Raw genomic sequence first — 230,686 nt, forward strand, 5'->3', positions numbered from 1 at the left:
AATTGAATTTCCAATTAATCCAACTAGTATTACGCTAACTATTAAAGAGATAATTACTACATTTAAAACGTTCTTTTGCATTTCAGGGATTGCAGATAATACTTCATCTTGATTAGCAGTAATAATAAATGACCAATTAGTACCTTCAATAGATGTGAATCCAGCATTTAAATCTACACCCTCATAAGAATAATTACTAACTCCAGTTTTTTCTTCCAACACTTTTTCAAATAATGTTGCTAATGATTTTACACTATCATCAAATTCTGCTTCAATAATTGGATTAAATTGAGTCATTACCTTTTCTCTATCTGGGTGAGCCACAATGGTACCAATATTATCAATCATATAACCGTATCCACTATCTCCAAAACCGGTATCATCTGCAATTTCACTTAAGGCATTTCCATCACTTCGTCCTATTAATGCTCCTACTACTTTACCATCCTTTTTAATAGGTGTAGCATACATTACAACAACCTTGCTAGTTACACGACTAACTAGTAAATCAGATACATTCGATTCTCCGCCTAAAGCTTTTATTACATAATCTCTATCACCCAAATAAGTTTCAGTACCATCTGTATAAGACGCATAGCCGTCAGGCTGAACAACAGCGACATCTAAGAAATTAGTACTTTCAATTGAATTTTGTAAAATAGGTAGTTGTATTTCCCAATCCATTGAATTTATATTTGGCATAATAGATATCATATCCAATGTTTTTTGATGTGTTTCTACTCTGCTTATAGTTAACTTAGATGCCTCTTCTGCCAATAATCTTAGAGATTCTTCTGATTTTTCTGTAACAACTTCACTGGATCTTTGTAATAATATAAGACCTAAAGTAATAGATGAAATAAAAATTAAAATTGAAAAATAAATAATAAGTTTTGATCTAATACCCCAGAATTTGAATTTTTTTATTTTTTTACCTTTACCCTTATCTTTACCTTTGTTTTTGTCCTTTACTTTAATGTCTTTTAATTTGGCTTTGCCTTTACCTTTAATCCAATTCATTAAGCTTCCTCCGTTATGATTTAAAATGATATGTTTAATTATATCTACCTACATACACATATTATAAAAAGTTATTTTTATAATATTTTATAGGTTTTATATACCTCATAATTTTATGGTAAAAATAATTTAGAAAATAATAATAATTTTAACAATAAATAACATTATATATATATTCGACATAATTTTATGTAATTTTAGCCTTTGAATTAATTAAATCTAAGAGTCGTGTTATTTTTTCCATATTTAATATATTTTCCAGCTGTTTTAAAGCATAAAAAAACATGTATATTATAATTTTCTTGATTGATACATGTTTTTTTATATCTTTAGTTTTCAATTACTATTATTAAATTAATTCACACAAAACATCTTCTTATTTTAAGATATTACTATCTTTCCCCTTTAACATGGGAAACAAAAATATATCTATCATCTATTTTCCTTAAGGTGAGAATGTTGGCAATAAGCCTTTTCAGCCCACCACGGCCTTAATGTCTCGCCTAACAACCTAACTGCACAATAAATATAATGAAAATTACTTGAAATATGTCTCAAATCCGTTATTTACAATGTATGAATTATTTGGAACTTGTATTCCAACAATGCATATATTTAAACAATCAACACATGAACCTACTGAATTTACAAAACATAGAAATATAGTGAATTCATTTAACCACCCCAAATCTTTGAGAATGAAAGGTAATATAATTGATAGCAAAAGAAATGGCATAATTGAAATTATTAAGAATCTGCTCTTTTTAATTTTTTCTGTAGTATAAACAAATCCGAATAATCCATTAATCCCCCAATAAGTTTTTTCTGACTTCAAGAAATTAGGTATAAAACAAGCATGTAAAAATTCATGTATTATCATAAATAAAAAAAATATAACAACGTATATAAGTGTAGATTGATTTATTGTAAAACTTATGTTAAATCCTTGCTTGCTATTGTATATAAATTCTTGCAATGGATGATACAAAAAAAATAAAATAACTATAGATATAATTCCATTTATTAACATAAAAGGTACTGACAATAAAGTTGCTATACCTAAATTAGATGGTTCTTTTATTTTCTCCCACCCCTCAGATATTAATTTTTCACTCAATTCTTTATCTGTAGAGGGTATTTTTTTTATATATCTCATTATTGCAATCCTTTCAGAAATTATAGCTAATCTTAATTTTCATAACATTTTAAATATATACAATTATAGCAAATATACGTGTTTATATCAAATTAACCGATTTTTACATTTAAGATTTTTTTTATTTTTTTAATAAAAAAAGGGAGCTATCTCCCTTAAAATATTTATACTTTATTTTGAGATAGCTCCTCTTATTTATTGCCTACCTCTGCCAAAACCCATTCCTCTACCTTGGCCGCCATTACCGAATCCATATCCACGCATACCATATCCACCTGTTCCATTACCATGGCAGAATTCTTGTCTTTCAAGCATGTTGTTATAATATTGATCAGCTTCTTCTTGTGTAATTGCACCTTCAGTTACTTTCTCATCTAAGAAAGCTTTTTTACTTTCATTCATTTCATCTCTATACTCTTCCCATAAACCTTCATCATAAGCAATCTGACCATACGTTTTGCTTGATTCATATCTATTTGCCACCACTTCCTCAACAGGTTTTCCTGCTAAATTAGCAACTATTTCAGCAGGTGAATTGTAAGTAAATGCAAATGCAGTTATTGACGTAGCTGCTATAGTAAGTACAGCTAATCCGGATATTATTATTTTATTAAGCTTCATTTCAAACCTCCATTTAATTATTTTAATTTATATTTATAATATAAACAATAATTGTGGCAAATTTGTGTTATAATTTTAAAATATATATGGTAATTGTTCTATAGTATTAAGACAATTTTCAATATCATGTTTCTTTTTTAAAAGGAACTCTCACAGTAAAATAAGAATTCCTTTAATCCTTTAAACTAACTTAACAAAATCTTCAATTCGACTTCATCTTCATCAGTTTTACCTGTCTCTTTAAAACCCATTTTTTTATATAAATGATACGCTGATAAATTATTTGGATTGCAAGTTAAGAGTACAACTTCAGATTTGCCAAATGGTTTTTGACGAATATACTCCAATACGCAATTTAACGCATTTCGTCCATATCCCTTTCCCTGCTCAATTCCATCAATCATCATGTGCCATATATTATATGTTTCTTCATCATAATCATATATAATCATTACGTATCCAACCATTTTTTCAGCATAATATATACCAAAAGGAATACACTGACTATAATATACATATGCTTGTGCTAAGCTACGAATAGGATGTGAAACATATTCCTCTTGTCCTTTTTTTAACTTCAAATTAAAGCAATCAATAAAATTTGATTCATCAATTTTTTTCAATGTAATGTTATTATTCATATTTCCTCCAATTTTTATCAAGAGGTTAAATAACATTAACCCCCAGTATTAATGTAATAGTCTGCATATATATTTTTTTCATAATGAACAGCTCCTTTCATAAATTGATATCTATATAAACACAAGTATTCTTGTGGTCTTTTATTTGCTACAGCATATTAATCAAGTTTTCATCCTATAGTTATTTCGCAATCTTTATGCTATATGAACTGACATATATAAAAAATCACTTAAAGAATTAATAGTGTTCAGTCTTCTAAGTGATTTTTGTGTAACAACTTACTATTATATTTTTATCAATAATTATTCATTTTTATTTTTGCAACTTTATTGTACGACTACAAATTCTTCAAACCCTATTTTACATTACTCAACTGTTACTGACTTTGCTAAATTTCTTGGCTTATCAATATCACAGCCCTTTAGTAAAGCTGCATAATATGCTAGGTATTGAGCTGGAATTATTGTTGCTAAAGGTGAAAGCAATTCATTTACATCATCTATTACTATTTGATCTGTTTCTTGGCTAAACTTACGCATGGATATTACCATTGTAGCAGCACCTCTAGCTTTAACTTCTTTAATATTACTTCTTGTATTTAAATTAATATTTTCTTGAGTTATTATAGCTATTACTGGTGTATTGTCTTCAATCAGAGCTATTGTACCATGTTTTAATTCACCTGCAGCAAATCCCTCTGTTTGTATATATGAAATTTCTTTAAGTTTAAGTGATGCTTCCAAACAAATAAAGTAATCCATACTTCTTCCAATATAGAAACAATTTCTACTATTTTGTAAATATTTTTCTGCAAGAGCTTTATAATTATCTTTATCATCACAGAGGGTTTCCATTGTGTATGCAATTTTACTTAATTCTTTAAATATATCAATATTTATTTTATTATTTACTGATGCTGCAAGTATAGCTAATACAGCTATTTGTGCAGTATATGCCTTCGTTGAAGCAACTGCTATTTCAGGTCCTGCATATAAAAGTAATGTGCTATCTGCTTCTCTAGATAAAGTTGAGCCTTTTACATTTGTCAGTGTTAATGTTTTATAACCCATTTCTTTTACTTTTACCAATACAGCTCTACTATCAGCTGTTTCACCACTTTGTGAAATGAACATAAAAAGTGGATTTTCTGACAGTAATGGCATATTATAAATGAATTCACTGGCTATAATAACTTCTGTAGGTTTTCCTGCAATTTTTTCAAAGAATTGCTTTCCAATGAGACCGGCATGATAACTAGTACCGCAAGCTATTATATATAATTTGTCACATTCCCTTACATTTTGTATTATTTCCGGGGAAATTTTCATGTTACCCTTTTCGTCAGAATACTCTGACATAATTTTTCTCATAACAAATGGCTGTTCTTCAATTTCTTTCATCATATAATGCGGGTATGTTCCCTTTTCTATGTCTGAAGAATCTATGTCTGCTATATATGGCTCTCTAGTTACTTTATTACCATATATTGTGTATATTTCAATATTGTCTTTTGTTATTTTCAAAAATTCTCTGTCTTCAATTTCATAAAATTGATTTGTATGATTAATCATTGCCATCGCATCACTGCCTACCATATTAAAACCTTCTCCTTTACCCGCCAATAAAGGTGTTTTATTTTTAGCTGCATATATAGTATCTGTGTCAGTTTTATCTAGTATGGCTAATGCATAGGAACCTTCAAGTTCGCTCATAGTATGTCTGATTGCTAATTCTACAGACTCTCCATCATTAACGAATTTCTCTATTAGTTGAACTATAACTTCTGTATCAGTATCACTGGTAAATTTTGTATTATTTAAATATTTTTTTCTCAATTCATCTTCGTTTTCAATTATTCCGTTGTGTACCAATGTAAATCTCTTTGTATAACTTTGATGAGGATGAGAATTAATTTTATTTGGAATTCCATGGGTTGCCCATCTAGTATGTCCTATTCCAATTGTTCCTGTTATGTTTTTATCTATAGATTCTCTTAACTGTGCTATACGTCCTTTTTCTTTACATATATACATATTATCATTATTCTCTATAGCAATACCAGCTGAATCGTATCCTCTGTATTCAAGCTTTTCTAATCCGCCTAATATAATTTCTTTTACATCTTCAAATCCAATATAACCTACTATTCCACACATATAAGTTCTCCATTCTTTTTATTTTTTTTCAAATTAAATAATACTCGAATTTTTTCTTTTCAAGCACACCATAATAAATAATATTAGATTTTGATAATATTATTATATGATTCCTCGAATAAATTTTTTTTGTCACTTTTTTAAACAAATATTGTTTTGGGGAAAACTTAAACTTTGACATGTGTTATTTCATTAAAGATTTGCAAGCTTAAAGGTTTCACTTTGTTTTAACAGTCACCTGTTACTTTTGTAAAAACCTTATCGATGAAGCTACACCGCAGAGCATCCGCCGAATATTCGATAACTCTGTCCTCGTCAACTTATTAATAAGTTCTGGCGCTATAATACTATTGTCTCGTAAGTTCTCCGAATTTTAACCCTCCTTTTTTTATTTTATTATTAAAATATGTAACATTAAAATTTTAGTTACTTAATCTTTATTATTTTAACACAAAATAGTTATAAAGTACATAATTAATTATGTATTTTTATCAATAAATCGTCTATTTGGTTATTCATAACCTTTTGTAGATATAATTTCCATGTATTATAAAAACAAGAGTGCTAATAATAAGGTTAGAAAGTCAATTAATTGATTTTCTTCTTTGAAAATTTAATCATGTAAAATGTATAGGCAGTTTAGATTTGTCTAAATATTTATTAATATAAGTGGGTACCCCTATTCATACTTTAATTTTGGTAATTAAAATTTCAAAAAACTCAACATATATTACCAATAATACAATAACTTACATGGTTAAATTAAATTCAAATGACAATAATAATATTACATCTACTAAGAAAGGAGAGACAAAATGAGTAGTAATAACAACAGTGGAAGCAACAATATTGTAGTTCCTGAAGCAAAACAAGCATTAAACCAAATGAAAACTGAAATAGCTAATGAATTAGGTTTAACAAACTATGAACAAGTAGATAAAGGTAACCTTACTGCAAGACAAAATGGTTACGTAGGCGGATACATGACTAAGAGATTAGTTGAAATGGCACAAAGACAAATGAGTGGTTCAAGTGGAATGCAGAACCAACAAATGAAATAAAGGTACATTCTGATTATAAAATAAATAAAGATATAAAATTGGTGAATAGCAATTGCTATTCACCTTTTTTAATGTTTATAAGGAAGGGATTAGTTTCCTTACAATACTTGTTACCAATTATTTATTAACTGTTGCTTGTTTTAATTGTTCAATCAACTGTGGAACAACTTTAAATATATCTCCAACTATACCAACATCTGCAACTTCAAATATTGGAGCTGTTTCATCTTTATTGATTGCTATAATATAATCAGATTCCTCCATACCGGCTAAATGCTGTATAGCTCCTGAAATACCACATGCTATATAAAGATTTGGTCTTACAGTTTTACCAGTTTGACCAACTTGTCTGTCCTTTGGTACCCAACCTGCATCAACAGCTGCTCTAGATGCTGATATTGTTCCGTCAAGAATGTCTGCCAATTCTTCAAGCATTGAATAGTTTTCAGGACCATGCATTCCTCTTCCGCCTGATACTAATACTTTAGCATCTTCAATGTTCATTCTTTGCTGAATTATTTTTGTTACATCTAATATTTCAACATTCTTACATTCAGCTGGAATTTCTAATTTATATTCTTCAATATTTACAGGATTTGATTCTGATGGTTTTAATGCCTGCATAACTCCTGGTCTTACAGTAGCCATTTGTGGTCTTGTATCAGGACATGCAATTGTAGCCATTAAATTTCCACCAAATGCAGGTCTTGTCATCATTAAGTTTAATTTTTCAGAATCTTTATCATCTGGTTCAATTGTTAAGCCTGTACAGTCAGCAGTTAATCCTGCTTTTAATCTACATGCAATTCTTGGAGCTAAATCTCTTCCAATTGCAGAAGCTCCATATAATACTATCTCTGGTTTTTTATCTAATATAATTTGATTCATTGTATAAACATATGGTTCTGTCATATATAAATCAAGTAATTCATCATCTACATATATTACATTGTCTGCACCTGCATAGCACAATTTTTTTGCTTCGTCTTTCATATCTTTTCCAAGCAAAACAGCAGTTACAGTTGTATTTAAATCTTCTGCCAATTTTTTACCTTTGCCTACAAGTTCAAAGGCTACTTTTTGTACTTTTTGGTCTCTTTGTTCTGCAAAAACGAAGATGCCTTTATATTCAGAAATATTCATTTTGTCCTCCTCCTACTAAATTATAAATTTTTCTTTCATTTTATCAAGTATCAGTTCAGCTGATTCTTGAGGTTCTAAGTTAAATACTTTACCTGCTGTTTTTGCGCCTTTTGTAAATGACTTTTTAACCTTTGTAGGAGAACCCTTTAATCCAATTTCATTTAAATCAACGTCTAAATCTTTAACTGTCCAAACTTTTACCTCTTTATCTCTAAAGGCTTCAAATATACCGCCTGGAGTCATATAACGAGGTTGGTTTAATTCAGCTAATGCAGTTACCAAACAAGGTAATTTTGTTTTTAAAGTATGATATCTATCCTCATATTGTCTTTTAACAATGATGCAATCTCCATCAATTTTAATATCTTCTGCATAGCTTATGTTTGTTAAACCTAAATGTTCAGCTGTTTCAGGTCCAACTTGTGCAGTATCTCCATCTATTGCTTGTCTACCTGTAATAATTAAATCATAGTCTAATTTGCTCAATGATGCAGCAAGGGTTTTTGAAGTTGCCAATGTATCTGCTCCTCCAAATGCTCTATCTGTAATAAGGATTGCTTCATCTGCACCCATTGCCAATGCTTCTCTCAATGCTAAATCTGCTTGAGGAGGTCCCATTGATATTGCTGTTACATGTGCACCCTTTTCTTCTTTAATTCTTATTGCAGCTTCAAGACCTGCTTTGTCATCAGGGTTTATTATACTTGGTACGCCTTCTCTTATTAAAGTGTTAGTTTTTGGATCGATTCTAACCTCTGTTGTATCAGGCACCTGTTTAATACATACTACTATATTCACTATCTTTGCCTCCCTATTTCAACATATTTGCACTGATAACCATTCTTTGAACTTCTGAAGTTCCTTCATAAATTTCAGTTATCTTCGCGTCTCTCATCATTCTTTCAACAGGATAATCTCTTGTATATCCATATCCTCCATGAAGCTGAACAGCTTTTGTTGTAACTTCCATAGCTGTTTCTGCTGCTATTAATTTAGCCATTGCTGCATCAACATTATATGGTTTACCTGCGTCTTTATTACATGCTGCTCTGTAAACCAAAAGTCTAGATGCATCTACCTTAGCTTGCATATCTGCTAACTGGAACTGAGTATTTTGGAATTTAGATATTGATCTACCAAATTGTTTTCTTTCTTTAACATATTTAACAGTTTCATCAATAGCACCCTGTGCAATACCAAGCGCCTGAGCAGCAATTCCTATTCTACCGCTATCAAGTGTCTTCATTGCAATTTTAAAGCCTTGTCCTTCTTTTCCAAGAAGATTTTCTTTTGGTACAATACAGTCTTCAAATACCAACTCACATGTTGCAGAGCCTCTAATACCCATTTTTAATTCTTTTTTTCCTATTGAAAAACCAGGGAAGTCTTTTTCCACAATAAATGCAGAAATACCTCTTGTTCCTTGAGATTTATCAGTCATAGCCATAACAATATAGCAATCCGCATAGGATCCGTTTGTTATAAATATTTTTGTACCGTTTAGAATATAATTATCTCCATCAAGTACTGCTTTAGTTTGTTGTCCTGCTGCATCTGTTCCAGCTCCAGGTTCAGTAAGTCCAAATGCTCCTATCCATTCACCCGATGCAACTTTTGTTAGATACTTTTTCTTTTGTTCTTCAGTTCCAAATTCATTTAATGGACCGCCACAAAGTGAAGTATGTGCGGATACTATAACGCCTGTAGTTCCACAAACCTTTGAAAGTTCTTCAACTGCCATAGCATATGTTAAATAATCGCAACCTTGTCCACCATATTCCTTTGAAAATGGTATACCCATGAAACCGTACTTACTCATTTTTTCAACAGTTTCAACAGGAAATCTTTCTTCTTCATCAACTTCTTGTGCTAATGGCTCTACTTCATTGATAGCAAAATTTCTGAATAACTGTCTTGCCATTTCATGTTCCTTGCTTAATTGAAAATTCATCATTTCACTCCCTATTATTTTTGCATAACTAAGTTATGCTACAAATTTTTTAACAATTACTTAAACCCATAAATTTACCCATTGTTAATAATTTAACCCAAACATTTTTAAAAAAACTTGATATCACCACATACGATTATACTAGCTTGTATATAAAATATCAAGTTAATTTGTCGAAATTTTATTTCCATTATATTCCTTTGAAATTTGCAGGCCTTTTTTCTATAAATGCTGACATACCTTCCTTTTGATCTTCTGAAGCAAAGCATAAACTAAATATATTAGATTCATAGGCAATACCTGTCTCTATATCAGTTTCAATTCCTCTATTAATAGCTTCTTTCGAATAAGCTACTGCTAATTTTGAATTTGACTTGATTTTTTGAGCAATAGAAATTACTTCTTCCATAAGGTTTTCTGGTTCAACCACTTTATTAACAAGTCCTATTCTATATGCCTCATCCGCTTTAATATGGCTACCAGTAAAAATTATCTCTTTTGCCTTGCCTAATCCCACTATTCTTGGCAACCTCTGAGTTCCAGAAAATCCTGGTGTTATACCAAGTCCTACCTCAGGTTGACCAAATTTTGCTTTTGTAGATGCTATTCTTATATCACATGCCATTGTTAACTCACATCCACCGCCAAGTGCAAATCCATTGATTGCTGCTATTACGACTTTATTAAGAGTTTCAATTTTTCTGAAAACCTTGGCTCCATCTTCACCAAATTTCTTTGCACCTGCAGCGTCTAGTTCTTTCATATAAGCAATATCTGCTCCAGCTACAAAAGCTTTACCCTCTCCTGTCAATATTACAATATCAACTTCCTTATCATCCTTAATAGAATCAAATATATATTCAAGTTCTGCAAGAACTTCTGCATTTAATGCATTTAAGGATTTAGGATTATTAATTTTTACAGTGCAAATTCCTTCATTTTTTTCTACTAACAAATTTTTAAGCTCCATATATGCCTCCATATGTAATTTTTATTATTAATTTAATTATATCATTGAATAATCTATTTTGGATTAATTTTTATTAACATTTAATATTTTTACAAAATATTGTGATTTTTTAAACATTTGTTTAATAGTTATGCATTGGTTCAGTGTGAGAATTTTAGAAATATTTGTGATTTTTTTATTAGTTCCTACTTTTTCATTACTTTATGTAATATGCAACCGTTTCTCGATAATCATATTGCACGTTTTACATAAATTATTAAAATATCAATATGTTTTGCTATTTATATTTATAAATAATAAAATCTGAACTAAAAAGTATAATTCAGATTTTATTTTTATAAAATTTAACATGTATTTATTTTTAATGCTAAATTAATTCAATGAGATCCCACATTTTGTCAAGTACATATTTCACCTTATATTCTTCTGCTAAGACCTGGGATTTTTTTTGCCATCCAACTAAAACAGGCGTTATTTCTGCATTAATAGCACATTCCATATCAAATTTCGAATCTCCAACATACAATGTTTCTTTTGTAGTGCTATTAAGCTCATCAATTGCCCTTATTAATGGTTCTTTGTTTGGTTTATGTTTTTCTACATCATCTGCAGCGACTATTACATCAAAATATTGCTCAATGTTAAAGTTTTTAATTGCATCTAATGTTGATTTTCTTACTCTAGAGGTCACTATTCCCATTTTAATACCTTTATTTTTTAAATGTTCCAATGTTTCTATTACAGTATCATACAGATATACTTCATCATTGAACCTGTCTACTTGATATTCTCTGTAACATGAAATAACGTCCTCAAAGTTGAATTTATCAAAATCTCTATTCAGTGTTGTATCTAGTGGTTCTCCAAAGGTACTCATAATATATTCTTCATCACAATCATTATTACAAAATACAGAATATATATGTTTAAAGGAATTAATTATTAATTGATTTGTATTTGCTAATGTTCCATCAAAATCGAATACTACTGTTGTAACCATTTAAGTCTCCTTACTTTTTTGCCTTTTTCATACTAAGACCAATTCTCTGTCTTTCGGTATCTATACTTATTATAGTTACATTAACTATATCTCCAACATGAACAACTTCCATTGGGTTTTTTATATATTTATCACTCATTTCTGAAAGGTGAACTAGTCCATCTTGTTTAACTCCAATATCAACAAATGCTCCAAAATCAACAACATTTCTAACTGTTCCCGTCAACTGCATTCCAACCTTTATGTCATCCATTTTCATTACATCATTTCTTAATATTGGTTTTGGCATTTCATCTCTTGGGTCTCTACCAGGTTTTTTTAATTCTTCTATTATATCTATTAAAGTAGGAATACCAATATTTAAATCATTTGCTAAAATTTTAATTCTATCATTGTATCTAGTTTTAAAAGGTTTCTTTTCCTCTTTAACATTTAACAAAGCTAAAGATTCCAAACCTTTAAGTCTATTGCTTTTATTTGGCTCTTTTACCTTTTTTGACTCTTCTTTTACTTCTATTTTCATTATTCTTTCGGTAATATCTTTTAAACTACCATTTTTAACATCATCTAATGTATAACCGAGTTGTTTTAATAGCTTTTCAGCTATTTCATATGATTCAGGGTGTACTGCTGTTTTATCTAAAGGATTCTCACCATCACTAATTCTTAGAAATCCTGCACATTGTTCAAAAGCTTTATCACCAAGTTGTTTTACCTTAATTAATTCACTACGATTACGAAATTTACCATTTTCTTCTCTAAACTTAACTATATTTTTAGAAATTGTTTTGGTTATACCTGATACATACTGTAAAAGAGCTGTTGAAGCAGTATTTAAATCAACACCTACACTATTAACGCAGTCTTCTACTACTCCGTCTAATTCCTGTCCTAATTTTGTTTGATTAACATCATGTTGATATTGACCAACACCAATACTTTTGGGATCTATTTTTACTAATTCTGCTAATGGATCCTGCATTCTTCTTCCTATTGATATAGCTCCTCTAATTGTTACATCTAAATCTGGATATTCTTCTTGCGCTAATTTCGATGCAGAATATACAGAAGCACCAGCTTCACTTACAATAGTATAAGAAACTTTCTTATCTATTTTAGAAAGCATATCTGCTACAACCTGCTCTGTTTCTCTTGATGCAGTTCCATTTCCAATTGTTATAATTTCAATATCATATTTTTTTATTATTTCAGTCATAATCTTCTGAGATTTTTCCACTTCATTTCTTGGCTCATTAGGATATATGACTCCTTGTTCTAAAAATTTTCCTGTTCCATCTAAAACTGCTAACTTACATCCTGTTCTAAAACTAGGATCTATAGCTAATACTCGTACATCTTTAACTGGCGGAACCATAAGTAGATTTTTTGTATTTTTACCAAATACTTTTATAGCTTCTCCTTCTGCTCTATCTGTAAGTATATTTCTTACTTCTCTTTCAATAGATGGAGATATAAGTCTTTTGTAGCTGTCTTCAATAGCAGCTATCACGTAATCCGTTGTTATTGAAACTTCACTTTTTGTTTCCTTGGATATTAAGTAATTTATTATTTTATCATCAGGAGTATTTAATTTAACTTTAAGTTTTTTCTCTTTTTCTCCTCTGTTAATAGCTAATATTCTATGATTTGCAATACGTTTAATATCTTCTTCAAACTTATAATACATTTCATAAACAGTTTTTTCTTCTTCGTCAACTGCCTCTGTAGTTAATACTCCATCAACTAAATATATTTCTCTAATATGCTTTCTATAATCAGCATTGTCAGAAATTCTCTCCGCTATTATATCGCAAGCTCCTTCATAAGCTTCTTTTACATTTTTTACACCTTTTTCTTCATCTATAAAAGGCTTAGCAATTTCATCTAAATCGCCATCTGCTAAATTTTGGTCTATTATAATATTTGCTAATGGTTCCAAACCTTTTTCTTTTGCTTTAGAAGCACGAGTAGACTTTTTCTGTTTATATGGTCTATACAAATCTTCTACTCTTTGAAGTACTTCAGATTTTAGAATTTCATTTTTAAGTTCTTCAGTAAGTTTTCCTTGTTCTTCTATTAATCTTATTACTTCTTCTTTTCTATTTTGTAAATTCCTTAAATAAACTAACCTTTCATGCAAATCCCTCAAAACAATATCATCTAAAGACCCCGTTTGCTCTTTACGATATCTTGCTATAAAAGGAATTGTATTTCCTTCGTCAATTAATTTAATAGTGTTTTCTACTTGATTTAACTTAATATTAAATTCTTCACATAATATTTTGTTTATATCCACCATTCTCTCTCCCTCCATTTTAACTGTAGAATACGCATTATATGCGTTCGAGGTTTGCGTATAATACAAACCTTACGATTGTTTTAGTGATTTCATTTTCAAATATTCATTCATAAACATGTCAATATTACCGTCCATGACTGACTGAACATTTCCAATTTCAGCATTTGTACGGTGATCTTTTACAAGATTATAAGGATGAAAAACATATGACCTAATTTGGCTACCCCAAGCAATTTGATTATATTTGCCTTGTATATCTTCTATCTTTTCTTTTTGCTCCATTTCCTTGATTTCAATTAGCTTTGATTTTAACATTCTTAATGCAGTAGCTTTATTACTATGTTGTGATCTTTCATTTTGACAGGAAACGACTATACCCGTTGGAATATGGGTAATACGTATTGCAGAATCTGTTGTATTGACATGCTGACCTCCTGCGCCACTAGAACGGTATGTGTCAATTCTTAAATCTGATTCATTTATTTCTATATCATTGTCTTCAGATATTTCAGGTATTATATCAACTGACGCAAATGATGTATGTCTTTTATTTGATGAATCAAATGGAGATAAGCGAACTAAACGGTGAACTCCTTTTTCTGATTTTAAATATCCGTATGCATTTTCACCTTCTACAAGTAATGTAACACTTTTTATTCCAGCTTCTGTGTCAGGAAGTATATCAAGAACTGTTAAGTTATATCCATGGGATTCTACCCACCTTGTATACATTCTATAAAGCATGTCTGCCCAATCCTGAGCTTCTGTACCGCCTGCTCCTGAATGAATGGATAGTATAGCATTATTCTTATCATATTCTCCACTTAACAACGCAACTATTCGAGCTGCTTCAAGTTGATCTTCAACTTCTTTCATATCACTTTTTATTTCTGAAATCTGACTTTCATCATCTTCCTCTATTATCAGTTTTAATAAAAGCTCTATATCCTCTACTTGTTGTTTAAGATTTAAATAATCATTCATACGGTTAGTATTGCTTTTTAATTTCTGAGCTATCTTTTGTGCTTTTTCTTGGTTATTCCAAAAATCTGGTTCCTGCATTTCTTGCTCAAGTAATATGTTCTCTTCCTTCAACTTTTCCAAGTCAAAGGGAACCACCTACTTCATTTAATATTTCATTGAATTTTTTTAGTTTTTCGTTAATTTCATACAAATCTATCAAATTATCAACTCCTTTTTATAACTATTGACAAAAACAAATGTATGGAACGCTTAAGTGCGTTCCGCGTTGCATATTTTACACAACCTACAATCATTCTATTCGTCTTTACCACAACATTTTTTATATTTCTTTCCACTTCCACAAGGACATGGATCATTTCTGCCAACTTTTTTCTCTTTTTTTACTACAGGTTTTGGTTTTCCAGTTCCACCTAAATCTCCACCACTCATACCTGTAATTTTAGCAACTTCTTTTCGTTGAATTTTTTCTTGAGGTCTTACTCTCATTAACATCTTAATAGTTTCTTCTTGTATTGATGCAGTCATTTCTTCAAACATATCATAGCCTTCAACCTGATATGCTCTTACAGGATCTTGGTTTCCTAAAGCTCGCAACCCAATACCTTGTCTCAATTGATCCATGGCATCTATATGATCAATCCATTTTGTATCTACGTTTCTAAGTAAAACAATTCTTTCTATTTCTCTGAATGTTTCTTCTCCAAATTCTTTTTCTTGTCTTTCGTAATGTCTACCTATTGCATTTCTAACTTTTTCTCTTAGTTTTTCTTTTGTAATTTCTTCAGGATCATCACCATCAAAACTTATTAGTATAGCAAAGGTATCTGCTATATATTTTTCAAAACTGTTAATATCCCAATTATCATTGCCTCGTTCTTCAGTAGTATACATACTTATACCATGTTCGATAATTTCATTAATCATATGATTTATATAATCTTTGAGATTTTCACCAAGGAGCACTCTTCTTCTTTCAGAATAAATAACCTCTCTTTGTTTATTCATAACATTATCGTATTGAAGAACATGTTTTCTTATATTAAAGTTCCTACCTTCAACTCTACCTTGAGCTGTTTCTATGGTTTTAGTTAGCATTCCTGCTTCTAAAGGTTCATCTTCTGGCATTTTTAGTGTATTTATAATTGTTTTAACTTTATCCCCTGCAAATAGTCTCATTAAATCATCTTCCAATGAAATGAAAAACCTTGTTGAACCAGGGTCTCCCTGTCTACCTGCACGACCTCTCAACTGATTATCTATACGTCTTGATTCATGACGCTCAGTTCCTATAATATGCAATCCGCCTATTTCTTTCACTCTATCTTGCTCATCTTTAAGTTCTAATTTTGATTCTTCTAAAAACTTTTTATACATTTTTCGAGCTTCTACTACTTCATCATCATCTGTATCATCAAAGCCATCGGATAATGCAATAACCTCATCAGAGAACCCTTTAGATTTCATCTTATGTTTTGCAAGATATTCAGGATTACCTCCTAATACTATATCCGTACCTCTACCTGCCATATTAGTTGCTATAGTAACAGAACCAAAACGTCCCGCTTGTGCAACTATATCCGCTTCCTTATCATGTTGCTTAGCATTTAACACTTCATGCTTAACGCCTTGTTTCTTTAAAATTTTACTTATTAGTTCTGATTTCTCGATAGAAATTGTACCTACTAATATTGGCTGACCTGTTTTATGTTTCTCTATAATTTCATTTATTACAGCAATAAACTTTCCTTGTTCATTTTTATATACTACATCTCCTAAATCTTTTCTTACGATATCTTTATTTGTTGGTATTTCAATAACATCAACGCCATAGATTTCTCGGAATTCTTCTTCTTCAGTTTTTGCAGTACCAGTCATACCAGATAGCTTCTTGTACATTCTGAAATAATTTTGAAATGTTATTGTTGCAAGAGTTTTTGATTCTTTTCTAACTTCTAATTTTTCTTTTGCTTCTATAGCTTGATGTAATCCATTTGAGTATCTTCTACCATACATTATACGGCCTGTAAATTCATCAACTATTAAAACTTCACCATCTTTTACAATGTAATCTATGTCTTTTCTCATTGTATTATGTGCTTTCAAAGCTTGATTAATATGATGTGAAATTTCCATATTTTCTTGATCTGCTAAATTTTCTATATTAAAAAACCTTTCGGCTTTTTCTAAACCTTTTGATGTTAATGTTACATTTTTACCTTTTTCATCAACTATATAATCAACTGTATCATCTTCTTCTACATCACCCATAATATAATCCATTTTGGATTTCTTTTCATTTGGATCCTGAATTTTACCCTTTAATGTCTTAACAAAATTATCAGCTTGATCATATAAGATAGTTGATTTTTCCCCTTCTCCAGATATAATTAAAGGAGTTCTTGCTTCGTCAATTAGGATGCTATCAACCTCATCTATAATACAAAAGTTAAGATTTCTTTGAACCATTTCTTCCTTGTGAATTACCATGTTATCTCTTAAATAATCAAAACCAAATTCATTATTAGTACCATAAGTAATATCACATTCATATGCTTTTCTTCTATCACTTTTAGTAATTCCATGAATTATACATCCTACAGAAAGACCTAAAAAGTTATGAACCTTACCCATCCAATCAGCATCACGTTTAGCAAGATAATCATTAACAGTTATTACATGTACCCCTTTACCTTCTAATGCATTTAAATAAACTGGTAGTGTAGATACAAGAGTTTTACCTTCACCTGTTTTCATTTCAGCAATACGCCCCTGATGTAAAACTATACCACCGATAAGTTGAACTCTGTAATGCTTTTGTCCAAGAACCCTCCAAGCAGCTTCACGAACAACTGCAAAAGCTTCTGGTAATATGTCATCCTTAGTTTCTCCATTAGTAAGCCTTTCTTTAAATTCTTTTGTTTTAGCCTTTAGTTCGCTGTCAGTCAAGGCTTCCATATTTTTTTCTAGGGCAATAATTTTATCCACCGTTGGTTCTATCCTTTTAACTTCTTTTTCACTATAAGAACCAAAAACTTTTTCTAAAAATCTTTTCATATTTTCTCCCTTTCTGCAATATATCCCTATATAATAGAACTGAAATACCCAGCTGTATATCCTGAGCTCCACGCCCATTGCAAATTAAATCCTCCACAATCACCATCAACATCAAGTATTTCACCTGCAAAGTATAAACCTTTCACTTTTTTAGATTCAAGGGTATCATTATTTATGCCTGATAAGTCAATTCCACCTGCAGTAACTTGTGCTTGTAGCCAATTATTATGTCCTACAACTTTAAATTTCCATTCTTTTAATATATCTATTATTTTATATATTTCTCTTTTATTTAGTTTGCTACATTTTATATCTTTTCTTTCTAAGCCAGCTTCTATTAATACTACTGGAATTAGTTTTTTGTTAATTAACCCTATTAAACTATCTTCCAGATTTTTATAACCTATTCTTTTAAATCTATCACTTATAATATCATAAAGCATCAATTTACTTAAGTTAGGAAACATATCAACTGATAAAAATACATTTGCACCCTTATACATTTCTTCTAGTACTTTCCTACTAATTTGTAATATAGGTGGGCCTGAAATTCCATAGTCTGTAAAAAGAATTTCTCCGTTATCTTCCCTAACAGACTTTTTGTCAGTAAATGCTTTTACAGTTCCTTCAAATTTAACTCCATTCATCCTTTTGAAATATTTACCTTCAAGTCTAAGCTGTACTAAAGCTGGAAAAGGCTCAATTACATTATGTCCTAGAGATTTAGCAATTTCATATCCCCTACCATCTGAACCTAATTGAGGACTTGCCTTTCCGCCACAACACAAAATAACCTTGTCTGCATAACAAGTTCTGTCACTACCTATAATACTGAACTTTTCTTTATTCTTTCTTAATTCACGAACTTCAAATTCAGTTATTGTTTCTATATTTAATCTTTCTATTTCATATCTCAGGACATCCAAAATACTTGAAGCTTGCAAAGAATTTGGATAAACTTTGCCACTTTCATCAGTATATACATAAATACCTAAATCTTCGAAAAATGAAAGAGTATAACTTAAATCAAAAAAATTTAACACTTTAGCTGCTTTCTTAATATTTGTTCCATGATATCTGTCTAAAGAAATATACATATTAGTAAAATTGCATCTGCCATTACCAGTAGCTAATATTTTTTTACCAACTCTATTCATTTTTTCATAAATTTTTACATTTGCTTTATTTCTCTTAGCTACTATAGCAGCTATAAGTCCTGAAGCTCCTCCACCAATAATAGCAACTTCCATTTAATCATTCCCTTTAGTCTTTTTTCATAGGTTTATATGTTTTAATTATTTGTTCAGCAACTTTAAGTCCATCTATTGCAGCAGACATAATACCTCCAGCATAACCCGAACCTTCTCCACAAGGATATATTCCCTTTACATTGCTTTGCATACTATCATCTCTAATAATTCTAAGAGGAGACGATGTCCTCGTTTCGACTCCAGTTAAAACTGCATCAGGTCTATCGAATCCTGATAACCAATTTCCAAAGGCACATATGCCCTCAACTAAACTTTGGCACACATAGTCTGGCAAACACTCCCAAAGATTTGCAAATGTAGAACCAGGTCTGTATGTTGGATAAATATCTCCAAAAGTAGTAGATGTTCTCTTCTCTACAAAATCTTTTAACAACTGTACTGGTGCATGGTAATTTCCACCACCTAACTCAAATGCCTTTTCTTCAAATTTCCTTTGAAACTCTATTCCAGCAAGAGGATCTTCATCGCCTCCAAAATCCTCTGGTGTAACTGATACTACAATTGCTGCATTAGCATTTTCCAAATCTCTATCATAAAAGCTCATACCATTTGTAACAACTCCACCTTTTTCAGATGAAGAACCAGTAACCATACCACCAGGACACATACAAAAAGTATAAACTGATCTGCCGTTCTTACACTTATGAACAAATTTATAATCAGCAGGTCCTAGAGATGGATGTCCAGCCATCTCACCATATTGAGCTTCACTTATCATACTTTGAGGATGTTCAATTCTAACTCCTATTGCAAGAGGTTTTGCTTTTAGCTCTATTTTATTATTTAACATTTCAAAAGTATCTCTAGCACTATGTCCAATTGCAAGAACTAGTATATCTGTATCAATTATATCATTTTCAGTAATTACACGAATTAAATTATCGTCTCTTACTCTTATATCAGTTACTTTCTCTTCAAATCTATAAGTTCCACCAAGTTCAATAACTTTTTTTCTAATCTTTACTAAAACATCTCTTAATAAATCTGTCCCAATATGAGGTTTATTAACATATAATATTTCTTCAGGTGCTCCAGCTTCAACAAATTCTTCAAGAACTCTTTTTCCTCTTTTTGATCTATCTTTAATTAATGTATTTAACTTCCCGTCAGAAAATGTTCCTGCTCCACCTTCTCCAAACTGAATGTTTGAAGTTTCATTTAAAGTTCCATCTCTCCAAAACTTTTCTATATCTTTAACGCGTTCTTTAACTTTTTTACCTCTTTCGATAATTATTGGATTATATCCCTTTTCTGCTAAAAGCAGTCCACAGAACAATCCTGCTGGTCCACTACCTACAATTACAGGTCTTTTGCCCAATAATTTTTCACCAGTAGGTTCAATTTCATATATAAATGGTTCTACAACCGAAATATTATTATTTCTTTTTGAAATTTTTATATCATTATAAAGTTCTACATCTAAAGCATATATAAACATTATATTGTCTTTTTTTCTAGCATCTATTGATTTCCTGAATACTGACAAGGATTTAATTTCTTCTTTCTTTACTCTTAAGGCTTCAGCAGTTTTATTAGTTAAATCTTCTTCAGTATGTTCTATTGGAAGCTTTACTTGCTGTATTCTAATCATTTATTTTCACCTCTTACTATCATTCATCTTGATATCAATATTATTATTTTTTTGCAACCTATTTATTATACCACAATATAAAAATTATTCTATGAGAAATTTGATTATTTTAAGCAATAATAATATAAGTATATTTGAGCAAAATAGTAAACAATTCATTGTCAATAAAATCGAGAGGTGCCTATGAATATAAATAAAAATAAATCCATCATATTAATGCTAGTTTCATCATTTACTTTTTCTTCTATGCAGATAATTGTAAAACTACTGCCTAATATTCCTTTAATTGAAAAAGTGTTCTTTAGAAATTTAATAAGCATTTTAGTGGCTTTTTATATATTAAGAAAGAATAATTTAAGTTTTTTTGGTCTTCAAGAAAACAGAAAATATCTTTTCTATCGTTTTATTTTTGGCTTTGCTGGAATTATATTGTTTTTTTATGCAACAACACAAATGTTAACTGCTGATGCAGCAATGCTTAATAAATTATCCCCAATTTTCGTAACTGTATTAGCACATTTTTTCCTAAAAGAAAGAATTAATAAAATACAGATAACTTCATTAATAATTTCTTTAATAGGAGCATCACTAGTTATAAAACCAGAATTTAATTCAGCAGTGTTACCTGCTATCGCAGGTTTGCTTTCTGCTGTTGTTTCTGGTGCAGCTTACATTTTTATTACATCTATAGGCAAAAAGGAGAATGTGTATACTATAGTATTCTTTTTCTCCTTTTTTTCTGCATTAAGTTGTCTCCCGTTTTTCTATTTTGAATTTATTATACCAAATATTTATGAATTAAGTTTACTATTATTACTAGGTTTACTTGCAGCTATAGGCCAAGTAGCATTGACATGTGCATACAATAATTGTCAAGCTTCTGAAATTTCTATATATGACTATTCTAATATAGTCTTTTCATTTATATTAGCATATATTTTTTTATCAGAGATTCCCGATATTTTAAGTACAATTGGCGGAACTCTAATAATATCTGCATCTTTTATTTTATTTTTATACAATAAGAGAAATTAAATTTGTTTCCCATCTATTGGACTAGACATTATAATAAATGTTTCTGTATTTCCAAAAAATTGAATCTTCCCCACCAGTTCTTCTAGATGTGTCATTTCTCTTAAATATGCTTTCATAATCATACTGTGAGGTCCTGTAACATGATGACATTCAACTATTTCTTCAGAATTATTTGCGAATTCTAAAAAATTATCCTGCTTTTCTGGCTTTATTGATGCATTAATTAATGCACATATAGGTTTCCCTACTTTTTCATTATTTATTACTGCTTTATAACGCATAATAACGCCTAGGTCTTCTAGTCTTTTAACTCTTTCTGCCACTGCTGGCGGACTCAGTGAAACTTCTTTTCCTAATTCTTTCATAGAAATTCTGCCGTCAGTTTGTAATATATTTATGATTTTTATATCTGTATGATCCATAAATACCGCCTTATTATATTAATTAAATTTTTGAATTTATTTTTATAATTAATGCAAATTATAAAAACCTGTAATTTAAATTATGTACAAAATACTTTATTCATGGTATTATAACATAAATTTATAAATTAAATCAACATGTATCTTATATAATAATTAGTTGATTTAAAAATTAATAATAATTTACAATGTTTATTTTAAAATAATTTAATAATAATAGTATTAAAACTACAGTTTAACAAAGGAGGTTTTATGTCAAAGCTAAAAATAACAGAAACTTCGTTAAGAGATGGACACCAATCTCTTATTGCAACTAGACTGACAACTGATGAAATATTACCTATTGTTTCAGAAATGGATAAGATAGGATATCATTCAATGGAAGTTTGGGGAGGAGCTACTTTTGATAGTTGTTTAAGATTCTTAAACGAAGATCCTTGGGAAAGGCTTAGGAAAATCAAAGCTAATGTTAAAAATACTAAACTTCAGATGCTTTCTAGAGGACAAAATATATTAGGATATAAAAATTATCCTGATGATATTGTTGAAAAATTTTTAAAAAATGCAATTTACGAAGGAATTGATATTGTAAGGGTATTTGATGCTTTAAATGATTTTAGAAACTTCAAAAAATCAATTGAAGTTGTAAAAAGGGAAGGAGCCCACTGTCAATGTGCAATTTCTTATACTATAAGTCCAATTCACACACAAGATTACTACTTGAAATTAATAAAGGACTTTGAAAATGCCGGAGCTGATTCTATATGTATAAAAGATATGTCAGGAATTTTGCTACCATTTGAAGCTTACAAATTAGTTAAAGCTATAAAAGAAGTAACTAATCTACCTATTGAAATACATAATCATTGTACTAGTGGAATTGCTGAAATGACACTCCTTAAAGCTATTGAAGCAGGTGTTGATATAGTTGATACTGCTATTTCCCCACTGTCTTCAGGTACTTCTCAACCATGTACAGAGTCTTTAGCTTTAACTCTTAAAGGTACAGAAAGAGATCCTGAACTTGATATTCAAACTCTTAGCACTGTGGCAGATTACTTTAAGCCTATAGTCAACAAATATGTTGATAACGGTACATTGAGCTCAAAGGTTTTAATGACTGAGCCTAAAACATTGCAATATCAAATACCTGGTGGTATGTTGTCAAATTTGATATCTCAAATGAAATCACTAAATGCTGAGGATAAATTCGAAACAGTTCTTGCAGAGGTGCCTAAAGTTAGAGCAGATTTAGGATATCCCCCACTTGTTACACCTATGAGCCAAATGGTAGGAGCTCAAGCAGTTTTCAATGTTATTTCAGGTGGTAGATATAAAATTATTCCTACTGAAATTAAGGAATATGCAAGAGGTAAATACGGTTCACCTGCAGTTCCTATTTCAACTGAAATAAAGGAAAAAATCATAGGAAATGAAGAAGTTATAACCGTACGACCAGCAGACTTATTAGAGGATGCTTATGATAATTTTAAAGCAGAAATAGGGAATCTAGCCAAAACAGAGCAGGATGTTTTATCATATGCACTGTTCCCCAAAGTAGCAAAAGAATTTTTAGAAAAAAGATGATAACTTTTGTAGGGGACGCATTTTATGCGTCCCGATTCAACAATAAAAAAGCTCGCATTTTTGCGAGCTTTAACAATAATATAATTTAAGATAAGTACATATCAATAATTTCTTGATCAATTTCATAGAATTCCTCTAAATGAAGACATACTAATTTCTTTATTCTTTCATAGTCACGATCATATAATGATTCTATAATTTCTTTGTGCTTTCCTATTTGTTCAATACTATCTTCAATATTTGTATATCTAGATATTTGTATAAGATGAATTTTCATATATAATTTTTCTTGATTATGAATCAACAACTCATTTCCACCAATTTTTGCAATCTGAAGGTGAAATTTTGTATCAAAAGAAATTCGTTCATATATATTTCCTTTTTTAGCATTCAACTCACACATTTCTGCTAATTCTTTTAATATTCTAAAGTCAAAATTAGAACCGTTTCTTATGGCTAACTGACAGGAAAGAAGATCTTGAGATAAACGAAGTTCACCTATTTTTTTTACAACATCATTATTATAATAAGCAACCTCCGAATATCGCCCTGGATACAAGGTTACTAAACCTTCTTCATTAAGTTTTCTCAAAGCCTCTCTTACTGGGGTCCTACTACAATTCACCAAATCTGTTATGCTTTCCTCTGGTATTCTTTCACCTGGCTTTATTTCAAGATGTAAAATCATCTTCTTTATTTGTTCATAAACTTGTTCACTCATACTTTTTTTCTTGGTAATTGTATTTTCCATTTTAACCCTACCTTTTTTATAGAATATACTATTGTAAAATATTGTATAAACAATCATATTATATACTATTTGTTATAATTAATCAATCTTTAGCAATTGTAGTTCATCGTTACCTTTATTAAATTTCTTATATTGATATATAAAATAAAGAAATCTTAATTTTTGAAATTATGCACTTAAATTTATAAATTATAATTAATTGTATACAATTCGGATTAATTATATACAATTAATTATAATTTTGTCAATAAAGCATTTATTACTTTTTCTTAATCTTCACTTGTTTCTCTTTAAATAAATTAAAATTGAAAATAAGTAGCAACGTTTTTAATAAATATTGCTACTTTATTTTCATTAGGAGGTTTATTTATATATTAATACTCTTGTTTGCTTAAACGAATATAACTTTCTAATCTTTCTTTTGCGTCTGATTCTGCTTTCTTAAACAATTCCTTCGCCATTTCAGGATACTGCTTTAACAGTGATGAATAACGAACTTCACTTAATAGGAATTCCTCAAAGCTTGCTGTTGGTTCTTTAGAGTCCAATGAGAAAGGATTCTTACCTTCTTCCTTCAACGTTGGATTATATCTATACAATGACCAGTATCCAGCTTCTACAGCGCGTTTTTCTTGTCTTTGTGATTTGCCCATTCCGCCTTTAATTCCATGATTTACACATGGTGCATATGCAATTATCAAAGATGGTCCTGGATATGCCTCAGCTTCTAATATTGCTTTTAATGTTTGATTATGATTAGCACCCATAGCTATCTGTGCTACATATACATAACCATAACTCATAGCCATCATTCCAAGATCTTTTTTCTTTGTACGCTTACCTGATGCTGCGAATTTTGCTATTGCAGCAGTAGGTGTTGATTTTGATGATTGTCCACCTGTGTTAGAATATACTTCAGTATCAAATACTAATACATTTATATTTTCTCCAGATGCAAGTACATGGTCTAATCCACCATATCCAATATCATAAGCCCAACCGTCTCCACCAAAGATCCAGTTTGATTGTTTTACAAAGAAATCTCTTCTTTCATATATTTCTGCAAGTTCTGGTACATTTTTATAATTTTCTAATGCTTTTGATAATTTCTCTGCTCTATCACGAGTTCCCTCTGATGCATTGAATCCATCAATCCATTCTTGCATTGCTTCTTGTAATTCTTTATCTACACCTTTTTCAAGCTGAGTATTTACTTTATCTGCAATTGCATTACGTACAGTTATTGTTCCTACATGCATGCCATATCCATATTCTGCATTATCTTCAAATAGCGAGAATCCCCATGCTGGTCCATGTCCATTTTTATCTTTTTTAAATGGAATTGATGGCGCAGATCCTCCCCATACAGTTGTACAACCAGCAGAGTTAGATATAACCATTCTATCTCCAAATAATTGTGTAACTAATTTAGCATATGGTGTTTCACCACAACCTGCACACGCTCCTGAAAATTCAAAATATGGCTGTGCAAACTGACTTCCTTTAACTGTTGATTTTTGTTTTTCTGCAACTTCTATAGATTCTATATCTTTTACATAATTCCATAAGTTAGCAAGCTCTTCTCTTCCATCTGCAAGCGGCTTCATCTCAAGCGCTTTTTCCTTTGCTGGACAAACATCCACACAGTTACCGCATCCAGTACAATCTAAAGCAGATAATCCCATATAGAATTCTTTATCTTTATAACCTATTGCATTTTTAGTTTTCATTTTTTCTGGTGAAGCAGATACTTGCTCGTCTGTTAACAACATTGGTCTTAGTACTGAATGTGGACATACAAATGAACATTGATTACATTGTATACATTTCTCAGCATCCCAGTAAGGAACATCTATTGCTATTCCTCGTTTTTCATACTGAGAAACACCTGTTGGATAAGTACCATCTTCTACTCCGTTAAATGCACTAACTGGTAATGAGTCTCCCTTTTGTTTATTCATAGGAATCATTATTTTATTTACAAATTCAGGTAATTCTTCTTTTGTTTCTTCTTTTTTATCTAATGTAGTTTTCCAACTATCTGGAATGTCAATTTTAACTATTGAATTAATTCCTGCATCAATTGCACTCCAGTTCATATCTACTACATCTTGTCCTTTTTTACCATAGCTTTTTACAACTGCATCTTTTAAATGTTTTACTGCATCTTCTATAGGCATAATTTTTGACAATTTGAAAAATGCGGCTTGCATTATCATATTAATTCTATTACCTAATCCTAATTTCTTTGCAATATCTACTGCATTTATTACATAGAAGTTAGCATTACTGTCTGCTAATTTTCTCTTTATTGATGCTGGTAATTCACTTTCTAACTGCTCATCATTCCATACACAATTTAATAAGAATGTTCCGCCTTCTTTTATGTCATCAACTAAATCATATTGATGTACATAAGATTGATTATGACAAGCAATAAAATCAGCTGAATTTATTCCATATGGTGACTGAATCTCAACATCGCCAAATCTTAAATGTGATATTGTCAATCCACCGGATTTTTTAGAGTCATATGCAAAATATGCTTGTACATATTTATCAGTATTGTCTCCAATAATTTTGATTGCTGACTTATTAGCACTTACTGTTCCATCTGATCCTAATCCCCAGAATTTACATGCTACTGTTCCTTCAGGTGAAGGGTTAAATTTCTTTTCGTATGCTGGTAATGATTTATTTGTTACGTCATCTATTATTCCAACTGTAAATCCATCTTGTGGATTTTCTTTTTCTATATTTGTAAATACTTCCATTACATTTGCTGGAGTAAATTCTTTTGATCCAAGACCATATATTCCGCCAACTATTAATGGAGCATTTTCTTTTCCATAGAATGCATTTTTAACGTCTAGGTATAGTGGTTCTCCTGGAGCACCAGGTTCTTTTGTACGATCTAACACTACTATACGTTTCACTGTTTCTGGCAATGCTTCTAACATATGCTTTGTAGAGAATGGACGATATAAATGTACTTCTAATAATCCATAATTTCCACCTTGAGCATTGAAGTATTCAATCGTTTCTCTTATTGTGTCACAGCCTGATCCCATTGCTACAATAACATTTTCTGCATTTGGTGAACCATAATAATTAAATAGTTTATAGTTTCTTCCCGTTAATTTATTTATTTCATCCATATAATGCTGAATTGTTTCTGGTATCGGTTCATAGAATTTGTTTACTGCTTCTCTTGTTTGGAAGAATATGTCTGGGTTTTGCGTTGTTCCTCGAAGAACTGGGTGATCTGAGTTAAGTGCGTTTCCACGGAAACTATTTACTGCTTCCATATCAACTAATTTTGCTAATTCATCATATTCTAACAATTCTACTTTTTGCATTTCATGAGATGTTCTAAATCCATCAAAATAATGTAATACTGGAATTTTAGATTTTATAGCAGATAAATGAGCTACTGAACCTAAATCCATACATTGTTGAACACTACTTGATGCCAACATAGTGAAACCAGTTTGTCGTATAGACATAACATCTTGATGGTCTCCAAAAATACTTAGCGCATTTGACGCTAATGAACGTGCACTTACATGAAATACAGCTGGTAGCAATTCTCCCGCAATTTTATACATATTTGGTATCATTAGCAACAACCCTTGAGAAGCTGTATATGTTGATGCTAAAGCTCCTCCTTGTAATGCTCCGTGTAGTGCTCCTGCTGCTCCACCTTCTGATTGCATTTCTTTGACTACAACTTTATTCCCAAATATATTCTTTTTTCCAGCAGCTGCCCATTCATCAATATGTTCTGCCATTGGTGACGAAGGGGTAATAGGAAATATTACTGCCATATCTGTAAATGCATATGATGCATATGCAGCTGCTGTATTACCATCCATTGTTTGTGTTTTGCGTTTGAGCATTTATAAACTTCCTTTCATAAGTTTTATTTGTTTTATATTAAAGTAAACTGTCTTAATTTTATTTATCTTATTAAATTTAATTTGTGATATATGAACTTATAAAAATTCTTCGCTTCTTTTTCCATCATTATCAGATACATATATTCCACCGCAACTATTTATACCACTTCCATCAGATACAACAATATATAAGTCTGTTATTTTATCTAAACTTTCTATAATATATTCAAAACTATTATTACTAGATTTATATTCAGAAATAATATCTCTTATAACAATACTTTCTTTGTAAGTACCTGAAAAAGCTACGCCTGGACCTCCAGGAAAAGAAATAACATATATACCTTCTAAAATTTCTTCGATTTCTTCTTGGGCTGAGTTCTGTTCTTTAAAAGGATCCCCAATAATTCCTCCTGTATTATGCTTAACTCCATCTATTGATATTGAAGCTCCTACAAGAGAAATCCATACTGGTGATATTCGGGTAATTATAGTTGCTAATATATAATCTATTAAAAATTCATCTTTAGATTGTCCAATTTTCATTTTATCAATTTTTGAATAGATATTACTAGCTTCCTTTTTTTTACCTTTTGGGCATAATCCTCCTATTATTACGTTATAATTATCCTCAGTTTTTGTTTTTAATAAAAATGCTTCTAATGGGAGTTTAGGGTTCATATTACTTTTTCCAATCTATAATTTAAAAAAGTTTAATTTCTTATATCACATTTATTACTTCAACTTACTTAATATCTATGTTATTTCCATATTGAGCTTTGACTGCTTCAGTCATCTTTTTATTTATTTTTTTAAAATCTCTGCTGTCTTCTTCGTATGTTGTCTTAAATGCTTCTATTGCAGAACGGGCTTCCTGAAACGGTCCTGGCACATTAATAATCATAGTGTTGTTAATAATTCCGCATAATAGTTTGCTCCACATATGTCCATTTTTGCCGTAAAGCTCAGAGGAATATTTTTCATCTAAAATTGCTTCCAATGAAGAATGGGTAAAGTCTTTCCCCAATGTTGTGCTATATCTATGTCCCCCACCGGAACCGCCTATTAATACTATTAAATCTACTTGTTGGCTAAGGTAACCCTTTATACAATCTATTATCATATTTTCATCATCTGCTATAGGTTCATTTCGAGTAATATTGCATTTACCGTTCATACTTAACAATACTTGCATAATCATAGGACTATCAGTATCTAGTACTATTCCTGTTTTTATTTCATCGCCAGTTGGAATAATAATAGCTTTGTTTATCACCTTTTTTGCCACCTTTCACCCTTACATCCGTTTTCAATATATTCTGGAACAGAATTAATATCTATACTCTGAATTTTTTTAACAGAGGATAATGCTGACAAATCTGATATGCTAATACCATCTGCTAATGAAATAGCTTTTATTAATCCATTCTCTTCACGTAAAATGTCTTCTTCCTCAACACCGTAAACATCCATCTCAATTGAATTTCCAGTTACACCAATAACTCTTATTACACTTTTTAATTTGTCTGTGATGATTTTTTCTAGTTGTTGAATATTTAGCCCTTTTACTTCTACTCCGGTAACTTTTACTACTGTTTTATCTACTTGTACAATAATTTTAGCATCATCTTGCATTACTATCTCTCCATTTCTATACTATATAAAAAGTTTATTTCTCTTTATATAATTTGCTACCTTTTCAGATACCATACTATTAATTTCTAACCCGTTATATATATTTTTCCTTATAACTGTTGAAGATATTGGTAAAATTGGTGTTTCACATATTTTTGTATTAGCACCCATATCTTGCAACATCTTATTCATTTTATATAAATGTTCACTTTCACTTATATCTCTAGAAGTCGTACATAATGTGGTCAACTTAATAATTTCTTTAAATCCAACCCATCTATTAACAGACATAAATGAATCAGATCCCATAATCAAATACAATCCACTATCTTTGTAATTACTTGATATTTCATTAAGAGTGTCTATTGTATAACTTCTTCCTTCTCTTTTTAACTCAATATCACTAACTTTAAATAAAGGGTTTCCTTCACATGCCAAACGACACATTTCATATCTATGTTTATCATCTGTTATGTTAAACCAAGCTTTATGCGGAGGAACACTAGCAGGTATTACTAAAATAAAGTCTAAATTCAAATTTATACCAATATTTTCTGCCATATTTAAATGTCCGTTATGAATTGGATTGAAAGTTCCTCCAAAAATGCCTATTTTTTTCATAGCAATGTCCCCTTATCTTAAGTTCTCTACTATTCATACACTTTTGCAAAAGACGAGAAATTATAAATTTCTCGTCTTTTTATAATTTCGGAGAGTACTATACTTCTACGTATTTTACTTGTACTATATCTGATACATTGAATCTTTTTGGATCATCTATACCTGGAATAATTTCATGTGCTCTAGCGACAATTTCTTCTGGTGTCAATTCTTCTACATCTTCTGTAATCCATTCTCTAGTACATCCTACGCTTGCTAATTCCTCATAAGCTTTTTCAGCTATATTTTCATAATCAGGCTGTATTTTCATATATTTTGATATAGCCAGTACTGATGGAGATGCTCCTATGTCTCTTCCTGGTATAACTCCAGTTTGTAATGCTTGAATAATATATTTAGCAAGTTCTTCCTTATCTGCTGCAATAATTGGAATATGGCTCTTTAAAAATTTAGCATATTCACCTGAATTGTGTGCTGTTGTACCACATTTCCATTGTCTATGAGGTACTATTCTGCCATATTCTTCTCCAACTACCATTCCTATACCTACTGAAATAGTCCAGCCAGTACCACCAACTTCAACTTTTCCATCTCTCATAATCTGCATTTGGCCTGATATTGGTAATAATAACTCTTCCATGTTTATATAATGCATCATTTCAGTTGCTGAATTATTATTTCCTGCTCTACCAGTTAATACTGCATTATGAATTGGTATTTTCTTTTTATTTGGATCTGGTCCCATATATAATTTTCTTCCAGGGAAAGATTTCTTCCATTGCTTTAAGTGTGGTTCTTCTTTTATTAATTCTTCTGAATAAGGAATTTCTACCATTTCTAGATATCCGAAATCTTTATTAATCTTTCCATAATCAGATGCTGCAATACTAACCATAGCTCCATCAAGCATAATTCCGTTACTATTTGTTGTAGTACCAGTCATATCAAACATATTAAGTCCTGCTGGTCCTGGTATTTCAGCTGCAATCTTTTCAAATGCTTCAAGCATAGTAAGATTACATGCTTTTACATCTGCATAATCAATAAAAACTGCTGAAATTGGTATATATATATCTTCTAACATACCTTCAGGAATAATTTTATATTTTAATTTACTCATCATATACCTCCACGCAATTTAATTAATGTTTACCTATTGACGGTCTTCTATCAATAATGTCAGGGCAATCATGAATCAATATATCTTCAGTAGGATGAAGAATGTTGATTGTCTCCAGAATTGCATGAACAGGCTTTCCATCCTTATCAAAACCTCTAATAACAGCACTATGCATTGATTCAGGAATACGAGGAATAACAGCTACTTCTATTCTATAAACATCTTCTTGTTTTGTTATTTCTTGTACAGCACGTTCTATTCTACCAGTTCTGTTTGATTGCATTTTTGCTGTTTTAAGATTTTCTAATCCAACTACTTCACATTCTTTGTATGTTGATCCTAATGTTGCTGCTATTGCCTTCATCTTTCTTATAAATTCAGGCAATTTCGTGTGCATTAATCTCATTTTTTACACTCCTTTTAACATTAATTTGAATATAATGTTCCTACATCATATTCAAATTTAATGTCATATTAATATTTATTGACAAAATTTCCATCAACATCGAATTTGAAGTCTTCAAATTCGCTTATGATTTCAATATCGCCATTTTTCTTAACATCTTCTAACAGCCCTTCAGAAACATATAATTCTTTCAAGCTTAATGTATCTTTGATTCTTGCTATTCTAATTTTACTATTGTCATCACAACATGCAGCTCTTATTCCAAGCTGTATTGCTAGTTTATCACTACCCATTGCTATTGGTATTCTTGCACCATTTATTGATATTGCAGTTATGGCATTTGTATACATTGCTTCAGTTTCTAACTTATTGAATACCCTCATTGTTGTAATATCTGAAAGCCCAACACCATAAGCATTAGAGCCTGCTTCTTCAGTAGTATCTAATGAAACAATTTTATTTATTCTAATATCCTTATTTTTAGGTCCAATAACTCCTCTTCCAATAACATTTGGATCCATGCCATCGCCGCTTATATTTTTCCCAAATTCATCAACTATTAATACATCTATGTCATTGAACAAAAATCTCGGAAGGTTTTCTTTGGACTTTTTCAACAAGGCTGGTTCCGCATCTGCTATTTCATCCGTAGGAATGAACTCTATTTGGCATGTTTCGTCATATGCATTTTCTAACAATCCAACTCCAAATATTATATTTGAATGTTGCAATGCATATCTAGCTATCGATTTAAGTCTAGGAACAGCTTTGTCTAATCCCTTAGCATGCATAACTTGCGCACCCTTATGATTTCCTAAACCAATAACTATCATTTTATGCAATCCGCTTTCAATATCGCCCTCTAAGTCAGTATGTGCTTTTATTCTTCCTAATACTATAACTCCATCTAATTCACTAGCAATTTTGTCATAATATACAGGTAAACCCATTTCAGTAGTTCCAAGTTGTACTACTTCCATGCCAGCTTTTATTTCAGCCCCTACTGCATCTTCTGTAATACCTAAACCACGAACAAATGAAGCCTGGCCTTCTGCAATTGCATTTCCATGACTTCCCATACTTGGTAAAATTACTGGAATAGCTCCTTTAGCTTTAATATTATCACATATACATTTAACTATTTCTTTAAGATTGTCAAGGCCCCTACTTCCTACAGTAATGCCAATTGTTTGACCTTCCTTAATAGTATCTTTTATATTATCCTGTTGAAACTTAGCATTGACAGTTTCTACAACATTTTCAATTTTTGTAGAATCAAATTTTTGACGAATACGCATAAATTTAGGGATTTCTATATCATCAAGCATACTTCTTATTGCATTCATTACAGTAACCCTTCTTCCTTAAATTTAAAAAATAATATCTATACTATCCAGAAAATCACACTAAGTGATTTTCTGGGCGATTATAAATTATATTTATTTAGTTTTGTATTCTTCAATTGCATTAAAGTATGCATCATATACTGCTGGTGCAGTAGCTGATTTTATTTCTTCGTAAACTGGAGCAACTGCTTCAACTATTTTAGCTTTTTCTTCAGCAGGTACTTCTACAAATTCAGTTCCATAATCTTCTATTACTTCAATGTATCCTGGTTCTTTTTCATCATTAATTCTATTAGCAACTTCAACTGCTTGTCTTCCTGCATCATCAACAACAGCTTTTAATTCATCTGACAAACCATCATAGAAATCTTTATTCATAATCCATGTGTTTACTTGTAAAATATGATTTGTGTCAACTACATATTTTTGTTGTTCATAGAATTTTTGTGCATGCACTAATTCTACAGGATTTTCTTGTGCAGCAACTGTTCCCTGTTGTAACGCTGTATATAACTCATTAAATGTTAATGGAGTTGGGTTTGCACCTAATAATTCCCATGTTTGCATATGATATTTGTTTTCCATTGTACGAATTGTAAGACCTTTTAATTGCTCTAATGTAGTTATTTTATCATTACAAGTTAAAGTTCTAAATCCTTGTCCAGATGCTCCAAAATAATGGAAACCTGAATTTTCATATTCTGCAGCTATTGCTGACATAAAATTAGCATCATCTAAAACTGCTCTTCCATGTTCTAATCCTTCGAATACAAATGGTGAATCGAATATTGTTGCAGATTTTACAAAGTTTACTTGTGGAGCAGGTGAAGAAACCATAGCTGTTATTGAGCCATTTTGAGTATTTTCAATTAGCTCACGATCTCCGCCAAGCTGTCCTGTTGGATATACATTTACTTCTAATTGACCATTTGAATTTGCTTCAACTACTTCCTTAAATTTAAGCGCTGCTTGATGTGTTGATGTTGATTCAGCACTTACGTGTGCAAAAGTAATTGTTTTTACATCATCAGAAGTACCCTTAGATGTATTATCTCCTTCAGCTGGTGCTTCGTTACCTCCACACGCTACAAGGCTAGCAATCATTGAAACTGCTACTAAAGTACCTAAAATCTTTTTGATTTTCATAATAATCCTCCAATTATTCTTTTGTTTTTTTATTATTAACACTCACATATTCAAATATGAGTGATAACATTCTAATTTAATTAATATTATTGATTATCAACCACTCTTAAACTATTTAAGCAAGAATAAACTTATTTCTGGTATAAATGTTATTAGCATTAATGCCATTAAGAACGCAACAATAAATGGAATAGCCCGCTTACCTATTTCCATAACAGACATATTCGTCAAAGAACTTGCTACAAAAAGGTTAATACCTATCGGTGGTGTAACAAAACCAATAGCAAGGTTAACAACCATAATAATACCAAAATGTAATGGATCAACACCTATTAATTGAATTATAGGCATAAATATTGGTGTTAATATAAGTATTGCAGGAGTTGTATCCATAACCATACCTACTACTAACAAAATTGCATTTATTATTAATAAAATTGATACCTTTGTAGTAAACGTTCCTGTTATAGCATTTGATATTAACTGTGGTGCCTGCATAAATGTAAGTACTTTACCAAATACTGTAGCAATCGAAACAACTAGTAATATTGGTGCCGCTGTATTTACAGTAGCTTTCATTACAGCAGCTAAATCTTTAATTTTAAGAGTTTTATAAATAAATAAACTAACTATTAATGCATAAACAACCGATATATTTGCTGCTTCTGTTGGTGTTACTATACCACTGTATATACCACCTAAAATAATAACAGGTGTAAGTAATGACCAGAAGCTATCTTTAAACATTGGCCAAAAACCTTTTGCTCTAAGTGCTTGAGTGTTAGCTTCTAATTTTTCTTTATCTTCACCTTTTTTCTTACAATAAAAATAAGCATAAATAATCATACATAATGCTATTAAAATACCAGGTAAAATACCAGCTAAAAACAAGTCTCCAACAGATGCCCCAGATGACTGACCATAAACTATAAACGGTATACTAGGTGGGATAATAACGCCTAATCCACCAGCAACAGCTATCATAGGAATAACAAATTTTTTATCATATCCAAGTTCCAATAATAATGGAATTGTCATCGATCCAACAGCTGCAACAGTTGCAGGACCTGAACCTGATATTGCTCCATAAAAAAGACATGTTACAATTGCAGCAATTGGTAAACCAGCAGTTTTATTTCCAATGAAATATGAGAAAAAGTCAAATAATTTTCTTGATATTCCACCCTTTGCCATTATATTTCCAGATAATATGAACAAAGGTATAGCTAATAATGCATATGAGTCCAACGCTGTGACCATGCTTCTAAATATATATACTGCGTCAGCAGGTAATGACGGTACAAAAAATGATGCTGACAAAGCAGTAAATCCTAAAGATATTGCAATAGGTACTCCTAATGCCAAAGATGCTACAAATACTACAAATACACTACCTATCATTATTCTGCTCCTTTCACGGATTTCTTTTGTAATAATTTCATAATATATTTTTGTATTATTCTGAAAAATACAAGGAAAAATCCTACTAATAATCCTGTGTAAACAATGTACATCGGAATTTCACCAGCTGGACTATCTTGTCCAGTAGCGATTAAAGATTCAACAACAGTAAAACCTGGTCCAATCATATAGCCAGAAAAGCCTACAAAACAAATATCTGCAAGGATTTCTAATGGCTTACTCAATTTTGGAATAAAATGTTCTAACATATCTATTCGCATATGAGAGCCATTTTTAATTCCATAACTTATGCCGACAAAGACCATCCAAATAAATAGGTATCTAGATACTTCTTCTGACCACGCCAATGAAGATTTGAAAACATATCTCATGATTATCTGAATACCCATTATAACTACAATACCCCAAAGGGCTGTAGACATAATTTTTTCTTCTAAATTTTCGTCTAACCATTTTAAAACTTTCATATAGTCTAACCTCTTTCTTTTTTTCCTATAAATATATAAAAAACATTATCAACAATAATTTATAAACTTTTTTAAATATCACCTTCTTTAAATTAAATACATATAAATTAATCAATAATTACACAAAATACTTGTACAATAAATATATAATTAACAATTGTTTACTATCTATTAGTAACAATAATGTTAAACAAATTTACACATTTGTAATATTTTAGTTTTAACTTTAGTATATTCATTTTCTGATACAACAATCATCTTCTCTTTACCTTTTATCAGTTCATGTTCTGGGCATGCACTAAAGCAACCACATATTACTAATATCAAGTCATAATAGTTGTTTTTATCTGCCAGTTCAATGGAAATATTATCAATTTCATCCAGTAATCTATCGATAAATTTTTTTCTATCATATCTAGAATTACAGCCTCCACAATACTTAATTCCAATTCTCATAGCAGTCCTAACTTTCTTTCTTATGACTCAATATTTTTTTCGCCATTTCTAGCAAATCATCACTTACACTTTCAATTAAAGTTACTTTTCTAACTTCTTGAACATGTTTTTTAATCTCACTCTCAATAACATCTTCAACTGTAAACTTTGCAGAAGGACAATTACTGCATTGCCCTAATAATTTAATTTTTAAGTTTCCATCTTCTAAACTTAATACTTCTACATCTCCATAATGTTCTGATAATTGAGGTCTAACATATTGTTCTAATACATGTTCTATTTTATCAAGCATAATCTACTCCAATTATTTTTTTATTCATTAACTTTTGCAATAACCTTAGCTAATTCTTTCTTACCACTAATGTTCCCTTGTCTTGCAATCATAATTCTTTGAGCCTGTGGAGAACCTGCTCCATGCATTGATTCTGTTCTATATCCTACTGCTGCAGTTCCAAGTGTTATATTTTCAATTAACCTTAATACTTTTAATCTATTTTCTACTGATACACCATTTATTCCTGTTAAATATTTTTCTATATATGGTCCAACTTTCGGATCTCTTAAATCTTTTTCAGAAGGTGCTGTAACCATAAGTCCTCCAGCTATATCTTCTGCTAATCTTGCTATTTCATATGGGAACCTAGTTATATTTTGTTTACACACATTTGCCAATAGTAAATCAATTATATAGTTTCCAGATTCTGTCTGATGGCCCTCTGCTGAACACGCAATACCACAGCTATATAAAGTTTCATTTAAATGAGTCATTTCAATTAATTTGTCTTTTATATGAGATGCTTTTTGCGCTCCATTGTAATCTGCTATTAAAGCAGCAGCTCCAATTAATACATCACCTACACCAACTTTACATCCACCGTAACTTTGTCTATGGTAACCAGCAAATCTTTCTACCATCATACCTGCAAATTCTGTTTCTCCATCTAAGAATATTCTTTCATTTGGAACAAATACATCATCGAATATCAATAATGCTTCCATTCCTCCGAATTCACTATTTCCTACATCTATTGATGAACCTTCTAATTTTCTTGTATCACATGATTGACGTCCTATAATCATTAATACACCTTCTGCATCTACTGGAACTGAAAATGCTATTGCATAGTCTTTATCATCAGGTCCCATTGCAATAGTTGGCATAACTAATACTTCATGAGAATTACTTATACCTGTTTGATGTGCTTTTGCTCCTCTTACAACAACACCATCTTCTCTTCTTTCAACTACTCGCAAATACAAATCAGGATCTGCTTGTTTACTTGGAGATAATGATCTGTCTCCTTTAGGATCAGTCATTGCGCCGTCTACTGTTAAATCATTTTCTTGTACATATTTTAAATATTTAACAAAATTATCATGATATTTTGTTTCATGAGCTTTATCTGTTTCATAAGTTGTGCTGTATACTGCATTAAATCCGTCCATTCCAACACATCTCTGAAAACAAGATGCAGTTTTTTGACCAAGTAATCTTTGCATTTTTACTTTTTTCACAAGGTCCTGTGTACTTTGATGAATATGAGTAAATCTATTAATCTTTTCTCCCGTTAAAGAAGAAGTTGCTGTCATTAAATCTTCATATTCAGGTAATTGTGCTAAATCATATGTTGCTTTTACGGAGTTTAATGATGGTCTTAGTATTGGGTTATCCACAGGATTATCTACTTTTTCCCCAAACATATAAATTTCCATATTCATTTTTCTAATACTCTCTACGTATTGTTCTCCAGTCATTAAGGCCATTATATTTTACTTCCTTTCAATTTATAATTTTAGTATTACAACTAATGTATTATTGTAAATTGTTATAAAATTTACTAGCTACCAAATTATTTTGCATTTTGTATGCTATATATTCTTTTCGTATACTAATTATATTAATTGTATACAATTATGTCAATGAAATGTTTGTTACGATTTTTTAAGCTTTTGTAAACTTGTTTTTTTTGCACTTGTTAATATATTAAATTTCAAAACAAATGGAAGTTCTAGTTTCCTAAAACCTCCATTAAAATTACAAAAACGTAACAATTTATTTTATATTATCTTAGTTAAATTATCTTTAAAACAACAAATCCATAACTTGCCTTATGTTATTAACTGTCATTATTTCAATATTATTTATTTCTTTTAAAATACTTTCATTTGCTTCTGCTATAACAGCTTTTTTAAATCCCATTTTTTGGGCTTCTATAAGTCTTTTCTCTACAGAGTTAACCCCTCTTATTTCTCCAGTCAACCCTACTTCACCAATAAGTATAGTTTTATAATCCACTGGAATTTCTTTAAAGCTTGATGCCAAAGCACACAATATAGCTAAATCAGCCGCTGGCTCCTTTAACTGCAACCCTCCAGTAACATTTATAAAGGTATCCGAGCTTTGCATAGCTAATCCTGCCTTTTTCTCTAAAACTGCAAGTAGCATTGCAGCCCTATTGTTATCTATGCCTGTCGTTATACGTTTGGCAAAACCTGCAGGTGAATATGTAACTAATGCTTGAATTTCTATAAGAACAGGTCTTGTACCTTCCATAGCAGCAGTAACTACAGTACCATAAGCTTCTAAAGGTCTCCCCTTCAAAAACACTTCTGATGGATTTTCAACTTCCATTAGACCTTTTTCTCGCATTTCAAAAATTCCTATTTCATTTGTTGAACCAAAACGGTTTTTAACAGATCTTAAAATCCTATATGAAAAATGTCTTTCTCCTTCAAAATATAATACTGTGTCAACCATATGTTCCAATACTCTTGGTCCAGCAATGGCTCCTGACTTAGTAACATGTCCAACAATAAAGGATGCCATGTCTCTAGCTTTAGTCATCCGCATAACCATAGATGTTACTTCACGAACCTGACTTACACTGCCCGGTGCTGATACTATTTCAGGTGAATATATCGTTTGAATAGAATCTAATATTAGTAAATCAGGATTTTCTTTTTCAACAAATTCTTTAATAATATCAATATTTGTTTCTGCTAATACATATAATTCTCCTTTACCAATTCCTAATCTATCTGCACGAATCTTTATTTGCTCTCCAGATTCTTCTCCTGAAACATAAAGAACCTTTAAATCTATCTTCGCAGCATTATCAGCAACTTGTAAAAGTAATGTGGATTTTCCTATACCAGGGTCTCCTCCTACCAAAACTAAGGAGCTCTTTATAATTCCTCCACCTAAAACTCTGTCCATTTCTCTGCTACCAGTTGATATTCTTTCCTTTTTCATTGAAGTTATATTTTGTATTTTTTCAACTTTCCCTTTACTTATACCTCTTTGTTTCTTTGCATCAGTTTCTCTTACTTCTTTTTCTTCAACAAAAGTATTCCACTCACTACAAGAAGGACATCTTCCTAACCATTTTACAGTTTCATATCCACATTCTTGGCAAACAAATTTTGTTTTTACTTTGGCCATATTATACCTACCTATTATAACATCTAATAATTGCAAAAGCATTTACATATTACTCTGTTTTAACAAGGTAACTTAGTGCACCCTATGTACACCTTGTTTAGCTCGTTATTATATTACTATATATCAATGAATCTACTGTGTCAACATAGTTGTAATAGTTGATTTAACTATTGCAAAGTTTAGCATTAGTAAACTCATAATCTAATAATTATGCTTTGTTTCAAATATTTCATAATTTTATACAATTACTGTATTGACAACAATATATGCTATGTGTATAATTAGAATCGCTTTAAAGTTTAATTAAATTAAACATTGTGTTTAATAATGTAAACAAAATAGAGGAGTATTATGGATATTGGTGAAAAAATTAAAAGATTAAGAAATGCGACTTCCTTAACACAGCAGGAATTAGCAGATAGATGTGAGTTAACAAAAGGTTATATATCTCAGTTAGAAAGGGATTTAACATCTCCTTCAATTGCAACACTTACTGATATTTTGGAATGCTTAGGTACTGATTTAGGCAGTTTCTTTAGCGACGCTGTAGACAGTAAGATAGTATTTAAAGAAGAAGACGTATTTATAAAAGAAGAAGTTGATGATAATTACACTATTAATTGGATAATACCTAATGCACAGAAAAACAAAATGGAACCTATTTTAGTTGAGCTTGGAAGCTACGGTAAAACAAAACTTGACGAACCCCATGAGGGTGAAGAATTTGGTTATGTTTTAAGTGGAACAATAATGCTTTGTTATGGTAATCAAATATACAAAGTTAAAAAGGGAGAATCTTTTTACTTTAAAACTAATAAAAGTCATTATATTGAAAACACTAGTAAGAATACTGCCCGTTTAATTTGGGTAAGTACTCCACCAAATTTTTAAATTAAGGAGAAATAAATGAATAATGCAATTATAGAATTAAATAATATTACAAAAAAATTTGATGGTGAAACAGTTCTTGATGATATTACTTTATCTGTTCAAAAAAATGAATTTGTTACCCTTTTAGGGCCAAGTGGATGTGGAAAAACTACCACACTTCGTATAATTGGAGGTTTTGAAAATCCAGATGAAGGAAAAGTTTACTTTGACAGCCATCTTATAAATGATGTGCCTCCTTTTAAAAGACAATTAAATACTGTTTTTCAAAAGTATGCACTTTTCCCTCATATGAATGTATACGATAATATAGCATTTGGATTAAGAATTAAAAAAACAGATGAGAATCTAATAAAAAATAAAGTAGAAAAAATGTTAGAGCTTTTTAACCTTAAAAATTATGGCAAAAGACGAATAGACCAACTTAGTGGAGGACAACAACAACGTATTGCAATCGCTAGAGCATTAGTCAATGAACCAAAGGTTCTTCTACTAGACGAGCCTTTAGGAGCTCTTGATTTAAAATTAAGAAAAGAAATGCAGCATGAACTTAAAGCAATGCAAAAACAACTTGGAATTACATTTATATATGTAACCCATGATCAAGAAGAAGCACTTACTATGTCAGATACTATTGTGGTCATGAATGATGGAATTATACAACAAATGGGTTCTCCAATAGATATTTATAACGAACCTGAGAATGCCTTCGTTGCAGATTTTATTGGAGAAAGCAATATATTAGACGGAATTATGCACGATGATTACTTAATAGAGTTTTTAGGTGTAAAATTTGAATGCGTTGATTTTGGATTTGGCAAAGGCGAAGAGGTCGATGTTGTAATACGACCTGAAGATTTAAAATTAAAACACGCTGAAGATGGACAACTAAAGGGTATAGTAAAGTCTGTTATATTCAAGGGAGTACATTATGAAATGATAGTAGCTGTATCAGATTTTGAATTTTTGGTTCATAGTACTTCTATGTCACCTGTTGATTCAAATATTAGCTTATCATTAACTCCCGATGATATACACATTATGAAAAAGGGGGAATAAAAATGAAAAACAAAACTAAATATTTTGCTTTTCCCTATATTATTTGGATAACAATTTTTATAGTCTTTCCTTCATTTTTAGTATTACTTTACAGTATAACTACAAAGGAATCAAATGGTTTGACAACAATAAAATTCACATTAGGTAATTTCAAAGATTTTTTTGACCCTATGTATCTTAATATTTTATGGGAATCAATACTTTTAGCAGCTATTTCAACTGTAATTTGCTTATTAATTGGATACCCTACTTCTTATATTATTGCTAATGCAAGTTTAAATAAAAGAAATACATTGCTTTTCCTTTGTATTTTACCTATGTGGATGAATATGCTTCTTAGAACATACGCATGGATGACTATTTTAGGAAATAATGGACTAATTAATAATTTTTTAGAACTTATTGGTTTTTCAAAAATTAATCTTCTTTATACAAAAGGAGCTACAGTAATGGGAATGGTGTATAACTTCCTTCCATTTATGATACTTCCTATTTATACAGCCTTGACTAAAATGGATACAGGACTTATTGAAGCTGCAGACGATTTAGGTGCTAATAAAGCAACAATATTTAAGAAAATCATTCTACCTCTTAGTATGCCTGGTGTTATTTCTGGAATTGTAATGGTATTTATGCCAGCAGTAAGCACCTTTATAATTCCTCAACTACTTGGCGGTAATAAGAGTATGATGATTGGTAATTTAATAGAAAAATTGTTTATATTAAATGGCGATTGGAATTTTGGTTCTGCAATATCAATAATTATGATGATTATTATATTAATTTCTATGTCTATAATGAACAAATTTGATGTTGATAAAGAAGGAGGAGCTAGACTATGGTAAAAAAATATTTATCTAAAATATATATGGGATTTATTTTTATATTTCTATATGCGCCAATAATTGTTTTAGCTATCTTTTCCTTCAATGAATCTAAGTCAAGAGGTAATTGGACAGGATTTTCACTAAAATGGTACGTAGAGTTATTTAAGGATAGAGATATACAAATGGCAGTATATTATACTATATCTATTGCTATTATTTCTGCTATTATTTCAACTATTTTAGGAACAATTGCAGCAATTGGAATTAACAGTATGAAGGGCAAAAAGAAATCAATGATATTAAACATTAATTATCTTCCTGTTGTTAATCCAGATATAGTTACTGGGATTTCCTTGATGATATTATATATTTCATTTAATATAGATTTTGGATTCAATACCATGCTTATATCACATATTGTATTTAGTATTCCTTATGTAATCTTATCAATTCTACCAAAGCTTAAACAGTTAGATGTAAACATGACCGAAGCAGCTATGGATTTAGGAGCTACACCTATGTATGCCTTAAGAAAAGTTATAATACCAGAAATAAAGCCAGGAATTGTAACAGGGTTTTTAATGGCTTTCACATTATCAATCGATGATTTTATCATAAGCTATTTTACTAAAGGAGAAGGAGTGACTAATCTTTCAATCGTTATATATTCTATGGCAAGAAGAGGTGTTCGTCCTACAATTAATGCATTATCTACAATAATGCTTACAGTTGTATTGTTATTGATGTTATTAATAAATAAAAGGTCAAATGGAGCTATAAAAGAGAAATCTAATATATTAAAAAGAAAAGAGGTTTTTAAATAATGAAGAAAAAATTAAGCTTAATATTAACAACTTTAACACTGATAATAGTTACAATAACGGGTTGCAGTTCCAAAGAAAAAGAAGTTTTAAATGTTTTAAATTATGATATTTATATTGATAAAACTCTGATTACAGAATTTGAAGATGCAAATGATGTTACTGTTAAATATGATACCTATTCTACACCTGAAGAGATGTATATTAAAGCTAAAGCTGGAGCTTCAAATTATGATCTAATAATTTCAAGTGAATATATGATTGAAAGAATGATTAATGAAGGTATGGTTAATAAACTAAATTTAGAGAACATTCCTAACTATCAATATATAGATGACAAGTTCAAGAATCAACCTTATGATCCAAATAATGAATATGCAGTTCCTTATTTTTGGGGTACTTTAGGTATATTGTACAATAAGGAAACAGTAGATGTATCTTCTGAAAGTTGGGAAATATTATGGGATGAAAATAATTCTCAGAGAATTATAATGATGGATTCTCAAAGAGATGCTTTTGCAGCAGCACTTAAACTTTTGGGATATTCATTAAATACGGTTAATGAACAAGAATTAAATGAAGCTAAAGAACTTTTGCTTGAACAAAAGCCTCATGTTATGGCGTATATTACTGATGGAGCTCCTGATTTAATGATAAATGAAGAAGCAGATATGGCTCTTGTTTGGTCAGGTGAAGCTGTTTCTGCAATGTCTGAAAATGAAAATCTTGATTTCATAATTCCTAAGGAAGGTAGTAATATTTGGATAGATGCAATGTTTGTACCATCAACTTCAAAAAATCAACCAATGGCGGAAGAATTTATCAACTTCCTTTGCTCAAAAGAAGCGACATTGAGAAATATAGATGAAGTTTGGTATTCAACAGTCCATACTGAAGCAATTACTGAAGTTGATGAAGAACTTATAAATAACAGTGCTTTCAACATTCCTGAAGAAAAAATAGAACAAATGGAAATGTTCAGAGATCCTAAAGAATTTATTGACTTGTACAGCAATAGATGGACGGAAATAAAAGCAGACAAATAAATGTATGGGACGCATTTTGCGTCCCGTCTACGGTATGCATAAAATGCATACCTTTTTTATTAATTTAATTCATTATTTGCTTCTGCTTCTTTTAAATTCAATAAGTGAACTGTTGTAGCTACTGTAATTGTTATTAAAGTAGCCAACACTAAAAATGACATATGTATTCATCCCCTTTTTTCATTATTCCCAATTATAAATATACTTTATTGCAAGAACCTTAGAGTAATCTTTAACATGTAGGGGACGCATTTCATGCGTCCCGCGGTATGCATAAAATGCATCCCCTACAATGTTCAAATATCACAATATTGACAGCCGTTACATACTTCATATTTACCTTCAAAAATACGTTTAATTACTTCAATAGTACTTTGAGACATTTTATCATCTTTATCTATTTTACTAATATGAAGAATAATTTTCTTTGGTGATATATTTAATAAAATATTAATTACTGATTCATCATAATTAACAATTCGTTTATCTAGCTCTTGTGCTATTTCCACATTGGTTATATAGTTAAGTTTCTTCATATTATTATCATAAACTTGTAATTTATTATTATTATATAATATATTTACAATATCATACTCTTTTTCATCAGACTCTGATATTAACCTTATAATACTTATAAAATCAAGATATTCTTTTTTCATTAAATAACTATCTATACATTTTTCAACTACCTGAGCAACATATAACTTAATAAACTTTAGTCTAAACTTAATAAATCCATCTAAATTAATAGTATTAGATTTTTCTAATACTTCTTTAAATTTATTTTTTATAATTAGTTGAATTTTTATGTCGTTATCTATTTCTTCTTCAATAGCCTCAATTATTGAGCCAAATTCTTCTTCATCAAAATAGAAATAACTTTCTTTAAGGTAATTAATACTTTCATGTTTAGTATATTCTATTAATAATTTTGTTATTTTTCCAATTATCTTTTCTAAATATTCCTTTTTGTTAATTTTGTCCTTTGTAAAATATCTTAATTTTATATCGTCTTCACTTACAGAAGATAATTCTATGTTAATATCACTTTCATCTATATTTGTGATAATTTTAATATTGTTAATAATTTCATGATTTTCATTTTGATTTAACTCTATTGATAAAAGCTCCACACAGTCACTCCTCTCTGTCAGGGAGGTTACATTATTGGTATTAATGTTCCTAAGTCTATTATTTGTTGTCTTGAAGCTTCTTCATATATATATCCTGAGGACTGTATAAATTTCTTCAATGAGTTTAAAATAATATAATCATTAATTACACCCGTTGAAAGAAAAATTTTTTCATTTATTAAACCTGTACAGCCACCAATAAATCCATGATTATATCCATTCAATTGAACAATTTTAGGATTTATAAACATACAATTTATATTATATGATATGAGTTTATCATGTATAGAGGAATCTGATGTTATAGCCTTGTTATTACTTATAGTTGCTATAGAGCATTTAGAATATCCTTGATTAACATGAATAAATTCTACGTCTGCTTCTTCCAAATAATACTTTAAAACCTGGTCTGTATGCCTTGTATTGTGCACAGCATATCTCCCTATTCTTGCTACATTATATGCTATATCTTCGGGATAGTTTCTACATAGAGTTTTTCCACCTTTAATTACTTTTATTCCTTTGTCATTAAAAACTTTATAGTAATACTCATAAACATTTGGAGCGACTACAATGTGTTTATCGTCAATAGGATGCATTACCATGTCAGGATGTCCATCTACAGGACCCTGTAAATCACTGCACTTGATAGTTTTAATTGGTTCAATATTAAATTTTCTTAAATATTTCAAAATTTCATTATTTGCTCTATAATCTATAACTACAAAACGTGGTGTTTTAAGTGGAATAAATGGATTCATGATAATCTCCTCATTAAAAAGAATGATATAATATAAATATTATATCATTCTTAGACTACTGACAAAATACTTTTTGTAATATTTAATCTTCTACAATTAAATCTTTATCTACAATTGCTATATCTGGATTATCAACTACATCGTATTCCTTAGATTTAATTAACATTTTTATTGTACAAAATACCATTAATGCTACTACAAACAATAATGGAAAGGCACTAACTATTGCCAATTGTTTAGTTGCATCTATACCACTTACTTCTCCCACTGTTCCTGCAGTCGCTATGTTAACAAAAGCTAAAGATGACATTACTAAACCCCAAAACATTTTAATTTTTTTAGGTGGTTCTTCAGAAGAACTCTTATTAGAATTTATGGAAAGTGAAGAAACCGTAGTGGTCATCGAGTCTGCTAATGTTACTACTGATAAAAATGCTGTTATCATAAATAAAGCGCTTAAAAATTTACTTAATGGAAAATTCTCAAAGAATGCAAATACAGATACTTCTAAACCTCCTGATTGAATTTGTTCCCATATTCCGCCACCATTCATTTCCAAGAATATTGATTCTGAACCAAAAACCCCGAACCAAATTATACCAAATATTCCTGGCAATAAGAAGTTATATAAAGTAAACTCCTTTAATGTTCTTCCAACTGCTATTTTAGCTAAGAACATTCCTATAAGAGGTGTATAAGCTATCATAAAGCTCCAATAGTTAATTGTCCACCATATAGGCCATTTATCTCCTTCGAATGTCCCTAAATATGTCGATTGTGTAAAATAGTTATCCAAATGAAACCCAAAAGACTCTGTTAACATATTAAGTATGTACTTAGTATTACCGAATATCAATATGAAAATCATCAATCCTATGTATATTTTAGCATTTTTATCTGATAAAAATTTTACTCCCCTATTGATACCTGTATAACTGGATATAATAAATGTAACTACTATTGTAAGTAATATTACTCCCCATACTATTGTTGTTGGTTCTATTCCAAATAGTAAATTCATTCCACTTCCTAATTGCATAGATGCAACTCCTAATGATGCAGAAACACCTCCAGCTAAACCAAACAGACAAAGAATATCAACAATATCACCTGCTACACCATTTACTCTCTTTCCTAGTACAGGATAAAGACTTGATGATACACGATATGGAAGTTTCATATTATAAACAGCATATCCTATACCTATACCTGCTACACAATAAAATGCATATAATGCTGGTCCCCAGTGTAAATAGCATGTACTTAATGAATATAATGCACCTTCTTTACTCATTGGGTCATATCCAAAACCAGGGATTGGAGACATTAAATGTGTTAAAGGTTCTGCAATACCCCAAAAAACAATACCAGTTGCAATACCGCCACATAAAGATATAACAAACCAACTCCATTTACTCATTATAGGTTTTGCATCTTTTCCACCTAATTTAATGTTGCCATATTTCTTTGAAAACATCATCCAAATACATATAGCCATCATTGATAAAGCAACTAAATCGTATAGCCATCCAAACCACTCTCCAGCAAAATTAACTATTGCACTTTCTGCTGAAGCAAATGATGCAGGTGACACAATTCCTAGAACTATTATGGCTGCATATATAATTACCATAGGGATAAAAACTATCTTTCTAACGTCCACCTTCTCTAGACTTTTAGCTTTACTGTTCATTTAAATCCTCCTTGTACTATTATTTAATAAATTCAAAATAATTATAATTTATAATCGTCAAAAAATAGTCAAATAATATCGTTTTCATTTTGCTATATTATTAATTCTCCATTATTAAAACAATAGTTTTTTTGACTTAATTATTTCATATGCTTTTTTAATATCTATACTTAAATTTCTATCCTCGTCCAAAAAAGGTATATCGTTTCTAATTATCCTATATGCCTCTTTTGTAACCTTTCCCATTCTAATATTTCCTCTCAAATCAACAGCTTGAGCGGCATGAATGGCTTCTATACCTAAAATATATCTTATATTATCAATTATTTTCCTCACCTTATCAGCTGCCAAAGGAGCATTACTAGCATGATCTTCTATATTGCCTGCTAATGAATATTGGTCTATAGATGATGGATTTGCTAACATCCTATTTTCAGCATCTAAATATGCAAATGGTTTTTGAATAGTTCCATATGCAATTGTTTTTGCTTCATTTGGAGTTAAAAACCTCGTAAGTTTCGTGAATGAAGGATCAGATAATTTGATCATCCTATTACATGATAATTTTGATAGATGACATAAGGCAATTCCTAACATTTCAACACCTAGTACTAAGGATGTTATTTCAAAGTTTGCACTTACAGATACTCTTTTTTCATCAGCTACTATACATGGATTGTCATCAGTAACATTAATTAAAACAGCTAATTTTTCTTTAATATAATCTAATGCATCATAAACTGCTCCATTAACAGCAAACGAACACCTAAAGCTTAATGAATCTTGTAATGCTCTATCTTTATGAGGTTCATATAAATAACTACCCGTTAAATATTCCCTGCATTTTTTTGCACACTTAATTTGTCCTTTTAACTTTCTAAGATTATTTACACTCTCATCTAAAGATTGTACAACACCATTAAGACCCTCCATACCTAAACAATAGATGATATTTGACATTTCTACCAATTCTTCTGTTTCTTTAACAAGCATCCCTATAAAAGCTTCACTCTGAGCATTTGAAGAAACTATACTTAATCCATCTTTAGGCCCTAATACAGCTGGATACATCCCTTCTATTAACATAGCATCCTTTGAATTTATTATTTTTCCTTTATAACTTACTTCTCCCTCACCTATTATTGATAAGCCTATATGAGACATAGTTGTAATATCACCTTCACCAATAGACCCTCTTCTTGGTACCCTAGGATGTATACCTTTATTTAAGAAGTCTTTATAATGTTCTAAGATTTCTATTGAAACACCTGATGAACCACATAATGCTGTGTTTAATCTTATTAACATCATAGCTCGAACTTCTTCATCTGTACTATATGGTTCTACTCCTAGACTATGACTGTTTAAAAGATTTCTGTTATATGTTTCAAAAAAATCTACATCAAACTCCTTATCCTTATTCCAGCCAACGCCTCTGTTTAAACCATACACAGCTTCTCCCTTAGCTGCTAAATCAAAAAGTATTTGTCTGGCCTTTTTGGCTTTTTCTAATGCTTTTTCATCAATTTCAACTTGCCTGTTATTATATGCAACATCATATACATCATCAAGGCATAAGTCTATACCGTTTAAAATTAATTTTTCCATTTAAAATCCTCTCTATCTGTATTTATTCACCTAGAAACATTTCTTATAATTACTTCTGGTGTTGCAGGATATGTAGTTATGTTAGTATCAAGTGCAAAATTAATTGCATTTAAGACTGCTGGACCTGGTGCAACTGCTGCTATTTCACCTACACTTTTAGCCCCATAAGGTCCAAAAGGTTCATTTCCTTCAATAGTCATCACTCTTACTTCTGGCATTTGAGGTGCATTTATCATATGGTATTTAGAAAAATTAGTTGATTTAACATAACCCTTTTCATCAATTTTAATTTCTTCTAAAAGAGCCATACCTAAACTAAATTGAGCTCCTCCTTGTATTTGACCTTCCACTAATAAAGGATTTATTGATTTTCCAATATCATGTACTGCTAATAAATCTATTATTTCAACTTGGCCAGTATATTTATCTACCTTTACTTCTGCAAAGCTTGCGGAGTAAGTTCCAGGATTCGCAGGAGATTCATATCTTTCAAATACTGATAGCGATTCATGATATTTTAATTCCAATTCAATTGCAATTTCTCCATAAGTGTATTTTTCTTCTGAATTCTTTTCATAAATAATTCCATTTGTAGCTATCACATTTTCTTTTCTGCAATTTTTGAGCTTACAAAATGAATCTATAAGTTTTTTCTTAAGTTTTTCGCCAGCTGATTTAACAGCACCACCACATACAAAAGTTACTCTACTTGCTTGAGTTCCAGCAGAATCATAAGGAGATGTAATAGTATCAACTTCTAAAACTCTAACTTTATCCATATTTATGTCAAGAGATTCTGAGGCTATTTGCTGCATTGTTGTTACGGTACCGCATCCTTGCTCATGTATACCTATCTTTACTAGTACGCTACCATCTGAAAATATACTCATATCTACATTTGTAAAATCAGGATGAGCACCTTTGTATCCATTTCCATGAGCTCCACAAGCCATTCCTACTCCATAAGCATATCTATGGGTATTTTTATTTTTAATATTTTGACGCTTGTTTTTCCAATCAAATTTTTTCATTCCATTTATAACGCATTCGATGATTTTTGTATTTCCGATTTCAGTTCCACCAGTAGGATCCTTTGCTCCTTCTTTTACAAGATTTTTAAGTCTAAAATCACAAGGGTCCATTCCTATTTTTTTTGCAACATTATCGATATTTATCTCTGTTATTGCATGAGCTTGAGGTGAACCATATCCTCTGCATGGACCTCCAGGTATTGTGTTTGTATAGTACGTATTTCCTTCATAATACTGATCTTGAATGTCATATAATCTAAATAGTTTTTTGCCCAAAGCCATTGCAATAGCACTTGAATTAGTGTAATACGCTCCACCATCAATATCTACAACTATCTTTCTACCTAAAATTTTACCATCTGCTTTTATAGCTGTTTCAACACTTATTTCAGTTGCATTCCTACTTCTTGTTCCTAATATAGCATCTTTTCTATCCATATAAAGCATTACTGGTCGATTGAGTTTATATGCTGCAAATGCACATATTGGTTCCAATACAGTATGCCCTTTCCCTCCAAAAGAACCTCCCATAGCAGCCTTTATAACTCTCACTCTATTAAAAGGAATATTTAATACACTAGCTACATGGTATTGTATTTGAAAAGCTGTTTGGCATGGACTCCAAACAACCAAACTTCCCTGTTCATCTAATTCACTTAGACATATGTGTGGTTCTATTGCAGAATGATGTATTTTCGGCGTTTTCCCTGTATCTCTTATAATAAAATCTGCATCTTTAAATTTTTCTTCATAATTTCCGCAATTTATTTTTTTTGCAAAAGCTAAATTTGTATTTCCATTAACAGTTGCTGCATTTTGTTTTGCTTGATTTATTCCTATTACACTATCAAGCTCTATATAAGCAATACTTAGTTTAGATATAGCTTTTTGTACAGCTTTTTTGCTTGTTCCTACTACTAATGCTATTCTATCTCCTACAAATCTTGCTTTATTACACAATAAGTACTCATCTTGAAATTCCTTTGCACCAGCATACCATTCATGTGAATTATATAAAACATGTGGAACATCATCATATGTATATATTGCTTCAATACCTTCAACTTTTATAGCTTCGCTTTTATCAACTTCTATTTCAGCATGAGGTTTTTTGCTTAAAACTAATTTTGCATAAAGCATGTTATGTCTTTTCATATCACATATAAATTTTGTTTTACCGGTAGCTTTATCATATGAATCTTCCCTAATAACACTTTTACCTACATATTTTAATTGTTCCATATTTATCTCCTTAATTTATTCAATATATCCTCTATTAATCCTTCTGCTGCTATCTTTTTATAATGTTTTGAACTTCTATTTGGTATAGCATTCTCTATTTGCATATAAACTGCTTCATGTAAATCTTCATGATTAATATTTTTAATATTTTTATATAATAATTTTTCCTCAATGAGTTTTGCTTTAATCGGTTTAGGTCCTACAGCCCCAAGATATATATTTGCTTTATATATGATTAAGTCTTCACTGATATTAATTTTAGCGCAACAATTAATTTTTGATATAGTAACTGCCTTCCTTGACCCAACTTTTGAAAAGGCAGATTTAGAAGAGGATTTTTTTATTATTATTTTAGTTATTACTTCATCGGAATCTAAATTGTTCTTTTCTAATCCCTCGACTACGTTTTCAATTTTATCAATTCTTCTTTTACCAGTAGAATTAATTATTTCAATGTTTGCATCGTAAGAAAACAGCACAGGTAAAGTATCTCCACTTTGCGATGCATTCGCAACGTTTCCTCCTATTGTAGCTCTATTTCTTATTTGTTGAGAACCTAAGTTATAAGCAGAATCAACTAGCGCAGGTATATATTTATTAATTAAAAGGCTATTTTCCAATTGTGTCATTGTTACACAGGACCCTATTGTTATCTCATTCTCTGTTTCATTTATTTTTTTAAATTCCTCTAATTTTGTTATATCAATTATGTTATAATCGTAAATTTCTTTTTTATTAAAGTGAATGATTAAATCAGTCCCCCCACTAATTACAAATGTATTGTTATCTTTTTGCTTTAAAGCTTCACATAATTCTTCAATTGTTTTTGGAGATACAAAGTTTTTCATATGCTACACCTCTTTTACAGTAATGTCTTTTACTGCTTTCACAATTTTGTTATATCCTGTACACCTACAAAGATTTCCTTCAATAGCTCTTTTAATTTCATCTTCTGTAGGATTAGGATTTTTTAATAAAAGAGCTTTACATGATAAAATCATACCTGGAGTACAAAAACCGCATTGGATAGCTCCATTTTCTATAAATGATTTTTGTATTACATCAAGTTCACCACTTTGTTCTAAACCCTCTATTGTTATAATTTCACATCCATCCACTTGCCCAGCAAGTATTGTGCAAGAAGTTACGGCTTCTTCATTTAGTATTATAGTGCATGCTCCACATTCTCCTTCAGAGCACCCCTCTTTTACTCCCGTCAAATTTAAATCTTCTCTCAAAAAATCTATTAATCTCTTTGTTGGATCTATATTTATTTTCACATTTTTATAGTTTACTTTTAATTTTAATTCCATGATTCCTCCAGTACACTTAATATTAATAATACGATATACCTTTTGAGTCAAAAAAAAGTCAAAATATAATTTTGACTTTTTTATTATCATTAAAAAACATTAAAAAGATGAGATTTTTTAAAATATGCCTTCAGAATCATAACAATAAAGATAATACAAATCGAAAGATTACTTTTAAATACTTTCAAGAAACTCCTCAGCTTTCGTATTTATATCATTATTATGATATTTATCACAAAATAACATCGCCCCTTTTATGTAATTTTTTGACTTTTCTTTCATACCCTTTTTATTATAAATTAATGCTAGTAAATAATAAACTTCAGCTCTTCCCCAAGCAAATATAGTTTTATTGTATGCTTTTAATGATTTTAATAAATAAAATTGTGCTTCATCATAAACTTCAATCATATACTTTGAATAACCTATTTTAGAAAAAATAACTGCAATTGCAGGAAAATCCTTATCTTCATTACAAAATTCAAAAGCTTTATTATAATATTTGATTGCTTCGATATAATCATTCTGCATTCTCTTACTTTCGCCTATATAAAAATATGATGCTGCAATATTTAATATATATTTGTCTTTATCCTGTAAAGATTGAAATATTTCAATAGCTTTAAATATATATTCTTCACCTTTTTCATAATTATGTTTGAGTATATTGTAATATCCTTTATATCTTAATACTATAGAATTCTTTCTTATATCATTTAACAGTTGAGATAATTTTTCAGCTTCCTTAATATAATCTTTCATATATAGTAAATTATTAGTATTAATAGCATATTGTATAAGTAATATGTAACCTTCATAAGAATAAATATAATGTCCTGTTTTAGAAGATAAATCAATCATTTTATTTATTGCATCCAACCCCTTAACTGGATTCCCTATATCTTTATGAAATCTTCCATATAAATGTAAATATATAATTTGCAGTAAATATATTTCATCTTTTTTCTCAAATTCTAGTTCATCATAAATATCCTTTAGTTTTACAAACTTTTCTTCTAACAATTTCTCATCAGTATAATATTCAAATACCCCTGAATATCTTTTATCTTCTAATATAGGAAATATTTCATGACTCACATCAAAAATCACCTGCATATTTATAACTTCGTATTTAAAGACCTTATATTTATTATCAGATCTGCCAAAATGATAAATAAGATTTGGATAATAAATTCTATCAATATTAGTATTATTAAGTTTTAATTCATAATACTTACCTATCATTTCATGTAATACTATACGTTTAGATTTAGATACTGTATTATATACATATTCTCTTATTTTTTGATGTGTAAACATTAACCCGCACTTTGAACTAGAACATTTCATTTCTTTTAATATATTCTTAGTTATAAGTTCTTCTATTAATTCAATAAGTTCTAATTTTTCAATATTAGTAATTTTTGATAACATTTTTACATCAAAGACCTCATAAAACATGGAACAAATTCCTAATAATTTTCTTCCATTTGAACTAAGCTTTACAATTCTTCCGCTTATTAAAGTTGCCATTTTATCGGTTATACTGCTAATATTCACACCTTGTTTAAGACTGTTTACCATTTCTGTTATAAATAAAGGATTTCCTTCGCTTTCTTTAAATATAATATGGCTGAATTCAGTATATTCAGGCATAATCGTCTTAACTAGATTTTTAGTTTCTATATTATTAAATCTGCTTAATTCTATATTATTGATGTAATTCTGTGGGCACAAACTAAAATAAAATTTTTCAATAAATTCGCTATATTCATCTCTGCAAGAAGCCATAATCATAGTATTATATCTATTTGAAAATATAACTTTACATAATAAATCTAAACTATTTTTATCCGCCCAATTCAAATCATCTATTACAAATACAATTTTTTGAACTTTACTTATTAATAAAAATAATTTACCTATGTAATTTTCAATAAAATAACTGTTACCTATATCCCTGTTATAATGTTCAAAATTATCCATATCTATGTTTAAAGTAGGAAAAGTTTTACTAATAGTTTTTATTAAATCAATTGGTATACTTATTTTCTTCTCTTTTATTATGTACGATATTTTTTCGAAAATTTCATCCCATAATTTAAACATAAATTGAGATTCTGCCTCATAACATGTTATTCTTATTATTATTAATTCTCTTTCGAAATTTTCTATAACTTTATCAAGTAACCTTGTTTTTCCGATACCTGCTTCACCAAAAATTATATAAGATTTGAATGCTTTATTACTAATAAAGTTTACAATGTTACCATTTAATAATTCTAATTCCTTTTCTCGTCCATAATACGCTAATTCATTTGTAGTGTTTGTAGAAATTTGCCCTTTAGAAATGTCTTCAAACATTTTCCTTGTTTCTATTGAAGGTTCTATAGACAAATTTTCTCTTAACACATTTTCTAATTTCTTATATACCTTAATAGAATCGCTTAATTTTTTTTGACTTTTATAAATGGTAATAAGATTTCTATACATTTTTTCATCAAATTCATCTAATTCAATATATTTTTTACAACATATTTCAGCCAAATCATATTCTTTTTCATTCATTAAAAAAGTAATTATTTCATTGAACTTTTCTAAATATAAATTTCTATATTTACTTCTCTGTAATTTTAGCCATTCGTCTAACTCTACAGTTAATTTATTGTCAATACCTTCTAAAAAATCCCCAACATATATATCAATAAAATTATTTATTTGATATTCACTTAAATTTTTTTGTACATCTAAATTATATATTAAATCAGTATCTGTAATAATTTTACAGTTACAGTCAATTTCTAGCAAAAATCTTTTTGGTGACAATATAAATTCTTCATATAGATTTTTTCTTATTATATAAACTGCATTACGCAAACTTTTCTTCGCAACTTTATCATTCACATTTCCCCATAACAATGAACATAATTTATCTCTTGTTATGCTTTTATCATGAGCTAATATATAAACTATATTTTCTGCTTTTGCATAAGGAAGATGTATGATTTCGTTATTCAATTTTATATGTGGAATACCAAAATACTTAATTTCCAACTTATTCATAAAATTGTCCCCTTTGAAGAAAAAAATTAGTAATTGTTAATAAGTTTTCTAAGCATTATATCATAATATACGTTTTCATTCTACACTTCTTTTAGATAAATATAGAAAAATCCTTTATTTATATAATTAAGACATATAAAAAGACGATACATTTTATGTGCATTTATAAACTATATCGCCCTTTTTAAATCAATTCTACATTATCAATTACCTTATCCACCGGCTAGTAGATGGATCATTTTGATATCATCTCCATCATTTACTATAGTGGTAGCGTAATCTTCTTTTTCAATGTGTTTACCATTCACTTTAACTATTATTTTAGGGAAGATAAATTTTTTCCTTTTCATAATTTCTTCTATAGTTAAACCTTCTTCCCATGGGAAGTCTCTATTGTTTAGTTTGATTATATTAATCACCCCTAGTATTAGGTATGTCTTTCGGGTCGCATGCAATGCGACCCCTACATATGAATCACAGTTTGCCATATGCGCGCCCCCTACATTTTATTGTAGGTCTTTTATTACTTCAATCAGTTCTGGCATGTCGATCCCTAATTCTTTTAAATGTTCTATCTTAGGCACAGCATTTGAATTCCAGCCTCTTCTTTTATAAACTGCATCTTGTAATTTTTCATATTGACTTTCTCTATGTTTTCTCAATACAGCCATCTTTTCTTCAGTAGTTTTACCTTCTGTATTATAATTCAATAATTCTTTTAACTGATTATCATATCTTTCCTGTCTTGATTCATATTCTTCTTTTGTAACAGGCCCCATTGAACGATATGGAACCTTATCGTTTACTCTTAAACCTTTACCCATTCTAATATTAAATATTTTCTGGAAGTTATAAACTCTTTCGGATTCTTTAATCATATCATTTACTCCAATAGTTCTACCTGTAACACCTTTTACAACATCTAAATAATTTTGAACATGTTCTGGAATTTTTGCAGGTTCTGAAGTATATTTATTATCTGCTGGAACAATGTCATTCCAAGGTAGTTTACAGAAGCCATATAAACCAAACCATGTTCTAAACATTGGATAATAATAGAGGGCTTCAGCCTTATCTTCAAATGTTGGTATTTGATTATTTACCATATCCATAAATATTAACCATGCTTCATCATGTTGTGGTCCCTTGTTTGTAAGACCAAAACCGCCTTGTTGTGCTAATGATTCCTTACAACCATATTCTGAATATTCTAATCCTTTTTGCTCCATTCCTATATCAAACAAGAAATTTGAATCAGCTCCATATTTTTCTGCAAAAATCTTTTTCATTCTATGAATACCTTGACCTACTATAGTTCCAAAACCTTCACCTTTAGACATTTGGTGTAGCAACTCTAATGAAGCTTCTGAATTCCCAAAATTAAGTTCTAACCCACCTGTTATTTCGTTATTAATTAATCCTCTTTCATAACATTCCATAACAAATGCTGTTGATGTACCAAAGGAAATTGTATCTATACCATATGTATCACAATAGAAATTTATTTCTAAAACAGCTTTTGGATCAAATATACCACAATTAGAACCTACGCCTGCAATTGTTTCATATTCTGGTCCATCTACAGTAACTTTTTGTCCCTTATATGGTCCAGTCTTTAATTCAAAGTTATCTGCAGTCTTGGCACAAGCCATTGAACAACCATACCAACAACCATCCTCTAAACCTTGAGTTAAATAACAATTAATAAAAGTATTTGGACCAATCTTATTAGCATCTTGATGCCCACCGTATTGATAATTCATAACTGGTAACAAATCATATTCACTCATTATTTCAACAGAATATGCAGTTCCTATTTTTCTCATTTGATTTTGTGTATCATCTAAGTTACTTACTTCCTTGTGCATCTTTATTCCTGCTTTATTTATTATAGATCTATCTACAGGATTATTTGAATCACCCTTTACATTACTATATTTAACTATTAATGCCTTAATTTTTTTATCTCTAAATATTGTTCCTAACCCACCTCTGCCTGCTTGTTTAAATCTAGCAACTTTTCTTCTTAAATCATAAAATGAAAAGTTTAATACACCCATTTTTGTATGTTCAGATCCTGTTCCTGCTGATACAACAGATATATTTCTTTTATCAGCTTCTGATTCTGCATACATTTCTGTCAATTGTTCTCCTATTACATGAGAATCAATTGCCTCTAATGGAGCTTCTTCAATTCTTACTATTCCCTTATCTCCATCAATAAATACTATTATGTCTTTATCTGCTTTACCTTGAATTTCTAAAGCATCCCATCCTGAAAATTTCAACAAAGGTCCAAAATATCCTCCAACATTACTATCAATTGGAATATCAGTCATAGGTGAAATACTACAAACTAATGATTTCCCAGAACCAGGGTATTGAGTTATGCCACATGCTGGGCCTCCTGATATTATGATTTCGTTTTCAGGGTCATTCCATTTTGTCGCTGATGTAGTAGCCTTCCACAAATACCATAGTCCAAATCCTTTACCACCTATAAACTTGTCCTTAACTTCTTGAGGAATTTCTTTTGACTCTATTTTATTATCCGAAACGTTAACATAAAGAGTTCTATAAGTATAGCCTTTATCTACCTTTTTTACATCATATTTATATTCTTTTAAAAGCTTTCTTCCTTCTTTTAATTTATCAATATCCATATTTTTTCCCCTTTCAATTAATAATTTAATGTTGCTTCTTTTTCAGTTATATAAATAGCTCCTGTAGGACATTCTTTTGCACATAATCCACATGCAATACATTTGAAAGGTTCAATATATTCATCATGTTGTCTCATTGCTTCTTCTGGGCAAAAACCCACACACATAAAGCAACCCACACATACTTTTTTATTAATTCTTACTATTCCGAGCTTGTCTCTAGTTATTGCTTGAACAGGGCAATGTTCAATACATATACCACATTGATTGCATACATTAATATTTGAATTCACATCCTTGCTTATTTGTATGCATGATTTAGACTTGTTGTTTTCCTTAAAATATGTTTTAGAACAAATTTCCTCACATAAACCACATTGAATACATTTGCTTTCGTCCTTTGCCAAATACTTCACAATAAACCTCCTATTATATTAATTTTACTATCAAATAAATATCTTATAACAAATATATTTACTTAACTATTAGAAAATGAATAAATAATTTATATATAATTATAAATCATTTTACATTAAAAAACAATATCAGTTAGTTGTTTAAGTTGTTTAAATTCTTACTTTAAGTCATAACTAAAATAAAAAAGTTTAAAACTTAAGATTTTAAGTTTTAAACTTCTTTATTTTTTATATTAAGAAAAGCTAATAAAGATTTGTATATATATTTTTCAGATTATCACCTTCAAATAAATATTTTTTATTGCAAAAGTGACATACTGTTTCTATTTTTTCATCTTCTTCAATTATATTTTTAAGTTCTTCCTTGCCTAACGATATTAATGCTCTTTCCATTCTATCTTCAGAACAGTCACAGTTAAATTTCACTGGAATTTTCTCTGTAATTTCTAGGTCAAAATCAAGAAAAAGTTCCTTCGCAATTTCTTCTACATCTTTATCATTATCGAAGTAATCAGATACTGACTTAAGATTATTTAGCAGATTTTCAAGTTTACTAAGATCCTCTTCTTCTATAAATGGAAGTGGTTGAACTATAAATCCTCCAGAAGATTTAATACTATAATCTCTATCTACTAATACACCTAGTGCTACTGCTGAATTCTGTTGCTCCGATAAAGAATAATACATAGCAATATCGTCGCCAATTTCACCTGTAACAATATCTGTACTCCCAACATAAGGATCCTTCAATCCTATATCCATAATAACAGTAACCTTCCCATTTATACCGACGGCTTTACCAACATTAAGTTTTCCATTTTCCTTTAACTCTAAATTTACATTAGGATTATCTGCATATCCTTTTACATTCCCTTGATTGTCAGCTACAACCATTATATTGCCAATTGGTCCACCACCATTAATGTTTACTGTTAATTTATCTTTTTCATCTTTCATCATATATCCCATCATAAGACCTGCAGTTAAAGTTCTACCTAATGCAGCAGATGCTGTTGGAGTTGTATTATGAAATTTTCTAGCTGTTTCTACTGTTTCAGTTGACCTAACCATAAACATTCTAAATGTTTTTTTCTTATCTATTGCTCTTATCATATATTCCATTTCTATAAACCCTTTCCATTGTTTTAGTACGCTATTGACTTGTGCACCTGCTTATTTAGTTGTACAAAATACTGCTCTCAAAGATTTATCATTTACAATATTATCGTTGTAATCATCAAATATTTTTACATCACTAAATCCAGCATAATTTAACATGTTAACTATTTCATCTGTTCTGTGTATATACTGAGTCTGTATTTCAGTAATTCTTTCATATTTATGTAATTTATCTTTCACAAAAAAGTTAATTTCTATGTCAACTTTAGAAAGGATATTATCAAAAATATTTTCCCAAACATAAAATATTTCATTATCATCATATACATATGTATCATTAAACATAGTTTTATATTTATATTCTGTACTCATGTCAAATATAAATTTACTTCCAATATCTAAATGTTCATTTATTCTATTAAAAAATAATAGTAATTCTTCGCTAGTAATATAATTTATTCCATCACAACAGCAAATTGCCCCTTTAAATTTATCATCTATTTTAAAATTTGTCATATTTTGATTTAGTAGTTTTACATTAGGAATTCTACCCAACTTTTCATATGCCCTCATAAGCATGTCCTGTGACAAATCAAAGGCAGTAACCTTAAAATTATGTTCTGCCATCAATGATGTTATACTACCTGTACCACAGGCTGCTTCTAAAACTTTATTATTATTGATTCCTAATTTGTCAATAATAAAGGATGTCCACTTTTCATAGTCTATATCATTCATCAGCAAATCATATATTTGTGAGAATTCTTTATAGCTATTGTTATTCATATTATTTCTTCCTTTTTTTCTTTTTTTTAGCAGTCATAAGACCACCTATCCTGCCAGTTTCCTTTGCAGTTAGTCCTCCCCACCCAAGTTCTTCAACTTTATCCATTAAACCAATTTCTTTAGCTATTTCTAATTTCATCAAATCATCAGGCGTAAGCGCTTTTTTCTTTTTTTCTGCCATTCTTTCCTCCATAGTAATTAAATTTTTACATATAATTATTATGAAGAAAAATCTAAAAATTATTCTTTATTATTCTTTTTTATAAGCAGTATTGCTTTAATTTCCTTTAATGTTAATAGTATTTTATTTAGAGTATATTGAATACTGATTATTATTATAAAAAACATAACTATTAAAACAACCCAAATTTTTAAATTCATCATTCACTCCTCATTAAATACCTAATACACGAGTTGGCCACACGGACCTAAACCGTGCGCGTATGACAATTCTGCCACATCTACATAATTTTATCTATCATTAATTTATATTATCATAACATTTTTATTATCGCAACAAAAAAACTGTAGGGACGCATTGTATGCATACCCTACAATTCAATGTTAATGTTTTATACTATTCAAAAACTTCTACTTTGTATTTATCCTTCAATTCATCTTTTTTATCTTGATATACTTTTTCTTGTTTTTCTAAAAAATAGTTTTTCTTTATTTCCTCAAAAACATCCTTTAATTCTGAATCCCCTTCAGGTACATAATCTGTCAATTTAATAATATGATATCCAAATTCTGTTTTTACAGGTTCACTTATTTCTCCCTTTTTCATAGCAAATGCAGCATCTTCAAATTCCTTAACCATTTGTCCACGGCCAAACTGTCCTAAATCTCCGCCAACTTCTTTTGAAGGACAACTTGAATTCTGCTTAGCAGCTTCTTCAAAGGATAAACCAGTTTTTATATCTTCTAATATTTTATTTGCCTTTTCTTCTGTATCAACTAATATATGACTTGCCTTTACCATTTCTGTTTTTTTATACTTACTTTTGTTTTTATTATAATAATCTTCAACTTCTTCATCAGATACATTGATATCATTAAACATCTTTCTTAAACCATATTGTTGAAGCATAGATTTTTTCATATTTTTCATAACAGCTATAAATTCTTCATCTTTTTCTAATTCATTTTCTAAAGCCTCAGAATATATTAACTCATGCATGACAAGTTCATCAATTAATTTTTTTCTTCCTTCTTCACCTTGAAAATAAGCTGCATTTTGTCCTAAATTACTCATTAGTGCACTTAAATCTGATTCTCTAACGTCTCTACCATCTACATTTGCTAATACTTTATTATCCATTAAATCTCCTAATTCATTTATTTTGTATATATACAATAGTATACCAAAGAACGCATTAAATGCGTCCCATAGATTCTTCATAAATAGTTAATAGTTAATAACTAATACTATAATTTGTTTATTCTTCCTCATCCATTGATTCTAATAACGCAGTCAATTCCGTTATACATTTATCTTCATCTGAACCTTTTGTAATAATTACAAGCTCATCGCCCTTCATTGCACCTAAAGCCATTATGCTTATAATACTCTTACCATTAGCTTCTTGAATATCTTTTTTTATAATAATCTCACTTTCATAGTTCCTAGCCTTTTTAACAAATATGGCTGCTGGTCTTGCATGTAAACCTATCTTATTTTTTAAAATTACTTTTTGGGATCTCATCCTTTACACCTCTCTTCTCCTGCTCTAATAATTCTTCAGCTATTTCTTCTATCTTTCTTAATCTATGATTCACACCCGATTTACCAAGGGGTGAATTTAACATTTGTCCTAACTCCTTTAAACTTGCATTACTATGCTTTAACCTTAAGTATGCTAACTCCCTCAAGTTTTCAGGAAGTTTATCTATAACTTTATGTTTTTTTAAAATCTTTATATGATTAATTTGCCTCATAGATGTATCTACAATTTTATCTAAGTTAGCAGTTTCACAATTTATCACTCTATTAATTTGATTCCTTGTTTCTTTAACAGCCCTTATGTTTTCAAAATCAAGCACTGCATTATATGCTCCCATCAAACTCAATAAATCGCTAATTTGTTCGCTTTCTTTAACATATACAATAAAATAATTCTTTCTGTTAAGCATTTTTCCATTAATATTATATTTTTTCAAAAGCTTACATAAACCTTTGCCGTGCTCTTCTTTATTGTTAACTAACTCTGCATGATATGACTTTTCAGGATCACTGATTGAGCCACACCCCATAAATGAACCCCTTATATAAGCTCTTTTACAGCAATCGTTTTTAACTAAATCTTTTGGAACACCGTAATTAAAATTCATAAAGTTTAATTCATCATCTTTTGTAAGCTGAATATCCTTTAAAAAAGACCTTGAAAGTTCTTCCTCAATTCTTATATTATAACTGTTTTTCTTTTTAAGTCTATTAGTTCTTTTCACACTAACTTCAGTAGAAATGTCAAAGGCGAATTTTAGAAGTTTAAATATATGTCTTGCAATTGCTGCATTTTCAGTTGACATCTCAATTTCTAGTTTTTTTAAACCCTTAAAATTTATATAACCAGCTGTTCTAACTAATGCTGCAATTTCTGCTTTTGCACAACATACATCTATAATTTCGTTTCTTGATAACTCATCTTTTATCTTTGAAGAAAAAGTCATATCTTCTCCTTTATTTATAACAATGATTTTTTATATCTTCTACAGCTTTTTTGATTATTTTTCTTTCATCGTCATATCTAGCGATTTTTAATGTTCTATCAAAAGGGAGAAATCTTGCTTCAATAAAACCTTCATTTTTTTGAGCAATACAGTTCATACTTCTAGCCATCATTAAATACCAATATACTTCCTTATAAATCCTAACATTGTCTTGAAAACAAGTACGGTTAAACTCATAATTAATTTTTCCTATGTATTTAATTACTAAAACTTTAGAATTGCTTTCTTCAAAAACCTCTCGTATAGCAGCATCTTTAAGAGTTTCTTTTTCTTCTACTCTGCCCTTAGGCAGTACCCAATCTCCATTAAACTTTCGCAACATTAAGATATTGTTTCTAAAAAAAACAATGCCTCCTGCGCTTACTTCAACATTCATATTACTGCCTCACCGCATTTGCTATGTAGTTATAAGCATACTACTAACTACAGTTTACAATAAAAACCTATATATTTCAACTAATTTTAATTAAAATTTTACAATTCATTCTTTATGGTCTTTTTCCATAATATTGATAATACTCAACTTTTACAGCTCCGTTAAAAAGCTTCCTTTTTTTGTCTGCTTTTTTCCCAAAATCTCTTTCAAATGACCCTACTGCTGTAATAATATATTTAGACCAAGTATCATCATTTCCATATAATTGGCCAAGTTTCTTGTGAATTTTTTCTATATCTTCTATATCTCCTATTCTATCTCCATATGGAGGATTCGTAATTAAAACTCCATATTCATATTCAGGTTTTGATAAATGATTAACATCCTTTACAAAAAACTCAATACAGTCGTCAACGCCTGCTTCAATAGCATTTTCTTTAGCTATTTTAATTGCTTTTTCACTAACATCAGAACCATAAATTTTAATATCAGTATCCAAATCTATTTGTTTTCTCGCTTCAATTTTAGTGTTTTTCCAGTATTCATCCTTAACTATTGGCCAATTTTGAGAAGCAAAAGTTCTAAACAATCCAGGAGCTATATTCCTACCTATTAAAGCTGCCTCAATGGGAATTGTTCCTGAACCACACATCGGATCATAAAGTATTCTATGTTTATTCCAAAAACTTAACTTTACAAGTGCTGCAGCTAAAGTTTCTTTTAAAGGTGCTTCAGTAGACCTTTCTCTATATCCTCTTTTAAAAAGACCTTCCCTTGCTCCAGTAGTATCAATTGACAGAGTTGCAATATCCTTATGTATCGATACTAAGATAGTATATTCTGCTCCAGTTTCAGGCATCCAATCTACATCGAATTCTTCACAAAGTTTTTTTGATACTGCCTTTTTTACAATTGACTGACAATCAGGTACACTAAATAACTTTGATTTTACAGATTTACCCTTAACTGTAAATTTACCATCTTTTGTTATCCATTTCTCCCAAGGTAACTCATAAGTTTTATTAAATAGTTCTTCAAAACTTAATGCTTCAAACTGCCCCATTATCAACATCACTCTATCAGCACACCTTAAATGTATATTTGCTTTTGGTATATCTTTTATATCAGCATCAAAATACATCCACCCATTATCAGTATTCACATTTTCAAAACCAAGTTCTTTTAATTCTCTTTTAACAATTGCCTCTAATCCAAAGGCAGAAATTGCAGCTAATTTTATTTCACTCATATGTTTCCTTTCTTTAAGACGGTACCATTTGTCGCGGTACGCATACAATGCGTCCCCTACAGTCTGGGGTTACATTTTTGGGTCGCGGTACGCATACAATGCGTCCCCTACATTGGTATACCGTATTTTTCCATCTTGTAATATAATGTAGCTCTTGGAATTTTTAATTTTCTTGCTACTTCTGATTTATTGAAATTTAATTCGTTTAATGTATTTAATATAATATGTTTTTCAATTTCACTTATATATTCATCAAGACCATTTTCAGCTCTATCTACCTCATTTAAATTAATAACTTTGCTTATTTTTTCAACTTCTATTTTTTTCATATTTATTGGTAAGAATTCCTTTTCTATCTTATCCTTTCCATTTTGCAAAGCTAGTATTACAGATCTTTGTATAACATTTCTAAGTTCCCTCACATTGCCTTCCCAATAATAAGCTGAAAAAATATCAAGTATTTCAGTTGGTATTTCAATTATATTAATACCTTGTTCCATACAAAATTCCTGCAAAAATTTGTTTGAGAGAAGAACTATATCTCCCTTTCGTTCCCTTAGTGATGGAATATCAACTTGAAATACATCCAATCTATAATATAGATCTTTTCGGAATTTTTCTTCTTCTATTAACTTTCTAATATCCTTATTTGTAGCTGAAATGATTCTTACATTTATTTTTTTTGATTTATTGCCACCAATTCTAGTTACTTCCCCATCTTCTAAAACTCTCAGAAGTTTTGGTTGAAGTTCTAAAGGCATATCTCCTATTTCATCTAAAAATAATGTGCCTCCTTCTGCTTCTTCAAATTTACCAATCTTAGCAATATTTTTAGCACCTGTAAAAGCACCTGGTTCATAACCAAAAATTTCACTTTCGAATAGTTCTTTTGGTATTGCACTACAGTTTATAGGAATAAACTTTCCTTTCCGACCACTTTCATAATGAATTGCTTTTGCAAACAATTCTTTTCCTGTACCACTTTCACCTCTTAATAATATGTTTAGAGGCGTTTTGGATATATTTTTACATAAATTAATAACCTGTATAAAATTTGCATTATTACTAATTATTTTTGCGAAATATGATTCTCCAGTTAAAGATATTTTAGTAAATTCTTTCTCTAATTGTAGTAGACTAGATTGAGTTTTATTTAATAAATCACTTAATTTTACTGTTTCTGTAATATCTCTATCCCTTGCAAGAGCACCAATTATATTTCCTCTTTTATCTTTTAGTGGTATTGCACTTAAAACTATATAACTATTTTCTCTAGGACTGTTATATATATCGTAATAAGATTTTCCATTTTCAATAACTTTAGGCAAAATAGCATTTGGAAAAAACTCCTTTATTTCTTTACCTAATATATCTTTTCTTTGAACTTTATAATACTTTTCTGCAGTTGAATTAAAAAAAATAACCTTATTATATGTATTTATAACTGTTATGGAATCAGGTATATTGTCTAATATATATTCAAAGGCTTCTTTATCATGCTCATTAAAGTTTAATTCTTTAATCATATATAACACCACCATCAAAGAAAATTAGATTCTTCACTATGTTCAAAACGACAACATAATAAGGTACTCTCTATTGCTCACCTATTGTTTTCCAATAGTTTTCTATAAATATATCATATAAATTCCAAGTTTTTTTAAACTCATCATACTCTATATGAACATTTGGATTTACTTTGTTACTTTTTACAGCTCTTATTAGAATGTTTTTAGGTGTATGCTCCATTGATATAAACTCCATTAACTGAACCTTATATCCCTTTGTTTCTAAAAACATACTCCTTAAAGAATCTGTTACAAGAGAGGATAATCTTTCTTTTATCAATCCATGTTTCAACATAGGCTCTAATGAATTGTTTTTTATTTTATCGTAAAACTCATGTTGACAACATGGTACAGAGAGAATAACATCTGTATTCCATTTAATTGCCTTTACCAAAGCAGCATCTGTAGCAGTATCACATGCATGTAATGTTACTATCATATCAACCTTTGATTTATATTCAAAATTACGTATATCACCATACATAAATTCTAAATTTTCAAAATTTAGTTTTCTAGAAGATTCATTGCAAAACTTTATAACATCATCTTTTAAATCTAACCCGATAATCTTAACTTTTATTTTTTTAATATTATAAAAGTAATGATACAACGCAAATGTAAGATATGCCTTACCGCAACCAAAGTCAATAATCATAAAGTTATCTCTTAGTTTTTTATCTTTTAATGAATCATCTACAATTTCTAAAAATTTATTAATTTGTTTAAACTTATCATATTTTTTAGCTAAAACTTTTCCCTTTTCATTCATAACACCTAAAAGTATTAAGAAATCACAAGGTTCATTTTCATTAATAATATATTGTTTTTTCTTATTATGACTTTCATTCTCTAATTTTTTAGTAGCTTCTTTTTCAATAACTTTTATACTCCCTTTTTTACTTACTATTAAAGAGTAATCTGCATCTTCTGTAAATATATTGGCATTACGATAATCTTGAATTATTAAATTAACTATCTCATCTGCTGCACTTTCAACTGTCATATTTTCATGAAATACTTGAGTTTTTGTAAATTTCTCAAATTGAATTTTATTTTGGCTTTTTATAATTACAGGTCTTACAGTTATTTTTTTATATGGATTTTGTGATTTATTTCTAGGAGTTGTAAAAATCCCATATATAAATTTATCTTTTATTAAACTACTCTTAATTATATCATCTATATTCAAATTAACCACCTTTTTAATGTGACTGTAGGGGACGCATTGTATGCGTCCCGTGGTATTCGTCAAACACGTTACTTTTTATAGCTGCTTTTCAATGACACTATACGATTAAATATTAAATTGTCTTTTGTAGTATCTTCATCTATTATAAAATAACCATGTCTTAAAAATTGAAATCTTTCACCTATATTATGTTCTTTGATAGAAGGTTCAACTTTACAGTTCTTTAATACTATTTTTGAATTTTGATTAAGTTTTTCAAGGAAGTTTGATTTATCATAATTATCATCTTCCATCATATAATCATAAAGTCTTACTTCTGCATCAATACAGTGTTTTGCAGAAACCCAATGCAATGTTCCTTTTACTTTCCTTCCTGTAAAACCAGTTCCACTTTTTGTTTCTGGGTCATAAGTACAATGTACTTCAATTACATTACCATCATCATCTTTAATGAAGTCTTCACATTTTACGAAATATGCATTTCTTAATCGAACTTCATTTCCTGGGAAAAGTCTGAAATACTTTTTAGGTGGATTTTCCATAAAATCTTCTCTTTCAATATATATCTCTCTACAGAAAGGAATCATTCTTGAACCCATTTCTTTATTATCAGGATTATTTCCTGCCTCAACATATTCAACTTTGTCTTCTGGATAATTTGTTATAATTAATTTAATTGGATCTAACACCGCCATTGTACGAGGAGCTTTCTGACTTAAGTCATCTCTAATAGCATATTCTAACATAGCAATATCAACAACACTTTGTGCTTTTGAAACTCCTATTGACTCGCAAAAATTATTGATAGATTCAGGTGTATAACCTCTTCTTCTATATCCAGCAACTGTTGGCATACGCGGATCATCCCAACCTTCAACATAACCTTCTTCTACCATTTTTTTAAGATACCTTTTTCCCATCATTGTTTTTGTCAAAAATAATTTTGCAAATTCTATTTGTTTGGTTGGGGCATCTTTAAATTCATCAATATTGCTAAGTAACCAATCATAAAATGGTCTGTGATCTTCAAATTCTAATGTACATACAGAATGAGTAATACCTTCAATAGCATCCTCTAAAGGATGTGCATAGTCATACATTGGATATATACACCACTTGTCTCCAGTATTATGATGTGATTCATGAAGTATTCTATATATAACAGGATCTCTCATATTGATATTTGGACTTTTCATATCTATTTTAGCTCTAAGTACTTTTTCTCCATTTGAATATAATCCATTTTTCATTTCTTCAAATAACTTTAAATTTTCCTCTATACTTCTATTTCTATAAGGACTTTCTTTACCTGGTTCTGTAAGAGTCCCTCTATATTCACGTATTTCATCTGCAGATAAATCATCTACAAATGCTAATCCCTTATTAATTAACTCAATAGCATATTTGTACATTTTATCAAAATAGTCTGATGCATAGAATATCCTTTCATCCCAATCAGGACATAACCATTTAACATCCTTTATAATTGATTCAACGAAGGAATCATCCTCTTTTATCGGGTTAGTATCATCAAATCTTAAATTAAAAATACCATTATTCTTCTTTGCCAAACCATAATTTAAACATATTGATTTTGCATGGCCAATATGAAGATATCCATTAGGTTCAGGAGGAAACCTGGTATGTACACTAGATCCATATGTTCCATTGGCCAAATCTTCATTAATTATTTTTTGTATAAAATTCACCGATTCTTTGTTATTTTCAATATTATCGCTCATTTTCTCCTCCTCATATCTTATATATTAAAATATTATCATAATTTTTATTCTTTTCAAGTATATTAACACAATTCTTTGGTTTTTCAAAGATTATTTTGTAATTTAAGGCAAATTAATTAGAATATACTTATTATCTCATTAATTACATTTTATAATACAAATAAAAATAGACCCAAAGGGTCTATTTGATGTCGGGGACGCATTGTATGCGCTCCGCGGTATGCAATGTAAAGTTATTCTACACCCGTAGGGGGCGCATTGTATGCGCCCCGAAGTATGTAAAAATGTATACCGTACAATTTATAATTTATTCAGCTAAATCTTCTATAGAATTAATATCCATATAAGAAGGCACTACTAAACCTATTTTAGCTCCTTCTAAGTTTGGACCTAAATCTACAACTTCATCTTTGTAGTCTGAAATATATTTTGCATGAGTTCCTGGTAACCATGCTGCAACAATTGCATCTGCATCTCCACTAGCAACAGCTGCCCACATTGGTCCTGCTTCTACTTGAGTTAAGGTAACATCATAACCCATATCCTCCAATACTAATCCTATAACATTAGTAGAGGCAATTTCTGTATCCCATGCTACATATGCAAGCTTAATTGATTCACCATCTACTGCTTCTGCTCCTTCTGTCCATTCACTTACTTTATCTTGATTATCATCAACCCATTGTCTTGCTACATCTTCGACTGCTGCTCCCTCATTTACTTGAAGCATAACATATTCCATGTCGTCAGTAGACCAATAAAATTGATCTAATATTTTATTAGCATTAGGCATTTCTTCTGATAATCCTAGGCGAGCAATTGTATTAATAGTTTCAGCTCCTCCAAAAGATTCTTTAGGATCATCTAAGTACTTTAAATCATATTTAGAAAACTTCCAATGAGGTGACCATCCAGTTACAATAATTGGCTCTTCATTTTCAATTGCATCTGCTAGTGCTTGAGTCATAGCAGCTCCAGAACTTGTTTGTACTGTAAAATCTAAATCATAGTCTTCAACAGCTTGTTCAGCAGATTGCACAACACCTGCACCTGCATCAATTCCAATGATTTTATAATCTAACTGTTTACCTAAATTTGTTTCCACATTTTCATTAGCATTATTATTTTCACTTTCATTTTCATTTCCATTTTCTACATTATCACCATTACATCCTACAACAGCTAAAGCTAAAACAGCAGTGCAAGCTATAACTCCTAATCTCTTTAATTTGTTTTTAATCATAAATAATTCTCCTTTTTTATCTTTTTTTATTTAATCCCTGTGTTATTCTATCTAGTATTATGGCCAATATTACTATTGCTAATCCAGAAGCAAAACCCTGACCCGCTTCATTTCTAGTAACTGCCCTAAATACTTCAACACCTAAACCATCTGCACCAATCATAGATGCTATAACTACCATTGATAGTGCTAACATAATTGTTTGGTTAACGCCAGCCATAATTGTACTTTTAGCCATTGGAAGTTGTACTTTAAGTAATTTTTGTTTAGATGTCGCTCCAAAGGCGTCCGCTGCTTCAATTAATTCTGTAGAAACTTGACGTATACCTAAATTGGTCAAACGTACAACTGGTGGCATTGAAAATATTACAGATGCAATAACTCCAGGTACCATACCTATTCCAAAGAAAGATACTGCAGGTATCAAATATACAAAAGCAGGCATTGTCTGCATAAAGTCTAATATAGGTGTCACTATATCTTGTACTATTTTGCTTCTTGACATCCAAATTCCTAAAGGAATACCAATTACAATCGATATTAAACTAGATGTTAAAATTAATGAAAGGGTTAGCATGGTTCCTTCCCAGTATCCAAGGTTTTGTACTAATAATAGTCCAACTAATACAAAAACTGGTAATCCCCAAATTTTCTTTGTTATAAAAATAGTCAATCCAACCAAGATTATAATGAAAATCAAAGGATGAATTAATAATAAACCATCGCTTAATAAACTTACAAATCCATCTAAAAATTTCTTAATCGGTTCAAAAAACCATTGGGCATTACTTCTTAACCAATCGACAATTATGTCAGCCCATTTAACTAATGGTATCTGGGGTATTTGTGTCATCAAGATTCACCTCATTTCCTGCAAGTGCAGCTAATACTGCACCTCTTATAATAATTCCCTTTAATTTTTTATTTTCCACAACGGCTACTGGTACAGGAGTATTGTGAATTACATCAAACAAATCATTCAAAGGCAAATCTAAACTTACTATAGGTACATCCCTCTCAATTATATCATTAATATCTTTGTTACCATTTTTTATTGCTTCTGATGCAGCATCAGCAGTTACAATACCTATTAGTTCTTTATTTTTATTAGTAACATAAATACTTGATATTTCAGCCTTTTTCATTCTTTGAAGAGCAGTTCTCGGACCATCTTTTTCTAATTGAATAGTCTCAGGACGTATCATAACATGTTGAGCTGAAAATACTTTAGATCTATCTACATCTTGAACAAACTTTTTAACATAATCATTAGCGGGACTAGTCATTATTTCTTCTGGAGTACCAATTTGAACTATTACACCATCTTTCATCAATGCTATTCTATCACCAATTTTTAAAGCTTCATCTAAATCATGTGTTATAAATATAATTGTTTTTTGCATTGCTGATTGTAACTCTATGAGTTCATCTTGCATTTCCTTACGTATAAGTGGATCAAGTGCTGAAAAAGCTTCATCCATTAATAAAATGTCCGTATCTGTCGCTAACGCTCTAGCTAATCCAACTCTCTGTTGCATACCACCTGATAACTGATCCGGTAATTGATCCTTATACCCAGACAATCCAACTAATTGTAATGCTTTAATAGCTTTCTCTTCAATTTCACTTTTAGCAATACCTTGTACTTCTAAACCATATCCAGTATTTTCTAAAATTGTACGATGAGGAAATAATCCAAATTTTTGGAAAACCATACTTAGTTTTTTCCTTCTCGTTTTAATTAATTCATGCTTATTCATTTTAGCTAAATCTTCACCATCTATTAATACACTGCCTGCTGTTGGCTCAATCAAGCGATTTACAAGCCTTACAAGAGTAGATTTTCCACTTCCTGATAATCCCATAATTACAAAAATTTCACCGGAATATACCTCAAAAGAAGCTCTATTTACTCCAACTGTCATACCTGTTTCTTTTAATATATCTGTTTTTGTTTTTCCTTCTTCTAAGAGTTTTACTCCCACTTTTGGATTTTTACCAAAAACTTTAGTTAACTCTTTAACTTCGATTTTAAGCATTAATTCACCTCTTTCAACATATATTTTGCTTCATCTTCTAGCTTTTATTCAGCTTTTAATAATTAAATACAATAAATAACCGATCTATGTAAACAGCGTATTTACATACTATACTAGAAATTGCCAATAGTTACAACCGTTATATCCGTTCATTTTGAACAAACTTAACGTACAGTTTAAACTGTACGTTAAGTTTGTTGCTTATTCTTAAAAATACTCTAAATTGCTCCACCATAATCAATTATCTTTCTCTTGATTTTTTATTTTATTGCTATATTATATTATATAAAATATGTTATAATATAGTAAAACATATACTATAAGGAGGATGCCCTTTAATGACTACTAATGAAAATCAAATAATAAATGAATTTGAGGAAATAAAAAATGAATCTATATTTACTTTATCAAAGTTAATTAACCTATATGGTCTGTCGCTTTCTGAATCGCGCTTATATTCCATACTATTTCTTGAAAATAGTCCAATGACTTTAGATGAGATGAGTCAATCTTTAGGAATGAGTAAAACCTCAATGAGTACAGGGGTTCGTAGTCTATTAGACACTCAAATGGTAGAGAAAACTTGGAAAAAGGGCATAAGAAAGGATTTATATATTGTAGAAGAAGACTTATATAAAGCCTTCTCAAATTCATTTATAGATCAATGGCATTCTGCAATTAATCACCACATGAAAACACTCAAAGAAATTTCAAATCAACTATCAGACCTTTCATATAAAAATAGTGATTTAGATTTACAAAAAACAATCTCACAATATTCTCAAAAAATAAACATGATTATTGATTTTTATAAATGGTTATTAAACACATTAAAGGTACTTCAAGAAAATATTGATGATCGTTTAAATATAAAAAATCAGGACCTCTAACATAGAAGTCCTGATTTTTATTATTCTTATTTACTATAGTCGTAGAAGCCCTTACCAGTTTTTCTACCAAGTAAGTTTGCTCTAACCATTTTACGTAATAATGTATGTGGTCTATATTTAGGATCACCATATTCGTTATACAGAACTTCCATTATTGCAAGACAAACATCAAGGCCCACTAAATCACCAAGTTCTAAAGGTCCCATCGGATGATTTGCACCAAGTTTCATAGCTGTATCTATTTCTTCTTTTGTTGCTACGCCATCAGCTAAAATACCTACTCCTTCATTAATCATTGGAATTAATATTCTATTTACAACAAATCCTGGAGCTTCATCTACGCTTACAGGAGTTTTGCCTATGTTTTGTGATAATGTAAATATAGTGTCATGAACCTCTTGAGAAGTAAGTTTTCCCTTAATTATCTCAATAAGTTTCATAACAGGAACTGGATTAAAGAAATGCATACCTATTACTCTTGAAGGATTCTTAATACCTGAAGCTATTTCAGTTATTGAAAGTGAAGATGTATTTGTAGATAATATAGCATCTTCCTTAGCTATAGCTTCTATATCTCTAAAGATAGTGTGCTTTGTATTCATGTCCTCTGCTACAGCTTCTATAAATAAATCTGCTTCAGAACAATCTGCATAAGAAGTAGTCTTAGTAATATTTCCTAAAATCTCATCTTTTTTTGATTCTTCCATTCTGCCCTTAGATACTAACTTTGTTAAGCCTTTACCAATTACTTCAGTTAACGTATTATATGTATTGCCTTCTCTACCTTTCACTATAACTGGATAACCTGCTTGAGCAAATGTCTGAATTATACCTCTTGCCATTGTTCCTGTTCCAACTACACAAATTTTCTTAATTTCCATATAAATTACCTCCTGAGTTATTGTTAATTATTTAACCTTATTTATAAGGTTTTCATCCCAGTTGATATTATAACACCTTATCTTAATTTAAGCAAGGCAATTTACTAATTATTCATTGCAATTATTTATTATCATTAATACTATACAATAACACAAACATGATAAATAACTGAAAATTACAGTTAAAATTAACGGTTTTGATATTTTTTTAACATCTTTTTATATGGAACTGGAAAATAATAATGTAGCTAATTTTACATATAATACAAAATATTATATTAGAGGTGAATATATTGAAAAAAACTATGGTTATGATTGTTAAAATACTACAAAAATCAAAAGAAGACGACTTGTTTTCTTTAAGTGCACAATTTTCATATTATATTGTATTAGGAATATTTCCTTTTGTTATTTTGGTAATATCAATATTTAGGCATTATACTTCTTATTTTTATTATTTATTAAATACAGTTGAATCGATTATTCCTGCAGATGTACATAATATTGCACTAAATTTTATCAATGATGTAGCATTAAAATATAACAAGCCTTACATGTCTGCCAGTATATTCGCACTTCTGTGGTCATCAACTTCAGCAAGTATAGGAATAATTCGTGGCATTAATAAGGCATATGATTATCCTATGAAAAATAATTACTTTTTTATGAGAATAAAAGGTATTATATTTACACTTGCACTAATGTTATCTATACAGTTAATTTTTACTTCTATTATCATCGGAAGACAATTGGTTATTTTTCTACAAAGTTGCTCTTTGTTAACAGATATTATTTATCATATAATAAATATACTTAGATATGTTTTGCCTTTAATATTTCTATTTATTATTTTTACCGTAGCTTACAAATACTTACCATATGAAAAGGTCAGTTTCCGCATTGTACTCCCTGGAGCTATATTTTCGACTTTTGGTTGCATAATAGGCTCAGCGATTTTTTCTATATATACAAGTAATAAAATAATGTATTATAACAATATATATGGAAACATATCTGGAATTTTCATTTTTTTAATCTGGGTTTACATAACATCTCTGATATTTCTAATAGGAGCAGAAATCAATGCCTTTTCGTCAAATAAAATATCAAAAAAATTATAAGTCAAAAGATAAAATTGTCAACAATCTGAACAAAGTATTATTTTTTTTCTGCTTTAAAAATAAAATACCCTGATTTTTTCTCTGCTATATCACAGTTACCAAATAACGTTACTATTTTATCCTTCGAACTTAGTGCTCCTTGCTTTTTCTGTATTACAACATATAATTTCCCACCTTGCTCTAAATGTTCATATGCCCCTTCATAAAATGAAAATACAACATTTTTCCCTGCCCTAATAGGAGGATTAGTAAGTATGATATTATACATTTCGTTTATCGAATCAAAGGATGATGAATTAATTATTTTGACTCTATTTTCAACTTTATTTTCTTTTGCATTCATTGCAGCCAACTTTAATGCTCTTTCATTGATATCAGACATTGTAATATTCGAATTTTTTAATAATTTTGCTACTATTATGCCTATAGGACCATAACCACATCCCATGTCTAGTATTTTGCCGTCAAAACTATTATTCTCTTTTATTACTGTTTCACTAAGAAGCATTGAACCAAAATCTACACCCTTTTTAGAAAAAACGCTATTACTTGTATAAAAATAAAATTTATCTTTTCCTATATTCCAATCAAATTTATATACATCGTCTTTTGTAGTTGGATTTTTTGTAAAATATTGCTCCATTATAAATAATTCCTCCGATAGCTTATTGTTTTTTATTATACAGTATTTTTTCCACTTTTCAAATAATAATTATCAATTACTTTTAAAATTCAATTTTTTATAGTCTTATCCATTTCTGTATTATTTTGTTGAATTATGTAATTTTATATATTATAATTAAATCATATAATCTACTGATTATTGGGAGGTTCTTTATGAATAAAACCTACAGTAAAAAACTTTCATCTTCTGAATTATCTTTTTTTTGTATGCAAGTTGCATTAACGTTGAAATCGGGAATGTTAATTTATGATGGAATTTCCTGGATGCATGATGATATTGAAGAAGGAAAAATAAAAAAAGTTTTAGGTATTATAAAGCAAGAACTATCAAAAGGTGTACCTTTATATCAAGCAATGAATAATTCAAATTTTTTTCCACCTTATGTAGTAAATATGAGTCAAATAGGAAACGCAACAGGGAAATTAGAAAATGTAATGACTTCCCTATCAAAATACTACGACAGAGAAGAATTTATAAAATTGAAAATTAAAAATTCAATATTTTATCCTTCTATGCTCTTCGTCATGATGACATTAGTAATTATTCTTCTTGTTACTAAGATTTTTCCTGTATTCGAAAGTATGATAAGCGAACTTGGAGGAGAATTATCTAATGAGGCCTCTATTTTAATGTCATTTTCCACTGGTATTTTAGCTGGAAAACTAATTATGTACATTCTCATTATATTTTTAATTATTATAGTTGCTTTTTTAGGATTTGGAAAAACAATAAAAGGAAAAGAATTATATAATAGTTTTCTAAATAAAAATATTATAACTAAAGTAATAATGAAAAATTTAACTGCCTATAGATTTTCTTCTTCATTATCTCTTTTATTATCAAGTGGTTTAAATATTGATAATTCATTAGACCTTTTACTTCAAATATTAGAAAACTCTCATTTAAAAAATAAGATTAAAGTATTCCAAAAGTGTATAAAAAGTGGTGAGCCATTTATAGAATCACTTTCTAAATTATCTCTTTTTTCAAGTATGCATTTACAAATGATAAATATGGGATATAAAACTGGTGAATTAGATACAGTTATGGATAAGCTCACAACAATACTTGAAAACGAAGTAGAACAAAGAATCACTAACAATGTAGCCCTAATAGAACCTATACTTGTAGGATTTTTATCTATCGCAATAGGTGTTATACTTATTTCTGTTATGCTACCACTAATGAACATAATGGCAAGCATCGGTTAAATTGAAGGGATGTTAAATGTGAGAAAGTCAAAAATTTTAAATGTTATTATTTTATTATTAATTGTTGCCTTTTTATTCTTTGGCACTAATATTACAAAAAAATCTAACGAAGAAAACAAATTTGTTATATTAGAGGAAGCAATAATTAGAGGTGCTATACAGTGTTATGCTATTGAAGGATTTTATCCACCTAATATTGAATATTTAGAAAGTAATTACGGTTTAATAATTGACCATGAAAAATATTATGTTAGTTATATTGCTTTTGCTTCGAATATAATTCCAGAAATCAAAGTATTTTTAAAATAAGGAATATATTCTATTCAACGGAGGAAAAATATGAAAAAAAATAGTACAAACCAATTTTCTATACATTTCATATTTGTTATGCTCCTTTTCTTAACTATAGTCATTTTATCTGTTATGATAATTATTTTAGGTAGTGATATATATACTAATATAAAAGATGAAAGAGATAGTAATTATGAAATTCGTGTTTCATTGTCATATATATCTAATAAATTGAGACAAGCAGATAATAGTAAATCCATTAATATAAAAACTATACATGAAACTCCTGCTATTGTTATAAATGAAACTTATGATAGTTTAAATTATGAAACATGGATTTACTATTATGATGGTTATTTATATGAAATTTTTATTGATGAAGGAACGGAATTCTCCTTATCTGATGGTATGAAGGTTTTAAAAATCGACAATTTTAGCATTTATAAGAAAAATGGCAATTTATACGAGTTTTCTATAAATAGCGGTGATTATAGTTCAGAATTAGTTTTATCTTTAAATTCTAACCAATTAGGTGGTGTTTCTATTGAAAAATAAATCATCTATAAATTTAGAAGTATCACTTATCGAAATAATATTGTCAATATTAATTTTCGCTATAGCAGCTGTAATTATTTTAAATTGCTTTGCAATTGCTAGATATACACAAATAAAATCCAATGATAAAACTATAGCATTAATGAAAATGCAAACAATTCTTGAATATATTAATTCATCAGAAACTGATAATGATACTCAAGAAATTTTAAATGAATTATTTGCTTATACAAATTTTAATGAAGAAACAAATCAATATTACTATGTAGTTTATTTTGATAGTAAATGGAATAGATGCAACGAAGAACAAATGGAATATACTATAATTATGGATATTACTAATAAGCAGTTACAATCAGGAATAATTAGCCACATAAATATATTTACTAAAAAGAGTGACCCTTATCCATTTATAGAAAATAATAATAGCATTGACTCCTTAGTTTCGATTTCAACTAAAAATTTTTATCCTGATTTTGAGGCAAGGAGGGCGTTACAATGAGATTAGGAGGATCCCTTGTTATAATAATATTTGTTGTTCTTTGTTTGATAATACTAGCAACATTATCTTTTACAACAACTTATTCAGATTTAAAATTATCAAATAAAACAGAAGATATTACTACAGATTATTATTACATGCATGGAAAGGCTAAAGAAAAACTTGCTAATATTAATGATAAGCTAACTATAGCTAATCTTAAATTACAAAATAAAAAAAATATAAATGTTTCAGAATCAGAAAATTTTAACTATTTAGCAATACAAGAGTTACAAAAAATAGACAGCATAACAATTATTAAAGAAAACAAAGATAACATTTATTCTGACTTTTATATTTCTTATGAAATTTTAGGAAACTTAAATCAAAAAATTAATGTGAAGTTAAATATTTTATATGATAGTACGATAGGAGAGCCTAGCTATGAAATAATTTCATGGACTCTATCCAATATTAAGCTCCCAAGTTACGACGAAGATACATACAATTTATGGGAAGGAATTAGCCAATGATTAATATTATTGATATATTAGTAAATGCTGTAGAAAAAAAAGCATCAGATATCTTTATAATTGCTGGACGACCAATATCATACAAGATTATGGGTGAAATTGTGTCCCAAAGTGATACGCCTCTAAACACAGATGATACATATGAAATTATAAAAGATATTTTAATTGCAGCAAACAAAGGAAACTTCGAAGAACTTACAGAAAATGGGGACATGGATTTTTCTTTTTCATTATCTAAATTAGGTAGGTTTAGAGTTAGTGCATATAAACAAAGAAATTCTTTTGCAGCTGTAATTAGAGTAGTACTTTTTGAATTACCAAATCCAACTGAATTAGGAATTCCAGATGCTTGCATGAATTTATATAAAAAAACAAAAGGTCTTGTTTTAGTTACTGGACCTGCTGGTAGCGGCAAATCAACAACACTTGCTTGTATTATAGATAAAATAAATAGGCAACGAAATTGCCATATAATGACATTTGAAGATCCAATAGAGTTTTTACATAAACACAAAAAATCAATTATAAGCCAAAGAGAAATATCTACTGATTTCAAAAGCTATATTTCATCACTTAAATCTGCCCTTAGACAAGCTCCTGATGTTATATTAATAGGAGAAATGAGAGATTTAGAAACTATAGAAATAGCTCTAACCGCTGCTGAAACAGGACATTTGGTTTTTTCTACATTACACACTATTGGTGCTGCAAATACCATTGATCGCATTATAGATGTATTTCCATCAAATCAACAAAGACAAATAAGAATACAACTATCAATGCAACTTCAAGCAGTAATATCACAACAATTAATACCTTCTTCTACATGTGGTCGAGCAGCTGCCTTTGAAATAATGATAGTAAATAATGCAATATCTAATTTAATCAGAGAATCAAAGATTCATCAAATAAATAATGTTATATACTCATCAGAAACAAAAGGTATGAAACCAATGGATACAAGCATAGTTGAACTTTTCAAAAATAATCTAATTAGTAAAGAAGATGCTATAAAATACTCAACAGACCCAGATTCTATTATTAAACAATTGTAATTATATAGGAAAGGAGAACTTTCCTATATAATAAAAATACCCTGTTGTCTAACAGGGTATTAATATTCAAAATACTTAGTATAATATTTACTATCAGTTAACTTTTTAGTGTATTCTATCATTTTGGGACTATTAGATTGTTTCGCTGTAGATGCTATGGTACTATCCATTAATTTCCATTGACGACCGTCAAAATACATCTCATTTAATTTAATCCAACCTGTTTCCTCTGTATATACTTCATTCCATGCGTGTAGTACATCTAAATTAGAAGAATAACCAGTTACTAATTTTGTTGGTATAGACTGTGAACGTAGCATTGCTGCCATTATCGATGCATAATCAAAACAAATGCCTTTATTACTCTTAAGTATTTCATCTACTTCAGGCAAATATCCGCTTTCAACACTTTCAGCCTTTTTTGTATCATAAACGATATTAGTAATTATATAATCATAAATGACATCTATTTTATCAATATCTTCTTTTTTTTCTTTTGTTAATTCTTCTGCTTTTTTTACAGTTTCAGAATCATTTTTATATTTTACATATTGATTTGAAACAAGGAATGGAGAATTTTCATTATCTAAAGTTACCTTAATGTTTGCAGTCTGCTTGATACTGTATTTGTTTCCTGTTATATTTTCAAATATTTTAATTTTATATGTACCATTTCCCATTTGTAAAGGATATGTTTCATAATCACCTTTATTATTCAAATCATATGTATACTTTCCTGTATCTTTTTCAATAATTACTTTTAATTTTTTCGTAGTTTCCTTTAAATACCTTATTTTAACATAACCTTCTGAACTATGAGTAGCATCTATTTCTGACTTAGAACCCTTGTACACATTTTCTGCACCAAAACACATTGTATAAAGCGATAATATAAATATTGTTATAAATATTGTATATAATGTTATCTTTAGTTTCTTCACACAACCCACCCCTTTAACATAAAAATACTTCACTTAAATAGCAAAGCATTTTATATATGTATCAGAAATACATAGCAGCTGGCTATCATACCTTTTAGGCTTAGACCCTATAGCTTTGCGTCGTCTTCTTTAGAAAACTTTGCCTATTAATTTAAAATATAATATCACAATATGGTTAATTTTGTCAACTGTTATTTTAAACATGAAAAATACGGAATGCTAAGATTTAACATTCCGCATAATTCAATTTAAACTATGGCCATAATTTATTTGCTTTCATTCCGGTCCAGAGTTCTTCTCCACTTTCTTCATTGATAGTGTAATTATGACTGTTTGTTGCTTCCATTACAGCTTCATAGTACCAATCATCACTTGTCATATCTGGCCAGAATATAGCATCTGGATGTATATTTTCTTCTAAAACTGATCTTTCAAGAACATTGTTAATCAATGTCATTGATTCAGCTCTTGTAATATTTTGATCTGGTTTAAAAGTATTATCAAGATAACCATTTATCCAACCTTTTATTTCAGAAGAATTTATATAATCCTCTGCCCAGTGACCATATATATCAGTAAACTTACTAGTACTACTTGATTCTAGTTTATCAAACTTAGCTGCTATAGTTGCAAATTCTGCCCTAGTAATTGGTTCTGATGGTTTAAAGGTTCCATCTGGGTATCCATTCAATATACCAGCATTAGATAGTGTAGATATTGCGCGATTTGACCATCTATCAGATGATATATCTGTAAATGAATTTGTATCACTCAATAAGCTATCTCTGCTATCATCAGTCAATAATCTATAGAAAATCATTGCCACTTCTTCTCTGGTTATACTATTAAGAGGTCTTATATCTCCCTCAGGATAACCTATAATATAAGCAAAGTGATCTAATTTTTCTAAGTCTGCCAATGGTACTTCTGGATCTTCGATGATTACAGGTTTTTTACGACCACCATTACTAGATTTATTTCTATCGTAGAAGAATTTATAAGTAGTATCCTTAACTTCTTCGATTACTTCTTTTTCTATTATTTCTGTCGTAATTGCTGAACCACTTGTTGATGTTGTATCAGGTATTTCAACAACTTCATATTCTATTGCTGTTCTTGTTGTCACATCTACAACTGTTTCATATCTAGAATATGTGTATCTTGTTCTATTACCCATTACTATATAAGTCTGTCTTTCATCTTCATTTAACTCTGTACCTGCAATACCTTGAGGTCCTTCTTCAGCATTATACTGATTAGTATTATATCCTGTTTCGTAATGCCATTCTATATTTATAGTATCATCTATATTAGGTGCTCTTACTTTGAATGTGTATGTTGTATTCTCTTCTGGATATACCGATGGCAATTCCGGCTTAGATATAATTTTATAACCAGATGGAATTTCTGGCCTAATATCTTCTGTTATTGAAGTACTCGTTGCTCCAGTATAATCCATTTTATATATTTGGTTTCCATTAGTATCTACAACTTCTACAGTTATTGTAACTTCGCCTAAAATTTTAGTGTAGTAGAAATCAATTACATTATTGTCTTCACCTAATTCTAGTGATTTGCTAGTAGGAGCTACCTTCACGTAACCCTCTACATCAATTGCACTTTCGGTTACTTTAGTACCATAAATTCCTGATTTAGTTACTGAATCAGCTACCGGTAAATTAGTTCCAAATTCTAAATAATTAACATTGTAACTTACTGCGTTGGCTGTATTGATAACCACAAAGCCTTCATAAAAATCTCCAGATATGTCAGTTCTATATCCATTCATATCCAATTCAGCTATTGTGTAATCAGAGTAATCATTTTCTCTGAAATCCCACCAATATTCGCCACCTTCATATAAAGGTAATTTGAAAGAATCGGTCCAATTATTATCTTCATTTAGTGTTAAGGTGTAATCAGTTGCTTCTCCATCGGAATCTAATAATACTATTGATACCTCGTCTCCTACAGGGCCATCCCATACTTTACTTACAGGTACATCTATAACCTCTATATTATATAATTGGAATCCGTCATATCCATAACCATAATTATTATTTACGAATTCATAAGTATAGTTATCTGGAACATCTTCTTCAATCGTATAATTTGAGTAATCAATAAATTCGTTATTAGAATCATACATCGGTACTATAAACGAGCCAAACCAATATCCATACTCATCAAGGCTTACAACTGCAGTAGAAACTCTTTCTTCATCTTCATTTAACAGATAAACAGTTATGCTTTCCGGTCTTGATGATGATGGAACTGTAGATAGTGACTTCAATTGTGGTAATTGAGTTTCGCCATCATACCATTGCTTCCATATGTTAAGTTCAACGGTTGCACCACTATCTTTTACAAAGTTGGCTGTATACACTAAATCTTCTGTTATTGTTGTTGCAAATGGCGTCGGTGTCCATCCGTCAAACTTATATCCAGAATCTGCTTCATATGTCGGTAATGTTGTTACTGCTGTGTTCCATGCAGTTCCATCTAATATATCTTCATATAATGTTGTTCCACTTATACTTCCATTTGCTCCTGCTTTAAATTCTACTGTATGCCATTGGTCTTCATCTTTTACAAAGTTGGCTGTATACACTAAGTCTTCTGTTATTGTTGTTGCAAATGGCGTCGGTGTCCATCCGTCAAACTTATATCCAGAATCTGCTTCATATGTCGGTAATGTTGTTACTGCTGTGTTCCATGCAGTTCCATCTAATATATCTTCATATAATGTTGTTCCACTTATACTTCCATTTGCTCCTGCTTTAAATTCTACTGTATGCCATTGGTCTTCATCTTTTACAAAGTTGGCTGTATACACTAAATCTTCTGTTATTGTTGTTGCAAATGGCGTCGGTGTCCATCCGTCAAACTTATATCCAGAATCTGCTTCATATGTCGGTAATGTTGTTACTGCCGTGTTCCATGCAGTTCCATCTAATATATCTTCATATAATGTTGTTCCACTTATACTTCCATTTGCTCCTGCTTTAAATTCTACTGTATGCCATTGGTCTTCATCTTTTACAAAGTTGGCTGTATACACTAAATCTTCTGTTATTGTTGTTGCAAATGGCGTCGGTGTCCATCCATCAAACTTATATCCAGAATCTGCTTCATATGTCGGTAATGTTGTTACTGCTGTGTTCCATGCAGTTCCATCTAATATATCTTCATATAATGTTGTTCCACTTATACTTCCATTTGCTCCTGCTTTAAATTCTACTGTATGCCATTGGTCTTCATCTTTTACAAAGTTGGCTGTATACACTAAGTCTTCTGTTATTGTTGTTGCAAATGGCGTCGGTGTCCATCCGTCAAACTTATATCCAGAATCTGCTTCATATGTCGGTAATGTTGTTACTGCTGTGTTCCATGCAGTTCCATCTAATATATCTTCATATAATGTTGTTCCACTTATACTTCCATTTGCTCCTGCTTCAAATGTTACTGTATTCCATTGGTCTTCATCTTTTACAAAGTTGGCTGTATACACTAAATCTTCTGTTATTGTTGTTGCAAATGGCGTCGGTGTCCATCCGTCAAACTTATATCCAGAATCTGCTTCATATGTCGGTAATGTTGTTACTGCTGTGTTCCATGCAGTTCCATCTAATATATCTTCATATAATGTTGTTCCACTTATACTTCCATTTGCTCCTGCTTCAAATGTTACTGTATTCCATTTACTTGTATCTTTTGCATTTTTTACAATAATTGACATACTATTATTATCTACAGAAACATTACTTGGATTACCAAGAAGCGTAATTCCATCTGGCCTTAGCTGTACATTAAATTGATCATTATTTACATAGCCTGCTGGCACAATAATCTCTTTAATTATGTAAGCACTACTATTTGATGTGTCAATAGTAAAAGAAAATTCATTTTTCCCAACACCTTCATTTGCTGGACCTTCAGCTACTCTTGCTGTTCCAGAACCTTGTTTATCAACTGCAAAGCTTGCACCCTCTAATGGATTCCCATTTTCGTCTACTTTTACAATTTTTCCATTAACTATAGGATTAGGTACATAAACTTTTGGTAAAATCGGAATATCCACATCATTGTATTCTGTACCTTCTGCATCTGTAAAAGTAATTTTAGCTGATTCATTAGTATTTAAGTCTGGTTCTTCTTCTGTTGCTGATTCTGAACTATAAACGCCTTCTTTAAGTTGGATCTTAAAACGAACTTCTACACCGGGTTGTGAAATTTCATTAAAATGTAGTTGTATTTCATCATTGCTACCAGCTAAACTGTTATAATATATAGGTTGTGAAGAGTCATGAGTTATATTCACCCATTCGTTATTGTTATTATCCACTGATACTGCATTACGATATTGAACTGCATCAGAATTCCCTATATTAAGTTTAAAGTTGTCACCTTCTACAACATCTGTTAAAGTAACATCAGTAGCAAAATTTAATATTTCACCAGCTATACCGTCAAATACTTCTTCTAACTCAGTTGGATTTATAGACGCTTCAATTAAATTATCAGATTCACTTACAAATGTTGGAAGCAGAGTATTTAGGATAAATGAATTGTCTATTCCGAGATACCATTCATCTTCTGACCAAATTGGCCAAATAATCCAGTTCTTTCTATACTCTAGCTCCTTATTCCAAGTTTTTTCTATATATTTTCCATTTACATAATCAACATCTGATTGAGGTATTTCACCACCTAGTACAAATGTATCACCACTTCCTACATTTGGATTCCAATATACACAATACATTGGAAGATCAGGATAGCTATTTTTTATATTTCGCGCCTGCACACTTGCATTTTTACTATAAGCATAATCTACTTCATCTCCAGATGGAGCAGGAGCACCATCAGTAAATAATACTAATGCTCTTTTTGCATCTGGGTTATTTAAGTTTGATTTATCTAGTAAATTTTTAGCTTTTTTGAAAGCTTCACCAGTATTAGTATCGCCTCTAGCGCCCATATCATCAACTGCATCATATAAAGTACCTTCATCACTACTGAACTCAGTAATAGTATAACCATTGCTACCATCAGAAAATGTTAAAATAGCTATACGGTTATCCAAATTGTTATCTAAAATTTTACTTATAAAATTTTTAGCAGCTGTTTTCAAAGTACCTAGACGATTACTTCCACTCATACTTCCAGATCTATCTAGCATTAAGACAACATCTAAAGGCGTTGGTTCTACAATAGTGTCCGTTCCTTTTATATCAAACTGAATCCAAAAATCATTATCTAAGGTATCTTCCATTTTGTATGCTGTCTTATCAACAAAAACACTTCCTCCTACATCAATTGGATTATTATTACTTACTGCCAATGCCACACTACTCGGTATAATTGACATCACCATCATCAAGGCTATTACAAAACATATGACTTTTTGGTAAATTTTTGTTTTATTCATATGGTTTCCTCCTTTCTCTAAAATTTTTGTATCATTTTTATGTGTTTTCTTTTGTTTTATCAAATTATTAACTATCATAAAAATGTAATACACCCCCTTTCTTTTGCCGTTAATTAATTTTTAATTTATATAGAACAACTATCTGTGTTTAGGATTGGATAGTTGGAGCTATTAGGGTAAGTCTTTGTGGTCACGGTACGCATGCAATGCGTCCCCTACATGTGGTCGTCCTAATTCGCATGCAATGCGTCCCCTACATGTTGTGGCGTATAATGTCGTTAGTCGGATTTTTGGAATAAAAAAGCTGCAAAAATATTTTTTATTTTTGCAGCCGAACTGTCATAGTATTTTGGATACTTTAGACTTCATAGCTTTGCGTCCCTAGTTTTCACTAGGTTTGCCAGTATTTACTTATATTATTATATAACTATTATATTTTATGCAATAAATTCCTTTTCTTCCATTAATTTAATAAATATTCGCGCAATTGTTGGGTCAAATTGAGTTCCTGATTTATCTGCTATTTCTTTTAAAGCTTCTAAATTAGTCATTCTGTTTTTATATGGTCTATCGTTTACCATAGCATCATAGGCGTCTGCAATTGCAAAGATTCTAACTACTAGTGGAATTTCTTCTTTTTTGAGAAGCCCAGGGTACCCCTTTCCATCCCATCTTTCGTGATGAATTAAAATAAGTTCATCTATTACCAAAGGCTCTCTAAATTCTTTAACAATATAATAACCAATTTCACTGTGACGTTTAATGTCTTTCCACTCATCTAAATTCAAAGTACCTTCTTTTTGCAATATATGTTTTGGTATCCCAATTTTACCAATATCATGAAAGTCACATAACATTTGCAATTCTTCTTTATCTTCTTCAGAAAGATTTAATTCATTAGCCATCATTAAGCTATATTCTTTAAGTCTTTTATAATGAGCTTTAGTTTCAAAAGTAATTTTTTCTAAATTATTTTTAAGAAAGTTTATTAATGCTAGTTTTGATTCTTTACTTTCCTTAAGTTTATTGAAATACATTCTTTCTTCAGCTAATTTAACTTTATCCTGAATGTCTTCTAACTCTGAAGTTTTAGTTGCAACTCCAAAACTAATACTTATTTTAATGAAATCCAGAGGATTTTTTTCACAGTCAGTTTTTATTCTATCAATAATTGAAAGGGCAATTGATTCTGATGTTTTTGGCAAAATAATTAAATATTCATCTCCACCAACTCTACTGATTATATCTTCTTTTCTAAAAGAATTTCTCATAATTTCAGCTGCTTTTGTTAACGCTTTATCACCCATAAAGTGTCCAAATGCATCGTTTATCAACTTCAAACCATTTATATCGCCCATAATAATACTTAATGGTAATTGGCGATTTGTATCTAACCTTGAAAGTTCTTCTTCATAAAATGCTTTATTATATAGTCCCGTTAGTTTATCCCTATAATATATTCTTTCTATGTCTTGATATTCATAAATGTTACTTTGATTTTTTTCCTTTATAATTTTATTTACTATACCTTTTTTTATTTTTGTAATATCGTTATAAAATATAATCATGATTTCTTCATCTTCACTAAATATACTTATTAGATACCAACGGTCTAGCCCTTCTATGAACATTTCAAACTTACTGTTAGTTTTCGGTATCATATTGAAATATAATTCTTTAAAACCTAGTTTATTTACATTATTAACTACAATATTAGAAATTCTTTCTCCTATAATTGATTTTGCAATCATGTTTGTTGCTTTTTGGAAATTACCACTTAAGTAAATCAACACATAATCAATAATATTTCCTTCATTATTGTAAATTGCTTTTAATTTTAGATAAAAATCATTTACTGATGGGTATTCCATTTCGACACTCCTGTATTGATAAACATTTTTTTACTTTACTTATTATTCCATATTATACAATGTAGTAATTACATTTCCATTTAATAGTGATTACATTATAATTTCTTTTTAATTACATTATGATTACATGGATATATTATGTAAATGTTAGGGTTGGGTTTGGGGTCGCGGTACGCATGGAATGCGTCCCCTACGTAATGAAGTTGTGTTTTATGACAATATTTGTTTGAATTTAATGGATATATCATAAGGCTTGTATATAATACTTTCATTTAAATGGTTTTTAATTCTATTTTCTATTTTATTGATACCATCACTTTTTATATTATGAAGCATAATTAATACTTGCTTTTCGTTCCAAAAAGTAAATACATCACCTTTCCTTAGAGAATTCATTAATAAATCTTTCATAATATTTGACCATTTATTTAAATCTCTTGCTTCGTAATATTTTCCTTCACCCTTTAATGTTATAATACTAAGAAAGTCATTTTCATTATTTCTTATGGATTTTCTTTTCTGTATATTATATAAAAATTTAAAATGTTCAATATCACAATACATTGCACCATCTTTTGTATCATCTTCTAAGTTATTTCTAGCATTTAATATATCAATTTCTTCGTTTTCTTCATTTGAATTATTATTCTTTATTTTACCTAAAAAATCAGTTACCTTTTTTGAAGGTTTCGTTCCCATTTCTCTTTCAAATAAAGAAACCGTATATTTATAGTGATCTAAGGCACTTTTTGTTTGACCAATTTTTTTTAATGATTTCATTAAACTTATATGTATATCCTCTTCATATGGCTCGATAACTAAAGCCTCTTCACATAATAAAATAATTTTTTCATAATCTTTTTTATCATTAAGGATTTCAATAAGTTTATATAAGGTTTTTATAAATAATCTATGATAATAGTTTCTAGCAGGTACAATCCATGCTTCGTAAGTATTTTCTGATAAATATAAACCTTTGTAAAGCTTTATTGCCTCTTCATATAATTCAATTGCCTTTTCAAAATTAATTAATGATTCATAATTTCCTTGATTTATAAGATTTTCAAATTCATCTACATCAATTATTACACTTTTGCCAATTTCTAGGCAATAGTATCCATTAATAAACTTAATATTAATATATTTATCTTCTTTATCTTTTGGTTGAAGTGCTTTTATAATCTTCCTTAGTCTAAAAATTTGGGTACGAAGTACATTTTTAGGATTATCTGATTCACTATCTGACCATAAATTATCAATAATAGTTTCTGGCAGTAATTTCTTATTTCTATAAGTTATAAAATACTGAAACAACTTTGTTAACCTATATGTTCTAGTAGATTCATTAAAAAGGGTTTTTTCATTATCCCTAATGTCAAATCCTCCTAGTGTATTAATAAAGATTTTCATTACAACGCGCCCCTTTGTTTATCTTTTCTTGTATTACATTTATATAGTATTTTATTCCATCTTTGGTAATTTAATTATATCTTTTTCTTATATAAAATTCAATAAAAAATATGAATTTCTAGTTTATTCTATATATTTAGTTCTTTTTCAATTCTTTTCTCTATACTGAACTGTTACATATACTTGATTTTGCAAAAAAAAGAGAGTAGCTTATTTGATATAAAGCTACTCTCTATTGATGACAATGAAATCCTTCGTATTTCGCTCAGAACAACATTATACATGATCTTTTTCTAAAATCCTAATCTTGAGTCTTTTTATAGAGTCTTGATTAAATAGTAACTGCATTCAATGAAACTTTATGTGTCACCAAATGGGTTTATCTTCGAATTTTAAATATTATCAATCTACTTTTACACAGTTATCTTTTAAGTTTGCTAAAAATGCTTTTTCTACTGTATCATATACTTTATATACCTTTTCTTTGCTTTCGAATTTTGGTATATATAGTTTTGTATCAATTTTTTCTACAATTTCATTACTTACATTAGCATTCAATTGCTTTGCTATTTCTTCGAACATTTGAAGATTTGACATACCAGTCATTGGTTTTATAGCTTCAACTACATCTTGCACAGTACCATCTGCACTAATTATTGTCCCTTTGCTTTCCGCAAGACTGCAAAGTGGCAATACATATTCTGCTGTAGCTGTTGTATCATTTTCCATTATATCAAATGTAGCAAAGAATTTAAGATTATTAATAGATTCTTTTAATTCTGGGTCGTTTCCTAAAATATCTTCACCTATTACAACTAAACCTTTAATTTTATTGTTTTGTAAAGCATATCTAATTTCTTCCCCTGAAGTTCTGAAACCTAAATTCCATGCTCCTTGGCTGTTTGCTTTTGGTTTTAATACTAATAAACCTCTGTGAGGCTTAGCGTCATTACCTGTTAATACTGTAATGTCAGCTAAAACTTTCAAAGCTTCATTTTGAACTGTATTTGCATCAGCTAATATTATTGGCTTTTTAGCATTTTTAAATGCTTCTGCAACTTTTTCTTCTTCTGGTAAAACTTCTACCTTTTCTAAAGCCTTTTTCAATTCATTACCATTAGAGAATTTATTTAAAGATTCTTCTTTTACAACGCCTTTATCAATTAATGATTTAAGAACTCTTGTAAAGAAAACTTCATAGTTATTTACATCTACTTTTTGAGCCCATTTGTCAATCTTAGTAGGATTTATTGAAGCAGAGATAATTTTAGCATTTTTAGATAATCTTCTAAGCTTCATTCCAGCTGAAGGATGTTGTTCGTACAATTGACCTGCAACTATTATTAAATCAGCAGAATTTAATCCATCAGAACTTATCGTTGATTGATTATAACCTAAAACTGTTTCTATACCTGATTCCTTTTCATTTATAAAGGAACCCTTTACATTAGTGTCTAATTCCTTAGCAATTGCATTAATAGTATTTAACTCTTCATTAGTTAATTTAGGAGATACTGCAAATGCAATTTGATCAGCACCATATAAGTTTTGTATACTTCTTAAACGCTTAGCAGTTTCAAAAAGACCAACATTAAAAGATACTGTTTCATAACTGTCTTTTATTTTTACTTTAGGTTGAAGTATTCTATTTGATACATTAATATGTTCAATACCGAACTTTCCTCTACCACACATAGGAATTTCTGAATCCTTAGGACTTGAAGCCTTATAAATTACATTATCCTTGTGTTCATATACTATATGACAGCCTACTGAGCAGTAGCTACATACTGATTCAGTTTCTTTTAAATCTAAAGGAATTTCTTTAATATTTTCTCTTCTATCAAGCCATGCACCTGTAGGACATACGTCTATACATTGTCCACAAGATATACAATCTGTTTCCTTCAAACCTTGTTCAAAGGCTGGTGCTACTACTGTTTTATATCCCCTATCAACAAATCCTAAAGCAGAAGCTCCTACAACTTCTTCACAAGTTCTTACGCACAAACCACAAAGTACACATTTATCAACATTTTGTGCTATAAATGGATGATCTGTTTCCTCAAATTTTTTCTCATTTTGTGAATGATATTTAACTGTATCAATATCAAATTTCTTAATATAATCCACAAGTTGACATTCGAAATAATCTTTACATCCACATTCGAGACATCTTGAGCTTTCTCTGAGAACTTCTTCTTCTGTCATAGTTGGAAGAATAGGTTGGAAATTAGTTTTTCTTACTTGGGCTTCAACAGTATGATGTTCTACTCTAGGTAATTTTTCCCTATCTTTAAAGTCTTCTTCAGTTATATCATCTTGATAAACAAGTGGCTTATCTATATATGGTATCATAACACCATTCAAATAACTATTGATTACTCCTGCTGCCTGCTGTCCTTGTGCTACAGCATCTATTGCTATTTTAGGACCAGTAGCAGCATCTCCACCAGCAAATACACCTTTAATGTTTGTTTCAAATGTACCTTCATTTATTTGAATGTTTTTCTTCTTACCTTGAGCTACATTTATATTACCACAAACAACTTCTTGTCCTATTGCTGCAATTATTGTATCTGCGTCAAAGTTCTCAAATTCTCCTGTTGGTTCTGGTCTTTGTCTACCAGATTGATCTTTTTCACCAAGAACCATCTTTTCACATTTTAATCCAACAACTTTTTCTCCATCACTTAAAACTAAATTTGGTCCTGATAGGAATGAGAAAATAACTCCTTCTTCCTTAGCTTCTTTAATTTCAAGTTTTTCAGCTGGCATTTGCTCTTCAGACCTTCTATAAACTACTCTTACTTCTTCTGCTCCAAGACGAATACTTGTCCTTGCAACGTCCATAGCAGTATTACCACCACCAACTACTATTACTTTTTTTCCTATATTAACAGGTTTATTCTCTGCTACATCTATTAAGAAGTCTATACCACCTAATACTCCTGGTGTATTTTCTCCTTCACATCTCATAGGTGAACTTTTCCAAGCACCAATAGCTAAAAATACAGAATCAAATTTATCTTGTAAATATTCAAGAGTTATATCTTCTCCAATTTTTACATTATAATTTATTTTAGCGCCCATAGTTTCTATAACTGATACTTCTGCATCTATTACATTTTTTGGAAGACGATATTCTGGTATTCCATATCTCATCATTCCACCTGGTTTACCCATCATTTCAAATATTTCTACTTCATGTCCTTCACGTAACAAGAAGTATGCTGCAGACAAACCTGCAGGTCCTGCTCCAACTATTGCTACTTTTTTACCTGTAGAAGATTTTAAGTTTGGAACATATACATTGTCGCTATTTAAATCGTAATCAGCTGCAAAAGTTTTTACACATGCAATTGATATTGGTTCTTCTACTAATTGTCTTCTACATGCTGTTTCGCATGGATGAGGACATACCCTTCCTATACTTGCTGGAATAGGAAGTTTTTCTTTAATTAACTTTAATGCTTCTTTGTATTGCTTATTAGCAACAAGACCTACATATCCTTGAACATCTGTATGAGCTGGACAATTCAATGTACATGGAGCCTTACAATCTCCAACATGATTAACAACTAATAAATCCATTGCTGCTTTTCTTGCTGACTCAACTCTTTTAGTATTTGTTCTAACAATCATACCATTTGTAACAGGTGTAGAACATGCTCTTGCAAGTTTTGGTTGACCTTCGATTTCTACTACACAAAGTCCGCAACCTGCATAAACTTCTAGCCTTTCATCAAAGCATAAATGTGGTATTTCTATATTATTTTCTGTAGCTGCTTGTAATATGTTTTTACCTGCTTCAACAGTTAAATCTATTCCATTTAAATTAAATTTTACTAAAGCCACTATTTTTGCTCCTCCCTTTTAGTTTTTTTCAACGGCACCAAATTTACATACATTATAACAGTTGCCGCATTTTGTACATAGATCCTGATTTATAACATGTGGATTTTTAACTTTACCTTCAATTGCTTTTACAGGACAGTTTCTAGCACATAAAGTACATCCAACACATTTATCCTTATTAATTTCAAAAGTTAATAAAGATTTACAATGTTTTGCTGGACATTTTTTGTCCACAACATGTGCAATATATTCATCTTTAAAATATCTCAATGTTGACAAAACAGGATTTGGTGCTGTTTGACCAAGGCCGCAAAGGGAAGAATCTTTAACACTACTAGCTAATTCTTCTAACTCATCTAAGTCTTCCATAGTGCCTTTTCCTTCAGTTATTCTTTCTAATATTTCTAACATCCTCTTGGTACCTAATCTACATGGCGTACATTTACCGCAAGATTCATCAACTGTAAAGTCAAGGAAAAACCTTGCTATATCTACCATACAGTTATCTTCATCCATTACTATCATTCCACCGGAACCCATCATTGAACCAACAGCTCCTAGGTTTTCATAATCTATAGGAGTATCTAAGTGTTCTTTAGTTAAACATCCACCAGAAGGCCCACCTGTTTGTACTGCCTTGAATTCTTTTCCATTAGGACAGCCACCACCTATATCATATATAACTTCTCTTAGCGTAGTACCCATAGGAACTTCAACGAGTCCTGTATTATTTATTTTACCACCTAATGCAAATACTTTTGTTCCAGGAGATTTTGCAGTTCCAAAACTTCTGAACCAATCTACACCATTATTAATAATTTGAGGAATATTTGCTAATGTTTCTACATTATTTATTACAGATGGTTTACCCCAAAGACCTTTATTAGCAGGGAAAGGTGGTTTTATCTTAGACATACCTCTCTTACCTTCTATTGATTGCATTAGAGCTGTTTCTTCACCACAAACAAATGCTCCTGCTCCTAGTCTTGTTTCTATATCAAAATCAAAACCTGAATCAAATATATTTTTACCTAATAATCCTAATTCTCTTGCTTGATCTATAGCAATATGCAGTCTGTGAACAGCTATTGGGTATTCTGCTCTAACATAAATAAATCCCTTTGTTGCTCCTATTGCATATCCTGCTATTGCCATGGCTTCTAATACTGCATGAGGATCTCCTTCAAGAACACTTCTGTCCATAAATGCACCTGGATCTCCTTCGTCAGCGTTACATATAATATATTTTTGATCAGCCTTATTAGGGGCTGCGAAACTCCATTTCATACCAGTTGGAAAACCGGCTCCACCTCTACCTCTAATACCTGAAGCTTTTATAAAGTCAATTACTTCATTAGGTTTCATTTCTGTCAGTACTTTTCCAAGAGCCATATATCCGTCTCTAGCAATATATTCTTTAATATTTTCTGGATTTATTACTCCACAATTTCTTAATGCTACTCTCTTTTGCTTTTTATAAAATTCAACGTCCATAAGAGACTTGTGTTCTGCTTCTGCTAAATCTTCTTTTGTAACTTTTTCTTTATATAAATATTTATCTACAATTCTTCCTTTTAATAAGTGCTCTTTCACTATTTCATCTACTCTGTCTATAGTCATTCTAGAATAGAATGAACCCTCTGGATACACGATAACAATTGGTCCCTGCTCACATAATCCAAAGCATCCTGTTCCAATAACTTGAACTTCTTTATCTAAATTTACTTCTTTAATTTTTTCTTCGAATCTTTTTCTTATCAAATCAGATTTTGAAGAAGTACAACCAGTTCCCCCACATACTAAAACATGTGATCTGAAAATTGCCATATTTTTACCTCCATATCGTAACTTTTATTCAGCTGCTCCAATTGTATATTCGTTTACTACATTTCCATTTACTAAATGTTCAGCAACTATTTGCTTAGCTTTCTCAGGATTAACGTGGATATATGTTACCTTTTCTTTATCAGGGGCATAAACTTCTACTATAGGTTCATAGGTACACATTCCAATACATCCAGTTTGAACAACTTGTACACTTTTTAAATTTCTTTTGGCAACTTCTTCAACCAATGTACTTAAAACTGGTCTTGCTCCTGCAGATATCCCACATGTAGCCATACCTACTACTACTCTAATTTCCTTATCTGCACTTCTCATTTCCATGTTTTTTATAGATTCTTCTCTTAATTTTTTTAATTCATCTAGAGACTTCATTTCTGCACCTCCTAATTTTTATATTTTTCAATAATTTCAGGTACCTTTTTTGGATCCAATTTTCCATAAACATCATCGTCTACCATCATTACTGGTGCTAATCCACAGCATCCTAGGCATCTTGTAGCCTCAAGGGTAAACATATTATCTTCTGTTGTACTACCAACCGATACCTTTAATTCTTCTGAAAGCTTGTCCAGTACAGCTTGAGAACCCTTTACGTAGCAAGCAGTTCCTAAGCAAACTCCAATAGTGTGCTTTCCTTTAGGCTCAATAGAAAATTGAGTATAGAACGTTACAACTCCATAAATATCTGCCAGTGGTATATTTGTTTCTTTTGAAATAAATTTTTGCACTTCTAAAGGCAAATAGCCAAATAATTCTTGTGCTTTTTGTAAAGTTTGCATCAAAATACCTTGTGAATTTTTAACTGTATCAATATATTCTTTAAGTTGATCAAATTCACTTTGTCTTGTTTCAACAAATTCATTTTGCAATTTTATACCCTCCATCTAATTTTGATAAGCATTTAAAATAATTATACAACTATACATTAAAATAGTCAATAATCATCGCTAATTTTAACTAATATTTGGAAATTAATATATTTTTTTGAAACTAGATAATAGAAAAAACCTCAATATTTGAGGTTTTATATTATTACAATTTATATATTATGTCAAATATTATGTCTTTGTTATATATTTTTATTATAAAACATTTTATATGCTTTATAAGTCATATAAACATCTGATTTTGATACTATTTCAAATGGTGCATGCATACTTAGTACAGGAACTCCAAGGTCAACAACATCCATGTTATAGTTTGCCATGATATACGCAATTGTTCCGCCACCACCCTGATCTACTTTACCTAGTTCTGCTGGTTGCCAAGCAACTTCATTTTCATTGAATATTTTTCTTAGTTTTCCAATATATTCAGCATTTGCATCATTTGCTCCTGATTTGCCTCTGCTGCCTGTATATTTAATCATTGCAACGCCTTTGCCCATTAAAGCTGCATTTTGAAGTTCTGAAACTTGTGGATAAGTAGGATCTACTCCTGCAGCTACGTCAGAAGATAACATACTACTATTTGCTAATGCTCTTTTTAAAGACAATTCTGCATATTTTCCATTGTTTTGCTTTATGATTAACTCAGCTAACATATTGTTGAAAAATTGAGATTGCATTCCTGTGTTACCAACACTTCCAATTTCCTCTTTATCTACAAATAATGCGATAGCAGTTTTTTCAGGATTTGCTAATTCTAAAATTGCTTTGAGAGAAGTATATGCACATACTCTATCATCATGACCATACGCCATTATCATACCTCTATCAATTCCAACATCCCTAGACTTTCCAGCAGGTACTATTTCAAGTTCTGCAGTTTGAAAATCTTCTTCAATCATGCCATATTTTTCATTTAATATTTTTAATACATTTAATTTAAATTTCTTTTCATCTTCTTTTCCTTCAGAAGGTAAGCTTCCAATAATTACATTTAATGATTCTCCCTCAATAGCTTCGCCAAGTTTCTTATCATTTTGTTTCTTTGCAAGATGAGGTAATAAATCTGTTATATAGAATACAGGATCATTTTCATCATCACCTATAGCAATTTCAATCTTTTCACCATTTGATTTAATAACTGTACCATATAAAGCTAGTGGTATCGTAACCCATTGGTATTTTCTAATTCCACCATAGTAATGTGTTTTTAGCAGCGATAACCCATGTTCTTCATATAATGGATTTTGTTTTAAATCTAATCGAGGAGAATCTACGTGACTCCCTACAATATTCATCCCACTTTCAATATCTTGCTTGCCTATTACAGCAAGTACAGCATTTTTTTCTTTATTTACAAAATACACTTTAGTACCTTGCTTTATTTCTTCTAATTCATCTATATGAACAAAACCTTGTTCTTTAGCTCTTCTAACTATTTCTTTAATTGAAAGCCTTTCCGTTTTAGATGAATCAATATATGATTTATAATCTTCTCCCATTTTAAAAACATTACTTTTTTCTTCTTGACTTATTTTTTCCCAAATGAATTTCTTTTTATAAAAAAGCTTTTCGTTATTATCCATATTTCTCCTTTATTCATTTTCGACATATTTTAACATAGAAAGATATATAATATTATTACATTCTAAACATTTTATATTATAATTTTTTATCAAATTATATTCTCCGTCATAACCTTCAATTAACCAATTTAAATCTGCATTAATATCTATACCATCTTCTGTTTTATCCAATTTATTAATTTTTTCTACCTTAACGTTTTTACTTAGTTCAAAGTCAGTTGGATTATCGATAACTTTGGATAAAATATCCAAATCATTTTCCAATTGATCTCCTGCCTCAATTTTATTAAGCTTTTCTTCTAAATCTTTCAAGTCTTTACCATTATAAAGAAAGTCATTCATTATAGTTATTCTTTCATTAAGTAATTGCTCTATAATTGTAACTTCTTTATGATATTCATAACCTTCAATAGTTTTATAACTAAATAACAATAATACAATTAATATGTACATAATGCCTTTTTTCATATGCTTTCCCCCTATAATTATGGTTCGGTTATAATTATAGGGGTTACTTATAAAATTTTTTATCGTTATATGTCACATATTAAATAAAAATTTTCTTTAATTTTCGCCATATTTTTTTATATTTGAATATTAATTATTTTTTATATTTTTAACGCTTTTTCTCTTTTCTAATGTAAAAGGAAGCTCCATGAGACCTTGTTGAGCTCTATCACCTTTTATCATTTTAATAAGCATTCTCATCCCTACTGCACCTACATCATAATATGGTTCGCCAATTGTAGTAAGTTCAGGTCTAACAAACTTTCCTTCTCTTATATTGCCGAATCCTACGATTGAAACATCTTCTGGTACTGATATACCGTTATCTATAAAGCTATCCATAATACCAATTGCAATTTCATCATTACTACAAACTATAGCAGTAAAGTTGCTAGTTTCATTAACAATAGTCTTACCAAGTTCATAAGCTTTAGGATGCTTATTACTTCCCACTACATATACATTGGAATACTCTAATTCATTATCTTCAATCGCCTTTAAATATCCAGTAATTTTATCTTCTTCCACAGTTGTTCTATCTTTAAAATCTGATACATAGGCGATTTTCTCATGGCCTTGTTTAACTAAATAATTTGTCATCTCATAAACAGCTGAATTACAGTCTACGGAAATATGATTCATATTTTCCTTTATATCTCTTGTGAAATATACACTTGGTTTATCTAAACCCTTAGCAAGTTCAATTATTTCATCTTCAAATCTATTGCCTACAAGAAATAATCCTTCTGCTTGTTTCCTGTTTAATAACTGTAAGTATTTTTCCTGAGTTTCCTTACTAGAATAACTGCTACAAAGAAGAATATCATAACCGTACATTTTCCCGATTTCTTCTATGCCTCTTACTATATCTGCAACATAACTTTGAGCCAAATTGTTTATTATTACTCCAATTAAATATGATCTCCTCGTTACAAGACTTCTTGCAACATCATTTGGTTTATAACCAGTTTCTTCTATAACTTTTAATACCCTTCTTCTGACTTCTGGACTTACCGGCTTAGAATCATTTATTACTCTAGATACAGTAGATATAGATACTTCTGCAAGTCTGGCAACATCCTTGATTGTAATCATTTTATCCCTCCAAGTTGATATATTTATTAAGTAAATATATTATTTTTATATTATTATATATGTATTTGCTAATTATAGCAATCGTTTTTTCCTGATTTTCCTACATAAATTAAAAAACCCGCATATGCCGCAAACCAATAATTCACACCCGCACCTAGGCAGGTGGGATTTCTGTTAAGCAATTCTGGCTTCCCGTCATGCGGGCTTGTCATAGGTACTTAAACTCGAATTCCCCTAAAAATTATGTCGGTTGAATTAAAAGATTTCCGAACATCGCAGGTTATTTATTTAATTGAAATTATATCACAGCACTTTTATATTATCAACTGGATTTTATTTTTACTAAATATTATTTTTACTAAATATTCCTTCAAATTACATTATACTTTATTATATATTATTCAAATCAGATTCATACAGCACTTCTTTTTCAATTAAAAGTTTAGCAATTTCTTCTACTTTATCCCTATTTTTTTCTATTATGTGCATTACTTCAAAATATAATTCATCAATTAATTTTTTTATAGAACTTTCTATTGAATTTAATGACATGTTAAGTTTGTCTGCCATAACATTAAAATTCACGAAGCCTGTGCTCTCATCCATACCATACTTTGCAACATAATCTATTGCAATTGATGTAGATCTTTCTATATCGTTTTGTGCACCAATTGTTACGTTATCTTTACCAAAGAATACTTCTTCAGCAACTCTGCCTGCCATTAAAACAGAAAGTTGTTTTTTTATTTTTGCTTTAGTAACTACCTCATTTTCACCTGGAGTGCTCAATGTATAGCCACCAGCTCCTTTGCTTGTAGGAATAATCGAAACTCTAATCACCTTATTTTCAGGCATCAAATATCGAGAAACAAAAGCATGTCCCGCTTCATGATATGATGTTATTTCTTTCTGTCTTTTATTATCTGTTGGATTTTTTTGCTCTGTTCCAGCAATGACATTTAAATATGCATTTTCAATATGATTAATATTTATTTTTTCAGATGATTCTCTAATTGCAAGGAGTGCTGCTTCATTTATTAAATTTTCTATCATAGCTCCACTGAAATAGACTGTTAAATCTGCAAGCTTATCTACATCAATTTTATCATCACTATTTCTTTTCTCTAAATATAAATTTAATATATCCTTTCTTGCATTTCTATCTGGAAGCATAATTTCTATTTGCCTGTCAAATCTTCCTGGTCTTAATAATGCATTATCTAAAGTATCAATTCGATTAGTTGCTGCAACCACAACTATACCAGAATCATCACTAAATCCTGACATTTCTGTAAGAAGGGCATTTAACGTTCTGTCGCCTTCATCACTACCTCGCATATTTCCGCCTACTCTTTTTTTCCCTATGGCATCAATTTCATCTATAAAAATAACACTCTTTCCAGCTTTTTTAGCTTTTTTGAAAAGTGTACGAATCCTTCCTGCCCCTAATCCTGCATATATCTGAACAAAATCAGAACCAGATACTGCATAAAAAGGTACACCTGCTTCTCCAGCTAGAGCTTTAGCCATGAGAGTCTTCCCTGTACCAGGTGCTCCATATAAAAGAACCCCTTTTGGCATTCTTGCATTAAATCTTTTGTATTTGTCAGGTTTCTTTATAAAATCTACTATTTCTAATAAACTTTCCTTTGCTTCATAATTTCCGGCAACATCATTAAATTTTGTATTTGATGTGCTATTGTATTCAACTTCATTTAATTTATTTATTTCTTTTTGAGCTGACTTCTTATTCCTAAAAAATATAAAGTAAATAAAAATCAATACTCCTATTATAGCTATAACTTGATAACTTTCCATTATGTTCCCCCTATAACTACATTCCGCAAATATACTGCATCAATATTCACGCTAACATGCTCTACATTTACTGATAGTATATCATAGGGATATACTTTTGGATATACTCAATATTTAGACTGTTTTCAAGCATTTACCAACATGCAAATTGCTTGTGCCCCTATTCCTTCCTCTCTGCCTTCAAATCCTAAACACTCAGTTGTTGTCGCTTTAATATTAATATTTGATATTTCTGTTTCTAAATCTTCAGCTATATTATTTTGCATTATATCAATATATGGTCTCATCTTAGGTTTTTGAGCAATTATAATAGAATCTATATTTCCAATTTTGTAATTATTATCTTTCATAATATTGCAAACTTGCCTTAACAAATCTCTGCTATCTGCATCTTTATACTCATTATCCGTATCTGGAAATAAAACACCTATGTCACCTTTTCCCATAGCTCCTAAAATACTATCCATTATTGCGTGAATTAAAACATCCGCATCTGAATGCCCATCTAGCCCTTTATCGTTAGGAATATTAACTCCTCCAATTATAAGGTTCCTTTTTTCTTTCAATACATGTACATCGTATCCTATTCCAATTTTCATTTTCATCACCTTTTAATATATATTAGAAATAATTTCTGCAATTTGTAGATCAAGAGGTGTAGTAATTTTTATATTTCTTGGCAAACCTTCAACAGCCTTCACCTTATGACCATAATATTCTACTAATGATGCATCATCAGTAAAATCAGCATCTTCGGTTACAGCCATTATATAACAATCCCGTATTATTTCAAAATTGAAAGCCTGTGGTGTTTGTACAGCTTTTAGATATGATCTATTTAATGTTTCATCAACAAAACCATCATCTCCAACTTTTTTTATTGTATCAACTACATCTAATACTGGAACACAAGCTTTAAAAATACATGCATTTTTTATGCATGTATTAATTAAGTTGTATGATACAAAGGGTCTTACACCATCATGTATCAACAATATATCACAATCTTCACCAACTGTTTTTATTCCTTCATATACTGATTCGGTTCTCGATGCACCTCCACTTACAACATGTTTAATTTTTTTATAATCAATTGCTATGTAATCTTTCACATAGTTCACTTCTTCTTTGTTAACAACAAGTACTATTTCATCAACTTCATTACTTTTTTGAAATTTATATATTGTAGTTTCAAGTATAGTTTTCCCTGCTATAGTCATATATTGCTTCGGTGTATCGGATCCCATCCTTGTCCCCTTCCCTGCCGCGACTATAACAACAGTTACTTTTTTATTATTGTACATTTTCGCCCCCTTAAAATATATTATTGCATTATTATAAATTATTAAAAAGTTTTTTTATATTTAAGTCTTCTAAAGTTACATGTGGTACTCCTAGCTTTCTTGTTTTTATGAATTCACCATGACAATCTGAACCACCTGAAATCATAAGATTATTTTTCTTACAAAATTCTATATATCCTTGAATGTTATTTTCATTATATGGTGAAAAACATTCTATTCCATCTATGCCAAGCTCTAGCCAGTATATCAATTCTTCTTCTGGCATATAATTATTCCTATAATGATATGAAGGATGGGCAAGAAATACTTTACCTCCACTTTTTTTTATAATTTTCATAACTTCTTCTGGATTTTTCAATTCAGCTTTAAGCCCTGATTCACCAACATCCTTTAGGTGAGATAACATATCCATATGAATTCCTTTGTCTATCATATAGTTAGCAGATTTCCAGCCGCCTCTTTTTCTATCGTATTCATATTTTTCAAAGTCTTCATAGCAAATATCTTTATATTTGTTAGATGCATAATTTTTAATAAATTCTTTATTAGAATCAATTTTGCTTTGATTAGTCCAGTTAATCAAGTTTAATAAGTCTTTGTTTTCAATATCAAAATCGTATAAAGTTAAATGATATTCTCTACCCTGATATTCAGATGTTAATTCAACTCCAGGTATATATATTAAATTATCTTTTGGAGTTATTATTTCCTGCATCTTTTTTGTATTATCAATATTATCATGGTCCGTTATAGAGAATATATTTATTCTATTTTTCTTCAATTCTTCTTTCAGCTCATAAACATCCCATGTTCCATCAGAAGCACAGGTATGCATATGCATATCTACTTTTTTCATTATTACCCCTTAAATTAAAATGTCATCATTTATTTTTGTGTAAAATTTATTTTTAACTATATCAAAATCTTTACTTTCTGACATAATCCACATTAGTTTCGTAATTGTAGCTTCTATAGCCATGTCATAAGCTTGTAGGACCTTATATTTTTTCAATGCTTTTATACCAACCTCATATATACCCATATCACTACCTTCAAACATAACTTGAGTTGCAACAACTACTATCTTTCCTTTTTCTGTAAGCTCACCAAGTTTTTCTAGGAAATTTCTTTTATCAAGAAAAGGAAGGCCACCTACTCCATAACTTTCAATTACAACTCCTTCATACTTTTCACCTATATAGTCAAGAACATCAGGATCCATACCAGGCGATAACTTCAATAAAAAAATATTTGGATATATATTTTTATTAAATTTTACTTTTTCACTTGTTCCTTCATTTCTTATATATTTTGTAATTCTAGTATCATCTATTATTGCTGCAACAGGAAAATTTATACTTTCAAAAGCACTATAACTTTTTGACTTTATTTTCCTAGCTCTTGTACCCACTATTGCTTTTCCATCAAATACTATATATACTCCTTTTACATCTTTTTCAGAGGCAAAGCGAAAACTATCTAACAAATTCCTCTTTGCATCAGTTATATCAACATTAATAGGTTTTTGTGACCCTGTAATTATAATAGGTTTATCCGAATTTTGAATTAAATAAGAGAGGGCAGCTGAAGTATATGACATTGTATCAGTTCCATGAGAAATTACGAATCCATCATACTTGTAATAATTCTTCTCTATTACCTCAGTCATTAAAACCCAATATTCCGGTTGTATATTTGTACTATCAATATTTAATATTTGTATAGTATTAACATTGCAAAATTCCTTTATTTCTGGCACATAATTTAATAACTCTTCAGAAGTAATACCAGGTGCTAAACCATCTGTAGTTTTTTTTGAAGCGATAGTTCCACCTGTTGCAATAAGCAAAATATTTTTTTTCATATTACTTTCCCTTCTCTCTTTTGAATTCATAATCATATTAATCATTTATCTTACGAATTTTTCATCAGATAACAACTTTGTCATATCATTTGGCAAAGGACATCTTATATTAATTAACTCTTTAGTTATAGGTTGTTGAAACTTCATTTCATAACAATGTAGAGCTTGCCTTTCTATTAAAGAACTTTCTTGTCCATACAATGTATCTCCCAATATGGGATGCCCAATATATTTCATATGTACCCTAATCTGATGTGTTCTACCTGTTTCAAGTTTTAATTTTACTAGCGTATTTGTACCATCAATTAATCTATTTTCAACTTGATAATGTGTAATACACTCTTTCCCTGATGGGTTCACTACACGAATTATATCATCTGGTTTTAATCTAGCTATAGGTTCATTTATTATATCTTCATCTTTTTCAACTGCGCCTTTAACAATAGCATAGTAATATTTATCAACTACATTTGATTTCATTTGATTAGCCAATTCATTGTGAGCATATGGATTTTTAGCTATTATAACGATTCCTGAAGTGTTCATATCAAGCCTATTTACTAAACGCACTTTTCTATGAATTCCTTTTTGCTTAAAATAATAAGCTACTCCATTAGCTATAGTATCGTTTTGATGAGATTTTGTAGGGTGTACAACCATATAGGGAGGTTTATTAACAATAAGTAAATCTGTATCCTCATACAGTATATTAATTTGCATATTTACAGCTTCAAATGATTCTTCCTCTTCTTCAAATTTTATTGATAAGATATCTCCTCTAAATACAGATTTATTTAATTTGGTTGTATTTCCATTTAAATAAATATTATTAGATAATTCAAGACTTTTAGAAAGCCTTTTGGAAAACTTTAAATTTTCCCTCAATATACTCTTTACAGTTTTATCATTTTCCTGTATTGTATAATTAAGAATATTTTCATTTGTCATTATATTCTCCTAAATATTCAAATATTTAATATTAATATAATATAAAAAGTAATATATGTAAAGAGGCTAATATTATGAAAGATAGAATAGTAAATATAGCTGCAAACTTAGATAAATATACTTTGGATATAAAAAAAGAACTTATAGAAATTTTACAAAAAAATGGCTATAGCTATTTTGATGGTTTTTACCCAGAAGGTATATTGAATATTACAATTGGTGGAGATGGCGCATTTCTCCACGGTGTAAGAGATAGCAATTTTTCAGAAATACCTTTTGCAGGAATAAATACTGGTACTCTTGGATTTTATCCTGAAATAACTCCAGAGAATCTCGAAAATTTTATTACAGACTTTAAGAATAATAATTACACCATTAATAAAGTAAACCTTATTGAAAGTGAAATAAATTATGATGGAAACTCAGAAAAAATATTTGCTGTAAATGATATTATACTTAAAAGAAAAGATATGAAAACTATTCATTTAAACGTGTTTATTGATTCAAACCATTTAGAAACAATTAGTGGAGATGGCTTGATAATTTCTTCTCCAATGGGTAGTTCTGCTTATAATATGTCAGCCGGAGGCAGTTTAGTTTATCCTTCTTTAAAGACACTGCAAATTACACCATTATCTCCTATTATTTCCAATGCATACAGATGTTTAGACTGTAGTATAATAGTCCCGCCAGAATTTGAAATTACAATTTATCCAGAGCGAAAAGATGATTATTTTATAACATTCCTAGCTGATGGTGAAATCTATGAATATGATGGCATAGAATCTGCTCATTTCCGAACATCCAAAAAAGAAATAAACAGATTGACAACAGGTACATATAATTATTGGAAAGTTATAAAAGAAAAGTTTTTATAATAAATAAATGTAGGGTATGTATTTCATACATACCCTACCCCACTTAACGGCAAGGACGTTCCGTCCTTTGCAATCCTCGTTTTACATTTTCAATGTGAATTTAGTTCCTACATTTATAGTGCTTTCCACTGTTAAGATATATCTATGACTTTCAGCTATCCATTTTGCTATACTGAGACCTAGTCCCGTTCCACCTTCTCTGTGACGCGCCTTATCAGCTCTATAAAATCTATCAAATATCCTATTTATATCCTTCTCGCTTATTCCAATTCCTGTATCTTCTACAATTAATATTTTTTTATTTTTTTCAGTAAATAAACTTACTTTAATACTACCCTTTTCTGTATACTTTATAGCATTATCTATTAATATAACAATGAGTCTTCTTATTTTATCATAATCAGCTTTGATGATTAAATCTTCCTCTATATTCATTTGAAAATCTATATTTTTATTATTTGCAATAACTATCATACTTCCACAAACATTTTCAACAATTTCTGATATAGAAAACTCCATCATATCTAGCTTTTCATTGTTAGCATCTGCCTTTGCCAAAATCAATAGATGGTCTATTAATTTAGCCATAACTCGAGTTTCTGAATATGCATTATCAAGCCATACATCATTTTCTTCTACTGTTCCTTCATCGTCACTTAATACAACATCTAGATTAGTTTGAATAACTGTTAGAGGTGTTCTAAGCTCATGAGAAGCATCTGCAACAAATTGTTTTTGTTTAACCCAGGTTTTTTTTACCGGCTTAATAGCCTGACCTGTTAAAATATAGCTAATGCAAAGTAATGCTACCATACCTGTTAAACCAAATATAAATAACACTGTTCTTAAAAACGACCATAATATATCTTCATTTATTGTGCTAACGTATACTTGAACAACACTTGATTCCTCAGTATCATTAAAGTACTTTGTATAAATTCTATAATTAAAATTACCAATCTTTTTCTTTACGTAAGAATCACTTTTTTCTTCCAGAGATAAATCAGCCAGAGTTTTCAAATTATCAGCTACCCATGTGCTTCCTCCTTCGATATGAACTCTGTCTGCATTTTCATTGTAAATAACATAACATGCATCAAGTCGCTCTTTCCCCATTAATATAACATTTGTATTGAGACTTTGATAGAAACTTCTATCTTCGAAAATACTAGTGGTCATAGAAGCATTTCGATATGCATGAATTCTAACTGCTTCTGATTTCATTATTTCCTTAGTCCCATCGTCAAAAATCATTCTTGTAAAATTATATATGCCTGTAGCAATAAAAAACATGAAGAATATTAAAATCAATCCCATATATGCTGTTAATTTTAAATGAAGCCTTTTAAACATATTATTTCTCCTTAAGCATATATCCTACACCACGTATAGTTTCAATTTTAGCTTTAGTTGACTCAAGTCTTTTTCTTAAGTGATGAACATAAATCTCTATATTACTTTCCAAAATATCTGCTTCTAAACCCCATATTCTATCAATTATCTGTTCTCTTGTGAATACCTGTCTAGGTTTTTTTATAAACATCTCCATAAGCATTGCTTCTTTTAAAGGCAATTTAAATTCTTCATCATCTATATATAAAAGATAGTTTTTAACGTCATATTTAACACCTTCGAAATTATATATTTCTCCAATGTATTCCGTATCTTTTCTTCTTGCCAAAGCTTTAACCCTTGCTATAAGCTCCTTTGTTGCAAAAGGTTTAATCAAGTAATCATCTGCACCAGTTTCAAGTCCATAAACCCTATCATCAACAGTATCTTTCGCAGTAAGCATAATTACTGGTGTCTTGTTTCCAGCTTTTCTAATTGATTTCAATATTTCTAAACCACTTACTTCTGGTAACATTATATCTAGTACAATTACATCATAAATTTCTTTATTTGCCAGAATCATACCTTCCTCACCATCATTTGCTATATCAACATCTATCTTTTGTTTTGTAAATAAAAACTTTAATGCTTGTGTAATCTTAACTTCATCTTCTACAATTAATATTCTCACAACATTCCTCCATTTCTATTGCACCAAAATGATGAGATTCTTCAACAAGCCTCAAAATTACATACAATATTATTAATTCGTTATAACCAATCACAATTATATAATAGCGTTATTATCTTAAATTAATATTAATATTTTATTACCTACACGACATATATTGGTTTAGTTCCTTTAGGAATCCAAAATCTTAATGATTTATGGGAAATTTCAAAAAATAATTCATTATGTATAGAGCTTTCACCATCGATACATAAGTTAATTGGATTATCGCATTTCATCCTAACAGTTTTACATTTTTTATATGTTACATACTTTTTAATATTCTCATTCTCTAAATGTTTGCCAATTTTATATTCATTGATTAACCCAAGTATTTTAAATCTAGAAATTTTATCTATAAAACAAATATCTATAATTCCATCATTTATTATTGCCTTTGGAGCACATTTATAACCACCACCGTAAGAATTTCCATTAGCAATTACTCCAAGCAAAAATTTTCCGTTAAACTTTATTTTATCATCAACTTCTACTTCTAAATTTTTACCTAGTTTTTTAGTCAGTGAGTATAGTACGGACAAAATATAACACCCTGTTCCAGTAATAAAGGGGATACTCTTAAATTTATGCATATTAAATGCAGCATCAGCATCAAAACCAATATTACATACTGATGCAGCATATTCATCATTAACCTTTATTAAATCTAATTCAACTTTACTTCCTTCAATTTGAGCAATAACATCGTTAAAATTATAGTAATTTTCAAAATTCTTTACATAATCATTTCCCGTACCACAAGGAATAATACCTATGTTAACTTGTTCGTAATCTTGTGCTGAATTAATTACGTCATGTAATGTACCATCACCACCACAAGCATATAAAACCATAGAGACATTTTCTTTGCATTTACTTATTACGTATCTTTTAACATCTTCTTTACTTTTAGTTATATAAATTTCAAAATCAGTTTTTCCATAAAGTTGATTTTCAATATTTTTAATTATTTCTAACTGATACTTACCCTTTCCTGCCACTGGATTTACAATAAATATATGCTTCATATAATTTCTCCATTTTATAAAATTTGAAGTAATTGCGTACACAATTACTTCACAACATTTCAAAATGTATAATTTAAGAAAAATAATTTTTATTGTTTTTACTAATTAAATTACCATATTCCTCTATTGGCATTGGCATTGAAAAAATAAACCCTTGAGCCATATCACATCCTATATCTTTAAGAAAATCTGCTTGTAAGTTTGTCTCTACTCCCTCTGAAACTACATTTAATTCTAAATTTTTAGCAAGGTTTACTATATTGCTAACAATAACTTGAGTATTGTAATCTTCTATATTATTTAAAAAGGTTTTGTCCAATTTTAGAGTATTTATAGGCATTTCTCCCAGTAATCCAAGACTAGAGTATCCAGATCCAAAATCATCCATGGAAATTTTAAAACCACTATTTCTAAAATCCCTCATTATAGAAAATACTTCATCTACATTTCCAAATACAACTGATTCGGTGATTTCAATTTCTATCAAATTTTCAGGTATATGATATCTTTCCAATATCTCCTTATATTCTGTTACAAAATTACTGTTAAGAAAGTCAACTCTAGAAACATTTACAGATACAGGAACAACTTTATATTCTAAGTCCAACCAATTCCTCATACTTTTACATACATTTTCAAAAACAAATTTATCAAGATTTATAATAAACCCATTTTTCTCAAATATAGGTATAAATCTCTCTGGACTCATAAATCCCAATTTCTTGTTATCCCAACGAACTAACGCTTCTGCTCCAGAAATATAACCATCTTTTAAGTTAACTTTTGGTTGTATATATATTTTGAAATCTTCATTTTTTAGAGCTTCATGCATATCATATTCAATACTTCTTTCCTCAATGAAACTGTTATTTAAATTTTTATTGTATATAGCATATCCACTACTGCAACTACCCTTAATATCTAGTTTGGCAACCTTTGCCTTATCTATAGCTAATCTTATATCTTTATCGTTTTCTTCTATAATATATATACCTGTAGTTATAACGGGCTTAATATGATATTTTTTCCAAATTTCTAAACCTTCCATACTACTTGATATATTACTAATTTTCTTTAATATTTCATTTTTGTCATTATTATATTTCAATAAAACTAAAAAATTATCTGCATCTGCTTTACCACATACCTCAGATTTTAAAATAATATTTAATAATTTGCCTATGTTTCGAAGTATTTCATCGCCGACTTCATATCCAAAATTATTATTTATTACAGTAAATTTATCTATATCAAAGTGTGCTAATGCATATTTTTTTCCTTTTTCATTTAATAGAACCTTTTCTGCTTCTATTTGAAAACTGTCTTCATTTCTTATATTGGTAATTTTATCAAAGTCATTAATTTTTTTCAAGTCTCTATATTTAACATTTAAATCCTTAAATAATTTAATACCTTTAAAAATAACTAAACCTAGAACAATATTTATAACAAATATAATGTTTGTCGTAGTTAAAAACTTATCTATTGATGTAATATTAGCCACCACCTTTATATAGTCTAAACCTTAGATAATAATAAATCGCCTATTTCCCATTTTATATATCGACAGTTTTTACTAAAACATTACAAATTCTTCAAAAATAATGTAGGGGACGCATTTTATGCGTCCCGTGATGTACATGCAATACATACCGACGACATTCAACTATAAACACATTGTATTCGTTCGAGGTACGTACCATTCGGTATGCATACAATGCATACCCTACATCCAAATGATATTTTACATTACACGCGTAGGGGACGCATTGAATGCGTCCCCTGATGTACATGCAATGCATACCGACGATATTTCGTTTATAAAACACATTGTATTCGTTCGAGGTATGTACCATACAGTATGCATACAATGCATACCCTACAGTTTGAATTCTTCTACCATATTTTTCAAAACTTGAGCTTGACTACTTAATTCTTCACTTGCTGCTGCACTTTCCTCTGATGTAGCTGAATTTGTTTGTACTATTGATGAAATTTGTTCTATTCCTATGGAAATTTGATTTATTCCTAAAGCCTGTTGTTCTGATGCTGCCGATATTTCTCCTATCATTTCAATGGCAACTTTAGCTTTTTCCTCAATTAAATTTAATGATTCTTTTGTTTTTGTAGCAATACTTGCACCATTATCTACTGCTTTAAGTGAATTCTCGATAAGGTTTGTTGTATTTTTAGCTGCTTCTGCACTTTTCGAAGCTAAATTTCTTACTTCATCAGCAACAACTGCAAATCCCTTTCCTGCTGAACCTGCTCTTGCAGCTTCTACTGCTGCATTCAATGCAAGTATATTTGTTTGAAATGCTATATCATCGATAACTTTTATAATTTTAGCAATTTCTTTAGAAGTATCGCTTATGTTGTTCATAGCATTATTCATTTCCTTAACTTGATTATTTCCATTTTTTATTTCATTTCCTACTTCAAGAGCTGCTTCCTTGCCTTTGCCTGCATTTTTAGCATTACTATTTATCTGCTCAGAAATTTCATTTATTGTAGCTGCTAATTCTTCAACTGAACTTGCCTGTTCTGTAGCTCCTTGGGAAAGAGCTTGAGATCCAGATGCTACTTGTTCAGAGCCACTTGCTATTTGTTCAGCGCTTTGACCAATTTGTCGCATCTGATTATTATTGTACTCAATAATCTTAGTTAAAGAATCTTTAATAGGACTTAAGTCTCCATCATAATCTAATGTAACTATTGTTGTTAAATCTCCATCAGCCATAGAACCTAAATGATAAGAAATATCGTTTATTAATTCTTTTAATACAGCTACAGTTTTACTTAAAGATTCAAGAAGTACACCAGTTTCGTCTTCACTAGATGTTGTTGGTATTTCAGTATGCAAATCACCTTCTGAAAGAAGCTTGAGTCTATTAGCACAAGCAATCACAGGGTCTGCTATTTTCTTTGATACTATAGTAGCTATAATAAATGCTGCTAAAATAGAAATAATTATTAATACAATAGTTAATATAATACTTATGCTAGTATTTCCCATATACTGTGATTGAGGTGTATTAATAAGCATTCCCCATCCATTAGTTCCTTCTATAGGAGAATACGCTAGAAGTGTAGTTAATCCATCCATTTCATAACTTCCGAATTGTTCTTCACCATTTAACATCTTGGATTCTATACTTGCCAACTTTTTAAAGCTATTGTCAACTTCTGCATTCTGTATTGCATTCTCATGGTCTATAACTCTTTGATATTCAAGGTGTGCAATGGTAAATCCATCCTTATCAATAATCGAGCCAAAACCACCATCTCCAACAGCTATACCTGAAACAAAATCCGATAACATTCTACCGTTTATTTCTAAAATTATTGCTCCTTCTGTAGATGTATTAGATTTACCATCTTTCCATAATGGAGCTGATACTATAAAATACATTTCACCACTTATTTTAAAAATTGGATCAGAAACATATGTATCACCTTTCATAGCAGTTTTGAAATATTCTGAATCAGATACATTTATATTTCTTTTATCTACTGTAGTTATTGCATTTCCATTGCTATCAGCAAAATAAGCATCTATAAATTTAAAATTATCTATTCTTAACTGAAAAAGTTCTTGCTTATCTGCTAGCTTTACTTCTGGATTAGTTAATTCTGGTAAAAGTCCTAAATCTGATGCTACTGTTTTAAGTTCATCAATTTTACTTACTATAACTTCAGAAGCTACGACAGATACCTCACTTAATGTTATCTCTACTGTATCTATTGCTGTTTTATAATTAAGAAATGCTGATATACCACCTACTAAAGTTACTGAAACTAAAACAACAGCCATAATATATAATAATATTTTACTTTTTATACTTTTTATATTTTTAAAATCTACTTTATTTTTAATTCCTTTAATATTCTTAAATCCTTTAAATTTAAATTTATTTATTTTCTTCTTCTGCTTTAATTTCTTCATTAGTGTCTCCCATTATAATGCTAAGTTATATTGTCTTGTATAAACATTGTGTATTCATACAACAAAGGTGCAGTATTAAACTGCACCCTTAGGTTACAAATTATAGCATGTCTATATTATTGTAATAACTGTAATACACCTTGTGGTTGTTGATTAGCTTGAGCAAGCATTGCTTGAGCAGCTTGAGTAAGAATATTATTCTTAGTGTATTGCATCATTTCTTTTGCCATATCAACGTCTCTTATACGAGATTCAGCAGCTGTTAAGTTTTCTGAAGTTACTCCTAAGTTGTTGATTGTGTGCTCTAATCTGTTTTGTAAAGCACCTAAATCTGCTCTTGTTCCAGATACTTCATTGATAGCTGCATCTATTGTACTAATAGCAGCAGTTGCTAAAGCTATAGTAGATACAGATATTGTTGATACACCTAATCCGTCAGCTGACATACTAGTTATTGCTAAACTAACAGCTTCAGCAGATGTACCATTTGCTCCTATTTGTAAAGATAATGAAGTCATTGTACCATCTATTACAGCTTTTCCATTAAATTTAGTTGAATTAGCTATTCTATCAATTTCAGTTGTTAATGCTTCAACTTCTTTTTGTATATTTGCTCTATCAACATCATCATCATAAGTACCATTAGAAGATTGAACTGCTAATTCTCTCATTCTTTGAAGGATAGCATGAGTTTCATTTAATCCACCTTCTGCTGTTTGAATTAAAGAAATACCATCTTCAGCATTTTTAGAAGCCATTTCTAATCCATTGATTTGACCTCTCATCTTTTCAGATATTGCCAATCCTGCAGCATCATCACCAGCTCTATTAATTCTATATCCTGATGATAATTTTTCTAAGTTTTTACCTGTGTTTGAATTGTTCATTCCTAATTGTCTTAAAGAATTTAATGCGTTAATATTATGTTGTATTCTCATTTTTTTACCTCCATGTAATTTTATCGGGATCCTTCCCTCATTTATTTAGTAATCATAGATTTCGAGACCGGCGCCAGTTTTAAAATCCATCATTTACTGTTACAATACATATATCGTATCAATTAAAATTAAGTTTAGTTATTTTCAATATTTTTTTTTATTTTTTTACTATTATTACTTGTTATTATTTACATACTCCCCTATTTTTCTATCTACCGAAGAAATATGCTTTATTAGCCAATCTAGCATAAATTGATTAGCATTAATAATAACACTGATACTAGCACCTGAATTTTCATAATCTTTTCTTAACTTAGATAACTTTTCGATAAATCCATCATGAAGTTGCTTTTGGATTTTATAGTCTGGATAATTTATGCTTAACATATAATTTTCCTCATCTTTAAAATGAGTTTTAGTATATTCATCTAAATAATCAAATAACTGAATTATGTATTCCTTTGTTTTACCTTGTTTTCCTGCTTCAAAAAGTTTATCTGCCTTTTCAAACCAAATTTTATGTTGCTGATCAATCTTTTCAACTCCAATCTCCAAACTTGGTTTCCACTGTATACTCATATTTTACCTCCAGAATATCTAAATAGTTTCTTATGCTTTTATGTTTACGAATTTAGAAGAATTTTTTGGTTGATTTAAGTTATCCTTTACAGTTTTAATTTTTTTGTTAATAATCGTACGAATAACCTTGTCCTTTTCTATTGTATCCTTAATTAGTTCTTGAACTTTCATTTTTAATAATTTCATTTCTTCAGTTTCAACAAACTTTTCATTAGAACTCAAGTAATCTTCAATCATTGAACTTATTACTTCTATCTCTTCAATAAGTTTTTGCCTATCTAATATCATAGAACTAATTTTATCTTCTTCTATTTTAGGTGATAAGGATATAATTTCTTCAGTAAATTTGTTTAGTTTTTCAGCAGCTTTTAATTTTTTCTCCCATAAATTTAACATAATCACCTAACCCTTTGTAACTCTTGCTATTTTGTCTGCTTCTGACCATGTTTCCCTTAAATCTTTCACTATTGGCAAGATACTTTCTATATACTTCGTTTCTTTATACGACGCAGCCTTTGTTATTTCTCTATTGAAAAATAAATACAACTCCATTAGTTCATTTGACATATCATATTTATTATCCAACGTCTCCATTAAATGATAGAATATTTTTCTACATTTTTCTAAAATTATACTTGCTTGTTTATAGTCATTGTTTTCAATTAACAATATGCTATGATTTAACTTTTTTATTACTTCATCATACAATAATATGAGAAGTTCTCCTTTTGTCATTGTAGTTACGGTTGTCCTTTTATATTGTTCATATGGATTTACCATTGTGATACTCCTTACATTATATTAATAGAATGCATATTATTGACCCATCATATCTACGAGCCATGAACTTTGAGCATTTAAATTACTTAATGTTTTTTCAAGTGTAGTAAATTGATTCCAATATCTTTCTCTTTCTTTTTTTAAATCCTTTTTTAATTTTTCCATTTTATTATCATATTCTTCCATTTTTAAAGAAATATAGTTTGAATCTGAGGTAGAGCTATCAGGCATACCGGCTTCTTCTATAAGTACTCCTGAAGTTCCATAAGTTCCTACATTATATTTAATTAACTCTTGAATCTGTATAGCTATTCCAGGTTTTGCATCTGTATCAGTTGTATTTTCTGTAAATAAACTTGCTATTTCTTCAGGATTTTGCAATAATTTTTCTTTAAATTTTTCCTCATCAAAAACTAGTTTTCCGCTAGTATCCATTCTTGCAGCAGATATACCAATATTAGATAAAGTCAAATCACTTACTGATGTTTTGCTTGACATAGATTCTCTTAAACTGCGTAATACAGTATTCATCTTACTATCTCCAAACAAAATCCCTTTTTTAGCTTCTGTTGTCCAATTTTCTATTTCATCTTTTTCCATTTCATCTTGCTGTTCTGGAGTCAAAGGTAGATAATCTCTATTTGGTTTTTCTTTTGTTTTAGTGCCAATTAAATCTATAATCTCGTTATAGTCATCTATAAATTGTTTTACTCTTTCTACAACTTCATCTGTATTATGCGTTACATCGAAGGTTATAGGTTCATCAATGTCTGCAGCCCTTTCATTTAATTCAACATTTATTCCGTCTATAGCAAAGTTTGCAGTACTTCTAGTTACTTTAGTACTAACACCATTTAAAGTATAGTTAATTACTGTATCTGTAGCATTTTCCATTGATACGCTATCGCTTCCAAATAAAGCATTAACAAGGTTTCCCCCTCCTGTCGCATTTTCTATTGCCATTCCATTGCTATTTGTTCCTGACTCTTTTGCTTTTACAACGAATTTATCAGAAGTCGATGAATAGGATATATTTACATCAGATTCTTTATTTATTTTATTTATTATGTCTTTTAATGAAGCATCTTTATTTATTTCTAATTCTTTTCCATTTATAGATATAATATAACCAAACTTATCATCCTCTGTATCATCAGGTGTTAAATCTACAGGAGTTAATCCTGTAAAATTCAAACCATTACTAGGATCACTTATGGACATATTCATATTTATCCTGTTGCTTCTTCCTGCCTTAATACCTGTTAAATCACTTAATTCACTACTTATACCGCTAATTCCGATTAAATCAGTCTCCTCCAAGCCAAGAGTTTTAAAAGTCAACGCACCGTCAGATTCTGTCACTTCTATTTTTCCTGTTCCATAAATTTCATTTAGTTTGTCTTGGAGAAATGACTTTATTCCACCAGCATCATAGGTATAGCTATCCTTCATTTCAGACATATTTATAGTTTTTACAACACCATTGTAATCAAATTTAATAAATGCATCTTCATTAGTTAATACTTGTTCAGCTGTTCTCGTTAAGTTAGCTGTATCTATAACATCAACTGATGAACCTTCATATTCCTTTCCTACTTTCATTTCCAAAACATTTAAAAAGTCTTTGCTAGCAGCTGACAAATATGCAACATCTTCTTCAGTTTTATTTTTTATAACAAGCTCCAATTTATTATCAGTATAAGTGTATTCCAACTTAGCATTACTGTCATTACCTTCTATTGTAGCTAGTTGTTCATTTAATACATCTACTACCTCTTCAGGCGTTGTCCCTTCAAAATCTTTAGGAATGGTCAAATTGTGTGTTGTACCGTTAAAGGATATACTAAAAGTCTCACCTGCTAAAGGTGAAATATAATCCTTTACATTACCTGAAGTATAGGCTTTACTTGATACATTATTTGTTGATGTTAAAGAAGCATAAGTCGCAACACTTTCTATGCTATCTATAGAAAAATTCTTAATATTTTCTGCATCTCCAGTAACATTAACATATTTTGATGATGGCTCTATTGTGTTTGACTTAAAGAAATTAGGACTTAATATATTCGTTTTTGATCCTGTTGAATAAGAAAAATACTTGTTACTAAATGATAAAAGTTTCGTACTAATTTCCCTATACGCTTCTTGCCTATACAATAAACTTTGCTTTGCTTGATATTCCCTGTTAATTCTATTTCTTGTTCGAGCAGTCATTTGATTAACTAAATCGTCCGTATCAAGTCCTGACATTAGACCGCCTATGCCTTTATTTGTTGATGAACCATATATACTTGTTGATAATGTTGACATAATTTACTCCTTTCATACTTTTCATAGTTTAATTATCAATTATTGTTATTGAGCCTTTCTTGCTGTAGGGGACGCATTATATGCGTCCTGCGGTATGCATACAATGCATACCCTACACTTCGACGTCTCTAAATCTATCGTGGGATTGCCTGTCTGCGGTATGCATGCAATGCATAACTACGTTGTAAGTTATTTGCTATTATTATTTAAGTGTTTTATAAGTAAGTTTGCTATATTACTAATTGATGCTTGTACTGTAACTGCACCGATGTTGTATGATACCATAGGCATTCCATACACTACTGAAGACTCTTTATCTTGTCCTATCGTATAGGCGCCTGATTTCTTCATATTTAATAAACCTTGGGCTCCATCCTTTCCCATACCTGTCAGTATAATACCAACTGCATTTTTGCCTGCATTTTCAGCCACTGAATTAAACAGTACATCTACTGATGGACGATGGCCACTAACTTTATCACCTGGTCTACAAGTAACATAATATCCTTTTGCGTCTTGTGCAAGTTTCATTTGCATATCGCCAGGTGCTATCAATGCTAATCCATATTTTATTCTATCTCCATCAGATGCCTCTTTTACTTCCATATTACAAATTTTATTTAATCTATCAGCATACATCTTTGTAAAACCAGAAGGCATATGCTGTGTAATTAATATCCCTGGTACTTCTTTTGGTAGTGCTTTTAAAATCTCAAGGGTTGCCTCTGTTCCTCCTGTCGATGCTCCTATAGCAATAATTTTTTCTTCGGAACATCTTTTAAGTTTAAGTGTTGATAAATTCCTTATAGCAATATTTGTTTTCAAATTTGCAATTGATGCAATTTTTATTTTACCTTTTAGGTCTCTTAAAAAATTATTTAAGTCGTTTTCCGAAGACATATCAGGTTTTTTAACAAAATCTACTGCTCCTGAATGCAAGGCATCAAATACACTTAAATTCATAGAACTTACAAGAACAATCTTTATAGGATTTTCAATCATAATCTTTTTTAAAAAAGTTAAACCGTTCATTTTTGGCATTTCTATATCTAACGTCAATATATCTGGCTTAAGTAATTCTATTTTATCCAAAGCATCTATTGGATTTTCTGCTAATCCTACCACTTCAATACCAGAGTCTTCACTTAACTCTTTGTTTAGAATCCTTCTAAAGAATAGTGAGTCATCTACAATTAGTACTTTAATTCTTTTTGCTGTCATATAATCATTCCTTTTTGTATGTGGCAGGACATATGTATTTAAATTTTGATTGATCCCTCTGTATTGTCTCAGCATGTCCTATCATTAGATGTCCGCCCGTCTTTACCGCCTCATAAAATTTATTTACAAGATTTATTTTTGTATTTATATTAAAATAAATCATTACATTTCTACAAAATATCACATCATACTTATTTCTTTCCCTTATTGGTTCCATTAAATTAAATGCCTTAAAGGTAACACATTCTTTTATTTCCGGAATTACCTCATATTTACTATCCTTAGTTTTAAGAAAATATCTTTTTACAAAAGACGGAGGCATTTTGCTTAAACTTTCTTCTGAATATACTCCTTCTCTAGCCTTTAAAAGTACATTTTCTGATATATCAGTTGCTAAAATTTGGATTTTCCACTTTGATTTTTTTAAAGCAAAATAATCATTAATTATCATAGCGATAGTATAAGGTTCTTCTCCTGAAGAGCAACCTGCACTCCATATATTTATAACTTTCGCTGTGTTATTTTTCTCTTCATAAGGTAAAATAACTTCCTTTAAATATTTAAAATGGTTCTCCTCTCTATAAAAATATGTATAATTTGTTGTAAGTTTATTAATAAGGGTTGTAATTTCTTCCCTGTTATTTCTTTTAATACTTGTCATATACTGACCGAAACTTTTCATGCCTTTTCTTTCTATCATATTTGATAGACGGCCTTCAATAAGTTGCCTTTTTTTTGTAAGATCTATGCCATAATTTTTATGCATATAATCCACAAATTCTAAAAATTCAGAATCTGTTAATTTAACCATCAATTACTCCTTCTTAATGTAAATGGTAGTATTAATTTTTATATACTTTCTATTAAGCTTCCAACATCTAAAATAAGGTTTATAGACCCATCTCCTAATATTGAACAACCTGAAACTCCAGATTCTTTAATATTATATTTATTAAGTATTGTTGGTAATGGTTTAACAACAACTTGTTGCTCGCCTATTATAGTATCTACAAACAAACATGCACTACTTTCTCCAGATTCAACAAGTATGAGAATACCATCATCAATATTATTAATATCAGTTTTCATATTAAACATATCATTTACTCTTATAACTGGATAGCATTTATCTCTTACCAATATCATTTCATTGCCATCTGTACTCTTTATTATATCTTCTGACTTAACCTTAAATGATTGTTGAATATTTTTTATTGGAATTATTAATTCTGAGTCTCCCACAACTACTTGCATACCTGATACAATTGTAAGAGTTAGAGGTATCTTAAAGGTAACTGCAGTTCCTACATCTTCTTTACTATCTAATACTACAGTTCCTCCTACTTTCTCAACATTTGACTTAACAACATCCATTCCAACGCCTCTGCCAGAATATTCAGTTACAGCTTCATTAGTTGAAAAGCCCGGCATCATAAGGAATTGGTATATTTCTTTTGAACTATATTCACTATCCGCTTTACTTAAGAGTCCCTTATCTTTAGCTTTTTCTAATATTTTATTTGTATCAAAGCCTTTACCATCATCTTCAACAGTAATATGTATTTCACCGCCTGTATTAGAAGCAGAAAGTTTTATTGTTCCTTTAGAATCCTTCCCCTTATCTATTCTTTCTTCTGTTGACTCTAAACCATGATCCATGGCGTTTCTAACGAGATGCATAATAGGATCTGAGATTCCATCAACTATTGTTTTATCTACTTCAGTTTCTTCTCCTGATAAAACCAATTCTACTTCTTTATTTAACTCCTTACCCATATCTCTAACAATTCTTTTCATTTTTTGGAATATTCCAGACACAGGCACCATTCTAAGAGACATAACAATATCTTGAAGTTCGTCTGTAAGTTTTCTTAACTGTCTAGTGGATTTTGTAAAGCTTTCTGAATTCAATTTTTTAATTTCACTATTTGAGGAAACCATAGATTCAGCTATTACTAATTCTCCTACTATATCAACTAAATTGTCAAGTTTAGATAAATTTACTGTTATAAGACTGTGTTTGTTATGTTTTGATTTTTCTTTTTCTTTAACTTTTATATTGTTATTTTTATTATTTTGAATATTATTTGCTTGTTTTGTATTATTTTGCTTGTTCGATGAATCCTTTTTTTCTTCATTATCTTCATTTAATTCTATTACAGTATAATTCTTCACGTTTAATGCACTCTTTATAATATTAATGCCTAAATTTAAGGATTCATTATCATCAAAATATACAAAAAAACCTTCCTTAATTATTTCTTGAGCAGTTTTATTATCATTCTCAATATTATCAGGCTTATATGTAAATTTAACCCCTGTATCATTTAATTGATTGACTATAAAAAATGCTCTTAGATTTTCCATTCCACTGTCATCATCAAAGTAAACTTTAACTGCATATTTTTTTTCTGTTTTAGATTCTTTTAATTCCATTGTTTTTGTTAAAGCAACTTCTTGTTCTGATTGATTTTCCATTTCAGTACTTCCACCGCTTTCATCGCTTACATCACCTGATATTAAATGTAAGAAACTTAATATTTCTTTTTCTATTAATTCTAAGTCTTCAACTAAAGGTTGGCCTTCTTCTATTTTGGTTATTTCTTCTTTTATAAAATCGGTAAACTTAAATACCAAATTTACAAGTTCTTCATTATATTTATGATCTATTCCATTTTCTCTTATATAATAAAATAAATCCTCTACTTTGTGAGAAATAGTCATAATACTGTTAAACTGCATCATTGCAGATGAGCCTTTTATTGTATGCATTATTCTAAAAATTTCATCTATACATTCTTTGTCGAAAGCTTGTTCCTTTTCTGCTCTTAATAATATGTCGTCTAATTGTTCTAATAAAGAGTTTGCTTCAAATAGATACATATCAAGTACAGAATCTAAATTATTATCCATATCCAGTTCTCCTTCATTTGCCTTTTACATCTTATCATTTATATCGACATTTTTTATTGTTTATTAAGCTTTTATATATATTTTTTTATACTTATATTAAATTTTTTATCTTTTAATAAATTTTAATCGAAAAGTGCCGATATATATAATGTTATATTTTTGCTTTAAATTTTCATCTTAATACTATATAATAATATTAAATATTAATTACTGGAGAGTTATTATGATAGATAATGATATTCGCGTAAGTACAAAAAATCCTTTAAGTGACAATACACTTAATAAACAAAAAATAAAAACAGAACCAATTACGCCTTTTGATGTCATTGATCCTACTAAAGTTACAAAACCTAATAAGCAAGACCCTAGTAATCATACAAGCCAAAATTGGCTTAATTATAATCCTGATTCAGTATTTGAAAAATTTTTAAAATCTCTTGGAAACTCTCCTATACTGTCTGATAATTTGAAAAAATTACTTTTGAATAATCAGTTTATAAATCACAATATTAAAAATGATCCCGTTTTAAATACACTATTTGAAACATTCATTAAAAATATTGAAATGGATGACAAAGAAATTTTAAATTTTTTAAAACTACAACAAAATACTTATACTAAATTTAATGGAGACTTTTTTAATTCCCTGAGAAATCTTTACAAACTCAACTCTAATAATGAGGACTTTAAAATTATATTAAGGAATTTTTTAAGAAGTTATGATTGTTTTGTTTCTATTAACGATACTTATAAATCAATAAATTCTACATTGAAAAATATACATGAAAATATACCTGATATTTTAAAAGAACCATTTAAAGAACTATTAGATAAAATGGTTACTGAAAATTACACTAAAAGTAATGATTTAAATTTAAACTTGTTGAAAAATGAGATTTTGCCTTTTATTGGTCGTTATGTATCTAAAATGAATGATTTTGGTCCTGTTAGGGATTATGTTTCCGTACTAGTACATAATTTAATCAGATTAGAAACTGCATCAAAAGATACTTTTTCTACTGATTTAGATAATTTATTTGACTATATAAAATTTAATTTACAAATAGAAGATAAAGAACTTAATAATTTAAAGTTGTCTCTAATTAATTCATATGAAACGTCTTCAAATACAAAAAATAATTCTATTGACTCCTTGATAGACATTATAAGAACTGGTATTAAAGATAGTAATAATGTAGTAAACAAAGGAGTTATGGAAGACATGGCTGACTCATTATTATTTAATCAAAGTGTTCATATACCATTAATGCACTTATTTATGCCATTAAATTACAATGGTATGTTTATGTTTTCTGAACTATGGATTAGTAAAGATTATGAAGATTATACAGAAAACAAAAAAAGCAATTATGAAAAAAAGGAAACTTTCAATGTATTTATTACCTTTGAAATTCAAAATGTAGGTTACTTTGAAACAACCTTATTGTTAAAAGATAATAACCTATCTCTTGAAATTTTAATACCTAATAAATTTGTAAATCATATTGATAAAATAAGAAATGATATCAGTGAAATTATTCAAAATAAAAATATATCTATTTCTGATATAAATGTATCTGAATGTATTAAAAGAAGAAGATTTAATGAAGTATTCGATAATCTTGCTGAAAGGAAAAACGGTGTAAATGTCGTCATATAATAATAAAAATAAAGCTAAAGCTAAACGTGCTGTTGCTATAAAGTATGATGCTAATAAAAATAATGCCCCTGTGGTTATTGCATCAGGATCAGGATATATAGCCAACAAAGTAGTTGAAATAGCAGAAGACAGTGGTGTACCCATTTATAAAGATGACTCCCTTTCTGTATTGCTATCACAATTAGAAATAGGTAGTGAAATTCCTGAAATACTTTTTGGTGCAATAGTAGATATATATATATATTTCTTAAATTTTAAGATTGATTCTTCAGATGATATTTAAGAATTACATATAATAATATCTTGTTAATTAAAATGTTAATAATATTAATGAAAGGTTTAATCTATGGATAACATAATTTTTGCTTTAGATATTGGTACACGTTCAATAGTAGGTGTAGTCTGCGAAATTATTGATGGATGTCTTAAAGTTGTCGCAATAAAAAGTGTCTTTCACAATCAAAGATCTATGATTGATGGGCAAATAGAAGATATAGCTGAGGTTAGCCGAATTATAGGAATTGTTAAAGAAGATTTAGAGAGTAGTTTGAATATTAAACTAGATAAAGTGTGTATAGCGGCTGCCGGAAGGTCATTGAAAACCGAGCGTATAATGTTAGAAAAAGAGTCAGACATAAGAGTACCTATTACTGAAGATTTCAAAAATGCAATGGAATTAGAAGCATTACAACTTGCACAAAAAGTATTCTCAAAGGATTCTTTAAATGAGGATTTATTTTATTGTGTAGGATATAGCGTATTAAACTATATTCTAGATGATAAAACTATTTCCAATATTGTAGGTCACAGAGGCAAAAAAGTTTCTATAGAAATAATTGCTGCTTTTCTACCTCACACTGTTATCGAAGGTCTTTATTCATGTATGGATAACAATGATTTAGAGGTTGTGAATTTAACTTTAGAGCCTATAGCTGCCATGGATTTAATTATTCCTAAAGAACTTCGTTTATTAAATTTGGCACTAATAGATATAGGCGCGGGAACTTCAGATATAGCAATATCAAAGGTTGGAACCGTAGTTGGTTACGATATGGCTACATTGGCTGGAGACGAAATAACTGAATGCATCATGAAAAATTATATAGTAGATTTTAATAATGCTGAATCGATAAAAGCTTCTTTAATTGAAAATATAGAAGAATACACCATAACAAATATACTTGGTATTCCACAAAAAGTTTCTAAAGATCAAATTTTTGAAACTATAAGGCCATCTATATTAGACTTGTGTTCAGATATAGCTTCAAAAATTTTAAAATTAAATAACGAGCCTCCTGCTGCTGTTTTCTTAGCTGGCGGAGGAAGTAAAATACCATTTTTAAGAGAAGTTTTATCAGAACTTTTAGATGTCCCACTAACTAGAATAGCAATTGCTGAAAAAAACAGTATTAAGGATATTGATTTATCTTTAATAAATGAATTTGGTCCTGAGTTAATAACTCCAATAGGAATTGCATACTCTGTTATTTTAAATAAAAATTATGATTTTTTCAGCGTAATCGTTAATAATAAAAAAGTTAGGTTATATAGCATAAGACAAATGAAGGTTATGGATGCCTTGTTAATGTCAGGATTTGATACAAAACAACTTATAGGAATTTCTGGTAAAAGTCTACGATTCTACGTAAATGGCAAGGAACATTTTTACGCAGGAGAATATTCAACCCCTGCTCAAATTTATGTTAATTCATTGCCTGCTAATATTGAAACAACTATTAATCCTGGAGATTTAATTAAAGTTGTACCTGCAACTGACGGAGCATCTCCTAAAATAAAAATATCTGATATTGACAAGTGCGAAAAAAATGGACAAGTTTATTTTAATGGCATAAAAACAGAAATAGGCACAAAGTATTATGTTAATAACGTATTAGTTAACTCTGATTATATAATTGGAAATTCAGATTTAATAGAAATTTCAAAAATAAGTAGTTTAAAAGATTTAATAAATCTATTTAATATATATGATGAAACCAATAATACATACTTTGTTAATGGTAAATTAATTGAAATGGACTTTGAATTATATGATGGATGTATAATAGATATTTCAAGTAGTAGTGAAAAAAATATGAACAATACAGAATATGAAAATAATAATAAATCAAATGAATTAGAAGAAAAGTCAGAAATAAACTCTATTGAAGTGACAATTAATAATGAAAATGTAAAATTACCTGTTCGAGAAGATAATACTCCTTATATTTTTGCTGACATGTTAAATTATACAGATATTGATCCAGCTAATCCAAAAGGTAATATTATCTTGCTACACAATGGCAAAGAAGCATCATATTTGAACTTAATATCTAACAAAGATGTAATAATAATTAAATGGGATACTGAGTAAATTCTTTTTAAGAAAGGAGTATGTATGATTAATAGATCTTCATTAGTTAAAATTTATGATTTTAAAAAAGAATTTATAGGAAAAGGTAGGTTGTTAAACTTAAATAAACCGACGATTATTGTTAAAGGAAATAATTTGCCAGTTTTAAGTTATGATACAAAAATATATATATATGTATATGATTCCCTTAAAGGAATATTTCCTTATCTATGTAAGGTGAGCGTAGCTTCAAGCAAACAAATTACTGCTAATATCATAGGTGTAGAACCAGTCATAGAACGCAGAACTGCTTTGAAGGTTAATACCAACTTGACCTTTTATTTAGATAAGATTTATAGAGATGATGAAGATTTAACTGAAGATTTACCTCGCATAAAAATCAACTTGCATAATTTAAGTATAAGAGGAATGTTAATATCATCTAATTTTGAATTTCAAATTAATGATAGAATTATATTTTGTTTTAAAACTTTTAAATCTACACCTATATTTTTAGAAGCTAAGGTTATAAGAATCGATGATATTATTGATGAAGAAACTAATAATGTAATATCAAACAATTATGGATGTATTTTTTTAAATACTTCAAATAGTGATGAGTCTATAATATTAAAATATCTTTTTGATAGGCAACTTCAATTATACAAGGGCAGATGAATTTTAAATATTACATATTCCTAAGTCAACAAATACATAAAATTGAAACAAAAGGAGTTTTTAATGAAAAAATTATTAATTATTATTGCAACAATTGTAATAATTTTTAACATAAATAGTACATGCTATGGCGCAGAAGATAACACTTTAAGAGCTAGCTTTGACGTAGAAGACGTATCTGGTACAAATTTTAAGGAAATCACTATAACACCATATCGTTATATAAATAACAGAAGGATAGAAGAAGACGAAGACGATGAATTTTATATATACCTGCCTTCTGGTTACCAAGTTATAGGAAAATCTGCATCATTTATAGTAGATAAAGATGGAAAATATCCATTCACTATTTACTATGGAAGAAATCCTAAAACAATTTTTTATACTGTTAAAGATATTGATGAAGATGATGATGATGATAATAAATATTCCAATAAAGATGATAGAGATGATATATTCTTCGACTATGAACTTAAATATGACTATGAAAAAAAGCAAGTACTTTTTTATATGAATCTCGATAAGGTACGTTCAGTAGTTACCCCTGATAACAAAACAACTATATCAAATGAAATTAATTATTACTTGAATAAATTAGAAAACAATGTTCCTTTTAGCTTCACTATTTATGTTGATGATGAAAAATATGATTATAAAGTAATTAAGCAAGGTGAATTTTACCTTTTAATAACACTTTCACCTATAAACTATGATGACTATAGTACAATTGTAAAATATTCTGGATACAATTTTACTGATAACGATAATTACACAACTATTCCTAGTATGGACATATACGATGATAATGGTAATTATGAAGTTCTTGTTAAATCAGATACTAATTCTCAAGAATTATTTAATTTCAATATTACGGGAATTGATTACAGAAGACCTGATATAGATATTAGTTTCTTGAATGATTATACTTTTGAATTAGATGTTAAAGATGACTTTGGACTGGATTATTTAATAACTTTTGATGGAAAATATATTCCAATAAGTAAAGGTAAAGATGATATAAAAGAGTTTAATTATAAACATAATACAATAATAAATTATGATGGTATATACTATTTTACAGTTGTTGATAAAGCTGGAAATAGATCTGTTGCATCTACTAAAATTACATCCAGAAGAAGACCTCGTAAGCATTCATTGGATTATGATGTGCATGATTATAAATATACTGAGGATTTATTTGAAAATAAAGGTCTAAAATATAAAAAAACAGAGGAAACTGCGAGTACCTTTGAAATATTAATTCCTGCTTATATGAATGGCGTCAATTCTACTAATTTTAACCCAGATTCACCAATTACACGAGCAGAAATGGTAACTATTTTTTGCAGAATAAATGACCTTCCCTATGACACAACTGCTTATTTAAAAAATAAATTTACGGATATAGATAATCATTGGGCAAGGGATTATATCTCAATGGGCAGTAAAAAAAGATATGTTTCAGGATATAAGGACAAAACTTTTCGCCCAGATAGTAATGTAACTAGAGCTGAATTTTGTGAGATGTTATCAAAAATAAGTAGCTTTAAATCAAAAATAAACGCATTGCCAGCTACTAGTAACTTTAATTTCTCTGATATAAATGGCCATTGGGCAAAAAGTGCAATAATCAAAATTTCAAATAGAGATTTAGTTTCAGGTAATGGTAATTATTTTTATCCTGATAAACCAATAACTAGAGGTGAAGTTGTACATGCTATAAATAATCTTTATAATTATAGTCCTTCAGACAATGAGTTAGTTTATATTAATTCATTGTACAATAAATACTATAACTTTAAAGATATTTATTATCATAAGTATTATAATGACATAATTATTTCAGTTGTAGGTATGTATAGAGAAATTATTGATTGAAGGGGGGGAAGTAAATGGTAGTAAATTATTTAGAAGTATGCGTTGAAAATTATTTACACAAATTATTAGAAACTGACCCGAATTACAATGATATCTGCAAATGCGAACAATGTGCTGATGATATCATGGCTATGGCATTAAATAACCTTAAACCTTACTATATAACTTCAAAAAAAGGTGAAGTTTTTGCTGAATACAGTTCCTTAGAATGTCAGAATCACGCAGAAGTTGTTAAGGAAGTCATTAAAGCAATTGAATTCATTTCAAAAAATAAGAATCATGAATAAAAAGGGGTAATCACTCCTTTTTTTAATTACACTATTTTAATTAATTGAATATTTTACCTAACAAATAAAAATATACCTAAATAGTTCTCAGTTTCATTATATTGGAATTAATATAATTAAAAAAAAACTGAAAAATGCCGATATATTATATATTAGGTATATAAATTAATCATTTAGTTTAATTAAGGAGAGAAAATTGAAGAAAGTTATTACATACGGTTCTTTTGATTTGTTTCACGATGGCCATTATAGATTGTTAAAAAGAGCAAAAGAATTAGGTGATTACCTTATTGTTGGGGTTACAACAGAGCAATATGACGAGTATAGAGGTAAGCTTAATATTATTGATTCTATAGTAAATAGAATTGAACATATAAAACAAACGGGTTTTGCAGATGAAATTATAATTGAAGACCACATGGGCCAAAAAATCGAGGATATATTAAAATATAATATTGATATTTTTACTGTTGGCTCGGATTGGACTGGAAAATTTGATTATTTAAAGGAGTACTGTGAAGTTATATATCTAGAAAGAACAAAAGGTATTTCCAGTACAATGCTAAGAGTTACTAATTATAATATTATTAAAATTGGAATTATAGGAAGCGGAAGAATAGCAAATAGATTTGTGCCAGAATCAAAAGCAGTAAATGGTGTAAATGTTGAATCTGTTTATAATCCACATTTACAAAGTGCAAAAAAATTAGCTGATAAATTCGAACTAAATACCTATACTGATAATATCGATATATTTTATAATGACATTGATGCAGTATATATTGCATCTCCACATAATACTCATTATGAATATATAAAATCATCTTTAATTAATGGAAAACACGTATTATGCGAAAAACCTATGGTATTAAGTAAATCACAGGCTGAAGAATTATTTGATATAGCAATAAGTAACAATCTCGTTTTATTGGAAGCAATTAAGACTGCATATACTCCAGGATTTTTAAAGCTAATAGGAATCGCTAAAAGTGGTGAAATTGGAGTGATACGGGATGTTGAAGCATGCTTTACGAAGTTAGTTTCTGGAAATATTAGAGAATTGCAAAAGGAAGAAAATGGCGGTAGTTTTACTGAACTTGCAAGCTATCCACTATTAGCCATAATAAAAATACTAGGTACTGATTATAAAGAAGTTCGGTTTGATTGCTTTGTAGATAAAAATGGTATAGATTTATATACGAAAGCCTATTTATATTATGACACTACTATAGCCACTGCTAAGGTTGGTTTAGGAGTAAAGTCAGAAGGTCAACTTATTATATCAGGAACTAACGGATATCTTTTAGCAGAAGCTCCATGGTGGAAAACACAACATTTTGAAGTAAGACATGAAGACTCTAATAAAAATGAAAAATTTTACACAAAATTTTATGCTGAAGGTTTAAGATATGAAATTAGTGATTTTGAATCCCTAATTAACGGCAATAAAAAAAAGGAATTTAAACTTACAGCTATTGAATCAGTTGTTTTAGCAAAAATAATGGAAGACTTCATAAATGGTAAGAACAAAAATATAATTACAATTAATTAACAATGATGAGGTGTACTATGAAAAATTTAATCTCAATTATTGTCCCTGTATATAATGTAGAAAGACACATTATAAAATGTATTGAAAGCATTACTAATCAAACTTACACGAATTTAGAAATTATTTGCATAAATGATGGTTCTACTGATGATAGTGGTAAAATATGTGATGATTATTCTAAAAGGGATAATAGAATTAAAGTAATTCATAAAAAAAATGAAGGTGTAAGTTCTGCAAGAAATTTCGGCTTAAAATATGCGACCGGCGAATTTATTGGATTTGTAGATCCAGATGATTGGATTGAAAATAGAATGTATGAAGTTATGATTGATGCTTTATTAGAGAATAATGCTGATATAGCAATAGCTAATTATTACATTGACACTGATGAAACTACTACTCCAATGATTAATCAAGAACAAATTGATTATAAACCTTTTAATCAAGAAAAACTTATTACCTATGCGTTTAAAAGAGATGAATACAAAGGTTTCGGTGCGTATATTTGGAATAAATTATTTAGAGCTTCTTTGTTTAAAATGAATGATAGCTCTACATTAAATTTTGATGAAAATATTACATTTTGTGAAGATATTATATTTTTTACAAACTTAGCACTAAATTCAAAAAAATCAATTTATATAACAAAACCTATGTATCATTATTATAAGCGTAACAGTTCTCTTTCACATACAGCAGATATATCTAAAAGAGTAGGTAGTTTACATGCTTATAAAAGAATAATCGAAATGTTAGAAAATAAGCATATAGTTACTTGGCTTAAACGTTTCTATACATATCATGCTAGTCTTATCCTAGAAATTTGTGTGAATAACAATTATGATGACAAAATAACAATTTACGCTAATGAAACGAAAAGATATATTAAAGAGTACATAAATACTAATACTGAATACCCCGAAAGAATTCAACGAATGGAGAAATTGCTTCAATATAATGTGAATGTATAGTATAAAGTGATTTTCAAATTAATGAAAATATAAAAATGAGGTGGCTTAATGTTTTATCTTCGAAGAGGTACAAATCAACAAGAAGAATATGCATACTGTTATTTAACGTCCATGCAATACCTGAAACTTAAAAACAATAATAAAAATATAAGTAAGTTTTTTATAGATAATAACTTTAAAAGAATAGCTATTTATGGTTTAGGACAATTTGCTGATATATTATATAATGACTTAATAAAAACAGATGTTCAAGTAATGTATTTCATTGATAAAGAATGTAAAAAATTCACATATGGGTATAATGATATACCTGTAGTTAATGTGAACTCTATCAGTAAGGAACCCGATGTAGATGTTATTGTTATCACATCAGTATATCATTGCAATGAGGCAATAGATGAACTGTTGAAAAACGGTAAAGAGTTAGAAAGCATAATTAATTTTAATGATGTTGTATTTGGAATGGAGAGTGAATAACCAATGAAGAAAATAGGTATTTTAAATTTTCATTTTTGTGATAATTATGGAGCTGTTTTACAATGTTATGCTTTAAAATATACAATAAATAAATTAGATGGATGTTATGCAGAAGTTATAAACTTTAATCCCAATTGGAAACCTAGTTCTTTTGAAAATGAAATTATTAAAAATAAATATATTAGTAAACTAGATAAATATGAAAAATTCAGAGAAAAGTATCTAGAAATTGAGAGTGACTTTATTTATGACATGACTTCAGATAAATGTCCTAAGTTTGACTATTATATTGTAGGTAGTGATCAGGTTTGGAATACTACTTTTAGTTTTTCCAATACTGCTTACTTTCTCGATTTTGTAGAGGATAATTCAGTTAAGATTTCTTATGCAGCAAGTATTGGAATTGGACTTGAAGATAAAAGGTTAAATCCTAAGATATTTGAAAAATATATACCTAATTTTAATTATTTATCAATCAGAGAAAAAACTCACGAGGCTTTTGTACAGCAATTTACAGAAAAAAAAGTTCATACTGTGTTAGATCCAACTCTACTACTTGAAAAAGAAGAATATGATAAATTAATTGATAATACAAAAAGTGAAAAAGAAAAAGATAAATATATATTTTTTTACTTTCTTAATCATGATAAAACTGCTCCATTAGCCATAAGTTTTGTAAATATGTTAGCTAGAAAATATAATTTAAAAGTTATTCATTTTTTTACAGAGGCACCAAAAGGATTATTTAAAAATAATTCAGATAGTTTTTTCTTTGATGGACCAATTGACTTTCTATGGTACATTAAAAATGCAGAAATAATAGTGACTAATTCCTTTCATGGAACTATTTTTTCAATACTATATCAAAAACCATTTTATACTTATATAGTTAAAAGTATGTCATCAAGAATTTATGATTTATTAGAAAACTTAGGCCTTAAAAATAGAATAATCTCTGGATTTAAAAAACTAAGAGATGTTGATTTTAATATTGATTACACTGAAGTAAATAAGAAAATTAAATTTTCTAGAGAATATTCCTTGAACTTTTTAAAAAAGTCATTGAATATTAAAAAATTTTAATATTGAGAAATGTCCGGAAAATTAGTAATTTTTCGGACATTTCTTCGAATTGATGCATTAATTAAATGTTAGTACTTTTACGACTCCATGAAGCATGATTACTAATAATTTTAGCTGTAGCTCCACCTCCAGCTACAGAATTATGTGGAACATCCTTTCTAACTAACGTCTGCGCTGTAACTAAACTACCTTGCCCTATATGAACTCCTTTTAGTACAGTTACATTAGATGTCAACCACACATTATCCTCTATAACAACCTTCTGAGGAGGATTAGTCATCCTTCCTTCTGCATCCAAAACTTGATGATGATCACTGTCATAAACTAAAATATTACGACCTAACATTACATTATCTCCAAAGATTATATTTTGGGCAACAATAATAGTACTACCTCCATTTACGGTGAAATACCCTGCTTCAAATATTGCGTTATTTTTTAATTCTAAAACTGTATCATAAAAGAGTTTTGCCCCACCTTTTGAAATCCATTTTGAGTTTTTTTCCATACGTAAATAGGTTTCTGCTTTTGATTTTCTTAATTTATTATGACCAATAGTAATGTTATTACCACTAAGAATAATTCGTGCACTTTTATCAATATCTAATACTGAATTTTTCATTGTAAAAATATAGCATTTCTCTTCTCGTATTACACAATTAGAAATAAAATTCCAGTATATAAATTTAAATATGTCAATTCTTTTCAATATATATATATAATGTTTACATTTTTGAATTATTTTTTCTTTCATATAATCCCTCATATCAATATTTTTTTACCACTAAAACTTTTTAATGCTTTATGATACAAATATAGCTTTATTTATCTGTAAAACACATTTGAACTGCTGTAGTAAATGGATATTTTTCTAAAAGTTTAAAAAATCGATTGCGCTCTGTTCCTTCTTGTGCAGATGTTAATATGCAAGGGTTTCCTTTAATAGCACTTTCTAATGATTGTTCTTCTAAAGTAATTGAATCTTTTATAGACGTAATCAAACTCTTCCCTTTTTCTGAATTTACCATAATTACTGATATTCCATTAAACATATCTTTAGAATCTGCTCCTTGTATTCCCCAAAAATCACCGATAGTTATATCAGCAATCCTTGGTAACTCTTTATATTTGCAATTATGACACGAAGGTCTCATATACAAATTCCCTTTAATGAAACCTTTTACCCACAAATCATTATTTTTATCTTTATAATATTCAGAACCATTTTTAAACTTAACTAAAGTAGCTAAACTTGTCCAGCCATTTTTCTTATTTTTTAAATGAACAAATTCAATTTCAGAATTATATTCATTCTCCAATTCTTCCATATAACTTTTAAAGACCATTGGTGAATTAACACCTCTACAAATAAAATCAGCTATAACAAGATTGTTATAGTCTTTCTTCAAAAATGATTGCAATGCACCCCCCTGACAAGGAGTACCACAAAATAGTACTTTCTTACCTTCTTCAAGAAGTTTTTTAACAGTAAGATAAATTCCTTTAGCATCACTTTGAAAATACTTGGAACCCATAACCTGATTTAAGCCTTCAATTGTATTAGAATATATATGCTTAGCTCCTTTATAATTGCCCGTATACCTTGATCCTACAATATATCCTCCTGAGTTTATAAAATAACTTGCCATAGCATAATACATACCACCTGAAGTGCTTTTTAATCTAATATCAGTATTATTAATCCATCCTGAATAAACTTCAGGCTTATTCTTCTTAAAATCAATTTTTGTTAAACTTGGACATGACTTAATGCAGTTTTGGCATTTTATACACTTACTATAGTCAACATCAGGATACCAAAATCCTTCTTTGTCTAGTGGGTAAGTGATTGCATCAACCGGACATACATCTGAACACATTTTACATCCAGTACATTGTTCCTTCTTAATATTATTAATCATAACCTTACCTCTCATATTTAATATATAATTACAATCTGTCAAAGTCGCAATTATCTGGATCATATCTTAACCTTGAATTAATATTTATACTATTAATTTGTTCGACTTCTTGATTAGTTAATTCGAAGTCAAAAATATCCATATTCTCCCTTAGATGATCAAGCTTTGTGGTGTTTACTATTGGGATATTTCCATTTTGCATATGCCATCTTAATATAATTTGTGGTATTGACTTATTATAATTTTTTGATATTATTTCTAACTTTCTATTACGTTTTAAACGAAAATCCATTCTTCCTGTAGGGGTATATGCCATAACTTGTATACCATTTTCATTACAATAGTCAATTAAATTATTTTGAGTAAATAATGGGTGACATTCAAATTGATTAACCATTGGCATTATTTCAGCAACTTTTTTCAACTCTTCTAAATGATGAATATTAAAGTTACATACTCCAATTGCTCTACACAGTCCCTCTTTATATATTTGCTCCATTTGCTTCCAAGATTTTAAATATGTATCTGTTTGTGGCCAATGAATTAAATATAAATCAACGTAATCCATATTTAATTGCTCAAGACTCGATATAATAGCTTCTTTAACTGTTTTATTTTTTTGATCAAAATTACTAAGTTTAGTTATTATAAAATAATCATCTCTATTATACCCCTTAAGCTCATGTCCCAATACGTATTCACTCCCACCATATGCTCTCGAAGTATCAAATAACCTACAATTTAATTTAGGTGCATATTTTACAATCTTAGGCAAAGAATTATCTACTTTTAACCTTTTAAAATTCTTGCTCTTTACTAATTTGTAATATTGTTTAGTTCTTCTATAAATTTTGGTAACTCTATTACTTGAGTTTCTCCAAGTTTGAGCTATATCTGTTCCAAAACCCATTTCAGGTATACTTATTCCATTTGATAAGATTCTTTTATAACTTGTTGTTATTTCACCGTTAATCACTTTAAATCACCTCCTTGAATTATGTGCTTTTAAGTATATAAAAATTCCTCATGACCTTCAAAATATTTTTACTAGTCTTGAGGAATTTGACATAATACAAGATTTCATTTTTTATATACTTCGTCGTATATTTTACTATGTATTCGCTCCCCTGCTTTTCCATCAAGATTAGGAAATGTATCTTCAGTAATTTTTAATCTATTATGCAAATTATAATCTTTATCATTAAGTATCATATCCCTAAAATCTGTAATAGAAGTACCTAAATAATCAATATAAAATGCTGAAGGATCAGTAAAATAATTAAAAGTCTTAATTGAACCATATGGTTCTAAATGATAAATAGGTTTTTTAGTGATTAAATAATTATTTATTATAGAACTACCATCACTAATAAGTGCATCTGATAAAATAAACGATAAAAGGTATGTAGATGTAGTATCCAAAATACAATTTTCTATTTTTTCTACTGATTCCTCTAATTTCACGTATTTGTTATATAAATCTGGTGTATATTTCTTAATGCCAGAACGTGCTAAAGGATGTGGTCTCCATATTAAAGCACAATTAGGATTATCAATAATAGAATGTATTAAATTTTCTAAATCTTCAACAGTTTCCTGTCCTTTTATACTAAAGTGAAAAATTTTTGTATTTAATAAAAATACCTTTTTCCCTTGAAGCTTTTTTATCCATTCTTTAGGAATATTATAATTTTTATTATGCAAATTATAAATAACAGAATCTATTTTTGGAGACCCATATGTTAACAAATTACTAGAATCAAAACCGAAACCAGTTAAAAAATTGCTAAATGCTACGGATTGACAAATTACCTTATGTGAATTATAAATTCCAGGCATTTTGTAGAAATTATTAATTTTATCATCTTTATTAAGACTATATGACATACTTACAAAGTATGGGCAATATACCAGCATATTAGTGTATTTTACTAAATTCCTAGAATAATATTGAGTAGGTACTCGAGTCAAAGTATTGTATTCATCATATGGATTGTGAAAATAAATAATATCAGGTTTTTTTACAGAAATATCATAATCCTTAAAATGTGTTACTGGAACCTCTTCATTAAAATTATCACCCTCATACTCTAAGGTAGAAAAATCATTTTTTTCTGTATTAACATAGTAAGGAATTGGAACTACATGACAGTTACACCTTGGGTCATCTTTAGCTGCTCTCCAAATACTTTCCATTGAATCCCACATCGAAGACTTGTACGGTAAAAAAACTATTTCCAGTTTAACTTCTGATTCATCCAATAGACTACCTTTTAAACTAATTATTAAGTTTTCTATTTTATATGAAATTTCTTTAGTATTTTGGCCGTTATTAACAAAGGTCTTCATTTGCATTATTTTTTCAATTATGGAGTTTATTTTTATAGCATAAAAAGATATCCTATTTTCTGATAACCCTGATTCTAAAGAATTAAAGATTGAAGAAATTGCATTTATACAGTCATCTAATACTTGAATTGCTAAATGGCTTTCAGCATTTTGCGCATATGTTATCCCTTCTATAATAGTAGGAATTAATTCAATTATTTTATTTCTAATGTTAAGTCTCATATTTGTCCTCTTATTCTAATCAGTAAAATTTATATATTATTCAGATTCATTTGTTAATTTTGAATTCTGTACCACTTCAAGTTCTTCTTCGTTTAGTAAGCTTCTATAAAATTCACTAAGTTTTAATCCCCCACTAAATTCGCTTGCTTTTAACAAATATAGTTTATCTTTAAACTTACTAATATCATATAATTTATTTAAAAATATAATGATATCTTCTTCTTTTTCCTGAGTTAAAAATGTTTTAATTAGTATTGTCAGTCTTTCAAAATCGTACTTATTTGTTTTTAATAATGCAACTGCCAACTCTACAATTTTAGGTTTATTATCACTTAATCGATATGCATTTAGTAAATTAGTATAAACTCTATCTATTTTACCAATAGTAAAACTCTCAATATCCTTTGTATAATGTTCACAATAGTAGATACACTTTTCTAAATACTCTATAGATTCATCTATCATATTTTCTCTCAATGTAACTGTACTTATATGCATATAATAATCTGGATAATCAGGGAAATTTTTTATTGCTTCATCGAATATTTTCTTTATATCTATATAAGGCATTGATAATGCTATCATGTTTATCATAATATTGCTATAAATAGTATAATAATAATCAAAAATTAAGCTTTTATCCATATACTCTAATGACTTGAGACTATAATTGAGAGCTTCTTCATATTTCCCTTCCATATTAAGCTGTTTACTTAAATAAAGATTTAATTTACAATCTTCTGGGTTTTCTTCAAGTTCTTTTTTTAATAAATTTTCATTTCTTTCATTCTTATTTTTATTCTTTACTTCTTCTTTATCATACCCAGTATGAAATATTTTTAAGTGTTTACTTACATCAGATAACAAAGGATTAGCATTTGAAGTTCTTGTATTACTAAGAACTTCATGTATTTTTTTATTATATCTAATATAGTCTTTTCGTTTAAAGATTCTAGGACTTATATTTTTTACCGTAGCTAATATATTATTGTTTGAATCAATATTAATTAACTCACAAGTTAATCCATCAACATTTTTCTTTTCACCGTATTTAATTATACATTCTTTAATCAATTTCACAGATTCTTCTGAAAAATATTCGTCACAGTCAAGAAATATAATCCAATCACCTTTGGCTTTGTCTAACGCAAAGTTTCTTGCAGCGCTAAAATCATCAATCCACTCAAAGTGAAATATTTTTGCTCCTGCTTTTTTAGCTTTTTCTACTGTTCTGTCAGTGGAACCTGTGTCTACTACTATTTGTTCATCTACTATATCTTTAAGATGATTTAAGCAGTATTCTATATTATTTTCTTCATTTTTTGCTATTAAACATTGTGAAATATACATATTTTTGCTCCTTACGTTAGTTTGCTAATTGGCAGTGAAAGTTTTTATCTATATAATCTTAACATTCTTTGCAAAGGATTTTATTGTCAATTCTCCATTAATGCTGTCAAATATTATTGTTCGTCCATAATTTTCTCCTACATCTTGAGCTATAATTTTTACATTAAGCTTACTGAGTATTTCCTTTGTTGCTATAACATTTCTTTCTCCTATATTTCCTATAGCTGAATTACTTTTTATTTCAAACATCTTTGCTCCACCTGCAATTTTTGCAGTCATTCTAGTTCTCAAACATCCCATAAGTTCCATTTTTTTAATCATTTCAGTAATTCCTGTATCTGCATATTTAAAAATATTTGATTTATCTTTATTATTGTTTGTTGGAAGCATTATGTGAGCCATCCCTGCAATTTGTTTAACCTTATCATATAAACAAATACCTACACAAGACCCTAATGCATACGAAATTAATTTATCTGGAGCATCAACTATTTTCATGTCAGATATGCCTACGTTAACTGTCGAACGTACAATCGTTACACTCATATATCAACTCCAAATTTTTTAAGTAGAATTTTCAGGGATGACATACTAGGTAAAAGTAACATGTTACTATATACAGTTTCTTCACTGCAGAAATACTTTTCTTTTATAAAGATAACTTTATCTGCTACTTCTGCAAACTCAGCTGTAACAGCGTCTAATAAAGCTCCTGTCATATCAACATTTAAAGAAGGAACTGTTATATCTATTTTCATATTAGTCAGACTAGCAATGGAATTTACATAGGAAGAAACCATAATATTTCCTATCTCCGATAACGCTGACATTTCCATTTCTGAAATTTCTTCAAAACTATGTAATTCCGTCCCTAACAAAGAATTTAAAATAAGGTGGACAAATTCTCTTTTTAATAAAAACAAAATTACACCTTCTATATCTCCTGAAAAGCTTACTAAAATGCCAACTACCACATTTTCTGCACCACCCATAGAGTCTATGGCAGCATCGAAATTCAATATACTTACTTCAGGAACATTCATATCTATTCTTTTAGATAACATACTTGAAAGAGAGGTTGCAGCGTTACCTGCTCCTATATTTCCAATTTCTTTTAATAAATCTATATGCATTTCATTTAATTCACTATAGTTCACATGTAAACCTCCTTACTCTATATCTGATGAATTTAATGTTACTATAGTAATATCATTTCCATCATTGTATATTTTGCTATAACTAATATCTTGTCTAACATTATATTTCATCCATCCAATTGTAATCCTGGTATTTGAATAAATAATCCCAGTACATATTATTTTATGATCTGCTAAATTGTCTGTTTGTACAACATCATTTAACTTACTTTTAATTTCAGATATTTCATTGTTTATTTTTATTTTCTTTAAGACAAATTGTTTTTTTATATTAATTTTATTTGAATCATCTAAACTAGAGTTTTCAATTAAAGCAGCTTTTTCTTCTATTTCTTGTAATTCTTTGTTCTTTTTTTCCAAATCAACTTTTAAATGATGATTTCTTTTATTATTCTTTTCTATTTCTGCTTGTTTTTTTTGATATTCACTTAAGTCTAAAATCAAGTATGTTTCTGAATTTGTTTTATTACCGATTGTTTTTGCATAAATTAAATTCATTGCTTTTGTAGTTCCACCTAAAATAGCAGCATTATGTCCCCTTAATTTTACAGAATCTTTAGCTACAACCTCACTATTAATTAAAGCTTCCGCGTAAACAGTTTTATCAGAAACCACCATTGCATTCTCTATATATTTACTTGTTACATTACCTTTTGCATATATAGAGCCTTTCCCCATTCCATTCATGCCTTTACTTATAACTACATCACTGTCAGATTCTATAAATGCTCCTTCAACCATTCCCCGAATTTTTATATCACCCTTTGCTTTTACAGAAAATCCAGCCTTAACATCTCCGTTTATTACTACACTACCAATAAAATCAATATTTCCAGTTTCGTTATCTACATTATTTACCCTGTAAACATTTTCTACATATACTTTATCATTTTTTAATTCTACACATCCATCAGTACTTGCCCTTAGTTCTAGCTCATTTTCTGATATATATGTATTATTACCGCTAGAAAAACTAACTGTTTTTCCTTCTTTAAATTTTATGGGTTCTCCATAAACATCTACTCCATCTACTCCATCTTCAACTGGTTTAATATGACATAATATATCATCTTTCTTTACATTGATTACATTATTTAAATTTCTAAAGTTTATTGTACCGTCTTCTTCTTCTATAAATTTACTATCTGTCGATGTGTCAAAATCATAAACTATTTCTGCATCTTTCCCATTTATTGGGTCTAATCCACATGCTGCTACTAGCTCCTTGGAATAATCTTTACTTTCACAATAGTCTTTTATTTCCTGCTCTTTTATTCCATATACAATGCCGTACTCTTTTAAATAATTTATTATTTCATCTGCTACTAATTCTGCCTGTTTGTCAATTAACTCAATTCTAACATATGCTTTTAGTTTATTCGCTGATACAAGATGACTAATATTATACTTTGGCATAATTTTCTCTTCATTATTTTCAATGTTATCAATTTTATCATCAATCCTAATTTCTTTATCCATAGTGCCACCTCGTTTTATTATTAGCCCTTCAATGAGTTGATTGTTTGTTCTACTTCATCTGCTGTCTTTATTACACTTGAGTTAAGCTGAAAGGCTCTTTGTGTCTGCAAAAGCTTAACCATTTCTTCTGACACTTCTACAGTTGACGCTTCTAAATATCCTCTCATTATTTTTGAATTTTCTGATAAGTTATATTCTGCATCTTCATTAGATATTTGGAATAAATTATCTCCTGACCTTTGTAAATCTGAATTATTGGTAAATTCATACACACCTACATTTATTTCATCTTCTAAATTTTCAAGCAATATATATTCCTCATTATTATCAAGAACATATCCTCCTTGATACATAAGATAGTTTCCATCATCCATATTAGTTACTTGAAAACTACCATCTCTTGTAAAGAAAATTTCATCTTCATAAGATATAGCAAAAAAACCATCTCCATTAATTGCAAAATCTGTTAAGCTGTCTGTTCTATATGGTGCACCTTGATTGAATAAAATGTCTATCTTTTCCAGTCTAGATCCACTTCCCGATTTTAATTGAGTATTTTCTCCCTGTACACCTCTAATATTTGTATACATTAAATCTGAAAATTCTGATTTTGATTTTTTGTATCCTGTAGTTTGAATGTTTGACATATTGTTAGATATAACGTCTAAATAATTTTGATTACTATTTGCTCCATTAACTCCAGTATAGAATGCCTTTATCATACATTACCTCCACCTAGTTTATTTTACCAATTTGATTTGCTGCCATATCTTGTACCATATCATAAATTTTTAAAGCTTGTGATGCTGTTTCCAACGCTCTTTGAGATGACATAATACCCGATAACTCTTCAGTGACATTTACATTTGATCTCTCAATAGTTTTATTTGCAATTCTCTGATATTCTAATATTTCAGGTTCTTCTTCTGAAATATACATTCCTTCTCCTTGTTTTTGCAAGTTATTATAATCAAGGAAATCATAAACAGCTATTTTATCTATTATTTCTCCATCTACTCTAATGCTACCGTCTTCTAATGCTTCAAACTTATCTGTTCCAATGTATATGTCACCATATTCACCTTGTACTCTTCCTGCGCTTGAAAGAATTAAATAACCTTCATTATCTAAGTTAAAGCTTCCATTCCTCGTGTATAAAATATCGTCATTACTATCAACTGCAAAAAACCCTGAACCCATTATAGCAAAGTCAGTTATATTACCTGTTTCTTCTAAACTTCCCTGTGAATGTATGGTGTTGTTTTCTTCAATCGTCCTTATAACTGAAACATTACCTAATTCAGTTGATTCTTCATAAATACCATTTTGCTTGTATTTATTTATTAGCAAATTACCAAAGTTTGATGTAACTGCTTGTTCTTTTTTATATCCTGCAGTATTTATATTAGCTACATTGTTACTAGATATATCTATTTTCCTTTGTTGAGTTAACATACCTGATGTTAACGTATAAAAACCTCTTGACATAAATCCACCCCTTTTTTTATTTGTTATAACTATTTAAATATTCTCTAATGCTTTCTTTTAATTTTTCTAATACTTTAGTATGTATTTGAGAAACTCTTGAAGTACTAATGTTCAATATATTTGCAATATCCTTAAGTTTTAATTCTTCTTTATAATAAAGGGATACTACTAATTTTTCTTTTTCTTTAAGTTCTTTTATGCTTTCTTTTAAAACCTTGTATAACTCCTTTGTCTCTAAAACATCCTCAGGCAATTCATAACCATTACTAATTTCATTTTCTCTTAAGTTAGCTTCTCCTAGTAAATCTTCAAAGGATAATATGCTTGTCTTATAAGAATTGCTAAGTATCTGATTATAATCATTTATATCTATTTTTAGATAATCTGCTATTTCATTATCATTAGGTGTTCTCCCCAGTTTTATATATAACTCGTCTTCAGCTTTCTTTACTATTTTAGCCTCATTTTTAACTTTTCTTGGTATCCAATCCTGTTTTCTAACATAATCAATTATAGCACCTTTTATACGAATTGTTGCATATGTTTCAAATTTTACATTATGAGATAAATCAAATTTATCAATAACATCCATTAAAGCAATTATACCTTCGTTAACAACGTCATCTACTTCCCCAAATTGTTGATAAGATCCTCTAAGTTTCAAAGCGATAACTTTAACTAGATAGCTGTATTTTTCAATAATTTGATTTCTAATATTAATATCTTTAGTTTCTAAATATTGCTCCCATAATTTTTCATCATCTATTACTTTTTCTCTTATAAAAGTCATACTATCACTCTTTCTTAAATAGATATATTACCTAATGCTTGTATTTGTACAGAATTGTCAATTTCATTAAATGATAATACTACTGCTTTGGGATAAAATTGATCTAGTAATTTTCTAAAGTATCCCCTCACAAAAGGAGATGTCATGATGATTGGTATATTTATGTCATTTTTAATCTTATTTATTTCTTCTATTAATTGTCCTACCAATTTCTGCATTAATTCCGGGTCAATTGATAAATAATTTGCTTTGTCATTTTTATTTATTGAATTAATAATTAACTTTTCTACATCAGTACTTAATGTTATAACTTTAATTTGTCCTCCTTCAGACCACTTATGAGTTATTGTTCTCTTAAGAGCCTGACGAATATATTCTGTCAATACTTCTGTGTCTTTAACAGAGTTTCCATAATCACTAATAGTTTCTAGTATAGTTTCCATATCTTTTATAGGAATTCCTTCTCTTAATAAGTTTCCTAATATTTTTTGTAAATTACCATACGAAACTATGCTAGGAACCACTTCTTCTACTAAAGGCTCATTAGTTTTCTTTAAATTATCAACCAATTGATTTATATCCTGCCTAGAAAGTAATTCATGAGAATGTACCCTTATTACTTCAGATAAATGAGTAACTAATACTGAAAGAGGATCTATGACTGTATATCCATATATTTCTGCCAACTCTTTTTTATCTTTAGCTATCCATTTGCTAGGTATACCGTAAGCTGGTTCTATAGTTTCTATACCATCAACTTCTCCAGTTAAATTTCCTGGATCAAGGGCTAGATAATAATCTACAAGTATCTCACCTTTTGCAACTTCTTCTCCCTTGAGCTTTATTATATATTCATTTGGATTAAGATATCCATTATCTCTCAATCTAACAGAAGGCACCACCATCCCCATTTCAGTTGCAAATTGTCTTCTAAACATTACAACTCTATCAATAAAACTTCCTCCACTTGATTCGTCTACTAATGGAATTAAACTATAACCTACTTCCATTTCTACAGGATCAATTTGTATAAGTTCATAAATATTATCTATATTTCTAAAGTATTCGTCCTCTGTTGGTGCAGGCTCGTTCTCTTTTTCTTCAGCTTCATTATTTTTCATTTCATATATTTCATTACTTCTATATAGTTTATATCCTAAAAAAATCAAAATAAACGCTAACGTAAAAACCTGTAATTTAGGAAACCCAGGAATCATCCCCATTATGACTAATACTATACCTGATATTATAAGGGACATTGGCTGTGACCTAAATTGTTTAGTTAAATCAACATTTAAACTTGATTCAGATGCAGCTCTTGTTACAATCATACTTGTTGCAGTAGATATTAATAAAGCCGGAACCTGTGATACAAGCCCATCACCAACAGTAGCTATTGAAAAAGTCTGCAAAACTTCCGAGAAAGTCGAGCCACCTTGTACCATGCCTATAATTACACCACCTATGAAATTAATGGCAGTAATTACTATCGACATAATAGAGTCACCTTTTACGAATTTTGTTGCTCCATCCATTGCTCCGTAAAAGTCAGCTTCCCTTTGAATATTGCTTCTTCTTAATCTAGCCTGTTCCTCTGATATTAGACCTGAACTTAAATCAGCATCTATTGCCATTTGTTTACCAGGCATTGCATCTAATGTAAATCTTGCAGTAACTTCAGCTATCCTTTCTGCGCCTTTTGTAATAACTATAAATTGCACTAATACTATTATTATAAATACTATAAATCCTATTACCGCATTTCCTTGCAAAACAAAGTTTCCAAAGGTAGCTATAACTGCTCCTGCATTACCCTCATTAGAAAGTATAAGTCTAGTAGAAGAAATATTTAATGATAAGCGGAATAAAGTTGTAATGAGTAGTAACGATGGAAATACTGAAAATTCCAAAGCTTCTTTTATATACATTGTAGTAATTAATATAACAACAGATAATGCAATATTAATAATAAACATCATATCCAGAAAAAAAGCTGGCAATGGTATTATTATCATAAGTATTACTGCTATTATAAATAGTGATATAGAGTTATTAAATATCTTCTTCATATTCTAATGTCGTTCCTTTTCTTTCAGTTTATAAACCCAAGCTAGAATTTCAGCAATAGGTTCATAATACTCTAATGGTATTTCGTGGTTAATTTCAGCGCTATTGTATAGGGCTCTAGCCAAAGGTTTGTTTTCAATCATATTAATATTATTTTCCGTTGCCTTTTCTATGATTTTTTTAGCTATATTGTCTTTACCTTTTGCTAAAACAATTGGTGCACTGTCCAATTCTAAGTCATATTTTATCGCAATAGCAAAGTGTGTTGGATTTCTTATTATTACATCTGCTTTAGGAACTTGTTGCATCATTCTAGTCATAGAAATAGCTCTTTGTTTCTCTTTGATTTTTCCTTTAACTTGAGGGTCTCCTTCTAGTTGCTTGTACTCTTCTTTTACTTCTTGCTTTGACATTTTTATATTTTTTTCATATTCCCACCATTGAAACAAATAATCAAATGCAGATATTGCAACAAAGGCAATTACAACATTTTTAACTAATAACAAAATAGTGGAAAAAATAAATTTTATTCCTGACATTAAAGCGACATCTACTAATTTGGGTACTTCAAATAATACTTTTGATATAGTTGAGTATATTATATACGCTAATATTGATATTTTTATTAAATTTTTTGCCAATTCTACCAATGAACGTATAGAAAACATCTTTTTAATCCCTTTTAAGGGGCTGATTTTCGAAAATTTAATCTTAATAGTTTCCTTTGAAATTAAGAATTTAGTTTGAGCTCCAGTCAATATTATAGTTATAATGATTATAGATATAAATAATATTCCAGCTGATTGAAATATTGTAACTGCGATATCTTTGAAAGTCCGAACGATAAATCTGTCATTTATGTATGTTGTTGTTCCTATTAGTGATATGTATTTAACTAATGCATTTTTGGTAAACCTAAAAATATTAGGCATCCATATTCGCAAAATAATAAAGGATATTGCTATTACACCTACAGTTATAACATCTTTACTTTGAAATACATTACCTTTTTTTCTCTCATCCCGCCTCTTCTTCGAGGAGGCCTTTTCGGTTTTTTCACCAGCCATTTACATCCTACCTTATGTTATTAATAAAGATAAACTCTTTTCAATCGTTTCAAACATCACTGTCAACATATTATGTATAAATGAAGAAAATGTTGGAACTAGTATTATTAGTAATAAAAATCCAACTATCATCTTAAGCTGAATATTAACAGAAAAAACCTGAATCTGCGGTATAGCCTTCATTAAAATTCCAATACCTGCTTCGGAAATTATTTCAACTGCAATTATTGGTAAAGCTAATTTTGCTGCCAAAGTTAATATTTGGGTCATCATTTCTACCATATTTAAAAATAAATTTTGTGGTATAGTAAATTTCCCAATACTTATTAGCTTACAAGAAGTAATAAATATTTGTATTAATGATAAATGTCCTCCAACACTGAAAAATAACAATATAGTAAATGCATTTAAAAAGCTACCTGATATACCCATTGATACTTGGCTATTTGGATCATATAATTGTGCCATAGACATTCCGATTTGTAAATCCATCGCTTTGCCGCCTATTACAACTATAGAAAAAAACATACTAACTATGTATCCAATTAAAAAACCTATAAATAATTCCTTTAATATAATAATTGCATATTGTAAAACTGAATTAATAATAATATCGTTACCTGGTGGTAAGACGTTATAAACTGTAATAGCAAGAAAAACACTTAGTGATGTTTTAAACATTACAGGTAAATTTCCTCTTCCAAATATTTGATTAAAAAAAACACAACTACTCATTCTGACTAATATTAATAAAAAGTATGTAAGATCTCCTGTTAATGACATATCATTACCTCGTTAATTAACTGTTAACATTAAATCAAATACATAATATGTGAAATCTGATATTATACCTATCATCCATGGACCAAGTACAATTAAGACTATTGCAGTTATAAGCAATTTAGGAACAAATGTCAGTGTTTGTTCATGTATTTGAGTTACAGCCTGAAAAACTGCTATTAAAAGCCCTATTGTTAAACTTAGTAATAATATTGGAGCTCCAACTTTCATACCTGTAACTAATGCTGCTTGCATTATTTCTATTACTGATGACGAATTCATATTTCCCTCCAAATCTAAAAGTTAAAGGTTGTTATTAAAGTCTTAAATAATAGAGACCAACCATCAACAACAATAAATAATAAAAGTTTAAATGGCATAGATATCATAACAGGTGGTAACATCATCATTCCCATTGACATGAGCACACTTGCAACTATCATATCTATTATTAGAAATGGAATATATAATAAAAATCCAATAATAAATGCTCTTTTTAATTCACTTGTTATAAATGCTGGAATTATAACAGTTAATGGCAAACCACCAACATCTTCAGCACCTATTATTTCTTCATCCCTTGACATATCCATAAACATTTTCATTTCATTCTTACCAGTTTGCTTAAGCATAAATTCTTTTATAGGTCCAGATGCAGCAACATAAAATTCATCCAAAGTTATTTCTTCATTTTTATATGGTTCATATGCTACCGTATTAACTTCTTCTATTACAGGAGACATAACAAATAAAGTGAGAAACAAAGCTATACCAATTAATACTTGATTCGGCGGTGTTTGTTGCAACCCAATTGCATTTTTAAAAAAAGACAAAACCATTATTATTCTAGTGAATGATGTCATCATTATCAAAATTGATGGTAATAATGTAACTACCGTTAACAGAACTAATATTTCAATCGTATCCACAGCACTCCCATTAATATCCATATTTAGAACACTACTATAGGCAGTTGATTTATTAATATTTAATAATAAAATTATAGTTAATACAATTTTTAAAATTTGTCTTCTTTTCACAATCATTGTTGCCTCTCATGTTTAGTGATTATTTTTTCATTATTTTCGAAAAAAGCTTTTTAAACTCCATATCCTGATTAATATTTTCTTTAGGTTTTATTTTAAAATCATCTAATTCCTTAATTATGTTTATACTTTCATCTGTAATACTCAACAAATAGTACTTATTTGTAATTTCTACTATAGCTAAATATTTATTTTGTCCTAACACTATTCTGTCTACTATATTGATATACTGAGAACTAACTGTAAAGTTTGCTTTCTTTGAAAGCCATTTAGTACCATAATAAGTTAAGAATAGAATAAATATTATACCTACGAAAGAAAAAACTAATGATAATAAATCTTTAATTGCTATGGTAATCCACTCCTATTGGTTAATTATGCTTTCTACTGTTTTCAAAACCCTATCTGATTTAAATGGTTTAACAATAAAATCTTTTGCACCACTTTTTATAGCATCAACCACCATTGATTCTTGTCCCATAGCAGAACACATAACCACTCTTGCATTAGGATCAAATTCTTTAATTTCCTTTAATGCTTCTAAACCATTTTTATTTGGCATTGTTATATCCAAAATAACTAATACTGGTTTTTCTTGTTTATATGTTTGTACTGCAATTTCACCGTCTGCTGCCTCTAAAATATTTTCATATCCATTTTTTTTAAGTGTATCCCTTAACATCATTCTCATAAATGCAGCATCATCTACTATTAATATTTTACCTTCCATTTTTCCCTCCAAATAATTATAAGCATAATTTATAATGTTAATCTAATAATTTCATCTTTTTTTATTATTTCAGATATTCTTACACCAAAGTTATCATTAACAACTACTACTTCACCTTTTGCTATTAGCTGACCATTAACTATAATGTCTACTAAAGCACCAGCCTGTTTATCAAGTTCTACTATAGTCCCCTGTGAAAATTCAAGAATATCTTTTATTTGTCTTTTTGTTTTTCCAATTTCAACGCTAATATCTAATGGTACAGACATTATTAATTCTAAATTTGAAAATTGTTCCTCTGACAAATTTTCTTCTTCAAAATCATCAAAACTTTCATACTCCATTGGTTTAATATTAATTGGAACACTTTCCTTTTTCCTTTGTTTTATGTTTAAGCTGTTTCTATTTCTTCGTACAGCTGTTTTATTTTCAATGTTTTCATTAACCTCCTCCTCATGATTGATAATATCATTATTTGAATTATCTATAATTTCATCTTCTACAGCTTCATCTTCTATATTACTTAAATCAATTTGTAATTCTTCTTCAGAAGATTCATCTTCTTCTCCAATAGCATCTGTTCCCTTTAAAAATATTGATACTATCTCTCTTGCAAGAGAAATTGGCATAACATTTACAAATTCACTTTTGACAGCATCTTCTATAAATAAACTAAAACTTACAGCAACTAAAATATCTTCTTCATTAAAATATTTGTTTTTAAACTCTGCCTTATCGTCAATTTCAGCTGCTATAGGAGTCGATATGTTTATTGATTTACCTAAAAAATCAGAAAGCGCCGTAGCTGCTGACCCCATCATTTGGTTCATCACTTCACAAATTGCACTAGTATTTATTTCGTCCATTTCAAATTCATCATCTGAGATAGTGAGTCCCATCAAAATTTCCACTATTGCCTTAGCATCCATACGCTTTAAAATCATTAAGTTTACGCCATCTAGCCCTTCAACATAACTAATTTCCACTCCAATAGCTGGTTCCATGCCTTCAAAATTAAATTCAAATGCCTTGACTACTTTTACTTTTGGTACAGTAATCTCTACTCTTTTACCTAACAATGTAGATAGCGATGTAGCAGAAGAGCCTAAACTAATATTCATAACTTCTCCTATTACATCTCTTTCCATATCTGAAAAAATAACTTCATTTGTCATAATAGCTCCTCTTAACGAATAATATTATTAATTTTTATTACATTTTTATTTTTCTTAACTCCCCATTTTCCTTCAAACCATTTTTCACCATCTACTCTTACATCAACATCAGAATCTGCTCCTTTGTCTAGTATTATCACATCTCCTGCCTGCATATTTAATAGTTCAAAAAGAGATGCCTGAGTATTACCCAGTACTCCCGCCACTGTAAGCTTAGAAGTTTTAAGTGTATCCATTATTGAATCTCTCTGGCTAATTTCATCGTGTTCATTTTTCTTTTTATTATTTTTAGAAAAGATTTCTGCCTTTTTAAATATCTCATCAATTAAATCTGTAGGTATACACAATGTAATTTTGCCAGTAACATGATTTAATGTTGCATTAAGAACTATAACAACTACAGTATCATTGTAATTTATTGATTGTATAAATCTAGAATTTGTTTCTATTTTTTCAAATTCTGTCTCCATACTAATAGTTCCTTCCCAAGAAAATCCCATCGGCTTAACTAGTTGATTAAATAAATTACTTAATAATGATAATTCAATATCTGTATAATCCCTAATATTATCATACTCTTCTCCACTTCCACCTAAAAGCCTATCTATAATTACAAAAGATAATGGCTTTGAAATTTCCATTAATATCTGATGATCAGAAATAGTATCGTCTATATATTTCACATTAACAAGACCCATAAGTACATAATCGTCAAGAGCATTATTGTATTCTTGATAAATGCTCTCTTCAACTTGTTCAATAGTTACATCACTTAATAGCCTTAGTACTGAAGTTAAATTTGATGATAGGGACCTACAATAATTTTCAAAAACGCCCTTTATAAGTTTTACAGTTTCTTTTGTTATTTTTTTTGGGCTTCTAAAGTCATATTCTTTAACTTTTTTTTCTTTAACATCTATTTCTTGTATATCAATGTCACCACTATTTAAGTTGTTCAATAACTCATCTATTTGGCTTTGCGATAATATTTCTGCCATATTGCTGCCCTCATTCCATAAATTTAATCTATAACATTATTACTTTGATAATCTATATTATTTTCTTGATTTTTACTGTTATTTGAATCATTAATAACATTTTTTATCATATTAGTATAACTGATTGGATATCCCTTTCTGCTTATATAAATTTCTACTCTTCTATTTTTAGCTCTCCCCTCTGAAGTGCTATTATCTGCTATAGGACTATATAATCCATATCCAATAGCTAAATATTTAGCTGGACTTATAACATTTTTTCCTTCCAAATATTCTAAAACTGCATTTGCTCTATCGGTTGACAATTTTCTATCTATTTTTGTTTTATCTTTTTCAACTTCTGCTGTATGTCCTGCTATAATAACTTCTTCTATGTAGTCTTCAACTAAACCTAATCCTTTTGCTAATACATCTAATATGTCACCACCACTTTTATTTAATTTATTACTATATCCTCCAAAAGTTATATCATCAGAAAATCTTATAAAAACATATTCTTCACTTTTACTTATTTCAACACTTTCACTTAAATTATTTTCTACTATATATTCTTTTAACATAATATATAATTGATCTATTTCTTCATCTGATGATTCTATAATTTCAATTGGTTCACTTTCTCCGGTTTCGCTTTCTGACATATTTTCTTCAACTATGACTTCTTTTCCTTTTGCGAATGCTTCTACTATCATTGCATATTTTTGAGCATCTATAGTTGACATTGCATATAGCATAATGAAAAATGTTAAAAGTAATGTAACCATATCGCTGTATGTTTCCATCCAGCTAGCTCCACCCTTAGTTCTTTTTTTTCTTTTTCTAGCCATATTTACACCTACTTAATATTAGTATCTAGCTACTTCTCTTTTTTATTTTTTCTTTTTTTTAATTTTTTCTTTGGTTTTTCTTCTTTATCTGCTTCTAGCAATAAATCACGTTCTTGATATGATATATAAGAACTTAATTTTTCTTTTATATATTTTGGATTCTCTCCAGATTGAATCGAAAGAACACCTTCCATTATTAACTCCTTAGACAACATTTCCTCTTCATGTTTAGCTTTTAACCGATTTGATACAGGAGCACATATCATATTGTTAAGAAAGGTTCCATAAAATGTCGTAACAAGTGCTATGGACATGCCTTTTCCAAGTGCATCCGCTCCACCAGTTGGATCCATATTAGCAAGCATATTAATCAAACCTATTAATGTTCCTAACATTCCAAAGGCCGGTCCAAAGGAACCTAAAGTATCGAAAACACTCCATGCTGAAGCATGTCTTGCTTCAATACAAGATATTTCATTTTCTATTTGTGCCCTTACCTTTGTTGGTTCAATGGCATCGACTATAAGCATTACACAATACTTTAAAAACTCATCCTGTAATTCTATAGTATTTACCTTTTCTTCGAGAACTAATAAACCCTTTAGCCTAGCTTCTCTTGCAAGCTCTTCTATAGCATCAATATATTGACTTAAATCAATTTTCTCGCCTTTCATCAATACCTTTATGTTTTTTGGTACTTCCTTTAAATAACTTAGAGGAATTGACATAATAGTTGCTGAAAAAGCCCCACCAAAAGTTATATACATACTAGGAATATTTATAAAACTTTGAGCAACCTGAGTTACATTGCTTCCACTATTAAATATTCCGAAAAAAACTAAACCGAGTCCAGCTACTAGACCTATTATAAATGTAATGTTCATTTTACACCCCTTCTGCGTTAATTATAAATTATTGCCTCTAAAAATTTTTTGATTATATTCTATTATCTTATCTATAATCTCTTCTTTAGGGTCTCTTACTAAAAAATACTTACCTGTCGTTAATGTTATTTTTGTCTCTGGTATAAATTCAATTGTCTCTATTAAATTTGCATTTATGACAAATTCTTCACCATTTAAACCAATTACTTCTACCATATTTCCTCCTATGATTTGAACTTTACATTGTAAAATTCTTATTGCAATGGCTGATTCTTTATAATTGGTTAGCCATTGATTATAAAAGTATTAAATATACTCACAAAAATTTGTAAGCATGTTTAATGCTTTTATTAATTTATATTGTAGGGTGCGCATTGAATGCGCACCGCTAAATGAAACTATCTTTTAAGATTAACTAGTTCCTCTAACATTTGATCTACTACAGAGATAATCTTTGTATTAGCTTGGAAACCTCTTTGAGTAACAATCATATCAGAAAATTCATTTGCTAAGTCAACATTAGACATTTCTAAACCACCTGTAACTATAGCGCCAGTTCCTACTAATCCTGGTTCATGAAATGTTATATCTCCTGTGTTGTTTCCAGCTGAATAATATGAATTACCTTCAAGAACTAAAGCATTTTGATTTGGTACATATGCAACAGCAACTTGTCCAATTGTTACGACAGTATCATCTGGATCAGTTGCATCCATGTCATATGCACTAATTGTACCATCTGCATTTATTGTTATATTTTTATATCTATCATATTCGTCTATTACAATTGCTTCAACATTAGACATTTCGCCATCAGTAACACCTGAATCCACATCATCCATATTTAAACCTAATACTTTATTACCGTTAGAATCAACCATATTACCAGCAGAGTCAAAGTTAAATGCACCATAACGAGTATAAAATGGAACACCACTAGCATCTTCAACCATAAAGTATCCTTCGCCATTAATATATAAATCTGTTGATTTATTTGTAGGTGCATACCCAGACAATGTATGAATTGTATCTATAGAACCTACCTGAGCTCCATAACCAACTTGCGAAGAGTTTGTACCTCCCCTAACAATAGTACCATCATCACTTGGTGCTGTTGGAGTACTCATTGTTTGATAGTATATATCTCTAAATGTTGTTCTTTGTGCTTTATATCCATTTGTATTTACATTTGCTATATTGTTACCTATTACATCCATTTTTGTCTGGTGACTTCTCATTCCTGATACACCAGAATAAAGTGCTTTCATCATAATAATTCATTCTCCTTTTTTATTAAGCTGGTTAGTCCTTCAAAACGTCCGGACTTTAGCCTCCATAAAAGGACCGGCTATTTTATTACAGCTCCATCGATATTTGTAAAAATATTTTCTTTTAATTCATTACTATTTACAGCCGTTATAACTTTGTTATTTATTGTACTTACAATAAATGCTGCATTGTCTATCATCACCAATACATTTTTTAAGCCTTTATCTTTTGCTTGTCCAACAGCCTCACTTAACTTACTTGAAACATCTTCATCAATATCTATATTTCTCTCTTCTATTCTACTATTTGCATGTTTAGAAAAAGACACTTCGTTAACTTCATTAACCTTATTGTTTAATATATCTTTAAATGTTGAATTGTTTTTTTCTACACTTTTTACAGATGGATTACTTTGAAGATTATTGTTTATGTTGCTTAAATTTCTGATAAAATTTATATCAGTCATTACTCATCACTACTTTCTTCTATTCTATTTCCTTTTTTTATTTCTTCTAATATTTCATCTAATGTTTCTTCAACAACATTTGTTTCTTCTTCCTTTTCTTCTGCCTTTACTTCCATAACATTAGAGATAGTATATGGCTGTCCGTTTACATAAAGGTTTGTCTCTCCACTGTAAATAGTTACTTTTTCAACTTTCCCTTCATCAACAACCAATTCTCCTACTTCATTATAGTTAGCGACTATTACGGTTTTTCCTATTAAAGATGTTGCTTGCTCTTGTTGAGAAATTTCCGATAAATCTGTCATAGCTTGCAGTGAAGAAAATTGTGCAAGTTGTGATACAAATTCAGTATTTTCCATTGGATTCATTGCATCTTGATTTGACATCTGAGCAACTAATAAATTTAGAAAATCCTGCATATCTAATGATGATCCGCCTGGATTAACTATATTTAAATTTTGTGAATTACTTAATGAGTTAATACTATTTTGATTATATGCATTTATTTCCATATTTCACCTCCTGTTATACAACTTTGTTCAATTTCATATTTCTTAAATTCATCATCTCTGAAATAAGACCGACTTCATCATTGTCTTCATTATTACTTTCTGTATAGTAATATTCACTTTTAGTATCTCTTTGGTAACTACTTTGTTGCCCATTAGAATTTAAATTATTAGTATCATATTGCAACATGTCATTTTTAATAGATATCTGCACAGCTGTATCCATTTTATTTTCTAAGATACTAGAAAGCTCTTTAACATTTGTCATAAGTATACTCTGTGTTTCCTTATCCAAAGCCATTATATCAACTGTAAGTTTTTCATTTTCAAAGCTCATTTTTATGTCAACTTTCCCTAAATTTTTAGGATATAGTTCCATGACTACATGTTGCGATTTTTCTTCATACATTAAATCTATTCTGTCTTTTATCTGAGTTAATACAGTTGATTTTAATAAAGATGATTCGTCACTTACTTTAATAATTTTATTTTCAAAGTCATATGTAGTTTTACTAATTCCCATCTGCTCTATCTGAAAATTAATTTTTTCCTTGAAATTTTCCTTATCAGTTTCAATGATAGATACTAAATTATCCTTTAAAATTGTTTTTTCACTGACAACCTTATGCTTATTTAACTCTGATGCTAACTTTGGATCTAAGACCTTTTCTTCAAGTTTCGTATCAATTTGTACTAAATTATCAGGCTGATATTCATTAGAATAAAGATTATGATTATTAGTAAACAACTCCGAATTATTACTATTTATAACAGTACCATCGTTATTTACTACAATATTGCTAGCATTTGCAACATTACCCTTATTTCTAACATCACTATTCATAATATCATTAACTATATTTTCAAAATTTACAGAATTGTTACTAATTTCAAAATTTTGAAGAGAATTAGTTAAACCAGTTAAATCAGTTAAGTCAGCTCCATAGATCATGTTTATCATGCTACTATAATCATATTGCAATTCAGTATTATCTTCTTGATTCTCTTGTAAATTCGGAACTGTTGGCAATACAGGATTATATCTTTCAGTATTAATCAAATGCTTATTCAAGTCATTACCAAGTAATAAATTTTGCATATTTATATCAGCATCAGAATTTTCAGATAAATTTGTACTTGTCATATTTTTATTTTGCAAAAGCATAGCTAATAGATTTATAAATTTACCTTGGCTATTATTTGTTTGCATGTTGCTATTTAAATTATTAGTTGTTCCAATATTAGGCAACAAATTTGCTATATTCATCTCCATATATCATCACCTCCTTTATTTAATTTTTTATATTAAACATATTGTTTTAATATCTTATTGTTAGAAACAAATTCTTCAATGTAAATTTCTTCTTTTTTATCTAATTCATATTTATATTTATCTAGTTCTTTTTCTTTTAATTTTTCAAGACTTGAAATTTCCTTGTTTACATCAACAATTTCTCTTCTTTTTGCCTCTATTTTTTTATCTATTGCTTCTTTTTCTTTTTGTTTATCCTCAATATTTTTGAATATATTTTCCATATACATTTTATAATATAACATTTCTCCAACAGTTATCGATTTAGAAGATTTTTCGTTTAATTCAGTATTTGCAGTAGCGTACTTCATATTTAGATTTCTAATATCTAGCTCAATTTGTCTTTTTTCATGATTGAAGTTTGACATTTCCATCCTTAAACTTTCTAAAATCTGTTCTTTTATTTCTAGAACTTTCTGTAGTGAAAAGTTGAATTTCTTCATTTGTAACTCCTTTGTTTACGTGTGTGTAATGTGTAGCTACAAGCGGTACGCATACAATGCGTCCCCTACGTTGTGTTCGTGTGATGTATTCAATCAAGCGGTACGCATGCAATGCGTCCCCTACGTTAGATTTCTTCCATTAATTTCAAGACTTCTTCGTATGTATATTTTTCATTTACTCCTTGTTTTAAAAAGCTGTTAACTTGGTCTATCTTTGTAATTGCTTCATCTAATTTTAAATTTGTACCCTTTTTATAAGCACCTATTGATATCAAATCATAATTAGCATAATATACCGAAAGTATGTCTCTCAATTTTTTTGCGTTGTCATTTTGTTCTTCACTGACTATATCATTCATTAATCTTGAAATACTCGAATTTATATCTATTGCAGGATAATGATTGGAATTCGCAAGTTTCCTTGTTAGAACTATATGACCATCAACAATTCCTCTTACTGTATCAGAAATAGGTTCATTAGTATCATCCCCCTCAACTAAAACGGTATAAATTCCTGTTATTGAACCATTGTTGAATTTTCCACTTCTCTCCAACAACTTAGGTAGCTCTGCATAAATTGAAGGAGTATATCCTCTAGAAACTGGGGGCTCACCAGTAGCTAACCCAATTTCTCTTTGTGCCATAGCAAATCTAGTAAGGGAATCCATCATTAACAATACGTCTTTACCTTTATCCTTAAAATACTCTGCAATAGTAGTTGCAACTAAAGCACACTTTACTCTAAGCATAGCTGGTTGGTCTGACGTAGCAACAACTAGTATGGATCTTTTTAATCCTTCTTCACCTAAATCTTTATCAATAAACTCTCTTACTTCTCTTCCTCTTTCTCCAACTAACGCAATAACATTTATATCTGCTTTAACATTTTTTGCTACCATTCCTAATAATGTGCTTTTCCCAACACCGCTACCTGAAAATATACCCATACGTTGGCCTTTACCAATAGTTAAAAGACCATCTATAGCTTTAACTCCAAAGCTTAAACTACTGTCTATTCTTGGTCTCGACAATGGATTAATATATTCATTTTCAACATAACAATATTCATTACAACAAAATTCTTCGCCGCCATCCATAGGTTGTCCCTTAGCATCAACTATTCTGCCAATAAGAAAATCTCCAACTGGTATTTTTAATTTATGTTTTGTTGAAATAACTGTGTTTCCAAGACCTATTCCTTTTATATCTTCATAAGGCATCAGTAATACTCTTCCATCATTGAAACCAACAACTTCTGCATCAACTTTTTTATCTTTATCAGTGTTTATTTCACAAACTTCTCCAATTTTATAATTTGTTCCTGTTGCTTCAATCATCATACCTGATATTCTTTTAACTTTGCCTATATAAGTACATAAGTCTTCTTTTACAATTGTTTCATGAAGCCTATTAAAATTCACGTTATATCTCCTGCTTATTTAATATTAAGTCCTTTAAATTTTTAAGTTGAGTATCTATACTTGCATCTACTATATTGTCAGGTGTTTCTACAATACAACTTCCTTCGGATAATTCTTTTGATGCCTCTATTTTTACATCCTTTGAAATCTTTTTTAGTTCCTTTATTATAAATTTATCTGCTTCAATATTTTTACCTTCATCTTCGCTAGATACATAAACTTTAATCCATTCTACATTCTTATAATCTTTAATTACGTCTTCAACAATTTTTGATATAACATCTTCTTGTAATTCTATTTTTTTACGTATTATTTTTTCTGCTATTTCAATTGATATTTTTTCCAATTTATCTTCATATTTGGATATTATATTTTGTTTTTCTCTTTCTATTGATTCTATCATGCTATTAATTTCATTAATTTTAGACTTATTTATATTATTAAGTTCAATAGAAACTTCTTCTTTACCTAAATTATATCCTTCTTCATATCCCTTGCTTTTGCCAATTTCCAAACCAGCATTAAATCCTTCTTCATATCCTCTATTTTTTTGTTCTATAATTTCAGATTGAGCATTTCTTTTTGCTGTTTTTATAATTTTTTCTGCTTCTTCATTTGCTTCAGTCAATATGACTTCTCTTTGATTATATATTTCATATATATCTTCTTTAGGACAATCAACAAACTTAGGTGCGGTTTTTTCTACTTTCTTTTTATTGCTACTGTCATCAAAAAATACATTTTCCGCCTTAATTATACTAGACAATAACATCATCCTTTCCGCCTTTAGCTATATATAATTCTCCCTCTTCCTCTAAACGTCTTATTACTGAAACTATTCTTTGCTGAGCTTCTTCGACATCTCTCAATCTTAGGTTGTGAGTATATTCTAATTCAGATTTTATAGTATCTACCATCTTTGTTGACATATTGTTGAATAATACTTCTGTAACTTCTTTATTTGAACCTTTAATAGCATAAACTAAATCTTTATTATCAACTTCACGCAAGAATCTTTGTATACCCATTGAATCTAATAAAACAATATCTTCAAATACAAACATTCTCTTTCTTATTTCATCAGCAAGTTTAACATCTTTTTTGTTCAACTCATCAAATATGTATTTTTCATTACTTCTATCCATATTGTTCATAATATCTGCAATATAATTTACTCCACCAATTTCGGTATAATCGACTGATATTATCGAGTTGAATTTCTTTCGTAAAGCTTCTTCTACATTCTTTATAATTTCAGGTGATGTTCTATCCATTTTAGCAATTTTCTCTACTACTGTTATCCTTTTTTCCTTTGGAAGTTCAGCTATAACTGCTGAAGCTTGATCTGCTCTTGCATAGGATAAAATTAAAGCTATCGTTTGAGGATGCTCATTCTGAATAATTGTCAAAAGGTTCTTATAATCTGCCTTTCTTATAAATTCAAATGATTTAGTCCTTAAAGTCTTTGTTACTCTTTCCAAAAGACTTGAGGCAACCTGTGAACCAAAGGCTTTTTCCAACACATTTTTCGCATATTCAAAACCACCTTCGGTGATTACCTTTTGGGTTAAACACAAATCATAAAAATCTTTTAATATTCCTTCCATATCAGTAGGATTTAAATGCTGCAGTCTTGATATTTCATATGTAAGTTGCTCTATTTCGTCTTCTTTAAGATTTTTGTATATTTTTGATGCATCTTCAGCACCAAGAGAAATTATTATTGCTGCAGCTTTTTGTTTTCCTGTTAATTTAGTTTCTGCCATATTAATCATCTTCTCCCTTGAGCCATGTTCTGATAAGCTGTGATGCTATCTCTGGATTAGTATTTGTAAATTCTTTAATTTGCTTAACCATCACTTGTTCTTGAGTTTCTTGTAATTTAATTTCATCTTGTATTTCGTCCCATGAGAAATTTTCTGTTTGATTTGCCACAACATTCTCATTTGCTTTTTTCTTTCTTTTCTTTCTTATAATTACACTTATTATGAAAATTAATATTGCCACTAATGCTAAAGCTATACCGCCATATATGAGTATTTTACTCATCATGTTAGCTTCTGAAGGGTCAGTTACTGCTACAGGTACAGTAGGTGAATCTGGATCATAAAACTTCATATTATGTAATGCTATTTTTTCAGCTTCTACCCCTGAAGAAAATGCAACTAATTGTCTTACTTCGTCTGTCTCATCATCACTCATACTAGCTTTATTAATTGCTACAGCAACAGTTAATTCATCTATATTTCCTGGGTTATACTCTATTTGTTCTTTTAATTGACTTACTAAATAGTTAATAGTATTGGAGTCTTTGAAATAAATATCATCACCTTCAATAGTAACTCCAGGATATGTAGGTACTTCTGCATTTGTTTCAGCCCCTGGTATTCCTTCTACAACTTCACCAGGACCAGCAATTTCTCTTTCATTTTGGGTATCGCTTGGTACTCCCAACTTAGTTTCTTCATCTGGTAAATACTGCAATATTTCACTTATTTTTTTATCAAAATTAATTGTGCATTTTGCTGAAACTTGCACATTTTCAGGACCATACATGGTTGATAATAATTCAAAAGCACTTTTTTCAATTTCTTTTTCAAATTCCTTTTCGATTTCTAGCTTTAACTTAATCTTATTAGTTTGTAAAACTTCATCATTAACTTTTAAGCTATTTCCATCAGTATCAATAATTGCAACATTTTCTTCTTTCAATCCTTCTACACTTTTACACACAAGTTGGATAATTCCATCAGTTTGTGAGTTTGTTAGAGATTTTCCATTTACTAGGTTTAACTTTACTGATGCTGAAGATTCACTTCTATCAGTTTCCCAAGCAAAACTTTTATCTTCTGGTAGATTGATTGTAACTATTACTTCTTTAACTCCATTAATAGTTTTTATAGAATCTTGAAGCCTTTCTTGTAATTGAAAAACTTCGTATTGCCTTTTTTCGTAGTCTGTAGTCATAAAGTCAATGTTTTGAGTAAACACATCATAGTTTGAACCAGTTCTTGGGTGACCACTTTGGGCAAGTTGCATTCTTAATATACTTTCCTGTTCTTCAGGAATCAATATCGAACCATCATTATTATATTTATAATCAATTTTATTTTCTTGGAGCTGTTGCAAGACCTCAACGGATTCCTCTTGATCGATGTTTTTAAATAATACTACATATTCTTTATTATTTAATATGAATGCTAGTATTAGTGCCATAACTATAAGACCTGTTACACCACCTATTATAAGGTTTCTGTTTTTCTTACTAAGTTTACTCCAAAATTCAGTTATATTTTTACCTATATTTTTCAATTGTTCTATCATTTACATAGCTCCTACATTATGTATGTGATTTTCACTGACTTGTTCACATTAAACATTTACCCTCATTATTTCATTGTATGCATCTAATGCTTTATTTCTTAACTGTAATACTAAATCTAAAGACAATTGTGCCTTTTGAGTATTTATCATTAAATTATGTAAATCATCGCTATTTCCAACAGATAAATTATATATATCTTCGTCAACTTTATTCTCTGCTTCTACGTAATCGTTCAATGCTTCACTGAAAATCGACTTAAATGATAGTTCATTAGTATTATTATTTGTACTATCATGTTTCTTTATGTCATTTATTCCATTTATTAGTTGTATAGGTTCTATAAACATTATTACCTCCCAATTTCTAAAGCTTTTGAAGCCATTTGCTTCATTGTATTTAGTGCTGTTACATTAGCCTGATACGCTCTATACGCTTCCATCATATCTACTGTTTCCTTTAAAGAATCTACATTAGGCATATTTACATATCCATTTTCATCTGCATCAGGATGCTCTGGATTGTAGACAAGTTTAAACTCACTTTGATCTTCTACTATATCAGAAACTTCAACTCCACCAACTTTATGTTCATCTAAGTTATTAATTAGCATATTTTTAAAGTTATTTGAACCTGTAGACGAAAGAACTATCATTTTTCTTCTATAAGGTCCTCCTGCTTCAGTTCTCGTTGTATCAATATTAGCAATGTTCTCTGCTATTATATCCATCCTAAATTTTTGTGCAGTAAGTCCTGACCCGCTAATATTTAAAGATTGCAAAAAAGACATAGTTACCCCCTATTATTTTTTTCCTTCTGAAATTACAGATGAAAGTTTTGAAAAATAAGAATTGATTTCAGTTACTGTATACATATACTGAAGTTGTGTTTTTGCAAGTTGTAAATTTTCCTTCTCTAAATCAACATTATTTCCATCTAGGCGAAGTGATTGTTCGTCATTTTCCCCTATAATAATGTTGCTAGATTGGATCTTTTCTTTTATGGTGGAAGATTTATCTTTTTCAGAAATGTTTGTTAATTTGTTTTTTAACTGGCTTTCGAAATCTACATATTTGCTTTTATATCCCGGTGTGGAATAATTAGCAATATTTTCCATTGAGATTTGCTGTCTTAACCATAATCCATCTATACTTTTATTTAGCATAGCAAAATTAATGTTTTTTTCGATAATCATGTTACACCCCCTGAAACAAGTATTTTGCAAAAAAAACCATAGTATTATATTAAATATTATACTATGGAGCCAGCTTAAAATCGAAGGCATATCAAAATATACCAATGCAAATTGATATTTACATTATTCGAGCAACTGGCTACCATAGATTTTTCTAGAATTATCTTTAGGCCCTATAGCTTTGTGTCTTTACCTTTCGATAAATTTACCTTTTTTTGAATATTATTCTATTATTTCAAATATTAACTTAATTAATTATACACATTATATATTAATAACAACAAAAATGCAAGCTTTTTCGACATTAAATGACATTAATTTTTAATATTTATTATTGCATTAAGAGTTGATATGTATATATATTCCTAATTTATAAATTTGCTATGAAAAAAATTGCAATTTTCCTTTATTGTTTACTGACATAATTAAATTTTTAACAAAAAATAATTTGTATAAATATGTGTCAGGATGTATTTATACAAATTATTTTTTGTTCTTTAATTTATTTTTTATACTGTTAACAACTTCTAAATTAGTTTTTTCTGAAGCTGTTATATTAAATTCACAGGTTTCAGCAAGTTCTTTTCTAGTAATATTAATTTCCTTAGGTGCATTTATACATATTTTAACCTTATCTGAAGATATTTCAGAAATAATTATTTCTATATCATCTCCTATAAGTATTGACTCTGATTCTTTTCTTTTTATAACTAGCATTATATATCCTCCTCAGTGCTAAATAAAGGACACCTTAGAGGATAGGTATTTTGAAGTATTACTTGCTTTGCTATTTTTAATTCAGGATTAATGGCTATTGGGCTTTTTAAATTGATTACTGAGTTTTGAATTTCATCTCTTATTATTGCAATAACCAAAAACTTTAATTCTATTTCTAAGTTAACTTTTAATTCACTTAAATCTTCTTCATTCAAAATTGGTTTATATGTATTAAAAACATAATATGGGTCTACTAATACAAAAGATAATTCCTTATTGTCAATAGATTGAAGATACATAATATCATCTTCAGGATTATCTTTTAATATTAAATAATCAGTATAATCTTCAAAACCATACATACCTTTTGTAAATCTAATTATATCTTTTTCTTCTGCTTTTATTTCTCCATAGTCTCTTGTTTTAATTATCATAAATTCACCTTAAATTTTTTCATCGATTGGTTTGTATGTTGGATCAGCGCTTGGAGGAACAAATATTGGGGTTCCTACATAATTAATTTCTACCCTTGGGTATTCATTAATTATAAATTCTATACTACCAGGAATGAATTCTATTTGAGGCCTATTAATATTCCAATCAAAATTTAATTCATCCATATTGTACTTAACTGATAATTCATATGGTTCCCAAGATATATCAGGTCCCACTTTGGGACTAAATCCTAGATTAAAATTAACATCACTATAAAATTTTCTTAATGCAATTTCTGGTATGGGGTTACCCATAAGGTCAATATTAAGCATTAAGTTTCCTTCTTCAGCATAATTTGCTGTTGCTTTATATGCTGCTTGAATCCCTTTTTCAGCATAATCCTCTACTGATCTCATTGCACTCTTTATTCCAGCAGAATACCTTGCTTCAACAGTATCTATATTTAATTTAGTAGGCTTAACACGCATTTGTAAGCCGCCTTTATTACGTGTAACCTCTACATTTGCATTTGCATTAACCATTTCTACACGCGCATTATTAACTTTTAATTCCATTGACATAGGGATGGTTTTTATCTCCAAAAGTGGTTCCATCATATATATCACTCCTTTTTAATTTTATAATTAACGCATAAAATCAATAAAACTATTTTGAAGTATTTTGTTTCCCATTGACAAAGCTGCATTATATGAGTATTCTTGCATTTTAAAGTCGACTATAGCTTCTGCCTTATCTACATATTCAACATCTAGAATTTTTTCATTTAAGTTAAATTGATTGTCTTCATTTCTTAATTTTAAAAAATCTAAATAATTTGTTTTAGCACCAATATCCGTAACATTTACTAATACTTCTTTTTTCTGTGTTTCATATTCTTTGATATATGGACTTATTTTTTCCATGGAAAAATCAGGACTTTCCAATTCTTCTTTTATTTTTCCTATAAGTGAATATAAATTATTAGGAATTTCATTTCCATCACCGTCTGTATAGCTACCATAACCCATAAATTTAATCCCAGACATAGACATATCAAACACAGTATCTTCATTTAAATCATTACCATTAAAAGTCATTCCTAACCCTAAATCAATATTAATTACTTCTTCTGATAATAACTTAAGCTGATCTAATTCATCTGAATCAGTTGTATTTACATTAATGCCTTTAAAATGTAATTCTCCATTGACTAATGTAAATGGTATCTCATCTTTACTTGTTCCACCAAACACATATCTATCTTCGAATTTGGCATTTAACGATGTTAATATAGAATTTTGTAGGTTTTCTAATTCTTTACCTATTATTTCCCTATCTTCTAGTTTCATTGTTCCATTAACACCCTTTAAATATGATGTATATACTGTTTCTAGATTATTGCTTATTTCCATAAGATTAGTTTCTGCTGATGTAAGAAAAGAATCTACATCACTTATATTTGTATCGTACATTTCTGTTGACCTGTACTCTCTTCTAAGTTTATATGCTTTTATTGCAGATACAGGATCTTCGGAACCCTTCATGAATTTTCTACCTGTTGTAACTTGTTCATTTAAATAATTCATTTCATTAGCAGACTTATTTAAATTTTTGATATATTTATTTGACATCATACTTGTTGTAATTCTCATATTTCCCCCTCCTATACAGCCATTCTATTAATAAGTGTATCTAACATTTCATCTAATGTTGTCATAAGCCTCGCTGCAGCATTATATGATTTACTATAGTTCAATAAATTTACCCCTTCTTCATTTAAATCTACAGAAGACATACTACTTCTTGCATAATCTAATTGAAACTGAGATTCATTATATATGTCATATGATGTTTCAACGTCATTTACTTGTAAATTCAATCTTGTTGTTGAAAATGTAAGAAACTCTTGAAATGTTCCTTTAAACAATGGCTTATCTATTGATGAATCAATTTGATTTACATTAAAATCATATTTCTTTTCAAACAATGATATCATTTTAAGTATATTATCTGTTCCTCCAGTAGTATCTCCCTCTATGTCTATATTTGTATTTGTAATATATGATTCTGTTGCATCAGCCCAATCTTTATGTATTGCTATGTTGCCTGCTGTAATTTGAGAAGTACCGTCTCTTGAATCAAACAATGGTTTATCTTCGCTATTTATAGTATCATAATTTGCTGCATTCATTTCTTCTGCAAATTTATTGGCCAAAGTATCTAACATGTTGCTATAATATTGTACTCCTTTATTATCATTCTCAGTTAAATCTGCAAAGTCACCTTTACCATTTAAAAAATTAATATATCCATTAAGTTGTCCATTATCCAATATTTCTGTTAAATAATTACTTGAATCACTCGGATCATTAACTGATTTGTCAAAATTTTGACTTATATATATATCAATATCTTTTCCATTTTCTATTACATCTAATTGAATGAATTCATCATCATCTATCAACACAACTTCTGGACTTTTATCTCTTAACTTTATAGACAATTCATCTACAGTTCTGCCTCCACCAATAGGAACTTGAGTTAAATCTACTTCAATGTCTATATAAGAGGATAATTCATCTATTAGCATATTTCTTTCATCATTAAGTTCTAATGCCGGATTTCCGCTTATATTATCTTCTTTTATCTGCTTATTTAAATCTGCAATATTATCCATAAGTTGATTTACTTTTACTATCGCACCATCTTCTAAATATGTAAGTTGTTGATTTCTAATTGTATTTATTTGTTTTGAATAATCATTGAACATTTGAGTTAACATTTTAGCAGATGTTCTTACAACGCCTTCCATAACAGGGTCTGATGTACTAGAAGTTAAAGAATGTAACTGTTCTAATAAATCAGAAAATTGAGCATCAAGACCTTCCATAGCTACTTCATCAAAAACAGTTTCTAAATCACTTAACGCCTCTAACTGGGCACTTTCGCCTCCTGCATTAGCAGCTTGCATCCTATATCTTAAATCAAGGAAAGAGTCTCTGTATTGACTTACACCATCTGCTCCTACTCCTTGTCCTATAACTACACCATCAATACCAAATTTTAAATTTTTAGTACTAAAAGATACAGAAGATATATCCAGTCTTTGTCTTGTATATCCCTTTGTATTAACATTTGAAATATTTTGTCCAACAATATCCAACATATTTTGATTCACAGTTAATGCGCTAGTTGCTGTTTTGTACCCTAAAAATGTTGATCTTAACATATTAATCTCCTAATTATATTTTTTTAGAAATTAAACGGCTCTTATATTTACTATTTTTTGCTTCTCTATTAGTATAGGTATTATTATTTTCACCCATTTCACTCATTACTTTGTCAATTCTGTGAAGTCTTACTTCAATAAGTGTTTTGCATAAACCATTTATTTTTTTTACATCTGTTATAAGTTTAGTTAATTTATCGTATAAACTTGTCATTATATGTTTTTTATCTTCTTCAGACAACAATATAATTTCTTTGAGAGTTTTTTCTTTCATATTCATATTTACAATTAATTTCTCTCTTTTTTGTTCAACGCCTCTCATTTTCATATAAAATACTTGCTCTTTAGCTACTATTTCATCAAGTTTTTCGATATCATTTTTTATTACTACATCATATTTTTCATATTCCAACTCCAGAAAATTTTCATATAATTCAATACATTCTTGGAGTATTCTATATAAAGCATCCATTTGTTCCATTATTGTACCCCACTTTAATTAATTATCTAAAAGTCTTCTGACGATTTCATCAACGTCTATTTTATAGTTATTGTTATCAATTCTATTTTTAATTTTAGCTATCTTATCGGTGCTAGCTTCTTTATTGATTTGAGTTGTAATATCTTTTTTTATATTATCTAGTTCTTTTTTAGAAATATTATAATTATGCTTTGTTTTATGTTTTATTTCTATTACATCATATTTATTGTTTTTTGTGAAATCATCACTTTTTACAGGTTTGGAATTACCTTTAAAGTTAATATATTTATTTATATTTTGGATTTTCATTGATTATCCCCTATCTTATATTCTCAATATATTTATCGTATGAAACAAATAAAAGTTTACCTTTTTTTATTTATTTTTATAACTTTATATTGCATATTCCTTTTCTTCTATACTTTTTAACTTAAATTTATCAACTAATTCTTTTAAAACAATTGCCTGTCCGCTTAATTCTTCACTGGCAGCTGCACTTTCTTCCGCTGTAGCAGAATTTGTTTGAACAACAGCTGATACTTGTTCGACACCTTGTGTGATCTCCATTATAGAAGTAGCTTGTTCATTAGATGCATCCGTAATTTTATCAATTAATTCAGAAGAAGTATGCATTTCTTCAACTATTATTTTCATAATCTCAGATGTTCCGTCAGCAATTTTATTTCCATTTTTAACTGCTTTAATTGAATTTTCAATTAGTGCTGTAGTATTTTTAGCTGCTTCTGCACTTTTTGAAGCAAGATTCCTCACTTCATCAGCTACTACTGCAAAGCCTTTACCAGCATCTCCAGCTCTGGCAGCCTCAACTGCTGCATTTAATGCAAGTATATTAGTTTGAAACGCTATATCATCAATAACTTTTATGATTTTCGCTATATTTTCTGATGATTTCTTAATATCTTCCATAGCATCCGTCATTAATTCCATTTGTTTACTGCCATTTTCAACACGTTTTGCTACATTTTTTGTTTTTTCGCTAACATCATTAGATATCCCTGCATTAGCTTTTACTTGTTCGGATACTTCACTTATGGATGCAGATAGCTCTTCAATTGAACTTGCTTGTTCAGTTGCCCCTTGAGATAATGCTTGAGCTCCTCCAGCCACTTGGTTTGAACCACTAGAAACATGTTCTGCCGATTCATTTATTTTATTAAGGGTACTATTTAAAGAAGCTAATATTTGATCTACAGAATCTTTAATTGGAGCAAATCCACCTACAAAGTCTATATCAATATTAGCTGTCATATCTCCTGTAGCCATTTTATTTAAAATATCATTAATTTTTCCAATATAAAGTTGCAAAGTGTCCATAGTATTGTTCATTCCCATTGCTGCTGCACCTAATTCATCATCAGAAGTATAACTAATTTTGTAGTTTAAGTCGCCCCTACTTATTGCATTAGCAGCCTCTGATATTTCTTTTGTAGGTGTTACAATACTTTTAGTTACAAGTCCGCTTAAAAATATAGCTATTATAATATCTATAGCAAGAAGAATTGCTAACACTATCATAGAATTTCGAATTGTAACATTTGACTGAACTACAAAGCTTTCAGCAACATCACTTAAGTCAGAGCTTAACACATTCATTGAACTTTCAATTGTTTTTAAAAGTGGCATTAATTGATTGTTCATAATATCTAATGCCTGTGTATTTCTACTTTGACTTAATAAATCAATAAGTTCAACGCTAATTTCAGAAGTTAAGTTCAATGTATTTTCTATTTGAACAATTATATCATTATAATCTGGAAGTTTTTTCTTTAATTCAGAAATAGAATCTTCTGATTCTTTAAGTCCATTTGATATTTCATTAGTATATTGCTCAATTAAAGATTTTGTAGGTGTTGTAGTACTTTTAAAAATAGCGCTTTCTACATTACTAATATTTAATTTTGTTTCTAAAGCTAATTTTTCAACCTCATAACATTCTTCATTAAAACGATTCATATTGTTAGAAACTGTTTTTATATTTATTATTGAAAAAATCATCGATATAATAAAAACACCAATAATTATACTAAAACATAAAAGTAATCTTCTGCCTATTTTCATATTTTTAAAGTTTTTTGAACTTTTCATGTTTTTCATACTTTTTGAATTTTTTCTACTAAACTTATTACCTAGATTTCCTATTTTAAACTTTCTCTTCATTTTAAACTCCCGTTAAAAATTATTATAATCTAAGCTAGATTCATTAATTTGTCTTCATCTAAAATTAAAAGTATGTCATTACTCTTTTCGCCTTTAGCAACTCCTTTTATATAATTACTTTTATTAATTTTTTTAATTTCCTCTGTTTCTTCAAAAGGAATTATATTATCGACTGAAAGTACTTCATCAACCATAATACCTACGAAAGTATTGTCATTTTCTAAAACAACTACCATTTCTTTTTCATTATCATTATCATTTTTATTGTTATTTGTTTCATTTTGTTCTGATAAGTTTTTTGATTCTTCAAGTTCTTCTTTAATTGATTTCATGTTAAAAAGAACCCTCAAATCAATTAGAGGAATTACATTCCCTCTTAGGTGTATCAATCCATTGATATATTTAGGAACATTGGGGACGTACGTTATATTTTCAGGTGTTATTACTATTGAAGTAATCATTTTGCTGTTTACAGTATATAAATTCTCCTTAAGTTTAAATATTAACCAAGGAAATTCCATCTCTTCATTTTGTTCCTTATTTATTTCATCAAACATATTTTTCTCCTGTTATGCCATATTCAGTATTATCATAATTATTTTTATTAATCGAAACTTGTTACCATTTCTACTTCTTTTTCATTTAGCAGCTTTTGAGTGTTTAATAACAATATTATTTTATTTTCTTGTTTTGCAACTCCAGTAATATAAGAATTAATATAATCCACACCCATTTTAGGTGGTTCTGATATATTATTTTTATCTATATTCGTAACTTCATTTACTGAATCTACTATGAATCCAATAAAAACTCCTTGAATATTAGTTACAATTATACAAGTTCTTTCATTATATTCAATTTCTTCTTTATTAAGTCGCAATCTCATATCAATAATTGGAATAATTGTACCTCTCAAATTGATTATTCCCTTTGCATAATTTGGAAACTCAGGAACTGATGTGATTTCTTGCACTCCTACTATTTGCACAACATCAGCTATAGGAATTCCAAAAAGCTGCTTATCTGTAAAAAAAGTTAGATATTTATCTCTTAAAGTATCCTCATTGTTTATTTCTTTTAAATCCCTTAATGTATTTTCCATATAAACCACCTCTATTTAATAGTCTTTATAATAAAAGTATCGTCATAATTTAATAAAACTTTAGTATAAAAATTTAATTTTTAATGTCTCGGATTCTTTCTTACAGTTAAAGCTGACTTTAACACTGCTGTCGTAACTTGAAGTCCTATCTTGTCATATTCTTTGATTTTTTTCTCAACTTCATCCTTTGTAGCAACAACATATATTGGTTTAAGATTGTTTAACGCTAACGCAACTACATCCTTTTTACAACGATCGCACTTGCAACAATTCATCTTTTTAAGAGTAGAGTCAAGCTTATTAAGTACGAGTTTCTCCGTTATGTTATATAATATTACTTCATCTTTTTCTTCTCTTCTTACATTTATCTCTTTGTTTTGAAACATTGAAGATTCATCTTTGAATTTTATAGCATCTACTGATGTGGCTATTTTTGTCTTTATTTCATTTTGCAATTCTAGTTCATCTTGTACATCTTCTATCTCTTGTTTCTCATTATCGTTATTTTTTTTAATATTAGAAGGCATTATTTTTTTGTACATTAATTCTTTATCAAATGTTTTCTTTGTCTTTGCCATTGTTTATATACCTCTTTCTAGAAGTTCTTCTACCAAATTCATATAATCCAATGTTGCACCATTTTTAGGTGAATATTCGTATACAGTTTTTTGACTTGTTTGAGCTTCTTTTACAGCAACACTTGCCCTTATTGTAGTATTTAACAAACTAGTTTTAAGTTCATCTGCTATTAACTCCGCTGTACCCCTTATTTCTCTACTTAAAATTGTTCTTTTGTTAAATTTTGTAAGTACAATTCCTTCTATTTTTAAATTTGGATTACAATACTTCTTAACTTTATCAATAGTTTCTGATAATTGAGCAATACCTTGTAAACTAAAAATATCAGCTAGCATTGGAATTATTATATAATCAGAAGCAGTAAAGGCATTAACTGTTAAAATACTTAAAGCAGGAGGCGTATCAATAAATATATAATCATATTTATCTTTTATTGTATTTAATGCTTCCCTTAATAGAAATTCCCTACCTGTTTGTGTGAATTCCAACTCAATTCCGCTCAAAAGTATATTAGAAGAAATAATATCAAAGGAAGGAGTTTTTTGAATTGAAAAAGATGTCTTAGCTTCGCCTTTTAATATATCATAAATAGTTGGGCAATCTTCGGATTCAGCTCCAACACTAAAACTTAAATTTGATTGAGGATCTAAATCAAGACACAAAACTCTATAACCCTTTAATTTATATCCAGCGGCAACCGCTCCTGTTGTCGTTGTTTTTCCAACTCCACCTTTTTGATTTGATATTGATATAACCTTTGCCATCTATAAAACTCCTTTATATAAATTAATTTTATTATAGAAATTGTAACAAAATTTTAAATATATAACAATATTATTTTGCAAAACTTTGTAAAATATTGTGTTATTATAGATTATTATTTTTGTTATAAAGCAAAAACAGCCAACGGATTTCTCCGTTGGCTGCTTTCATATTTCTAAAAGGGGCTTTCTCCCTCTTTGCATTTACATCATTCCTGGCATTCCTCCGCCCATTGGAGGCATCGCAGGTTCATCATCCTTTGGCTCATCAGCAACAGCTGCTTCTGTTGTCAATAACATTGAAGCTACAGATCCTGCATTTTGTAAAGCTGATCTTGTTACCTTAGTTGGGTCTACTATACCAGCTTCTATCATGTTTACATATTTTTCATTGTAAGCATCAAAACCTATACCTTTTTCGCTATTTTTTATTTTCTCAACGATAACAGAACCTTCAAGTCCAGCATTTATAGCAATTTGTCTAACAGGTTCTTCTAATGCTTTTTCAATTATTTTAGCACCTGTTTTTGCATCTCCAGTCAATGTTTCTGTTACTTTTGAAACTTCGCTAGTTGTAGCTAATAAAGCAACACCGCCACCTGACACTAAACCTTCTTCTACTGCTGCTCTAGTAGCATTCAAGGCATCTTCCAATCTAAGTTTCTTTTCTTTCATTTCAGTTTCTGTAGCTGCTCCAACACTTATAACTGCTACTCCACCTGTTAATTTAGCTAATCTTTCTTGTAACTTTTCTTTATCAAATTCTGAAGTTGACTCTTCATATTGAGCTTTGATTTGGCTTGCTCTCTCTTGAATAGCATTAGAATCTCCAGAACCATTAACTATAACAGTATTTTCTTTATCTATTTTAACTGTTCCTGCAGAACCTAACATTTCTACAGTTGTTTCTTTTAAATCATATCCTAATTCTTCAGTTATAACTTCCCCGCCTGTTAAAATAGCTATATCTCTTAACATTTCTTTTCTTCTGTCACCGAAACCAGGAGCTTTTACAGCTACACAATTGAATGTTCCTCTCAATTTATTAAGAACTAAAGTAGCTAATGCTTCACCTTCTATATCTTCTGCAATTATAACAAGAGATTTTCCTGTTTGAACTACTTGTTCTAATATAGGTAATATTTCTTGTATGTTAGTTATTTTTTTGTCTGTAATTAATATATATGGATTTTCTAATTCAGCTTCCATTTTTTCTGTATTAGTAACCATATATGCTGATAAGTACCCTCTGTCAAATTGCATACCTTCTACAACAGTCAATTCAGTTTCCATAGTTTTTGATTCTTCAATAGTAATAACACCGTCTTTGCCAACTTTGTCCATTGCTTCTGATATTAATTTTCCTATTTCTTCATCACCAGCTGATACAGATGCTATTTGTGCTATTTCTTCAGAAGTTTCTACCTTTTTACTAGCACTTTTTAAATCAGCAACTGCTGCTTCAACTGCTGCTTGGATACCTCTCTTTAGTATCATAGGATTAGCACCAGCTGCTACGTTTTTCAAACCTTCTCTAATTATAGCTTGAGCTAATAACGTAGCTGTAGTAGTCCCATCTCCTGCTACATCATTTGTTTTAGTAGCAACTTCTTTTACTAATTGGGCTCCCATATTTTCATAAGGGTCTGATAATTCAATTTCTCTTGCTATTGTAACTCCATCATTAGTAATTACTGGAGAACCAAAAGATTTTTGTAATACTACATTCCTTCCTTTAGGTCCTAATGTTACTTTAACAGTATCAGCTAAAGCATTAACGCCTTTTTCCATTGAACGGCGTGCATCTTCATCAAATTTAATAATCTTTGCCATTTTATCTACCTCTCTTATTTTTTATTCAGCAACTGCCAATATGTCAGATAATTTAATAATAATTAATTCTTCACCATCAATTTTAACTTCTGTTCCTGCAAACTTAGAGAAAATAACTTTATCTCCAACTTTTATTTCATCCTTTTTCTTTTCATCTGATGTTATTCCTGAACCGATTGCAAGAACTTCTGCTACTTGTGGCTTTTCCTTTGCAGAGCCTGGTAAAACTATACCGCTTTTAGTTTTTTCTTCTGCTTCAATCATTTTAATTACTACTCTTTCGCCCAGTGGCTTTACTGTCATTTTAATTCCTCCTACTTAAATTTAATTTAAAATTAATTTAATTATCTACTCAGAATTGTTAGCACTCATCTTTGTAGAGTGCTAACACTTACAATGTATATAATACTCAATTGTTGCCCTGTTTTCAAGTATTGTTTTAACGCAAATTAATCAATTATAGTCAAATATGCTATTAATTATAACTATTTCTTAAAATTGCTTTTATTTTCTTTTTATTTCTTTATTTTGTATCTATTTTCAAATATTATACAAATAAATTTAAAGTATATTACAAAATATAGCTGTTTTTTATTTTTCATTATAGTATAATCAATATATAATCACTTAAATATCAATAATTTACAATATACCAGGAGGTAATAAAATGTCACTTGTAACATCAAAAGAAATGTTTAAAAAAGCTTATGAAGGAAATTATGCTGTTGGTGCCTTCAATGTAAACAATATGGAAATTATTCAAGGTATTGTTGAAGCTGCTAGACAAGAAAATGCACCATTAATCCTTCAAGTGTCTGCTGGAGCAAGAAAATACGCAAATCCAATTTATTTAAGAAAGCTTGTTGAAGCAGCTATTGAAGATTCAAATCTTGATATAGTTTTGCATCTTGACCATGGTGAAAGTTTTGAAATATGCAAATCATGTGTTGATGACGGTTTTACTTCTGTTATGATTGATGGTTCAAAATATCCATTCGAAGAAAATATAGCTCTTACGAAAAAGGTTGTAGAGTATGCTCATAGTAAAGGCGTCGTAGTAGAAGCTGAACTAGGAAAATTAGCTGGAGTTGAAGATGCCATAAAGGTTAATACAAAGGATGCTACATATACAGACCCTGAACAAGCAGCTGAATTTGTACAAAGAACAGGTGTTGATTCATTAGCAATTGCTATTGGTACAAGTCATGGTGCTTATAAATTCAAAGGTAATCCAAGTCTTGATTTTGATAGATTAGAAACTATTGCAAAATTGTTACCAGATTTTCCTCTAGTACTACATGGTTCATCATCAGTACCTAAGGAGTTCGTTGATTTATGCAATAAATATGGAGGAAAAATCCCAGGAGCTGCCGGTGTACCTGAGGCGATGCTGAAAAAAGCATCAAAAATGGGAGTTTGTAAAATAAACATAGATACTGATTTAAGACTTGCTATGACTGCATGCATTAGACAAATTTTAGAAGAAAAGCCTTCTGAATTTGATCCTCGTAAATATTTAGGACCAGGCAGAGATGCTATAAAAGATATGGTTGCTCATAAAATGCGAGATGTTCTTGGTTGCAGCGGTAAACAGTAGGGAACGCATTTTATGCGTTCCGCGGTAGGCATAAAATGCCTACCCTACATTATTTTTTTCGTCTTTTGCTAGTTTTATATTTCTCAAGTATAATATAAAATCAGTAGATACCATTATTAAATTAAGACCGTACAAATAAATTACTACATCAAAATTATATATAATTTTATTTAAAATTCCAAAAACATACCCTGACATCAATATTACTAAAAAATACGGACTCTTACCTGCAACAGATTTTGATTTATAAGATTTATAAATCGAAAAAGGCCATGCAGCTCCAAAACAAAGAAGCATTAATATCTCAAATATACTCATATTTACCACCTCCTATCATTAATATAACTAATAACTATTTCAATTTTGGTTTATTAACATATGTAGAAACATAATTTTTATCAATAGTCACTACTGCAAAATAAGTGTTATTTTCTTTTTTGATTAAGTTATCAATTTGATTAACTAATTCATTTGATTGAATATTATAATCTACTGGTACAACAACATCAAATATCAAATTAGTATGAGTGTCTCCCTTGACAACTCGAAAATCATGTATGGAAAGGTCATTGTCAATGGACATCACTATAGTTTCAACCATTTCTTTTAAACTGTTTATCTCTTTATCATCAGTTATTATTGGGTCTAAATGTATTACTAAATTAATATTCAAATCATTTGAAAAATCTCTTTCTATATTGTCTATTAAATCATGAGATTTTAATATGTCTTCTTTTGCATCAACTTCTGCATGAACTGTTGCAAAGTACCTATTCGGTCCATAATTATGTACAACAAGGTCATGTATATTAATGATTCCTTCATACTCCAATATTTTATTTTCAATTGATTGAATTAATTCTTCATCAGGCATTTCCCCTAACAATGGATTCAGTATATCTTTCAATATACTTATTCCAGAATATATGATAAACAAAGCAACTAAAGTTCCCATGTAACCATCTATTTCAAAGCCTGTAAACTTTGTTATAATTACAGACACTAATACTGCACTAGTTGCAATAACATCATTTCTACTATCCAAAGCTGTAGCTTTCATTGTTGTTGAAGAAATTCTATCAGCTAGATTACCATTAAAATAACTTAACCAAAGTTTTATTACTATTGAAAATATTAACACAATAATCATTAAAATAGAAAACTTTGTTGCTTCTGGGTGAATTATTTTATTTATCGAAGATTTAATAAGTTCAAATCCAAGTAATAATATTATGAAGCCAATAATAAGACCAGTTATATACTCCAATCGAGCATGACCAAATGGATGATCTTTATCTGCTGGTTTAGCAGATATTTTAAAGCCAATTAAAGAAACAATCGACGAACCAGCATCAGATAAATTATTAACTCCGTCTGCTGTTATGGATATACTGTTAAATAACGTTCCTGTTGCAATTTTACTTAAGCTTAATATGAAATTTGCAATAATTCCAACTAAACTCCCCAGTTTTCCATATGATGTTCTAACTTCTGAACTTTTTATATTATCATAATCCTTTATAAATTTCTTAACTATAAAATCAGTCATAAAATACCCCTTTAAAATATAAGAATACCTGTGAAACATTATACGTCCCACAGGTGTTTATCTAACTAATTAATTCTGTCAATATACTATAAGTTTATTCTTTAACTAATTTTATAATACTAAATAAATAATTATTTGTCAAATAGTTATTTATTTATTTCATCACAATTAATTGTCGTTATCACTATCATAATATTTATAGCCTTTATTGCCATTATTGCCTTTATTGCCATTATTTCTATTGTTTTTATTGTTGTCTTTATTATCCTTTTTATCTTTGTTATCTTTGTTATCCTTTTTATCTTTGTTATCTTTGTTATCCTTTTTATCTTTGTTATCTTTGTTATCTTTGTTATCTTTGTTATCTTTGTTATCTTTGTTATCTTTGTTATCTTTTTTGTCTTTATTACCATTGTTGTTACCATTATTATCATTATTATCTTGTTCATTGTCATTGAACTTAGAACCTTTTGGTTCAGTCTTCTCATTTGTTATGGTAACTACTTTTATATCATTAGCATGAAAAACATCGTCTTCAAGCTCTATATCTATTTTTATTTCATCGCCAACTTTTATATTATTTTCTTTAATATTCTTTCCGCCATCACTCTTTATACTAGTATTATCATCAATATAAATTATTTCAACTTCACCATTATGAAGCATTTTTACTTCTATATTGTTAGCTTTTTTATCTATAGACATTACAATCGCCTGCAAATCATCCATATCATTATATTTATCATCTTTTTCGTCTATATTACTTTTTTCATATTTTTTTTCTTTATCATTTTTTTTTATTTTGTTATTATTATCGGTTTTGTCATCAATATGATTTTTATTTTCTTTCTTATTACCTATTTTATACTCTTTTGTTGCCTTTATGATATCCTTAACTGGCTTATCTAACCATTCATCTAAATCAAAATCTTCTGAATTTCCTGTAGCTTCTTGAAGCTTTTCTAACAGATTTAACTTGCCTGGCGTAACACCAAGGTCTCTAGCTTCTTCTACACGCTCTTGACCAACACCAATCACATCAATCCTTATGCCCTTATTCTTATTATCAGTTTCTATTTTATCATCTAAATCTTTTTCATCATCTATATTATTTTCAGAAACTATAGTTATTTCATCATCTTTATTTATTATTTCTTCAGCTTTTTCTATTTTTTCCACTTCTATTTCAACAGCAGACCTTATTGTTTCTGCTAATCTATCTGTCTTTTCTTGAGTTTTGCTTGATGTTGCTACTATAACTCCGCCTTCTTTTCCTTCAATAAGATATCCATCATCCTTTAATTTGTTAAGAACATTTTTAATCGCCTCTGATATTTCTTTATTTTTCAGTTCTTTTATGTCAATTTCCTTTATTATTTCTTTACCATCATCATTAACAGCCTTTACTTCTAATACACGATCAAATCTATTTATTGAAAATTCAAAAGATGGATTGACATCTACACTTACATAGGAGTATGGTGTCAGGTAAGCCCATGCCGGAGTTATGAAAAGCATAATTGCCGCTGCCGCTGTAACTACCCATTTAATATATTTATTATTATTCGTAATTACTATTTCCTGTCCTATCGCATAATTCTTGTTCTTAATTTTAGTTATACAACCATCTTCGGACAAGACTGCTGCAAGATTATCTCTTATTTCTACTACTACTGCTTTCATTTTTTTAACTCCTCCCGAATGTATCGTATATATTCTGCAAGATATGGATAATCTCCGGATATTATCTCTACTGCTGCTATTATATATTTTCGATGACGCTCTAATAATTTACGGGGTATTTTAGTATTTTTTTCTATCAAATTTAAAGGTAGTGTTTTTTTAACTTTCATATTACTCACTAATATTGGATTCTTTAAAATAAACGCAACTGCCTTAGCACATGACTTCTTAGTTTTCCTAGCCTTCGGGGAACAATCTGCCAAATCAAAAAAAGAAAACCCATATGTAGATAAAACCTCGTTAGCAAGTTCTATTTCTAAATTCACTGAATTGTCAGTTTCTTTTGATATTTTTTCCGTAACTTTAATACTTATAGATGATGATTCTTCTTCATCTATTTCAGAATTAAATATTGATGGATTGATTGAAATTTCAGAAGCATATCTTGACTTACTTCTAATGTAATCTATAAGTCGCCTTCGTATTACTAATTCCGCAAAATTTAAAAAACTACCTTTATTTATAGAGTAGTTTTTTATCGCTACTGAGAATGCATGAAGAGCAACAGCATATTCATCATCACTTTTAGAAATATAATTATGAGCTGTTGAGGATGCGCATTTTAGTATGAAATTTTCATATTTTAAAATTAAGTCGCTCATTATAGTTTCATCTGTCTTTGCCTTTTCAGCCAATATGTCTAATTCGCTCATTAGCTCACCCCTTTTTCCAAATTAACTACTAACTAATAATAATAATTTTTATCTAAAAGTTAATTAATGACTTTCTAGTCGATAACATATTATATCATCATAGCTTTTTAATGACAACAGTGAATTGCATGCAAGTAATATTCACATTTTAAATAAGTACCAAGTTCTGCTGTCTAACTCATATTTAAGCTCAAAAATATCCTTACCTTTATGCAAACAAACAAAAACAAGTCGTGTGTTTCCAACTATTTTTTCTTCGTAAAATTTCATTATTCTTTCAATTCTTACAACTTTATCATCAAGTCTAAATTTAACTGGCTGTATCTTGCCATCTGTATTAAAAATAACCATGACTTTTATGGGTTCATTTAAAATTTTCATAATCTCACCTTTTTACAATATACTACTCATACCTGGATACTCATCATCTGGATATCCCCCCAGAAGTGGTTTGAAATCGCTATTGGCAAATACACCTCTAATAATAGCTTCATCTCCATACTTTGTTCTAATTATATCAACAGTTTTATCTAAAATTTCATTTTTTGCACTAAGTTCATCTTGAAATATATTAATTTGCTTTTTATGTGAATATTCTAAATCTGATATAGATACTCCTAATTGCCTTATTGGTTTATTATCCCATAATTCATCAAATAATCTGCATATACTTATATAAATATCTCGAGTACAATTAGTGAAATATAAAAGTTTTCTTTGTTTTGAAGAATACTTAAAATTCTTATCTTTTATACTTACACTAACTACTCTGCAACTCATATTTGCTTCTCTTAAACGCCAGGCAGTCATTTCTACCAAACTGAGCAATATTATATGTGCAGTTTCCGTATTAGTAACATCAAATTTTAATGTACTGCTATTGCCAACACTTTTAATTGAATCTTTCGGTTTAAACATTGAATCATCTCTACCCCAAGCATAATTATATATTAATCTACCATGGGATTTTAACATTGAGGATATTAGCTTATAATCAGCATTTGCTAAATCACCTATTGTATATATACCCCATTTGTTTAATTTTGGTTTAGTTTTCCTTCCAACCATAAATAAATCTTCTACAGGAAGGACCCATAATTTTTCTTTTATTTCGTCACTAAATAAAGTATGACATTTGTTAGGCTTTTCAAAATCGCCAGCCTGTTTTGCTAAAAGCTTGTTTTCCGAAATTCCAATATTTACGGTATATCCAAAGTTTTTATAAACTATATCTTTAATTTTGTAAGCTAACTTAACTGCTTCTTTTTTATTGATATCTGTAAAACGTAAAAAGCATTCATCTATACTAAATATTTCTACATCTGGAGTAAATGTTTTTAGAAATTCTATTAAAGCCTTACTTGCCCTTGTATATACTCTATAATCTGGGGGTACTACTAGTAAATTTGGACATTTTTGCCTTGCTTCGAGAAGAGATTCTCCAGTTTGTATTTTGAATTTTTTAGCAGACATAGATTTTGCCAAAACAATTCCATGACGATTTTTTTCATTGCCACCTATTACAGAAGGTACTTTTCGTATGTCTCTATCTATCCCCATTTGCATCTCATATGCTGATGTCCATGACAAAAATGCTGAGTTAACATCAATATGCATTATTATCTGTTTCAAAGTATCACCTCTATTACTCGAACATTTGTTCTTTATAGAGTTATTATAACACATTTTTTTAATTTTAAAAGAGTTTTTTATAATAAATATATAAACAATGGAGATTCTTCGCTAACGCTCAGAATCTCCATAACTCAACTTTTACCCATATTTTTATCATAAATAATCTTTAAACCTTTGAATATAAGGTCTGAATCATATACATTGATAGAAGATGTAGAATCGGCCATTATTCTACCTAACCCTCCAGTTGCAATAACCCTCATTTCTTCATTATTCATTTCTTCTTTGAGTTTTTTTACTATATATTCAATTTGTCCAATATATCCGTAAACTAGTCCTGCTTGCATACTTGTAATAGTATTTTTTGCAAGAATTGAATCTGGTTTCTTGATTTCAATTTTTGGAAGTTGCGCTGTTCTTTGCCACAATGCATCAGCTGATATTTGTACTCCAGGAGATGTTATACCATATTTAAATTCTCCCTTTTCGCTAACAACATCATAGGTAGTTGCTGTTCCAAAATCTATTACAATAAGTGGTCCTCCATATATTTCATATGCTGCAACTATACCAACAATTCTATCTGCTCCTACTTCTCTTGGATTATCAGTATTAATAGTTATTCCTGTTTTTATTCCAGGTCCTACTATTAAAGGGTCAATATTAAAATATTTTTTCATAGCATTCTGAAATGAATGCATTACATTTGGCACTACTGAAGAAACAATAACACCGTTTATCTTTTTATAGTCAATATTCTCATATTTTAATAAATTTAATATAAATATACCATACTCATCAGATGTTTTTTCACTTCTGGTAACCATTCTCCAATTACCAATAAGTTCATCATTTTTATAAACACCAACAACTATATTGGTATTTCCAATGTCAACAACTAAAACCATTTTTCCTCCTAATTTACTTAATCTTTATTCAATTCATCAATTGATTTGGTAGTTATTTGTTTTCTATCTAAATCCAAAAGCTTTATTGCTTTCTCTAATTCATCTTCTGAAGACATTTCAATTTCTAAATATGGTTTTGAATATGTTTCTTTATCCCATATATCTATTTCAAAAAATATGTTATCATATGAGTAGGACTTTCGATGTTTATATCCCGGTCTTTTTTGCTTGTAACCCATAATTTCAAGGATTTTCACAGTATCTTTCCAATTAGAAATTTCCGTTTCAGTTTCTTCGTTAACTCTTAACTTATCTCTATTAATACTTCTTTTCAATGTGAGGGTATTTTTAATTTCTCCATTTAATAAATTCTTTGTTATTCTTATTCTTAAATATCCTTTGTGATTTTTTTTTAAAAAGTTATCCTCAGTATCAAATCTTATATTTGTTTGTTCCTCATCTTTAATAAGATAGGCACCTATTTTAATAAGTTTTCTCTCTATTTCATCTTTATCTATATTTAAGACCTTTATTTCCCTCTCTCTCATTATGTTCTCCCATTTTTTATATTATCATATTGCAATAAATATTTTTAAGACTACGAGTTATTTAATATAAATTTAATTTCTTGTTAATATATTATAACATAATTTTTCTTTTTTCTCAGTAAATATATATTTTTTTATAAAAAAATGTTTATGATAATAATTATGTGATATAATTTCATTGAATTAAAAATTGAGGTGAAATAAATTGGAAGTCATTGTAAGCAAACTATTAAAAGTAATTAAATTGTCCTCACAAATCATACTAGAAAGTGGCGGAGAAACTTATAGAGCAGAGGAAACTATAAAATTCATATGCAAATCTTTTAATGTAAATGAAATAGATTCTATTGCAACACCTACAGGTGTTTATATAACAATTTCAACTGAAAATACTGAAAACAGCACAGTTGTCAGAAGAATTAAAAAAAGATCAATAAATTTAGATAAATTACATAAGGTAAACAATATATCAAGACAATTAACAAATCATTTAATATCTTTAGATGAAGCAATAAAACAACTAGAAGAAACAAGAAATGAAATAACACGACATAATAAATTTTCAGTTTTTTATGGAGGAATTTCTGCGGCATTTTTTACATTGCTCTTTGGAGGAAGTTTTTTCGGCTTTATTATAGCTCTTATATCAGGAATAATTGTAACACTTATAACAAAAAAATTTGAAGACCTTCAATCTTATCAGTTTTTTTCTAGTATAATTGCAGGTATAATAGTATCCTCTTTCGCAATTGTAGGAACAAATTTAATTAAAATAGGAAATTATAATCATATAATAGTTGGAGGTATTATGCCTCATTTACCAGGTCTTGCTATGACAAATGCAATACGCGATACTATAAGAGGTGATTTAATTTCAGGATTAGCAAGAGGTGCTGAAGCCTTAATTGTTGCAGCTTCTTTAGCAGCAGGAGCAGGTGTTATTATTTCTTTAGCTTATACAATTGGTTTATTACCTATTAAATAGAAAGGAAAAATTATGATAAAAGAATTAATATTACAAATGATATATTGTTTTATGGCATCTTTATTTTTTGCATTAATAATGAACTCTCCTAAAAAGGTTCTTGCTTATACCTCTTTAATTGCATCATTAGGTTACTTAATTTATATACTCTGTATTAATTATGGAAATCCAAAACTTGGTTTTTTTCTCGGAACAATGTTTATTGCTTTTTTAGGAGAAATCTGTGCAAGACGTTTTAAAATGCCTGCTACTATTTTTATTTTCCCAGCAGTAATTCCTATTGTTCCTGGATTAGGTTTATATGAAACTATTCTTGCCTTTGTTCAAGATGATATATTTTTAGCACTTAAGGTTGGAACAAACACAATATTAAATATAGGGTCTATGGCAATAGCTATGGCTATTATAAGTTTAATTGCTATTAAATTAAAAATAAAACCAAAAATTTAAAATAAAAAATGTTTTAAATAAATTTTAGTGGGTATAAAGTAGTCATATGAATTATATAAATTAGGAGGAATAAATTATGTGTAAAACAAAGTTTGTTATATGTAGAACATGTGGAAATTTAGTAGAAATGATAGAAGATTCAGGTGTTAATATGGTATGTTGTGGTGAAGAAATGGAAGAATTAACAGCAAATACTGTAGATGCAGCTCAAGAGAAACATGTTCCTGTAGTAGAAAAAGAAGGTAATAAAGTTACTGTTAAAGTTGGTAGTGTAACTCATCCAATGGCTGAAGAACATTATATCCAATGGATTTATCTTGTAACTAAACAAGGATTTCAAAGAAAGTGCTTAAACCCAGGAGAAGAACCAGCTGCTACATTTGCTCTTGTTGAAGGTGACGAAGTAGTTGCAGCTTATGAATATTGCAATCTTCACGGTCTTTGGAAAAAGGAAGCATAAAAAATAATAAATAAACAAAAATATAAGGTGCGCAATGCGCACCTTGATTTTTTTTATGAGATTTTTGATCCACTTGGAATATCTTCTAAAGTTGATACAAGTGTTAATTTCTTTCCCTTTTCTGCTGCTAAAATCATTCCGTTTGAATCTACTCCTCTTAATTTAACAGGTTTTAAATTATAAACCATAACAACTTTTTTGCCTACTAAATCCTCAGGCTTATAGTATTTAGATATACCTGATACAACTTGCCTAACTTCTTCGCCAAGTTTTAACTGGAATACCAATAGTTTATCTGCATCAGGGTGCTTTTCTGCCTTAATTATCTCAGCAACTCTTAAATCTAATTTATCAAAGTCATCTATTGTTATAAAATCTTCTTCCTTAACTTCTTCTTTTTTAGGTTTCTTTTCTTCCTTTTTGTCACTATTTAATCCTAACATACTATTTATCTCTTCTATTTTCTTTGCTGCATCTATTCTTGCAAACAATATGTCTGGAGTTCCAACCTTGTCACCAGAAATTATACCGTTAAATTGTTGCAATGAATCCCAGTCAGTTTTTTTAGTATTTAACTGACTAAATATTTTTTGAGCAGTTTCAGGTAAAAATGGCTCTAATAACACTGCTGAAATTCTAATAGATTCAAGCAAATTATAAAGAACAGTACCAAGCCTTTCTTTTTTACTTTCATCTTTTCCAAGAATCCATGGCTGCGTTTCATCAATATATTTATTGCTTCTTCTTAAAAGTGTAAATATTTCATCTATTGCATCTGCAACTCTGAGAGTATCCATTCTTTGTTCAACTCTCTTTGGAGTTTCAAGAGCTAAATTAATAAGTTCATCATCTATAGGTTCATGATTTGTAGGAGGCAATATTTCACCATCAAAATACTTATTAGTCATAGTTACAGTTCTATTTACTAAATTACCAAGTATATTTGCTAATTCTGAATTAATTCGTTCAATTATTAAATCATAAGTAATTGTTCCATCGTTAGCAAAAGGCATTTCATGAAGTACGTAGTATCTTATAGCATCGACTCCAAATAAATCTACTAAATCATCTGCATAAATTACATTACCTTTTGACTTGCTCATTTTGCCCTCGCCAACTAAAAGCCAAGGATGACCAAATACTTGTTTAGGAAGTTCTTCTCCTAAAGCCATTAATAAAATCGGCCAATAAATAGTATGGAAACGAAGTATATCCTTACCTATCAAATGAACATCCGCAGGCCAATATTTGTTGTATAATTCTCCATGATTTCCATCTGGGTCATACCCTAAAAATGTAATATAGTTACTTAATGCATCAATCCAAACATAAACAACGTGACCTTCATCAAATGTAACTGGAATACCCCAATCAAATGATGTTCTGGAAACACATAAATCTTGAAGACCGGGCTTTAAGAAATTATTTACCATCTCATTTTTTCTAGATTCTGGCTGTATAAACTTTGGATTATCTTCAATGTGTTTCATTAAGCGGTCAGCATAATTACTCATTTTAAAGAAATAAGCTTCTTCCTTTGCTTTATGTACTTCTCTACCACAATCAGGACATTTTCCATCAACTAATTGAGAATCAGTAAAAAATGCTTCATCTGGTGTACAATACCAACCTTCGTAATATCCTTTGTAAATATCTCCCTGATCATAAAGTTTTTTAAATATTTTCTGTACTATTTTTTCATGTTCTTTATCTGTAGTACGAACAAATTTATCATAGCTCGTATTCATTAAATTCCAAATACATTTAATTTCACTTGCTACCTCATCAACAAATTGTTGTGGTGTTTTATCTGCTTCAGCAGCTTTAATTTGTATTTTTTCACCATGCTCATCAGTTCCAGTCTGAAAATATACATCATAACCATTTAACTTTTTAAACCTTGCAATACTATCTGCAAGAACTATTTCATAAGTGTTTCCAATATGAGGTTTTCCTGATGTATATGCTATTGCTGTTGTTATATAATATTTGCCTTTCTTATTCATATTATCCTCCAAATATTTATCGCCTCTTAGCATAAGCTAAGAGGCGAATTATCGCGTTACCACTCTTTTTCACACATATTTCACAATATGTGCCTCAATAGGTCATAAACCATGTACTATAACGGATACATCCGGTATACTTTAACGTAAGCTCAAGTATAAAGCTCCAAGGCCATCTTCATTTTAAATCAATCCCCAGCTCACACCTTCTCTGGTTCTCTTTATCATGATTTTTAAATTACTCTTCTCTTCATCGCTTTCATATATTATTGTTCTTTATATTCTAAACTATACATAATTATTACAAATTTGTCAACAAATTATTTTGCTACAAATGCATGCTTTTACTACATTAATTTATTCATAGCTAATTTATTCACACTAAAAAATAACCATAATACACTTGAAAATTGCAAAAATTACACCTATAATAATAGCTGGTATCAATAATATGGTTAACAAACCTAACCCTAATGGTAATAAGACTACAAGCAATCCTAAACCTACCACAGCTCCTAGTATTGTAAACAGAATTTTAAACATAACAGCTCCTATTTTTAATGCTGCAACTATAAATGCAAAAAACACAAATATTCCTAATAATAATTCCATATCTCTCTCCTCATTTAAAATCCAATTGTTATTATTTTACACAAACTAAATTCATTTGTTATTAAGGTTATATTAAAAAAAGATTAAAAATATAACACAATAAGCTTTCAATTATATCTTACATTTATTTTTAAAAAATGATACAATATATTATATACTTATTTAGGAGCAACTTATGATTGATTTGCATATTCACTCAATGTTTTCAGATGGTACAGATTCTATAGATGATATAGTTGAAATCGTAAAAGAAAAAAACATACCTGCCATATCCTTGACTGATCATGATACAACTTATGGCGTAGCAGAAATAATAAATAAAACAAAACCTCATAATATAAAAGTCATACCTGGAATTGAAATATCATCAGTTTCAAACGGTCATCTTATACATATTTTAGGGTATAATATAGATATAAATAATGGGCAGTTACAAGAGCTTTTAAATAGGCTAGCCAATTATTTTTATGTTCATTTTTGTGAGCAATATACATGGCTACAAAAAAATCATATAATAAATTTTAATTTAAATAAAATATTAAAATATGCAGAATTCAAACAATCCATTGCACCATCAGATATATTAAAGGCAATGATTGCTAATGGAGCTCCGTATACATTGAAGGATTGGCCAGAATTCTTCAATAAAAAAGTACGTTTATATCCAAGCAACTTCATAAAAGATTTTCCAATAAATTCGTCAGAAGCTGTAGAAATTATAAAATTAGCTGGAGGAATCCCAGTTTTTGCTCATCCTGCTCGAATAGGCAATGCAGATTTACCTGAGATGGAATTACTTTTACCCCACGGGTTAGGCGGTATTGAAGTATATTATCCGTATCATGACAAAAAACTAATTAATCGTTATGAAAATTTTGCCTTAAAACATAATTTGATAAAAACAGGTGGTACTGATTGGCATGGTACAGAACTAACTACATGGAAAGCCGAAATCGGAGATTATGGGGTAAATGATTTGGAATATCGACTCAATTCATAAAATTTTCTATATCATTTGTTGTTTTTATAATATCTGGTGATAAATTTATAACACCATTTTTTGTAACCCATACATCATCCTCAATTCTTATACCAATACCTTCTTCTTTAATATATAGTCCAGGTTCCACAGTGTACACATTATTTTCTTGCATAATTTTATCTCTTCTTCTTAAATCATGTACGTCAAGTCCAAGGGGATGGCCTATTCCATGATAATAATATTTTGCTACATCAGATTCATCTTTTATTAATTTTAAAGTTTTTAACCCTTTTGCAAAATGCGATTTCACTGCATCATTTACAACTACTTCAGATGCACCTACATGCATAGCATCTATGGCTACATCCTGTGCTTCTAAAACTATATTATAAATATCTTTTTGACGTGGAGTGAATTTTCCATTTGCAGGATAAGTTCTAGAAATATCTGAAGCATAATTATTAGACAATGCTCCTAAATCAAGTAGAATCATACTTCCATCCTTTATTTTTTCTAATAAATCCACGTAATGAAGTATGACAGCATTTTTGCCTGATGCTCCAATAGTTTTAAAACTTGGTTTTGACCCTCTCAACATTAATTGATATTCAAAATCTGCTTTAACTTGATATTCATATCTGCCAGGTTTTAAATTCTTCATAACAAACTCTAAAGCTTCCTTAGTGTATCTTAAAGCAGTTTGAATTTCATTTACTTCTTCTTCTGTTTTAGAGCTTCTCAGTTCTGTTACAATATCAAGAGAATTCATAATATTAATTGTAGGATACTGATTTCTCATCCAGTGTGCAAGACTTCTGTAATTGTCATAGGCTTCATCCTTATCTGTAATATATGAAAATATATAAACATTGTCAGGTCTATCTGATGATGAAAGCCTTTTTGCAAAATCAGTCAAGAAATTATCTCTATTTTCAATAGATTTAATATCTGACATTTCTATAGCTTCTTCTTTTCTCAAAAGAATCCCAAACCATTTTTCGTAAAATTCATCAACAGGAGGTATGTATAATTGTTCAGTTACTTTTCCAAAAATTTTATTTATAACTAAAACCATATTCTCTTTATCTATTCCTGTTAAATAAAAAAAGTTCCTGTCAACGGAAAAATCATATTCCTGATCAGCGCTTTGTCTAGGCGCCTTACCGGAAAAAAACACTGCACTTGAGTTATCAACCATTTTTTCTGCAAATTTTACTCTATTGTTTTTAAAAAAACCTGATTTCATATATTCCTCCTAGTATTTTAATTTTTCTTCATCACATAAGTTTAATGTAAATACTTTACTAACGCTCATTATGACTATAATAAAAATAATTAACACAATTATATACTTAGAAAATAAAATAATCAACTTCAATAAAAAAGAAATATAATGAGAACAATTATATTTCTTGCTATTGACATACACCTTTCTTCCATCAATTCGGCTCCTACCTACTATTCTTCTACCAATCTTTTTTCTCCTGTTATATCTTGTATAGGTTTAATATTTTGACTTACTTCAACTACTCCAAGATATTTTCCATTATTATCACGAACTGCAAAGTACCGAATATATACGTATTTATTTCCGAGTTTTATCCAAAAATCCTCGTGGTCTTTTTTCCCAGATTTCAAATCTTCAACAATACTCTCAACAATATGTACACTTGCAGGAGGATGACAATTAGAAACTTTGCGTCCTATTATAGTTTTTGTACGTGGAAATATACGCTCAGAACTTTGTGAAAAATATTTAACCGTATCATTTTTATCAACAAATGTTATATCAATAGGTAAAGTGTCTAACATATAAATTAACTCTTCTTTATTAAAAATTCCAGAAGGTAATGTTATAACTCCAGGTTCAGTAATTTCTTCCTTTACTGCTTCCTTATCCTTTAAATTTGGTTTCCAAGTTTGTATATTATCAATAATATTTCCGATTTCGTCACTATCATCATAAACTTGTTTCCATTCATCTTGAGTCATTGAATCTAAAAGCATAGGTAACATTATATTTTCTTCTTTAAAAATCATCTCAGTAATTTTATTAATTAAACTTTCTATCTTTTGTTTAGTAGGCTGAATTTTAACATCTTTTAGTTGCTCTCTAATTTCATCATCTACTCCCCACATAACCTTTGGTGGTGCAGTAATTCCGTACTTCTCCATGTAAGGGAATAATAGATTTTCCTTTTTTAAGTAATGGATATTTATTAATGATAATTTATCAAGACCTTTTTGAATTGATTCTATTCCTTCTTTATTTGAAACTTTATCTAAATAAGGAGTTATTTCATTTTCAATCAATTTTTCTATAAAACGATTTTCAAGAATAATTACATTGGCAGGATGACCTGGTATTTCTGTTTGGTCAATTTGTTGATGAATTTCTTCAATGGAACCCTTAAAAACAGCAGAATGAACATCACATAATCTTTGAACTTCTGAAACAGGAAGGCCTTCTGAAATTAATGCTTGTTCTGCTTCGGATATTTCTGATGCTGATACTCCAGAAAATACTTCTTCAAACTTTTGTTTTACCTCTTCAACGCTCTTTCCTTCATGTAACTCTGAAATTACTTCTTTAATTATTTTTTTCCTAAATTCTCTGTTATTAATTTGTTCGCTCATAATTTCTCCTTTTTCATTTTCCTATATACTAGATTGCTTATAAACAAATTATACCCTGTATTTGGAAAATTATTACTATTATGTTTGTATATTCTCTCCTTTGATGTATTTTTTTAAATACAGAATTTTCCTTGATTAATTATTGTCAATATAGTATTATTTAAATATATATATATATGAAAATGGAGGAAATTTAATGAAAAAAATTATTTTTACAATTAGCCTAGTATTAATTTTGGCTATATCGTCATTTACAGCTTTTGCTCAAGATCAAATAATTGTAAATATCGATTCCAACAAAGTTGAATTTAATGAAGAAATAGGAATGCCTTTTATTGATGAAAACGGCAGAACTCAAGTACCATTTAGAGCAACTCTTGAAAAATACGGAGCAACAGTTGATTGGAACGTTGAAAGCAGTATTGCTATAGCAACCATAGGTGATACAACTGTCGAAGTTCCTGTTGGAGAAAACTTCATTTTAAAAAACGGTGAAGAAATTGCAACAGATACTGTAGCAGTAATAGTTGACGGTAGAACATATTTACCTATTAGACCAGTTATTGAAGCATTTGGTTCAGAAGTACAATGGGACATGGGATTAAATACTGTTGTTATAACAACAGAACCAATTGATGCTAAAGGAATTTTTACTGAAGCAAATAACAAATCATATGAATGGGAAAATTGTGATGCTAACGTAGTAATTGACATGTCTATGCCTGTACCAGATGAAACTGGTAATGTTCAAACAATGGATATGAAAGTTAATATGTATATGACTATGTTTATGAACCCGTTAAAAGCTAAAATATCAGCAGATATGTCTATGAATGTAATGGGTGAAGAAATGATTGTACCTGTAATGGATATGTATATGAATGTAGATGAGGATAATTATACAACATATATGGGAATGAATGATGGCACAGATTCTATTACATGGATGAAATCAACAGTTGAAGACGAATTATTTGCTGAACTTTTGAATTATGATGAAGAAACAATTAAAGAAAATAAAGAATTAACAGAAAAATATATTGAAGATGTAAAATACTTTGGAAAGTATACTGATGAATCAGGTAAATCTTTACTCAGAATGGAATATACAATGTCTGGAGATATTTACAAAGATATGTTTGGAGAATACGTCGAAGAATTATCTAATTCAACTAATGAACAAGAACTAATGACTGCAGAAATGCTAAAAAGTTTTGTTGATGGAGAATTAGGGGATCTTACTTTTATTGTATACATAGATGAAGAATCTGGCGAAATAATTAAATATGAAATGGATTTAGGAAATATGATATTATCCATGGTATCAGGAATGACTGGAATAGTAGGTGAAATTCCTGAAGAAGAGCTAGAATTATTAAAAGAAATGAAAGCTACAATGGTTATGGATATACTAAATATCAATGAAGCTGAAGATTTTGAAATTCCTGAAGATGCATTAAATGCACCTGATGTTTCTGAGATGGAATTAGATACAGTTCCAACACCTGAGACTGAAGATGCATCTGAGGTAGAAACTGAAACTGAAGAAACAGATTCAGAAGAAGAATAATATTTTATTAAAGTAAATTAAGACTATCGAGTTACTTTATAACTTGATAGTCTTTTTTAATTCTATGAAAAGTTTCAAGTAAATTGTTCAATCCATCAATATGTCAATAAGTAAATATATGGAACGCATTTTTAATTGAAATCATAATAACATAATGTTATTATTTAAATATTAAATTTATAATGGAGATAAATATACATGAAAAATATTATTAAACAATTTTTAATATTACTGTTTACATTATCACTACTATTTACTTTAGGATATAGTATTGTTGGACTGAATGAAAATGATAACAATATGAATGAAATGCCTAAAGAAAACGAATCTGAACATGAAGATAATAAAACAGAACCTGATGCTGACGAAGAAAAAGATAATGAAGATAATAAGGAACTATTTGATGAATATGAAGATATTGCTTTAAAAACTTTAGAAGAACTTTCTATAGAAGAAAAAGTTGGTCAAATCTTTTTAGTAAGATGTCCCTTACCAGAAGATTTAGATTATTTTATGTCTATGAAACCAGGTGGATTTATATTGTTTGGTAGAGACTTTGTTGATAAGACAAAAGATGATGTAATAAAGGATATAGAATCTTATCAGGACAAAAGTAAAATCCCAATGATTATCGGTGTTGATGAAGAAGGTGGAACAGTTGTCAGAGTCAGTTCAAATTATATGTTAGCAGATGAAAGGTTCAAATCACCTCAAGAATTATATAACATAGGTGGATTTGAAGAGATAAAAAATGATACTTACACTAAATCAAATCTCTTGCTAGACCTTGGTATTAATTTGAATTTAGCCCCAGTCGCTGATGTTTCAGAAAATAAAACTGATTTTATTTATCAAAGAGCATTTGGAAAGTCGGCAGAAGAAACATCAAAATATGTCAATATAGTAGTTGAAGCTATGAAGGAAAGCGGGATTTCCGGTACATTAAAACATTTCCCTGGATATGGAAATAATGTAGATACTCATACAGGTTCTGCATATGATAACCGTCCCTATAGTAACTTTAAAAACAATGACTTTCTTCCCTTTTCAGCTGGAATTGAAACTGGCGTAGAAAGTATATTAGTTTCTCATAATATAATTGAATCTATGGATGCAGAATTACCTGCTTCTTTATCTAAAGAAGTAATTACGATATTAAGAAATGAGTTGAATTTTACCGGTGTCATAATGACTGATGATTTATCTATGGGTTCTATAACAAACTTACAGCTAAGTAAATCACCAGAAGTTGTAGCCCTTTTAGCAGGAAATGACATGCTTATAGTTACAGATTATGAAACAAGCTATAATGCTATTTTAAACGCAGTAAAAAATGAAGAAATATCAATGGATAGATTAAACGAATCTGTTCTAAGAATATTAAAATGGAAATACTATATGGGAATTATGTAAAAAATCTTGATAAAAAAGATACTGGATAATTTATTGTTCAATATCTTTTTTTATATAATCATTAATCATTTGTTTTAATTTGTTAATTACATCAAAATTATTAGAGTCTGATTTCCCCATGATATCAGCCTTAATCAATTCAAGTATATCTTCCAATCTATTTTCCCCTACATCATCGATGAATTTTTCTATACCTTTTTCTTTTATATTTTTATTTATATCTTTAATATAATGATATCTAATAAGTATTTGTACGTTTTCTATAAATTCTTCACCATATCCAAGCCTTTGGAGTATTATTTCACTTTCATTAGCAGATTTAATATGATGTCCATAAAAATGTCCTCTTCCCTTTTCATCAATTGTAAAACAATCAGGTTTACTTATATCATGAAGCAAAGCAGCCATTCTTAATATTAATTTTGGCTTTATTGAATCCACTACAGTCATTGTATGGTCTAATATATCCTTATCATGATAGGGAGTATGTTGATTAAATCCTTTAAGCTTAATTAATTCTGGAATTATATCTTTCATTTCACCATTTTCAATTAATTTATATAATTCTTTTGATGGTTCATCATTTAAAAGTATTTTATTTAATTTATTTTTGTACATTTAGTCTCCTTAGTTGAACTTTTTATTTTTATTTTCGTCTAATAGATATAGTATATACTACAATATATTTTTAAATAATTCAATATATTGGTAGTAGATACTTTTATGTCTTTTATTTTTCCAAAAACTAGTGTATAATTACTTTGTAATATAAAGGGGATGGTGTAATAATGAAAATTAATAAACTATATAAAATATTAATCTTAATCTATATCTTAACAATCATTTTTTCATTTAATGTATATGGGTATACCTATGATGCATATGATATTGGTGATTTAGAAGATACTGTTTACGAACAGTTAAGTTTATTAAATGCTAACTTTGAAATAAGATATAGTGGATTATATGAGGATATTGAAAACGTTCTGAAAAATACCATTGAAAATGACACCTATCTTGATTCTATAATCAGCTCTGTAAATTGGAGTGTTTCAGAATCATCTAATGTATATAATATAAAAATGAATGTTAATTATATTCTAACATCCAGCGAAAAATTAGAAGCCGATGAAATGATAAACAACATATTGACCGAAATAATTAAGCCAAATATGAATGATCATGAAAAAATTAAAGCAGTACATGATTACATTGTTTTAAACGGAGAATATGATACATCTCTTCAATTATATTCAGATTATGATTTTTTGACTAAAGGAAAATCTGTCTGCAATGGTTATGCTCTACTAACATACAATATGCTTAATAAACTTAATATTCCTGTAAGATTAGTTTCAGGAACTGGCAATGAAGAACCACATGTATGGAACATAGTTAAAATTGATAAATATTGGTTTCACTTAGATACAACTTGGAACGACCCTGTTCCAGATAAAAAAGACAGTGTTTCATATAATTATTATTTGCTTACAGAAGAAGAAATTTCAAAAGATCATACTATAAATAAAAATCAATATCTTCCTAAATCAAATAAAAAATATTATACATTTTTAAAGGAATTGTCTTTAATTGAAAAAAACGGTTATGTTTATGACAGAATACTTATGGAAACAGAATTGGATATTTATAATGTAGAAAATACAGCAACTTCAGCAGAAGGTTTAAGCACTATTCTCAAAAATAAAATTAAATACCATCCAGTTAAAGTTTCTGTAAGATTTAACAAATCAATTTCCCAAGATAGTGTTAATACTGCAATGTCAGATTTATTTAGATATAGTTTCATATCAGAAATCAGACATGAACCTTTTTACTTAGATGATACTGGTAACTTTTATGTATTAAATTTATACATAAAATATAAAAAAACACCTGACAGCATAATTACGGATTTATCTAAAGAAGTGTATAATACAACTTCTAAAGTTGATTTTAATGTTTATGCTGTATACGGCTCTGAAAAAGAAAATATTACTAAGGATGTACTAATTTATCCCTATGATAACTATTTTCTAAATATTTCAGATAATACTTTATCCTTTAATGATGCAGGATTCGAAAATTTAACATTAGAATATGGAGGAAAAAGAACTAAAGTAAATATTTCAGCTATTGATTCCAAGGGCTTTAAATATATTACTGATGACAAACCTAACAGCGATGTAAATGTTAAAGTCTTTAACCAATATATTGACTTTAGTAAAATAAAACAATGGCCATTAATAGAAGATGGAAGAACTTTAGTTCCAATAAGGGCCATATTTGAAGTATTAAACTGCAACGTTAATTGGGATTCTGACAGTAGCTGTGCAATAGTAGAAAGTGGAACCACAAAGATTGTCATTCCGGCAAATAGTAATACTGCATTTATTAACGGAACAGAAAGTACCCTAGATGTCCCTGCTAAAATAGTAAATGATCGAATTATGGTACCTCTAAGGTTTATAAGCGAATCAATAGATAAAACGGTAATATGGGATGACCTAAACAAAACAGTATTAATATATTAATAATTTGCATTTAAAAAGAGGTAGTCATTTAATTAATTTGGCTTACCTCTTTTTTATGTTTATTATTGGCTTAACTTCTCATCTAAAACTTCAACAGCTTTTTGCAGCTGATTATCCATATCATAAAATTCATATCCATATCCCGTTGCATCTGGATTCAATTCTAATACGATATCAGGTTCAATTCCTATTCCATGAATATTTACCCCATTAGGTGTAAAATACTCTGAAACAGTCATTTTTAAGCCCTCACCTTCAGAACCAAAGCCTTGAACTCTCTGTACTATACCCTTACCAAAAGTTTTTGTACCAATAAGTGTTGCTCTTTGGGTATCTTTCATAGCACCTGCCATTATTTCAGAAGCACTTGCACTTCCTTCATTAATAAGTAATACTATCGGAATATCATCAGCACTTTTATCTGATTTATAATATTCAATATCTCCAGATTTAGTTTTAGTATATGTTATAATTCCTTCGCCTAAAAACTCATCCGTAATATCAACTGTTGCATTAATAATACCGCCAGGATTAAACCTTAAATCTATTACTAATGCTTTCATACCTTGACCTTTTAGTGTTTCATAAGCAGCATTGAAATCTTTAGCAGTCTGCATGTCAAAAGTAGTTATTCTAATATAACCTATATTATCCTCAAGCATAGAAGGTTTTATCGTTTTAATTCTAATTTTTTCTCTATTAACAACTATATCTGTAGTTTCATGTTTTCCATTCTCTTTAGTTCTTTGAATTGTAAGAGTTACACTTGTACCCGGTAACCCCTTCATTATACTTACAGCTTGATCTATTTTGTCCGCAGAATATTCTGTTCCATTTATTTTAATAATCTTATCTCCAGTTTTCAATCCAGCCTTTTCAGCAGGGGTATCTTCTATTGGTGATACTATCATTATTTTATTGTCATCACTTGCAGTTATGTATACGCCTATGCCTTCATAGGAACCTTCTGTGTCTTGTAATAAAGCACCATATTCTTCTTTCGTCATATATTGTGTATACGGATCACCTAAAGCAATTAATGTACCCTTTAAAGCACCCTCAAGCATAGCTTCCTCATCTGCTTCATATAAGAATTCTTTTTTCGCAAATTCCATTAAACTATTTTGCTTTGCAAATTTGTCATACATATCTTTTAATACAGAATAAGTTTCTTTAGGTAAAACAACCTTTTGTCCAACTTCAACTAAGAAAACATTTCCTAAAGAAACAGTCAAAAAAGCAGTAACAAAAACAACTACTATGATAGTGATAAAATATTTCTTTTTTGATATCATCTACTCACTCCCGATATTTAATTAAGCCAAATAAAATCAATGCTCATATTATTTATATGCTATGATATTTAATTTTATCCTATTAAAATTAATATATTCTTAATACATACAGTTGATATTATAGCATATTTATTAGATAATCAACAGAGTTTTTATTTATTTCTAATTTTTATTATAAATATATTGATAATTTTAATAAAGTATAATATAATCTTCAATGTATTGAATCATGGGCCATTAGCTCAGTGGATAGAGTGGCAGACTTCGAATCTGTTCGTCGGGGGTTCGAATCCCTCATGGCTCATAAATAAAAGTTATACTTTGAATAAAATATAGGTATATATTATGCCTTAACAAAATATTAAGCTTCTTTGACATGGTGTCAAAGAAGCTTAATATTTTACTATACTTTAATAAGATAAAGATACGACCTATCTTATTTTTCGTCGATTATTTATATTAATACCATCCTCTTAATTTCATTACTTCAGCTACTTTTTTAACTGAAATCATATAAGCAGCTTGTCTTGTTGTACATTTTTGTGTTTCTTGAAGAGCCCATACATCATTAAACGCCTGTACCATTTTAACTTCTTGTTTTTCTTCAACTTCTTTTTCTTTCCAATAATATCCTTGTAGGTTTTGTACCCACTCAAAATATGAAACAACTACTCCACCAGCATTAGTTAAAATATCTGGAGTAACAGGGATACCTCTTGAATTCAACACTTCATCAGCCTCTGAAGTTGTAGGACCATTAGCTGCCTCACATACTAATTTAGCTTTAACTTTTTCTGCTACTTCTTTAGTTATAGCGTTTTCTAAAGCTGCAGGAATTAATATATCAACATCTAAATTCCAGAATTCATCAAGACTAATCATTTTAGCTTTTGGATAATCAACTAAATTCTTATGTTCATTATTGTAAGCCAACAAATCTTCAAAATCTAATCCATCTTCATTGTATATTGCATATGTGCCAACTTTTGGTGCCCATTCTCCAATAGCTACTATTTTAGCTCCTTGTCTTTGGACGTTTTTAACAGTAAAACGACCTACATTTCCAAATCCCTGGATAGCAACTTTTGATTTTTTGATATCAATTCCAACTTTTTTAGCCGCTTCTCTAGCAACTATTGAAACACCAAAACCTGTTGCTTCATTTCTGCCTTCTGAACCGCCCCATGCTACAGGCTTACCTGTAATAACACCTAATGCTGAAGTTCCAGTTAATTTGTTATATTCATCTACCATCCAAGCCATAATTTGTCCGTTAGTTCCAACGTCTGGTGCTGGTATATCTTCTTTTTCACCTAAGTACTTATAAAGTCTATCAATATAACCTCTTGAAAGTCTTTCCAGTTCTCCCTGTGACAATGTTAATGGATCACATATAATTCCACCTTTGCCTCCGCCATAAGGAAGTCCCATTACTCCGCCTTTAAATGTCATCCATATAGAAAGAGCTTTAACCTCCTCTAATGTTACACCTGGATGGAATCTAACTCCACCTTTTGTCGGACCAACTGAATCATTATGTGATGCTCTAAAACCTTTAAAAGATTTCATGCTTCCGTCATCCATTCTAACAGGAATGTTAACTTCAATAACTCTTTGTGGTTCTTTTAAAATTTCATACACCGCTGAGTCTAATCCTAAAGCGTCACAAGCAGTTTTTACTTGTAATTGAGAATTTTCTAAAGGATTTAAATTCTCTTTTCCCATAACTAAACCTCCAAATAAATGATTTGTGTTATTTTTATCTTAAATATTGCTAATACATTAACAATATTACCAGACAAATACATTTTAACACCCTATTAATATTATTTCAAGCTAAAATATATATCTTATAATGTAAATTTACTGTTAGAAAAATTTTAGACAATTTTCCCTAGTAAACCATTCAAAACTAAAGCCATTAGTTTTTAACGATTAAAATGCAAAATAGATAAATTAATGTTTAGCATAAGATAAGATATTAAAAAGTCCACCCAGTATAATACTGAGTGGACTTTTAATTGATAATCTAACGCACCCTCTTAATTTACAAATAAAATTTCCTATAGTAACTTTGATTATTAATTAAATCCCTAGGATGTGGGGGTATATTAATAATTTTTTCTGGAACAGGAAAAACACCTGGTGTAACTTCTATCATATTAATATCATAGTTTTCTGTTGTTCCTGGAAATATACGTATATTTACAATACTAACAGGGGAATAACCAGCTGCAGTTATTGTCATATTATAAGTTGTAAATTTATATTCTGGCCCCGTAATTAATATTCCTGTTGGATGTGCTACCGGCAATTCAATAGTAATTGGATTAACAGTTGTTACAAATGTTTCTATAGGAACTCCTACAAAAGTAGTCTGTCTTGCATAAATTGTTACTTCTGCATCTGGAATTGGGACTCTGCCACGCTCTCTAAAAACATACAATTGTATATATCCAACATCTTGATTAACTGGCACTTCATTAATAAAAGCTTTAAAATTAGATGTTTTATTTTTATAACAATTATAGTTTTCAATTTTATTATAATTCACTTTTTAAAACTCCTTTATAACAATATTTGTAATATCTTGTAATATTATATGTTAAATTAATAAAAGTGAGCTACTATAATATGTTTATTACATAACCTTACTTATTTTTTTAATTTCTATACTATTAACAACTTTTGCACATTAACATTTATCATTTATCAGACATCATTTTAATAAAAATATCTACAATATCAGGATCATATACAATTCCCGATTGTTTTTTTATTTCTTTTAAAGCTTTTTCTTTAGTCATAGCATCATTAGTAAAATCATTTGTCATAGAATCATAAGATTCTGCAACTCTTATTATTCTAGCTAATCTAGGAATCTCTTCTCTCTTAATGCCCTTAGGATAACCTGTACCATTCCAATTTTCATGATGATAAAGAATTCCTTCTGCTAAATCCACTGTATTATCAAATAAATTTAGAATCCGATACCCTATAACAGCGTGTTTTTCCATTTCTTTATTCTCTTCTTCAGTTTGAACATCATCATTTATTAAAATATCTTCATTTAATATTATTTTCCCTATATCATGGAAGAAGCCAGCTTGTTTTAATTTTCTTATGTTTGTTTCTGTCAAATTCATTGCATAACCTATATCCTCACATAATTCGCTAACATTTATTGAATGAGTTTTTTCACGACAACTCAAATCATGCAATGTTTCCATAATTGTATTAAGTAAATTAGAATTTATTTTGCTTCGATTAAGTGTTTTATCTTGATACATTTCTTCTTCAGCATTTTCCATCGTACGTTCTAAATCTTGTTCTAAATTTATTTTTGTATCATAACCCATTGACATACTAGCCTTTATAGCAATAATTTTTATTTTAGAAATTTCTTTTTTTAATCTCCCAATGATTTTTTCTGCATCATTCCCTGAGGTGTTCGGTAAAACAATCGCAAATTCATCTCCACCAACACGAGCAACTATATCTTTTTCCCTACAAACATTTTTTAATATATCTGCTGTTTTTTTCAAAAGTTCATCCCCTGCAACGTGCCCAAATATATCATTAGTAAGTTTAAGCCCATTAACATCTCCAAAAATAATAGATATAGGTAGATTTTCATTTGTATCTAGTCTCTTTAATTCACTTTCAAAAAAAGTTCTATTATACAAATCAGTAAGTGAATCATGATAACTAATATATTTTATGTGTTCTTCATTTTTCTTACGTTCTGTAATATCAATAAATGTAACTACAGCACCGATAACCTTTCCTTCTTTATACTGTGGATAAGAATTATATTCCACATCAAAACTTGTACCATCTGCTCTCCAAAAAACTTCATCATTTGCATTAGTTCCTTTTCCTTCTAAAAGAGCCTTATATATTTTACATTCGCTTATAGGCATTGTTTTTCCATCTTTATAAGTATGATGAATTAACTTATGAATATCTTTTCCTAATAACTCGTCTTGGTGTGAGTAGCCCAACATTTTTAAACCACTTGTGTTGCAAAATGTACATTTCCCATTAATATCCATACCATAAATAGCTTGAACTGTTGAATTTAAAATTAACTGAAGATAATCCTTATTTTCTTTTAATTCAAGGGTTCTTTCCTTTACCTTTGATTCAAGATTAAAAACAAGGGATGATATTGTATCGGCCATCTTATTAAAAGACTTAGTCAACTTACCTATTTCATCATTTCTTTTAGTAACTGCTCTTATTCTCAAATCCCCTTGAGTCAGTTTTTCTGTAGTATCTATTAAATTATCTATAGGTTTTAGAAGTTTATTAGTAAGTTTGTAATAAAAAAATATTGATATTATTAGAGCTATAACAATTAGTAATGAAGCCAACTTCATATTATCAAATATACCTGCTGTAAACAAACTAAATGGTACAGCTAAAATTACAATCCAATCTATACCATTTTTTTGATATTCAATTAAATTAATATGTAAATTATCTTCATTGTTTTTTATTTTAAAATTACTGCTTTGTATACTTTTATATTTTTCATACGATTTTAATACTTCTTCATTATTCACTTCATTAATTGTTAACCTTTTGATGGTTCCATCATCTAAAGTTATGAAATTATCCATATTAAGAGAATTGGCAATTAATTTACCAGTATTTTTTTCGATTATAATAGCATAAGCGTTTTTATCTTTTACTATTTCTCTCAAGTAATTGTCTATTCTCGAAAGGGTTATGTGTGACCCCAAAACTCCTTTTAGTTCTCCTCCTTTATATATAGGTACAGCTGCTGAAATAGTCAAGTCATTCATAACAAAATGCTTATATATTTCAGAAAACATAGGTTTCTGATTATCTTTGGCTACCTTATACCAATCTCTCGTTCTAGGATCAAATTCTCCAGCATCTACTACAAGTTCACTTGATGTCATCTCATCTGTTATAGAATAATAAAAAGAATGTCCTTTTGTATCTGCATTATTTTTCATAATTTCTATGTCATTATTTCTATTTCTACGAGCGCCATAATACTCTCCATTTACAGTTCCATAACTAAAACTGTAAACATCATAACCTTGAGTTTTCAAAACTCCAACAAAATATTTTTCTCGTTCAATTTCATTGTTTAAATCAACAATATTATTTTCTAAAAGTTTTTGATTCATTTCATTAATTTGCTCTGGAACATTCATAAACATATCAATTTCATGATATATTTCTTCATTCATATCTTGAGCCAGTTTTGTTATAATATCATCTGTTGAATATATCCAATTGAAAAAAACTATATAACCTATTAAACTAATAGTTGTTAACATAAGTAATATAAACGAAACAATAACAATTACTCTTATCGGAAGTTCTTTTATGTCATTTTTAATTCTTCTCATTCTTTTAATTCCTTCTAATTATATTATTCTTTAAATCAAAATTTACGAATAAACTAAGAGTAAATTACACAGATTATAATTAAACATATCTAACATTATACCCTTCTATTTTTTTAAGTTAACATATTTTACAATAAATTAACATTTTGACGGTAATTCCTTTGCCCTATTTCATAAAGGTCATTACCTTGTGAATCTATTGCAACTACAACAGGTAGCTCAACAACTTCTAATTTCCTAATTGCTTCAGATCCTAAGTCCTCATATGCAATTATTTCAGCTTTTTTTATTGATTTTCCCATTAATGCTGCTGCCCCTCCTATTGCAGCAAAATAAACAGCTTCATTCTTTTTTATTGATTCTACAACATCCTTTGACCTTGAACCTTTGCCTATCATTCCTCGTAACCCTTTATCTAACAACCTTGGAGTATATGAATCCATTCTATAACTTGTAGTTGGCCCTGCTGAACCAATAGGCTTACCTGGTTTTGCTGGCGATGGACCTACATAATAAATTATAGAATCCTTTATATTTATTGGTAAGTTTTCTCCATTATCTAATAATCCCATTAATCTTTTATGAGCAGCATCCCTAGCAGTATAAATAGTGCCTGATAATAAAACCCTGTCTCCTACTTTTAATTCTTTAACTTTTTCATATGTTAAGGGCGTGGATATTTTCTTTTCCATAGTAACCTCCTAAAGTAATATACTTTTGTGCCTAGTAACATGGCAATTAATATTTACTGCAACTGGTAGACCAGCTATATGAGTTGGATAAGTTTCTATATTAACCTTAAGAGCTGTAGTTTTTCCTCCAAATCCTTGAGGTCCAATACCTAGATTATTTATCTTTTCTAATATCTCATTTTCTAAATTTGCATAAAACTCTTCTGAATTTTGTTCTGTCAAAGGTCTTATTAATGCTTTTTTAGCTAAATAAGCTGCTTTATCAAATGTTCCTCCTATACCAATGCCAACTACTGTTGGAGGACATGGATTAGGGCCTGCTTCTTTAACAACATTTAGTACAAAGTCTTTTACACCTTCAATTCCATCTGACGGTTTTAACATCTTAATTTGACTCATGTTTTCCGAACCGAACCCTTTTGGGGCAACTGTAATTTTAAGTTTATCTCCTGGAACTATATCATAATATATTATTGCCGGCGTATTGTCTTTAGTATTTACTCTTATTAATGGATCTTCTACAACTGATTTCCTTAGATATCCTTCGTTATATCCCTGTCTTACACCTTCATTTATTGCATCTTCTAATAACCCATCAATTATATGAACATCCTGTCCTATTTCTATAAATACACATGCCATTCCCGTATCTTGACAAACTGGTACATCTTCATTTTTTGCTATTTCTATATTAGTCAATATTTTATCTAAAATATCCTTTGCCATTGACCAAGGCTCAGATTTTTTTGCTTCTTCTATTTTTGTTATTACATCTTCTGGAATATAATAATTTGCTTCAATACATAGCTCTTTTATTGCTTTAGTTATATTAATAGAACTTATATTTCTCATGACTACCTTACCTTTCCGTTTATACATCGTAAAATTGCTTAAACAATACCTTTAATATTTTTTTAATTATAGCATTATAAAGATATTTTTTCTATATAATTATCATTCAAATAACGCTTGCAATAAAGTTTTTTTAATATTATAATTATTTCAACATATAAAATACTATTAAGAGGAATAAATCAAATGACCTATGATGAAAAAAAGAAATTTATAATAAATGTAGCCTTTGCTGTAACTGTCTATGCTGTCGTTTATTTTGTATTTGTGTACGTTATACATTGGGTAATGCCTTTTATTGTTGGATTTTTAATTGCCCTTGCACTTAGACCAGTTACTAGGTTTATAAATAAATATTTTCGTATTAAGGGCAAAAATGTTTCTATGTTTGTAGTTGCACTATTTTATTTTGTAATTGCAATGATATTATGGCTTTTTTTTACATTTTTGTGGTCTCAAATGGCAGAATTAATCAGAATCTTGCCTAGTTTTTACTTTACTAGAATAGAGCCATTATTATTTGAACTTAATAACTGGATTGTTGAAAATGCCAAAACAATATCTCCTGATGTTGCAAATACCCTTTCAAATGTAATTATGAATGGATTAGAATACTTGGCAGGAGGAGTAAGAAATTTATCTATATATATAGTTCAATTAGCAACAGGTATTATATCTAATTTTCCTTTATATTTAATATCCGTTATTTTTACAATAGTATTATCGATATTTATTAGTGTAGAATACAGTAATATAACTTCATTTTTTAAACGACAACTACCAGACAAATTTAATTCAACTTTTGATGAAGCTAGAGTCTTTTTAACTGGTACACTGTGGAAAATGATTAAGGCATATGTAATTATATTATTTATTACATTTATAGAATTGTTTATTGGATTATCTTTATTAAATGTCAGATATGCTTTACCTATTGCAGCAATAATTGCAATATTAGACATAATGCCCGTACTAGGCACTGGTGGAGTAATTATTCCTTGGGCAATAATTGAATTGATTTTGAAAAATTATAGCTATGGAATAGGATTATTTGTGTTGTATATAGTTGTTACTGTTGTACGAAATACTGTAGAGCCTAGAATAATTGGAAAACAAATAGGTCTTCATCCAATTGTTACAATAACTGTTATGTATGCTGGCTTAAGATTATTTGGATTTATAGGATTTATATTGGCACCTGTTACTGCCATTTTAATTAAATATTTAAATGATACAGGCAAAATTAAGTTGTTTAAATAATTCAAAGCGCATAACTTATATAAGTATATGCGCTTTTTTATTATATTAAATTTAATAATTACAATATATCGTGTAATTATACTATGAATAGATACATCATTATGAAGTGGCAGAATGTTCCTGCTAGAACGAATACATGAAATAATTCATGGAACCCAAACCAAGGTTTATTAATATTTGGTTTTTTTAGACCATATATAACCCCACCTATAGTATACAATAATCCTCCTAAAACTAACCAAAACATACCACCTGCTGACATACTTTTGACTAATGGCATCATAACTAAAATAGACATCCATCCCATACCTATATACAAACCTGAACTTACCCATCTCGGAGCACTAATCCAAAATATCTTAATAAATACTCCTATTAATGTAATTGTCCATACAACACTAAGTAGCTTATATCCTACACTTTTATTTAAAACTAACAAGCAAATAGGAGTATAGGTGCCTGAAATTAATACAAATATCATAATGTGATCAAGCTTTCTCATTACAAGTTTTGCTCTTTTCTTAGACTTATCAATAAAATGATATATTGTGCTAGTTGAATATAACATAATCATGCTTAATCCAAAAACAATAAAAGCTATAATACTCATTGTATTATTAGATTTTATTGCAACACTCAATAGCATAAACATACCTATAACGCCAAATATAGCTCCACCTAGATGGGTTAATGCACTTGTTATCTCTTTTTTATCTTTATTCATATAATCATCCCTTTTATGTAGTTTTAATAACTATATTATATAGTATATATTATTCCTTTTCGCAAAATATGTCAATACATGATTATATATTTAACAGAATAGAATAAAATTATGCATCAAATAGAACTATTCTGTAGGGGAAGCATTGCATGCGTCCCGCGGTATGCATACAATTTTCAGATGACGATAAGGTATTAAAACATATAGCATTATTAATTTATTGTAACATTAATTTTCAATAAATAAAAAAGCAGAGTATAATCTCTACTTTTTATTCTTCTTCATTTAATTTATTGTAGTAATAAGTTAGTGAAAATAAACTTTCATTTAAATGAACATTTTCAACATAAACATCTTCTGGCATTTTTAAATCTTTCGGTGCGAAGTTCCAAATTGCCTTTATCCCACACTTTATTACTTGTTCTGCTATTTGTTGACATACGCTCTTTGGTGTGCATATTACAACTATATCAATTTTTTCTTTACCTAAAAATTCTTCAATACCATCTATGTCCTTTATAACAGCATTTCTCATAGATAAACCTATCAGTTTAGGATTCTTATCAAACAAAGCAACTACTTCATAATCAGCTTCATAAAATCCAGTATAATTTGCAATTGCTTGACCAATATTTCCAGCACCAATAATTATAAGCCTATACTTTTTATCCAATCCTAATATTTTACCTATTGCAGTTCGTAATTTTTCAACATCATAACCAAAGCCTTGCTGACCAAATCCGCCAAAGTTATTTAAATCTTGACGTATTTGAGAAGCAGAAAAACCAGTCATCTCACTTAATTCCCTAGATGAAGTTTTGTTTACGCCGATTTTTTTTAATTCACCTAAATATCTGTAATACTTTGGTAATCTTCTTATTACTGCAGGTGATATTCTATCATTTTTGTCCATTGTCAAGCCTCCTGCACTTATTTTAACAATCTTTTTATTTTATTGCAACATATTTTTTTCTAAAAATTAAATTTTTTTAAGATTTAAACTGTCAAGTTGGCATGCTATGAATTTTTCATAATTATGCTTTCAACAACATTTACAGCTTCTTCACATGCGTCACAACATTTTTCTAATCTATTAAATGCTTCAGTCCAAGACATAATTTCAATAGGATCTTTAGATATCATATGTAAATGTCTGACTGCTTCTGTATAAATATTATCACCATCTTCTTCTAATTTATTAATTAAAACTATTCCATTATGTATATTCTTCGACTTACGAAAATTACTAAACTCTATAAAAGTTTTTTTAAGTTCCTCACAACAAACAACAATTAACTTAGAGAATTTCAAAGCTTCATTTCTAATTCTTTTTACATTATACATATACATATGTAATAACACATCTTCAATACAATCTGTTACATCATCAATTTCATGCACCAACGACAATATATCTTCACGTTCAATTGGTGTTATAAATTCACGTGCTAACCTACGCATAATTTCATGAGCTTCTGCATCTGCCTTATGCTCAATTTCATGCATTTCTTTCATCTTTTTTTGTAAAGTTGCTGCATTATAATTTACTAATGTTTCATCTAATAATTTTGATGCCAAGCAGCAATAATCAGATAATTTTACAAATTCATTAAAATAATTATATACATTTTTACGCGCCATTACTATACCTCTATCATATAATTTTAAAAAATAATAATAAACAGCTTAGCCATTAAAAATCCAATTATTCCGCACCCAGGAAAAGTCAATACCCATGTCAATACCATTTCATTTACCAGACCCCAATTAACAGAGGAAAGTCTCTTAGCTGCTCCTACTCCCATAATCGCTGTAGTCTTTGTATGAGTCGTACTAACAGGCATTCCTATGATAGATGAAATAAACAAACTAGAAGCAGCTGCAATATCAGCTGAAAAACCCTGGTATTTTTCTAATTTGCACATATCTATACCTACAGATTTAATTATCCTATAACCGCCTATTGACGTTCCAATAGCCATTATTAAAGAACATAATATCATCATCCAAACAGGAATAATAAAATCCGTAACATTTGCTTGTCCATTCGCAAGAAATATTCCTAACATAAAAACGCCCATAAATTTTTGCCCATCTTGTGCTCCGTGCATAAATGCCATAGCAGCGCCACTTCCTATTTGAGCTTTTTGAAAAAAATCATTTGCTTTTCTTCGGTTAAGTCCCTTACAAACAATTCCAATTACCTTTACTACAATCCACCCTAATAAAAATCCTAAAATAGTTGATATAATTAATCCATATATTATCTTTGCCCATTCATTTACATTAATGCCAGATAATCCATTTTGTAATGCAATGGCTGCTCCAGATATGCCTGCTATTAAAGCATGACTTTCACTAGTCGGTATTCCAAACCACCAAGCTGCCGTTGCCCATGTAACAATAGCAAATAAAGCAGCACAAAGGGCAACTATAGCATCTTTTGAATTTCCACCAAAATCTACCATATTATAGATAGTTTGAGCGACATTCGCATTAATAGCTGTCATTACAAATACACCAAAAAAATTAAAAACAGCTGCCATTAAAATTGCTGATTTAACTGTAATTGATCTAGTAGATACACAAGTTGCAATAGCATTAGGTGCATCAGTCCAACCATTTACTAAAATTACTACTAACGTTAAAACAGCTGTAATGAACAGCATAGAATTTGTTGTAATCATATACAAAAAATTTGAAAATGAAATGACCATAATAAACTCCTGATAATTTTTATTTATCACGTATTTCAAAATCTTTTCTTATTGTTAAATATTTACATATATAATATACCATAAATTAGATATTTTTTCTATACTATTTTCAAATTAAACAAAAAACCCCCATTATTAAGGGGGCTTCATGTTTTTTTACTATATTCGAAACGCTAGAATATTAAGAATCCTGCACAAATTACAACTCCACTAAATAGTAAAGTAATTACGCAATATCCCATAATATCCTTAGCACTTAATCCAGCAATTCCTAAAGCAGGCAAAGCCCAGAAAGGCTGAATCATGTTTGTCCAAGCATCACCCCATGCAATTGCCATTGCTGTTTTAGCAGCATCAACACCAATTTCTGCTCCTGCTGGCATCATTATTGGAGCTTGAACTGCCCACTGTCCACCACCAGAAGGTACGAAAAAGTTAACAATACCCGCACTTAAGAATGTAAACAATGGGAAAGTAGTTACAGTAGATATGCTAACAAACGAGCTAGATATAACACCTGCTAAAGATAATCCTGTTTCAGGATTTACACCAACCATCATACCCATTATACCTGCATAAAATGGAAATTGTAGTATTATACCTGCTGCACTGGATGCAGCGTCATATATTGCATCTATGTAATTTCTAAGACTTCCATGTAACAATACACCTACAAATAAGAATATAAAGTTTACAAAATCAAGACTTAAATTTAATCCAACTTGAGTGAAGTTATAAACTATAAAAGTAAATCCAAAAATTAAAGTAATAATCCATATTATTTTACTACGCTCTAATTTATCTGCTGGAGAAAATTTACTTTTATCTTCTTCAACTTCTTCTTTTTCAATTAATTTACTAGGATCAACTACAACTGTATGTTCTTCATCAGGCATCATTGCTCTACAAACAAATGGTAAACCAATAATTATAACTGCTGATATAACTAAATTCATTGGAGAGAATATAGTTTGACTAGTTGGTATAGTAAAAGCAGCATCAAACACATTAGGAGCAACATCAGATAAAGCTCCTGCATTTGCAACCTTTAATGGAACAGATCCCGATATACCGCCATGCCATACAATAAATCCTGAATACGCTGATGCAATTAAAAGTCTGTAGTCAACACCTTTTACTTCTCTAGCAATTTCCTTTGCTAACAATGCCCCAATTACAAGTCCAAAACCCCAATTAATCCAACAAGCAACAACGGATATAAAAGAAGTAATCATAATTCCTCTAATAGGTGTTTTTGCAGTTTTTGCTATTCTTTTAAGCAATCTTTTAAAGAACTTTGCTTGTGCCATAGCACTTCCTAAAACTAATACTAAGACCATTTGCATAGAGAATGCAAGTAGTCCCCAAAATCCGCCTGAACCTGCCCAATGCAGAATCATTTGGAAAGGTGATTGATCTGTTACTACTATTCCACCAATAAATGTAATTATTGTTAAGATAATAGCAAATAAAAAAGGATCTGGTAAATATTTGTTCATAACAGATACACAACCATTTGTAAATTTTTTAAACATAGTATGTCCTCCTAAAAAATTTTATAAATAACTTAGTGCTATTTATCAATTAGTTATTGTAAGTAGTTCAGTTATATTTTAAACAATTTGTCCAACTTATTCAAATTAGTAACTTAAAGTATAATGAAGATTTATCGAGAAAACAACGTATAATTTAATGTTTATCAATCGTAAACATATATAATCATTATTATTATAAATAAATACAATAATAATAAACATGTAAACGTTTATTTTTCAATGTTTTATTATAATGTACTTTTTATACTTTTAATATAACTATAATAATTAGGTTTGTTGATATATATTTAACAATGTTACACTGATATTAATATTAATATCAGTAACTCTTTAATAAAGCTATGAATATACTAGATAATATATTGTTTTAGGAGGCTGTTTTAATGAAAAAAATTATTTCTTTACTTATGGTTGTTCTTCTAATGACATCTTTGGTACTTGTTGGTTGTGAGCAGGAAACAACTGAGAAGCAAAACGTACGTCTAGTAGAAGTTACACATTCTATTTTTTATGCTCCTCAATACGTTGCAATTGAAAAAGGACTATTTGATAAGTACGGTATACAAATTGATCTTACTAATGGTGGTGGAGCAGATAAATGTATGGCTGCTTTAGTTAGTGGTGAAGCTGACATAGCTTTTATGGGCCCTGAAGCCAGCATATATGTGTATCTACAAGGTAGAGAAGATCCTGCGATTAACTTTGCACAACTTACTCAAAGAGACGGTTCATTTATAGTTGGAAGAGAAAAGGATGAAAATTTCACTATTGATAAATTGAAAGGTAAAACTATTCTCGGTGGCAGAAAAGGTGGTATGCCCCTTATGGCTTTAGAATATGTTTTGAAACAAGATGGGTTAACTCCAGGTGTTGATCTTGATGTTAGAACTGATGTGCAATTTGATATGATGGCAGGTGCCTTTGCATCTGGAGAAGCTGACTATACTACGTTATTTGAACCACTTGCTTCATCCTTTGAATTAGATGGGAACGGTTATGTAGTAGCTTCAGTAGGAGAATTAGCTGGATATATTCCTTATACATGTTATTCAGCATTACAAGATTATATTGATGAAAATCCTGAATTAATTCAAAACTTCTCTAATGCTCTTTATGAAGGAATGGTTTGGGTAGAAGAACATACTGCAGAAGAAGTGGCAGAAGTACTACTTGCTCAATTCCCTGATACAGAACTAGATTTTCTAGCTAATATTGTTCAAACCTACAAAAATCAAGATACTTGGAATCCAAACTTAGTGTTAGGAGAAGATGGATATAATCGATTGGTTGATATTATGAAAACCGCAGGAGAAATAGAAGAAGGACCTCCTTACGATGCTATACAAACTCCAGAATTTGCTTTAAAAGCAAAGGAAAATTACGAAGCTAATAAGTAATATAAAAACTATAAATAAAAAACTTCAGCTATCATTGCTGAAGTTTTTAAACTTTAAATAGCCTTATTATGTTATATATAAATTTATATGGCATATATTACTTAATTCGTTTTAATATTGATTAAATACTGGTACTGTATTATCCTCTTCAAAAACTAAACCAGCTTCCTCAAAAGATAATCCTTCAATTTTATAATCTACATTAACTACATCGGAAAATTGATTAAGACATAGAACAACAATTGTATTCATATCTTCAAATTCCTGCTCCGATAAATTAACAGCTTCAACACCTAAATTTACTACAGCAGTATCACCTACTACGTCAACATCTCTTAAATTCACGCCATATGGAATTTTATTGCTTAATTCTGTGTCTGCTGGTGCGCCGCTAAATAATCTTTCAACAACTGTTACAATTGGATTTTCTACTTTCTTAGAAGAAAAAGTTATTGGAACATAATGCCCTGCAACTTCTGTGTCAGGAGCCTTATAATAAACAGTGTAATTCACTCCATTCTCTGAACCAAATAAATTTATATTTCCTCTTTCAAAGGCTGTATTTATAACGTAACCCTTTGATAAAGTATCCATTGCTTGACCTTCAACTAATATTTCTACTTTATTTACTGTTGAAAACTCTGTTAAAGTGTATGTAATAGCGGTCATCATATTTTGTTCTTGTTCATAAGTTTCAGTATTTAAGATATTTTCACTGAAGTCAACTCTACATAATCCGTCTTTAATAGACATTCCCCTTACTTCAGTACCTTCAGGCAATACACCATGTAATCCTGACTGGGAAATTCTCTCTTCAGTTTCACTTCCTTTAACCAAACTTCTTAAAGTCGCCTTTGCAATTCCTTCTTCCCATGGTATTTTAGTATTTACTGGAACAACAAATCCATTTTCATCCTCATAGTAAGCAACAATCTCTGTCATTTTTGCATCTGCGGTGTTTACAGTAACTGTTTCAACAGCTTCCTCAATGACTTCTTCTCCAATCCCGTCATCAACTATTTCAAAATCTGTTAAATCTGTCATATCTGCTACATCTGGATTATTATCGTCATCCTTTAAACCAACCATCATATCTAAGGTACTGCATCCTGTTATGCTTGCCGCCATACAAATAATTATTATTAGAGATATAATTTTCTTATAAGCCAATTTTACACCCTCCTCATGCCTTTATATATATTATTATATTTGACAGGCAGGGTATATATGATTAATTTTTATTTATTTTTTGGACGAATTGTATTTATATCTAAATATTTTTTAAATTTCTTTTATTTATTTTGTTTAGATATTTTATCTGCTAAATCGTTTAAGTATATCCATCTGTTCATTTTTTCTTCTAGCTGATTTTCAATTTTACTTTTTTCTTCCATGATATCTTGAAGCTTTACATAATCTGAGGAATTATTCTCTAATTGAATTTCTAACTCTTTAATTTTTTGTTCAAGATTTGCAATATCATCATCAATTGTACAATATTCTCTCTCTTCATTATAAGAGAATTTTAACTTTTTTGATTTAATCTTATTATTTTTGCTAGTATTTTTTTTCTCTTTTTCTTTAGGAATATCGTATAGTTTTTCGAACGATAACTTTTTCTTTAGATAGTCAGAATAACCACCATTATACTTTTGAATAGTCCCATCACCTGGCAATTCTAAAATTGTATTAACAACCTTATCTAAAAAGTATCTATCATGAGATACAGTAATTACAGCACCTTTAAAAGTTTCTAAATATTCCTCTAATATAGTAAGTGTTTCAATATCCAAATCATTTGTAGGTTCATCTAAAATTAGAATATTAGGAGCTTTCATTAAAATACTAAGTAAAAACAATCTTCGTCTTTCTCCGCCAGATAGCCTTTGTATAGTATTATATTGTAAATCAGAATAAAATAAAAACTTTTCTAACATTTGAGAAGCTGTAACAGGTCCATCTACTGTATCTATTATTTCTGCAATATTTTTTATATAATCTATAACCTTTAAAGATTCATCTAAAACTTCTGATTCTTGTGAAAAAAAACCAATATTTACTGTATCACCTATTTCTACATGACCATTATCTGGTTTAATCTTTCCTACTATAATATTTAGTAATGTAGATTTTCCTGCTCCATTTGGTCCAACAATACCAATTCTTGCATCTCTATTAACTAAAAATTCAAAATCTTTTACTATTTCTTTATCGCCAAATTTTTTTGAAATATTTTTTATTTCAATTGTTTTTTTGCCTAATCGTGTAGAAACTGAGCTTAACTCTACTTTTTCCTTTTCTTCAATACCTAACTGCTCACTTAATATTTCAAATCGTTGTATTCTGCCTTTAGCTTTAGTACTCCTAGCCCTAGCGCCTCTTTGCATCCATGCCAGTTCCTTCTTAAATAAGCTTTGTCTTTTCCTGTCAGTACTAATTTCACTTTCCTCTCGAAGTGACTTTAACTCTAAAAATTTAGAATAATTCCCTTGGTACGAATATAAATCTCCTTTATCAAGTTCAACTATTCTGTTAGTAACTCTATCTAAAAAATATCTATCATGTGTTACCATGATTATAGAACCTGTAAATTTTATTAAATAGTTTTCCAACCAAATTATCATATCATTATCTAAATGATTAGTAGGTTCATCAAGTACTAACAATTCACATGGATTAACTAAAGCACTTGCAATTGCAACTCTTTTCCTTTGACCAACAGATAATAAATTTACATCCTTATCAAATTCGGTTATGCCTAATTTATTTAAAATTGTTTTAGCCTCATACTCCATTAACTCTTTAGTTTCCGAACTTGCGTTAATAAATATTTGCTCTAGTACCGTTGTCTCATCAAAAACAGGAGTCTGTGGTAAATAGCATATTCTGTCACCTTGTCGTTTTATAATATCTCCACTATCTGGCTCCTCTAATTGAGCAATTATTTTTAACAGTGTAGACTTCCCTGTTCCATTAACTCCAACTATACCTACTTTTTCACCTTCATTTAAATATAAATCAACATTATATAGTAATTTTTTTTCTCCGTAATTTTTGCTTATTTTGTCTAAAGTTAAAATCATATTTTGTTTACCTTTCAAATAATTATAAATTATTTCTTTATCAAATTATCTAAGATCCCCACCTTTATAAGTGGGATAGAATCCCCCTCTGAAGCCCCGATTTTCAGCTTTAGCTGAACGAGTTCACTGATTCCCAACTCAACAACTGCAATTAAAAATCAGTACTGTAGCTTATTAATTGAATAATCCAATTTGAAATAATTTTCTTCTAAATTTTTATCAGGAAATAAATAACCATCATAAGTATTTATATAACCTGTATAAATAACATTACAGATAAATTCAATATTGGCTTCAATAAATTCAAAATTCTTTAATTTATTATTAATGATATTATCTATAATATTTCTATTAACTTTTGAAAATAAACTAACCTCATCTTGAGCACCGGCAAAGGAGAGTGAAGCTAAAATCATTTGATTGTCATAAGAACTAATCCAATCCTCATTATTTTTTAGTTCAATTATAAAGGCAACACCTGTAACATCTCCATTTTCAATAGTGTAGTTGTACTCAGGCATATCAGAATAACCTAATTCAATATATGTTGTTCCATCAAGTGCCTTTTCCATCCATTGTCCGCTTTTGTCTAAATATTTATTACCAAAATCTATATCATATAAATCAGCATAGTAATTATAATTCTCCACAAATTCTGTTACAGTAAGGTCCCCTCGATTAGGAGGAAGCTTCTGTGCAGATATTGCAGTAAATAAAACTGCAATAATGGCTACATGCGCTGCAACGAAAAGCAAACCTTGATACCACTTTTTATCTTTCTTGATATAAGATATCTGTTTATCCCATGGTTGTATTTCATTATCACTACATAACTCATAACTCTTCCAAAGTCGAATAATATGATAGATTGGAATATTGTATCCCATTCCAACACCGAATACTTCCCATGTCCGTTTTAATCCTTCGATATAAGAAAGTCGTCTACCTTCAGAAGTATTAATTACAAGCCCGAATATTGCTTTTCCTGGAGTTGTTCTGAATAAAGGGAGACAAAGTGGCTCTAATAGTAACATAATACCAAGTGATATAAATCCATCAAATATATGTCCTATATTGCTTCTATTCAACAAATTAACATTGAACATAAAGATAAGAAAAATTGACCAAAACATATTATAAATAGAAATATCAAGCATTCTTGCCAAATACCTTCGCCACGGATAAAATGCTTGAGGAACCCCAATACCATGTTCCATTCCAGACAATGTTTCAATTTCTTTTATTGTCATACAGCTCCCCCTTAATATTATTACTATCATTATAAACCATATTCTATATTTTTAGCAAGTCACATTAAAGTTTGAAAACATAAAAAATACCTCCAAGTAGACAATCTGAATTAATTAATTAGACTGTCTGCTTTGGAAGTATCATATCAAAAGGATAGTTCTCAAGTATTTAATCAAAGTTGTAACCATACTATCATAATGAAATAATCACTTTATAACCTAATTTTATCCAATACTTCGACGTCTGAATCCAATAAACCCTAACCATGTAAGCGCAGCTGCAATAACAGTCAACACAATAAGCGGCACAAATGCAAGTTCCTGAATGGGGATACTGTAATGGGCATAGGCGAAGGGCGTCCATTGCATTGCGGACCATCCTACGATTCCAACCTCCCAAAGCATCTCAATGAAAATAAACACGCCCAATATGAGCCAATTTAGAACAAACGCAATACGAGGTAGCCAGCCATAAAGGAGGGCAGCGATACCGATAATTGTCCAGACAGAAGGAATTTTTGAAAGGCTCATAAATAACACGCGAATAAAATGACTATACTCTCCTGAAACAATGCTCCATCCCAAGCCAGAAGCCAAACCGAGAGTAATAAGTATCAACACGCTGCCTGCAAAGGCAACTGTTAAATAGCTTCCCATCCACTTAAATCTACTCACAGGTCTTGACAATATTATTTCGGCATAATGCTCCTTTTCTTCCTGACGCATACTTTGTACCGCCGTAATAGCAAAAACAGATAAACCGCCCATTAATCCCAGAATATAGATTAAAATAGCAATGAAACCTTCCTGATTACCTAACTTTACTATTGCAGATGCCCAAGAAGTATCCATATGAGCGAACGAAGAACTGATGGCTTCAGATATATTAGGCGTACCCATACCCATAATTCCTCCAAGCCAAGCCATACCGATTGCCCAGACCAGAATACTGCCTTTTTGCTGCTGCCAGACCAAGGCTATGGGAGAATTGAAACGATGGGATGCATTAGCTGAACCTTCTTTTTGCAGAATAAGTCCAGCACCCATATCACGGCGAACAAGCAGCATATAAGAAAGTATCATAGGTAGAGCAGCGAGTACAATAAAAATCAACAACTTCCATGCATGATTTCCCCCAAATGGGAGAGTGATACGAAACCATGATTCAGGAGCAAGCCATACCCAGCTAGTACTGCCACCACCCATATTATTTATAACCATGGCAACCATAGTTACTAGATATGCGCCAAACACGACACCTCTTGCGCTACCGCTGTGTTCAAAAATCTGTGCACATAATCCTCCAACCCCAGCAAAGATACAACCGGAAGCGGCAAGAGTCAAGCCGGCCAACAATGAACCGCTCCCTGCTAACCCAATTCCCTTCAAGAACACAGCCGTCAATAAGCCTGCCATCAAACTTCCACCACAGGAAAGAATCAGGGCTGCCGTCAGATTAGCGTATCTTCCTACTGGTCTTCCAAGTAGTAATTCATTTCTTCCTGATGTTTCTTCTGTACGAGTATGACGAATCATAGTAATTGCCGCTCCGAACATAACTGTTATGGAAGCCTGCAGCATGCCCCTCCACAGGATAGCGCCTTCTATGCTTAACGGTACAACAGGCCCAAGAATAGCAGAAGTAAGAGGGCTTGCGGACAGCTCAGTAATAAACATCTGCCAATCAGGCATTGTTTTCACAAAAGATACCTGCCCGTAAATCACTGCTAACGCAAGCAATATCCATATAGGCAGTATGATTCTATCTCGACGTAGATAAAGCTTAAACAGCTTGCCTGTACCAGCAAAATGATTTTTTTTCATACTAGTTCGTCTCCTTTCTCTCAAGCGTATCTCCGTAGTGACGTATGAATAATTCTTCAAGTGTTGGAGGTTCCGCCATAAGCGACTTAATACCCATTAGTGCAAGAGTACCCATCACAGATGCCATTGCATTTGCATCCACTGAAAAACGCCACTTCTCTTCCTTTTGTAATACATCATGAACCCCATGTAATTGATTGAGGTTTGTAGGCTTGGCAAGCTCAACAGTTAGAGTTGTGCGTGTTAAATGTCGCAGTTCTTCAAGGGTGCCGGATTCAACAATTTTTCCCTGTCGAATTATTCCAACTCGATCGCAAAGTGCCTCTACCTCAGCAAGAATATGACTGGATAGAAAAACGGTTTTTCCTTGTTTCTTTACTTCGAAGATACATTCCTGAAAAATCTGCTCCATTAATGGATCAAGGCCGCTAGTAGGCTCATCTAAAATCAAAAGCTCCGCATCGGAAGCAAAAGCAGAGATTAGCGCTACCTTCTGGCGATTTCCTTTGGAATAACTCCGACATTTTTTCTTAGGGTCAAGCTGGAACCTGTCTAACAATTCCTTGCGACGAGAGGGATTAATTTTACTATGCAAGCTACCTAAGAAATCTATTACCTCACCACCGGTTAAGTTAGGCCATAAAGTCACATCTCCAGGCACATATACAAGCCGCTTATGAAGAGCAACAGCATTCTCCCAAGGATCACCCCCAAGAAGTTTCGCTTCTCCACCATTCTTGCGAAGCATTCCTAAAAGGATACGAATTGTTGTTGATTTTCCTGCTCCATTGGGACCAATAAAACCATACACTTCTCCTTGTTTTACAGTTAAATCGACTCCCTGTAAGGCCTTATGTTTCCCATAGAACTTAATAAGTTTTGTTGTTTCAATTACGTTCATCATAATACCCTCCAATTACTTATAATAAGCTTTTCGTAACTCGTTAAGATAACCGTCAAAATCAGTACGGATTTTTTCAAAGTTAAACTCCACGATATCCAAACTTTTAAATTGATCCAATATTTGACTTGCATATCCACCTACAGCCCAAAAAATCAACTGCTTTGCCTTGTTTATGTCCAACTCACTTCGGAAACGCGACACATCTATATCACCATAAAATCGTTCAAGACTATTGTTTTCAACCATTTTACGTCTTTCTTTTAATTCATTTTTTACCGCAACAGAATCCGTAAAAACAGCCACTCTAATAAAATCAAAAATCCATGGATATTTTTGCATCACTTGAATTTTAAGTAAACATGTCTGCCTCAAACGTTCAAAAATATCCTTTTCATGCACATCGATTTTGTCAAAATACTCACGGTTCAAAATATCCAAACAATAATCATATAGAAAAAGAAAAAAATCTTTTTTATTGTTAACATAGTGAAACATCAACGGTTTTGAGATGCCAGATTCTTTTGCAATAACATTCGTCGAAGCATCATCAAAACCTTTATTGGCAAACTCCCTAAACGCCGCATTCATAATTGCATTTCGTCTTTCTAGCTCTAAATTTAAAAACTTTGAAAACATAGTATCACCTACTTATAGTCGTTTTATTAATATGCAATTTACCTGTTAGGTCAATACAGTTATTATAGCACCGTTTACCTAATAGGTCAATAAAAATATAATTGTTGACACAAAAAATTTCTTGTGCTATATTGATATCAATTGAATATTAAAAACATTTAAGGTGCTTTTTAAAAAGATAATAGGGAAACTGGTTAAAATCCAGTGCGAACCCATCACTGTAAGCAGAGACGACGTCTAAATAAGCCACTGAAAGAAATTTTGGGAAGGCAAGACGAAGAATGAACTGCAAGCCAGGAAACCTGCCTTAAATAAGAAAAATATGTAGGGGATTGTACATGTTTTATTTTTAAAACGTCTTAGTTTAATGGGAGCTAATTAGTTTAATACTAATTAGCTCTTTTAATTTGCTCTCAGGGCAAATATAAAAAATTATAATATACGAGGAGAAGGAAAATGAAAAAAATTATCGTACTAATTACTACCGTATTAGCGGTACTATCTCTAGGAGGATGTACTCCTAATGAAAATGTAGAATCTAAAAATACTGTCAATGTAGGTGATCCAGAAAAAAAGGCCATTCTTGTAGTAAGCTTTGGAACAAGCTATAATGATACACGCAAAAAAACTATTGACGCAATTGAAACTGCAATTTCAGATGCATATGATGATTATGAGATACGCCGTGCGTTTACAAGTCAGTTTATTATAGACAAACTTAAGGAACGTGACGAACTTTATATTAATAATGTAGATGAAGCTATGAAAGATTTAGTTGCTGACAACATAGGTACACTTGTGGTCCAACCTACACATGTAATGAATGGTTTCGAATATGAAGAAATGATGACAGAAATTAAACCATATATTGAAAATTTTGATTCAATTGCATTCAGCGATCCTCTGATTACAAGTATGGAAGATTACATAGCAATAGTAGAAGCGTATAAAACAGAAATCGCAACAGATGTACCACAAGACACTGCTTTAGTTCTTATGGGACATGGTACCCACCATTATGCAAATTCAACTTATGCTGCACTTGATTACATATTCAAAGACAAAGGTATGAGTAACGTATTTGTAGGAACTGTTGAAAGCTATCCTGATGTAGACACTGTAATTGCTCATGTAAAAGAAGCTGGTTATACAAAGGTTATTATTGAGCCTCTTATGATTGTCGCAGGAGACCACGCTAATAACGATATGGCTGGAGATGAAGAGGATTCTTGGAAAACAATATTTCAATCAGAAGGATTTGAAGTTGACTGCGTACTTAAAGGATTAGGCGAATATGAGTCAATTCATAAAATATATGTGGATCATGTTGGTAATGCTATAAAAAATCACACAGAATGATACAAATTGTAATCCTAAACGATAATTAAAGATGGCTACCGCTATTTTCAAAGTATTTTTTTGAAAATAGCGATGAATTATTTCAATACATCTAATGTTAAGGTTCAGCCGACACATAATGAATTCACCGTCAAATTTTAAATTAATTTCAATACATCTAATGTTAAGGTTCAGCTATTTTGCAAATGCTGTCGCATTTATTTGTGAAGAATTTCAATACATCTAATGTTAAGGTTCAGCATTAAGCTTTGTATCCATGCTTGCAAAAGTCAAGTTATTTCAATACATCTAATGTTAAGGTTCAGCCATTTAAAAAAAATAAGCAGGAAACAGAATTATACATTTCAATACATCTAATGTTAAGGTTCAGCGATTATATTCACCCATACTCTCATTAACTTTAGCTAATTTCAATACATCTAATGTTAAGGTTCAGCTCGTAATTTTTTTAAAAAATATTCTTTCTTTTTATATTTCAATACATCTAATGTTAAGGTTCAGCGATAACACTGGCCGTGGAAGTTGAGCTATCTAATAAATTTCAATACATCTAATGTTAAGGTTCAGCAATAAATGCTACGTACGTAGTTAAAACTGTCATCAAATTTCAATACATCTAATGTTAAGGTTCAGCTTTAAATGTTATTTTGACATCTTGTAAATTATTACATATTTCAATACATCTAATGTTAAGGTTCAGCTAAAAGGCATGGAAGCCAGACTTTTGATAATAGGTAATTTCAATACATCTAATGTTAAGGTTCAGCGCGATTCTACTCCGTTTCATATCAGTAATATCGCCATTTCAATACATCTAATGTTAAGGTTCAGCATGTCTTTTTATTATGGCACTCCAAACATAAATACATTTCAATACATCTAATGTTAAGGTTCAGCCAAATCCCCTCTCTCTTCTTGTAAAAAGTTTTCTATTTCAATACATCTAATGTTAAGGTTCAGCAAGATGAATTAAAAAGAATAATAAACTGTTTAGGGCAATTTCAATACATCTAATGTTAAGGTTCAGCGATAACGGAATCGATTATGTTGTAACAGATCAGGGATTTCAATACATCTAATGTTAAGGTTCAGCAACTTACTTTGTTGTAGAAGGTGATGATATTCCTTTCATTTCAATACATCTAATGTTAAGGTTCAGCAGGTAACGCAACACAAAATTTAGGAATGTATAACCCATTTCAATACATCTAATGTTAAGGTTCAGCTTTGAGTATTTTCACCGTCTGCAACAGTTTCAATATTTCAATACATCTAATGTTAAGGTTCAGCTAATTGATGGACAAACTTACATAGCGGAAGACACAGATTTCAATACATCTAATGTTAAGGTTCAGCGTACAAGGAAGTGAGTTAGAGGAACTAGGATATTTATTTCAATACATCTAATGTTAAGGTTCAGCTGGACTGCAGCCAGCAAAAAATAAGGCGGTAGCCGAATTTCAATACATCTAATGTTAAGGTTCAGCTGGACTGCAGCCAGCAAAAAATAAGGCGGTAGCCGAATTTCAATACATCTAATGTTAAGGTTCAGCTGGGGAGCTGCCGCCTGCGGAAGTTAGTGAAGGCAGATTTCAATACATCTAATGTTAAGGTTCAGCAGTATTGATTTGGTTGAATCAGAAGAGGGTGCAAAATTTCAATACATCTAATGTTAAGGTTCAGCACCAGCTTACCGCCGTATGTGTCAGTTTCTTTCCACATTTCAATACATCTAATGTTAAGGTTCAGCGTATTATAGACAGAGATTATTACTATTCAGACAAATTTCAATACATCTAATGTTAAGGTTCAGCTAGAATATTTGGAGAATGAAATGGAGGATTCTGAAATTTCAATACATCTAATGTTAAGGTTCAGCTATCTGCCGTTTTCACTATTGTAGCCTAATCTTGCCAATTTCAATACATCTAATGTTAAGGTTCAGCCCTTGTCGCTTACTTTTCTCCATTATAGCATACCGCATTTCAATACATCTAATGTTAAGGTTCAGCGTGGTATATCTCTTTTCCCCTGTCTGAGTTGTGTAAATTTCAATACATCTAATGTTAAGGTTCAGCCAAAATATAACAGAGGAAATAAATATTGGAATATCGATTTCAATACATCTAATGTTAAGGTTCAGCGCTGATAAGTGAACTAGAACAACTACGATTTGAAATATTTCAATACATCTAATGTTAAGGTTCAGCTGAAGGCGGTGAAGAAATTAGACAGCCACAGCTTGCATTTCAATACATCTAATGTTAAGGTTCAGCTTGTATTGTATCGGAATAAGCTCCCAAAGTTCAACAAATTTCAATACATCTAATGTTAAGGTTCAGCGAAACTAATTGATAAATTAATTAAGGATGGAAGGCTATTTCAATACATCTAATGTTAAGGTTCAGCGAAACTAATTGATAAATTAATTAAGGATGGAAGGCTATTTCAATACATCTAATGTTAAGGTTCAGCTAAAAAGATTACAGCTAACAACTACATACAGCTAACATTTCAATACATCTAATGTTAAGGTTCAGCAATAAGGTTTTATAATAGAAAGCGAGGATAAATAAAATTTCAATACATCTAATGTTAAGGTTCAGCAAACTGGATTGATGTGGGAAAGCCTTGGAATAGATTTCAATACATCTAATGTTAAGGTTCAGCATTATTAAAAAAAGCAAGTGACGGAGAAGTGAATGTATTTCAATACATCTAATGTTAAGGTTCAGCGCAGTATTAATTTTAGCAGGCTTATATACTATTGAATTTCAATACATCTAATGTTAAGGTTCAGCCATTAGAAAAGGTCATAGAGCAAGATATAATCTAATTTCAATACATCTAATGTTAAGGTTCAGCCAACTCGCACGTGGTATCTACGATCCTTTACAGAAATTTCAATACATCTAATGTTAAGGTTCAGCAATAGCAGAAACATAGAACATTGCAAATTATATGAATTTCAATACATCTAATGTTAAGGTTCAGCCAATTTTATTGCATACACCGACGTACGCAGAACAATTTCAATACATCTAATGTTAAGGTTCAGCCTAATTGTTTTATACGAAGGTCTAATTCTTTGTTAATTTCAATACATCTAATGTTAAGGTTCAGCACAACTCGCACGTGGTATCTACGATCCTTTACAGAAATTTCAATACATCTAATGTTAAGGTTCAGCTAACTAATTGAGAATTTTTCAATGTTGACATTCAAATTTCAATACATCTAATGTTAAGGTTCAGCTTACTGGACCTTTAACATTGACAGGTAATATAATCAATTTCAATACATCTAATGTTAAGGTTCAGCTTCCGTTGTTCTGGTAGGGCATTAAAAAAAATTTGATTTCAATACATCTAATGTTAAGGTTCAGCCTGTTTTTCAACTGGAAGTGTAGATAATTCGGCTCCATTTCAATACATCTAATGTTAAGGTTCAGCATTCCTTTTTCTACTCTTTTAAAATATCTTTCATCTATTTCAATACATCTAATGTTAAGGTTCAGCTACATGAAATTAGCGAAATTTAATTACTATTATATATCTAATTCATTTATATTTCAATATTTGTTTATAGTTTTTCCAATGATAAAATATTTATATTTGCTTTTAACAAAATAATATGTTAATTGCTTATTTTTCAACTAATTTGTTGTTTTCTTAAGAATAATCGTTGGAAAATAGTTAAAGAAAAATACTTTCACTATTTTTTATTTTTCCAAGTTCCTCTTCAGCAAAGTTTCCTTTTCCAATAAATTTAATTATTGTAAAATAATCTTCATTAGGATTTATTATTCCTTTAATTTCGTTTTTTAGTTTTATTAAATTTGATGGAGTTATTTCTCCTCTAAAAATCGAATTTTGGTGATGAGCAAAATACTTTTTACAAATTTTAAAAATCTTATGTACTCTCTTTTCATTCACATCATACATTACGAATGCATAATTAAAGTTATAACTTTTACTAGACATTACAACAACTCCTTTAAATTAAAAGGTTCAAAATTTTTATCCTCAACAATATATTTTATTAATTTATAACAATCTAACCTTATTGCTGTTTTGTATGAAATTTTCCTCTTTAATTTTGGATGCATAAATGTATCATTTAATCTTTCTTCAAAAGCTTGTACAAAAATATTTCTCCCTTTTTCATTTAGGACACAATAATTTAACTTTTTATCAAAGTGCTCATTAGCTTTCAACATCTTTCTGTTTGTTAATTCAAATATAGTTTTAAAAACAATTACTGGCTTAAAACTTTCACTTATATCTAAGGCTAATGAGAACCTTCCTTCTGATGGGCTATGTAAATAGCTAATAGAAGGGTTTAAATGCGTATTAAATATCTCAGTTATTGTCTTCGTATATATCATAGAATTACCAAAAGATATTAATGCATTAATTGGATTATCAGGAGGTCTTCTTACTCTGCTATTCATCCAAAAATCTTCATGTAGAAATAGTTTGAAATAAGAATAAAATTTCTTCCATATTTCACCTTCAACAAATAATAGCTCCTCAACTCTTCTCGATTTTTCTATTAGTATTATAGCATCATTTTTTATCCAATCTAAATAATCTTTTAGTTCACTTTTACCATGACGATAATAATGATATAAAACCTCATGAATATTCATTGCTATAGACTTAACAAAAGCTTTTGCAACTACTAACCTATTATTATTAAATTTATCAACTTGCTTAATAAGTAATTTACCACTAATTAAATAATCTTTTGGATAAAAGGTACCCGAATAAAGGTTATAATAATTGAAAAAGTGCACTATAACACCAGCCCTTCCAAGAAAATCTAGTAATTTAGTGTTGATAGATATTTCATTCATACAATATATTTCTCTAACATTTTCTATTGGAATATAATTATTACCTTTTTCATTTACAAAAGAAAGAGAATTATCCTTACGTTTTAATTCTCCCATAGTAATTAAATACTTTGTATTTCTTGGCACAATATCCCTCCTTATATAAAGCAATACTCATAATAAGCACATTTCTTGCATTTTTTAGATTTTCCTACATCAGGGGGTTTTTCTTCATTTATTAAAATATTAATATTTTTTATTAAGTCTTGTAATAATTCTTCATGTTCTTCATTTAATTCTAGTATGATTGTTTTCTTATTTTGTTTATTTTTTTCATCAAATACTAATTTACCTTTTCTATATATTTTTTTATCCTTCAATACCTTTAGATAATAGAGAAGCTGCCATTTACTAGCTTCTACATCAGCATCAGATTTTTTAAATTCAATAATATATTCCGATGTTAATTTATCTATTTTAATATTGTCGATTGAAACTTCGCTTTCTTCACTTTGGTCTTTAATTTCATGTAATATTTTACCGATATATACATCTTCACTATCATTTTCAAAATTTAATCTATTAGCATGTAAATAACATTGCCTCTTGCAATGAAAATAATAATTTATTAACGTTCCATTCAAATTCATATAAACCCCACATTATATTTATTAAATCATCTCAAAGTTTTTTGTTTGTTTAAGCAAATTTACATTAAATTTCCCATCCTCCAAATATCTTTCTCCATCCTCTATATAAATTAAATCACCTATTCTATCATTATATGAAAAAGATATATCATTTACTTCATAAGTAAAGTAATCCATTTTTTCCGAAATTTCTGATAGTTTTACTCTTCTTTCTGCGTAAGATAGCTCTTTATTTAATAAGATACTACAATACTCATTCCATATATTTATCCCTATTAGAATATTTCCATCTTCAAGTACTATTTCAGTGTTTAAAAATAAAGTAAACTTGCTCTTTTCATCAATTAATTTCATTATTTTTTCGATTTCATTAAATTTAAATTGACTAAGCATCTCATTTCTAAAGCTTTCTATACTTTTTTCTGTTTTCTTATCTTTATTTTCTTCTATCTTTTTAATAACAATATCATAATAAATGTCAAATTTCTTATTTTTTAAGATATCTCTAATTTCATCATTAATCAAAGTAATTTCTTTTAAATTCCTAACATCACCCTTATATATATTAGATGAATCGTCTAAATTGAAAAAATATGCCTTGCAACCTTCTTTTTTGCATGACCTGTTAATTCTTCCTAAAAATTGTTCCTCACTATCTAAAATCGATATGTTCTTAAATCCAGTGTCCATATCTATATCAACGCCTGCTTCAATTACTTGTGTAGCAATTAAAATAATATTTTTATGAACTTTTACTTTTTCAACAATTTTATTTCTATTAAATCTACTATCGTAACCAGTCATAAGCAATATTTCTGCATTAAGTGAGTATTCTTCCGCAACTATTTTAAATTTATTGTAAAAATCAAGAGCTCTTCTTTTACTTATAAACTCAACCACTATTTTACCTTCTAAAGTTGAATTAATTTTCGACCTATTATACTCGTCAATTATTGTTTCTATCAATTTATCCTCTATTTCATCTATGCCATCCAATGATAATAAAGAATAATCTAATTCAACCCTATTTTTAAATAGTGGATTATAGTAATATCTATCTCTATTGCTAATTAATTTACAAAATTTATCCTTATCGTTACTTAAGATAGATAGATCAGGTAAGGTTGCAGACATTATAATTATTTTAATATTTAATAGTTTAGAATATGCTTTTAATAAAATTATAAATTCTTTCCAAATGCTATTTTTATAACTTTGTATTTCATCTAATACTACTACACTGTTTGCCATGTGTAGCAAAGGAAAAACTGATTCCTTATCAGTACCAAACAGTATGTTGAAAAATTTAACATGAGTTGTTATATTAATAGGGTAATGCAAGAACTGCCTTGATAAAAGGGACCTTTCATAATCTATATTTCGATTATATCCTGATTCAACAAATTTGCCAGTAGCTTCATCTTCATATGTTTTAATAGCCGTTATAGAATTTATAACCG

Annotated in this window: 211 protein-coding genes, 1 tRNA gene, 1 other RNA gene, 1 CRISPR repeat array, 4 riboswitches and 1 other annotated feature (2 of these 219 only partly in view); of the genes, 39 read left to right on the top strand and 174 right to left on the bottom strand. The window is 29.5% G+C overall.

What is annotated here, in order from left to right; genetic code table 11:
- From U8307_RS03425 to glmS, 5 genes are all read right to left on the bottom strand, one after another.
- Nucleotides 1-1,020, bottom strand: partial view of a methyl-accepting chemotaxis protein gene (locus tag U8307_RS03425; protein ID WP_326910250.1) — the 5' portion only. The gene continues 1,077 nt to the left of window position 1, outside the view; only the first 1,020 of its 2,097 coding nucleotides appear in the window; its start codon is at nucleotides 1,018-1,020; its stop codon lies off the left edge, out of view.
- A gap of 538 nt (nucleotides 1,021-1,558) precedes the next feature.
- Entirely contained in the window at nucleotides 1,559-2,176 is a 618-nt protein-coding gene (locus U8307_RS03430) for a DUF3267 domain-containing protein (RefSeq protein ID WP_326910252.1), read from the bottom strand.
- Between the two features lie 195 nt (nucleotides 2,177-2,371).
- Nucleotides 2,372-2,797, bottom strand: a complete 426-nt coding sequence (locus U8307_RS03435) for a hypothetical protein (RefSeq protein ID WP_326910253.1) — start codon at nucleotides 2,795-2,797, stop codon at nucleotides 2,372-2,374.
- 185 nt (nucleotides 2,798-2,982) lie between these two features.
- Nucleotides 2,983-3,438, bottom strand: coding sequence for a GNAT family N-acetyltransferase (locus U8307_RS03440; RefSeq protein ID WP_326910255.1), 456 nt, complete (start codon nucleotides 3,436-3,438; stop codon nucleotides 2,983-2,985).
- Nucleotides 3,439-3,804: 366 nt separating this feature from the next.
- Nucleotides 3,805-5,595, bottom strand: a complete 1,791-nt coding sequence (gene glmS / locus U8307_RS03445) for a glutamine--fructose-6-phosphate transaminase (isomerizing) (RefSeq protein WP_326910257.1) — start codon at nucleotides 5,593-5,595, stop codon at nucleotides 3,805-3,807.
- 815 nt (nucleotides 5,596-6,410) lie between these two features.
- Here glmS and U8307_RS03450 point away from each other — a divergent pair.
- Nucleotides 6,411-6,656: an alpha/beta-type small acid-soluble spore protein gene (locus U8307_RS03450; RefSeq protein ID WP_326910259.1), complete on the top strand. Its 246-nt coding sequence runs from the start codon at nucleotides 6,411-6,413 to the stop codon at nucleotides 6,654-6,656.
- Between the two features lie 117 nt (nucleotides 6,657-6,773).
- Here U8307_RS03450 and U8307_RS03455 read toward each other — a convergent pair whose 3' ends face one another.
- The 10 genes from U8307_RS03455 to U8307_RS03500 all read right to left on the bottom strand — a co-directional run bounded on the left by U8307_RS03455 (nucleotide 6,774) and on the right by U8307_RS03500 (nucleotide 20,919).
- A complete protein-coding gene (locus U8307_RS03455; RefSeq protein ID WP_326910261.1) occupies nucleotides 6,774-7,799 on the bottom strand; it encodes an electron transfer flavoprotein subunit alpha/FixB family protein in 1,026 nt (341 codons plus the stop codon).
- 15 nt (nucleotides 7,800-7,814) lie between these two features.
- Nucleotides 7,815-8,597 (bottom strand): electron transfer flavoprotein subunit beta/FixA family protein, encoded by a 783-nt coding sequence (locus tag U8307_RS03460; protein WP_326910264.1) that lies wholly within the window; start codon nucleotides 8,595-8,597, stop codon nucleotides 7,815-7,817.
- A 13-nt stretch (nucleotides 8,598-8,610) separates the two neighbouring features.
- Nucleotides 8,611-9,750 (bottom strand): acyl-CoA dehydrogenase, encoded by a 1,140-nt coding sequence (locus U8307_RS03465; RefSeq protein WP_326910265.1) that lies wholly within the window; start codon nucleotides 9,748-9,750, stop codon nucleotides 8,611-8,613.
- Nucleotides 9,751-9,940: 190 nt separating this feature from the next.
- On the bottom strand, nucleotides 9,941-10,720 hold the full coding sequence (locus U8307_RS03470) for a short-chain-enoyl-CoA hydratase (protein ID WP_326910267.1): 780 nt from the start codon (nucleotides 10,718-10,720) through the stop codon (nucleotides 9,941-9,943).
- Nucleotides 10,721-11,087: 367 nt separating this feature from the next.
- Nucleotides 11,088-11,720 carry an HAD-IA family hydrolase gene (locus U8307_RS03475; protein ID WP_326910270.1) on the bottom strand — a complete coding sequence of 211 codons (633 nt, stop codon included), beginning with the start codon at nucleotides 11,718-11,720 and terminating at the stop codon, nucleotides 11,088-11,090.
- Between the two features lie 10 nt (nucleotides 11,721-11,730).
- On the bottom strand, nucleotides 11,731-14,019 hold the full coding sequence (locus U8307_RS03480; RefSeq protein ID WP_326910272.1) for a Tex family protein: 2,289 nt from the start codon (nucleotides 14,017-14,019) through the stop codon (nucleotides 11,731-11,733).
- 69 nt (nucleotides 14,020-14,088) lie between these two features.
- Nucleotides 14,089-15,202 (bottom strand): peptide chain release factor 2 gene (gene prfB / locus U8307_RS03485; RefSeq protein WP_326910273.1). Its coding sequence is split into 2 segments (ribosomal slippage): nucleotides 14,089-15,126 and nucleotides 15,128-15,202, totalling 1,113 coding nucleotides; the frame shifts between segments, so codons are not numbered across the junction.
- Between the two features lie 95 nt (nucleotides 15,203-15,297).
- Complete coding sequence (gene secA, locus U8307_RS03490; protein WP_326910275.1) at nucleotides 15,298-18,057, bottom strand: preprotein translocase subunit SecA; 2,760 nt, start codon at nucleotides 18,055-18,057, stop codon at nucleotides 15,298-15,300.
- 26 nt (nucleotides 18,058-18,083) lie between these two features.
- Nucleotides 18,084-19,307, bottom strand: coding sequence for an NAD(P)/FAD-dependent oxidoreductase (locus U8307_RS03495; protein ID WP_326910277.1), 1,224 nt, complete (start codon nucleotides 19,305-19,307; stop codon nucleotides 18,084-18,086).
- Between the two features lie 13 nt (nucleotides 19,308-19,320).
- On the bottom strand, nucleotides 19,321-20,919 hold the full coding sequence (locus tag U8307_RS03500) for an NAD(P)/FAD-dependent oxidoreductase (RefSeq protein WP_326910279.1): 1,599 nt from the start codon (nucleotides 20,917-20,919) through the stop codon (nucleotides 19,321-19,323).
- 183 nt (nucleotides 20,920-21,102) lie between these two features.
- On the opposite strand from U8307_RS03500, the gene U8307_RS03505 reads away from it, so the two are divergent.
- Nucleotides 21,103-21,954: a DMT family transporter gene (locus tag U8307_RS03505; protein ID WP_326910280.1), complete on the top strand. Its 852-nt coding sequence runs from the start codon at nucleotides 21,103-21,105 to the stop codon at nucleotides 21,952-21,954.
- On the opposite strand, the gene U8307_RS03510 is transcribed toward U8307_RS03505, so the two are convergent.
- Nucleotides 21,951-22,376, bottom strand: a complete 426-nt coding sequence (locus tag U8307_RS03510; RefSeq protein ID WP_326910281.1) for an Lrp/AsnC family transcriptional regulator — start codon at nucleotides 22,374-22,376, stop codon at nucleotides 21,951-21,953. The two genes, U8307_RS03505 and U8307_RS03510, sit on opposite strands and share 4 nt — an antisense overlap.
- Nucleotides 22,377-22,628: 252 nt before the next feature.
- On the opposite strand from U8307_RS03510, the gene U8307_RS03515 reads away from it, so the two are divergent.
- Nucleotides 22,629-23,963, top strand: a complete 1,335-nt coding sequence (locus tag U8307_RS03515) for an oxaloacetate decarboxylase subunit alpha (RefSeq protein WP_326910282.1) — start codon at nucleotides 22,629-22,631, stop codon at nucleotides 23,961-23,963.
- A gap of 85 nt (nucleotides 23,964-24,048) precedes the next feature.
- On the opposite strand, the gene U8307_RS03520 is transcribed toward U8307_RS03515, so the two are convergent.
- The 16 genes from U8307_RS03520 to radA all read right to left on the bottom strand — a co-directional run bounded on the left by U8307_RS03520 (nucleotide 24,049) and on the right by radA (nucleotide 40,674).
- Entirely contained in the window at nucleotides 24,049-24,714 is a 666-nt protein-coding gene (locus U8307_RS03520; RefSeq protein ID WP_326910284.1) for a GntR family transcriptional regulator, read from the bottom strand.
- A 374-nt stretch (nucleotides 24,715-25,088) separates the two neighbouring features.
- Nucleotides 25,089-28,613 (bottom strand): pyruvate:ferredoxin (flavodoxin) oxidoreductase, encoded by a 3,525-nt coding sequence (gene nifJ / locus U8307_RS03525; protein WP_326910285.1) that lies wholly within the window; start codon nucleotides 28,611-28,613, stop codon nucleotides 25,089-25,091.
- 96 nt (nucleotides 28,614-28,709) lie between these two features.
- On the bottom strand, nucleotides 28,710-29,294 hold the full coding sequence (locus tag U8307_RS03530) for a hypothetical protein (RefSeq protein WP_326910286.1): 585 nt from the start codon (nucleotides 29,292-29,294) through the stop codon (nucleotides 28,710-28,712).
- A gap of 64 nt (nucleotides 29,295-29,358) precedes the next feature.
- Nucleotides 29,359-29,889 carry a molybdopterin-binding protein gene (locus U8307_RS03535; protein ID WP_326910287.1) on the bottom strand — a complete coding sequence of 177 codons (531 nt, stop codon included), beginning with the start codon at nucleotides 29,887-29,889 and terminating at the stop codon, nucleotides 29,359-29,361.
- Nucleotides 29,886-30,248, bottom strand: a complete 363-nt coding sequence (locus tag U8307_RS03540) for a hypothetical protein (RefSeq protein WP_326910288.1) — start codon at nucleotides 30,246-30,248, stop codon at nucleotides 29,886-29,888. The genes U8307_RS03535 and U8307_RS03540 overlap by 4 nt, the downstream gene beginning before the upstream one ends.
- 21 nt (nucleotides 30,249-30,269) lie before the next feature.
- Nucleotides 30,270-30,869, bottom strand: coding sequence for a nicotinate-nucleotide adenylyltransferase (nadD, locus tag U8307_RS03545; RefSeq protein ID WP_326910289.1), 600 nt, complete (start codon nucleotides 30,867-30,869; stop codon nucleotides 30,270-30,272).
- A 97-nt stretch (nucleotides 30,870-30,966) separates the two neighbouring features.
- Complete coding sequence (locus U8307_RS03550) at nucleotides 30,967-31,989, bottom strand: hypothetical protein (RefSeq protein WP_326910290.1); 1,023 nt, start codon at nucleotides 31,987-31,989, stop codon at nucleotides 30,967-30,969.
- A 22-nt stretch (nucleotides 31,990-32,011) separates the two neighbouring features.
- The gene (locus U8307_RS03555) at nucleotides 32,012-32,395 is read right to left on the bottom strand and encodes a hypothetical protein (RefSeq protein WP_326910291.1); all 384 of its coding nucleotides are present in this window, start codon (nucleotides 32,393-32,395) and stop codon (nucleotides 32,012-32,014) included.
- A 68-nt stretch (nucleotides 32,396-32,463) separates the two neighbouring features.
- The gene (locus U8307_RS03560; protein WP_326910292.1) at nucleotides 32,464-33,741 is read right to left on the bottom strand and encodes a lactate racemase domain-containing protein; all 1,278 of its coding nucleotides are present in this window, start codon (nucleotides 33,739-33,741) and stop codon (nucleotides 32,464-32,466) included.
- Between the two features lie 93 nt (nucleotides 33,742-33,834).
- A complete protein-coding gene (locus U8307_RS03565) occupies nucleotides 33,835-34,887 on the bottom strand; it encodes a TRAP transporter substrate-binding protein (protein WP_326910293.1) in 1,053 nt (350 codons plus the stop codon).
- Between the two features lie 111 nt (nucleotides 34,888-34,998).
- On the bottom strand, nucleotides 34,999-36,291 hold the full coding sequence (locus U8307_RS03570; RefSeq protein ID WP_326911530.1) for a TRAP transporter large permease: 1,293 nt from the start codon (nucleotides 36,289-36,291) through the stop codon (nucleotides 34,999-35,001).
- Nucleotides 36,288-36,776 carry a TRAP transporter small permease gene (locus tag U8307_RS03575; protein WP_326910294.1) on the bottom strand — a complete coding sequence of 163 codons (489 nt, stop codon included), beginning with the start codon at nucleotides 36,774-36,776 and terminating at the stop codon, nucleotides 36,288-36,290. The genes U8307_RS03570 and U8307_RS03575 overlap by 4 nt, the downstream gene beginning before the upstream one ends.
- Nucleotides 36,777-36,962: 186 nt before the next feature.
- Complete coding sequence (locus tag U8307_RS03580) at nucleotides 36,963-37,232, bottom strand: hypothetical protein (protein ID WP_326910296.1); 270 nt, start codon at nucleotides 37,230-37,232, stop codon at nucleotides 36,963-36,965.
- A gap of 7 nt (nucleotides 37,233-37,239) precedes the next feature.
- Nucleotides 37,240-37,524: a NifU family protein gene (locus tag U8307_RS03585; protein WP_326910298.1), complete on the bottom strand. Its 285-nt coding sequence runs from the start codon at nucleotides 37,522-37,524 to the stop codon at nucleotides 37,240-37,242.
- Between the two features lie 20 nt (nucleotides 37,525-37,544).
- Nucleotides 37,545-38,996, bottom strand: a complete 1,452-nt coding sequence (locus U8307_RS03590; RefSeq protein ID WP_326910300.1) for a 4-hydroxyphenylacetate 3-hydroxylase family protein — start codon at nucleotides 38,994-38,996, stop codon at nucleotides 37,545-37,547.
- 319 nt (nucleotides 38,997-39,315) lie between these two features.
- Nucleotides 39,316-40,674 (bottom strand): DNA repair protein RadA, encoded by a 1,359-nt coding sequence (gene radA / locus U8307_RS03595; protein WP_326910302.1) that lies wholly within the window; start codon nucleotides 40,672-40,674, stop codon nucleotides 39,316-39,318.
- Nucleotides 40,675-41,025: 351 nt separating this feature from the next.
- Between radA and U8307_RS03600 the strand changes: the two genes are divergently transcribed.
- The 5 genes from U8307_RS03600 to U8307_RS03620 are packed head-to-tail and all read left to right on the top strand — an operon-like array spanning nucleotide 41,026 to nucleotide 45,315.
- Nucleotides 41,026-41,565, top strand: coding sequence for a helix-turn-helix domain-containing protein (locus U8307_RS03600; RefSeq protein ID WP_326910304.1), 540 nt, complete (start codon nucleotides 41,026-41,028; stop codon nucleotides 41,563-41,565).
- 15 nt (nucleotides 41,566-41,580) lie between these two features.
- Nucleotides 41,581-42,621 carry a spermidine/putrescine ABC transporter ATP-binding protein gene (potA, locus tag U8307_RS03605; protein WP_326910305.1) on the top strand — a complete coding sequence of 347 codons (1,041 nt, stop codon included), beginning with the start codon at nucleotides 41,581-41,583 and terminating at the stop codon, nucleotides 42,619-42,621.
- 2 nt (nucleotides 42,622-42,623) lie between these two features.
- The gene (locus U8307_RS03610; protein ID WP_326910306.1) at nucleotides 42,624-43,466 is read left to right on the top strand and encodes an ABC transporter permease; all 843 of its coding nucleotides are present in this window, start codon (nucleotides 42,624-42,626) and stop codon (nucleotides 43,464-43,466) included.
- Nucleotides 43,460-44,272, top strand: a complete 813-nt coding sequence (locus U8307_RS03615) for an ABC transporter permease (protein WP_326910307.1) — start codon at nucleotides 43,460-43,462, stop codon at nucleotides 44,270-44,272. The genes U8307_RS03610 and U8307_RS03615 overlap by 7 nt, the downstream gene beginning before the upstream one ends.
- A complete protein-coding gene (locus U8307_RS03620) occupies nucleotides 44,272-45,315 on the top strand; it encodes an ABC transporter substrate-binding protein (protein WP_326910308.1) in 1,044 nt (347 codons plus the stop codon). Before U8307_RS03615 ends, U8307_RS03620 begins: the two co-directional genes overlap by 1 nt.
- A 296-nt stretch (nucleotides 45,316-45,611) precedes the next feature.
- On the opposite strand, the gene ytxC is transcribed toward U8307_RS03620, so the two are convergent.
- From ytxC to U8307_RS03750, 26 genes are all read right to left on the bottom strand, one after another.
- Complete coding sequence (gene ytxC / locus U8307_RS03625) at nucleotides 45,612-46,448, bottom strand: sporulation protein YtxC (RefSeq protein WP_326910309.1); 837 nt, start codon at nucleotides 46,446-46,448, stop codon at nucleotides 45,612-45,614.
- A gap of 26 nt (nucleotides 46,449-46,474) precedes the next feature.
- Complete coding sequence (locus U8307_RS03630) at nucleotides 46,475-47,209, bottom strand: DUF6873 family GME fold protein (protein WP_326910310.1); 735 nt, start codon at nucleotides 47,207-47,209, stop codon at nucleotides 46,475-46,477.
- Nucleotides 47,210-47,291: 82 nt separating this feature from the next.
- Nucleotides 47,292-48,902, bottom strand: a complete 1,611-nt coding sequence (locus U8307_RS03635) for a BCCT family transporter (protein WP_326910311.1) — start codon at nucleotides 48,900-48,902, stop codon at nucleotides 47,292-47,294.
- 114 nt (nucleotides 48,903-49,016) lie between these two features.
- A complete protein-coding gene (locus tag U8307_RS03640) occupies nucleotides 49,017-50,510 on the bottom strand; it encodes an HAL/PAL/TAL family ammonia-lyase (RefSeq protein WP_326910312.1) in 1,494 nt (497 codons plus the stop codon).
- 26 nt (nucleotides 50,511-50,536) lie between these two features.
- Nucleotides 50,537-52,783, bottom strand: coding sequence for a xanthine dehydrogenase family protein molybdopterin-binding subunit (locus U8307_RS03645; RefSeq protein WP_326910313.1), 2,247 nt, complete (start codon nucleotides 52,781-52,783; stop codon nucleotides 50,537-50,539).
- A gap of 2 nt (nucleotides 52,784-52,785) precedes the next feature.
- Nucleotides 52,786-53,631 carry an FAD binding domain-containing protein gene (locus tag U8307_RS03650; RefSeq protein ID WP_326910314.1) on the bottom strand — a complete coding sequence of 282 codons (846 nt, stop codon included), beginning with the start codon at nucleotides 53,629-53,631 and terminating at the stop codon, nucleotides 52,786-52,788.
- 3 nt (nucleotides 53,632-53,634) lie between these two features.
- Entirely contained in the window at nucleotides 53,635-54,096 is a 462-nt protein-coding gene (locus tag U8307_RS03655) for a (2Fe-2S)-binding protein (protein WP_326910316.1), read from the bottom strand.
- A gap of 174 nt (nucleotides 54,097-54,270) precedes the next feature.
- Nucleotides 54,271-57,159, bottom strand: coding sequence for an AAA family ATPase (locus U8307_RS03660; protein WP_326910317.1), 2,889 nt, complete (start codon nucleotides 57,157-57,159; stop codon nucleotides 54,271-54,273).
- A 212-nt stretch (nucleotides 57,160-57,371) separates the two neighbouring features.
- On the bottom strand, nucleotides 57,372-57,647 hold the full coding sequence (gene thiS / locus U8307_RS03665) for a sulfur carrier protein ThiS (RefSeq protein WP_326910318.1): 276 nt from the start codon (nucleotides 57,645-57,647) through the stop codon (nucleotides 57,372-57,374).
- Nucleotides 57,648-57,665: 18 nt separating this feature from the next.
- Nucleotides 57,666-59,822 (bottom strand): aldehyde ferredoxin oxidoreductase family protein, encoded by a 2,157-nt coding sequence (locus tag U8307_RS03670; RefSeq protein ID WP_326910319.1) that lies wholly within the window; start codon nucleotides 59,820-59,822, stop codon nucleotides 57,666-57,668.
- A gap of 17 nt (nucleotides 59,823-59,839) precedes the next feature.
- Nucleotides 59,840-60,238, bottom strand: a complete 399-nt coding sequence (locus U8307_RS03675; protein ID WP_326910320.1) for a 4Fe-4S binding protein — start codon at nucleotides 60,236-60,238, stop codon at nucleotides 59,840-59,842.
- 243 nt (nucleotides 60,239-60,481) lie between these two features.
- Nucleotides 60,482-61,360, bottom strand: coding sequence for an Hsp33 family molecular chaperone HslO (hslO, locus tag U8307_RS03680; protein WP_326910321.1), 879 nt, complete (start codon nucleotides 61,358-61,360; stop codon nucleotides 60,482-60,484).
- A 51-nt stretch (nucleotides 61,361-61,411) separates the two neighbouring features.
- Nucleotides 61,412-62,143 carry a class I SAM-dependent DNA methyltransferase gene (locus U8307_RS03685; RefSeq protein ID WP_326910322.1) on the bottom strand — a complete coding sequence of 244 codons (732 nt, stop codon included), beginning with the start codon at nucleotides 62,141-62,143 and terminating at the stop codon, nucleotides 61,412-61,414.
- A 1-nt stretch (nucleotide 62,144) separates the two neighbouring features.
- On the bottom strand, nucleotides 62,145-62,336 hold the full coding sequence (locus U8307_RS03690) for a small, acid-soluble spore protein, alpha/beta type (RefSeq protein ID WP_442985529.1): 192 nt from the start codon (nucleotides 62,334-62,336) through the stop codon (nucleotides 62,145-62,147).
- A 47-nt stretch (nucleotides 62,337-62,383) separates the two neighbouring features.
- A complete protein-coding gene (locus tag U8307_RS03695; protein WP_326910325.1) occupies nucleotides 62,384-62,524 on the bottom strand; it encodes a hypothetical protein in 141 nt (46 codons plus the stop codon).
- A 196-nt stretch (nucleotides 62,525-62,720) separates the two neighbouring features.
- Entirely contained in the window at nucleotides 62,721-63,464 is a 744-nt protein-coding gene (locus U8307_RS03700; protein WP_326910327.1) for a peptidylprolyl isomerase, read from the bottom strand.
- Between the two features lie 118 nt (nucleotides 63,465-63,582).
- The gene (locus U8307_RS03705; protein WP_326910328.1) at nucleotides 63,583-63,849 is read right to left on the bottom strand and encodes an HPr family phosphocarrier protein; all 267 of its coding nucleotides are present in this window, start codon (nucleotides 63,847-63,849) and stop codon (nucleotides 63,583-63,585) included.
- Nucleotides 63,818-64,813 carry a DNA-binding protein WhiA gene (whiA, locus tag U8307_RS03710; protein WP_326910330.1) on the bottom strand — a complete coding sequence of 332 codons (996 nt, stop codon included), beginning with the start codon at nucleotides 64,811-64,813 and terminating at the stop codon, nucleotides 63,818-63,820. Before whiA ends, U8307_RS03705 begins: the two co-directional genes overlap by 32 nt.
- A gap of 10 nt (nucleotides 64,814-64,823) precedes the next feature.
- On the bottom strand, nucleotides 64,824-65,249 hold the full coding sequence (locus U8307_RS03715; RefSeq protein ID WP_326910332.1) for an NUDIX hydrolase: 426 nt from the start codon (nucleotides 65,247-65,249) through the stop codon (nucleotides 64,824-64,826).
- Between the two features lie 112 nt (nucleotides 65,250-65,361).
- Nucleotides 65,362-66,498: a THUMP domain-containing class I SAM-dependent RNA methyltransferase gene (locus U8307_RS03720; RefSeq protein ID WP_326910333.1), complete on the bottom strand. Its 1,137-nt coding sequence runs from the start codon at nucleotides 66,496-66,498 to the stop codon at nucleotides 65,362-65,364.
- A gap of 107 nt (nucleotides 66,499-66,605) precedes the next feature.
- Entirely contained in the window at nucleotides 66,606-68,024 is a 1,419-nt protein-coding gene (locus tag U8307_RS03725) for a sigma-54 interaction domain-containing protein (RefSeq protein WP_326910334.1), read from the bottom strand.
- A 70-nt stretch (nucleotides 68,025-68,094) separates the two neighbouring features.
- Nucleotides 68,095-69,255, bottom strand: coding sequence for a class I SAM-dependent methyltransferase (locus tag U8307_RS03730; RefSeq protein ID WP_442985530.1), 1,161 nt, complete (start codon nucleotides 69,253-69,255; stop codon nucleotides 68,095-68,097).
- Nucleotides 69,256-69,323: 68 nt separating this feature from the next.
- Nucleotides 69,324-70,997, bottom strand: a complete 1,674-nt coding sequence (locus U8307_RS03735; protein WP_326910336.1) for a glutamine--tRNA ligase/YqeY domain fusion protein — start codon at nucleotides 70,995-70,997, stop codon at nucleotides 69,324-69,326.
- A gap of 307 nt (nucleotides 70,998-71,304) precedes the next feature.
- Complete coding sequence (locus U8307_RS03740; protein ID WP_326910338.1) at nucleotides 71,305-72,240, bottom strand: glycine betaine ABC transporter substrate-binding protein; 936 nt, start codon at nucleotides 72,238-72,240, stop codon at nucleotides 71,305-71,307.
- Nucleotides 72,241-72,256: 16 nt separating this feature from the next.
- Nucleotides 72,257-73,093 carry an ABC transporter permease gene (locus tag U8307_RS03745; protein ID WP_326910340.1) on the bottom strand — a complete coding sequence of 279 codons (837 nt, stop codon included), beginning with the start codon at nucleotides 73,091-73,093 and terminating at the stop codon, nucleotides 72,257-72,259.
- The gene (locus tag U8307_RS03750) at nucleotides 73,062-74,279 is read right to left on the bottom strand and encodes a quaternary amine ABC transporter ATP-binding protein (protein ID WP_326910342.1); all 1,218 of its coding nucleotides are present in this window, start codon (nucleotides 74,277-74,279) and stop codon (nucleotides 73,062-73,064) included. Before U8307_RS03750 ends, U8307_RS03745 begins: the two co-directional genes overlap by 32 nt.
- A 338-nt stretch (nucleotides 74,280-74,617) precedes the next feature.
- On the opposite strand from U8307_RS03750, the gene U8307_RS03755 reads away from it, so the two are divergent.
- Complete coding sequence (locus U8307_RS03755) at nucleotides 74,618-75,169, top strand: GbsR/MarR family transcriptional regulator (RefSeq protein ID WP_326910344.1); 552 nt, start codon at nucleotides 74,618-74,620, stop codon at nucleotides 75,167-75,169.
- A gap of 26 nt (nucleotides 75,170-75,195) precedes the next feature.
- On the opposite strand, the gene U8307_RS03760 is transcribed toward U8307_RS03755, so the two are convergent.
- Entirely contained in the window at nucleotides 75,196-76,050 is an 855-nt protein-coding gene (locus U8307_RS03760) for a 3-hydroxybutyryl-CoA dehydrogenase (RefSeq protein ID WP_326910346.1), read from the bottom strand.
- A gap of 293 nt (nucleotides 76,051-76,343) precedes the next feature.
- Here U8307_RS03760 and U8307_RS03765 point away from each other — a divergent pair, with 293 nt between their 5' ends.
- A complete protein-coding gene (locus tag U8307_RS03765; protein ID WP_326910349.1) occupies nucleotides 76,344-77,171 on the top strand; it encodes a YihY/virulence factor BrkB family protein in 828 nt (275 codons plus the stop codon).
- Between the two features lie 37 nt (nucleotides 77,172-77,208).
- Here the strand turns inward: U8307_RS03765 and U8307_RS03770 are convergent, their stop codons facing one another.
- The gene (locus U8307_RS03770; RefSeq protein WP_326910350.1) at nucleotides 77,209-77,814 is read right to left on the bottom strand and encodes a class I SAM-dependent methyltransferase; all 606 of its coding nucleotides are present in this window, start codon (nucleotides 77,812-77,814) and stop codon (nucleotides 77,209-77,211) included.
- A 194-nt stretch (nucleotides 77,815-78,008) separates the two neighbouring features.
- Between U8307_RS03770 and U8307_RS03775 the strand changes: the two genes are divergently transcribed.
- The 6 genes from U8307_RS03775 to U8307_RS03800 are packed head-to-tail and all read left to right on the top strand — an operon-like array spanning nucleotide 78,009 to nucleotide 81,982.
- A complete protein-coding gene (locus tag U8307_RS03775) occupies nucleotides 78,009-79,067 on the top strand; it encodes a type II secretion system F family protein (RefSeq protein ID WP_326910351.1) in 1,059 nt (352 codons plus the stop codon).
- A gap of 18 nt (nucleotides 79,068-79,085) precedes the next feature.
- A complete protein-coding gene (locus U8307_RS03780; RefSeq protein WP_326910352.1) occupies nucleotides 79,086-79,376 on the top strand; it encodes a hypothetical protein in 291 nt (96 codons plus the stop codon).
- Between the two features lie 30 nt (nucleotides 79,377-79,406).
- Nucleotides 79,407-79,913: a DUF4860 domain-containing protein gene (locus tag U8307_RS03785; RefSeq protein WP_326910354.1), complete on the top strand. Its 507-nt coding sequence runs from the start codon at nucleotides 79,407-79,409 to the stop codon at nucleotides 79,911-79,913.
- Entirely contained in the window at nucleotides 79,903-80,415 is a 513-nt protein-coding gene (locus U8307_RS03790; protein WP_326910356.1) for a hypothetical protein, read from the top strand. Before U8307_RS03785 ends, U8307_RS03790 begins: the two co-directional genes overlap by 11 nt.
- Entirely contained in the window at nucleotides 80,412-80,927 is a 516-nt protein-coding gene (locus U8307_RS03795; RefSeq protein ID WP_326910358.1) for a hypothetical protein, read from the top strand. Before U8307_RS03790 ends, U8307_RS03795 begins: the two co-directional genes overlap by 4 nt.
- Nucleotides 80,927-81,982, top strand: a complete 1,056-nt coding sequence (locus tag U8307_RS03800) for a type IV pilus twitching motility protein PilT (RefSeq protein WP_326911532.1) — start codon at nucleotides 80,927-80,929, stop codon at nucleotides 81,980-81,982. Before U8307_RS03795 ends, U8307_RS03800 begins: the two co-directional genes overlap by 1 nt.
- 59 nt (nucleotides 81,983-82,041) lie before the next feature.
- Here the strand turns inward: U8307_RS03800 and U8307_RS03805 are convergent, their stop codons facing one another.
- The 18 genes from U8307_RS03805 to U8307_RS03890 form a co-directional block, all read right to left on the bottom strand.
- Entirely contained in the window at nucleotides 82,042-82,923 is an 882-nt protein-coding gene (locus tag U8307_RS03805) for a transglutaminase-like domain-containing protein (RefSeq protein ID WP_326910360.1), read from the bottom strand.
- Between the two features lie 70 nt (nucleotides 82,924-82,993).
- Nucleotides 82,994-83,077, bottom strand: a riboswitch (cyclic di-GMP riboswitch).
- A gap of 99 nt (nucleotides 83,078-83,176) precedes the next feature.
- Nucleotides 83,177-88,354 (bottom strand): S-layer homology domain-containing protein, encoded by a 5,178-nt coding sequence (locus tag U8307_RS03810; protein WP_326910362.1) that lies wholly within the window; start codon nucleotides 88,352-88,354, stop codon nucleotides 83,177-83,179.
- A 323-nt stretch (nucleotides 88,355-88,677) separates the two neighbouring features.
- Nucleotides 88,678-88,766: riboswitch (cyclic di-GMP riboswitch) on the bottom strand.
- Nucleotides 88,767-88,791: 25 nt separating this feature from the next.
- Nucleotides 88,792-90,225, bottom strand: coding sequence for an HD-GYP domain-containing protein (locus U8307_RS03815; protein WP_326910364.1), 1,434 nt, complete (start codon nucleotides 90,223-90,225; stop codon nucleotides 88,792-88,794).
- A gap of 210 nt (nucleotides 90,226-90,435) precedes the next feature.
- Complete coding sequence (locus tag U8307_RS03820; protein ID WP_326910366.1) at nucleotides 90,436-91,635, bottom strand: BTAD domain-containing putative transcriptional regulator; 1,200 nt, start codon at nucleotides 91,633-91,635, stop codon at nucleotides 90,436-90,438.
- 402 nt (nucleotides 91,636-92,037) lie between these two features.
- The gene (locus U8307_RS03825; protein WP_326910368.1) at nucleotides 92,038-95,493 is read right to left on the bottom strand and encodes an FAD-dependent oxidoreductase; all 3,456 of its coding nucleotides are present in this window, start codon (nucleotides 95,491-95,493) and stop codon (nucleotides 92,038-92,040) included.
- Nucleotides 95,494-95,511: 18 nt separating this feature from the next.
- Nucleotides 95,512-97,320 (bottom strand): NADH-quinone oxidoreductase subunit NuoF, encoded by a 1,809-nt coding sequence (gene nuoF / locus U8307_RS03830; protein WP_326910369.1) that lies wholly within the window; start codon nucleotides 97,318-97,320, stop codon nucleotides 95,512-95,514.
- 24 nt (nucleotides 97,321-97,344) lie between these two features.
- Nucleotides 97,345-97,710, bottom strand: coding sequence for a (2Fe-2S) ferredoxin domain-containing protein (locus U8307_RS03835; protein ID WP_326910371.1), 366 nt, complete (start codon nucleotides 97,708-97,710; stop codon nucleotides 97,345-97,347).
- A gap of 11 nt (nucleotides 97,711-97,721) precedes the next feature.
- On the bottom strand, nucleotides 97,722-98,207 hold the full coding sequence (gene nuoE, locus U8307_RS03840; protein ID WP_442985531.1) for an NADH-quinone oxidoreductase subunit NuoE: 486 nt from the start codon (nucleotides 98,205-98,207) through the stop codon (nucleotides 97,722-97,724).
- Nucleotides 98,208-98,407: 200 nt separating this feature from the next.
- The gene (locus U8307_RS03845; protein WP_326910375.1) at nucleotides 98,408-99,811 is read right to left on the bottom strand and encodes an aminopeptidase; all 1,404 of its coding nucleotides are present in this window, start codon (nucleotides 99,809-99,811) and stop codon (nucleotides 98,408-98,410) included.
- Between the two features lie 9 nt (nucleotides 99,812-99,820).
- Nucleotides 99,821-100,279 (bottom strand): hypothetical protein, encoded by a 459-nt coding sequence (locus U8307_RS03850; protein WP_326910376.1) that lies wholly within the window; start codon nucleotides 100,277-100,279, stop codon nucleotides 99,821-99,823.
- A 129-nt stretch (nucleotides 100,280-100,408) separates the two neighbouring features.
- A complete protein-coding gene (locus U8307_RS03855) occupies nucleotides 100,409-101,413 on the bottom strand; it encodes a LacI family DNA-binding transcriptional regulator (RefSeq protein ID WP_326910378.1) in 1,005 nt (334 codons plus the stop codon).
- A 111-nt stretch (nucleotides 101,414-101,524) separates the two neighbouring features.
- A non-coding RNA gene (gene ssrS, locus U8307_RS03860) (6S RNA) lies at nucleotides 101,525-101,698 on the bottom strand.
- 105 nt (nucleotides 101,699-101,803) lie between these two features.
- Nucleotides 101,804-103,231 carry an ATP-dependent metallopeptidase FtsH/Yme1/Tma family protein gene (locus U8307_RS03865; RefSeq protein ID WP_326910379.1) on the bottom strand — a complete coding sequence of 476 codons (1,428 nt, stop codon included), beginning with the start codon at nucleotides 103,229-103,231 and terminating at the stop codon, nucleotides 101,804-101,806.
- Nucleotides 103,232-103,356: 125 nt separating this feature from the next.
- Nucleotides 103,357-103,830: a 2-C-methyl-D-erythritol 2,4-cyclodiphosphate synthase gene (gene ispF, locus U8307_RS03870; protein ID WP_326910381.1), complete on the bottom strand. Its 474-nt coding sequence runs from the start codon at nucleotides 103,828-103,830 to the stop codon at nucleotides 103,357-103,359.
- A 12-nt stretch (nucleotides 103,831-103,842) separates the two neighbouring features.
- On the bottom strand, nucleotides 103,843-104,535 hold the full coding sequence (gene ispD, locus U8307_RS03875) for a 2-C-methyl-D-erythritol 4-phosphate cytidylyltransferase (RefSeq protein WP_326910382.1): 693 nt from the start codon (nucleotides 104,533-104,535) through the stop codon (nucleotides 103,843-103,845).
- A 31-nt stretch (nucleotides 104,536-104,566) separates the two neighbouring features.
- Entirely contained in the window at nucleotides 104,567-105,391 is an 825-nt protein-coding gene (locus U8307_RS03880) for a PHP domain-containing protein (protein ID WP_326910383.1), read from the bottom strand.
- Nucleotides 105,392-105,400: 9 nt separating this feature from the next.
- Nucleotides 105,401-106,399: an asparaginase gene (locus U8307_RS03885; protein ID WP_326910384.1), complete on the bottom strand. Its 999-nt coding sequence runs from the start codon at nucleotides 106,397-106,399 to the stop codon at nucleotides 105,401-105,403.
- Nucleotides 106,400-106,444: 45 nt separating this feature from the next.
- A complete protein-coding gene (locus U8307_RS03890; RefSeq protein ID WP_326910385.1) occupies nucleotides 106,445-107,347 on the bottom strand; it encodes an RluA family pseudouridine synthase in 903 nt (300 codons plus the stop codon).
- A gap of 74 nt (nucleotides 107,348-107,421) precedes the next feature.
- Between U8307_RS03890 and U8307_RS03895 the strand changes: the two genes are divergently transcribed.
- Complete coding sequence (locus U8307_RS03895; RefSeq protein WP_326910386.1) at nucleotides 107,422-108,225, top strand: NAD(+)/NADH kinase; 804 nt, start codon at nucleotides 107,422-107,424, stop codon at nucleotides 108,223-108,225.
- A gap of 81 nt (nucleotides 108,226-108,306) precedes the next feature.
- Here the strand turns inward: U8307_RS03895 and U8307_RS03900 are convergent, their stop codons facing one another.
- The 13 genes from U8307_RS03900 to U8307_RS03960 all read right to left on the bottom strand — a co-directional run bounded on the left by U8307_RS03900 (nucleotide 108,307) and on the right by U8307_RS03960 (nucleotide 124,002).
- The gene (locus tag U8307_RS03900; RefSeq protein ID WP_326910387.1) at nucleotides 108,307-109,578 is read right to left on the bottom strand and encodes a sensor histidine kinase; all 1,272 of its coding nucleotides are present in this window, start codon (nucleotides 109,576-109,578) and stop codon (nucleotides 108,307-108,309) included.
- A gap of 1 nt (nucleotide 109,579) precedes the next feature.
- Complete coding sequence (locus tag U8307_RS03905) at nucleotides 109,580-110,248, bottom strand: response regulator transcription factor (protein ID WP_326910388.1); 669 nt, start codon at nucleotides 110,246-110,248, stop codon at nucleotides 109,580-109,582.
- 143 nt (nucleotides 110,249-110,391) lie between these two features.
- Nucleotides 110,392-111,315 (bottom strand): diacylglycerol/lipid kinase family protein, encoded by a 924-nt coding sequence (locus U8307_RS03910; protein WP_326910390.1) that lies wholly within the window; start codon nucleotides 111,313-111,315, stop codon nucleotides 110,392-110,394.
- A gap of 73 nt (nucleotides 111,316-111,388) precedes the next feature.
- On the bottom strand, nucleotides 111,389-112,822 hold the full coding sequence (locus U8307_RS03915; protein ID WP_326910391.1) for a putative bifunctional diguanylate cyclase/phosphodiesterase: 1,434 nt from the start codon (nucleotides 112,820-112,822) through the stop codon (nucleotides 111,389-111,391).
- A 372-nt stretch (nucleotides 112,823-113,194) separates the two neighbouring features.
- Nucleotides 113,195-115,261, bottom strand: a complete 2,067-nt coding sequence (locus U8307_RS03920) for a methyl-accepting chemotaxis protein (protein ID WP_326910392.1) — start codon at nucleotides 115,259-115,261, stop codon at nucleotides 113,195-113,197.
- A gap of 116 nt (nucleotides 115,262-115,377) precedes the next feature.
- Nucleotides 115,378-116,199, bottom strand: coding sequence for a flagellin Hag (gene hag, locus U8307_RS03925; RefSeq protein ID WP_326910393.1), 822 nt, complete (start codon nucleotides 116,197-116,199; stop codon nucleotides 115,378-115,380).
- A gap of 174 nt (nucleotides 116,200-116,373) precedes the next feature.
- Nucleotides 116,374-116,778 (bottom strand): bacteriohemerythrin, encoded by a 405-nt coding sequence (locus U8307_RS03930; RefSeq protein ID WP_326910394.1) that lies wholly within the window; start codon nucleotides 116,776-116,778, stop codon nucleotides 116,374-116,376.
- A gap of 30 nt (nucleotides 116,779-116,808) precedes the next feature.
- A complete protein-coding gene (locus U8307_RS03935) occupies nucleotides 116,809-117,174 on the bottom strand; it encodes a hypothetical protein (protein WP_326910395.1) in 366 nt (121 codons plus the stop codon).
- A 6-nt stretch (nucleotides 117,175-117,180) separates the two neighbouring features.
- Complete coding sequence (gene fliS / locus U8307_RS03940; protein ID WP_326910396.1) at nucleotides 117,181-117,558, bottom strand: flagellar export chaperone FliS; 378 nt, start codon at nucleotides 117,556-117,558, stop codon at nucleotides 117,181-117,183.
- A gap of 36 nt (nucleotides 117,559-117,594) precedes the next feature.
- Nucleotides 117,595-119,868, bottom strand: coding sequence for a flagellar filament capping protein FliD (gene fliD, locus U8307_RS03945; RefSeq protein ID WP_326910398.1), 2,274 nt, complete (start codon nucleotides 119,866-119,868; stop codon nucleotides 117,595-117,597).
- Nucleotides 119,869-120,057: 189 nt separating this feature from the next.
- Nucleotides 120,058-121,089: a protein-glutamate methylesterase/protein-glutamine glutaminase gene (locus U8307_RS03950; RefSeq protein ID WP_326910400.1), complete on the bottom strand. Its 1,032-nt coding sequence runs from the start codon at nucleotides 121,087-121,089 to the stop codon at nucleotides 120,058-120,060.
- 4 nt (nucleotides 121,090-121,093) lie between these two features.
- Nucleotides 121,094-121,900: a CheR family methyltransferase gene (locus U8307_RS03955; RefSeq protein WP_326910401.1), complete on the bottom strand. Its 807-nt coding sequence runs from the start codon at nucleotides 121,898-121,900 to the stop codon at nucleotides 121,094-121,096.
- 38 nt (nucleotides 121,901-121,938) lie between these two features.
- Nucleotides 121,939-124,002 (bottom strand): chemotaxis protein CheA, encoded by a 2,064-nt coding sequence (locus U8307_RS03960; RefSeq protein WP_326910402.1) that lies wholly within the window; start codon nucleotides 124,000-124,002, stop codon nucleotides 121,939-121,941.
- Nucleotides 124,003-124,225: 223 nt separating this feature from the next.
- Here U8307_RS03960 and U8307_RS03965 point away from each other — a divergent pair, with 223 nt between their 5' ends.
- The 10 genes from U8307_RS03965 (at nucleotide 124,226) to U8307_RS04010 (ending at nucleotide 134,938) form a co-directional block, all read left to right on the top strand.
- Nucleotides 124,226-125,662, top strand: a complete 1,437-nt coding sequence (locus tag U8307_RS03965) for a hypothetical protein (protein WP_326910403.1) — start codon at nucleotides 124,226-124,228, stop codon at nucleotides 125,660-125,662.
- Nucleotides 125,649-125,945 (top strand): EscU/YscU/HrcU family type III secretion system export apparatus switch protein, encoded by a 297-nt coding sequence (locus tag U8307_RS03970; RefSeq protein WP_326910405.1) that lies wholly within the window; start codon nucleotides 125,649-125,651, stop codon nucleotides 125,943-125,945. The genes U8307_RS03965 and U8307_RS03970 overlap by 14 nt, the downstream gene beginning before the upstream one ends.
- Before the next feature lie 63 nt (nucleotides 125,946-126,008).
- Nucleotides 126,009-128,033 (top strand): cell division protein FtsA, encoded by a 2,025-nt coding sequence (locus tag U8307_RS03975; RefSeq protein WP_326910406.1) that lies wholly within the window; start codon nucleotides 126,009-126,011, stop codon nucleotides 128,031-128,033.
- A gap of 24 nt (nucleotides 128,034-128,057) precedes the next feature.
- Nucleotides 128,058-128,690, top strand: coding sequence for a PilZ domain-containing protein (locus U8307_RS03980; RefSeq protein WP_326910407.1), 633 nt, complete (start codon nucleotides 128,058-128,060; stop codon nucleotides 128,688-128,690).
- 63 nt (nucleotides 128,691-128,753) lie between these two features.
- On the top strand, nucleotides 128,754-130,568 hold the full coding sequence (locus tag U8307_RS03985) for an S-layer homology domain-containing protein (protein WP_326910408.1): 1,815 nt from the start codon (nucleotides 128,754-128,756) through the stop codon (nucleotides 130,566-130,568).
- A gap of 14 nt (nucleotides 130,569-130,582) precedes the next feature.
- A complete protein-coding gene (locus tag U8307_RS03990; protein WP_326910409.1) occupies nucleotides 130,583-130,855 on the top strand; it encodes a late competence development ComFB family protein in 273 nt (90 codons plus the stop codon).
- Nucleotides 130,856-131,051: 196 nt separating this feature from the next.
- Nucleotides 131,052-132,407: a Gfo/Idh/MocA family oxidoreductase gene (locus U8307_RS03995; protein ID WP_326910410.1), complete on the top strand. Its 1,356-nt coding sequence runs from the start codon at nucleotides 131,052-131,054 to the stop codon at nucleotides 132,405-132,407.
- Nucleotides 132,408-132,424: 17 nt separating this feature from the next.
- A complete protein-coding gene (locus U8307_RS04000; RefSeq protein ID WP_326910411.1) occupies nucleotides 132,425-133,378 on the top strand; it encodes a glycosyltransferase in 954 nt (317 codons plus the stop codon).
- 48 nt (nucleotides 133,379-133,426) lie between these two features.
- Nucleotides 133,427-133,855 (top strand): hypothetical protein, encoded by a 429-nt coding sequence (locus tag U8307_RS04005; protein WP_326910412.1) that lies wholly within the window; start codon nucleotides 133,427-133,429, stop codon nucleotides 133,853-133,855.
- A gap of 3 nt (nucleotides 133,856-133,858) precedes the next feature.
- The gene (locus U8307_RS04010) at nucleotides 133,859-134,938 is read left to right on the top strand and encodes a polysaccharide pyruvyl transferase family protein (protein WP_326910414.1); all 1,080 of its coding nucleotides are present in this window, start codon (nucleotides 133,859-133,861) and stop codon (nucleotides 134,936-134,938) included.
- A gap of 61 nt (nucleotides 134,939-134,999) precedes the next feature.
- Here the strand turns inward: U8307_RS04010 and U8307_RS04015 are convergent, their stop codons facing one another.
- The 49 genes from U8307_RS04015 to U8307_RS04255 all read right to left on the bottom strand — a co-directional run bounded on the left by U8307_RS04015 (nucleotide 135,000) and on the right by U8307_RS04255 (nucleotide 176,824).
- Nucleotides 135,000-135,692 (bottom strand): acyltransferase, encoded by a 693-nt coding sequence (locus U8307_RS04015; RefSeq protein WP_326910416.1) that lies wholly within the window; start codon nucleotides 135,690-135,692, stop codon nucleotides 135,000-135,002.
- A 67-nt stretch (nucleotides 135,693-135,759) separates the two neighbouring features.
- Nucleotides 135,760-136,860 carry a Coenzyme F420 hydrogenase/dehydrogenase, beta subunit C-terminal domain gene (locus U8307_RS04020; protein ID WP_326910417.1) on the bottom strand — a complete coding sequence of 367 codons (1,101 nt, stop codon included), beginning with the start codon at nucleotides 136,858-136,860 and terminating at the stop codon, nucleotides 135,760-135,762.
- Nucleotides 136,861-136,888: 28 nt separating this feature from the next.
- The gene (locus U8307_RS04025; protein ID WP_326910418.1) at nucleotides 136,889-137,836 is read right to left on the bottom strand and encodes an aldo/keto reductase; all 948 of its coding nucleotides are present in this window, start codon (nucleotides 137,834-137,836) and stop codon (nucleotides 136,889-136,891) included.
- A gap of 104 nt (nucleotides 137,837-137,940) precedes the next feature.
- A complete protein-coding gene (locus U8307_RS04030) occupies nucleotides 137,941-139,431 on the bottom strand; it encodes a CDP-glycerol glycerophosphotransferase family protein (protein ID WP_326910419.1) in 1,491 nt (496 codons plus the stop codon).
- A 36-nt stretch (nucleotides 139,432-139,467) separates the two neighbouring features.
- The gene (locus U8307_RS04035) at nucleotides 139,468-140,781 is read right to left on the bottom strand and encodes a glycosyltransferase (RefSeq protein WP_326910420.1); all 1,314 of its coding nucleotides are present in this window, start codon (nucleotides 140,779-140,781) and stop codon (nucleotides 139,468-139,470) included.
- Nucleotides 140,782-140,829: 48 nt separating this feature from the next.
- Complete coding sequence (locus U8307_RS04040; protein WP_326910421.1) at nucleotides 140,830-141,327, bottom strand: chemotaxis protein CheD; 498 nt, start codon at nucleotides 141,325-141,327, stop codon at nucleotides 140,830-140,832.
- A complete protein-coding gene (locus tag U8307_RS04045) occupies nucleotides 141,324-141,938 on the bottom strand; it encodes a chemotaxis protein CheC (RefSeq protein ID WP_326910422.1) in 615 nt (204 codons plus the stop codon). Before U8307_RS04045 ends, U8307_RS04040 begins: the two co-directional genes overlap by 4 nt.
- A 12-nt stretch (nucleotides 141,939-141,950) precedes the next feature.
- A complete protein-coding gene (locus tag U8307_RS04050; RefSeq protein WP_326910423.1) occupies nucleotides 141,951-143,417 on the bottom strand; it encodes a DUF342 domain-containing protein in 1,467 nt (488 codons plus the stop codon).
- Between the two features lie 20 nt (nucleotides 143,418-143,437).
- On the bottom strand, nucleotides 143,438-144,139 hold the full coding sequence (locus U8307_RS04055; RefSeq protein ID WP_326910424.1) for a flagellar hook-basal body protein: 702 nt from the start codon (nucleotides 144,137-144,139) through the stop codon (nucleotides 143,438-143,440).
- Between the two features lie 13 nt (nucleotides 144,140-144,152).
- Entirely contained in the window at nucleotides 144,153-144,905 is a 753-nt protein-coding gene (locus U8307_RS04060; RefSeq protein WP_326910425.1) for a flagellar hook-basal body protein, read from the bottom strand.
- A 16-nt stretch (nucleotides 144,906-144,921) separates the two neighbouring features.
- Nucleotides 144,922-145,695: a sigma-70 family RNA polymerase sigma factor gene (locus U8307_RS04065; RefSeq protein ID WP_326910426.1), complete on the bottom strand. Its 774-nt coding sequence runs from the start codon at nucleotides 145,693-145,695 to the stop codon at nucleotides 144,922-144,924.
- A 14-nt stretch (nucleotides 145,696-145,709) separates the two neighbouring features.
- Nucleotides 145,710-147,764, bottom strand: a complete 2,055-nt coding sequence (gene flhA / locus U8307_RS04070; RefSeq protein ID WP_326910427.1) for a flagellar biosynthesis protein FlhA — start codon at nucleotides 147,762-147,764, stop codon at nucleotides 145,710-145,712.
- 3 nt (nucleotides 147,765-147,767) lie between these two features.
- On the bottom strand, nucleotides 147,768-148,829 hold the full coding sequence (flhB, locus tag U8307_RS04075; protein WP_326910428.1) for a flagellar biosynthesis protein FlhB: 1,062 nt from the start codon (nucleotides 148,827-148,829) through the stop codon (nucleotides 147,768-147,770).
- A gap of 12 nt (nucleotides 148,830-148,841) precedes the next feature.
- The gene (fliR, locus tag U8307_RS04080) at nucleotides 148,842-149,612 is read right to left on the bottom strand and encodes a flagellar biosynthetic protein FliR (protein WP_326910429.1); all 771 of its coding nucleotides are present in this window, start codon (nucleotides 149,610-149,612) and stop codon (nucleotides 148,842-148,844) included.
- Nucleotides 149,613-149,624: 12 nt separating this feature from the next.
- A complete protein-coding gene (gene fliQ, locus U8307_RS04085; protein ID WP_326910430.1) occupies nucleotides 149,625-149,891 on the bottom strand; it encodes a flagellar biosynthesis protein FliQ in 267 nt (88 codons plus the stop codon).
- A gap of 14 nt (nucleotides 149,892-149,905) precedes the next feature.
- On the bottom strand, nucleotides 149,906-150,655 hold the full coding sequence (fliP, locus tag U8307_RS04090; protein ID WP_326910432.1) for a flagellar type III secretion system pore protein FliP: 750 nt from the start codon (nucleotides 150,653-150,655) through the stop codon (nucleotides 149,906-149,908).
- A 22-nt stretch (nucleotides 150,656-150,677) separates the two neighbouring features.
- Nucleotides 150,678-151,013: a flagellar biosynthetic protein FliO gene (gene fliO / locus U8307_RS04095; RefSeq protein ID WP_326911534.1), complete on the bottom strand. Its 336-nt coding sequence runs from the start codon at nucleotides 151,011-151,013 to the stop codon at nucleotides 150,678-150,680.
- 6 nt (nucleotides 151,014-151,019) lie between these two features.
- Complete coding sequence (locus tag U8307_RS04100; protein WP_326910433.1) at nucleotides 151,020-151,385, bottom strand: response regulator; 366 nt, start codon at nucleotides 151,383-151,385, stop codon at nucleotides 151,020-151,022.
- Nucleotides 151,386-151,414: 29 nt separating this feature from the next.
- Nucleotides 151,415-152,560 carry a flagellar motor switch phosphatase FliY gene (gene fliY / locus U8307_RS04105; protein WP_326910434.1) on the bottom strand — a complete coding sequence of 382 codons (1,146 nt, stop codon included), beginning with the start codon at nucleotides 152,558-152,560 and terminating at the stop codon, nucleotides 151,415-151,417.
- An 11-nt stretch (nucleotides 152,561-152,571) separates the two neighbouring features.
- On the bottom strand, nucleotides 152,572-153,558 hold the full coding sequence (gene fliM / locus U8307_RS04110; RefSeq protein ID WP_326910435.1) for a flagellar motor switch protein FliM: 987 nt from the start codon (nucleotides 153,556-153,558) through the stop codon (nucleotides 152,572-152,574).
- Between the two features lie 23 nt (nucleotides 153,559-153,581).
- The gene (locus U8307_RS04115) at nucleotides 153,582-154,385 is read right to left on the bottom strand and encodes an OmpA/MotB family protein (protein ID WP_326910436.1); all 804 of its coding nucleotides are present in this window, start codon (nucleotides 154,383-154,385) and stop codon (nucleotides 153,582-153,584) included.
- A gap of 29 nt (nucleotides 154,386-154,414) precedes the next feature.
- Nucleotides 154,415-155,269, bottom strand: a complete 855-nt coding sequence (locus U8307_RS04120; protein WP_326910437.1) for a motility protein A — start codon at nucleotides 155,267-155,269, stop codon at nucleotides 154,415-154,417.
- Between the two features lie 21 nt (nucleotides 155,270-155,290).
- Nucleotides 155,291-155,485: a flagellar FlbD family protein gene (locus U8307_RS04125; protein WP_326910439.1), complete on the bottom strand. Its 195-nt coding sequence runs from the start codon at nucleotides 155,483-155,485 to the stop codon at nucleotides 155,291-155,293.
- A gap of 182 nt (nucleotides 155,486-155,667) precedes the next feature.
- The gene (locus U8307_RS04130; RefSeq protein WP_326910440.1) at nucleotides 155,668-156,540 is read right to left on the bottom strand and encodes a flagellar hook-basal body complex protein; all 873 of its coding nucleotides are present in this window, start codon (nucleotides 156,538-156,540) and stop codon (nucleotides 155,668-155,670) included.
- Nucleotides 156,541-156,617: 77 nt separating this feature from the next.
- On the bottom strand, nucleotides 156,618-157,004 hold the full coding sequence (locus tag U8307_RS04135) for a TIGR02530 family flagellar biosynthesis protein (RefSeq protein WP_326910441.1): 387 nt from the start codon (nucleotides 157,002-157,004) through the stop codon (nucleotides 156,618-156,620).
- On the bottom strand, nucleotides 157,004-157,516 hold the full coding sequence (locus U8307_RS04140) for a flagellar hook assembly protein FlgD (protein WP_326910442.1): 513 nt from the start codon (nucleotides 157,514-157,516) through the stop codon (nucleotides 157,004-157,006). Before U8307_RS04140 ends, U8307_RS04135 begins: the two co-directional genes overlap by 1 nt.
- Nucleotides 157,517-157,529: 13 nt before the next feature.
- Complete coding sequence (locus U8307_RS04145; protein ID WP_326910443.1) at nucleotides 157,530-158,786, bottom strand: flagellar hook-length control protein FliK; 1,257 nt, start codon at nucleotides 158,784-158,786, stop codon at nucleotides 157,530-157,532.
- A gap of 32 nt (nucleotides 158,787-158,818) precedes the next feature.
- Entirely contained in the window at nucleotides 158,819-159,268 is a 450-nt protein-coding gene (fliJ, locus tag U8307_RS04150; RefSeq protein ID WP_326910444.1) for a flagellar export protein FliJ, read from the bottom strand.
- 125 nt (nucleotides 159,269-159,393) lie between these two features.
- Nucleotides 159,394-160,689, bottom strand: coding sequence for a flagellar protein export ATPase FliI (gene fliI / locus U8307_RS04155; protein WP_326910445.1), 1,296 nt, complete (start codon nucleotides 160,687-160,689; stop codon nucleotides 159,394-159,396).
- Between the two features lies 1 nt (nucleotide 160,690).
- Entirely contained in the window at nucleotides 160,691-161,455 is a 765-nt protein-coding gene (locus U8307_RS04160; protein ID WP_326910446.1) for a FliH/SctL family protein, read from the bottom strand.
- The gene (fliG, locus tag U8307_RS04165) at nucleotides 161,448-162,455 is read right to left on the bottom strand and encodes a flagellar motor switch protein FliG (RefSeq protein WP_326910448.1); all 1,008 of its coding nucleotides are present in this window, start codon (nucleotides 162,453-162,455) and stop codon (nucleotides 161,448-161,450) included. Before fliG ends, U8307_RS04160 begins: the two co-directional genes overlap by 8 nt.
- A gap of 1 nt (nucleotide 162,456) precedes the next feature.
- Entirely contained in the window at nucleotides 162,457-164,013 is a 1,557-nt protein-coding gene (gene fliF, locus U8307_RS04170; RefSeq protein WP_326910449.1) for a flagellar basal-body MS-ring/collar protein FliF, read from the bottom strand.
- A 48-nt stretch (nucleotides 164,014-164,061) separates the two neighbouring features.
- Nucleotides 164,062-164,361 carry a flagellar hook-basal body complex protein FliE gene (fliE, locus tag U8307_RS04175; protein ID WP_326910450.1) on the bottom strand — a complete coding sequence of 100 codons (300 nt, stop codon included), beginning with the start codon at nucleotides 164,359-164,361 and terminating at the stop codon, nucleotides 164,062-164,064.
- Between the two features lie 2 nt (nucleotides 164,362-164,363).
- Complete coding sequence (gene flgC, locus U8307_RS04180) at nucleotides 164,364-164,801, bottom strand: flagellar basal body rod protein FlgC (protein WP_326910451.1); 438 nt, start codon at nucleotides 164,799-164,801, stop codon at nucleotides 164,364-164,366.
- 12 nt (nucleotides 164,802-164,813) lie between these two features.
- Nucleotides 164,814-165,206 (bottom strand): flagellar basal body rod protein FlgB, encoded by a 393-nt coding sequence (flgB, locus tag U8307_RS04185; protein WP_326910452.1) that lies wholly within the window; start codon nucleotides 165,204-165,206, stop codon nucleotides 164,814-164,816.
- 127 nt (nucleotides 165,207-165,333) lie between these two features.
- Nucleotides 165,334-165,426, bottom strand: a riboswitch (cyclic di-GMP riboswitch).
- A gap of 263 nt (nucleotides 165,427-165,689) precedes the next feature.
- The gene (locus U8307_RS04190) at nucleotides 165,690-165,923 is read right to left on the bottom strand and encodes a carbon storage regulator (protein WP_326910453.1); all 234 of its coding nucleotides are present in this window, start codon (nucleotides 165,921-165,923) and stop codon (nucleotides 165,690-165,692) included.
- Entirely contained in the window at nucleotides 165,923-166,357 is a 435-nt protein-coding gene (gene fliW, locus U8307_RS04195) for a flagellar assembly protein FliW (protein WP_326910454.1), read from the bottom strand. The genes U8307_RS04190 and fliW overlap by 1 nt, the downstream gene beginning before the upstream one ends.
- 9 nt (nucleotides 166,358-166,366) lie before the next feature.
- Nucleotides 166,367-166,975, bottom strand: a complete 609-nt coding sequence (locus U8307_RS04200) for a DUF6470 family protein (RefSeq protein WP_326910456.1) — start codon at nucleotides 166,973-166,975, stop codon at nucleotides 166,367-166,369.
- A 27-nt stretch (nucleotides 166,976-167,002) separates the two neighbouring features.
- Complete coding sequence (locus U8307_RS04205; RefSeq protein WP_326910458.1) at nucleotides 167,003-168,010, bottom strand: flagellin N-terminal helical domain-containing protein; 1,008 nt, start codon at nucleotides 168,008-168,010, stop codon at nucleotides 167,003-167,005.
- An 11-nt stretch (nucleotides 168,011-168,021) separates the two neighbouring features.
- Entirely contained in the window at nucleotides 168,022-169,587 is a 1,566-nt protein-coding gene (gene flgK, locus U8307_RS04210; RefSeq protein WP_326910459.1) for a flagellar hook-associated protein FlgK, read from the bottom strand.
- 13 nt (nucleotides 169,588-169,600) lie between these two features.
- Nucleotides 169,601-170,068 (bottom strand): flagellar protein FlgN, encoded by a 468-nt coding sequence (locus tag U8307_RS04215; protein WP_326910460.1) that lies wholly within the window; start codon nucleotides 170,066-170,068, stop codon nucleotides 169,601-169,603.
- An 18-nt stretch (nucleotides 170,069-170,086) separates the two neighbouring features.
- Nucleotides 170,087-170,377: a flagellar biosynthesis anti-sigma factor FlgM gene (locus tag U8307_RS04220; RefSeq protein ID WP_326910461.1), complete on the bottom strand. Its 291-nt coding sequence runs from the start codon at nucleotides 170,375-170,377 to the stop codon at nucleotides 170,087-170,089.
- 84 nt (nucleotides 170,378-170,461) lie between these two features.
- The gene (locus U8307_RS04225) at nucleotides 170,462-172,246 is read right to left on the bottom strand and encodes a methyl-accepting chemotaxis protein (RefSeq protein ID WP_326910462.1); all 1,785 of its coding nucleotides are present in this window, start codon (nucleotides 172,244-172,246) and stop codon (nucleotides 170,462-170,464) included.
- Between the two features lie 29 nt (nucleotides 172,247-172,275).
- Entirely contained in the window at nucleotides 172,276-172,803 is a 528-nt protein-coding gene (locus U8307_RS04230) for a chemotaxis protein CheW (RefSeq protein ID WP_326910463.1), read from the bottom strand.
- Nucleotides 172,804-172,850: 47 nt separating this feature from the next.
- The gene (locus U8307_RS04235; RefSeq protein WP_326910465.1) at nucleotides 172,851-173,348 is read right to left on the bottom strand and encodes a chemotaxis protein CheW; all 498 of its coding nucleotides are present in this window, start codon (nucleotides 173,346-173,348) and stop codon (nucleotides 172,851-172,853) included.
- An 80-nt stretch (nucleotides 173,349-173,428) separates the two neighbouring features.
- Nucleotides 173,429-173,926: a late competence development ComFB family protein gene (locus U8307_RS04240; protein WP_326910467.1), complete on the bottom strand. Its 498-nt coding sequence runs from the start codon at nucleotides 173,924-173,926 to the stop codon at nucleotides 173,429-173,431.
- Nucleotides 173,927-173,929: 3 nt separating this feature from the next.
- Nucleotides 173,930-174,691: a ParA family protein gene (locus U8307_RS04245; protein ID WP_326910469.1), complete on the bottom strand. Its 762-nt coding sequence runs from the start codon at nucleotides 174,689-174,691 to the stop codon at nucleotides 173,930-173,932.
- Between the two features lie 201 nt (nucleotides 174,692-174,892).
- Nucleotides 174,893-176,521, bottom strand: coding sequence for a chaperonin GroEL (groL, locus tag U8307_RS04250; protein WP_326910472.1), 1,629 nt, complete (start codon nucleotides 176,519-176,521; stop codon nucleotides 174,893-174,895).
- A gap of 21 nt (nucleotides 176,522-176,542) precedes the next feature.
- The gene (locus U8307_RS04255) at nucleotides 176,543-176,824 is read right to left on the bottom strand and encodes a co-chaperone GroES (RefSeq protein WP_326910474.1); all 282 of its coding nucleotides are present in this window, start codon (nucleotides 176,822-176,824) and stop codon (nucleotides 176,543-176,545) included.
- A 364-nt stretch (nucleotides 176,825-177,188) separates the two neighbouring features.
- Between U8307_RS04255 and fba the strand changes: the two genes are divergently transcribed.
- A complete protein-coding gene (fba, locus tag U8307_RS04260) occupies nucleotides 177,189-178,118 on the top strand; it encodes a class II fructose-1,6-bisphosphate aldolase (protein WP_326910476.1) in 930 nt (309 codons plus the stop codon).
- 39 nt (nucleotides 178,119-178,157) lie between these two features.
- Here fba and U8307_RS04265 read toward each other — a convergent pair whose 3' ends face one another.
- From U8307_RS04265 to U8307_RS04300, 8 genes are all read right to left on the bottom strand, one after another.
- Nucleotides 178,158-178,436, bottom strand: a complete 279-nt coding sequence (locus U8307_RS04265; protein ID WP_326910477.1) for a PQ-loop domain-containing transporter — start codon at nucleotides 178,434-178,436, stop codon at nucleotides 178,158-178,160.
- 34 nt (nucleotides 178,437-178,470) lie between these two features.
- Entirely contained in the window at nucleotides 178,471-179,667 is a 1,197-nt protein-coding gene (locus tag U8307_RS04270) for a cation diffusion facilitator family transporter (protein ID WP_326910479.1), read from the bottom strand.
- Between the two features lie 168 nt (nucleotides 179,668-179,835).
- Complete coding sequence (locus U8307_RS04275) at nucleotides 179,836-181,350, bottom strand: anti-sigma-I factor RsgI family protein (RefSeq protein ID WP_326910481.1); 1,515 nt, start codon at nucleotides 181,348-181,350, stop codon at nucleotides 179,836-179,838.
- Nucleotides 181,347-182,063, bottom strand: a complete 717-nt coding sequence (locus tag U8307_RS04280) for an RNA polymerase subunit sigma (RefSeq protein WP_326910484.1) — start codon at nucleotides 182,061-182,063, stop codon at nucleotides 181,347-181,349. The genes U8307_RS04275 and U8307_RS04280 overlap by 4 nt, the downstream gene beginning before the upstream one ends.
- Nucleotides 182,064-182,204: 141 nt before the next feature.
- Nucleotides 182,205-182,444: a hypothetical protein gene (locus U8307_RS04285; protein ID WP_326910486.1), complete on the bottom strand. Its 240-nt coding sequence runs from the start codon at nucleotides 182,442-182,444 to the stop codon at nucleotides 182,205-182,207.
- A 12-nt stretch (nucleotides 182,445-182,456) separates the two neighbouring features.
- The gene (locus U8307_RS04290) at nucleotides 182,457-183,695 is read right to left on the bottom strand and encodes a DNA polymerase Y family protein (protein WP_326910488.1); all 1,239 of its coding nucleotides are present in this window, start codon (nucleotides 183,693-183,695) and stop codon (nucleotides 182,457-182,459) included.
- A gap of 134 nt (nucleotides 183,696-183,829) precedes the next feature.
- Nucleotides 183,830-184,606, bottom strand: a complete 777-nt coding sequence (locus U8307_RS04295) for a type III pantothenate kinase (protein ID WP_326910490.1) — start codon at nucleotides 184,604-184,606, stop codon at nucleotides 183,830-183,832.
- A 17-nt stretch (nucleotides 184,607-184,623) separates the two neighbouring features.
- Nucleotides 184,624-185,154, bottom strand: coding sequence for a class IV adenylate cyclase (locus U8307_RS04300; protein WP_326910491.1), 531 nt, complete (start codon nucleotides 185,152-185,154; stop codon nucleotides 184,624-184,626).
- A 205-nt stretch (nucleotides 185,155-185,359) separates the two neighbouring features.
- On the opposite strand from U8307_RS04300, the gene U8307_RS04305 reads away from it, so the two are divergent.
- From U8307_RS04305 to U8307_RS04315, 3 genes are all read left to right on the top strand, one after another.
- Nucleotides 185,360-186,139 (top strand): threonine/serine ThrE exporter family protein, encoded by a 780-nt coding sequence (locus tag U8307_RS04305; RefSeq protein WP_326910492.1) that lies wholly within the window; start codon nucleotides 185,360-185,362, stop codon nucleotides 186,137-186,139.
- 12 nt (nucleotides 186,140-186,151) lie between these two features.
- A complete protein-coding gene (locus U8307_RS04310) occupies nucleotides 186,152-186,589 on the top strand; it encodes a threonine/serine exporter family protein (protein WP_326910494.1) in 438 nt (145 codons plus the stop codon).
- A gap of 76 nt (nucleotides 186,590-186,665) precedes the next feature.
- Nucleotides 186,666-187,049 carry a desulfoferrodoxin gene (locus tag U8307_RS04315; protein ID WP_326910496.1) on the top strand — a complete coding sequence of 128 codons (384 nt, stop codon included), beginning with the start codon at nucleotides 186,666-186,668 and terminating at the stop codon, nucleotides 187,047-187,049.
- A gap of 53 nt (nucleotides 187,050-187,102) precedes the next feature.
- Here U8307_RS04315 and metG read toward each other — a convergent pair whose 3' ends face one another.
- Both metG and U8307_RS04325 read right to left on the bottom strand, forming a co-directional pair.
- Entirely contained in the window at nucleotides 187,103-189,055 is a 1,953-nt protein-coding gene (gene metG, locus U8307_RS04320; RefSeq protein ID WP_326910498.1) for a methionine--tRNA ligase, read from the bottom strand.
- A gap of 36 nt (nucleotides 189,056-189,091) precedes the next feature.
- Nucleotides 189,092-189,318: a binding site (T-box leader), on the bottom strand.
- A 118-nt stretch (nucleotides 189,319-189,436) separates the two neighbouring features.
- Nucleotides 189,437-189,667 (bottom strand): hypothetical protein, encoded by a 231-nt coding sequence (locus tag U8307_RS04325; RefSeq protein WP_326910500.1) that lies wholly within the window; start codon nucleotides 189,665-189,667, stop codon nucleotides 189,437-189,439.
- A gap of 175 nt (nucleotides 189,668-189,842) precedes the next feature.
- Here U8307_RS04325 and U8307_RS04330 point away from each other — a divergent pair, with 175 nt between their 5' ends.
- The gene (locus U8307_RS04330) at nucleotides 189,843-190,667 is read left to right on the top strand and encodes a PHP domain-containing protein (protein ID WP_326910502.1); all 825 of its coding nucleotides are present in this window, start codon (nucleotides 189,843-189,845) and stop codon (nucleotides 190,665-190,667) included.
- On the opposite strand, the gene U8307_RS04335 is transcribed toward U8307_RS04330, so the two are convergent.
- Both U8307_RS04335 and U8307_RS04340 read right to left on the bottom strand, forming a co-directional pair.
- Entirely contained in the window at nucleotides 190,657-191,895 is a 1,239-nt protein-coding gene (locus tag U8307_RS04335; RefSeq protein ID WP_326910504.1) for an aminopeptidase P family protein, read from the bottom strand. The genes U8307_RS04330 and U8307_RS04335 overlap by 11 nt on opposite strands.
- Nucleotides 191,896-192,107: 212 nt before the next feature.
- Entirely contained in the window at nucleotides 192,108-193,286 is a 1,179-nt protein-coding gene (locus U8307_RS04340; RefSeq protein WP_326910506.1) for a DUF438 domain-containing protein, read from the bottom strand.
- A gap of 196 nt (nucleotides 193,287-193,482) precedes the next feature.
- On the opposite strand from U8307_RS04340, the gene U8307_RS04345 reads away from it, so the two are divergent.
- Together U8307_RS04345 and U8307_RS04350 are read left to right on the top strand one after the other, a co-directional pair.
- A complete protein-coding gene (locus U8307_RS04345; protein WP_326910508.1) occupies nucleotides 193,483-194,856 on the top strand; it encodes a copper amine oxidase N-terminal domain-containing protein in 1,374 nt (457 codons plus the stop codon).
- Nucleotides 194,857-195,054: 198 nt separating this feature from the next.
- Complete coding sequence (locus U8307_RS04350) at nucleotides 195,055-196,269, top strand: glycoside hydrolase family 3 N-terminal domain-containing protein (RefSeq protein WP_326910510.1); 1,215 nt, start codon at nucleotides 195,055-195,057, stop codon at nucleotides 196,267-196,269.
- A gap of 30 nt (nucleotides 196,270-196,299) precedes the next feature.
- Here the strand turns inward: U8307_RS04350 and U8307_RS04355 are convergent, their stop codons facing one another.
- Entirely contained in the window at nucleotides 196,300-196,887 is a 588-nt protein-coding gene (locus tag U8307_RS04355; protein ID WP_326910512.1) for an HD domain-containing protein, read from the bottom strand.
- Between the two features lie 170 nt (nucleotides 196,888-197,057).
- Between U8307_RS04355 and U8307_RS04360 the strand changes: the two genes are divergently transcribed.
- Nucleotides 197,058-198,800: a stalk domain-containing protein gene (locus tag U8307_RS04360; RefSeq protein ID WP_326910514.1), complete on the top strand. Its 1,743-nt coding sequence runs from the start codon at nucleotides 197,058-197,060 to the stop codon at nucleotides 198,798-198,800.
- A gap of 62 nt (nucleotides 198,801-198,862) precedes the next feature.
- On the opposite strand, the gene U8307_RS04365 is transcribed toward U8307_RS04360, so the two are convergent.
- Nucleotides 198,863-200,095: a S41 family peptidase gene (locus tag U8307_RS04365; RefSeq protein WP_326910516.1), complete on the bottom strand. Its 1,233-nt coding sequence runs from the start codon at nucleotides 200,093-200,095 to the stop codon at nucleotides 198,863-198,865.
- 231 nt (nucleotides 200,096-200,326) lie between these two features.
- On the opposite strand from U8307_RS04365, the gene U8307_RS04370 reads away from it, so the two are divergent.
- Nucleotides 200,327-200,399 (top strand) — tRNA-Arg (locus U8307_RS04370).
- Between the two features lie 155 nt (nucleotides 200,400-200,554).
- Here the strand turns inward: U8307_RS04370 and U8307_RS04375 are convergent.
- From U8307_RS04375 to U8307_RS04395, 5 genes are all read right to left on the bottom strand, one after another.
- Nucleotides 200,555-201,820 (bottom strand): Glu/Leu/Phe/Val family dehydrogenase, encoded by a 1,266-nt coding sequence (locus U8307_RS04375; RefSeq protein WP_326910518.1) that lies wholly within the window; start codon nucleotides 201,818-201,820, stop codon nucleotides 200,555-200,557.
- 322 nt (nucleotides 201,821-202,142) lie between these two features.
- Nucleotides 202,143-202,649: a hypothetical protein gene (locus U8307_RS04380; RefSeq protein ID WP_326910520.1), complete on the bottom strand. Its 507-nt coding sequence runs from the start codon at nucleotides 202,647-202,649 to the stop codon at nucleotides 202,143-202,145.
- Nucleotides 202,650-202,800: 151 nt separating this feature from the next.
- On the bottom strand, nucleotides 202,801-205,485 hold the full coding sequence (locus U8307_RS04385; protein ID WP_326910522.1) for a diguanylate cyclase domain-containing protein: 2,685 nt from the start codon (nucleotides 205,483-205,485) through the stop codon (nucleotides 202,801-202,803).
- A 128-nt stretch (nucleotides 205,486-205,613) separates the two neighbouring features.
- Entirely contained in the window at nucleotides 205,614-206,177 is a 564-nt protein-coding gene (locus U8307_RS04390; RefSeq protein ID WP_326910524.1) for a Fe-S-containing hydro-lyase, read from the bottom strand.
- A 9-nt stretch (nucleotides 206,178-206,186) separates the two neighbouring features.
- Complete coding sequence (locus U8307_RS04395; protein WP_326910527.1) at nucleotides 206,187-207,029, bottom strand: fumarate hydratase; 843 nt, start codon at nucleotides 207,027-207,029, stop codon at nucleotides 206,187-206,189.
- Between the two features lie 186 nt (nucleotides 207,030-207,215).
- On the opposite strand from U8307_RS04395, the gene ytvI reads away from it, so the two are divergent.
- Nucleotides 207,216-208,289 carry a sporulation integral membrane protein YtvI gene (gene ytvI, locus U8307_RS04400; protein WP_326910529.1) on the top strand — a complete coding sequence of 358 codons (1,074 nt, stop codon included), beginning with the start codon at nucleotides 207,216-207,218 and terminating at the stop codon, nucleotides 208,287-208,289.
- 76 nt (nucleotides 208,290-208,365) lie between these two features.
- On the opposite strand, the gene trhA is transcribed toward ytvI, so the two are convergent.
- The 5 genes from trhA to U8307_RS04425 form a co-directional block, all read right to left on the bottom strand.
- The gene (gene trhA, locus U8307_RS04405; RefSeq protein ID WP_326910530.1) at nucleotides 208,366-209,013 is read right to left on the bottom strand and encodes a PAQR family membrane homeostasis protein TrhA; all 648 of its coding nucleotides are present in this window, start codon (nucleotides 209,011-209,013) and stop codon (nucleotides 208,366-208,368) included.
- A 271-nt stretch (nucleotides 209,014-209,284) separates the two neighbouring features.
- A complete protein-coding gene (locus U8307_RS04410; RefSeq protein WP_326910532.1) occupies nucleotides 209,285-209,926 on the bottom strand; it encodes a redox-sensing transcriptional repressor Rex in 642 nt (213 codons plus the stop codon).
- Between the two features lie 104 nt (nucleotides 209,927-210,030).
- Nucleotides 210,031-210,654 (bottom strand): DUF47 domain-containing protein, encoded by a 624-nt coding sequence (locus U8307_RS04415; protein ID WP_326910533.1) that lies wholly within the window; start codon nucleotides 210,652-210,654, stop codon nucleotides 210,031-210,033.
- Between the two features lie 23 nt (nucleotides 210,655-210,677).
- The gene (locus U8307_RS04420; protein ID WP_326910535.1) at nucleotides 210,678-211,730 is read right to left on the bottom strand and encodes an inorganic phosphate transporter; all 1,053 of its coding nucleotides are present in this window, start codon (nucleotides 211,728-211,730) and stop codon (nucleotides 210,678-210,680) included.
- A 173-nt stretch (nucleotides 211,731-211,903) separates the two neighbouring features.
- Entirely contained in the window at nucleotides 211,904-213,265 is a 1,362-nt protein-coding gene (locus U8307_RS04425) for a short-chain fatty acid transporter (protein WP_326910537.1), read from the bottom strand.
- A 404-nt stretch (nucleotides 213,266-213,669) separates the two neighbouring features.
- Between U8307_RS04425 and U8307_RS04430 the strand changes: the two genes are divergently transcribed.
- Nucleotides 213,670-214,683 carry an ABC transporter substrate-binding protein gene (locus U8307_RS04430; RefSeq protein WP_326910539.1) on the top strand — a complete coding sequence of 338 codons (1,014 nt, stop codon included), beginning with the start codon at nucleotides 213,670-213,672 and terminating at the stop codon, nucleotides 214,681-214,683.
- 111 nt (nucleotides 214,684-214,794) lie between these two features.
- On the opposite strand, the gene U8307_RS04435 is transcribed toward U8307_RS04430, so the two are convergent.
- The 6 genes from U8307_RS04435 to U8307_RS04460 form a co-directional block, all read right to left on the bottom strand.
- The gene (locus tag U8307_RS04435; protein WP_326910541.1) at nucleotides 214,795-215,853 is read right to left on the bottom strand and encodes a GerMN domain-containing protein; all 1,059 of its coding nucleotides are present in this window, start codon (nucleotides 215,851-215,853) and stop codon (nucleotides 214,795-214,797) included.
- 122 nt (nucleotides 215,854-215,975) lie between these two features.
- Nucleotides 215,976-217,766 (bottom strand): ABC-F family ATP-binding cassette domain-containing protein, encoded by a 1,791-nt coding sequence (locus U8307_RS04440; protein WP_326910543.1) that lies wholly within the window; start codon nucleotides 217,764-217,766, stop codon nucleotides 215,976-215,978.
- A gap of 158 nt (nucleotides 217,767-217,924) precedes the next feature.
- Nucleotides 217,925-219,016 (bottom strand): RDD family protein, encoded by a 1,092-nt coding sequence (locus U8307_RS04445; RefSeq protein ID WP_326910545.1) that lies wholly within the window; start codon nucleotides 219,014-219,016, stop codon nucleotides 217,925-217,927.
- Nucleotides 219,017-219,241: 225 nt separating this feature from the next.
- Nucleotides 219,242-220,840 carry an ABC transporter permease gene (locus U8307_RS04450; protein WP_326910547.1) on the bottom strand — a complete coding sequence of 533 codons (1,599 nt, stop codon included), beginning with the start codon at nucleotides 220,838-220,840 and terminating at the stop codon, nucleotides 219,242-219,244.
- 1 nt (nucleotide 220,841) lies between these two features.
- On the bottom strand, nucleotides 220,842-221,741 hold the full coding sequence (locus U8307_RS04455; RefSeq protein WP_326911536.1) for an ABC transporter ATP-binding protein: 900 nt from the start codon (nucleotides 221,739-221,741) through the stop codon (nucleotides 220,842-220,844).
- A gap of 15 nt (nucleotides 221,742-221,756) precedes the next feature.
- Entirely contained in the window at nucleotides 221,757-222,380 is a 624-nt protein-coding gene (locus tag U8307_RS04460) for a TetR/AcrR family transcriptional regulator (RefSeq protein WP_326910549.1), read from the bottom strand.
- Nucleotides 222,381-222,524: 144 nt separating this feature from the next.
- A riboswitch (cobalamin riboswitch) is annotated at nucleotides 222,525-222,704 on the top strand.
- Nucleotides 222,705-222,836: 132 nt separating this feature from the next.
- On the opposite strand from U8307_RS04460, the gene U8307_RS04465 reads away from it, so the two are divergent.
- Nucleotides 222,837-223,739 carry a sirohydrochlorin cobaltochelatase gene (locus tag U8307_RS04465; protein ID WP_326910551.1) on the top strand — a complete coding sequence of 301 codons (903 nt, stop codon included), beginning with the start codon at nucleotides 222,837-222,839 and terminating at the stop codon, nucleotides 223,737-223,739.
- Between the two features lie 79 nt (nucleotides 223,740-223,818).
- A CRISPR array of direct repeats spans nucleotides 223,819-227,257; the repeat unit is 30 nt; unit sequence ATTTCAATACATCTAATGTTAAGGTTCAGC.
- A gap of 177 nt (nucleotides 227,258-227,434) precedes the next feature.
- Here the strand turns inward: U8307_RS04465 and cas2 are convergent.
- The 4 genes in view from cas2 to cas3 are tightly spaced (at most 21 nt apart) and all read right to left on the bottom strand, a layout consistent with a single transcriptional unit that may run on beyond the window.
- Nucleotides 227,435-227,722, bottom strand: coding sequence for a CRISPR-associated endonuclease Cas2 (gene cas2 / locus U8307_RS04470; protein WP_326910553.1), 288 nt, complete (start codon nucleotides 227,720-227,722; stop codon nucleotides 227,435-227,437).
- Nucleotides 227,722-228,723 carry a type I-B CRISPR-associated endonuclease Cas1b gene (cas1b, locus tag U8307_RS04475; RefSeq protein WP_442985532.1) on the bottom strand — a complete coding sequence of 334 codons (1,002 nt, stop codon included), beginning with the start codon at nucleotides 228,721-228,723 and terminating at the stop codon, nucleotides 227,722-227,724. The genes cas2 and cas1b overlap by 1 nt, the downstream gene beginning before the upstream one ends.
- Nucleotides 228,724-228,734: 11 nt before the next feature.
- Complete coding sequence (gene cas4, locus U8307_RS04480) at nucleotides 228,735-229,226, bottom strand: CRISPR-associated protein Cas4 (RefSeq protein WP_326910555.1); 492 nt, start codon at nucleotides 229,224-229,226, stop codon at nucleotides 228,735-228,737.
- 21 nt (nucleotides 229,227-229,247) lie between these two features.
- A protein-coding gene (cas3, locus tag U8307_RS04485) for a CRISPR-associated helicase Cas3' (protein WP_326910558.1) crosses the window boundary here: on the bottom strand, nucleotides 229,248-230,686 show its 3' portion. It continues 1,144 nt past the right edge of the window; only the last 1,439 of its 2,583 coding nucleotides appear in the window; its start codon lies beyond the right edge, outside the window; its stop codon occupies nucleotides 229,248-229,250.

Origin of the sequence: Sedimentibacter sp. MB31-C6, assembly GCF_035934735.1 — a bacterium.
Taxonomy (GTDB): domain Bacteria; phylum Bacillota; class Clostridia; order Tissierellales; family Sedimentibacteraceae; genus Sedimentibacter.

What these genes read in the sequence shown, in the direction of transcription:
- U8307_RS03430 (WP_326910252.1), bottom strand. Translation starts at nt 2,176, where the DNA reads ATGAGATATATAAAAAAAATACCCTCTACAGATAAAGAATTGAGTGAA.
- U8307_RS03435 (WP_326910253.1), bottom strand. Translation starts at nt 2,797, where the DNA reads ATGAAGCTTAATAAAATAATAATATCCGGATTAGCTGTACTTACTATA.
- U8307_RS03440 (WP_326910255.1), bottom strand. Translation starts at nt 3,438, where the DNA reads ATGAATAATAACATTACATTGAAAAAAATTGATGAATCAAATTTTATT.
- glmS (WP_326910257.1), bottom strand. Translation starts at nt 5,595, where the DNA reads ATGTGTGGAATAGTAGGTTATATTGGATTTGAAGATGTAAAAGAAATT.
- U8307_RS03450 (WP_326910259.1), top strand. Translation starts at nt 6,411, where the DNA reads ATGAGTAGTAATAACAACAGTGGAAGCAACAATATTGTAGTTCCTGAA.
- U8307_RS03455 (WP_326910261.1), bottom strand. Translation starts at nt 7,799, where the DNA reads ATGAATATTTCTGAATATAAAGGCATCTTCGTTTTTGCAGAACAAAGA.
- U8307_RS03465 (WP_326910265.1), bottom strand. Translation starts at nt 9,750, where the DNA reads ATGAATTTTCAATTAAGCAAGGAACATGAAATGGCAAGACAGTTATTC.
- U8307_RS03470 (WP_326910267.1), bottom strand. Translation starts at nt 10,720, where the DNA reads ATGGAGCTTAAAAATTTGTTAGTAGAAAAAAATGAAGGAATTTGCACT.
- U8307_RS03475 (WP_326910270.1), bottom strand. Translation starts at nt 11,720, where the DNA reads ATGGTTACAACAGTAGTATTCGATTTTGATGGAACATTAGCAAATACA.
- U8307_RS03480 (WP_326910272.1), bottom strand. Translation starts at nt 14,019, where the DNA reads ATGGTGGATATAAACAAAATATTATGTGAAGAATTTAATATTAAGTTA.
- secA (WP_326910275.1), bottom strand. Translation starts at nt 18,057, where the DNA reads ATGAAAAGATTTTTAGAAAAAGTTTTTGGTTCTTATAGTGAAAAAGAA.
- U8307_RS03495 (WP_326910277.1), bottom strand. Translation starts at nt 19,307, where the DNA reads ATGGAAGTTGCTATTATTGGTGGAGGAGCTTCAGGACTTATAGCTGCT.
- U8307_RS03500 (WP_326910279.1), bottom strand. Translation starts at nt 20,919, where the DNA reads ATGATTAGAATACAGCAAGTAAAGCTTCCAATAGAACATACTGAAGAA.
- U8307_RS03505 (WP_326910280.1), top strand. Translation starts at nt 21,103, where the DNA reads ATGAATATAAATAAAAATAAATCCATCATATTAATGCTAGTTTCATCA.
- U8307_RS03510 (WP_326910281.1), bottom strand. Translation starts at nt 22,376, where the DNA reads ATGGATCATACAGATATAAAAATCATAAATATATTACAAACTGACGGC.
- U8307_RS03515 (WP_326910282.1), top strand. Translation starts at nt 22,629, where the DNA reads ATGTCAAAGCTAAAAATAACAGAAACTTCGTTAAGAGATGGACACCAA.
- U8307_RS03520 (WP_326910284.1), bottom strand. Translation starts at nt 24,714, where the DNA reads ATGGAAAATACAATTACCAAGAAAAAAAGTATGAGTGAACAAGTTTAT.
- nifJ (WP_326910285.1), bottom strand. Translation starts at nt 28,613, where the DNA reads ATGCTCAAACGCAAAACACAAACAATGGATGGTAATACAGCAGCTGCA.
- U8307_RS03530 (WP_326910286.1), bottom strand. Translation starts at nt 29,294, where the DNA reads ATGAACCCTAAACTCCCATTAGAAGCATTTTTATTAAAAACAAAAACT.
- U8307_RS03540 (WP_326910288.1), bottom strand. Translation starts at nt 30,248, where the DNA reads ATGCAAGATGATGCTAAAATTATTGTACAAGTAGATAAAACAGTAGTA.
- nadD (WP_326910289.1), bottom strand. Translation starts at nt 30,869, where the DNA reads ATGAAAAAAATAGGCATTTTTGGAGGAACTTTCAATCCAATTCATAAC.
- U8307_RS03550 (WP_326910290.1), bottom strand. Translation starts at nt 31,989, where the DNA reads ATGAGTAAATTAAAATATAAAATTATTCCTGAAGGTATGTTAGAAGAT.
- U8307_RS03555 (WP_326910291.1), bottom strand. Translation starts at nt 32,395, where the DNA reads ATGAGATTAATGCACACGAAATTGCCTGAATTTATAAGAAAGATGAAG.
- U8307_RS03560 (WP_326910292.1), bottom strand. Translation starts at nt 33,741, where the DNA reads ATGAATGCAATAAGAAGTATGCTTGATGATATAGAAATCCCTAAATTT.
- U8307_RS03565 (WP_326910293.1), bottom strand. Translation starts at nt 34,887, where the DNA reads ATGAAAATCAAAAAGATTTTAGGTACTTTAGTAGCAGTTTCAATGATT.
- U8307_RS03575 (WP_326910294.1), bottom strand. Translation starts at nt 36,776, where the DNA reads ATGAAAGTTTTAAAATGGTTAGACGAAAATTTAGAAGAAAAAATTATG.
- U8307_RS03580 (WP_326910296.1), bottom strand. Translation starts at nt 37,232, where the DNA reads ATGAGAATTGGAATTAAGTATTGTGGAGGCTGTAATTCTAGATATGAT.
- U8307_RS03585 (WP_326910298.1), bottom strand. Translation starts at nt 37,524, where the DNA reads ATGCTTGATAAAATAGAACATGTATTAGAACAATATGTTAGACCTCAA.
- U8307_RS03590 (WP_326910300.1), bottom strand. Translation starts at nt 38,996, where the DNA reads ATGGCCTTAATGACTGGAGAACAATACGTAGAGAGTATTAGAAAAATG.
- radA (WP_326910302.1), bottom strand. Translation starts at nt 40,674, where the DNA reads ATGGCCAAAGTAAAAACAAAATTTGTTTGCCAAGAATGTGGATATGAA.
- U8307_RS03600 (WP_326910304.1), top strand. Translation starts at nt 41,026, where the DNA reads ATGGATATTGGTGAAAAAATTAAAAGATTAAGAAATGCGACTTCCTTA.
- potA (WP_326910305.1), top strand. Translation starts at nt 41,581, where the DNA reads ATGAATAATGCAATTATAGAATTAAATAATATTACAAAAAAATTTGAT.
- U8307_RS03610 (WP_326910306.1), top strand. Translation starts at nt 42,624, where the DNA reads ATGAAAAACAAAACTAAATATTTTGCTTTTCCCTATATTATTTGGATA.
- U8307_RS03615 (WP_326910307.1), top strand. Translation starts at nt 43,460, where the DNA reads ATGGTAAAAAAATATTTATCTAAAATATATATGGGATTTATTTTTATA.
- U8307_RS03620 (WP_326910308.1), top strand. Translation starts at nt 44,272, where the DNA reads ATGAAGAAAAAATTAAGCTTAATATTAACAACTTTAACACTGATAATA.
- U8307_RS03630 (WP_326910310.1), bottom strand. Translation starts at nt 47,209, where the DNA reads ATGAATCCATTTATTCCACTTAAAACACCACGTTTTGTAGTTATAGAT.
- U8307_RS03635 (WP_326910311.1), bottom strand. Translation starts at nt 48,902, where the DNA reads ATGAACAGTAAAGCTAAAAGTCTAGAGAAGGTGGACGTTAGAAAGATA.
- U8307_RS03640 (WP_326910312.1), bottom strand. Translation starts at nt 50,510, where the DNA reads ATGGAAAAATTAATTTTAAACGGTATAGACTTATGCCTTGATGATGTA.
- U8307_RS03645 (WP_326910313.1), bottom strand. Translation starts at nt 52,783, where the DNA reads ATGGAACAATTAAAATATGTAGGTAAAAGTGTTATTAGGGAAGATTCA.
- U8307_RS03650 (WP_326910314.1), bottom strand. Translation starts at nt 53,631, where the DNA reads ATGAAAAACTTTGTATCTCCAAAAACAATTGAAGAATTATGTGAAGCT.
- U8307_RS03655 (WP_326910316.1), bottom strand. Translation starts at nt 54,096, where the DNA reads ATGGAATTAAAATTAAAAGTAAACTATAAAAATGTGAAAATAAATATA.
- U8307_RS03660 (WP_326910317.1), bottom strand. Translation starts at nt 57,159, where the DNA reads ATGAATAAGTTGGAAATTAAGTATTTTGGTATTCCACATATAAAATTG.
- thiS (WP_326910318.1), bottom strand. Translation starts at nt 57,647, where the DNA reads ATGGCAAACTGTGATTCATATGTAGGGGTCGCATTGCATGCGACCCGA.
- U8307_RS03670 (WP_326910319.1), bottom strand. Translation starts at nt 59,822, where the DNA reads ATGGATATTGATAAATTAAAAGAAGGAAGAAAGCTTTTAAAAGAATAT.
- hslO (WP_326910321.1), bottom strand. Translation starts at nt 61,360, where the DNA reads ATGGAATATATGATAAGAGCAATAGATAAGAAAAAAACATTTAGAATG.
- U8307_RS03685 (WP_326910322.1), bottom strand. Translation starts at nt 62,143, where the DNA reads ATGAATAACAATAGCTATAAAGAATTCTCACAAATATATGATTTGCTG.
- U8307_RS03690 (WP_442985529.1), bottom strand. Translation starts at nt 62,336, where the DNA reads ATGGAGGAAAGAATGGCAGAAAAAAAGAAAAAAGCGCTTACGCCTGAT.
- U8307_RS03695 (WP_326910325.1), bottom strand. Translation starts at nt 62,524, where the DNA reads ATGAATTTAAAAATTTGGGTTGTTTTAATAGTTATGTTTTTTATAATA.
- U8307_RS03700 (WP_326910327.1), bottom strand. Translation starts at nt 63,464, where the DNA reads ATGGATAATAAAGTATTAGCAAATGTAGATGGTAGAGACGTTAGAGAA.
- U8307_RS03705 (WP_326910328.1), bottom strand. Translation starts at nt 63,849, where the DNA reads ATGAGATCCCAAAAAGTAATTTTAAAAAATAAGATAGGTTTACATGCA.
- whiA (WP_326910330.1), bottom strand. Translation starts at nt 64,813, where the DNA reads ATGACTTTTTCTTCAAAGATAAAAGATGAGTTATCAAGAAACGAAATT.
- U8307_RS03715 (WP_326910332.1), bottom strand. Translation starts at nt 65,249, where the DNA reads ATGAATGTTGAAGTAAGCGCAGGAGGCATTGTTTTTTTTAGAAACAAT.
- U8307_RS03720 (WP_326910333.1), bottom strand. Translation starts at nt 66,498, where the DNA reads ATGAGTGAAATAAAATTAGCTGCAATTTCTGCCTTTGGATTAGAGGCA.
- U8307_RS03725 (WP_326910334.1), bottom strand. Translation starts at nt 68,024, where the DNA reads ATGATTAAAGAATTAAACTTTAATGAGCATGATAAAGAAGCCTTTGAA.
- U8307_RS03735 (WP_326910336.1), bottom strand. Translation starts at nt 70,997, where the DNA reads ATGAGCGATAATATTGAAAATAACAAAGAATCGGTGAATTTTATACAA.
- U8307_RS03740 (WP_326910338.1), bottom strand. Translation starts at nt 72,240, where the DNA reads ATGATTAAAAACAAATTAAAGAGATTAGGAGTTATAGCTTGCACTGCT.
- U8307_RS03745 (WP_326910340.1), bottom strand. Translation starts at nt 73,093, where the DNA reads ATGACACAAATACCCCAGATACCATTAGTTAAATGGGCTGACATAATT.
- U8307_RS03750 (WP_326910342.1), bottom strand. Translation starts at nt 74,279, where the DNA reads ATGCTTAAAATCGAAGTTAAAGAGTTAACTAAAGTTTTTGGTAAAAAT.
- U8307_RS03755 (WP_326910344.1), top strand. Translation starts at nt 74,618, where the DNA reads ATGACTACTAATGAAAATCAAATAATAAATGAATTTGAGGAAATAAAA.
- U8307_RS03760 (WP_326910346.1), bottom strand. Translation starts at nt 76,050, where the DNA reads ATGGAAATTAAGAAAATTTGTGTAGTTGGAACAGGAACAATGGCAAGA.
- U8307_RS03770 (WP_326910350.1), bottom strand. Translation starts at nt 77,814, where the DNA reads ATGGAGCAATATTTTACAAAAAATCCAACTACAAAAGACGATGTATAT.
- U8307_RS03775 (WP_326910351.1), top strand. Translation starts at nt 78,009, where the DNA reads ATGAATAAAACCTACAGTAAAAAACTTTCATCTTCTGAATTATCTTTT.
- U8307_RS03785 (WP_326910354.1), top strand. Translation starts at nt 79,407, where the DNA reads ATGAAAAAAAATAGTACAAACCAATTTTCTATACATTTCATATTTGTT.
- U8307_RS03795 (WP_326910358.1), top strand. Translation starts at nt 80,412, where the DNA reads ATGAGATTAGGAGGATCCCTTGTTATAATAATATTTGTTGTTCTTTGT.
- U8307_RS03810 (WP_326910362.1), bottom strand. Translation starts at nt 88,354, where the DNA reads ATGAATAAAACAAAAATTTACCAAAAAGTCATATGTTTTGTAATAGCC.
- U8307_RS03815 (WP_326910364.1), bottom strand. Translation starts at nt 90,225, where the DNA reads ATGGAATACCCATCAGTAAATGATTTTTATCTAAAATTAAAAGCAATT.
- U8307_RS03820 (WP_326910366.1), bottom strand. Translation starts at nt 91,635, where the DNA reads ATGAAAATCTTTATTAATACACTAGGAGGATTTGACATTAGGGATAAT.
- nuoF (WP_326910369.1), bottom strand. Translation starts at nt 97,320, where the DNA reads ATGGCAATTTTCAGATCACATGTTTTAGTATGTGGGGGAACTGGTTGT.
- U8307_RS03835 (WP_326910371.1), bottom strand. Translation starts at nt 97,710, where the DNA reads ATGAAGTCTCTAGATGAATTAAAAAAATTAAGAGAAGAATCTATAAAA.
- U8307_RS03845 (WP_326910375.1), bottom strand. Translation starts at nt 99,811, where the DNA reads ATGGATAATAACGAAAAGCTTTTTTATAAAAAGAAATTCATTTGGGAA.
- U8307_RS03850 (WP_326910376.1), bottom strand. Translation starts at nt 100,279, where the DNA reads ATGAAAAAAGGCATTATGTACATATTAATTGTATTATTGTTATTTAGT.
- U8307_RS03855 (WP_326910378.1), bottom strand. Translation starts at nt 101,413, where the DNA reads ATGATTACAATCAAGGATGTTGCCAGACTTGCAGAAGTATCTATATCT.
- U8307_RS03865 (WP_326910379.1), bottom strand. Translation starts at nt 103,231, where the DNA reads ATGGAAAGTTATCAAGTTATAGCTATAATAGGAGTATTGATTTTTATT.
- ispF (WP_326910381.1), bottom strand. Translation starts at nt 103,830, where the DNA reads ATGAAAATTGGAATAGGATACGATGTACATGTATTGAAAGAAAAAAGG.
- ispD (WP_326910382.1), bottom strand. Translation starts at nt 104,535, where the DNA reads ATGTACAATAATAAAAAAGTAACTGTTGTTATAGTCGCGGCAGGGAAG.
- U8307_RS03880 (WP_326910383.1), bottom strand. Translation starts at nt 105,391, where the DNA reads ATGAAAAAAGTAGATATGCATATGCATACCTGTGCTTCTGATGGAACA.
- U8307_RS03885 (WP_326910384.1), bottom strand. Translation starts at nt 106,399, where the DNA reads ATGAAAAAAAATATTTTGCTTATTGCAACAGGTGGAACTATCGCTTCA.
- U8307_RS03890 (WP_326910385.1), bottom strand. Translation starts at nt 107,347, where the DNA reads ATGACAAATGAAAATATTCTTAATTATACAATACAGGAAAATGATAAA.
- U8307_RS03895 (WP_326910386.1), top strand. Translation starts at nt 107,422, where the DNA reads ATGAAAGATAGAATAGTAAATATAGCTGCAAACTTAGATAAATATACT.
- U8307_RS03900 (WP_326910387.1), bottom strand. Translation starts at nt 109,578, where the DNA reads ATGTTTAAAAGGCTTCATTTAAAATTAACAGCATATATGGGATTGATT.
- U8307_RS03910 (WP_326910390.1), bottom strand. Translation starts at nt 111,315, where the DNA reads ATGAAGCATATATTTATTGTAAATCCAGTGGCAGGAAAGGGTAAGTAT.
- U8307_RS03920 (WP_326910392.1), bottom strand. Translation starts at nt 115,261, where the DNA reads ATGAAGAAATTAAAGCAGAAGAAGAAAATAAATAAATTTAAATTTAAA.
- hag (WP_326910393.1), bottom strand. Translation starts at nt 116,199, where the DNA reads ATGAGAATACAACATAATATTAACGCATTAAATTCTTTAAGACAATTA.
- U8307_RS03930 (WP_326910394.1), bottom strand. Translation starts at nt 116,778, where the DNA reads ATGAGTATACAGTGGAAACCAAGTTTGGAGATTGGAGTTGAAAAGATT.
- U8307_RS03935 (WP_326910395.1), bottom strand. Translation starts at nt 117,174, where the DNA reads ATGTTAAATTTATGGGAGAAAAAATTAAAAGCTGCTGAAAAACTAAAC.
- fliS (WP_326910396.1), bottom strand. Translation starts at nt 117,558, where the DNA reads ATGGTAAATCCATATGAACAATATAAAAGGACAACCGTAACTACAATG.
- fliD (WP_326910398.1), bottom strand. Translation starts at nt 119,868, where the DNA reads ATGTCAACATTATCAACAAGTATATATGGTTCATCAACAAATAAAGGC.
- U8307_RS03950 (WP_326910400.1), bottom strand. Translation starts at nt 121,089, where the DNA reads ATGACAGCAAAAAGAATTAAAGTACTAATTGTAGATGACTCACTATTC.
- U8307_RS03955 (WP_326910401.1), bottom strand. Translation starts at nt 121,900, where the DNA reads ATGGTTAAATTAACAGATTCTGAATTTTTAGAATTTGTGGATTATATG.
- U8307_RS03960 (WP_326910402.1), bottom strand. Translation starts at nt 124,002, where the DNA reads ATGGATAATAATTTAGATTCTGTACTTGATATGTATCTATTTGAAGCA.
- U8307_RS03965 (WP_326910403.1), top strand. Translation starts at nt 124,226, where the DNA reads ATGATAGATAATGATATTCGCGTAAGTACAAAAAATCCTTTAAGTGAC.
- U8307_RS03970 (WP_326910405.1), top strand. Translation starts at nt 125,649, where the DNA reads ATGTCGTCATATAATAATAAAAATAAAGCTAAAGCTAAACGTGCTGTT.
- U8307_RS03975 (WP_326910406.1), top strand. Translation starts at nt 126,009, where the DNA reads ATGGATAACATAATTTTTGCTTTAGATATTGGTACACGTTCAATAGTA.
- U8307_RS03980 (WP_326910407.1), top strand. Translation starts at nt 128,058, where the DNA reads ATGATTAATAGATCTTCATTAGTTAAAATTTATGATTTTAAAAAAGAA.
- U8307_RS03985 (WP_326910408.1), top strand. Translation starts at nt 128,754, where the DNA reads ATGAAAAAATTATTAATTATTATTGCAACAATTGTAATAATTTTTAAC.
- U8307_RS03990 (WP_326910409.1), top strand. Translation starts at nt 130,583, where the DNA reads ATGGTAGTAAATTATTTAGAAGTATGCGTTGAAAATTATTTACACAAA.
- U8307_RS04000 (WP_326910411.1), top strand. Translation starts at nt 132,425, where the DNA reads ATGAAAAATTTAATCTCAATTATTGTCCCTGTATATAATGTAGAAAGA.
- U8307_RS04005 (WP_326910412.1), top strand. Translation starts at nt 133,427, where the DNA reads ATGTTTTATCTTCGAAGAGGTACAAATCAACAAGAAGAATATGCATAC.
- U8307_RS04010 (WP_326910414.1), top strand. Translation starts at nt 133,859, where the DNA reads ATGAAGAAAATAGGTATTTTAAATTTTCATTTTTGTGATAATTATGGA.
- U8307_RS04015 (WP_326910416.1), bottom strand. Translation starts at nt 135,692, where the DNA reads ATGAAAGAAAAAATAATTCAAAAATGTAAACATTATATATATATATTG.
- U8307_RS04020 (WP_326910417.1), bottom strand. Translation starts at nt 136,860, where the DNA reads ATGATTAATAATATTAAGAAGGAACAATGTACTGGATGTAAAATGTGT.
- U8307_RS04030 (WP_326910419.1), bottom strand. Translation starts at nt 139,431, where the DNA reads ATGAGACTTAACATTAGAAATAAAATAATTGAATTAATTCCTACTATT.
- U8307_RS04035 (WP_326910420.1), bottom strand. Translation starts at nt 140,781, where the DNA reads ATGTATATTTCACAATGTTTAATAGCAAAAAATGAAGAAAATAATATA.
- U8307_RS04040 (WP_326910421.1), bottom strand. Translation starts at nt 141,327, where the DNA reads ATGAGTGTAACGATTGTACGTTCGACAGTTAACGTAGGCATATCTGAC.
- U8307_RS04050 (WP_326910423.1), bottom strand. Translation starts at nt 143,417, where the DNA reads ATGGATAAAGAAATTAGGATTGATGATAAAATTGATAACATTGAAAAT.
- U8307_RS04055 (WP_326910424.1), bottom strand. Translation starts at nt 144,139, where the DNA reads ATGATAAAGGCATTCTATACTGGAGTTAATGGAGCAAATAGTAATCAA.
- U8307_RS04060 (WP_326910425.1), bottom strand. Translation starts at nt 144,905, where the DNA reads ATGTCAAGAGGTTTTTATACGTTAACATCAGGTATGTTAACTCAACAA.
- U8307_RS04065 (WP_326910426.1), bottom strand. Translation starts at nt 145,695, where the DNA reads ATGACTTTTATAAGAGAAAAAGTAATAGATGATGAAAAATTATGGGAG.
- flhA (WP_326910427.1), bottom strand. Translation starts at nt 147,764, where the DNA reads ATGAAGAAGATATTTAATAACTCTATATCACTATTTATAATAGCAGTA.
- flhB (WP_326910428.1), bottom strand. Translation starts at nt 148,829, where the DNA reads ATGGCTGGTGAAAAAACCGAAAAGGCCTCCTCGAAGAAGAGGCGGGAT.
- fliR (WP_326910429.1), bottom strand. Translation starts at nt 149,612, where the DNA reads ATGTCATTAACAGGAGATCTTACATACTTTTTATTAATATTAGTCAGA.
- fliQ (WP_326910430.1), bottom strand. Translation starts at nt 149,891, where the DNA reads ATGAATTCGTCATCAGTAATAGAAATAATGCAAGCAGCATTAGTTACA.
- fliP (WP_326910432.1), bottom strand. Translation starts at nt 150,655, where the DNA reads ATGATTGTGAAAAGAAGACAAATTTTAAAAATTGTATTAACTATAATT.
- U8307_RS04100 (WP_326910433.1), bottom strand. Translation starts at nt 151,385, where the DNA reads ATGGAAGGTAAAATATTAATAGTAGATGATGCTGCATTTATGAGAATG.
- fliY (WP_326910434.1), bottom strand. Translation starts at nt 152,560, where the DNA reads ATGACAAATGAAGTTATTTTTTCAGATATGGAAAGAGATGTAATAGGA.
- fliM (WP_326910435.1), bottom strand. Translation starts at nt 153,558, where the DNA reads ATGGCAGAAATATTATCGCAAAGCCAAATAGATGAGTTATTGAACAAC.
- U8307_RS04115 (WP_326910436.1), bottom strand. Translation starts at nt 154,385, where the DNA reads ATGGCTAGAAAAAGAAAAAAAAGAACTAAGGGTGGAGCTAGCTGGATG.
- U8307_RS04120 (WP_326910437.1), bottom strand. Translation starts at nt 155,269, where the DNA reads ATGAACATTACATTTATAATAGGTCTAGTAGCTGGACTCGGTTTAGTT.
- U8307_RS04125 (WP_326910439.1), bottom strand. Translation starts at nt 155,485, where the DNA reads ATGGTAGAAGTAATTGGTTTAAATGGTGAAGAATTTGTCATAAATGCA.
- U8307_RS04130 (WP_326910440.1), bottom strand. Translation starts at nt 156,540, where the DNA reads ATGATGAAAGCACTTTATTCTGGTGTATCAGGAATGAGAAGTCACCAG.
- U8307_RS04135 (WP_326910441.1), bottom strand. Translation starts at nt 157,004, where the DNA reads ATGACTGATATAAATTTTATCAGAAATTTAAGCAACATAAACAATAAT.
- U8307_RS04140 (WP_326910442.1), bottom strand. Translation starts at nt 157,516, where the DNA reads ATGGAAATAAATGCATATAATCAAAATAGTATTAACTCATTAAGTAAT.
- U8307_RS04145 (WP_326910443.1), bottom strand. Translation starts at nt 158,786, where the DNA reads ATGGAGATGAATATAGCAAATTTGTTGCCTAATATTGGAACAACTAAT.
- fliJ (WP_326910444.1), bottom strand. Translation starts at nt 159,268, where the DNA reads ATGAAGAAATTCAACTTTTCACTACAGAAAGTTCTAGAAATAAAAGAA.
- fliG (WP_326910448.1), bottom strand. Translation starts at nt 162,455, where the DNA reads ATGGCAGAAACTAAATTAACAGGAAAACAAAAAGCTGCAGCAATAATA.
- fliF (WP_326910449.1), bottom strand. Translation starts at nt 164,013, where the DNA reads ATGATAGAACAATTGAAAAATATAGGTAAAAATATAACTGAATTTTGG.
- fliE (WP_326910450.1), bottom strand. Translation starts at nt 164,361, where the DNA reads ATGTTTATAGAACCTATACAACTAATAAATGGAATAAATGACATAAAG.
- flgC (WP_326910451.1), bottom strand. Translation starts at nt 164,801, where the DNA reads ATGTCTTTTTTGCAATCTTTAAATATTAGCGGGTCAGGACTTACTGCA.
- flgB (WP_326910452.1), bottom strand. Translation starts at nt 165,206, where the DNA reads ATGATTATCGAAAAAAACATTAATTTTGCTATGCTAAATAAAAGTATA.
- U8307_RS04190 (WP_326910453.1), bottom strand. Translation starts at nt 165,923, where the DNA reads ATGCTAGTTATAAAAAGAAAAGAATCAGAGTCAATACTTATAGGAGAT.
- fliW (WP_326910454.1), bottom strand. Translation starts at nt 166,357, where the DNA reads ATGATAATTAAAACAAGAGACTATGGAGAAATAAAAGCAGAAGAAAAA.
- U8307_RS04200 (WP_326910456.1), bottom strand. Translation starts at nt 166,975, where the DNA reads ATGATGGAACCACTTTTGGAGATAAAAACCATCCCTATGTCAATGGAA.
- U8307_RS04205 (WP_326910458.1), bottom strand. Translation starts at nt 168,010, where the DNA reads ATGAGAATTACAACAAGTATGATGTCAAATAAATATATCAAAAATTTA.
- flgK (WP_326910459.1), bottom strand. Translation starts at nt 169,587, where the DNA reads ATGTTAAGATCAACATTTTTAGGGTACAAAACAGCAACTAGCGCATTA.
- U8307_RS04215 (WP_326910460.1), bottom strand. Translation starts at nt 170,068, where the DNA reads ATGGAACAAATGGATGCTTTATATAGAATACTCCAAGAATGTATTGAA.
- U8307_RS04220 (WP_326910461.1), bottom strand. Translation starts at nt 170,377, where the DNA reads ATGAAAATCCAAAATATAAATAAATATATTAACTTTAAAGGTAATTCC.
- U8307_RS04225 (WP_326910462.1), bottom strand. Translation starts at nt 172,246, where the DNA reads ATGAAGAGAAAGTTTAAAATAGGAAATCTAGGTAATAAGTTTAGTAGA.
- U8307_RS04230 (WP_326910463.1), bottom strand. Translation starts at nt 172,803, where the DNA reads ATGTTTGATGAAATAAATAAGGAACAAAATGAAGAGATGGAATTTCCT.
- U8307_RS04235 (WP_326910465.1), bottom strand. Translation starts at nt 173,348, where the DNA reads ATGGAAAATACATTAAGGGATTTAAAAGAAATAAACAATGAGGATACT.
- U8307_RS04240 (WP_326910467.1), bottom strand. Translation starts at nt 173,926, where the DNA reads ATGGCAAAGACAAAGAAAACATTTGATAAAGAATTAATGTACAAAAAA.
- U8307_RS04245 (WP_326910469.1), bottom strand. Translation starts at nt 174,691, where the DNA reads ATGGCAAAGGTTATATCAATATCAAATCAAAAAGGTGGAGTTGGAAAA.
- groL (WP_326910472.1), bottom strand. Translation starts at nt 176,521, where the DNA reads ATGGCAAAGATTATTAAATTTGATGAAGATGCACGCCGTTCAATGGAA.
- U8307_RS04255 (WP_326910474.1), bottom strand. Translation starts at nt 176,824, where the DNA reads ATGACAGTAAAGCCACTGGGCGAAAGAGTAGTAATTAAAATGATTGAA.
- fba (WP_326910476.1), top strand. Translation starts at nt 177,189, where the DNA reads ATGTCACTTGTAACATCAAAAGAAATGTTTAAAAAAGCTTATGAAGGA.
- U8307_RS04265 (WP_326910477.1), bottom strand. Translation starts at nt 178,436, where the DNA reads ATGAGTATATTTGAGATATTAATGCTTCTTTGTTTTGGAGCTGCATGG.
- U8307_RS04270 (WP_326910479.1), bottom strand. Translation starts at nt 179,667, where the DNA reads ATGACTGATTTTATAGTTAAGAAATTTATAAAGGATTATGATAATATA.
- U8307_RS04275 (WP_326910481.1), bottom strand. Translation starts at nt 181,350, where the DNA reads ATGAAAGCAGTAGTAGTAGAAATAAGAGATAATCTTGCAGCAGTCTTG.
- U8307_RS04280 (WP_326910484.1), bottom strand. Translation starts at nt 182,063, where the DNA reads ATGAGCGAATTAGACATATTGGCTGAAAAGGCAAAGACAGATGAAACT.
- U8307_RS04285 (WP_326910486.1), bottom strand. Translation starts at nt 182,444, where the DNA reads ATGAAAATTTTAAATGAACCCATAAAAGTCATGGTTATTTTTAATACA.
- U8307_RS04295 (WP_326910490.1), bottom strand. Translation starts at nt 184,606, where the DNA reads ATGGTTTTAGTTGTTGACATTGGAAATACCAATATAGTTGTTGGTGTT.
- U8307_RS04300 (WP_326910491.1), bottom strand. Translation starts at nt 185,154, where the DNA reads ATGAGAGAGAGGGAAATAAAGGTCTTAAATATAGATAAAGATGAAATA.
- U8307_RS04310 (WP_326910494.1), top strand. Translation starts at nt 186,152, where the DNA reads ATGATAAAAGAATTAATATTACAAATGATATATTGTTTTATGGCATCT.
- U8307_RS04315 (WP_326910496.1), top strand. Translation starts at nt 186,666, where the DNA reads ATGTGTAAAACAAAGTTTGTTATATGTAGAACATGTGGAAATTTAGTA.
- metG (WP_326910498.1), bottom strand. Translation starts at nt 189,055, where the DNA reads ATGAATAAGAAAGGCAAATATTATATAACAACAGCAATAGCATATACA.
- U8307_RS04325 (WP_326910500.1), bottom strand. Translation starts at nt 189,667, where the DNA reads ATGGAATTATTATTAGGAATATTTGTGTTTTTTGCATTTATAGTTGCA.
- U8307_RS04330 (WP_326910502.1), top strand. Translation starts at nt 189,843, where the DNA reads ATGATTGATTTGCATATTCACTCAATGTTTTCAGATGGTACAGATTCT.
- U8307_RS04335 (WP_326910504.1), bottom strand. Translation starts at nt 191,895, where the DNA reads ATGAAATCAGGTTTTTTTAAAAACAATAGAGTAAAATTTGCAGAAAAA.
- U8307_RS04340 (WP_326910506.1), bottom strand. Translation starts at nt 193,286, where the DNA reads ATGAGCGAACAAATTAATAACAGAGAATTTAGGAAAAAAATAATTAAA.
- U8307_RS04345 (WP_326910508.1), top strand. Translation starts at nt 193,483, where the DNA reads ATGAAAAAAATTATTTTTACAATTAGCCTAGTATTAATTTTGGCTATA.
- U8307_RS04350 (WP_326910510.1), top strand. Translation starts at nt 195,055, where the DNA reads ATGAAAAATATTATTAAACAATTTTTAATATTACTGTTTACATTATCA.
- U8307_RS04355 (WP_326910512.1), bottom strand. Translation starts at nt 196,887, where the DNA reads ATGTACAAAAATAAATTAAATAAAATACTTTTAAATGATGAACCATCA.
- U8307_RS04360 (WP_326910514.1), top strand. Translation starts at nt 197,058, where the DNA reads ATGAAAATTAATAAACTATATAAAATATTAATCTTAATCTATATCTTA.
- U8307_RS04365 (WP_326910516.1), bottom strand. Translation starts at nt 200,095, where the DNA reads ATGATATCAAAAAAGAAATATTTTATCACTATCATAGTAGTTGTTTTT.
- U8307_RS04375 (WP_326910518.1), bottom strand. Translation starts at nt 201,820, where the DNA reads ATGGGAAAAGAGAATTTAAATCCTTTAGAAAATTCTCAATTACAAGTA.
- U8307_RS04385 (WP_326910522.1), bottom strand. Translation starts at nt 205,485, where the DNA reads ATGAGAAGAATTAAAAATGACATAAAAGAACTTCCGATAAGAGTAATT.
- U8307_RS04390 (WP_326910524.1), bottom strand. Translation starts at nt 206,177, where the DNA reads ATGGAAAAGAAAATATCCACGCCCTTAACATATGAAAAAGTTAAAGAA.
- U8307_RS04395 (WP_326910527.1), bottom strand. Translation starts at nt 207,029, where the DNA reads ATGAGAAATATAAGTTCTATTAATATAACTAAAGCAATAAAAGAGCTA.
- ytvI (WP_326910529.1), top strand. Translation starts at nt 207,216, where the DNA reads ATGACCTATGATGAAAAAAAGAAATTTATAATAAATGTAGCCTTTGCT.
- trhA (WP_326910530.1), bottom strand. Translation starts at nt 209,013, where the DNA reads ATGAATAAAGATAAAAAAGAGATAACAAGTGCATTAACCCATCTAGGT.
- U8307_RS04410 (WP_326910532.1), bottom strand. Translation starts at nt 209,926, where the DNA reads ATGGACAAAAATGATAGAATATCACCTGCAGTAATAAGAAGATTACCA.
- U8307_RS04415 (WP_326910533.1), bottom strand. Translation starts at nt 210,654, where the DNA reads ATGGCGCGTAAAAATGTATATAATTATTTTAATGAATTTGTAAAATTA.
- U8307_RS04420 (WP_326910535.1), bottom strand. Translation starts at nt 211,730, where the DNA reads ATGGTCATTTCATTTTCAAATTTTTTGTATATGATTACAACAAATTCT.
- U8307_RS04425 (WP_326910537.1), bottom strand. Translation starts at nt 213,265, where the DNA reads ATGTTTAAAAAATTTACAAATGGTTGTGTATCTGTTATGAACAAATAT.
- U8307_RS04430 (WP_326910539.1), top strand. Translation starts at nt 213,670, where the DNA reads ATGAAAAAAATTATTTCTTTACTTATGGTTGTTCTTCTAATGACATCT.
- U8307_RS04440 (WP_326910543.1), bottom strand. Translation starts at nt 217,766, where the DNA reads ATGATTTTAACTTTAGACAAAATAAGCAAAAATTACGGAGAAAAAAAA.
- U8307_RS04445 (WP_326910545.1), bottom strand. Translation starts at nt 219,016, where the DNA reads ATGACAATAAAAGAAATTGAAACATTGTCTGGAATGGAACATGGTATT.
- U8307_RS04450 (WP_326910547.1), bottom strand. Translation starts at nt 220,840, where the DNA reads ATGAAAAAAAATCATTTTGCTGGTACAGGCAAGCTGTTTAAGCTTTAT.
- U8307_RS04455 (WP_326911536.1), bottom strand. Translation starts at nt 221,741, where the DNA reads ATGAACGTAATTGAAACAACAAAACTTATTAAGTTCTATGGGAAACAT.
- U8307_RS04460 (WP_326910549.1), bottom strand. Translation starts at nt 222,380, where the DNA reads ATGTTTTCAAAGTTTTTAAATTTAGAGCTAGAAAGACGAAATGCAATT.
- U8307_RS04465 (WP_326910551.1), top strand. Translation starts at nt 222,837, where the DNA reads ATGAAAAAAATTATCGTACTAATTACTACCGTATTAGCGGTACTATCT.
- cas2 (WP_326910553.1), bottom strand. Translation starts at nt 227,722, where the DNA reads ATGTCTAGTAAAAGTTATAACTTTAATTATGCATTCGTAATGTATGAT.
- cas4 (WP_326910555.1), bottom strand. Translation starts at nt 229,226, where the DNA reads ATGAATTTGAATGGAACGTTAATAAATTATTATTTTCATTGCAAGAGG.